Source organism: Pseudanabaena sp. Chao 1811, from assembly GCF_027942295.1.
In the GTDB taxonomy this organism is placed as follows: Bacteria; Cyanobacteriota; Cyanobacteriia; order Pseudanabaenales; family Pseudanabaenaceae; genus Pseudanabaena.
In genome coordinates, this window is the sequence record NZ_CP101416.1 from 1,382,711 (window position 1) to 1,613,396 (window position 230,686).

General features: G+C 43.0%; 208 protein-coding genes, 12 pseudogenes and 1 riboswitch (2 of these 221 cut by a window edge). Of the genes and pseudogenes, 134 read left to right on the forward strand and 86 right to left on the reverse strand.

The features are described from left to right. On the reverse strand, positions 1-628 hold the 5' portion of the coding sequence (locus NMG48_RS06515; protein WP_271254489.1) for a DUF561 domain-containing protein. The gene continues 125 nt to the left of window position 1, outside the view; only the first 628 of its 753 coding nucleotides appear in the window; the start codon lies at positions 626-628; its stop codon lies beyond the left edge, outside the window. A gap of 416 nt (positions 629-1,044) precedes the next feature. On the opposite strand from NMG48_RS06515, the gene gap reads away from it, so the two are divergent. Continuing rightward, entirely contained in the window at positions 1,045-2,070 is a 1,026-nt protein-coding gene (gap, locus tag NMG48_RS06520) for a type I glyceraldehyde-3-phosphate dehydrogenase (protein WP_271254490.1), read from the forward strand. 71 nt (positions 2,071-2,141) lie between these two features. Here the strand turns inward: gap and lnt are convergent, their stop codons facing one another. From lnt to metH, 3 genes are all read right to left on the reverse strand, one after another. Continuing rightward, entirely contained in the window at positions 2,142-3,740 is a 1,599-nt protein-coding gene (lnt, locus tag NMG48_RS06525) for an apolipoprotein N-acyltransferase (RefSeq protein ID WP_271254491.1), read from the reverse strand. 243 nt (positions 3,741-3,983) lie between these two features. Beyond that, the gene (locus NMG48_RS06530) at positions 3,984-5,777 is read right to left on the reverse strand and encodes a DUF389 domain-containing protein (protein WP_271254492.1); all 1,794 of its coding nucleotides are present in this window, start codon (positions 5,775-5,777) and stop codon (positions 3,984-3,986) included. A 72-nt stretch (positions 5,778-5,849) separates the two neighbouring features. Then, positions 5,850-9,410 carry a methionine synthase gene (gene metH, locus NMG48_RS06535; RefSeq protein WP_271254493.1) on the reverse strand — a complete coding sequence of 1,187 codons (3,561 nt, stop codon included), beginning with the start codon at positions 9,408-9,410 and terminating at the stop codon, positions 5,850-5,852. A 222-nt stretch (positions 9,411-9,632) separates the two neighbouring features. On the opposite strand from metH, the gene NMG48_RS06540 reads away from it, so the two are divergent. Next, a complete protein-coding gene (locus NMG48_RS06540) occupies positions 9,633-10,586 on the forward strand; it encodes an NAD(P)H-binding protein (protein ID WP_271254494.1) in 954 nt (317 codons plus the stop codon). A 205-nt stretch (positions 10,587-10,791) separates the two neighbouring features. Beyond that, positions 10,792-11,091: a DUF6825 family protein gene (locus tag NMG48_RS06545; protein ID WP_126389196.1), complete on the forward strand. Its 300-nt coding sequence runs from the start codon at positions 10,792-10,794 to the stop codon at positions 11,089-11,091. Between the two features lie 179 nt (positions 11,092-11,270). Here the strand turns inward: NMG48_RS06545 and NMG48_RS06550 are convergent, their stop codons facing one another. Then, on the reverse strand, positions 11,271-12,881 hold the full coding sequence (locus tag NMG48_RS06550; RefSeq protein WP_271254495.1) for a NupC/NupG family nucleoside CNT transporter: 1,611 nt from the start codon (positions 12,879-12,881) through the stop codon (positions 11,271-11,273). A gap of 124 nt (positions 12,882-13,005) precedes the next feature. Here NMG48_RS06550 and rpsT point away from each other — a divergent pair, with 124 nt between their 5' ends. From rpsT to NMG48_RS06570, 4 genes are all read left to right on the forward strand, one after another. After that, a complete protein-coding gene (gene rpsT / locus NMG48_RS06555; RefSeq protein ID WP_271254496.1) occupies positions 13,006-13,299 on the forward strand; it encodes a 30S ribosomal protein S20 in 294 nt (97 codons plus the stop codon). Positions 13,300-13,613: 314 nt separating this feature from the next. Then, the gene (locus tag NMG48_RS06560; RefSeq protein ID WP_271254497.1) at positions 13,614-13,847 is read left to right on the forward strand and encodes a DUF7219 family protein; all 234 of its coding nucleotides are present in this window, start codon (positions 13,614-13,616) and stop codon (positions 13,845-13,847) included. Between the two features lie 331 nt (positions 13,848-14,178). Further along, positions 14,179-15,711, forward strand: coding sequence for a DEAD/DEAH box helicase (locus NMG48_RS06565; RefSeq protein WP_271254498.1), 1,533 nt, complete (start codon positions 14,179-14,181; stop codon positions 15,709-15,711). 357 nt (positions 15,712-16,068) lie between these two features. Continuing rightward, the gene (locus NMG48_RS06570; RefSeq protein WP_271254499.1) at positions 16,069-17,322 is read left to right on the forward strand and encodes an MFS transporter; all 1,254 of its coding nucleotides are present in this window, start codon (positions 16,069-16,071) and stop codon (positions 17,320-17,322) included. An 87-nt stretch (positions 17,323-17,409) separates the two neighbouring features. Here NMG48_RS06570 and acsF read toward each other — a convergent pair whose 3' ends face one another. The 10 genes and pseudogenes from acsF to NMG48_RS06620 form a co-directional block, all read right to left on the reverse strand. After that, a complete protein-coding gene (gene acsF, locus NMG48_RS06575; protein WP_271254500.1) occupies positions 17,410-18,489 on the reverse strand; it encodes a magnesium-protoporphyrin IX monomethyl ester (oxidative) cyclase in 1,080 nt (359 codons plus the stop codon). A 231-nt stretch (positions 18,490-18,720) separates the two neighbouring features. Then, positions 18,721-19,389, reverse strand: coding sequence for a cysteine hydrolase family protein (locus NMG48_RS06580; RefSeq protein ID WP_271254501.1), 669 nt, complete (start codon positions 19,387-19,389; stop codon positions 18,721-18,723). Between the two features lie 53 nt (positions 19,390-19,442). Further along, positions 19,443-19,796: a cupin domain-containing protein gene (locus tag NMG48_RS06585; protein WP_271254502.1), complete on the reverse strand. Its 354-nt coding sequence runs from the start codon at positions 19,794-19,796 to the stop codon at positions 19,443-19,445. 50 nt (positions 19,797-19,846) lie between these two features. Beyond that, entirely contained in the window at positions 19,847-21,421 is a 1,575-nt protein-coding gene (locus NMG48_RS06590; protein ID WP_441339186.1) for an ABC transporter ATP-binding protein, read from the reverse strand. Between the two features lie 100 nt (positions 21,422-21,521). Further along, positions 21,522-22,205, reverse strand: coding sequence for a biuret amidohydrolase (gene biuH / locus NMG48_RS06595; RefSeq protein WP_126389215.1), 684 nt, complete (start codon positions 22,203-22,205; stop codon positions 21,522-21,524). Between the two features lie 188 nt (positions 22,206-22,393). Further along, positions 22,394-23,260 (reverse strand): annotated as a pseudogene (locus tag NMG48_RS06600) (AAA family ATPase); the annotation flags it as partial. Between the two features lie 100 nt (positions 23,261-23,360). Next, positions 23,361-24,023: an alpha/beta fold hydrolase gene (locus NMG48_RS06605; RefSeq protein ID WP_271254505.1), complete on the reverse strand. Its 663-nt coding sequence runs from the start codon at positions 24,021-24,023 to the stop codon at positions 23,361-23,363. Between the two features lie 121 nt (positions 24,024-24,144). Continuing rightward, positions 24,145-24,258 carry a photosystem II reaction center protein T gene (locus NMG48_RS06610; RefSeq protein ID WP_094531873.1) on the reverse strand — a complete coding sequence of 38 codons (114 nt, stop codon included), beginning with the start codon at positions 24,256-24,258 and terminating at the stop codon, positions 24,145-24,147. A gap of 6 nt (positions 24,259-24,264) precedes the next feature. Then, entirely contained in the window at positions 24,265-25,794 is a 1,530-nt protein-coding gene (gene psbB, locus NMG48_RS06615; protein WP_271254506.1) for a photosystem II chlorophyll-binding protein CP47, read from the reverse strand. Positions 25,795-26,047: 253 nt separating this feature from the next. Next, positions 26,048-27,208 carry a glycerate kinase gene (locus NMG48_RS06620; protein WP_271254507.1) on the reverse strand — a complete coding sequence of 387 codons (1,161 nt, stop codon included), beginning with the start codon at positions 27,206-27,208 and terminating at the stop codon, positions 26,048-26,050. 209 nt (positions 27,209-27,417) lie between these two features. Here NMG48_RS06620 and NMG48_RS06625 point away from each other — a divergent pair, with 209 nt between their 5' ends. The 4 genes from NMG48_RS06625 to NMG48_RS06640 all read left to right on the forward strand — a co-directional run bounded on the left by NMG48_RS06625 (position 27,418) and on the right by NMG48_RS06640 (position 29,560). Continuing rightward, a complete protein-coding gene (locus NMG48_RS06625; RefSeq protein WP_169363597.1) occupies positions 27,418-27,819 on the forward strand; it encodes a hypothetical protein in 402 nt (133 codons plus the stop codon). Between the two features lie 91 nt (positions 27,820-27,910). After that, positions 27,911-28,501, forward strand: coding sequence for a cytochrome b/b6 domain-containing protein (locus NMG48_RS06630; RefSeq protein WP_271254508.1), 591 nt, complete (start codon positions 27,911-27,913; stop codon positions 28,499-28,501). Beyond that, positions 28,501-29,247, forward strand: a complete 747-nt coding sequence (locus NMG48_RS06635) for a molybdopterin-dependent oxidoreductase (protein ID WP_271254509.1) — start codon at positions 28,501-28,503, stop codon at positions 29,245-29,247. The genes NMG48_RS06630 and NMG48_RS06635 overlap by 1 nt, the downstream gene beginning before the upstream one ends. A gap of 118 nt (positions 29,248-29,365) precedes the next feature. Beyond that, positions 29,366-29,560: a hypothetical protein gene (locus tag NMG48_RS06640; protein ID WP_271254510.1), complete on the forward strand. Its 195-nt coding sequence runs from the start codon at positions 29,366-29,368 to the stop codon at positions 29,558-29,560. 103 nt (positions 29,561-29,663) lie between these two features. Here NMG48_RS06640 and NMG48_RS06645 read toward each other — a convergent pair whose 3' ends face one another. Together NMG48_RS06645 and NMG48_RS06650 are read right to left on the reverse strand one after the other, a co-directional pair. Further along, on the reverse strand, positions 29,664-30,002 hold the full coding sequence (locus tag NMG48_RS06645; RefSeq protein WP_009627341.1) for a P-II family nitrogen regulator: 339 nt from the start codon (positions 30,000-30,002) through the stop codon (positions 29,664-29,666). Between the two features lie 85 nt (positions 30,003-30,087). Beyond that, positions 30,088-32,871, reverse strand: a complete 2,784-nt coding sequence (locus NMG48_RS06650; protein ID WP_271254511.1) for a cation-translocating P-type ATPase — start codon at positions 32,869-32,871, stop codon at positions 30,088-30,090. Between the two features lie 152 nt (positions 32,872-33,023). Here NMG48_RS06650 and NMG48_RS06655 point away from each other — a divergent pair, with 152 nt between their 5' ends. The 4 genes from NMG48_RS06655 to NMG48_RS06670 all read left to right on the forward strand — a co-directional run bounded on the left by NMG48_RS06655 (position 33,024) and on the right by NMG48_RS06670 (position 38,789). Beyond that, on the forward strand, positions 33,024-34,124 hold the full coding sequence (locus tag NMG48_RS06655) for a helix-turn-helix domain-containing protein (RefSeq protein ID WP_271254512.1): 1,101 nt from the start codon (positions 33,024-33,026) through the stop codon (positions 34,122-34,124). A gap of 3 nt (positions 34,125-34,127) precedes the next feature. Beyond that, complete coding sequence (gene mutL, locus NMG48_RS06660; RefSeq protein ID WP_271254513.1) at positions 34,128-35,786, forward strand: DNA mismatch repair endonuclease MutL; 1,659 nt, start codon at positions 34,128-34,130, stop codon at positions 35,784-35,786. Positions 35,787-35,944: 158 nt separating this feature from the next. After that, positions 35,945-37,435 carry a LuxR C-terminal-related transcriptional regulator gene (locus NMG48_RS06665; protein WP_271254514.1) on the forward strand — a complete coding sequence of 497 codons (1,491 nt, stop codon included), beginning with the start codon at positions 35,945-35,947 and terminating at the stop codon, positions 37,433-37,435. Positions 37,436-37,688: 253 nt separating this feature from the next. Next, the gene (locus tag NMG48_RS06670) at positions 37,689-38,789 is read left to right on the forward strand and encodes an adenylate/guanylate cyclase domain-containing protein (protein ID WP_271254515.1); all 1,101 of its coding nucleotides are present in this window, start codon (positions 37,689-37,691) and stop codon (positions 38,787-38,789) included. Here NMG48_RS06670 and NMG48_RS06675 read toward each other — a convergent pair. The 5 genes from NMG48_RS06675 to NMG48_RS06695 form a co-directional block, all read right to left on the reverse strand. Further along, a complete protein-coding gene (locus NMG48_RS06675) occupies positions 38,721-39,161 on the reverse strand; it encodes a hypothetical protein (RefSeq protein WP_271254516.1) in 441 nt (146 codons plus the stop codon). The genes NMG48_RS06670 and NMG48_RS06675 overlap by 69 nt on opposite strands. Positions 39,162-39,389: 228 nt before the next feature. Next, positions 39,390-41,981 (reverse strand): bifunctional acetaldehyde-CoA/alcohol dehydrogenase, encoded by a 2,592-nt coding sequence (gene adhE, locus NMG48_RS06680; protein ID WP_271254517.1) that lies wholly within the window; start codon positions 41,979-41,981, stop codon positions 39,390-39,392. Between the two features lie 81 nt (positions 41,982-42,062). Further along, positions 42,063-42,803 (reverse strand): pyruvate formate-lyase-activating protein, encoded by a 741-nt coding sequence (gene pflA / locus NMG48_RS06685; protein ID WP_271254518.1) that lies wholly within the window; start codon positions 42,801-42,803, stop codon positions 42,063-42,065. Between the two features lie 50 nt (positions 42,804-42,853). Then, the gene (gene pflB / locus NMG48_RS06690) at positions 42,854-45,082 is read right to left on the reverse strand and encodes a formate C-acetyltransferase (protein ID WP_271254519.1); all 2,229 of its coding nucleotides are present in this window, start codon (positions 45,080-45,082) and stop codon (positions 42,854-42,856) included. A 346-nt stretch (positions 45,083-45,428) separates the two neighbouring features. Then, positions 45,429-45,968, reverse strand: a complete 540-nt coding sequence (locus NMG48_RS06695) for a hypothetical protein (protein ID WP_271254520.1) — start codon at positions 45,966-45,968, stop codon at positions 45,429-45,431. Between the two features lie 280 nt (positions 45,969-46,248). Here NMG48_RS06695 and NMG48_RS06700 point away from each other — a divergent pair, with 280 nt between their 5' ends. The 3 genes from NMG48_RS06700 (at position 46,249) to NMG48_RS06710 (ending at position 51,157) form a co-directional block, all read left to right on the forward strand. Continuing rightward, positions 46,249-47,637, forward strand: coding sequence for a TldD/PmbA family protein (locus tag NMG48_RS06700; RefSeq protein ID WP_271254521.1), 1,389 nt, complete (start codon positions 46,249-46,251; stop codon positions 47,635-47,637). Next, on the forward strand, positions 47,630-49,237 hold the full coding sequence (locus NMG48_RS06705; protein WP_271254522.1) for a sensor histidine kinase: 1,608 nt from the start codon (positions 47,630-47,632) through the stop codon (positions 49,235-49,237). The genes NMG48_RS06700 and NMG48_RS06705 overlap by 8 nt, the downstream gene beginning before the upstream one ends. Before the next feature lie 219 nt (positions 49,238-49,456). After that, positions 49,457-51,157, forward strand: a complete 1,701-nt coding sequence (locus tag NMG48_RS06710; protein ID WP_271254523.1) for an alpha/beta hydrolase — start codon at positions 49,457-49,459, stop codon at positions 51,155-51,157. Positions 51,158-51,179: 22 nt separating this feature from the next. On the opposite strand, the gene ppk2 is transcribed toward NMG48_RS06710, so the two are convergent. The 4 genes from ppk2 to NMG48_RS06730 all read right to left on the reverse strand — a co-directional run bounded on the left by ppk2 (position 51,180) and on the right by NMG48_RS06730 (position 56,238). Then, positions 51,180-52,118 carry a polyphosphate kinase 2 gene (ppk2, locus tag NMG48_RS06715; RefSeq protein ID WP_271254524.1) on the reverse strand — a complete coding sequence of 313 codons (939 nt, stop codon included), beginning with the start codon at positions 52,116-52,118 and terminating at the stop codon, positions 51,180-51,182. A gap of 153 nt (positions 52,119-52,271) precedes the next feature. Beyond that, complete coding sequence (locus tag NMG48_RS06720) at positions 52,272-53,618, reverse strand: UDP-glucose dehydrogenase family protein (RefSeq protein ID WP_271254525.1); 1,347 nt, start codon at positions 53,616-53,618, stop codon at positions 52,272-52,274. Positions 53,619-53,751: 133 nt separating this feature from the next. Then, entirely contained in the window at positions 53,752-54,687 is a 936-nt protein-coding gene (locus tag NMG48_RS06725) for a UDP-glucuronic acid decarboxylase family protein (protein WP_271254526.1), read from the reverse strand. 9 nt (positions 54,688-54,696) lie between these two features. After that, positions 54,697-56,238, reverse strand: a complete 1,542-nt coding sequence (locus NMG48_RS06730; protein ID WP_271254527.1) for a polysaccharide biosynthesis/export family protein — start codon at positions 56,236-56,238, stop codon at positions 54,697-54,699. A 138-nt stretch (positions 56,239-56,376) separates the two neighbouring features. On the opposite strand from NMG48_RS06730, the gene NMG48_RS06735 reads away from it, so the two are divergent. The 4 genes from NMG48_RS06735 to psbA all read left to right on the forward strand — a co-directional run bounded on the left by NMG48_RS06735 (position 56,377) and on the right by psbA (position 59,743). After that, on the forward strand, positions 56,377-57,129 hold the full coding sequence (locus NMG48_RS06735) for an HAD-IA family hydrolase (RefSeq protein WP_271254528.1): 753 nt from the start codon (positions 56,377-56,379) through the stop codon (positions 57,127-57,129). 122 nt (positions 57,130-57,251) lie between these two features. Next, positions 57,252-57,899 (forward strand): riboflavin synthase, encoded by a 648-nt coding sequence (locus NMG48_RS06740; protein WP_271254529.1) that lies wholly within the window; start codon positions 57,252-57,254, stop codon positions 57,897-57,899. A gap of 146 nt (positions 57,900-58,045) precedes the next feature. After that, complete coding sequence (ndk, locus tag NMG48_RS06745; protein ID WP_094535935.1) at positions 58,046-58,495, forward strand: nucleoside-diphosphate kinase; 450 nt, start codon at positions 58,046-58,048, stop codon at positions 58,493-58,495. A 165-nt stretch (positions 58,496-58,660) separates the two neighbouring features. Next, positions 58,661-59,743: a photosystem II q(b) protein gene (gene psbA / locus NMG48_RS06750; RefSeq protein ID WP_271254530.1), complete on the forward strand. Its 1,083-nt coding sequence runs from the start codon at positions 58,661-58,663 to the stop codon at positions 59,741-59,743. Positions 59,744-59,876: 133 nt separating this feature from the next. Here the strand turns inward: psbA and NMG48_RS06755 are convergent, their stop codons facing one another. Next, positions 59,877-60,287, reverse strand: coding sequence for a putative toxin-antitoxin system toxin component, PIN family (locus NMG48_RS06755; protein WP_271254531.1), 411 nt, complete (start codon positions 60,285-60,287; stop codon positions 59,877-59,879). Next, positions 60,280-60,501 (reverse strand): hypothetical protein, encoded by a 222-nt coding sequence (locus NMG48_RS06760; RefSeq protein WP_271254532.1) that lies wholly within the window; start codon positions 60,499-60,501, stop codon positions 60,280-60,282. The genes NMG48_RS06755 and NMG48_RS06760 overlap by 8 nt, the downstream gene beginning before the upstream one ends. 325 nt (positions 60,502-60,826) lie before the next feature. Between NMG48_RS06760 and NMG48_RS06765 the strand changes: the two are divergent. Beyond that, positions 60,827-61,144: pseudogene (locus NMG48_RS06765) on the forward strand (type IIL restriction-modification enzyme MmeI); the annotation flags it as partial. Positions 61,145-61,161: 17 nt separating this feature from the next. On the opposite strand, the gene NMG48_RS06770 reads toward NMG48_RS06765, so the two are convergent. Continuing rightward, on the reverse strand, positions 61,162-62,304 hold the full coding sequence (locus NMG48_RS06770; RefSeq protein ID WP_271252192.1) for a transposase: 1,143 nt from the start codon (positions 62,302-62,304) through the stop codon (positions 61,162-61,164). 86 nt (positions 62,305-62,390) lie between these two features. Between NMG48_RS06770 and NMG48_RS21785 the strand changes: the two are divergent. The 5 genes and pseudogenes from NMG48_RS21785 to NMG48_RS06795 all read left to right on the forward strand — a co-directional run. Continuing rightward, positions 62,391-65,591, forward strand: a pseudogene (locus NMG48_RS21785) (DNA methyltransferase); the annotation flags it as partial. Positions 65,592-65,638: 47 nt separating this feature from the next. Further along, the gene (locus NMG48_RS06780) at positions 65,639-65,878 is read left to right on the forward strand and encodes a DUF2281 domain-containing protein (protein ID WP_271254535.1); all 240 of its coding nucleotides are present in this window, start codon (positions 65,639-65,641) and stop codon (positions 65,876-65,878) included. Then, entirely contained in the window at positions 65,875-66,132 is a 258-nt protein-coding gene (locus NMG48_RS06785; RefSeq protein WP_271254536.1) for a type II toxin-antitoxin system VapC family toxin, read from the forward strand. The genes NMG48_RS06780 and NMG48_RS06785 overlap by 4 nt, the downstream gene beginning before the upstream one ends. A 129-nt stretch (positions 66,133-66,261) precedes the next feature. After that, positions 66,262-67,308 carry a hydrogenase expression/formation protein HypE gene (hypE, locus tag NMG48_RS06790; RefSeq protein WP_271254537.1) on the forward strand — a complete coding sequence of 349 codons (1,047 nt, stop codon included), beginning with the start codon at positions 66,262-66,264 and terminating at the stop codon, positions 67,306-67,308. A 116-nt stretch (positions 67,309-67,424) separates the two neighbouring features. Further along, entirely contained in the window at positions 67,425-67,661 is a 237-nt protein-coding gene (locus NMG48_RS06795) for a DUF4327 family protein (RefSeq protein ID WP_169363502.1), read from the forward strand. On the opposite strand, the gene NMG48_RS06800 is transcribed toward NMG48_RS06795, so the two are convergent. The 7 genes from NMG48_RS06800 to hoxE all read right to left on the reverse strand — a co-directional run bounded on the left by NMG48_RS06800 (position 67,658) and on the right by hoxE (position 73,831). Next, complete coding sequence (locus NMG48_RS06800; RefSeq protein ID WP_271254538.1) at positions 67,658-68,341, reverse strand: phosphoribosyltransferase; 684 nt, start codon at positions 68,339-68,341, stop codon at positions 67,658-67,660. The two genes, NMG48_RS06795 and NMG48_RS06800, sit on opposite strands and share 4 nt — an antisense overlap. Positions 68,342-68,416: 75 nt before the next feature. Continuing rightward, positions 68,417-69,841: a Ni/Fe hydrogenase subunit alpha gene (locus NMG48_RS06805; RefSeq protein ID WP_271254539.1), complete on the reverse strand. Its 1,425-nt coding sequence runs from the start codon at positions 69,839-69,841 to the stop codon at positions 68,417-68,419. A 53-nt stretch (positions 69,842-69,894) separates the two neighbouring features. After that, positions 69,895-70,446, reverse strand: coding sequence for an oxidoreductase (locus tag NMG48_RS06810; RefSeq protein WP_345961249.1), 552 nt, complete (start codon positions 70,444-70,446; stop codon positions 69,895-69,897). Beyond that, positions 70,443-71,159 (reverse strand): bidirectional hydrogenase complex protein HoxU, encoded by a 717-nt coding sequence (gene hoxU / locus NMG48_RS06815; protein WP_271254541.1) that lies wholly within the window; start codon positions 71,157-71,159, stop codon positions 70,443-70,445. Before hoxU ends, NMG48_RS06810 begins: the two co-directional genes overlap by 4 nt. Before the next feature lie 14 nt (positions 71,160-71,173). After that, a complete protein-coding gene (psb28, locus tag NMG48_RS06820) occupies positions 71,174-71,554 on the reverse strand; it encodes a photosystem II reaction center protein Psb28 (RefSeq protein WP_271254542.1) in 381 nt (126 codons plus the stop codon). Between the two features lie 128 nt (positions 71,555-71,682). After that, positions 71,683-73,308 (reverse strand): NuoF family protein, encoded by a 1,626-nt coding sequence (locus NMG48_RS06825; protein ID WP_271254543.1) that lies wholly within the window; start codon positions 73,306-73,308, stop codon positions 71,683-71,685. A gap of 7 nt (positions 73,309-73,315) precedes the next feature. Further along, positions 73,316-73,831: a bidirectional hydrogenase complex protein HoxE gene (hoxE, locus tag NMG48_RS06830; protein ID WP_271254544.1), complete on the reverse strand. Its 516-nt coding sequence runs from the start codon at positions 73,829-73,831 to the stop codon at positions 73,316-73,318. Positions 73,832-74,217: 386 nt separating this feature from the next. On the opposite strand from hoxE, the gene NMG48_RS06835 reads away from it, so the two are divergent. The 6 genes and pseudogenes from NMG48_RS06835 to NMG48_RS06860 all read left to right on the forward strand — a co-directional run. Continuing rightward, positions 74,218-75,411: an ATP-dependent 6-phosphofructokinase gene (locus tag NMG48_RS06835; protein ID WP_271254545.1), complete on the forward strand. Its 1,194-nt coding sequence runs from the start codon at positions 74,218-74,220 to the stop codon at positions 75,409-75,411. A gap of 122 nt (positions 75,412-75,533) precedes the next feature. Then, positions 75,534-75,869, forward strand: coding sequence for a nucleotidyltransferase domain-containing protein (locus NMG48_RS06840; RefSeq protein ID WP_271254546.1), 336 nt, complete (start codon positions 75,534-75,536; stop codon positions 75,867-75,869). A 284-nt stretch (positions 75,870-76,153) separates the two neighbouring features. Then, positions 76,154-76,354 (forward strand): hypothetical protein, encoded by a 201-nt coding sequence (locus NMG48_RS06845; RefSeq protein ID WP_271254547.1) that lies wholly within the window; start codon positions 76,154-76,156, stop codon positions 76,352-76,354. Then, positions 76,338-76,667 (forward strand): type II toxin-antitoxin system PemK/MazF family toxin, encoded by a 330-nt coding sequence (locus tag NMG48_RS06850; protein ID WP_271254548.1) that lies wholly within the window; start codon positions 76,338-76,340, stop codon positions 76,665-76,667. Before NMG48_RS06845 ends, NMG48_RS06850 begins: the two co-directional genes overlap by 17 nt. 307 nt (positions 76,668-76,974) lie before the next feature. Continuing rightward, positions 76,975-77,343 carry a helix-turn-helix domain-containing protein gene (locus NMG48_RS06855; protein WP_271251623.1) on the forward strand — a complete coding sequence of 123 codons (369 nt, stop codon included), beginning with the start codon at positions 76,975-76,977 and terminating at the stop codon, positions 77,341-77,343. A gap of 29 nt (positions 77,344-77,372) precedes the next feature. Further along, positions 77,373-77,921, forward strand: a pseudogene (locus NMG48_RS06860) (transposase); the annotation flags it as partial. Between the two features lie 195 nt (positions 77,922-78,116). Here the strand turns inward: NMG48_RS06860 and tnpC are convergent. Beyond that, positions 78,117-79,472 (reverse strand): IS66 family transposase, encoded by a 1,356-nt coding sequence (gene tnpC / locus NMG48_RS06865; RefSeq protein ID WP_271252120.1) that lies wholly within the window; start codon positions 79,470-79,472, stop codon positions 78,117-78,119. Between the two features lie 77 nt (positions 79,473-79,549). Between tnpC and NMG48_RS06870 the strand changes: the two are divergent. The 8 genes and pseudogenes from NMG48_RS06870 to NMG48_RS06905 all read left to right on the forward strand — a co-directional run. Further along, positions 79,550-79,743 (forward strand): annotated as a pseudogene (locus tag NMG48_RS06870) (transposase); the annotation flags it as partial. 160 nt (positions 79,744-79,903) lie between these two features. Further along, the gene (locus NMG48_RS06875) at positions 79,904-80,071 is read left to right on the forward strand and encodes a hypothetical protein (protein ID WP_271254549.1); all 168 of its coding nucleotides are present in this window, start codon (positions 79,904-79,906) and stop codon (positions 80,069-80,071) included. A 216-nt stretch (positions 80,072-80,287) separates the two neighbouring features. Further along, positions 80,288-80,479 carry a type II toxin-antitoxin system VapC family toxin gene (locus NMG48_RS06880; RefSeq protein WP_271254550.1) on the forward strand — a complete coding sequence of 64 codons (192 nt, stop codon included), beginning with the start codon at positions 80,288-80,290 and terminating at the stop codon, positions 80,477-80,479. Between the two features lie 11 nt (positions 80,480-80,490). Next, positions 80,491-80,679 (forward strand): DUF433 domain-containing protein, encoded by a 189-nt coding sequence (locus tag NMG48_RS06885; RefSeq protein WP_271254551.1) that lies wholly within the window; start codon positions 80,491-80,493, stop codon positions 80,677-80,679. A gap of 134 nt (positions 80,680-80,813) precedes the next feature. Further along, complete coding sequence (locus NMG48_RS06890) at positions 80,814-81,401, forward strand: nicotinate-nucleotide adenylyltransferase (RefSeq protein ID WP_271254552.1); 588 nt, start codon at positions 80,814-80,816, stop codon at positions 81,399-81,401. Further along, entirely contained in the window at positions 81,377-82,108 is a 732-nt protein-coding gene (locus NMG48_RS06895; RefSeq protein WP_271254553.1) for an NUDIX hydrolase, read from the forward strand. The genes NMG48_RS06890 and NMG48_RS06895 overlap by 25 nt, the downstream gene beginning before the upstream one ends. A 45-nt stretch (positions 82,109-82,153) precedes the next feature. Beyond that, complete coding sequence (locus NMG48_RS06900; protein ID WP_271254554.1) at positions 82,154-82,444, forward strand: BolA family protein; 291 nt, start codon at positions 82,154-82,156, stop codon at positions 82,442-82,444. 166 nt (positions 82,445-82,610) lie between these two features. Continuing rightward, positions 82,611-83,210 (forward strand): lysophospholipid acyltransferase family protein, encoded by a 600-nt coding sequence (locus NMG48_RS06905; protein WP_441339187.1) that lies wholly within the window; start codon positions 82,611-82,613, stop codon positions 83,208-83,210. Between the two features lie 103 nt (positions 83,211-83,313). On the opposite strand, the gene NMG48_RS06910 is transcribed toward NMG48_RS06905, so the two are convergent. Together NMG48_RS06910 and NMG48_RS06915 are read right to left on the reverse strand one after the other, a co-directional pair. Beyond that, the gene (locus NMG48_RS06910; protein WP_271254556.1) at positions 83,314-84,315 is read right to left on the reverse strand and encodes a photosynthesis system II assembly factor Ycf48; all 1,002 of its coding nucleotides are present in this window, start codon (positions 84,313-84,315) and stop codon (positions 83,314-83,316) included. Positions 84,316-84,394: 79 nt separating this feature from the next. Then, positions 84,395-84,796 carry a rubredoxin gene (locus tag NMG48_RS06915; RefSeq protein ID WP_271254557.1) on the reverse strand — a complete coding sequence of 134 codons (402 nt, stop codon included), beginning with the start codon at positions 84,794-84,796 and terminating at the stop codon, positions 84,395-84,397. 158 nt (positions 84,797-84,954) lie between these two features. On the opposite strand from NMG48_RS06915, the gene NMG48_RS06920 reads away from it, so the two are divergent. The 8 genes from NMG48_RS06920 to NMG48_RS06955 all read left to right on the forward strand — a co-directional run bounded on the left by NMG48_RS06920 (position 84,955) and on the right by NMG48_RS06955 (position 90,279). Further along, positions 84,955-85,977, forward strand: coding sequence for a hypothetical protein (locus NMG48_RS06920; RefSeq protein ID WP_271254558.1), 1,023 nt, complete (start codon positions 84,955-84,957; stop codon positions 85,975-85,977). A 46-nt stretch (positions 85,978-86,023) separates the two neighbouring features. After that, complete coding sequence (locus NMG48_RS06925; protein WP_271254559.1) at positions 86,024-86,614, forward strand: RNase H family protein; 591 nt, start codon at positions 86,024-86,026, stop codon at positions 86,612-86,614. A 38-nt stretch (positions 86,615-86,652) separates the two neighbouring features. Beyond that, the gene (locus NMG48_RS06930; protein ID WP_271254560.1) at positions 86,653-86,979 is read left to right on the forward strand and encodes a hypothetical protein; all 327 of its coding nucleotides are present in this window, start codon (positions 86,653-86,655) and stop codon (positions 86,977-86,979) included. A gap of 18 nt (positions 86,980-86,997) precedes the next feature. Beyond that, the gene (locus NMG48_RS06935; RefSeq protein ID WP_271254561.1) at positions 86,998-87,363 is read left to right on the forward strand and encodes a nucleotidyltransferase family protein; all 366 of its coding nucleotides are present in this window, start codon (positions 86,998-87,000) and stop codon (positions 87,361-87,363) included. Then, on the forward strand, positions 87,353-87,715 hold the full coding sequence (locus NMG48_RS06940; protein WP_271254562.1) for a HepT-like ribonuclease domain-containing protein: 363 nt from the start codon (positions 87,353-87,355) through the stop codon (positions 87,713-87,715). Before NMG48_RS06935 ends, NMG48_RS06940 begins: the two co-directional genes overlap by 11 nt. An 86-nt stretch (positions 87,716-87,801) precedes the next feature. Then, positions 87,802-88,311 (forward strand): hypothetical protein, encoded by a 510-nt coding sequence (locus NMG48_RS06945; protein ID WP_271254563.1) that lies wholly within the window; start codon positions 87,802-87,804, stop codon positions 88,309-88,311. A gap of 7 nt (positions 88,312-88,318) precedes the next feature. After that, positions 88,319-89,359, forward strand: coding sequence for a PDDEXK nuclease domain-containing protein (locus tag NMG48_RS06950; RefSeq protein WP_271254564.1), 1,041 nt, complete (start codon positions 88,319-88,321; stop codon positions 89,357-89,359). A 128-nt stretch (positions 89,360-89,487) separates the two neighbouring features. Continuing rightward, complete coding sequence (locus tag NMG48_RS06955) at positions 89,488-90,279, forward strand: metal ABC transporter permease (protein ID WP_271255252.1); 792 nt, start codon at positions 89,488-89,490, stop codon at positions 90,277-90,279. 42 nt (positions 90,280-90,321) lie between these two features. Here the strand turns inward: NMG48_RS06955 and NMG48_RS06960 are convergent, their stop codons facing one another. Then, positions 90,322-90,612 carry a hypothetical protein gene (locus tag NMG48_RS06960; RefSeq protein ID WP_271254565.1) on the reverse strand — a complete coding sequence of 97 codons (291 nt, stop codon included), beginning with the start codon at positions 90,610-90,612 and terminating at the stop codon, positions 90,322-90,324. Between the two features lie 244 nt (positions 90,613-90,856). On the opposite strand from NMG48_RS06960, the gene ileS reads away from it, so the two are divergent. From ileS to NMG48_RS06975, 3 genes are all read left to right on the forward strand, one after another. Next, entirely contained in the window at positions 90,857-93,733 is a 2,877-nt protein-coding gene (gene ileS / locus NMG48_RS06965) for an isoleucine--tRNA ligase (RefSeq protein ID WP_271254566.1), read from the forward strand. Between the two features lie 168 nt (positions 93,734-93,901). Then, a complete protein-coding gene (locus NMG48_RS06970; protein ID WP_271254567.1) occupies positions 93,902-94,111 on the forward strand; it encodes a chlorophyll a/b-binding protein in 210 nt (69 codons plus the stop codon). A 67-nt stretch (positions 94,112-94,178) separates the two neighbouring features. Continuing rightward, a complete protein-coding gene (locus NMG48_RS06975) occupies positions 94,179-94,388 on the forward strand; it encodes a chlorophyll a/b-binding protein (protein WP_094534572.1) in 210 nt (69 codons plus the stop codon). A 191-nt stretch (positions 94,389-94,579) separates the two neighbouring features. On the opposite strand, the gene NMG48_RS06980 is transcribed toward NMG48_RS06975, so the two are convergent. Beyond that, positions 94,580-95,038: a MarR family winged helix-turn-helix transcriptional regulator gene (locus NMG48_RS06980; protein ID WP_271254568.1), complete on the reverse strand. Its 459-nt coding sequence runs from the start codon at positions 95,036-95,038 to the stop codon at positions 94,580-94,582. A 186-nt stretch (positions 95,039-95,224) separates the two neighbouring features. Between NMG48_RS06980 and NMG48_RS06985 the strand changes: the two genes are divergently transcribed. Further along, a complete protein-coding gene (locus NMG48_RS06985) occupies positions 95,225-95,887 on the forward strand; it encodes a glutathione S-transferase family protein (RefSeq protein WP_271254569.1) in 663 nt (220 codons plus the stop codon). Positions 95,888-95,919: 32 nt separating this feature from the next. Here NMG48_RS06985 and NMG48_RS06990 read toward each other — a convergent pair whose 3' ends face one another. The 5 genes from NMG48_RS06990 to NMG48_RS07010 form a co-directional block, all read right to left on the reverse strand. Continuing rightward, positions 95,920-96,768 (reverse strand): class I SAM-dependent methyltransferase, encoded by an 849-nt coding sequence (locus NMG48_RS06990; protein WP_271254570.1) that lies wholly within the window; start codon positions 96,766-96,768, stop codon positions 95,920-95,922. Positions 96,769-96,836: 68 nt separating this feature from the next. Beyond that, a complete protein-coding gene (locus NMG48_RS06995; RefSeq protein ID WP_271254571.1) occupies positions 96,837-97,286 on the reverse strand; it encodes a hypothetical protein in 450 nt (149 codons plus the stop codon). A 106-nt stretch (positions 97,287-97,392) separates the two neighbouring features. Then, positions 97,393-97,558: riboswitch (cobalamin riboswitch) on the reverse strand. A 40-nt stretch (positions 97,559-97,598) separates the two neighbouring features. Next, positions 97,599-98,546 carry a DNA polymerase III subunit delta' gene (locus NMG48_RS07000; RefSeq protein WP_271254572.1) on the reverse strand — a complete coding sequence of 316 codons (948 nt, stop codon included), beginning with the start codon at positions 98,544-98,546 and terminating at the stop codon, positions 97,599-97,601. Positions 98,547-98,549: 3 nt separating this feature from the next. After that, a complete protein-coding gene (locus tag NMG48_RS07005; protein ID WP_271254573.1) occupies positions 98,550-99,104 on the reverse strand; it encodes a hypothetical protein in 555 nt (184 codons plus the stop codon). A 59-nt stretch (positions 99,105-99,163) separates the two neighbouring features. Next, positions 99,164-99,418 (reverse strand): hypothetical protein, encoded by a 255-nt coding sequence (locus tag NMG48_RS07010; RefSeq protein WP_271254574.1) that lies wholly within the window; start codon positions 99,416-99,418, stop codon positions 99,164-99,166. 465 nt (positions 99,419-99,883) lie between these two features. Between NMG48_RS07010 and hisS the strand changes: the two genes are divergently transcribed. The 3 genes and pseudogenes from hisS to NMG48_RS21795 all read left to right on the forward strand — a co-directional run. After that, entirely contained in the window at positions 99,884-101,149 is a 1,266-nt protein-coding gene (gene hisS, locus NMG48_RS07015) for a histidine--tRNA ligase (RefSeq protein WP_271254575.1), read from the forward strand. 173 nt (positions 101,150-101,322) lie between these two features. Then, positions 101,323-101,700: pseudogene (locus NMG48_RS21790) on the forward strand (transposase); the annotation flags it as partial. Further along, positions 101,700-102,071, forward strand: a pseudogene (locus tag NMG48_RS21795) (transposase); the annotation flags it as partial. The pseudogenes NMG48_RS21790 and NMG48_RS21795, both read left to right, overlap by 1 nt. Before the next feature lie 33 nt (positions 102,072-102,104). Here the strand turns inward: NMG48_RS21795 and NMG48_RS07025 are convergent. Continuing rightward, positions 102,105-102,239: pseudogene (locus tag NMG48_RS07025) on the reverse strand (DUF433 domain-containing protein); the annotation flags it as partial. A gap of 299 nt (positions 102,240-102,538) precedes the next feature. Here NMG48_RS07025 and NMG48_RS07030 point away from each other — a divergent pair. Beyond that, positions 102,539-103,327: a hypothetical protein gene (locus NMG48_RS07030; RefSeq protein WP_345961229.1), complete on the forward strand. Its 789-nt coding sequence runs from the start codon at positions 102,539-102,541 to the stop codon at positions 103,325-103,327. Next, a pseudogene (locus NMG48_RS07035) lies at positions 103,284-103,913 on the forward strand (IS256 family transposase); the annotation flags it as partial. The gene NMG48_RS07030 and the pseudogene NMG48_RS07035, both read left to right, overlap by 44 nt. Before the next feature lie 32 nt (positions 103,914-103,945). On the opposite strand, the gene NMG48_RS07040 reads toward NMG48_RS07035, so the two are convergent. Then, on the reverse strand, positions 103,946-106,579 hold the full coding sequence (locus NMG48_RS07040) for a HEAT repeat domain-containing protein (RefSeq protein WP_271254577.1): 2,634 nt from the start codon (positions 106,577-106,579) through the stop codon (positions 103,946-103,948). Between the two features lie 123 nt (positions 106,580-106,702). Then, positions 106,703-107,830, reverse strand: a complete 1,128-nt coding sequence (locus NMG48_RS07045; RefSeq protein WP_271254578.1) for a FecR domain-containing protein — start codon at positions 107,828-107,830, stop codon at positions 106,703-106,705. A gap of 13 nt (positions 107,831-107,843) precedes the next feature. On the opposite strand from NMG48_RS07045, the gene NMG48_RS07050 reads away from it, so the two are divergent. Next, on the forward strand, positions 107,844-108,620 hold the full coding sequence (locus tag NMG48_RS07050) for an ABC transporter ATP-binding protein (RefSeq protein ID WP_271254579.1): 777 nt from the start codon (positions 107,844-107,846) through the stop codon (positions 108,618-108,620). Between the two features lie 14 nt (positions 108,621-108,634). On the opposite strand, the gene NMG48_RS07055 is transcribed toward NMG48_RS07050, so the two are convergent. Further along, complete coding sequence (locus tag NMG48_RS07055; protein ID WP_126384546.1) at positions 108,635-109,642, reverse strand: diguanylate cyclase domain-containing protein; 1,008 nt, start codon at positions 109,640-109,642, stop codon at positions 108,635-108,637. A gap of 389 nt (positions 109,643-110,031) precedes the next feature. On the opposite strand from NMG48_RS07055, the gene NMG48_RS07060 reads away from it, so the two are divergent. The 23 genes from NMG48_RS07060 (at position 110,032) to dprA (ending at position 133,198) form a co-directional block, all read left to right on the forward strand. Then, on the forward strand, positions 110,032-110,778 hold the full coding sequence (locus NMG48_RS07060; RefSeq protein WP_271254580.1) for a carbon dioxide-concentrating mechanism protein: 747 nt from the start codon (positions 110,032-110,034) through the stop codon (positions 110,776-110,778). Positions 110,779-111,367: 589 nt separating this feature from the next. Then, positions 111,368-111,676 (forward strand): carbon dioxide-concentrating mechanism protein CcmK, encoded by a 309-nt coding sequence (locus NMG48_RS07065; RefSeq protein ID WP_009625737.1) that lies wholly within the window; start codon positions 111,368-111,370, stop codon positions 111,674-111,676. A 114-nt stretch (positions 111,677-111,790) separates the two neighbouring features. Further along, entirely contained in the window at positions 111,791-112,132 is a 342-nt protein-coding gene (locus NMG48_RS07070; RefSeq protein ID WP_126384540.1) for a carbon dioxide-concentrating mechanism protein CcmK, read from the forward strand. A gap of 106 nt (positions 112,133-112,238) precedes the next feature. Next, on the forward strand, positions 112,239-112,547 hold the full coding sequence (locus NMG48_RS07075) for a EutN/CcmL family microcompartment protein (protein ID WP_271254581.1): 309 nt from the start codon (positions 112,239-112,241) through the stop codon (positions 112,545-112,547). 145 nt (positions 112,548-112,692) lie between these two features. Continuing rightward, positions 112,693-114,750, forward strand: coding sequence for a ribulose bisphosphate carboxylase small subunit (locus NMG48_RS07080; RefSeq protein WP_271254582.1), 2,058 nt, complete (start codon positions 112,693-112,695; stop codon positions 114,748-114,750). A 112-nt stretch (positions 114,751-114,862) separates the two neighbouring features. Further along, a complete protein-coding gene (locus tag NMG48_RS07085) occupies positions 114,863-115,747 on the forward strand; it encodes a hypothetical protein (RefSeq protein WP_271254583.1) in 885 nt (294 codons plus the stop codon). Positions 115,748-116,340: 593 nt separating this feature from the next. Then, a complete protein-coding gene (locus NMG48_RS07090; protein ID WP_271254584.1) occupies positions 116,341-116,520 on the forward strand; it encodes a hypothetical protein in 180 nt (59 codons plus the stop codon). A gap of 116 nt (positions 116,521-116,636) precedes the next feature. Beyond that, a complete protein-coding gene (locus NMG48_RS07095) occupies positions 116,637-118,718 on the forward strand; it encodes a ribonuclease catalytic domain-containing protein (protein ID WP_271254585.1) in 2,082 nt (693 codons plus the stop codon). After that, entirely contained in the window at positions 118,705-119,019 is a 315-nt protein-coding gene (locus NMG48_RS07100) for a hypothetical protein (RefSeq protein WP_271254586.1), read from the forward strand. The genes NMG48_RS07095 and NMG48_RS07100 overlap by 14 nt, the downstream gene beginning before the upstream one ends. 77 nt (positions 119,020-119,096) lie before the next feature. Further along, positions 119,097-120,584: an adenylate/guanylate cyclase domain-containing protein gene (locus tag NMG48_RS07105; protein ID WP_271254587.1), complete on the forward strand. Its 1,488-nt coding sequence runs from the start codon at positions 119,097-119,099 to the stop codon at positions 120,582-120,584. A 262-nt stretch (positions 120,585-120,846) separates the two neighbouring features. Then, complete coding sequence (rpsD, locus tag NMG48_RS07110; protein WP_271254588.1) at positions 120,847-121,455, forward strand: 30S ribosomal protein S4; 609 nt, start codon at positions 120,847-120,849, stop codon at positions 121,453-121,455. A 106-nt stretch (positions 121,456-121,561) separates the two neighbouring features. Beyond that, positions 121,562-122,149, forward strand: a complete 588-nt coding sequence (locus NMG48_RS07115) for a DUF3038 domain-containing protein (RefSeq protein WP_126384517.1) — start codon at positions 121,562-121,564, stop codon at positions 122,147-122,149. Next, the gene (locus NMG48_RS07120; RefSeq protein ID WP_271254589.1) at positions 122,149-122,940 is read left to right on the forward strand and encodes a DUF4335 domain-containing protein; all 792 of its coding nucleotides are present in this window, start codon (positions 122,149-122,151) and stop codon (positions 122,938-122,940) included. Before NMG48_RS07115 ends, NMG48_RS07120 begins: the two co-directional genes overlap by 1 nt. Before the next feature lie 147 nt (positions 122,941-123,087). Continuing rightward, entirely contained in the window at positions 123,088-124,476 is a 1,389-nt protein-coding gene (locus tag NMG48_RS07125) for an aspartate ammonia-lyase (protein WP_271254590.1), read from the forward strand. 81 nt (positions 124,477-124,557) lie between these two features. Beyond that, positions 124,558-124,938 (forward strand): MAPEG family protein, encoded by a 381-nt coding sequence (locus tag NMG48_RS07130; protein WP_271254591.1) that lies wholly within the window; start codon positions 124,558-124,560, stop codon positions 124,936-124,938. Positions 124,939-124,999: 61 nt separating this feature from the next. Then, positions 125,000-126,361 carry a bifunctional UDP-N-acetylglucosamine diphosphorylase/glucosamine-1-phosphate N-acetyltransferase GlmU gene (gene glmU, locus NMG48_RS07135; RefSeq protein WP_271254592.1) on the forward strand — a complete coding sequence of 454 codons (1,362 nt, stop codon included), beginning with the start codon at positions 125,000-125,002 and terminating at the stop codon, positions 126,359-126,361. Between the two features lie 828 nt (positions 126,362-127,189). Then, complete coding sequence (locus NMG48_RS07140) at positions 127,190-127,735, forward strand: hypothetical protein (protein ID WP_271254593.1); 546 nt, start codon at positions 127,190-127,192, stop codon at positions 127,733-127,735. Positions 127,736-127,887: 152 nt separating this feature from the next. After that, a complete protein-coding gene (locus NMG48_RS07145; RefSeq protein WP_271254594.1) occupies positions 127,888-128,640 on the forward strand; it encodes a DUF1350 family protein in 753 nt (250 codons plus the stop codon). A gap of 42 nt (positions 128,641-128,682) precedes the next feature. Further along, positions 128,683-129,825 (forward strand): transposase, encoded by a 1,143-nt coding sequence (locus NMG48_RS07150; RefSeq protein WP_271252192.1) that lies wholly within the window; start codon positions 128,683-128,685, stop codon positions 129,823-129,825. Next, complete coding sequence (locus tag NMG48_RS07155; RefSeq protein WP_271254595.1) at positions 129,788-130,099, forward strand: hypothetical protein; 312 nt, start codon at positions 129,788-129,790, stop codon at positions 130,097-130,099. Before NMG48_RS07150 ends, NMG48_RS07155 begins: the two co-directional genes overlap by 38 nt. A 157-nt stretch (positions 130,100-130,256) precedes the next feature. Beyond that, on the forward strand, positions 130,257-131,507 hold the full coding sequence (locus tag NMG48_RS07160) for a SufS family cysteine desulfurase (RefSeq protein WP_271254596.1): 1,251 nt from the start codon (positions 130,257-130,259) through the stop codon (positions 131,505-131,507). 4 nt (positions 131,508-131,511) lie between these two features. Beyond that, complete coding sequence (locus tag NMG48_RS07165) at positions 131,512-132,075, forward strand: adenylate kinase family protein (RefSeq protein WP_271254597.1); 564 nt, start codon at positions 131,512-131,514, stop codon at positions 132,073-132,075. A 13-nt stretch (positions 132,076-132,088) separates the two neighbouring features. Continuing rightward, positions 132,089-133,198 (forward strand): DNA-processing protein DprA, encoded by a 1,110-nt coding sequence (gene dprA, locus NMG48_RS07170; RefSeq protein ID WP_271254598.1) that lies wholly within the window; start codon positions 132,089-132,091, stop codon positions 133,196-133,198. A gap of 53 nt (positions 133,199-133,251) precedes the next feature. On the opposite strand, the gene NMG48_RS07175 is transcribed toward dprA, so the two are convergent. The 3 genes from NMG48_RS07175 to NMG48_RS07185 all read right to left on the reverse strand — a co-directional run bounded on the left by NMG48_RS07175 (position 133,252) and on the right by NMG48_RS07185 (position 135,402). Next, complete coding sequence (locus NMG48_RS07175) at positions 133,252-133,671, reverse strand: PD-(D/E)XK nuclease superfamily protein (RefSeq protein ID WP_126384613.1); 420 nt, start codon at positions 133,669-133,671, stop codon at positions 133,252-133,254. Next, on the reverse strand, positions 133,668-134,549 hold the full coding sequence (locus NMG48_RS07180; protein ID WP_271254599.1) for a DNA adenine methylase: 882 nt from the start codon (positions 134,547-134,549) through the stop codon (positions 133,668-133,670). Before NMG48_RS07180 ends, NMG48_RS07175 begins: the two co-directional genes overlap by 4 nt. Before the next feature lie 136 nt (positions 134,550-134,685). Further along, positions 134,686-135,402, reverse strand: coding sequence for a 2-phosphosulfolactate phosphatase family protein (locus NMG48_RS07185; RefSeq protein WP_271254600.1), 717 nt, complete (start codon positions 135,400-135,402; stop codon positions 134,686-134,688). Between the two features lie 161 nt (positions 135,403-135,563). Between NMG48_RS07185 and NMG48_RS07190 the strand changes: the two genes are divergently transcribed. From NMG48_RS07190 to NMG48_RS07210, 5 genes are read left to right on the forward strand one after another with little or no spacing between them, the layout of a single operon-like run. Beyond that, positions 135,564-136,130: a Uma2 family endonuclease gene (locus NMG48_RS07190; RefSeq protein WP_271254601.1), complete on the forward strand. Its 567-nt coding sequence runs from the start codon at positions 135,564-135,566 to the stop codon at positions 136,128-136,130. A 50-nt stretch (positions 136,131-136,180) separates the two neighbouring features. Next, the gene (locus NMG48_RS07195) at positions 136,181-136,747 is read left to right on the forward strand and encodes a Uma2 family endonuclease (protein ID WP_271254602.1); all 567 of its coding nucleotides are present in this window, start codon (positions 136,181-136,183) and stop codon (positions 136,745-136,747) included. A 45-nt stretch (positions 136,748-136,792) separates the two neighbouring features. Next, positions 136,793-137,722 (forward strand): FTR1 family iron permease, encoded by a 930-nt coding sequence (locus tag NMG48_RS07200; protein WP_271254603.1) that lies wholly within the window; start codon positions 136,793-136,795, stop codon positions 137,720-137,722. Between the two features lie 52 nt (positions 137,723-137,774). Continuing rightward, a complete protein-coding gene (locus NMG48_RS07205) occupies positions 137,775-138,551 on the forward strand; it encodes a uracil-DNA glycosylase (RefSeq protein ID WP_271254604.1) in 777 nt (258 codons plus the stop codon). Further along, on the forward strand, positions 138,551-138,850 hold the full coding sequence (locus NMG48_RS07210; protein WP_271254605.1) for a DUF2288 domain-containing protein: 300 nt from the start codon (positions 138,551-138,553) through the stop codon (positions 138,848-138,850). Before NMG48_RS07205 ends, NMG48_RS07210 begins: the two co-directional genes overlap by 1 nt. Positions 138,851-139,309: 459 nt before the next feature. Here NMG48_RS07210 and NMG48_RS07215 read toward each other — a convergent pair whose 3' ends face one another. The 10 genes from NMG48_RS07215 to rnc form a co-directional block, all read right to left on the reverse strand. Then, positions 139,310-143,518, reverse strand: a complete 4,209-nt coding sequence (locus tag NMG48_RS07215) for a P-loop NTPase fold protein (protein ID WP_271254606.1) — start codon at positions 143,516-143,518, stop codon at positions 139,310-139,312. 337 nt (positions 143,519-143,855) lie between these two features. Continuing rightward, positions 143,856-144,044, reverse strand: a complete 189-nt coding sequence (locus NMG48_RS07220; protein ID WP_271254607.1) for a hypothetical protein — start codon at positions 144,042-144,044, stop codon at positions 143,856-143,858. Further along, a complete protein-coding gene (locus tag NMG48_RS07225; protein WP_271254608.1) occupies positions 144,019-144,261 on the reverse strand; it encodes a PIN domain-containing protein in 243 nt (80 codons plus the stop codon). The genes NMG48_RS07220 and NMG48_RS07225 overlap by 26 nt, the downstream gene beginning before the upstream one ends. Further along, positions 144,261-144,515 (reverse strand): hypothetical protein, encoded by a 255-nt coding sequence (locus NMG48_RS07230; protein ID WP_271254609.1) that lies wholly within the window; start codon positions 144,513-144,515, stop codon positions 144,261-144,263. Before NMG48_RS07230 ends, NMG48_RS07225 begins: the two co-directional genes overlap by 1 nt. Before the next feature lie 138 nt (positions 144,516-144,653). Continuing rightward, entirely contained in the window at positions 144,654-145,328 is a 675-nt protein-coding gene (locus tag NMG48_RS07235; RefSeq protein ID WP_271254610.1) for an esterase/lipase family protein, read from the reverse strand. Between the two features lie 57 nt (positions 145,329-145,385). Beyond that, positions 145,386-145,589, reverse strand: coding sequence for a hypothetical protein (locus NMG48_RS07240; protein ID WP_169363393.1), 204 nt, complete (start codon positions 145,587-145,589; stop codon positions 145,386-145,388). After that, a complete protein-coding gene (locus NMG48_RS07245; protein WP_271254611.1) occupies positions 145,586-146,179 on the reverse strand; it encodes a Uma2 family endonuclease in 594 nt (197 codons plus the stop codon). Before NMG48_RS07245 ends, NMG48_RS07240 begins: the two co-directional genes overlap by 4 nt. Positions 146,180-146,223: 44 nt before the next feature. Further along, positions 146,224-147,132, reverse strand: a complete 909-nt coding sequence (locus tag NMG48_RS07250; protein WP_271254612.1) for a glycosyltransferase family 2 protein — start codon at positions 147,130-147,132, stop codon at positions 146,224-146,226. Positions 147,133-147,166: 34 nt separating this feature from the next. Continuing rightward, positions 147,167-148,798 (reverse strand): glycosyltransferase, encoded by a 1,632-nt coding sequence (locus NMG48_RS07255; RefSeq protein WP_271254613.1) that lies wholly within the window; start codon positions 148,796-148,798, stop codon positions 147,167-147,169. A 417-nt stretch (positions 148,799-149,215) separates the two neighbouring features. Continuing rightward, on the reverse strand, positions 149,216-150,001 hold the full coding sequence (gene rnc, locus NMG48_RS07260; RefSeq protein ID WP_271254614.1) for a ribonuclease III: 786 nt from the start codon (positions 149,999-150,001) through the stop codon (positions 149,216-149,218). On the opposite strand from rnc, the gene NMG48_RS07265 reads away from it, so the two are divergent. The 12 genes from NMG48_RS07265 to NMG48_RS07320 all read left to right on the forward strand — a co-directional run bounded on the left by NMG48_RS07265 (position 150,000) and on the right by NMG48_RS07320 (position 163,760). Then, entirely contained in the window at positions 150,000-151,337 is a 1,338-nt protein-coding gene (locus NMG48_RS07265; RefSeq protein ID WP_271254615.1) for an ABC transporter substrate-binding protein, read from the forward strand. The two genes, rnc and NMG48_RS07265, sit on opposite strands and share 2 nt — an antisense overlap. Positions 151,338-151,440: 103 nt before the next feature. After that, on the forward strand, positions 151,441-151,833 hold the full coding sequence (gene ebsA / locus NMG48_RS07270) for a type IV pilus biogenesis protein EbsA (protein WP_271254616.1): 393 nt from the start codon (positions 151,441-151,443) through the stop codon (positions 151,831-151,833). Between the two features lie 168 nt (positions 151,834-152,001). Then, positions 152,002-152,265 carry a hypothetical protein gene (locus NMG48_RS07275; RefSeq protein WP_271254617.1) on the forward strand — a complete coding sequence of 88 codons (264 nt, stop codon included), beginning with the start codon at positions 152,002-152,004 and terminating at the stop codon, positions 152,263-152,265. Positions 152,266-152,479: 214 nt separating this feature from the next. Next, the gene (locus NMG48_RS07280) at positions 152,480-152,926 is read left to right on the forward strand and encodes a hypothetical protein (RefSeq protein WP_126384637.1); all 447 of its coding nucleotides are present in this window, start codon (positions 152,480-152,482) and stop codon (positions 152,924-152,926) included. 30 nt (positions 152,927-152,956) lie between these two features. Then, positions 152,957-153,877, forward strand: coding sequence for a hypothetical protein (locus NMG48_RS07285; protein WP_271254618.1), 921 nt, complete (start codon positions 152,957-152,959; stop codon positions 153,875-153,877). Between the two features lie 103 nt (positions 153,878-153,980). Next, the gene (locus tag NMG48_RS07290) at positions 153,981-154,925 is read left to right on the forward strand and encodes a hypothetical protein (protein ID WP_271254619.1); all 945 of its coding nucleotides are present in this window, start codon (positions 153,981-153,983) and stop codon (positions 154,923-154,925) included. A gap of 71 nt (positions 154,926-154,996) precedes the next feature. Next, positions 154,997-156,334: a glycoside hydrolase family 19 protein gene (locus NMG48_RS07295; protein ID WP_271254620.1), complete on the forward strand. Its 1,338-nt coding sequence runs from the start codon at positions 154,997-154,999 to the stop codon at positions 156,332-156,334. A gap of 160 nt (positions 156,335-156,494) precedes the next feature. Beyond that, positions 156,495-157,073 (forward strand): AAA family ATPase, encoded by a 579-nt coding sequence (locus NMG48_RS07300; RefSeq protein WP_271254621.1) that lies wholly within the window; start codon positions 156,495-156,497, stop codon positions 157,071-157,073. A 57-nt stretch (positions 157,074-157,130) separates the two neighbouring features. Further along, on the forward strand, positions 157,131-157,703 hold the full coding sequence (locus NMG48_RS07305) for a type IV pilin-like G/H family protein (RefSeq protein ID WP_271254622.1): 573 nt from the start codon (positions 157,131-157,133) through the stop codon (positions 157,701-157,703). A gap of 284 nt (positions 157,704-157,987) precedes the next feature. Next, positions 157,988-158,569: a type IV pilin-like G/H family protein gene (locus NMG48_RS07310; RefSeq protein ID WP_271254623.1), complete on the forward strand. Its 582-nt coding sequence runs from the start codon at positions 157,988-157,990 to the stop codon at positions 158,567-158,569. Between the two features lie 170 nt (positions 158,570-158,739). Continuing rightward, a complete protein-coding gene (locus NMG48_RS07315) occupies positions 158,740-163,242 on the forward strand; it encodes an O-linked N-acetylglucosamine transferase, SPINDLY family protein (RefSeq protein WP_271254624.1) in 4,503 nt (1,500 codons plus the stop codon). After that, positions 163,242-163,760, forward strand: a complete 519-nt coding sequence (locus NMG48_RS07320; RefSeq protein ID WP_271254625.1) for a class I SAM-dependent methyltransferase — start codon at positions 163,242-163,244, stop codon at positions 163,758-163,760. The genes NMG48_RS07315 and NMG48_RS07320 overlap by 1 nt, the downstream gene beginning before the upstream one ends. 51 nt (positions 163,761-163,811) lie before the next feature. Here the strand turns inward: NMG48_RS07320 and NMG48_RS07325 are convergent, their stop codons facing one another. The 5 genes from NMG48_RS07325 to NMG48_RS07345 form a co-directional block, all read right to left on the reverse strand. After that, the gene (locus NMG48_RS07325) at positions 163,812-164,390 is read right to left on the reverse strand and encodes a class I SAM-dependent methyltransferase (RefSeq protein ID WP_271254626.1); all 579 of its coding nucleotides are present in this window, start codon (positions 164,388-164,390) and stop codon (positions 163,812-163,814) included. 6 nt (positions 164,391-164,396) lie between these two features. Then, the gene (locus NMG48_RS07330) at positions 164,397-165,479 is read right to left on the reverse strand and encodes a glycosyltransferase family 1 protein (protein WP_271254627.1); all 1,083 of its coding nucleotides are present in this window, start codon (positions 165,477-165,479) and stop codon (positions 164,397-164,399) included. Between the two features lie 59 nt (positions 165,480-165,538). Then, positions 165,539-165,724 carry a hypothetical protein gene (locus NMG48_RS07335; RefSeq protein ID WP_271254628.1) on the reverse strand — a complete coding sequence of 62 codons (186 nt, stop codon included), beginning with the start codon at positions 165,722-165,724 and terminating at the stop codon, positions 165,539-165,541. 36 nt (positions 165,725-165,760) lie between these two features. Further along, a complete protein-coding gene (locus tag NMG48_RS07340; protein WP_271254629.1) occupies positions 165,761-165,961 on the reverse strand; it encodes a hypothetical protein in 201 nt (66 codons plus the stop codon). A gap of 173 nt (positions 165,962-166,134) precedes the next feature. Then, on the reverse strand, positions 166,135-166,431 hold the full coding sequence (locus NMG48_RS07345; RefSeq protein WP_271254630.1) for a hypothetical protein: 297 nt from the start codon (positions 166,429-166,431) through the stop codon (positions 166,135-166,137). A 405-nt stretch (positions 166,432-166,836) separates the two neighbouring features. Here NMG48_RS07345 and NMG48_RS07350 point away from each other — a divergent pair. From NMG48_RS07350 to NMG48_RS07360, 3 genes and pseudogenes are all read left to right on the forward strand, one after another. Further along, a pseudogene (locus tag NMG48_RS07350) lies at positions 166,837-167,213 on the forward strand (ISAzo13-like element transposase-related protein). Between the two features lie 71 nt (positions 167,214-167,284). Beyond that, the gene (locus tag NMG48_RS07355) at positions 167,285-168,496 is read left to right on the forward strand and encodes an IS256 family transposase (RefSeq protein ID WP_271253029.1); all 1,212 of its coding nucleotides are present in this window, start codon (positions 167,285-167,287) and stop codon (positions 168,494-168,496) included. Between the two features lie 79 nt (positions 168,497-168,575). Then, positions 168,576-169,088 carry an ISAzo13-like element transposase-related protein gene (locus NMG48_RS07360; RefSeq protein ID WP_271255254.1) on the forward strand — a complete coding sequence of 171 codons (513 nt, stop codon included), beginning with the start codon at positions 168,576-168,578 and terminating at the stop codon, positions 169,086-169,088. A gap of 26 nt (positions 169,089-169,114) precedes the next feature. Here NMG48_RS07360 and NMG48_RS07365 read toward each other — a convergent pair. The 8 genes and pseudogenes from NMG48_RS07365 to NMG48_RS07405 all read right to left on the reverse strand — a co-directional run. Then, a pseudogene (locus NMG48_RS07365) lies at positions 169,115-170,114 on the reverse strand (IS1634 family transposase); the annotation flags it as partial. 169 nt (positions 170,115-170,283) lie between these two features. Then, positions 170,284-176,466, reverse strand: a complete 6,183-nt coding sequence (locus NMG48_RS07375) for a beta strand repeat-containing protein (protein WP_271254632.1) — start codon at positions 176,464-176,466, stop codon at positions 170,284-170,286. Between the two features lie 13 nt (positions 176,467-176,479). Continuing rightward, entirely contained in the window at positions 176,480-178,594 is a 2,115-nt protein-coding gene (locus NMG48_RS07380) for an OmpA family protein (RefSeq protein WP_271254633.1), read from the reverse strand. Between the two features lie 5 nt (positions 178,595-178,599). Beyond that, entirely contained in the window at positions 178,600-183,618 is a 5,019-nt protein-coding gene (locus NMG48_RS07385) for a hypothetical protein (RefSeq protein WP_271254634.1), read from the reverse strand. Continuing rightward, on the reverse strand, positions 183,618-185,162 hold the full coding sequence (locus NMG48_RS07390; protein WP_271254635.1) for a DUF11 domain-containing protein: 1,545 nt from the start codon (positions 185,160-185,162) through the stop codon (positions 183,618-183,620). Before NMG48_RS07390 ends, NMG48_RS07385 begins: the two co-directional genes overlap by 1 nt. Positions 185,163-185,264: 102 nt before the next feature. Beyond that, positions 185,265-185,831, reverse strand: a complete 567-nt coding sequence (locus tag NMG48_RS07395; RefSeq protein WP_271254636.1) for a hypothetical protein — start codon at positions 185,829-185,831, stop codon at positions 185,265-185,267. A 214-nt stretch (positions 185,832-186,045) separates the two neighbouring features. Continuing rightward, positions 186,046-188,844 (reverse strand): beta strand repeat-containing protein, encoded by a 2,799-nt coding sequence (locus tag NMG48_RS07400; protein ID WP_271254637.1) that lies wholly within the window; start codon positions 188,842-188,844, stop codon positions 186,046-186,048. Positions 188,845-189,610: 766 nt separating this feature from the next. Further along, a complete protein-coding gene (locus tag NMG48_RS07405) occupies positions 189,611-190,306 on the reverse strand; it encodes an aldehyde oxygenase (deformylating) (RefSeq protein ID WP_271254638.1) in 696 nt (231 codons plus the stop codon). 874 nt (positions 190,307-191,180) lie between these two features. Between NMG48_RS07405 and NMG48_RS07410 the strand changes: the two genes are divergently transcribed. The 3 genes from NMG48_RS07410 to NMG48_RS07420 are packed head-to-tail and all read left to right on the forward strand — an operon-like array spanning position 191,181 to position 198,563. After that, complete coding sequence (locus NMG48_RS07410; protein ID WP_271254639.1) at positions 191,181-195,563, forward strand: PAS domain S-box protein; 4,383 nt, start codon at positions 191,181-191,183, stop codon at positions 195,561-195,563. A gap of 14 nt (positions 195,564-195,577) precedes the next feature. Next, positions 195,578-196,957, forward strand: coding sequence for an SWIM zinc finger family protein (locus NMG48_RS07415; protein ID WP_271254640.1), 1,380 nt, complete (start codon positions 195,578-195,580; stop codon positions 196,955-196,957). Further along, complete coding sequence (locus NMG48_RS07420; RefSeq protein ID WP_271254641.1) at positions 196,947-198,563, forward strand: DUF5691 domain-containing protein; 1,617 nt, start codon at positions 196,947-196,949, stop codon at positions 198,561-198,563. The genes NMG48_RS07415 and NMG48_RS07420 overlap by 11 nt, the downstream gene beginning before the upstream one ends. A gap of 136 nt (positions 198,564-198,699) precedes the next feature. Here NMG48_RS07420 and NMG48_RS07425 read toward each other — a convergent pair whose 3' ends face one another. Next, entirely contained in the window at positions 198,700-201,711 is a 3,012-nt protein-coding gene (locus NMG48_RS07425) for a S1 family peptidase (RefSeq protein ID WP_271254642.1), read from the reverse strand. Between the two features lie 270 nt (positions 201,712-201,981). Further along, positions 201,982-202,314, reverse strand: a complete 333-nt coding sequence (locus NMG48_RS07430) for a CU044_2847 family protein (RefSeq protein WP_271254643.1) — start codon at positions 202,312-202,314, stop codon at positions 201,982-201,984. Positions 202,315-202,489: 175 nt separating this feature from the next. Here NMG48_RS07430 and NMG48_RS07435 point away from each other — a divergent pair, with 175 nt between their 5' ends. Together NMG48_RS07435 and lptC are read left to right on the forward strand one after the other, a co-directional pair. After that, positions 202,490-203,113, forward strand: a complete 624-nt coding sequence (locus NMG48_RS07435) for a Uma2 family endonuclease (protein ID WP_271254644.1) — start codon at positions 202,490-202,492, stop codon at positions 203,111-203,113. A gap of 36 nt (positions 203,114-203,149) precedes the next feature. After that, entirely contained in the window at positions 203,150-204,277 is a 1,128-nt protein-coding gene (gene lptC / locus NMG48_RS07440) for an LPS export ABC transporter periplasmic protein LptC (protein ID WP_271254645.1), read from the forward strand. A 364-nt stretch (positions 204,278-204,641) separates the two neighbouring features. Here the strand turns inward: lptC and petE are convergent, their stop codons facing one another. The 4 genes from petE to hisA all read right to left on the reverse strand — a co-directional run bounded on the left by petE (position 204,642) and on the right by hisA (position 206,945). Further along, positions 204,642-205,016, reverse strand: a complete 375-nt coding sequence (petE, locus tag NMG48_RS07445; protein WP_271254646.1) for a plastocyanin — start codon at positions 205,014-205,016, stop codon at positions 204,642-204,644. A 147-nt stretch (positions 205,017-205,163) separates the two neighbouring features. Further along, on the reverse strand, positions 205,164-205,661 hold the full coding sequence (gene psbV, locus NMG48_RS07450; protein WP_126389696.1) for a photosystem II cytochrome c-550: 498 nt from the start codon (positions 205,659-205,661) through the stop codon (positions 205,164-205,166). A gap of 86 nt (positions 205,662-205,747) precedes the next feature. Then, on the reverse strand, positions 205,748-205,936 hold the full coding sequence (locus NMG48_RS07455) for a translation initiation factor IF-2 (RefSeq protein ID WP_271254647.1): 189 nt from the start codon (positions 205,934-205,936) through the stop codon (positions 205,748-205,750). A 244-nt stretch (positions 205,937-206,180) separates the two neighbouring features. Further along, complete coding sequence (gene hisA, locus NMG48_RS07460; protein ID WP_169363372.1) at positions 206,181-206,945, reverse strand: 1-(5-phosphoribosyl)-5-[(5-phosphoribosylamino)methylideneamino]imidazole-4-carboxamide isomerase; 765 nt, start codon at positions 206,943-206,945, stop codon at positions 206,181-206,183. Between the two features lie 155 nt (positions 206,946-207,100). On the opposite strand from hisA, the gene NMG48_RS07465 reads away from it, so the two are divergent. Both NMG48_RS07465 and NMG48_RS07470 read left to right on the forward strand, forming a co-directional pair. Continuing rightward, positions 207,101-207,949 (forward strand): ABC transporter permease, encoded by an 849-nt coding sequence (locus tag NMG48_RS07465; protein ID WP_271254648.1) that lies wholly within the window; start codon positions 207,101-207,103, stop codon positions 207,947-207,949. 377 nt (positions 207,950-208,326) lie between these two features. After that, positions 208,327-209,250 (forward strand): hypothetical protein, encoded by a 924-nt coding sequence (locus NMG48_RS07470; RefSeq protein WP_271254649.1) that lies wholly within the window; start codon positions 208,327-208,329, stop codon positions 209,248-209,250. Positions 209,251-209,296: 46 nt separating this feature from the next. Here the strand turns inward: NMG48_RS07470 and NMG48_RS07475 are convergent, their stop codons facing one another. Both NMG48_RS07475 and NMG48_RS07480 read right to left on the reverse strand, forming a co-directional pair. Beyond that, entirely contained in the window at positions 209,297-209,689 is a 393-nt protein-coding gene (locus tag NMG48_RS07475; protein WP_271254650.1) for a helix-turn-helix domain-containing protein, read from the reverse strand. 393 nt (positions 209,690-210,082) lie between these two features. After that, entirely contained in the window at positions 210,083-212,143 is a 2,061-nt protein-coding gene (locus NMG48_RS07480; protein WP_271254651.1) for an elongation factor G, read from the reverse strand. An 86-nt stretch (positions 212,144-212,229) separates the two neighbouring features. Between NMG48_RS07480 and NMG48_RS07485 the strand changes: the two genes are divergently transcribed. From NMG48_RS07485 to hypF, 7 genes are all read left to right on the forward strand, one after another. Continuing rightward, positions 212,230-212,592 carry a hypothetical protein gene (locus tag NMG48_RS07485; protein ID WP_271254652.1) on the forward strand — a complete coding sequence of 121 codons (363 nt, stop codon included), beginning with the start codon at positions 212,230-212,232 and terminating at the stop codon, positions 212,590-212,592. A gap of 219 nt (positions 212,593-212,811) precedes the next feature. Further along, entirely contained in the window at positions 212,812-213,327 is a 516-nt protein-coding gene (locus NMG48_RS07490) for a hypothetical protein (RefSeq protein WP_271254653.1), read from the forward strand. Further along, on the forward strand, positions 213,294-213,635 hold the full coding sequence (gene hypA, locus NMG48_RS07495) for a hydrogenase maturation nickel metallochaperone HypA (protein WP_271254654.1): 342 nt from the start codon (positions 213,294-213,296) through the stop codon (positions 213,633-213,635). The genes NMG48_RS07490 and hypA overlap by 34 nt, the downstream gene beginning before the upstream one ends. A 1-nt stretch (position 213,636) precedes the next feature. After that, a complete protein-coding gene (gene hypB / locus NMG48_RS07500) occupies positions 213,637-214,449 on the forward strand; it encodes a hydrogenase nickel incorporation protein HypB (RefSeq protein WP_271254655.1) in 813 nt (270 codons plus the stop codon). A gap of 41 nt (positions 214,450-214,490) precedes the next feature. After that, the gene (locus NMG48_RS07505; RefSeq protein WP_271254656.1) at positions 214,491-214,904 is read left to right on the forward strand and encodes an element excision factor XisH family protein; all 414 of its coding nucleotides are present in this window, start codon (positions 214,491-214,493) and stop codon (positions 214,902-214,904) included. Further along, the gene (locus tag NMG48_RS07510) at positions 214,892-215,221 is read left to right on the forward strand and encodes a XisI protein (protein ID WP_271254657.1); all 330 of its coding nucleotides are present in this window, start codon (positions 214,892-214,894) and stop codon (positions 215,219-215,221) included. Before NMG48_RS07505 ends, NMG48_RS07510 begins: the two co-directional genes overlap by 13 nt. 45 nt (positions 215,222-215,266) lie before the next feature. Further along, positions 215,267-217,609 (forward strand): carbamoyltransferase HypF, encoded by a 2,343-nt coding sequence (gene hypF, locus NMG48_RS07515; RefSeq protein ID WP_271254658.1) that lies wholly within the window; start codon positions 215,267-215,269, stop codon positions 217,607-217,609. 182 nt (positions 217,610-217,791) lie between these two features. Here hypF and NMG48_RS07520 read toward each other — a convergent pair whose 3' ends face one another. Further along, positions 217,792-218,775 (reverse strand): IS30 family transposase, encoded by a 984-nt coding sequence (locus tag NMG48_RS07520; RefSeq protein WP_271254659.1) that lies wholly within the window; start codon positions 218,773-218,775, stop codon positions 217,792-217,794. A 230-nt stretch (positions 218,776-219,005) separates the two neighbouring features. Between NMG48_RS07520 and NMG48_RS07525 the strand changes: the two genes are divergently transcribed. The 8 genes from NMG48_RS07525 (at position 219,006) to NMG48_RS07560 (ending at position 225,629) form a co-directional block, all read left to right on the forward strand. After that, positions 219,006-219,224, forward strand: coding sequence for a HypC/HybG/HupF family hydrogenase formation chaperone (locus NMG48_RS07525; protein ID WP_271254660.1), 219 nt, complete (start codon positions 219,006-219,008; stop codon positions 219,222-219,224). Between the two features lie 10 nt (positions 219,225-219,234). Further along, on the forward strand, positions 219,235-220,338 hold the full coding sequence (hypD, locus tag NMG48_RS07530; protein WP_271254661.1) for a hydrogenase formation protein HypD: 1,104 nt from the start codon (positions 219,235-219,237) through the stop codon (positions 220,336-220,338). A 72-nt stretch (positions 220,339-220,410) separates the two neighbouring features. After that, positions 220,411-221,277, forward strand: a complete 867-nt coding sequence (locus tag NMG48_RS07535; RefSeq protein WP_271254662.1) for an alpha/beta fold hydrolase — start codon at positions 220,411-220,413, stop codon at positions 221,275-221,277. Between the two features lie 76 nt (positions 221,278-221,353). Continuing rightward, complete coding sequence (locus NMG48_RS07540; protein ID WP_271254663.1) at positions 221,354-221,662, forward strand: hypothetical protein; 309 nt, start codon at positions 221,354-221,356, stop codon at positions 221,660-221,662. Positions 221,663-222,078: 416 nt separating this feature from the next. Then, positions 222,079-223,434, forward strand: coding sequence for a nicotinate phosphoribosyltransferase (locus NMG48_RS07545; protein WP_271254664.1), 1,356 nt, complete (start codon positions 222,079-222,081; stop codon positions 223,432-223,434). Between the two features lie 128 nt (positions 223,435-223,562). Next, a complete protein-coding gene (locus NMG48_RS07550; protein WP_201320758.1) occupies positions 223,563-223,793 on the forward strand; it encodes a DUF433 domain-containing protein in 231 nt (76 codons plus the stop codon). Next, a complete protein-coding gene (locus tag NMG48_RS07555) occupies positions 223,790-224,122 on the forward strand; it encodes a DUF5615 family PIN-like protein (protein ID WP_345961231.1) in 333 nt (110 codons plus the stop codon). Before NMG48_RS07550 ends, NMG48_RS07555 begins: the two co-directional genes overlap by 4 nt. A 76-nt stretch (positions 224,123-224,198) precedes the next feature. Beyond that, positions 224,199-225,629: a KAP family P-loop NTPase fold protein gene (locus NMG48_RS07560; RefSeq protein ID WP_271254666.1), complete on the forward strand. Its 1,431-nt coding sequence runs from the start codon at positions 224,199-224,201 to the stop codon at positions 225,627-225,629. 69 nt (positions 225,630-225,698) lie between these two features. Here NMG48_RS07560 and NMG48_RS07565 read toward each other — a convergent pair whose 3' ends face one another. Then, the gene (locus tag NMG48_RS07565) at positions 225,699-225,944 is read right to left on the reverse strand and encodes a DUF4926 domain-containing protein (RefSeq protein WP_271254667.1); all 246 of its coding nucleotides are present in this window, start codon (positions 225,942-225,944) and stop codon (positions 225,699-225,701) included. 233 nt (positions 225,945-226,177) lie between these two features. Here NMG48_RS07565 and NMG48_RS07570 point away from each other — a divergent pair, with 233 nt between their 5' ends. The 9 genes and pseudogenes from NMG48_RS07570 to NMG48_RS07610 form a co-directional block, all read left to right on the forward strand. Next, a complete protein-coding gene (locus NMG48_RS07570) occupies positions 226,178-226,618 on the forward strand; it encodes a DUF29 domain-containing protein (RefSeq protein ID WP_271254668.1) in 441 nt (146 codons plus the stop codon). A gap of 7 nt (positions 226,619-226,625) precedes the next feature. After that, positions 226,626-226,756 (forward strand): annotated as a pseudogene (locus tag NMG48_RS07575) (nicotinate-nucleotide adenylyltransferase); the annotation flags it as partial. Between the two features lie 186 nt (positions 226,757-226,942). After that, positions 226,943-227,419: a DUF1643 domain-containing protein gene (locus tag NMG48_RS07580; protein ID WP_271254670.1), complete on the forward strand. Its 477-nt coding sequence runs from the start codon at positions 226,943-226,945 to the stop codon at positions 227,417-227,419. Positions 227,420-227,487: 68 nt separating this feature from the next. Then, positions 227,488-228,252, forward strand: coding sequence for a hypothetical protein (locus NMG48_RS07585; protein ID WP_271254671.1), 765 nt, complete (start codon positions 227,488-227,490; stop codon positions 228,250-228,252). 51 nt (positions 228,253-228,303) lie between these two features. Further along, entirely contained in the window at positions 228,304-229,287 is a 984-nt protein-coding gene (locus NMG48_RS07590; RefSeq protein WP_271254659.1) for an IS30 family transposase, read from the forward strand. 427 nt (positions 229,288-229,714) lie between these two features. Beyond that, positions 229,715-229,945 (forward strand): DUF2281 domain-containing protein, encoded by a 231-nt coding sequence (locus NMG48_RS07595; RefSeq protein ID WP_271254672.1) that lies wholly within the window; start codon positions 229,715-229,717, stop codon positions 229,943-229,945. Then, positions 229,939-230,286, forward strand: coding sequence for a type II toxin-antitoxin system PemK/MazF family toxin (locus tag NMG48_RS07600; protein WP_271254673.1), 348 nt, complete (start codon positions 229,939-229,941; stop codon positions 230,284-230,286). Before NMG48_RS07595 ends, NMG48_RS07600 begins: the two co-directional genes overlap by 7 nt. Positions 230,287-230,292: 6 nt before the next feature. Beyond that, complete coding sequence (locus NMG48_RS07605; RefSeq protein WP_271254674.1) at positions 230,293-230,625, forward strand: XisI protein; 333 nt, start codon at positions 230,293-230,295, stop codon at positions 230,623-230,625. Between the two features lie 4 nt (positions 230,626-230,629). Next, positions 230,630-230,686, forward strand: the 5' end (the start) of a protein-coding gene (locus tag NMG48_RS07610; protein ID WP_271254675.1) for a hypothetical protein. Its footprint extends 162 nt past the window's final position; 57 of the gene's 219 nt are visible here — the first part of the coding sequence; its start codon is at positions 230,630-230,632; its stop codon lies off the right edge, out of view.

The window sequence follows — 230,686 nt, forward strand, 5'->3', positions numbered from 1 at the left end:
CAGCAGCGATCGCCATTGGTGCAGTGATATTGCTCAAACCAGAAGCACACATTACAGGGATAGAAACTGCACGGCTAATCGCATGGGCAGCAGCAAGGGTAGGCGATGCCTTTTCGATCGCACCAAGGACACCTGCATGGGTTGGAGCAGAGCTTGTACCACCTTCAGTTTGGATGATGTCTGCACCGATTGCTTCGAGTTTCTCAGCGAGGGTGACTTGCTCATCGAGGGGCAATGTATGAGGAACGGTGACGGAAATAGCAGTGTGGGGCAATAATGCTCTGGTTTCTGCGGTCAAAGCAATGATTTCGGCGGCGGTAAATACACGACCTTGAGCGTAGAAACTATCGTAGTTACCGATTTCAACAAGATCAGCACCATTAGCTACAGCCTCAGTCAACTTGTGAGCTTCGACAGCCGATACACAAATGGGTAAAGAGCAATTAGACTTAGCGATCGCAATTAGTTCGGCATCAGCCGCGATATCGACAAATGTTGCACCGCCGCGATCAGCTGCTTGCACAACCATTTTCACAGAGTCGCGATCAAAGTTATGGAGACCGCTAATAATCTTGAGAGCGCTGCGGCGGCTAAAAGCGGTTGCTAAGGTAAGGGGTAAACGGGACATAGTTGTTGTAATCCTAGTTAATTAATTTACTTTATTGCAAATTTTTAGAGCTTGCACTCTGTTTCAGCCTATTTTGGATATTTTGACATGGTTGAGAGCTTTAATAAGTAGCTGAGGGAAATTTAAAACCAAAGCAATAAGCTGTGACGCACGCACAGCGTGCGCCACAGCTTATTGCTTTGGTTTTAAAAAAACTTAACTCAACATAGAGCGTAATAAATAGGTATTTTTAGCCTCCTCAGAGGGACTTAGATCAACACCAGCATATTTTTGGGAAAGAGAATCAAATTTAAAGTTTAAAATTAATCAGTTTTTTATATTCAATTCCTAACATATCAAGGGTTTCCAGACATTGACCCTTAAAACTTAGGCTAGCATGATCGCGACGCAATATAGAACTGCTGGATAAGCAACATATGGCTAAGCTCAGAATTGGTATTAATGGATTTGGCAGAATTGGACGATTAGTGGTTCGTGTTGCTGCCAAGCATCCCGAAATCGAGATTGTCGGAATCAACGATCTAGTTCCTTCTGATAACCTCGCTTATCTGCTCAAACATGACTCTACGCATGGTCTCTACGATGGCGAGATCGCTGCAAAGCCAGAAGGTATTGAGATCGATGGCAAGCTTGTTCCCTGTACAGCCATTCGTAATCCGTCCGAATTACCTTGGGGTGAGCTAAAGACGGACTATGTGGTGGAATCTACAGGGCTATTTACCGACTATGCAGGGGCGATCGCGCATATTCATGCAGGTGCAAAGCGCGTGATTATTTCAGCCCCCACCAAAGATCCTGAGAAAGTAACCACATTACTGGTTGGCGTTAACCACCATAAGTTCAATCCTGACAATGATTTGATTGTTTCTAATGCAAGCTGTACCACTAATTGCTTAGCACCAATCGCCAAGGTTCTCAATGATAACTTTGGGATTGCGGAAGGATTGATGACCACGGTTCATGCAATGACTGCAACCCAGCCAACAGTTGATGGACCTAGCAAAAAGGACTGGCGTGGTGGACGTGGAGCAGGTCAAAATATTATTCCTTCTTCCACAGGTGCAGCGAAGGCAGTAGCTTTAGTTTTACCAGAACTGAAAGGGAAACTGACGGGAATGGCTTTGCGTGTTCCGACACCTGATGTATCAGTGGTTGATTTAACCTTTAAGACGGAAAAACCTACCAGCTACAAAGAAATCTGCGCAGCGATGAAGGATGCCTCAGAGGGTTCTTTAAAGGACATTCTCGGTTATACCGATGAGGAGGTAGTCTCAACTGATTTTAGAGGAGATGCGCGATCGAGTATTTTTGATGCTGGTGCTGGCATTGAGTTAAATCCTAACTTCTTCAAGGTCGTTTCTTGGTATGACAATGAGTGGGGTTATTCCTGTCGTGTGATTGATTTGATGATATCGATGGCACAAAAGGAGGGAATTCTCTAATTTTCTGATTTTGTAGGAAGTGCCACAAACTACCACAAAGTGATACTTTCTACAAAAATCTCTCTCTGGTTTCAACCATGTGTAATCCGATGTTTGGCATAGATTGCAACACTGGTAATGCAGAGTAAAGGTGTTAACCAATCCCCCCACATGACATATAAAGTTTTGGTATCGCGCAAATAAACCGTTTCTAAATGGGTTTCATAGGTATTCACATCCGATAGCCAAACTGTGCGCCCATTGGGATCGACAAAGCCTGAATAGCCTGTATTGGTTGCCCTCACTGCCCAGCGATCGCTTTCGATCGCTCTTGCTACATCTTGAGCATGGTGTTGTGCCGACATATAGGAAGCGAAATGAGCATTATTAGATGCTGAGAGAATTAAGCGACCACCTGCGGCAGTTTGAAAACGGAAAGTGGCAGGATAAGCAGATTCGTAACAAATGCCAACGATAAAATGTCCCCAAGGTGTATCGACCAGTTGTTCGCTAGAACCTGCTTCTACTTCGCCTCGTAATGGAGATAGACGCTTGATTAAACTTCCTAAAATTGGTTTAAAGGGAATATATTCCCCAACAGGAACGAGCCTTACCTTGTCATATTGACTGAGGATTTTATTGGAACCATCGATTAGAAAGAGGCTATTCGTGTAGTTATTCGGATCTTCAGTATTGGGATTGCGTGTTTTGCCAAAGCCTCCTAACCAAACAGGAACACGATATTTCTCAACTACTTGATCGAAAGGTTCTCGTCTGGCATCGTAATTGGGATAAAGAAAAGAAATTGCGGTTTCAGGAGTGACGATCATTTCTGCGCCTGACTGGGCTAGCTTCTCATAGCCTTTAGTGTAGTTATTAACGGCGATTTCCCATCCTTTCAGCTTTACCGTCAGTGCATTAGGGAAGTTACCTTGAATGAGGCCTGCTTTAATTGCTTGAGCGTTAGTACTGATCATGCGATCGCTTTGCATTTCCCATGCGCCATAGCCCGACATTGCTAATAAAATCACAATTGTGGCGATCGCATAGCGCCATTGCTTAGCCCAATTTAGTAAAACTATGGACTGCTTTTGTTGGTTCCATAGGGGTTGGCGATCGCGCCAAGGTTTATGTAATAGGGTTTCTGCTAATAATCCATTGATTACCACAATTGCGGAAGTCATCGTCTGTTGTCCAGAGAGTCGGCTAATTTGGAGCAACAGCAAGTCGTGGGGACTCTGGGTATAGCCCAAGGCTGTCCAATAGAGTGGTCCCCAACTCCAGACAATTTCTAATCCACTAAAGATCGCGCAAGCAATAATAATCCGACTGGGAACATTCAGTTTGTGCGTGAATAAAGACATCCCGCCTGCCCATAGTCCTGATAATACAGATCCCCATCCTGTAATCAATATCCAAACTAATGTCGCAATCCAAAAGCTAGTCCACCAAGGTACGCCCATCCATTCCATCGGATGCACTGATGTAATCCAAAATAACGCCATGCCGTGATAGCAAAATCCCCATACTGCTCCCATTGCGATCGCGCTTTTGACTTTTAGCTTCTGAGACAGCAGCCAGAGAGGAATGAGTGCAATCCATGCTAGCCACCATTGACTAAAGGGATCGGGCGTAAGCCCCATGAGTACACCACCAAGGGCAGCAAATAGCAAGTTTTGCAAATTTCTCATAGGAACTAAGTTTCGTTGCTGAAGTGTTTGTTAGGAGGATGTTATCGGGGATTAGTTTTTTAGGATTTAGGCGATCGCTTACAAGCCATACAAATCCTTAACTCATTTCACAAATTTCTGGGCGCGTAGATAATTCTGGATATCGAGGATTTTTTCTCTATTACTGCTTGGTGTAACTGCTGTCTTGGAGGATTTTGACAATCAATTTAAGTATCAATATTCACTCCATATTCAGGTAATTAGTTATTCTGCTTTGGGGCTTATAGTGATTTTTAATAGAGCTTTACTTTCTTGTGATGAATTAAGAGAATTCAAATCACCTAAATTTACAGACTGGACAATACTTAATCGTTGTTGAGAAATTTGCCACTTCGACGCTAAATAGTCAACAATCGACTGAAATCGAGATTTCCTTAAATCGTTATTTTCAAGATTCCTTAAGCTGATCGCAACAGATAAATTCAGTTTTGGATAAAGCTGTAGCAATTTCCCAATCTGGTCAAGATTGATATTAGCATTTGTAGGAATTGTGGCAGCATTCTCATCAAATACAATTTCACTAACTCCTGTATTGATGTAGTCTAAACTAACCTTGGCATTTCCCACCCCTAGACGTTTTTGAACATCTTGTACTACCAAGACTTGAGCATCATCGCTGAGAACGCGATCACTCAAGTAGACAATATTAACTAGAAAAGACTGCGAGTTGCCAATACTGACCGCATAATCCACTAACTGCATATTTGGTGGTAAAGATACATCAGCGATCGCCTTATTTAGAGATTGCAAAAGATTCACCTGTAATTCATTGAGGCTAGGATGTGTGGGAACAGTTGTCTGAGTTACTTCTTCCTTTTTAGATAAAAGTTCATTTGATGCCGTGGGAATTTCCGTCAAGGTGAATTGAATTTGCTGCGGATCTTTTTCTAATTTGCTTGCAAGCTCCTGTACATATTGTTCTTTTTCGGCATCAGAATAAATTTTACTTGTGAAAACATTTAATTTGACCGTGACTAATTTATCTTTTTCACTAATGGATAACCTTTCAATGGATGAACGGATCTGATTATTGGGAAAATTACTAAATCGATACTGCCAAATACTTATGGCATTGCGGCGTAGAGCATTTTGCTGTTGTTTAAAAGATATTTCTTCGCCCAATTTAGCAAAGGCACTACTCAGAGGAACTAGAAGCGCCAGTATTGCTAAAAATCCTACTAGCAGACGACTAGGTAAACTACCAATTGGGCGCAACTTTTGCAGAAATTTATAGCTACCTAAAAAGTTCTGCACTGCTAAACTTTCGCGATCGCTGGATTCCCATAACTTAACTCTTTTTCGCACAGTTTCTGTGTCAATATTTAGTCCTAGAAATACTAATGCTGAAGCAAAGGCAATCGCCACAAGGTTAGTCAAAAATAATAAGCCACCACCTCTAGAAATCTGCAATCCTTCAACTAAATTGAGGCTAAATCCCATACCAATGCCAAAACCAACTACACATAGTGGCGGCATCAGGGCAACGGCGATCGATACTCCTGGAATTGAAGTAATTACCCCTTTGATTGGTCGGCAAGTTGAGATCGTGCCAATGGCTCCTGAAAACAAAGCAACTGCTAAGTCCAAAGTATTAGGAGTTGTTCTCGCCAAAATTTCACTCGTGGCTTCCTTAAATGGTAGGGTAAAAATTAATAAGATCGCAAAAATAATGGCAACTGAACAGCTAATCGTTAGATTGGCGATTGCCCTAACTAGCAGCACAAAGTCACCAGTAGCTAGAGCTAAACCCAACGACAGAATCGGTCCCATCAGAGGCGAAATCAACATTGCACCTATAATTACCGCAGGGCTACTTAATACTAAACCCATTGTGGCAATCCCAGCCGCAAAAATTAACTGAAACCAATAGGCAGCATCGGTTAAAGTCGCCGCTTGGGAAATTTCTAAATAGACCTCAGTTTTGCGCTCTTCATCTATACCCATTTGCTTGGCAAGCCAATCTCGATAGACCTGCCAAGTAGAAGTATTCTTTGCCATGAATTTGATTAATTTGATGGGGATATAGAATGCCAAGAATGAAATTCAATACCTTATGTTAAGCATTGAAATTTAAGCGCTGAAATACTTAGCTATAGGATGATGCACAATCAGTGCCGTAGTTGACTGTTCAGGATAGAGTTGTTCACTCTCATCCATTTCTAAACCAACACGCTTTGCATCAAGCAGATCGAGAAGCTTGTACTGATCCTGCATATTCGGACAGGCGGGATAGCCAAAACTATAGCGAGAGCCATGATAGCGCTGGGCGAGAATATCGCGGATATTGTCGGGATCTTCGCTACCAAAGCCGAGTTCATGGCGAATGCGCGTATGTGTCCACTCCGCCACTGCTTCCGCCATCTGCACGGCTAAGCCGTGAAAATAGAGGTAATCAGTGTATTGATTCGCCTTGAATAATCCTTGAGCAAACTCGGTGGCAATATGTCCAACGGTGACTGCTTGCAAGGGTAAAACATCAACGATTCCCGAATTCTTGGGCGAGAAGAAATCGGCAATACAGAGACGACGTTGGGACTTTTGGCGAGGGAACACAAAGGAATTGATTGGCTCAGCGTTCTTGATGTTGTCGATATCTTGAGGATTGTAAACATAGACCGTATTTCCTTCCGCTAAGACAGGAAAATAGCCATAGACTGAGGTTGGCGCTAGTAACTTCTCATTGATAATCCGTTCTTTCCATGTGTGTAGAATTGGATAAACGGTTTCTTGCAGGAATAGATCGTACTCCTCTCGAGCCTGACCTTGAGGCTTGCGGAACTGCCATTGACCAGCAAAGAGTGCTTGCAAATCCAGATTCCAAAATAGTTCTTCAATGGGAATATCTGCACCTTGGAGAATCTTGGTTCCCCAGTAGGGAGGATTGGGACGGGGGATATTGGTATCGACTGAATCCGATCGCTCAATATCTAAATAGCGCTCTGCAAGCGCTGCTTCTTTCTTAGCCTTATCCTCAGCCGCGGTAGTTACGTCTTTTTCAGAAGTATCAATAACAACGGTTAAGTCTTCATCCAAGAAGCCTTTAGCATCTTCCCATTTACCCTCAGCCTTGGCAGGCATATATTTATCCATAAAGTTGAGGTCAGAGAAGGCATCTTTACCATAGATCACCTTGCCGTTATAGACATTCTGACAATCGTTGTAGACAAATTTAGGGGTGAGTGCTGCGCCGCCGAGAATGACGGGGACTGTAATGCCGCGATTATTAAATTCCTGTAAATTATCCTTCATGAAGGCTGTAGATTTGACCAACAAGCCACTCATGGCAATGCAATCCGCCTTGCATTCTTCATAGGCTTGAATGATATTCTCTACCGATTGCTTGATGCCGATATTGACGACTTTGTAGCCATTGTTGGAGAGAATGATATCGACAAGATTCTTACCAATATCATGGACATCACCTTTGACAGTGGCAATCAGGAATACGCCTTTATTGGAACCTTCGGCTTTTTCCATGAATTTCTCTAAGAAGGCAACAGCAGATTTCATGGTTTCGGCGGATTGCAGTACAAAGGGAAGTTGCATCTGTCCTGAGCCAAAGAGTTCGCCAACTACTTTCATGCCATCAAGGAGGAATTGGTTAATGATTGTGAGCGGTTCGTAGGTTTTAAGAGCCTCAGTGAGCGCGTCATCTAAACCAATGCGATCGCCGTCAATAATATGATTTTTAAGCTTCTCCTCAATGGAGAGATTATCATCAACGACCTTAACACGCTTGGCGGAAACCCCTTCAAAGAGTTTCGTAAATTCGCCGAGGGGATCGTAGGTGCAGATATCACCATCAAATTGGCGCTGATCGAAGATGAGTTGACGAGCTACTTCTAATTCTCTTTCGGGGATTCTATTTAATGGCACAATCTTACTAGCATGAACGATCGATGAATCCATACCGACTTTCATCGCTTCATGCAAGAATACCGAGTTAAGAACAATCCGAGAAGCAGGATTTAAGCCAAAGGAAACATTGGAAACACCCAGCAAGATATGGGTTTCGGGCATCGCTTCCTTGATGCGGCGGATTGATTCGATGGTAGCAGCAGCATTCTGACGATCCTCTTCGATCCCTGTCGAAATCGGTAAAGCGAGCGTATCAAAGAAAATCTCACTGGCGGGCATTCCTAATTCTTCCGTCGCCTGTTTGTAGGCACGGGAAGCGATCGCAAATTTTTTGTCAGCAGTTCGTGCCATGCCTTCTTCATCGATCGTGCCGATGACGATCCCCGCGCCATATTGCTTGGCGAGGCTCACGACTTTGCAGAAGCGTTCCTCCCCATCTTCGTAGTTAGTGGAGTTGAGAATACATTTACCACCCGCCACCTTTAGCCCTGCTTCCATCTTTTCCCATTCGGTGGAATCCAGCATTAGAGGCAAAGTCACGTTAGTGACGAGGCGCGATACCAGTTCATGCATATCCCGCACGCCATCGCGTCCCACATAATCCACGTTCACATCGAGGATATGTGCGCCTTCTTTTACTTGCGATCGCGCGATCGCCACTAGTCCATCCCAATCCTCAGCATTGAGCAAATCGCGAGTTTTCTTAGAACCGCTTGCATTTAATCTTTCACCGACAATTAGGAATGAATTATCTTGAATATAGGGCTGGGAGCTATAAATGGAAGCTGCTGACGGAACGACTAGAGGTTCACGTTTTTTGGGTTTGAGAGTCTTGGCAGCATCGGCTAAAGCCTTGATGTGGGCTGGTCTTGTGCCGCAACAACCACCGATAATCTGCACGCCTAAGTCTTCGACAAAGTGGGCTAAATGTCCTTTAAGATCGTCGGGAGTGAGGCGATAAAAGGCTTGTCCGCCCACATTTTCGGGCAAGCCAGCATTCGGTACACAGGACACCACAAAGGGAGAATGGGCGCTCAAATACTGCATATGCTCTTTCATCAGGTCGGGACCCGTCGCGCAGTTTAGCCCTAAGATGTCGATGGGATAGGGTTCGAGAATGGTCACTACTGCGGAAATATCGGAACCAACCAGCATTGTGCCTGTGGTTTCCATCGTCACCGAAACCATGACGGGGATGCGCGGCTTACCTTCGGCGGTTTTCTTGTCAAAGAACTCAGCGATCGCATTGAGCGCGACCTTAATTTGCAAAACATCCTGACAAGTTTCAATTAAAAGTAAGTCTGCACCGCCATCGTATAGCCCTTCGATCTGCTCGATAAAGGACTGCTTCATCGTATCGAAATCGATGTGGAGCAAAGTCGGTAACTTGGTGGTTGGACCGATCGATCCCGCCACAAAACGGGGTTTCTCAGGTGTGGAAAATTCGGCAGCTACGGACTTAGCTAGTTCTGTCGCTTTTTTGCTAAGTTCATAGGCGAGATGCCCCAAATTATATTCATTCAGGACGATTGATGTACCGCCAAAGGTATCCGTCTCGATCACATCGGCTCCTGCTTCTAAAAAGTCACGATGTACTTTGGCGACTGCTTCAGGTTTCGTCATCACCAGATACTCGTTGCAACCCTCATACTCTGCGCCGCCAAAATCTTCGGCGGTCAGGTTTTGGACTTGCAAATTTGTACCCATCGCACCATCAAAGACAATGACGGGGCGATCGCTGCTGTGAAGACGTTCCAGAAACAGACTGGTCATGTGATGTATACCCTAGGCTAATGAAGCTACTCTACCAAAAAAACATGTAGTGATTTTAGGGTAGGTGACTCGAAGTACCAACTACCCCAGAATTAGATCGTTTTGCCCCTAACTCTACCTACGGTCAGATATAGCAATTGCTAATATCGCCTACCAAAAGATGTCACCAAATATCTGTTAGATTTATATATGTTTACAAAGTCATTTTTATAAAAAAATTTTATGAGCTTACTGATCGTAGGTGCGACAGGTACACTAGGTCGTCAAATAACCCGTCATGCACTAGATCGGGGGCTAAAAGTTAAATGTTTTGTGCGGTATCCTAAGAAAGCAGGCTTCCTCAGAGAATGGGGCGCAGAGCTAGTCGCAGGCAATCTCATGAAGCCTGAAAGTATCGATGACGCATTAGAGGGGGTCACTGAGATCATTGATGCAGCCACAACTAGGGCAACTGGATCTCTAAGAATTAGAGATGTCGATTGGCAAGGCAAAGTGTCATTGATCCAAGCCGCTGAACGGGCAAACATTCAACGTTTTGTATTTTTCTCTATACTTAATGCAGAGAAATATCCCAATGTGCCATTAATGGATATCAAGAACTGTACAGAAAAGTTTCTTGCTTCTACTGATCTTAACTACACCATCCTCAGACCCTGTGGATTTTTCCAAAACTTGATTGGTGAATATGCAATTCCCATCCTCGAAAATCAAACTATCTGGATTGGTGGTGAATCTTCACCGATCGCCTACATGAATACTCAAGATATCGCCAAATTTGCAATTCGAGCGCTAGAAGTTAAAGAAACTGAGCGTCAATCCTTTGCGATCGCAGGACCTAAAGCATGGCAGCCCAGCGAAATCATCAAACTCTGCGAAAGAATGTCGGGACGCACCCGCAGAACTGCCAATATGCCCCTTGGTTTATTACGCTTTGCCCGTAAAGTTGCCCTTGGATTTGAATGGGGTTGGAGCTTTGCCGAGCGCATGACCTATGCCGAAGTTCTTGCTAGTGGTATTCCCCTTGATGCCGATATGACCGAGACCTACAAAATTTTTGGTTTGCAAGAGGAAGACATGACTACCCTTGAATCCTATATGCAGGAATACTTTAGCCGCATTCTCAAAAAGCTGAAGGAGTTAGACTATAAAGAGCCAAAAATTAAAGCTCCTTTTTAGTTATAGAAACTTTAATTCTGTCATGGGCAAAATTAAAGCTTTCTACAAAGTATTGTGTGTTTACCACACCTTCTAATTCTTGACTTTGTTGCTATATTCTTTAGATGGCAATTAGAGAAACAGCTTACCAGCAACTTTTGATTGACCAGTGGGAACTATTAACTAAATCTAATCCCTAATAATTTAGATCCAATCATTAACATTTATGAGCAAATCACCATTAGACGCTTTCTTTATTGGTAGAGCCACTGCTGAAGCTGTGATCGATCGCATTGAAGAAACAGTAACCGATGCCCTAAGTGCCTTAGGTAAATTCGATGCTGAACAAAAGGAGCAGATCCGTCTCTTTGTGGAAACAGTTCTCGAAAGAGCTGAGCAGCAAAAGGGAAACGTAACTACTGAAGATAGCGATATTGCTCCCGATGAATTGCAAGAAACTATTGATAATCTCCGTGCTGAAATTGCTCACTTAAAATCAGAACTCCAACAATATCGCGATCGCTAAAAAAACTAACAAAAAAGCCTCGCAAAGCGAGGCTTTTTTGTCTTAACGTGAGTTTGGGATTTTAGAGAGGGTTTGCTACGTAAACCCTCTCTAAAATCCCAAAAGTAAAATCCTTGCTTAGCAAGGCTTTTACTTTTGGGATTTTAAAATTTGCCAACTTAACCCGAATTGACGTTGTTTTAGCGTAATGAAGGTGACGCTTTGGGAGAAAAAGTCGGTGAAGCGGAGGGAGTAGCACTATTTGGAGAATTAGGAGATGGACTTGGAGAGGTGCTAGGTGAAGTTGAAGGGGTAGCACTAGGAGAAACTGTCGCCGCAGGTTTAACCTGTGCTGGATCAGCTTTTTTCTTCTCTCCCAAAATACTAGGACTGCCATCATCAAACACCCCTGCAATACAAGCAATCATCATCGTTGCTAATGTGCCAACAAATAGAGCCTTCCAACCCAAATCCGAAATATCACGCCGACGCGATGGGATCAAGGCGATCGTGCCACCCACGAAAATACCAACTGACGCAAGGTGAGCAAATCCTGATAAGGCATAGCTGACAATAATCACAGTGCGATCGCTAATCAGTCCATCCTTTGATGCTTGAGCTAGAGCCTGATAGGGGGGGATCGCTGTCTCTAACAAGCGGCGACCAATAATTACCGAAGCTGTCCAAGAATCATCCAAAGATACGCCTGTGAGCAAAGTCAAAGGATAAAACAAAGCCCCTTGAATATTGGGGAGATTAATCACTTTGAAAATATCGCTGACAGTAGCCAGTGAAGCAAAAATTTGATTGATCAGATCCACTAAGCCAACGATCAAAATCAAAATTGCAGCGATCGATGCTGCCATCTTCAAACCGTCCAAAGCACCAATAATCGTGGCATCCATCGGACTCATGCGCTTCATCGTCTCGCCGCCAGCATTTTCTAGCTCTCCCTCATCCTTGGGCTTAGCTGACTTATCTTCCTTAGGAATTCCCCCCATCGTTAAGGGGACTTCCGTTTCTGGCACAAGGATTTTCGACAATACAAAGCAAGCGGGGATCGCAATAATTGAGGCTGAAACTAAGTGACCGAGGATATTGGGGAAAACTGGCTTTAAAAAACTCGTATAAATTGCCAAGGTCGAAGAAGCCGCCGTCCCAAAACAACAAGCTAAAATTGCACATAACTCACTGCGAGTCATTTTGGGTAAGTAAGGCTTAACTACGATCGCTGCTTCAATACCCACAAAAATATTCGCTGAACCGCTGAGAGCCTCTGCACCACTCAAACGCATCGTCCAGAAAAACAGCTTGGCAAAAATATTCACAATAATCTGGATGACTCCAATATTTTCCAGCAAAGCCATAAACCCTGAGAAAAATATCACCGCAGGCAAGGCACGAAAAGCAAACACATAAGACAAACGATTTGTCGTGCAGTACTTCACCGCATTATTTGCCGCAGTCGTGAGATCATCCAGCAAAACCTGTCCGGGGGCGCAAGTGCCATCAGGCTTGACAGGGAGTAATGCATAAGGCTCCTGTCCTGTCGGTGGCACAAACAAGCGTCCAAAGACAAATCTTGCGCCAGTGTCTGCCGAGTCAAATAAAGCATTCAGCAAATCGCTAAATCTCTGCAACAAGTCTCTAGTTGCAGGTAGCTGAAATACAAAAAATCCTAGAACTAATTGCAAGCCGATGCCCCAGATAATGACGCGCCAAGGAATGACCCGCCGATCCTCAGAAAAGATCCAAGCCACAAAGCACAAGCCAAAAATGCCGAAAAAAGAAACAAAATTCAGATAGGTCATTGGCGTTTGAGGAAGAGATTAGTCAAAGATTAAAAAGTAAATTGGTTTTATACTTGCAAAATCTAATCAAAATGTTACGATGATAAATGCTTTAAACCATGTCATTTCGTTAAAGGAATAAACTGTGGCAAATATCAAGTCCGCAAAAAAGCGCATTCAGATCGCTGAGCGCAACCGTCTGCATAATAGATCATATAAGTCAGCCGTCAAGACCCTAATTAAAAGCTATTTAGAAGCGGTCGATACCTATAAGGCAAATCCTACGCCTGAGGCTTTAGAAGCAGTGAATGCAAAACAGTCTCTTGCCTATAGCAAAATAGATCGCGCTGTCAAGCGTGGCGTGTTACATGGCAACACAGGCGCACGTCGCAAAGCAAAACTCGCAGTTGCCTATAATAAAGCTACTGCTACCAAGTAAGCCCTATTGTCTTAATCAGCATTAAGCACTAAATGTTGCATGATCATTAGCAATTGCAATTAATCGCTGCTGGAAACACAGTATTAAATTGTATTTGAGTAGTCTAGATTACTAGCCTCTTAATATGAATTTGCTATGATTAATTTGGTAATGATTTGAGATTGATCAACTTAGATGATGGTCTGATAACATTTTGTTGATGACCTGCGTATTCGGGCAGGTTGCAGAATAATCGCTTTTCCCCACATCTGCATCCGTCTGCGATCTTGAGATCTTCTCAGCCTGTCCCGCTTACACCTATTGGCTAAATGCCCATGTCTAATATTGACAAAGATCGGTTTCTAAACCCTATGCCTAGTTATAGAGGCGAATTTTCCCCAGAGAATTTAGCTTTTAATGCTAATCTACAAGAATTTACGAATCGCGTCTCAATCATATGTGCCTTAGAAACTGGTGGTAAGATATCACCAAACGAAGCGTACAAACAGATTAAGGATCTGTGGACAGAATTAGATCAATCCAAAAAAAATCTCTTAGCTGATGACTGATTCTCGATTGAAAGTCATCCTCATTGGAGACAATAGTCTCCAATCAACCCTTACCATAGGTATAAATCCTCGAAAAGATTGTTTACAATCTTTAACATAGGTTTATACTAGAAATAAGTAACTTCATTTTGCTGATTTCTCCCATTGCATGACTATCCAAAGCAATCTAATCTTTGGAAGCTGAAGTTTTCATAAAAAAGCTCTTTTTAAACCGCTTAAAATTTAGGGCAGAGATGTCCTTCGGCTTTGTTATTGATTGTTTATCGTGTGCGATTGGCAGAATAGGCGAACTGTTCTTAGAACAAATTTGCTGCAAATCTTAGGATCATCAATGCCCTCATCTTTTATTTCTCTCGGTATTTCAGAAGCGCGAGTTGCTAAGCTCGAATCCATTGGCTTTACAGAGCCTACAGCTATTCAAGAACAAGCAATTCCCCAATTACTCGCAGGCGCAGATGTACTCGGTCAAGCCCAGACTGGTACTGGTAAAACTGCTGCTTTTGCTTTGCCAATTTTGGAACGTTTGGATCTCAATGACGACTCTTTACAAGCCCTGATTTTGACACCCACTCGCGAATTGGCGATTCAAGTCGGACAGGCTTTGCGTAGCTTTAATACAAAGCCCGGCGCAAAAATTCTCACTGTATATGGTGGCTCCGCAATCGATCGCCAAATGATTCAGTTGGATCGTGGCGTTCATGTTGTTGTCGGTACTCCCGGTCGAGTCATCGACTTGATGGAACGTGGCAAGCTCAAACTAGACAAACTAGCTTGGTTTGTTTTAGATGAAGCTGATGAAATGCTCAATATGGGCTTCATTCAAGATGTCGAAAGAATCTTGGTAACAACTCCTTCAACCAAACAAAGCACTTTCTTCTCTGCAACAATGCCACCTGCGGTCAAGCGTTTGGTAAAGAACTTCTTGAAATCACCTGTAACTGTCAAAGTCGAGACTCAAGATTCTACGCCTACTCGCATTGATCAACAGATTTATTTGGTTCCTTATCACTTGACTAAGGAAGAGGCTCTATTACCTGTATTGGAATATGAAGCTCCAACTTCGGCAATTATCTTTGTGCGTACTAAGGATTCCGCAAGTCGCTTAACTGAGATTCTGCAATCCTCTGGACATAGTGTTGATGAATATCACGGTAATCTTTCGCAGTCTCAGCGCGAAAATCTATTGCGCCGTTTTCGTAACCAACAGGTACGTTGGGTTGTCGCAACTGACATTGCTGCCCGTGGGCTAGATATCGATGGTTTGACTCATGTATTTAACCTTGATATTCCCGATGATCCTGAACGCTATGTTCACCGCATTGGTCGGACTGGTCGTGCTGGCAAGAAAGGCATTGCCATTACCTTGATTTCTGGAAAAGAGCGCTACAAGTTGCGTCAATTGGAACAGCAAGTTGGTATGCCACTTCCTCCACAGCCATTGCCTAACGTTGCTCAGATTCAGGAACGCCGCATTGGTCGCTTTACTGAGCAAATCCTCGAAGCTTTGACTGGTGAGCGTTTAGCTTCCTTCTTACCTTTGGTATCGCAATTGGTTGAGGATTATGATCCTCAAGCGATCGCTGCTGCTGCGTTGCAACTCGCCTATACCCAATTGCAATCCGATAAAGCTGAGCAAGCTGCATTGCAAGTCTTGGCGAAACAGCCTCACAGTCCTTCTGGACGCGATCGCGATCGTGATGGTGGTTCTTACAACAGTGGTAGACCGATCAAGCGTGGTCAAAGCGGTTATCGCGGTGATGGCGGTGGTCGTTCTGGTGGCAATCGTGATGGCGGTGGTCGTGATGGTGGCTATGATTCCCGTCGCCCTTCTCGCGATCGTTCTTCAGCTCCAGTTAAATACTAGAAATCAATCACAATTTGATAGTGAAGTTCTTTATTGTTATAGGCAGTGCTAGGCATTGCCTATAACCGAATCAAAGCTTTTGATATGGAACTAATTCACCCGATCGCTTGATATTGCCCATCTAGAATTTAAGAGATAATCATAAATATAGCGGTTTTCCAATGAGTACATATTCATTGGAAAACAAAAGATAAATCCTAGTAAGAGTTTCGAGTTTTTATTTTGCTGTAGTCAAATTAAAAACCGCTATATCTAATCACAGCCCAAGTCATTTGTGTCAACTTCTTTGAAATGGAGTTCTTGCAAATTGCTTGGGTTCCATATTTTTTATGATCATTTAGTGGTCATCTTGAGAACATGCAGTCCTTAAATACCTTTTCTAAACTTGACACTGACCTTCGCAAAAATCTGACTGCGGTTTTTTTGGCAGGACTATTTTTCTGGTCAAGTATGGCATCCCAATTGCCAACTATTCCTTTATATATCAGTACCTTAACGCATTCCTATGACCAAATTGGGATTGTTATGGGTTCCTTTGCGATCGGTTTACTCATTTTCCGTCCCTATTTAGGTAGACTTTCGGATCGTAGAGGCAGAGTCTACACGATGCGCGTGGGTTTAATTGTGGCAGCCATAGTTCCCCTATGCTATGCCTTGTTACCTTCTATCCCTTTGTTGATTTTCTTTCGAGCAGTTCATGGCATTAGCATTGCTGCCTTTGCCGCTAGTTATAGTGCCTTAGTTGCCGATCTCGCACCCATTGAAAATCGTGGTGAAATCATTGGTTACATGAGCTTAGTTAATCCACTCGGACTAGCTATTGGTCCAGCCATGGGTGGGTTAATGCAGGAAGCTTGGGGATATCAACCACTCTTTGTAACAGCTTCACTGTTAGCATTAGCAGGATTATTACTGACAGTGCAGATTAGCAAAGAGGGCGATCGCCAAGGCAACTCCAAATCAATGAATAAAGCAGGATTTTGGCAGACTTTTCTTAATCCTAGAGTGAGAGTTCCTTCTACGGTTCTGTTACTAGTGGGATTAGCCTTTGGAACGCTCAGTTCTTTTATGCCTCTACTAATGCAACAAAAGCAAATTCCGCTTAATGCGGGTCTGTTTTACATGGCTGCGGCCTTGTCGGGATTTATCATTCGTTTTCCTGTGGGGCGGCTTAGCGATGAATGGGGACGAGGAATCTTCATCTCTATTGGCATCTTATTTTATGCTCTGTCAATGGGGTTAATCTATTTTGCTACGCAAAGTTATGAGTTCCTGTTATCAGGAATTGCTGAAGGTATCGGTTCAGGAATTGTGATTCCTGCCATTGTGGCTTTGCTTGCCGATCGCACAGTTCCCCAAGAGCGTGGCTATGTCTTTGGCATGACATGGGTTGGCTTTGATGTTGGTATCGCAGTTGCGGGACCTATTATGGGCAAACTGATTGCATTTGTCGGTATCACCAATATCTTTGGAATCGCTACAGGCTTGTGTATACTAGGATTCTTTATTTTTGCAACACAGTCTAATCAAACCGTTGCTGAATCTTTTAAATTCGCGATCGGACAGACTCGCGATCGCTATGCCATCAAAGGCGTAGTATCTCATGCCTAACAAATAAGCTAAAAAATAATGCACCATACTTTGCATGGTGCATTAGCAAAAAAGAGAGATGATGCAAAGCATTATCTCTCTTTTTGATTAGAGAACTACTCCCTTTGGCGCAGGAATAGATGGTTGTAGGTACATGGTCAAGAACTGAAGACCATTGTTAGCAAGATAGGGGAGTTTTTGAATCTTCTTCATCCATTCTGGTGCATTGGATTCATCAATCTTCGTGAGCTTGGCGTTGTTCTCTTCGCACTTCTTGAGACAAGACCAGAATTTAGGATTATCCAAATCCATAATTACAGGAAATGCCTTAGCGGCATCACGGTTGGTTTCACGGAGAACTTCATCGACATACTTTCTAGTATCCATACCGATGGACTCGTAGAATTCATTACGCACGCAAATATCATTCAGATACATGGTGGCAAATACTGATAGTAAGAAGAACTTACTCCAAAGATTTGCTCTAATACCTTTGATATTGTTCTGTTCGCTGCGAAGTAATAAGCTACAGAAATCTCCATGACGGCTTTCATCTTGACACCAGTTTTCAAAGAAATTGAAGATGGGGTAGATGCGATATTCAGGATGAGCGAGGAAATGCTGGTGAATTTTGATGTAGCGCCAGTAGCCAATCTTCTCAGATAAATAGGTAGCGTAGAAAATAAACTTTGGTGCAAAGTAGACGTATTTCTTAGTTTTCGATAGGGTCGAAAGGTCAAGTTGCAGGTCAAAGTCAGGCATCGCCTTATTTAAGAAACCAGCGTGACGTGCCTCATCACGACTCATCAGGCTAAAAATTTCTGCCATCAGAGGATTTTTATCTTTAATTTTGACGGCAATTTCTTTGTATAGCAAAAATCCTGAAAATTCAGATGTGCAAGAACCTTCGAGGAAGACACGGAAATGCTCTCTTACCTTAGGATCAATGTGATCCCAGTTTTGGTTAAAATCAGCAGTACGGACAAAGTGGCGACGGTTATAGTCAAATTTGAACTCTTCGAGGATCGCTTCATAGTCTGGCTTGAGGTCAAAGATGTCCATATTTGCCATCGCTTCAAAGTCAGTGGTATAGAAGCGTGGGGTGAGGATTGTTTCGCGTCTGCCAGTCCCGTTAACCTTTTGTTGGGTTGACTGGCTTACATCGGGTTTAGAAGGAGTAGCTACCATAGTTCGTGCGTTTTCTTAAATTCTGCTAGAAGATTTTGCTGATAAATTGCAGTTTATATACCTATATAACTGCCTATTTTACGACTAGTGTTTAGTTTATGGGTAGTTATATCTAGAAATAAGGTTTGCTTGTTAAGAAGCGTTAAGCAAGATGCCTTATCAGGTTATTTGAACATAAGTTTATCTGGTAGTTACTTCATCGCCGATCGCTTCTAAGCAAGTACGAAATTGCTAAGCTGATAATGCGGCAATTACAGCATCAGCATGAGCAGTCCAACCGATAATCCCCCCTTGGGCGCGGAGCATTTCGATAGTTGAAGATTTGAATTCGGGGAAATAGCTGGCGGTTCCATCCTCGATCAATAGACATTCATAGCCACGATCATTGGCTTCGCGCATAGTGGTTTGCACGCAGACTTCAGTAGTAACGCCTGTAAAGAGAAGATGGGTAATATTTTCTTTTTGCAAAATCTCTTCCAAATTAGTGCGACAAAAAGCGCCTTTCCCCGGCTTCACAATCACAATTTCATTCTCTAAGGGTGTAAGTTCAGGAATAATATTGTTCCCATCTTCACCGACGATTAAGATTCTGCCCATAGAGCCTTTGTCACCAATTTTGAGGCCTCCTTTGCCGCGATTGAGTTTGGAAGGAGGGCAATCGGAGAGATCAGCCGCATGAGCCTCGATGGTGTGAATGACTGGAAAATTTAGCGATCGGAAGATCTCTAATAGTTTCTTGACAGTTGGGACGATGCTTTGTAATTGGGTGACATCATTTCCTAGTGCATCACCAAAGCCACCATGTTCTAGAAAATCCCTTTGCATATCAATGATGACAAGGGCTACTTTACTCTCAGTTGGTAATTCATAATCGTAGGGTTGAGCAGCGATCGCAGACATACTTTTCTCCTAGTAGATTTTTTAGGTGTGGCACTCAATCCGAAAATTCAAAGTTATTCGTTAATAATTACAGGCTTTTCCCAAACAATTAAGACCACACAGCCTTCTTCGCTAGAGACTTGGTGACTCGTATTGGGAGCATTAATGATGACAGCACCCTTGGTGTACTTACCATTAGCATCGGATTGCGAACCTGACAGCACAAATATATGTTCATATCCTGAATGGGAATGGTGGGGAACTTTCGCACCTGCCTCATAGCGTAGCAAAGCGGCACTAGCGCCCATATCATTTTTATATAAAGGATAAATTTCGACTCCTTTGCGAAAGGATTCCCAAGGTAAATCGTCGTAATGGTCACGAGTAAGTAGTTCAGGAAATACCCGAACTTGTTGATTAATAATCATCGTTTTTTATAGTTATTTTTGCGGGTGCGAAGTTCCCGCAAAAAAGTGGATTAATGTCCCGCCATTTTCTGACCGATCTCAGCAAGATCAGCTTTAGCACTGGTACTTTCATAGACAAACTTACCATCGCTCATCACTAAAATGCGATCGCTCAGGGTTAAAATCTCATCGAGATCTTCACTAACTAGTAACACGGCAACACCACGATTACGAGCTTCCACAATTTGATTGTGAATATACTCGACGGCAGCAAAATCTAGACCGAAGACAGGGTTGGCAACGATGAGCAGCTTGATTTGTTCTGCGGAAAGTTCTCTAGCAAGGACAGTACGTTGCACATTTCCACCAGAGAGATTGCCCACAGGTGTTTCAGGTGAAGGAGTTTTAATTGAGAAGACTTTAATCAAATTTTTGGCAGTTTCACGAATTGCCTTGAATAGGAGCAGAACCCCACCTTTAGCTTGAGGTGGACGATCAAAGGTGCGTAACGCCAAATTTTCGGCAACGCTCATATGGGGAACACAGGCATTGCGTAGAGGCTCTTCAGGCAGTGAAAATACTTGATGGCTATACATTTCCTTGCGGGTTGCATAGTAGCGATCGCCATTGACAAAAATCTCGCCAGATGTGGGAGTTCTTTGTCCAGAGAGAACTTCCACAAATTCGCGTTGTCCATTGCCTGAGACTCCTGCAATCCCGACAATTTCACCACTCTTGATTTGTAAATCTACACCTGCAACGGCTTCTAGACCATTGTCCTTATCCGCATGGATATTCCGCACATCAAGAACGATATTTTCAGCAGTAACTTCAGTCTTGGCAACTTGACGAGCTTCTTTAGCTTCACCGAGCATCATCGCCGCCATATCGGCAACTGATAGCTCTTTGGTGGAACCAGTACCTGCAAATTTACCCTTACGCAGAACGGTAACATTATCCGCAAAGGCAGTAATCTCGCGGAACTTATGGCTGATCATCAGTACGCTCAAGCGTCCTGCGGTTACTTCTTCACGCAAAAGTCCAAGTACTTCATCAGCTTCCTGAGGCGTTAATACAGAAGTTGGTTCATCCAAAATGAGAATCCGACTCTTGAGATACAGTTGTTTGAGAATTTCTAGTTTCTGCTTTTGACCAGCCGCTAGTTGGGAAATAGGAGTATTTAAATCAATTTTGAATGGGGCGGATGCCATGAAGGCATCTAATTTTTCGTATTCCTCTTTCCAATTAATGATCGTTGGGGTGTCTGGTCTGACTAGCAAAAGGTTTTCGGCAACAGTCATAGCTGGTACAACCGTAAAGTGCTGATACACCATGCCAATCCCATAGCCATAGGCATCACGAGGACTGTTAATATCTCGCGATCGCTTATTAATCAAAATATCGCCGTGGGTCGCCGCATGAAATCCCATGATGCATTTGACCAGAGTACTTTTACCTGCACCATTTTCACCAAGTAGCGCGTGAAAAGTTCCAGGGGCAAGTTTCAGCGATACATTATCTACTGCGGTAAAAGAGCCAAATTTCTTGGAAATATTTACTAGCTCTAGTTCTGGAGGTAGATGCGATCGCAAAGCGTCAGCCGAAACACTAGATGGAATAGTCACGGGTGGAATCGACTCTTTCATAGATTCTTCTACAACCAGATTATCAGCAAGATCACTTTCAAGATCATCAGGCATCGGTTTTTCCATAGCGGCGCATACTTAGCACATTTTTTTAATTCAACTAGAAATTTTGTTTAATTGCTGTAGTCAATGCTTCAGAATCACTAACTGCACCAAAAACACCACCCTGCATTTCGATCATTTTTAGAGCTGCTAGATGATTTCCATAATCAGTTGCCCCAGTACAATCCGATAGCAGCAGGCATTCATAGCCGCGATCATTGGCATCCCGCATCGTCGTATGTACGCAGACATCGGTGGTAATGCCAGACAAAATAATATTTTGAATACCTTTACGTTTTAACAGCAAATCAAGATCGGTGGCATAAAACGAGCCTTTCCCCGGTTTATCAATAATTGGCTCATCGGGCAATGGGTAAAGCTCAGGAATAATGTCCCACCCTGCTTCGCCCCGCACTAAAATCTTGCCACATGGACCCTCATCCCCAATTCCTGCGCCAATCCTTTGCGATCGCCAGCGCTTGTTTTCTGGCAAATCTGATAAATCGGGACGATGACCTTCACGGGTATGAATAATATGAAAGCCTTTTTCCCGAAATAGGGTCAAAACTTTTTTGATTGGCTCAATGGGTGCTCTGGTCAGCGATAGGTCATAACCCATCTTGTCTACATAACCACCAATACCGCAAAAGTCAGTCTGCATATCAATGATGATCAGTACAGTATTGTCTGGTCGGAGATCGCCATTATAAGGATAGGGATAGGGAGTTGCGTTAACGTACATAAATAATTTATGAACTTTCTAAATAATTAGCACCAAGAATTACTTATAGTAGTGAATATGTTTTTCCGCCTTTGGCGGGGAAACACATCTGAAAAGCACTTTTAGTAATTCTTGGTGCTAATTATTACGGATATGGCTAGACGGGACTGTTACTCAGAAACTTATCGCAGTACCTTGCCCACTGGCATATATTCCTCAACGAGATTACGCTGACTAACCCGATCGCCTTCTGCTAACAGGCGATCGCCCGCCTCTTGTAAAGTCCTAAGATCGAAACTAGGTGGGCGAAATTCTGGTAAAGCTTCAGTGCTATTGACTAAACGCAGTGATAGACGCTCTAAGCCAATTTGATAAACAAACTTGCGTACCTGCTCATCATAGAGACTTGAGCGCAATGAACCAAAGAAATCAATCGAGCGATCGGGATACATATCGACAAGGCGCTCAATTTCCCACTGCGGAATATTATCTGGAGCAAAAATGCCACTAACAATCCCAATGCGATCTTCGCGATCGGGATTCCAATAAAACTTTTCCATACGACCATCGCGCACCAAAGGCGCATACAAAGTCGAAAAATCATTCCCCGTCACAATAATCGGCACACGTCTGATCGGATTGCTGTCATAGCTCCCTGGAAGCTGCACATTGGTTGGATTGTCCGCAATATTCATTAATGTGGCATTAACTAACTGAGTGTTCACCGTATATTGCGTAGTGCTATCAACTCTTCCTGCCCCCGCATCGAGATCGTTAATCAAGAGAGCGCACATCTTGCCCCGCACCTTTACCAACTCAGCAGCCTCTCGATAGCGCATCCTAATCAATCGCGCAGGATCACCAGCATCAGGGCTTTCCAACTCACCACCCGACATTCTGATCGGATCAATCCCTAGTTTCTGAAAAGCTAACTCACATTGAAATGACTTACCTTCACCTTTGCCCCCATGAATACCTAAAATTAGCGGCACATTCACATTTGGCAACTTCATAAAATTCTTGGCAAGATGTACAGCCAATTTATCCAGAAAGCGCGGTGAAATGTAATAAGACATACAGATTAATTTTAAGAACTATAAGCAATTTAGCCTATCTCAAGGCTCTCTTGGGATCTCATTTCTTGCTAATCCGTTGGCAAAGCTCTGAAGTTTAGAGTTAAAAAGGGTTTTGAGGCTTTGCCCAAAATTCTTGAATTGCTTGAATCACTCTAGGATGAGTCCGTAGATCGGAGTGATTGACTCCATTCAAACAAATAAAATGAGCATGTTTGATTTTCGTGGACTCAACCGTAACCATTAGATCCCAGCCGCCGATAATATGCCCCGCTACAACTAATGTCGGAATTACCGCCGCAATCTTTTCGGCTAAGTATCGTCTATCTTCACTCAGATGTTTAGCCATGCCAATCCTAAATCCCCAAGCACTCAGAATTTTGGCAACATCTGCACCACCAATGGGAGAGCCTAAAAGGATTAAAGATTCAATACGAGACCACCATTCAGGATGGCGAGATAGGACTTCTACCCAAATGACTCCGCCGAGTGATGTGGCAATGATCCGCGCAGGTATATCAGGATAATCTTGAAACGTTTGTTCAGCAGATTTAGCTACTTTTTGAATAAGCGGGGCGATCGCAAAATGCGTTTCAATCGAAAACCTAAATCTATCTGGTACGAAGGATGGCAAAGAGCCTAAATAGGGGGCAATAATTTTAGATGCTGGGAGAGCAACTTTCTTGGCTAAAGTCTCCATAGAATAATTGCCGTCACTCATTCCATGCTGGGAAAATACGATAAGTTTTGGGCGTTGACCTTCCATAGGTAAAATTTTCGTTTTATAGATAGGACTTGAGCTTTTAGTCAAGAAATTGAGTTCTTGGCTAAAAGCTACTGCTGCGTAACTTCTAAATAAAAAAGCCCGCTTAGGCGGGCTTTTTTATTTACTTCTTATCTTTAGAGTTAGAGATGACCTTAGGAGGTTCACGGAAGAAGATTGCAAAGAAGAACAAACCAATCAAACAAGCGAAAATAAAAGTGTAAGTGAGAGCTTCCATTAGATACTATGCCTCAACAGCGCGAGTAGTTTTGTCGCCAACTTTTTGGAAAGCACCCCATTCAACTTGCTCTTCGCTGAGTTCTGGGTCAACCCCAGCAAACACATCGCGGAACAAGGTGCGAGCACCATGCCAAATGTGACCAAAGAAGAAGAACAATGCAAATACTGCATGTCCAAAGGTAAACCAACCACGAGGGCTAGTACGGAATACACCGTCAGAATTATTCTTTTCTTGATCGAATTCAAAAATTTCGCCTAGCTGAGCTTGACGAGCATATTTCTTCACAGAAGGTGCATCAGTGAAGGTTTTGCCATTTAACTGACCACCAACGAAGGAGACAGTTACACCAGTTTGCTCAACACTGTACTTAGATTCAGCACGACGGAAAGGAATGTCAGCTCTGACAACGCCATCTTGGTCTTGGAGAACTACAGGGAAGGTTTCAAAGAAGTTAGGCAAACGACGAACACTGAGTTCACGACCTTCTTTATCCTTGAAAATTGGATGTCCTTGCCAGCTTTGGGCAATACCATCACCATTGTTCATTGGACCAACGCGGAACAAACCACCTTTAGCAGGGCTGTTACCAACGTAGTCATAGAAAGCAAGTTTGTCGGGAATAGTTGACCAAGCTTCTTGCTCACTCAAGCCAGAGTTAATACCAGCTTGGACACGGCGAGAGATTTCTTGTTGGAAAGCGTTAGTATCCCACTGATAGCGGGTTGGTCCATATAACTCGATAGGGGTAGCTGCGGAGCCGTACCACATGGTTCCAGCAACAACAAATGCTGCAAAAAACACAGCTGCAATACTGCTAGATAGTACGGTTTCGATGTTACCCATACGGAGCGCTTTGTAAAGACGCTCTGGTGGACGCACGGTCAAGTGGAATAGACCCGCAATGATGCCCACGATACCTGCGGCAATGTGGTGCGCAGCAATACCACCAGCATTGAAGGGGTTAAATCCATTGGGTCCCCATTCAGGAGCGACGGGAGCAACATGACCATTCAAGCCATAGGCATCGGATACCCAGATACCAGGACCAAATAGCCCTGTTACGTGAAATGCACCAAAGCCAAAGCAGAGTAAACCAGACAAGAAGAGGTGAATACCGAACATTTTAGGCAAGTCTAAAGCAGGCTCACCTGTGCGAGGATCTCTGAACAGTTCGAGATCCCAGTTTACCCAATGCCAAATAGCAGCTAGGAAGAGTAAACCAGAGAGGACGATGTGTGCAAGTGCAACACCTTCAAAAGACCAGAAGCCAGGGTCAGCCGTTGAGCCACCTGTAATTGTCCAGCCGCCCCAAGAATTGGTAATACCAATACGGGTCATGAAAGGCATGACAAACAAACCTTGCCGCCACATGGGGTTGAGGACGGGGTCACTGGGGTCAAAAATTGCTAGCTCGTAAAGTGCCATCGAGCCTGCCCACCCTGCTACAAGAGCAGTGTGCATCAGGTGCGTGGCAATCAGTCTTCCTGGATCGTTCAGGAGAACTGTATGCACTCGATACCAGGGTAATCCCATTGCAAATGTTCCTTAATCTATGTAGTGAATAAGATCTTAACGATTCTTAATTTTAATTTATGATAATTGATCCTGACTTAGGCGATTACTCAAATACTTAAAAGTAATTTAAGCAAACACTTTGATCAGGAATGTGAAGTCAGTTTGGTTATTTTATTCGTAACACAATAATAAACTATTCCTTCCGATTGATTGCTCGATCGCTATATTAAAAATCAGTAAAATTCCAATTTGCGATGCATCAATATTGGATTTAGGGACGATAAATGCGTTTTGGTAGGTGCGATCGCGATATTTCGATCGCTAAATCAACGGGCGGATAGGCTCTATTTATATGATCACTATTGATCGGATTTATCAGATCGCCTAAAAAGCGATCGCTTGTTGCATGGTTTCCTAGCAGGCGGGGCAAAAATAGTTCAGGATGGAGTGCCTTCCAGAAATACTCAACAAATTGGGTAATTTCGCGATCGCTCATACCTGTTTTTCCAGATGCAATTAATTTATGTTCGGCTTCTAGTCGCCATTGCAAGCTGTATTGGTAGTCTTTAGGGACAAGCACAATTAAGCTGTCGAGATAATTCCAAAGGGGCAGGTAGTTATATAGGTTGGCGTTGCATTCAAGGGCAAATTCGCGATCGCTTTCCGACAAGATGGGGGGGATAAAATTACGAAATGCTGAAATTGGCAGGGGGTGCATCCCCACAAACCAGCCTTCAAACAAGACAATATCTGCACCATAGGAAATTTCAGGATCAATGCGATCGCCTGCACCATTGTGCAAAGACTTGTCAAAACGAGGAATAGCAATTGGTTGAGGTTGATCTAGATTGCGATCGCGTAATTGCTGCAAAATCTGAAGCCCTAGATCTACATCGTGGGTATTAGGGGGCCCGCGCCAAATTAGATCGGGACGACGCTCTCGTAATTTTTGGCGATCGGCATAGGTTTTGTATAAATCATCAAGGGAAATGCTTAAAAAAGTTTTGCCGAGATGCTTTAACAGAATATTTAAGATGATCCCTAATGTTGTTTTGCCTGTTCCCTGCCCTCCTAGTAAACCTTGAATTAATGGTCTACCTAATTTTTGTTGTTGATCGGCAAGTTTTTGAGCAAGAGGAATCCAGAAATACCACAAAAGAGTAAATACATCTGAAGGATGATCTAATTGAATATTTTGCTTTGTGACGACTTGTGAAATTCCTGAGAAAGCTAGGTGTAATAGATGCGATCGCTGGTGAATAATCGCGTCAATCTCTCCCACCTCCAAATCATGCAAATCCTTGATATCTGTGAATTGCAAGTGATTATTGGTTGCCAGTAAATCTTGTTTGAGTAAATTTTCATCCTGCTCAGATAAGCGATCGCCATGCCCGATCAGTTCAATAATTCTTATAAGTTGATTTTCAATCATTCCCTTACCCAATCAGGCATCTGCATGATTTAAGACTTAATACGGCTATACAGATTACAAATTTACAAAAATTAAGCTGTTAATTAACAATTATTTAACATAGAATATTATCGTGAGTAATTATACGCAGGCTCCTCCACAAAAACTACATATAATTACTGACATCAAACACTAGTTAGATACATTACTAAACAGAAAAAATTACGACTATGAATTTGAAAGCTCTTTTGATCGTTGCAAGCCTTGGCTTATCTGCTGGTCTAGTTTCTTGTGCTTCTGAAACTCCTGCTCCTACCTCTACCCCAGCAGCTACATCTGCTCCTACTGCAAAGCCCGCAGCAACAACTCCTGCTGCTGATGCTACCAAGGACAAAGCTAAGGATGCTAAGCCTGCTGATGCTACCAAGACCGATGCTAAGGATGCTAAACCTGCTGACGCTACCAAGACCGATGCTAAGCCTGCTGCTGATAAGGATAAGGCTGATGCAACTAAGACTGACGCTACCAAGACCGATGCTAAGCCTGCTGATGCTACCAAGTCTGACGCTAAGCCTGCTGATGCTACCAAGACCGATGCTAAGCCTGCTGACGCTACCAAAAAGCCTCAATAGTTTTTAGTTCATTTAGTGAAATTAAATGAAAAAGGGCGCTTCGCGCCCTTTTTCATGTTTTATGGATTTATTAAAGTAGCAAGGAATATCTATGCGATCGCCTGTTATGCCAAAGCAAGCCTTACCTACTAAAGTCTTTCACTGGGTAAGTTTAGTGAGTTTGTTTCTGATGATGACTAGCGGTTTACAGATTTACAATGCCAATCCTGTCTTTGGTGGGCGGAGTGGGCTTCACATGCCACCTATTTTTGGATTAGGGGGATGGCTTGCAGGGGGGAGACATTGGCATTTTGCCATGATGTGGATCTTTGTGCTGAATTTATTGTGGTATGGCATTTATGTTTTGCTGACGCGCCGTTGGCAACATCGCTATGTCAGTGGCAAAGATGTCAAGGCGCTACTGGTTAGTCAAAATGTCAAACGTAAAAACTATGCTTGGCATCGGGTGGTCTATACCTTACTCATCCCCATTTTATTGCTGTCGATCTTTACGGGTGTGGGCATGTATAAGCCTGCTCAGTTTTATTGGATTGTTGATAGTTTTGGTGGGTGGGACGCTCTGCGAATTACACACTTTATGGCAGTACCTAGCACATTGATTTTAGGATTCCTGCATTCACAGTTGGGGCGCAAGGTCGGTGGCGATCGCTTATTGGATTCGATGTTTTGGAGGAATAACTAATGACCCAAGAACCTGAACAAAAATCCCCTAACACCGAATTAGAGATTGATGATGGTACTGACACTATCCCTCGTCGTCGCTTTTTGAATTTAGCGGGTGCGGGTTTGCTCACCATTGGATTTGGCAGCCTTGCGGAAGGTGTTGTGGGCGAAATATCAGAACCACTCAATCAACAGGTTGAGTCATTAATCTTTCAGCCACAGCAACCAATACCCGAATTTCCTATTACAGCGATCGAGCCAGATAAGTTAATTGTTAATAGTTTTCGGGGTACGCCAACAATTAATTTTGATGCTTATCGGCTCATTATTGATGGGGAAGTCAATAATCCTCTTAGTCTGAGTATGAGCGATTTACAGAAATTGCCATTGACCTCAATGGTGATTCGCCATGTATGTGTCGAAGGATGGGCGGCAATCGTGCAGTGGGGTGGCGTAAGGTTGCAAGATCTCTTAGCGATCGCGAAGCCATTGCCCCAATCTAAATATGTCTATTTTTATTCGGCAGATGGCTACTACGAAAGTTGGGATCTTGACTCAGTACAACATCCTCAAACCTTGATGGCATATCAGAAAAATGGACAGCACCTAGCACCAGAAAATGGTGCGCCGTTGCGTCTGGCTTCTCCCGTAAAGCTTGGCTATAAACTCAGTAAATGGGTAACGCGAATCCAGCTTACGAGTGAGCTAGGTGAAAAACGTGGCTATTGGGAAGATTTGGGCTATGAATGGTATGCAGGCTTATAAACGCAAATATATCAAATAAAATGATGTGCGACGCACATCATTTTATTTATATTAACTTTTATTACGAGTTTCATGATATGTTCAGCCTATAGCGCTCTGCGTAGGTTAGGTAACATCCATGCGTTTAATTTTCACAACTAGTTTTAATAAATTTCAATCTATCAATGCGACTCAAGCGTGGTCGCTGTTCTTAACTGGCTGTAAAAAAGATGATTCCCTTGGCAAAAATCCGATGATTGGTAAATATTTAACAGTTGCGATCTTAGGTGCAGTCATTGCCCAAATATTAGAAACAATTTTAATGTCTTCCTAAAAATATCTTCCCAAAAAGAGAATTAATATCTGGCGAATCTTGATATTGATGCACACAAAGAGAGGCGGCGCTAAGCGCCGCCTCTCTTTGTGTGAGTCTAGACTTAGACAGCTTCTAAATCCTTTTCACCAGTACGAATTCGGATAATTCGCTCTACAGGAGATACGAAAATCTTACCATCGCCAATTTCGCCAGTACGAGCGGCAGTAATAACTTTATCTACTACCATATCCACTTGGTCATCTTCTACAACAATCTCAATTTTGAGCTTTTGTAGAAACTCAACTGTATACTCAGAGCCGCGATAGCGCTCTGTTTGTCCTTTTTGACGACCAAAACCACGCACTTCTGATACAGTCATACCGACTACGCCAGCATTTACCAGAGCAATTTTGACTTCGTCAAGCTTGAATGGACGAATGATTGCTTCAACCTTTTTCAAATTAACTCCTCCACTGATTCTTGAACTTTAATACACTTGAATCGATACCCAAATTTGTAGCCTAGCATACTATTCGGGATTGTCGTCAGGATTGGCGTTGCCATAGCCACCAACGAATTACCAATTTCTCCAATTCTATCCAAACAAACATTAAGGCGCTAAAACCAAAACAAACTGCTAATTCGGTAGGGGTGATTAAGTATGTACCAAAGAAAATACGGAACGGTTCCACATAAATTAGCACTAATTGCAAAACTGTGGTCATAATCACCGATCCCCATACAAAAGGATTGGTCATGGGGTTTAGCTCAATGGTGAGCTGGGTGTTGGAGCGAATGGCGATCGCATGTCCCATTTGGGCAATACAAAGGGTTGTAAATACCATTGTTTCCCAGCGATTTGGTAAATAAACATCATTGAAATTGGCATTGGTATAGCCATGCGCCCAGACCATGAGGGAAATTGTGATAATCGAAAGGACAATCCCAATTCTCACCATATATGCTCCCATGCCTCTCGCAAAAATATTTTCACGGGGATCAACAGGTGGGCGTTTCATGACATTTGGTTCGGCTGGTTCAACGGCAAGGGCAAGGGCAGGTAAACCATCGGTAACGAGATTCATCCACAAAATTTGCAAAGGAATTAAGGGAACTGAGAAATTCAACATTGGCGCGATCGCGATCGTGATTACTTCGCCAATGTTGCTACCAAGAATATATTTGATGAAGCGGCGAATATTTGTATAAACAACACGACCTTCTTCAGCAGCAGCAACTATCGTGGCGAAGTTATCATCCAAGAGGATCATGTCGCTAGCTTCTTTAGATACGTCCGTGCCTGTAATGCCCATGGCAATGCCAATGTCAGCCTGTTTGAGGGCAGGGGCATCGTTTACCCCATCCCCTGTCATTGCGACAAAGTGATGTTGCTTTTGCAAAGCTTGGACAATCCGTAATTTATGCTCAGGAGAGACTCGGGCATAGACGCTGACCTGATTAACCTGCTGCTCTAGGTCAGATTGGCTCATGAGTTCTAGTTCTTTGCCTGTGATCACTTGCTCGCCTTTATAAGCAATACCCAAATCTTCAGCGATCGCCTTAGCAGTGAGTTGATGATCACCCGTAATCATGACAGGACGAATGCCAGCTTCACGGCAGCGCTTCACAGCTTCACGAACTTCTGGACGTGGGGCATCAAGCATTCCTACTAATCCCACCCAGACTAAATTACTTTCATCTTTTTCGGTAAGGCCACCTTCGGGAAGTTCAGAAAAAGTGCGATAGGCAAAACCAAGGACGCGCAACCCACGACTAGCAAGCTCATTATTTTGCGCGAGTACATGCTGCCTTTGAAAATCAGCGATCGCGTGAATCTGATCACCAATTTGAATATGGGTGCAACATTCTAGGGTTAATTCAGGGGAACCTTTGCAAAAAAGCACATTACCGCCCTGTTCACCCTGCACCAGTACACTCATACGCTTGCGCTCAGAGGAGAAGGGAACTTCAAACACACGGGGCATCCGATGCTGCCATTCTGAGAAATCACAACCACCTTTACTAGCCAGTACTAGCAATGCACCTTCTGTAGGATCACCAATGATTATCCATTCGCCATCTTTTTGTTGCAGAATTGAATCATTACAGAAGACGCAAGCCATTAATAACTGCTGAACTTCAGGAATATTGTTAACGGTTAGATGCGAATCCTCTGGAGAGCTTCCTAAGATCGTAAACTCACCCGTTGGCGCATATCCATCCCCTGAGACTTGGAGGGAATGCTGCCCTGTGCGAATACCCTGCACTACCATTTTATTTTGAGTGAGTGTTCCTGTTTTGTCAGAACAAATTGTTGTGACAGAACCCAGAGTTTCTACAGCGGGTAACCGGCGAATCAGTGCATTTCTCCTCACCATGCGCTGTGTACCTAAAGCAAGCGTGACTGTCACCACCGCAGGTAAACCTTCAGGAACTACAGCTACTGCCATACTAAGGGAAGTTTTCAGTAATTCACCGAAATTACCTTTGTTGAGTAACCCGATACCCACAACTAGACCTACTAAAATTAAGGAACCAGTTACCAACACATTGCCTAGCTGGGACATGCGCTGTTGCAGAGGCGTGTCTTCTGTTTCCACATCTTGAATGAGGGCGGCTATTTTGCCTAACTCAGTCCGCATTCCCGTTTTTGTGACTAACACTTTGGCGCGTCCTTGGACAACCTCAGTGCCTTGATAAACACAATTGAGGCGATCGCCTAAACTCGCATCGGCTTCTAAGATCAGATTGGCTTCTTTGTTAACCGCTTCGGCTTCGCCTGTGAGCGCAGATTCACGTACTTGCAGATTTTGTTCTTCAATTAATCTTCCATCAGCGGCGATTTGGACACCTGCTTCCAGGAGCATGATGTCACCAGGTACTAATTCTTTGCCATTAGTTTCTATAATTTCGCCATTGCGAATCACTCTTACCCTTGGGGAAGAAAGACGCTTGAGAGCGGCAAGTGCTTTTTCGGCATTGGTTTCCTGCATATAGCCGAGAATTCCATTGAGCAGCACAATGGAAGAAATGGCGATCGCATCTTTGGGAAATTCTTTAGCCTGAATATCGAGAAATGCGGAAACTACGGCTACTGCCATCAGCATCAGCAGCATGATATTTGTAAACTGATCGATGAAAATTTGGAGAGGCAATCGCCCAACTTTTTCAGTTAACTCATTTGCGCCATAGCGATCAAATCTGATCGCGACTTCTTGACTGGTAATCCCTTGCTCTGGATCACTTTGCAGTTCCTGAAGTGCTTCATCAACCCCAAGAGTATGCCAATAGGCAGGAGCAGGCGCAGGATCGGTTGTCTCTATTGCCATAAATATTTACAGGTAAACGGTTATGAACATAGTACTAAAAAATAGTACTAGCTGGTTTAAAAATTGACTAATCGTGATACAAAAACAATAGAATGAGTGGCGGCGCTTTGCGCCGCCACTCATTCTCTCTCTGGTTGCTATACAATTACCCCATGAGTAACAATCCTTTTTTGCCCCAGAGATTGGTAGGCAGACAAACAGAACTAGAGCAGATCAGTCAAATTTTGCTAGCAGATGGTGATTTGCTGATCGCAGGTGTCGCAGGCAGTGGTCGCAGAACTCTGGTTAAATGGGCGGCGCAAAATGTAGGTGCAAGGGTAATTACTTTAGACTGTTTGCGGGCAACCGATGGCGATCGCTTTTTGAAATTACTAGCTGCAAGTTTGCTAAATGCCTTTGATCGTCCTGAAGAGTTACTAATGTTGCAAAAGTTACTTAAGGAGCAGCCTGTTACCTTTGAAGTGACAGAACAATCTAAGACTAGGATGGTTTGGAAACTGACTACAGCAGGTATTTGGAATTTATTTCAAAATTTATTGAGCATTCCTCAGCAAATGGCAGAGTGGCTGGATTGTCGGGTAGCGATCGTGTTGCATAATTTCACCCATATTCGCTCATGGGATCGCAAAGGGGAATGGGAAGAATATTTGCGGCGGGAAATTCAACTCCAAAGTCGAGTCAGTTATGTACTGATTGCCACTGTCCCTGAACCTTGGATGCACAAGCTGAGTATTCATGTGGTGGAATTGCCTCCACTTAGCAATACCGAGCTATGTGAATGGCTAGAAGCAACGATGCAGTCCAAGGGCTTAAAATTTGCTGATTCCCAAACCCTCCAATTATTCACAGACTATATTCAAGGCAATCTGAGCGATGCGATCGCTTTGACTAGAAGAATTTGGCAAGACTGTCTTACCCAAACTAAATTCCCAACCCATAGCGAATTTTTGATTCAGTCGCACCATGTCCATCAGAATATGTTGGAGCTAATTGAAGATCTTGCCCCTACTTTTGAATCTTTAATCATGCTCTTACCACCAACACAGGTCAGGGTATTAGAGAGCTTAGCGATCGATCCGACAGTCAGTCCCCATAGTCGCGAATATATTCAAAGGCATCAACTTTCTAAGGGGGGTAGCTTGCAAGGAGCGCTAGATAGTTTGGAGCAGAAGGGTCTAGTTTATGGGGCAAAATATGGCTATCGGATTGCGCTACCCACTTTACAATTTTGGCTGAAGCAGCGCTTAGGATAAGCAATGCAAAATATCCACACTCTACCTATTGAAGTTGTGCATCTAATCGCCGCAGGTGAGGTGATTGATTCCTTAGCGGCAGTAGTTAGGGAACTTGCGGAAAATGCGATCGATGCCCAAGCAACGCGGGTTGTGATTTCGATTTGGATGGATTCATTATCGGTACAAGTAAGTGATAATGGCGTGGGTATGGCGATCGCCGATTTGTCCCAAGCTGCCACTCCACACACAACTAGCAAAATTAATAATGCCGAAGATTTACGCCAAATCCATAGTTTAGGCTTTCGGGGTGAAGCGCTGTATAGTCTGGCGCAACTTGCTGATTTGAGTATTTGTAGTCGTCCGATCCTAGAGCCAGTGGGCTATCAGACTAATTACGATGAGCATGGCAATTTGCAATCTCCGCCCAAAGTAGTGGCGATCGCAACGGGGACAGTCGTAACCGTTCGCAATCTCTTTGCACGCTATCCCAATCGCTTACAGTCTTTACCGAATAGCTCCCAACAGATTCGCAGGGTGCAGTTGCAAATTCAGCAGATGGCGATCGCCAATCCCCAGATAAATTGGCAAGTAAATCTGGACAATCGCGAATGGTTCACAATTTGGGCAGGCGAGAATGCGAGTGAGATTTTGCCACAAATCATTAATTCGATTCAGTCCTATGACTTAGCTTATAAAGAATTTGCCATCACCCCCAATCCCTCTCCCGAAGGAGAGGGAGGTAAAATCTCGATCACCCTTGGACTGCCCGATCGCCTATCACGTCGTCGTCCCGATTGGGTAAAAATTATTCTGAATGGTCGGGGGGTAAATTTTCCTGAACTAGAGCAAACTATTCTTTCGAGTTTAGAGAGAACTTTACCGCGCAATCGTTTTCCCGTTTGCATTGTGGATCTTAATTTAGCCTGCGATCGCATTGATTGGAATCGTCATCCTGCTAAAGCTGAAGCCTACATTCAGAACTTAGGCGATATTCAAGCTCAAATTAAAGATGGGATTACGGAAGTTCTAAAAGCACCTGAAAGTAATACTCAGACTAGTTATGGTAGTGCTGCAAATGATCTATTAAGAACGGCGGAACGGAAAACCTCTTATTTGATCCCAACAAAGCGCGAAAACTTTAATCAGCCCAATTCTTCTCTCAAGGCGATCGCTCAAGTGCTTGATACTTACATTCTTGCCGAGCATTCAGGTGGACTATGGCTAGTGGAGCAGCATGTTGCCCATGAACGAGTAATCTTTGAAAGAATTGAAATGCAGTGGCAAATAGTCCCCATTGAACAGCCAATTCTCTTACAAAAAATTAATGCCGATGGCATTGAGAGACTGCAAGCCTTGGGCTTAGAAATCGAAGCCTTTGGTAATGAACTATGGGCAGTGCGATCGCTGCCAGAAATTCTCATTGGTCATCAAGACTGTGCGGTAATTTTGCAAGAAATGGCTCAACAGGATGATCCAACGATGGCGAGAGCAACGGCAGCTTGTCGGAGTGCCATTCGTAACGGGACAAAGCTAGATTTAACCACGATTCGCGACTTGCTCTGGCAATGGCAACAAACCCGCAATCCCCATACCTGTCCCCATGGTCGCCCGATCTGTTTAGCGATCGATGAGTCCGATCTAGCAAGGTTTTTCCGTCGCAATTGGCTCATCTCAAAATAGGTAAGACTATTTTCCGTCATTTACGCGGTGCTTTGCACGGCACATGCTCTGCTTGTGCATAAGTCGTATAGCTTTTGATACTGCGGTAACTTGAAACACATAATTAAATCCAAACCTGAGTCTCAATTAGAGAAGCTCTAAACTATGCTGATCTCCTAATGCCTGAGTCACTTAATTCAAATAGACTTCTATTTGATTTGCATCAAATTGCTCAGATTGCCCAAACATTTTCTGGATGTCTAGAGCCAGAAGTGATCGCCCATCAGTTAACAGAGGGGTTAATCCAGAAGTTTGGCATAGCCTTAGCACGGGTTTGGTTACTAGAAACAAATGAACAATTCCTAAAACTAGTGGCTTCATCGGGTATGTATAGCCACACTAATGGTGGGTTTAGTAGAGTGCCTTTAGGAGCCTATAAAGTTGGCAAAATTGCTCAAAATCGCATTTCCTTTTTAAGTAATAATCTTGCTGAAGAGTCGTGGGTTGGTAATCGAGAATGGGCGATCGCCAATCATATTCGTGGATTTGTCGGTTATCCTTTGATGATTAGAGGTAGAGTTTTAGGAGTTCTTGCTAACTTTAGTCGCGAACCTTTAGCACCTGAGTTTCTAGAGATTCTGCAAACACTCTGTACGATGACCAGTCTTGCTCTAGATACTGCCCTGCAATATCAGCAGGAAAAGCAAGTATGGTCATCTTCGTCAATATTTCCAGTCTTTAGCCGATTGCCTCTATCGGAGCAATTAGCAACTATTTTGAGTTCAACTCGTATTACCCTAGTCGGAGCTGAGCGATCGCTTTCACTGCCAATTACTTATGTGTTTCTCCAAACTGCGGAGATTTTAAACCAATTTGGATGTGCTTATTGTTGTCTCAGCTATCAGAGAGATAATGTTAGTTTAGAGGCAATTGTGCCAGCAAATGATCTTGCTGTTCCGTTTCAAGATCAACCTCAAACTCAACATATTGATTCTATATTTAGTGAGTTATTCCCCATTATTTCTTGTTTGGGAGGAGTACTCAGTAAGCAATTTCTAGATACCCAACGCAGTATTCAGCTATCCCTATCAATCCCCTATCCTAGCGTTAAGACTTCGCAGAATATCCACATCAAATGTAAATCCCCTGTTTTACAAACAGCTTTTACCCATCTGGCATTTTTAGCAGGATTAACGGTAATCAATAATTTAGAATTTCTCTCAGGAACTTTCTCAGAAACAGCTTTGGAAGACATAGAGAATCCTGACTCTCAAATTCCTCTCCTTACAGACGATATTAGTGCTGTTCATAGGGCTAAGTATGTAATTTGGATCCAGCAAGCCAACCATCCTATGCCATCAGGAGTACAGGCAAAGATCGATCTGGAGATCGCGCCCGAACAGTTATGTGAAGTTGTAAATGCCGTGATGCGAGGAGAATCTTGGGGACTTGAAGCTAATAAAGATTTGCTGCCGTTGCTCTCAGAACGCGAGTTAGAAATTATGCAGTTATTGGCAAAGGGTTTACGCGATCGCGCGATCGCCAAACAACTGGTGATCAGCGAAAGTACGGTTAAATTTCACATCAACAATACTCTTGCGAAACTCAAGGCGAAAACTCGATTACAAGCACTGCATATAGCAATAGTAAATGACTGGATTCTATTTTGAAACGGGCTTTGATAGAGGGTTTGCTACGCAAACCCTCTATCAAAGCCCAAAAGTAAAAGCCTTGCTAAGCAGGACTTTTACTTTTGGACTTTTAAAATTTGCCAGCTCAACCCAAACTGACGTTACTTATGCAAAGTCGGCATTGCTATAGAATAGAAAAATCAAGGTTGTTCAGAATTTTGCAAAGTACAATTGAGACGCATCAGTTTGTTACTTATCAAAGTTATCGCCCAGCGATATTTAAAATGCAACTATGCTAAAACTTTTTAATTCATCTCAGACAAAGCTCGCACAAGCAGTTACGTCTCTCAGTCACTATGAAATTGGCGATCGCGAAAAAGAGCATTTTCTTAATTTCCTCCAAAATCCTGATAGCCGATTTCTTTATCACGTCAATCCACGCCTAATTGCTGAGCAATTACAGATATCAGAGCGTGACACCTTGAAATTGTTAGTAGTTGCCCTAAAAGAAGGGATTATGACCCTAAATTGGGATATTCAATGTCCTATGTGTCAAGGCGTAGATTTTGCGGCAACGCAATTAGGCAAGTTGAGAACATTCCATATCTGTCCCGTCTGTCACCACAAGCATGAATCCGATGCCGATCATCAGGTAAGAGTCACATTTAGCATTGATGAAAGATTGCGATCGCTACCCAAGGAAGCCAACGATCCCGAATTTCGGAAACAGATTGATGACAAATATGGTGTAGTTTCAGGACATCGCCTCTTAACATTACAGATATTTCGCGAACTATTTCCCCGTGAAACTATTCCACCGAATGAGAGCTTACTAATTCGCCAAGTCACGATTTTATTTACGGATTTAGCTGGCTCGACTGCTCTCTATAGTCAAAGAGGTGATTCCCAAGCCTATAGTTTAGTCCGTCAACATTTCAACCTTCTCTTTCAAATCGTTGATCAGCATAATGGAGCTGTGATCAAAACTATTGGGGATGCGATTATGGCAAGTTTTACCTCACCTGATGATGGGTTGAAAGCAGCGATCACAATGCAAGAGGCTATGCAGTATTTTAATCAACAATTTGAATCAACAGAGCCGCAACTCATTCTCAAAATTGGTATTCATGCGGGGGCTTGCATTAGCGTTAACCTCAATGAACGCTCTGATTATTTCGGTACAACGGTAAATACCGCCGCTAGAGTCGAAGGACTCAGCCAAGGCAATGACATTGTATTCACTGAATCATTGCTGAGCCACGCACAGGCGCTCGCTAATGCAGGCAATTACTATTTTCAAAAGAGTTCGGCAAATTTAAAAGGATTAAGCGAACCTCTCACTGTCTTTCATATGAATATTTCTGCCATCATGCATCCATTGCCAAGCAACTAGATTAATCAACAGTCCAATGATCAATAGAATCAACATCAACACGATTTGATACCAGATAATTGGCTGCACCATCAGATCCGCAATCAGATGCGATAAATTTAGCAATGTGTATAGCGCTGTAAACCAGAAATGGATGGTGCGAAATCGTCTGGCATGGGTCATCACCGTGCCAACAATTGCTGCCATTGGTAACGCAAAAAAGGCGAGCATTAACCACATCACTGGGGCGATCGCTTCCATATTTTGAGCCTGAGATACGACCACATTTAGACCATGAAATAGGGGCATTAAACCTAGCTGGGTATGGAAGAGTAACCCGAGAAGAAAAACGCTCCACAGAGAGACAATTTTTTCTTGATAATTATGTGCCATAAGGTTCTTACCTCCTAAGCTCAAAATCAAGTCTAGTAAGAATTTTGGATTTTCATTTTGTCCTAGGTAAAATGAAAACAGCTATATCTACGAAAACCTAAATGATGCAAAACCCTACTGAAGTTAATTCTTGATTTTTTGAAGAAGCATTGTTGAAATGTATCTATCTCAATTGTAAGCTATTTGACTTGCTGGCTGATCGGCGGCGCATTGCGCCGCCTGTTATCTTTAGCCGTAATATGCCTGTACCATCAATTGCTTGAGATCAGCAATCAAGGGATAACGAGGATTTGCACCCGTGCATTGATCATCAAAAGCTCGATCTGCCATGTCTTCGACATGAGACATAAAGAACTCTTCACCGATACCTTGCTCAATCAATGTATCTTTAATCGTGGCAGGAATATCCACTTGTCGCTTGAGATCCTCCACTGCTGCGATCAGATTTACCACTTTTTCCTCTTCCGTCTCACCGCCTAGATTGAGATAGTCGGCAATCCTTGCATAGCGCCACTTGCTATTGGGATATTTATTTTGCGAGAAGATCGCTTGCTTGAAGGGCACATCGGTAGCATTGTAGCGAATCACATGGGAAATCATCAGAGCGTTGGCTAAACCGTGGGGAATGTGACAAGTACCGCCTAACTGGTGCGCGATCGAGTGGCAGACTCCTAAGAAAGCATTAGCAAAGGCAAGCCCTGCGATCGTTGCCGCGTAATGCACTTTTTCCCTTGCCTTGGGATCGTTAGCGCCATTTTTGTAAGCACTAGGCAAATATTTGAACAATAAGCGAATTGCTTCAAGAGCTAAGCCATTGGTATATTCCGAAGCGAGGACAGACACATAGGCTTCAAGGGCATGGGTGAGGGCATCGATACCACCATAAGCGGTAAGGCGTTTAGGAATATTCAGAGTCAGCGAGGGATCGACGATCGCCATATTGGGTGTCAGCGCATAGTCAGCGAGAGGATACTTGATCCCTGTTTTCTCATCGGTGACAACCGCAAAGGGAGTTACTTCCGAGCCAGTTCCCGATGTGGTAGGAATCGAGACCATAATTGCTTTTACGCCCAAGGGTGGCAATTCGTAAACGCGCTTGCGAATGTCCATGAAGCGCATGGCTAAGCCTTCAAACTCAATCTCTGGATGTTCGTACATCAACCACATCACTTTGGCGGCATCCATCGGAGAACCTCCACCAAAGGCAATAATCACATCAGGATTGAAGCTCTTGCAAATAGCTAAGCCCTTATTGACTGTGGAGAGGGAAGGATCGGGTTCGACATCGTAGAAGGTATAGTGGGCGATGCCAATTTCTTCTAAACTGTCGGTCACTTCTTTGGTTAAGCCCAATTCAAACAAAGGGCGATCGGTGACAATGAGAGCACGTTTGCGATCCTTGAGATCGCGCAGAGCAACAGGCAAGCAACCAGATTTGAAATAAATTTTTGGGGGAATGCGAAACCAGAGCATATTCTCGCGACGCTCGGCAGCGGTTTTGACATTGAGCAGATGATGGGGTGTGACGTTTGCCGAGACAGAGTTACCACCCCAACTACCGCAACCAAGGGTCAGCGAAGGATCGAGGCGGAAGTTATAGAGATCCCCGATCGCACCTTGAGAGGATGGCGTATTGATCAGTACCCGCGAAGTTTCTAGTTTATGCTCGAAATAGCGAATATGTTCTTGATTATTGGGAGCCGTATACAGCACCGAAGTATGTCCATGTCCACCAAACAGAACTAATGCTTCTGCCTTATCAACCGCATCATGGAAGTCCTTAGCGTGATACATGGCAAGGATTGGCGATAGCTTCTCATAGGCAAAGGGTTCATTTTTATTGATTGCCTCGACTTCTCCAATTAAAACCCTTGTGTTGTCAGGGATTTCAAATCCTGCGATTTGGGCGATCGCCGCAACCGACTGACCAACGATCGCAGCATTCAAACGCCCCTCGGTGAGAATGACCTGACGAACTTGATCGCGTTCTTGCTCATTGAGAAAATAAGCACCACGCTTAATAAATTCTTCTCTAACTGCGTCATAAATAGCATCGACGACAACAACCGACTGTTCAGAAGCGCAAATCGTGCCGTTATCAAAGGTTTTGCTCAGAATAATTGAACTGACTGCCATTTGAATATGGGCGGTTTCATCAATGATGGCAGGTGTATTACCCGCACCCACACCGATAGAAGGATGTCCCGAAGAATAGGCAGCCTTGACCATACCCGGACCTCCCGTTGCCAAAATCAACTTGATATCATGGTGCTGCATTAACGCCTGCGACAATGGCACGGTTGGTTCATCAATCCAGCCGATAATATCGGGAGGTGCGCCCGCCGCGATCGCTGCCTCAAGGACAATTTTTGCCGCCGCGATCGTACATTCCTTCGCATGGGGATGGGGCGAGAAGATGATCCCATTACGGGTTTTCAGCGCAATCAAGGACTTGAAAATCGTGGTCGAAGTGGGATTAGTCACAGGGACGATCCCCGCTAAAATTCCCACAGGTTCAGCGATACGTTCATAACCAAAATGCTTGTCCGACTCGATGACACCGCAGGTTTTATCATTCTTATACTTGTTGTAAATCATTTCCGAAGCAAAGTGATTCTTAATCGCTTTGTCTTCAATGACACCCATACCCGATTCCTTCACTGCTGCCTTAGCAAGGGGAATCCGCGCTGCGTTGGCGGCTAATGCTGCCTGTTTGAAAATGCGATCGACCTGTTCCTGCGTAAAATCAGCAAATTCCGCTTGGGCAATCTTTACCCTCTGAATCAACAATTCCAATTCTTCTACATTCGTAACTTTCATCTGTGAATACTCCTCAATTCAAATTATGAATTACGAATTACAAATTACGAATTAACATTCGTAATTTGTAATTCGTAATTGTTAAATCCCTACCGCCCCAAGGGCATTGATCCCGCGATCGCGGAAGATATCAACCGTTTGCTGTACTAGTTCGGGTGGTGCTGGTGGCGTATCTTTGAGGGAATAGGGCAGGCCTAATTGCTCCCATTTGTATTCCCCCATTTTGTGAAATGGTAAAACTTCCAATCTTTCGACATTAGTTAAGGTGACGATAAAATCGGCAAGTTGATTAACATTAGCAATGTTATCGGTGAGATGTGGTACTAAAACGAACCGAATCCAAACAGGTTTCTTGATCTCGCTGAGATATCTTGCCATGGCTAGGGTTGGCTCGATGGAAACACTGGTAACTTGGTAATAGAGTTCGGGAATATAGGATTTAATATCCAGTAACACCAAATCGGTTTCGGCGAGAACGGGTTGCGCCACTTCTAATGCACAATAACCCGATGTATCAAGGGCTGTGTGTAAGCCGAGTTCATGACAACGCTTAAAGATTTCTCTGGTAAATTCTGGCTGCATCAGAGGTTCACCACCACTGACGGTTACGCCACCTTTGCGAATGAAGGATTTACATTTTTTGATCTCATCGATCAGATAGTCAACGGTAACTTCTTTCCCATCATGGGCATTGCGACAGTCTGGGTTATGACAATAGAGACAACGGAGGGGACAGCCCTGAGTAAATACAATAAATCTGATCCCCGGTCCGTCTACCGTACCAAAAGTTTCAATCGAATGAATGCGTCCAATTCCAGACATAGAATCTCCTATTTGTTTAAAAAAGTGCCGCAAGCGGCACTTTTTTAAAACTATACTCGTTCATGGAATGTGCGTTTAATCACATCCATTTGCTGTTCACGGGTGAGCTTAATGAAGTTCACGGCATAGCCCGAAACCCGAATTGTCAACTGGGGATAGTTTTCGGGATGTTCCATCGCATCCATTAAGGTACTGCGATCGAGGGCATTCACGTTAATGTGATGACCGCCATCGTGGAAATAGCCATCGAGCAAACCAACGAGGTTATTCGTGCGATCGCTTTCCTGTCTACCCAAGGCACTTGGCATAATCGAGAAGGTATTCGAGATACCGTCCTGACAATCGCTGTAGGGCAATTTGGCAACCGATGAGAGCGAGGCGATCGCGCCGCAACAATCGCGCCCATGCATCGGATTTGCACCGGGGGCAAAGGGTTCGCCAGCCCTGCGTCCATCGGGAGTGTTACCCGTTTTCTTACCATAGACCACGTTAGAAGTAATCGTGAGTACCGATTGCGTAGGTACGGCATGGCGATAGGCAGGATGTTTGCGGATCTCATTCATGAACCTTGCCACGAGGTCAACAGCGATATTATCGACGCGATCATCGTTATTGCCATACTTGGGATATTCGCCGACCGTTTCGTAATCTACCGCCAAGCCTTGCTCGTTGCGAATTACCTTCACCTTGGCATATTTAATCGCCGAGAGCGAGTCGGTGACGACCGATAGACCAGCAATACCACAAGCCATCGTTCGATAGACATCGCGATCGTGCAGTGCCATTTCGATGCGCTCGTAGCAATACTTGTCATGCATATAGTGAATGACATTCAGCGTATTGATGTATGCCTTCGCCAACCATGCCATCATTTGTTGCAAGCGATCATTGACTTCTTGATAGTCAAGATATGCACTGGTAATTGGTGCGAAGTTGGGCGCAACTTGCTCCCCAGACTTCTCATCCTTACCACCATTGATCGCATAGAGTAGCGTCTTGGCAAGATTGACCCTCGCACCGAAGAACTGCATCTGCTTACCAATTCGCATGACTGACACACAACAGGCGATCGCATAGTCATCGCCATAGGTTGGACGCATCAGGTCATCATTTTCGTACTGAATGGAACTGGTATCGCTGGATACCTTCGCGCAGAACTGTTTGAAGTTTTCGGGTAAATGTTCTGACCATAAAACCGTCAAGTTAGGCTCTGGAGCTGCGCCCAGATTGACCAACGTATGCAGGAATCGGAAACTATTCTTGGTAACTAAAGTCCGACCATCGGCACTCATACCGCCGATCGCTTCTGTCACCCATGTGGGATCACCTGAGAATAGATCATTGTAGTCAGGGGTACGCAAGAAGCGTACCATGCGTAACTTCATTACGAAATGATCGATTAATTCTTGCAATTCTGTTTCCGCGATCGCGCCATTCTGCAAATCACGCTCGAAATATATGTCTAAAAACGTCGAAACCCGACCGAGGGACATCGCAGCCCCATTTTGTTCCTTGACTGCCCCTAGGTAGCCAAAATAGAGCCATTGCACCGCTTCTTTGGCGGTCATAGCAGGACGACCAATATCAAAGCCGTACTTCGCTGCCATTTCCTTGAGTTCAAACAATGCGCGAATTTGTTCCGATAGTTCTTCCCTTAGACGAATGGTTTCTTCGTCCATGACATCGACATCAAGGGATTCCTTTTGGGTCTTCTTGTCATCGATGAGGCGATCGACACCATAGAGCGCTACCCGACGATAATCGCCAATAATCCTTCCCCGTCCATAGGCATCGGGCAAGCCTGTAATGATCCCCGATTTCCTTGCCTTCCGCATTTCCGTGGTATAGGCATCAAATACGCCATCATTATGGGTTTTGCGATATTTAGTAAAGACTTCTTCTGTGGCAGGATCAAGTTGATAACCATAGGCTTCCAGTCCCGCTTTCACCACACGGATACCGCCATAGGGCATGATGGCGCGTTTGAGGGGCTTATCTGTCTGTAAGCCGACAATTTGTTCTAGTTCACGATTAATATATCCTGCATCATGGGCAGTGATCCCAGCAGGAACCTTCGTATCAACATCCAAAATCCCCTTTTGGCGTTCTAGTTTCATCAGTTCTAGCACTTCACTCCAAAGCTGCTGGGTTCTAGTAGTTGGTGCAACCAGAAACTCAGCAGTTCCTTCGTAAGGTGTGTAATTCTTTTGGATAAAATCTCTAACGTTAATCTCTTTTGTCCAACTGCCTTCCGTAAAGCCCTGCCATTCTACATACATTGCTTTAACCTCCAATGTTGTGTCTGAAAGATAAGAGTGTCTTTATCTTTCAGTTCTATTATAGGTTTATCCATTAATCCCTCAAGAAAATAGCAGTAATCTTATTACAAAAGTTAACTCGCAAAATCTAATCCAATCAGGGGATGCAGACTCGAAAAAGCCGATTTTACGTGAGCCGTCGGCTATGCGGGCGGCTCACGCTTCTAGTTTTAGCTAATTGTCTCTTCTACGGAAGGAAGTGATTATTGACAATAGAAAGATAGTATTGCGAAGTGAATCTCTTATTGAGAATAATCAACAGACCACCAATGTACCGTCTGCGTAGTGTGCGACACATTAGCTTTTGTTACCATTGACAAAGTTGGGATGGGGAAGTCATTAAAGGTTGTGAATATCGATAGAATCCTGCAATGTCTAATGTAGCTTGTTGGAATAAAATCCATTCATTGCGATCGCCTCTATCATTGCCCTTAGAACTACGAATAATTTTGTAATGATTGAGGTCTAAATGACCTTCTTCATCCCATTTAAATTCAGTTTTAGGAATATTAGTCCATTCTCTACCAGCCCAAGAAACTGCTAGGGCTTCCCCCGCAACTGTATTGCCAAGCACTTTCCCCCTTAGACAGATCAAGTCATCACTATGCGGATAGCCATAATATCCATCCACGCGATCGCCTATTTTCGTGAAGTTAAAACAGACACCCGCACCATCGAGCTTTTGAGGTTTGGGCTTACTACAAAATTGATAACTGCCATTACCTAAAGCAGCGATCGCCTGTTGTGGTTGGTTTTGCGAATTAATTGAGGAACTTACGAACAAGCTTGAGGACATCACTAACAAAGCGATCGCCATATCTTTGAGGAGATTATTGGTACGCAGCATAATTGCATCACCTCCTTAACTTCTATTTTAGTCGTTTTCCCCACCCAAATGTTCCCTAAATATAGACAGAATCTAGTTTTCCAGTTTTGAAATAGCGATCAGCAGAAAGTTTGGCTGCAACTTTCTTGTGTTTACTGTGAGGACACAATCAATAGAAATATATATTTGATTTTTATAGAAATATAGCTATGAATTTATGCTCCCAGTACACAAAAACGATATTTTTGTGTCATAATCGCAGATGAGATACATTCCCCACCTGTTCTTGTGAGCTTTGGATATGGATATATGGCAAGTTAAGGATCAACTTTCAGACTTAGTACACAAGTACAAATCTCAAGTAGATTTTTTTGCGATTCGCTTAGAGCGATCGCAGGGTGCGGATATCTTTTTACGCAGTGGTAAAGTCGAAACCCTGAGTACAGGTATTTCCATCGGCGGACAGGTAAGGGCTTGTCACAAAGGCGGCTGGGGATTTGCAAGTTTTAATGACCTTGGCAATTTAGAGCATAAACTTCAAGAAGCACTCACTGCGGCAAAGTGGGTAGGCAACGAGGAAACAGTACTGGCTGAAGTTGTCCCCGTACAGGCGCAAGTATCACTAATTAAAGACAATCCTAATCGCATCGATCTGATGGCGAAGAAGAATTTATGTAGTTACTACACCGATATTTTGCGATCGGTTTCTGACCGAGTAGTAAGTACAGCCGTTCGCTACGGAGACTGTACGCAGCAAGTCATATTTGCCAATTCCGAAGGCACAATGATCGAGCAAGAATGGGCGGACTGGGAAATGCGCTGCTCAGCAACTGCAAGAAATGGAGAGATCGTTCAAACAGGTCGAGAAACTTTTGGCTCAAGGCGAGCCTATACAGACTTGTTAAACCTCGATCATCAGGTAATTGGGGCGGCACAACGCGCAGTTACAGCTCTAGATTTACCTAATGTGCAAGGCAATAGTTATACCGTTGTAATTGATCCAATTCTGGCAGGATTATTTGTCCATGAAGCCTTTGGACATCTATCAGAAGCAGATATGCTCTATGAAAATCCCGACATGCTAGAAACGATGAGCATTGGACGCAGGTTTGGCTCTGAGGATCTCCAAATTTTTGATGGTGCTGCACCCGTAGAGCATCGTGGCAGTTATCTCTATGACGATGAAGGTGTACCTGCAACTACAACCCAATTAATTAAAGATGGGGTATTAGTAGGTAGACTACATTCTCGCGAAACCGCAGGCAAACTCGGTGAACAAGTGACAGGCAATGCCCGATGCTTAGATTATCATTATCCTCCAATCGTTCGCATGACGAATACTTGGATTGGTCGCGGTCAAACCCCTATAGCTGATTTATTCCATGATATTCCCGTTGGCGTATATGCCAAGAACTGGCAAGGGGGCATGACCAATGGCGAGATGTTTACTTTTACGGCTGGCGAAGCTTGGATGATTCGTGATGGCAAAATTGCCGAACCAGTCAGAGATGTTACCCTTTCAGGGAATGTATTTGAGACCTTAGCGGATATTGAAGCGATCGGCGATGACTTTTTGTGGGATGAGTCGGGCGGTTGTGGCAAAGGCGGACAGAGTGGGCTTGCCGTTGGTTGCGGGTCTCCTAGCTTGAGAATTAGAAATGCGATCGTCGGAGGTGAATCCAATGTCTAGAATCCGCACAGAACTCAAGGATGTTAATTTACAACTGGTGCAAACGATCGCCGATCAACAACTGAATGAAGATCGGTTAAATTTGCAGCTTACTCGTCTGAGGCTGATGTACGACTTTGTGTCCGCTTTGAACGCAGCCCAGACAGTCCAAGAAATTTATCAAATTGCTTTAAATGGCATCTGTCCAGCCCTAAGAACTTCGCGCGCAGCACTGATCACTGCTGATGTTAACTACAGTTTGAAATATCAAGAATCTGTTGGTATTAGTGAAGACTACAAACAAGCGATCGAAGATTTTTTTGAAAGTGCCTACGATCGCTCAGAGTTAAAATCAAGAACTTTTCCGCACTGCGCCATATTTCCTAGTGATCGCATTTTACAAGCGATCTGCCATGCCGAAAATATTGGTGCATGGGCTGTATTTCCTCTAGAGTACGAAAACCGCCATTTGGGAGATATCTTCGCCTATTTTGATAGCCCTCGACAATTCAACGAAGAAGAAGTCCAATTAACGCAAACAATCGTCACTTACATTGCGATCGCCATAACGCGCAAGCAAGCAGAACAAGCCCTCAAGGAAAGCCAACAGTTTATTCAACGGATTACGGATACAACGCCTAATATTATCTATATTTACGATATTGAGGAAAGCCGCAATATTTACTGTAATCAGACCATTCACCATATTCTTGGATATACCCCTTTAGAAATTCAAGCAATGGGGGATTCCTTACTAGATATCGTTATCCATCCCGATGATTTAGAGAAGATCAAAGCGCATTACATTAGCGTTCGTTCCAAAAAATTTGAGGACTTATTTCTATTTGAATATCGGATGAAGGATGTTCATGGCAATTGGAAATGGTTCTACAGTCAAGAAACCGTGTTTCTCTGCAATCCTGATGGTACGGTTAAACAAACGATCGGAGCTGCCTCAGATATTACCAAATTAAAAGAAGTCGAAACTCGATTACAGTCATCCCTTGCGGAGAAGGAAGTTCTATTAAGAGAAGTCCATCATCGGGTGAAGAATAACTTAAGTGTAGTTGATAGTTTACTCTCAATGCAAGCAAGGTATGTCCATGATGTTGAAGCCTTGCAATGCCTTTCCGATAGTCAAAGGCGCATTCATACCATGTCGCTTATTCATGAGCAGTTATATCAGTCTCAGGATGTAGGCAAGGTTGATTTTTGTGAATATCTCCAACGTCTAGTGAGCAATCTTTATAGCTCCACTAGTTTTAATACTTCGCAAATCGAACTCAAATTAGATCTTAGTCCCACCTTATTAAATATTGACACCGCAATCTCGGTGGGTTTAATTGTGAATGAGCTACTAACCAATGCTTTTAAACATGCATTTTCGGACAATATGAAGGGATTAATTGAGGTGGCTCTCTATGAAGTTGTCGATGAAGATAAATTACATTTGATTATTCGCGATAATGGAATTGGGATGACTGACAATATTGATATTAAGTCAACTGCTTCCCTTGGACTAAGATTAGTACGCATTTTAACCCAACAACTAAGAGCAAGCCTAGATCTATCCTGTGAGACAGGGACAAGTTTTCATCTGATCTTTCATTCAAAGGCATAGAGCCTGTGAGCTAGTTTAGAAAGCACTTTGCGATATATGCGATATAAAGGATGGGTGGCGCGAAGCGCCGCCTATCCTTAACTCAATAAATCCTTTCCTTTTTAGGAATACTACATTTAGAACTAGAAAATACTGAATTCTATAGATTGACACTGCTTAAATTAATTCAAGATTATTTTCATGTTAGCCTCTAGAAAAGCCCCATAGATTGATCTAAACATGAAATATTTATCTAATGCGATCGCCAATTTTTCCTCAAGATTGGTTTCTAAATCCGCTGCTCTGATGATTTTGCTAAGTGCAATTGGTTTAGGAATCAATGCTAAGCCTAGCGAAGCTGCCGATACCGTCAATTTCCGTTTTAATATTTTTGAGGTTTCCGTCTCAGTAGACGATCTAGAGACTTTTTCCAAAACAGGAGAATTGCGTGGAGCATTAGATATGGCATCGCGCTATATTTCCGCATCTGACATGGCGACTTTTCGGCGCATTCTGACAGAGAGGGCAGATATTTCCGTAGTTTTACTGTCTCGATTTCTCTATACCTCTCAAGGCGAAAGAGCATTAGATATCTTGGGTGATTTTATCAAAACTGCGCCTAATCTATCGGGAAATCGAGCAATTCGTGCTGCTGCGGTTTTAGCAACAGTTGATAAACAGAATGGACTGTCATTGCTCAATTTCCTACGCAAATTCCCCACTTCAGACATCTACTTTGATATTCAAGCAGGACTACAAACCGTTGGGGAATTAAGTGATCTGCTACAAAATACTCAAAAGGTGGTGCAGATGGTCAATACCGAGGCAACCAAACAGGCAGCATTAACTCCAACTCCATCTCCATCAGCCCCATTACCACTCCAGTTACCTGATTTACGTAATGCGGCTGGCTCAAAATGGCAGCGATACAGCCTAACTGCACCTGCGCTCAATGGTAAATATGAAATTCCATTTTACCTATTTGTTCCCCAAATTAACAATGCCAACCTCAAGACATCCATTCCTGCAATCGTCATCTACCCCGGTTTAAGTTCTAGTCGCGAACCACTTCTCTATTTAGCAGAGCATTTAGCATCCTATGGATTTGCGGTAGTGTTAACGGTGTCACCAACAAGTAGCGCTGAGCAACTAGATAAATTAATCATTGGTGCTGCCAGCGAAATTGCACCACCAGAAAGCTTTATTGATCGCCCCCACGATATTACTGCGGTTCTAAACTTTCTAGAAAAATCGCCTAAAGTGGATAATCCCTATGTTGCCAATATCAATTGGAAAAATGTGGGCATGATTGGTCACTCCTTCGGTGGGTATGCTGCCCTCGCTTTGGTTAGTGATGCCCAAATCCAATCTGCGGATCTAGCAGAAGTCTGTCAAGGTAAATATAAATGGAATGCATCGCTGTTATTGCAATGCGTGGCACTAGGACTACCAAATCAAACCTATAAGTTGGGAGATCCAAGAATCGCCGCAGTGATTGCTGTTAATCCTGTGACTAGCCATGTTTTAGGTAAAGCTGCTCTCAGCAAAATTACCAGCCCGATCGCAATTGTCGGTAGTTCTGGAGACACCTTTGCCCCAGTTGTCTCTGAGCAAATTATCCCCTTTACATGGTTGACGACCCAAAATCGCTATTTAGTACTATTTAATAAAGCAGGACATACGGCAGTTACCGCCATCACCTCAGGCGATCGCCTGAGTCCTGAAGTCAGCAATGCTTTGGCAGGGGCAAATCCCGTTGCATCACAAGATTACCTAAAACTATTGAGTGTTGCTTTCTTTAAAACCCATCTAGTTCAAGAATCAAGCTATGCCAGTTACCTAACCCCTGAATACTTTGTAAATATTTCTGCCCCATCCGCACAGGCAAGTTTGTTGCGATCGCTCAGTATGGAGCAAATTGACGCAGCAATCACAAAATAAGTCTCTCACATAACATCAGTAATTATTCTAAATGTGCTGTCACATCAGGAATGAAGTTCTGGAGATAAATTGGTGGACGAACATATACCATTTTATTTTGCAATGGAGGTAATTCAAAAGGCTTTGGTAGTACATCCTCATAGGCAATCTTTGCCAATAAGTGATTAATACAATTGAGTCTTGCCCGACGCTTATCATCACCATCAATCACATACCAAGGCGATAGTTTGGTATCCGTTGCGTTAAACATATCATCCTTCGCTTTGGAATATTCCACCCAACGCGCTCTGGCTTCTAAATCCATTGGGCTAAACTTCCAGCGTTTACGAGGGTCTTTAATGCGATCGCTAAATCTCTTTTCCTGCTCATTATCACTCACAGAAAACCAATACTTAATCAAAATAATTCCCGATCGCTGAAGCATATTCTCAAACTCAGGACAGGAGCGCAAAAATTCGACATATTCCTCATGAGAACAATAACCCATAACATGTTCAACACCTGCACGGTTATACCAACTGCGATCGAACAGTACCATTTCTCCCGCCGCAGGCAACTCCGCAGTATAGCGCTGAAAATACCACTGAGTGCGCTCTTGATCGGAAGGCTTACCCAACGCCACAACTCGACAAATCCGTGGATTAAGTGATTGGGTAATGCTTTTAATAGCGCCCCCTTTACCCGCAGCATCTCTACCTTCAAACAGAATGACAACCTTCAAACCTTCCTGCTTAATCCATTCTTGCAGTTTGACCAGCTCTATCTGTAAACGCTGAAGTTCTTTTTCGTAGGTCTTTTTTGATAACTTCGGAAGCTGGATTAGATCATCTTCTTGTCCACCTACTTGGTCATTCTGCTCTTTAAAATTATTAGGAATACCACTTAAAGAGATAGTTGTATTTGCCTGATTCTCTTTTTTATTCGATTTATTGCGCTTACCATCTTTATCTTGCTTGGACATGGTTTTGCACTTTTGATTGGTCAACAGTTAGTATAGCAGCTAGGCAATAATGGCGGCGCTAAGCGCCGCCATTTATAAAACCAAAAAAGCTATAGCGCACGCTGCGCGTGCGCTATAGCTTTTTTGGTTTTATTTTTAATTGCGCCCAGCTACTTAACGACCAATACCAATGTATTTATAGCCCAAAGCTTCGAGAGCCTTGCCGTCAAGGAAATTACGAGCATCAATAATGACGGGATGTGCCATGAGCGTTAACATCTTGGCATAGTCAATCGTCAAGAACTCTTGCCAATCTGTCACTAATACCACTGCATCACAACCATCAGCGAGACGCTCTAGATCTGTTTCCACAATCACGTTAGAAAAACCTTGGCGTAATCCTGATTGCGAAACTAGAGGATCATAGGCTTTGACCCTCGCACCCAAGCGGCTTAATTGATCGATCAAGGTGAGTGAAGGGGCATCCCGCATATCATCGGTGTCAGGCTTAAAGGTCATTCCCAATAGACCAATGGTTTTACCTTTGAGGATTTTCAGAGCCTGTTGTAGCTTCTCTACGACGAGGGTACGCTGAAGTTCGTTGACGCGCACACATGCCTTCAGGATTTCGGTGGAATAGCCATAGTCTTCAGCTGTATAGATTAAGGCGGAGACATCCTTGCCAAAGCAAGAACCACCCCAGCCAATTCCCGCTTGTAGGAATTTGGAGCCAATCCGCGAGTCTAGTCCAATACCTTTAGCAACTTCCTTTACGTCTGCGCCAACGCGATCGCAAATATTTGCAATCTCATTGACAAAGCTAATCTTGGTAGCCAGAAAAGCATTCGCAGCATATTTAATCATTTCCGCAGAGTTTAGATCTGTGACCACCACAGGTACTGGGGGTAAGCTCTTATCCTCAGCATAGGAACGATCAATAATTGGTTTATACAGATCCTGCATCAGTTGAAGAGCGCGATCGCTACCACTACCAACCACAATGCGATCGGGATTAAAGGTATCGTAAACCGCTACACCTTCTCGCAAAAATTCAGGATTGCTCACTACATCAAACTGGATTTTGTCGCTACTACTCTTTCCACCCATCCCATCAAGGACAATCATCCGAACCCAGTCACCAGAGCCAATGGGTACAGTTGACTTGTTGACAATGACCCGATATCCCTCAGTGAGACTTTCGCCAATACTGCGAGCCACAGCTTCAACATAGCGCATATCACTGCGACCATCAGGAAGTGAAGGTGTCCCCACGGCAATGAACAAAATTTCGCCATGATTAACCCCTGCGGCAATATCCGTTGTGAATTCAATTTTGCCCTGACGAATTGACTCAGATATCACTTCAGGTAGCCCTGGCTCATGAATCGGTGATTGCCCCGATTTCATCAGTTTGACTTTCTCTTCGTTATTATCCACGCAAACTACGTCATGACCAATGTAGGCAAGACAAGCACCTGTTACCAATCCTACATAACCAGTTCCAATTACACAAACACGCATGAATTTTTCTTACCTAATTTAACTTGATGATCTCAATCTGGAAAGTGATGTTTTGTAAGTGTTTTGCACTGCCAAAAACTTGTCAAAAACTATTGATTTAGGAATAGTTGATTTAGTTGACATTTCACAACGTCTATTTAACCGATAAGTGATCGCGGAAATAGGCGATTGTTTTTGCTAAGCCTTCTTCTAATGGAACGGTTGGCTCCCATCCTAAATGGAACTTAGCGCGTGAAATGTCAGGCTGACGACGTTGGGGATCATCTTGAGGTAAGGGTTTGAATACCAGTTCAGCCGTGGGATCAATTAGCCGTTGAATTGTCTGCGCCAATTGTAGAATGGTGTACTCCCCAGGATTACCGAGATTTACAGGGCCAATGTAGTTGCCATTATTGAGACGGATTAATCCTTCAACGAGATCGGATACATAGCAGAAACTACGGGTCTGAGAGCCATCTCCGTAGATCGTAAGCGGAATTCCCTTAAGGGCTTGCACAATAAAATTACTGACTACCCGTCCATCATTCTCTAACATTCTGACTCCGTGGGTATTGAAAATACGAGCAACTCTGACTTCAACACCAAATTGACGATGGTAATCAAAGGTCAGAGTTTCGGAGATTCGCTTTCCTTCGTCATAACAACTGCGAATCCCCGTGCAATTAACATTGCCCCAATAGTCTTCGGTTTGCGGATGAATTAAAGGATCGCCGTACACTTCCGATGTTGAGGCAAGGAGAACTCTTGCTTTACATCGCTTAGCTAATTCCAAAACATTAAAAGTTCCCAAAAAATTGGTTTGGGCAGTTTTAATGGGATCGGCTTGATAATGTACAGGTGAAGCTGGACAGGCAAGATGATAGATCTGATCGACCTGCTCAATATCAATGGGATTGATAACATCATGCTCAATGAATTGAAAGTTAGGGTGTTCTAGCCAGTGGGCATTATTGACTTTACGCCCCGTATAGAGATTATCAAGGGATATAACTGAGTTCCCCGCCTCAATCAGACGATCAACTAAATGTGACCCAATAAAGCCCGCACCGCCAGTAACCAATATCTTCATGTTTCTATTCTAAAAATTTCTAAAAAGATTGTTTATAAGTGAGAAAGGAGTCACGATATTACCAAGAAACCTAGTAGCTGAGCTAAGAATGCTGGAACCGAAAGATGGACGGATCACGATCACATCGCGATCGCGTAGTCCAGGATTAAATTCTTCACTCAAAGGTTGATTTAAATCAGCTACAAGGTTGCGACGCATAATCGAACCATCAGGATTAACCCGATAAAGCTCAACTGCACGCCAATCTGCATCATTGGTTAATCCGCCAGCAAAGGAGATCGCTTCGGTAAAAGAACTATTAGGACGTAGTTGCAGCGGTCCTGGACGAACTGCTTCTCCAACAACTTGTACCGTAATGACGGTAGGCGAGAAAGTCGCTTTAGCTACTTGTAGGTATTCGGTAGGATTAGTTTTTTCGAGTCGAGGTACAGTAATGAGATCTCCATCGGTAAGGGTAATATCTTGACTGAGATCGGCTTTAGTAATGAGATCTAATAGATTTGCCTTGACGATTGTGCGCTGTCCTTTATCATTCAAACGAGAAATTTGGACATTACGAATATCGGCAATTTCCGTCACGCCATTGGCTGCTTGTAATGCACGGCTGAGGTTAACTGGGCCTCCATTGGACGCATTTCCTGCGGCAGTAGTTGCGCCCGTTAGCCCTGTAGATAAAGTGCCATTACGCGAATATACTAAGGTTTGCGTACCGACACGATTAACTTCTCCCACGATCGCAACTTGAATAGTAAAGGTATCTGGAGAGAAGGTGGAGTTACTGACGAGTCTTGTCTGAGATGCACTTGCTAGAGGTAATGGGGGGACAAGGATTGAATCACCATCAAGAATACGAATATCTTGGCTGATATCACCCTTCTCAAGGAGGTTTTGGAGATTAACTTTGATAATACGACGACCTAACGTCCCATCACGGCGGGAAATTTGAATATTACTGATGTCGGCTCTTGAAGTAATTCCTGATGCAGATTCTATCGCTCTAGTCAATGTTGCTGCATTGACATTGTTACCGACGGCTCCAGCACCAACGTAGTTTAAAAATCTTGGGCCTGGACGGTTGACTTCTCCCACTACAGCAATGTTGAGCGCACGGGGAGACAGCAAGGAGATGTTAACAATGTTACGGACTAGGAAAGGATTGAGCTTTGCTTTTAGTAAGGCATTCGCTTCCTCTAAACTCAATCCTTCTAATTTAACTGCTCCAATTAGAGAAATATTAATCGTTCCATCGGGGGCGATTGTTTGGCTGCCTGATAACTCTGGCACATTAAAAACTTCAATCTTAATATTATCGCCTGCGCCCAGAGTGTAGCGAAATGTATCTTGGGATTCGCTGACATTTAAGGAAGGCGCACCACTATTATTAACTGGATTAACTGTTGATAACGGTCTTAGGTTAGATTTTGTAGGATCTGGAGATGTTGTAGATGCAGGGGCAGTTTTTTCAATTGTGGTGGTCTGTGCCCAGCTAGGAAGAGGAGAATAGGCAATCAATACCAATAGAATTAATTTACCAAACTTGTTTATACGCATAAAAGTACTCCTTAACCTAACCATCTAATCATTAGAAACTGAATACCTGTCATAATAATGGAGGCGGTTTTTAAAATCTTTGGCTGCCATTGTATCAGTACGTTCAATAGTTTATCCCAGTAATTTCTCCGAAATCTAATGCGATCGCCACAGGTTATTTATCTAGATGCAGTCGGTACTCTATTTGGTGTTAAAGGTAGTGTTGGCGAACAATATGCAAAAGTTGCGGCAGATTTTGACGTTAGGTTAGACGCAGACCTGATTAACCGTTCTTTTTATCAAAGTTTCCAATCAGCACCAAGGATTGCCTTTCCTGGTTTGCCCCAATCAGATATCCCGATCGCAGAATATCAATGGTGGCGATCGCTAGCCGAGCAAACCTTTAGTCAAACAGAGGACTTGATCAAGTTTGCTAACTTTGAAGCTTTTTTCAAACAGCTCTATGCTTACTTTGCCACTGCTGCGCCTTGGTTTATATATGAAGATGTGCGACTTGCCTTAGATGCATGGCGACAACAGGGGATTACCATCGGTGTGCTATCAAATTTTGATAGTCGAGTCTATAAAGTAATTGCAGCCCTAGGACTTGAGCATTATTTCGAGTCGATCACCATATCAACGGAGAGTGGTGCAGCAAAGCCTGAGTCAATTATTTTTGAAGCAGCTTTAGCAAAGCACCAACTTGAGCGATCGCCTGATCTGGCTTGGCATATTGGCGATAGCTTTAGTGAAGATTATGAGGGGGCAACTGCGATAGGCATCACGGCATTTTGGCTGAATCGGGATCAAAGCCCTGCCAAAAATCTTGCTCAACAAGCAGCAAGATCAATTCATCGGTTAACTGACCTAAGTAGCTGGGTGCAATTAGATAAACAAAACCAAAACCTGTAGCGCAGGCGCAGCGCGTGCTACAGGTTTTGTTGTTCACAAAAAAACAAAAAAGGTAAGAGGAAAACGGTAAAAATAGCCGCCAATTACCAGTCGCCAATCACCAATTACCAATTACCCCACAAATGTTCACAGGCTTAGTTCAAACCATTGGCATCATTGAGCAACGCGATCACGATCACCTTGTGATTCATTGTCCTGATCTGGTCAGCAAGATTGCGATCGGCGATAGCATTGCCGTAAATGGGGTATGTCTGACCGCAACCCATATTTCGGATACTAATTTCGTGGCGGATGTATCTCCTGAAACCTTGGGGCGGACAAATTTAGGCGATCGCAAATTAAAGTATGTCAATTTAGAAATGGCTCTAGCTGTAGGCGATCGCATTGGTGGGCATTTTGTCTCAGGTCATATCGATGGGATGGGAAAATTATGCGATCGCTATCTAGTCGGCAATTCTTGGGAACTGAGCTTTGAGGCAATTCCTGAAGTGGCGCGTTACATTGTCTTTAAAGGCAGTATTGCGATTAATGGGATCAGCCTCACAGTATCCAATTGCAATGAATCAGGTACAAATTTTCGAGTTGCGGTTATCCCTCATACCTATGACAACACCACATTGAAATATCTCGATCTGGGTAGCTCTGTACATTTAGAAGGTGATGTTTTAGGTAAATATGTTGAGAAATTTCTCAGATCGGGGCATCTAGCGCCCAGTAGTCTAGCGCATCCCGAAATAACTCCAGAATTTCTTGCTGAGCATGGCTGGTAAGAAATCTAAAAGAGAGTGGCGGTGCAATTCTCTTTTAGATGACGTTTTAAAAAACTGTATTATTTGCGTTCCTTAAAATGAAATAATGCTGTTTGTAAACTTCTTTACAATTGCTTAATACTCTTAGGAATATTTTTACAGAGATCATGGAACGTACTTTTTTGGCAGTCAAGCCCGATGGCGTACAACGTCACCTAATCGGAGAAATTATTCGTCGTTATGAAACCAAAGGTTTCAAGCTAGTTGGGCTAAAATTGCTACAACCCACCCGCGAACTAGCCGAAAGCCACTACGCAGTCCATAAAGAAAGACCATTTTTTGCAGGTCTAGTGGACTTTATTACCTCAGGACCTGTGGTCGCGATGGTATGGGAAGGTGATGGTGTAGTTGCTTCAGCTCGCAAAATTATTGGCGCAACCAATCCCCTTACTGCTGAACCAGGGACAATTCGTGGGGACTTCGGTGTAAATATTGGACGCAATATTATTCACGGTTCTGATGCGATCGAAACTGCTCAAACCGAGATTGCACTTTGGTTTAAGCCTGAAGAATTAGTCGAATGGCAGCCTAACTTAACCGCTTGGGTTTACGAATAATAAAAAAAGGGAGGTGCTAAGCACCTCCCTTTTTTTGGATCGGTATTTGGATCGGTAATCTCGACCTCTATCTAAAGTAATGTTGACAAAACTTTACAATTTGATATATTTGTAAATGTGAGCGCAAGCTTACATAAAAAATAAGTTTTAAACCAAAGCACAAAAATGACAACAGCAGTACAAAGACGTGAAAGCGCGTCACTGTGGGATCAGTTTTGCAATTGGGTCACCAGCACCGAAAACCGCCTCTATGTAGGTTGGTTCGGCGTAATCATGATCCCTTGCTTACTCGCAGCGACCATTTGCTTCGTAATCGCCTTCATCGCAGCACCACCCGTTGACATCGACGGTATCCGTGAACCAGTAGCAGGCAGCTTGCTATTCGGTAACAACATGATTTCTGGCGCAGTTGTACCTTCCTCCAACGCAATTGGCCTGCACTTTTACCCCATTTGGGAAGCAGATAGCCTTGACGAATGGCTATACAACGGTGGTCCTTACCAATTGGTAATTTTCCACTTCTTGCTCGGAATTTTCTGCTACATGGGACGTGAATGGGAATTGTCTTACCGTCTCGGTATGCGTCCTTGGATCGCAGTAGCATACTCCGCACCCGTAGCAGCAGCAACCGCAGTATTCTTGATCTACCCAATCGGACAAGGATCATTCTCTGACGGTATGCCTTTGGGTATCTCTGGTACTTTCAACTTCATGATCGTATTCCAAGCAGAGCACAACATCTTGATGCATCCTTTCCACATGTTGGGAGTAGCAGGTGTATTCGGCGGTTCCTTGTTCAGTGCAATGCACGGTTCCTTGGTAACCTCCAGCTTGATTCGTGAAACCACCGAAAACGAAAGCCAAAACGCTGGTTACAAGTTCGGACAAGAAGAAGAAACCTACAACATCGTTGCAGCCCACGGCTACTTCGGTCGCTTGATTTTCCAATACGCTTCCTTCAACAACAGCCGTCAATTGCACTTCTTCTTGGCACTATGGCCAGTAGTCGGCATTTGGTTCACCGCATTGGGTGTAAGCACAATGGCATTCAACTTGAATGGCTTCAACTTCAACCAATCAATCGCAGACAGCCAAGGTCGTGTAGTACCTAGCTGGGCAGATGTAATCAACCGCGCTAACTTGGGTATGGAAGTAATGCACGAGCGCAATGCTCACAACTTCCCTCTCGATTTGGCTGCTGTTGATGTTGCTCCTGTTGCTATGAGCGCTCCTGCTATCAACGGTTAATCTTTAACCTAGTCATCTCTAAACAAAAAAGCCTCTCCGCAAGGAGGGGCTTTTTTGTTTGGATTTGTGTAGGAGCCGATCGCCTTGTTTGTTTATTTTGCAGGCATTTCATTATGAATATGTGCAATGCCATTTAAACCAATGTTAAAAAATTAGCGGCTTTGATGATGGAAATATTTTGAAATGGATGTAAATCTAAAAGATCGGCATCGCCTGTGATGATGTAGTCGGATTCACCGCAGACAGATAACTCTAGAAACTTATTATCTTTAGGGTCTCGACAGGCTCGAATTTTCTGGTTGATTGTGACTCTTTCGACCTGCTGGCTTAACTCCGTTAGAAATTTATTACGCTGTTCTAAGGTGATGTATTTTTGGAGTTTGGGGCGGCTGATGACATTTTCTATTTCTGATTGAACTTCATCTGACATCAGGAGTATTGCTTGAGATGTGGCATAGTCGAAAAGCTTCTGGGGTAACGAATTTACAGACATTAAGCCGCTGATCAAGATGTTGGTATCGATTACTAATCTTAGTTTAGTCATCCTTGAGGATTTCCTCTAAGATTTCGGGAGTAAGTCCCTTTTGCTGTGCCTCTAAACGAATTTCTTGGACTACTTTTTGGAGTGGGGTTGATTGGGAAACACATTGTAAAAAGATGCTGACAAGTGTTTGTAATGCTTGGCGATTTTCAGGGGTTGTATTTTGATATGCCTCGGCGATGGGGGCTTCGACTTGAAGGGTGATCGGTTTAAGCATGGGGTGTCTATTTCTCCTGTAATGGTGGCAAGCTATTGACAATAATAATTTAGATAAGTTAACGGCAAAATTAGAGAGTTTTTATAAATATCGGATTTAATTTCTAGTTGCAACCTAATGGTTTACCTCAAATAAATGTTGAGACGATTTTACTCTGATTAAATCGAACGGGAGTTTTCAAATTCTTGTTTTTTGCTAGAGATTAGAGAACGCAGGCGATCTCTTTTTTCTTGCTGAGTTCTCCCCTTAAGTTAATTATAGGTAATTTTAGAAAACAAATGCTAGTATAAAGATTATCTAAAATCATGCCATAGCCTTTCCAGATATGCCTCTAAGTTGGAATGAGATTAAGCAAAGGGCGATCGCCTTTTCTAAGGAATGGGAAAATGAGACTTCAGAGAAGTCAGAATCTCAATCTTTCTGGAATGACTTTTTTAATGTGTTTGGTATTTCACGACGGCGGGTGGGAAGTTTTGAGCTACCAATTAAAAAGGCAGATAACAAGCAAGGCTTTATCGATCTACTATGGAAGGGGACAATTTTGGTAGAGCATAAGTCTAGGGGCAAGGACTTAGATAAGGCAACACAACAGGCTAAGGATTATTTCCCAAATTTAAAGGAGCATGAGTTACCTGAGATCTTGCAGCATTCGTGAAAGAGTCAAGTGGGAATGGGTTTGAGAATAATTTCAAAGCCATGACGAGCAGCAATATCGGCACTAATTTGAAGATACCTGAGAAGTTTCAACCAAAGGACAGAAGGGAATAAAACAGAAAGGGTTAAATCACAGGTAGCTTTCCAGTCCAAGATGGGAGGAAACGACCATTGATCAATCCAATGAGCCAAAAGATAAGAAAGCAGAGAGAGGATAAGCCAACGATAAACGCCAAGTTTTGTAGATTGCCCAAAACAATGCAAACCAAAGCGATGTTTGATGGTTTTGAAGAATCCCTCAATCGCCCAACGCTTACGACCTAACATCACCAGATAAGCGCCAGAATAAGGATGAGAAGAGACCACAAAGCGTAACTCCCGTTTACTATCGGCTCTTTTGAGCCAGAACCAAGAGATCGTCAAAGGCGTACTTAGCCCTTCCAGTAAAATTAGTTGTCCACGTTTGCCATGGGGATAAAGTTGTTTGACGGTACGTCCATCTTGAAGTTTACGATTGTTGCGGACACCGACAACGATGCGCCAAGACTTGGCGCGGACAGCATTGAAAAACTTCACCGTACTAAACTCAGTATCAGCAAGGACAATCACAGTCTTGCCTTGGGTTAGTTGCTTGGGTACTGTCCCCAATAACTTACAAGCTAAGTCAGAGGGACTGGAGTATCCTTTGCCGCGCCATACTCTAAAACTCCATGGTACGCGCCACTCTCCATAGACCAGATACAGTACAACCAGATGTAGTCCTCGCTTTCCGTTGAGGATTCTCACCCATGGGTCTGGTTCGTTTGGGGTGGGATTGCTCAAATGTAAAAACTTGCCGCTTTTTTCTAAGGTGGTCAGGTCTATCAGTATCTTTAATGGCACTCTCTTCGATGGGCGATGCTTGGCGATTTGCCCCAAAATTGACAGCCTTGTTGCTCGAATTAGTCCTCTTGTTGACCAGTTATAGTGATTGAGAAATCGGCTTAATGCACTCGCTGATTTTACCTGTGTATGTTCTGGATAGGGATGCCCTTGCGCTTCCAGAAATAGCCCTAATATTGCATTCAGACTTGCTTTTTGATACACACTTGGCATCAGACAAATTAGGCTATACACTAAACCTTGGGCGTGCTTAACGATGCTTTCCATAATCGTTATTTAATTTACTACTACGCCCTTTTTTTCACATCTTTACTCTCTTTGCAACCCCTTTCCAGAATGGTGCAAGTTCTCAGTTACCCAAATATATTTTGGTGTCGGATTTCCAGAAATTCAGGCTCTATGATTTGGATACGGATGCTAGTCACGAGTTTGAGTTAAAGGATTTTGTGAACCATGTGCATCTATTCGGCTTTATGGCGGGATATGAGAAACGGGTTTATAAGGATGAAGATCCTGTCAATATTGCGGCGGCAGAATTGATGGGCAAGTTGCATGATCGCCTTAAGGAGATTGGCTATACAGGGCATGACTTAGAGGTATATCTGGTGCGACTTTTGTTCTGTATGTTTGCGGATGATACGGGGATTTTTAATAAGGGGATTTTCTGGGAATATATCGATCTGCACACAAAGGAAGATGGTAGCGATTTAGCAATGCACATTGCTTCGATTTTTCATGTTTTGAATACGCCGAATGAACGCCGTTTAAAGAATTTAGATGAGAATTTGGCGCAGTTTCCCTATGTGAATGGGAAGTTGTTTGAGGAGACAGTGCAACCTGCTGCTTTTGATAAGCAGATGCGCGAGATGTTGTTAGAGGCTTGTGCGTTTGATTGGGGTAAGATTTCCCCTGCAATTTTTGGATCGATGTTTCAGGCGGTGATGAATCAGACGGAGAGGCGAAATTTAGGGGCGCATTATACCTCTGAGAAAAATATCCAAAAGTTGATTAAGCCGCTTTTTTTGGATGATCTTTATACTGAGTTTGAGAAAGCTAAGGGCAATCGCAACAGGTTAGAGGAGTTACATAAAAAGATTGCGAATTTGCATTTTCTTGATCCTGCCTGTGGTTGCGGTAATTTTTTGATTATTACTTATCGAGAGTTGCGTGATTTAGAGATTTTGATTTTGTTGGAGTTAAATAAGAGTGGGCAATTGGTGACGGATGTTAGCTCAATTATTCAAGTGGATGTGGATCAGTTTGCGGGGATTGAATATGATGAGTTTGCGGTGCGGGTGGCTGAGGTAGCGATGTGGTTAATCGATCATCAGATGAATGTGAAGGTGAGCAATGAGTTTGGGCAGTATTTTGTGCGGTTGCCATTGAAGAAGGCGGCGAAGATTGTGCATGGCAATTCTTTGCGGATTGATTGGAGATCTTGTTCCCCTCCTTCAAAGGAGGGGCTAGGGATGGTTCCGAGAGTATCTACAAATTCTTTCAGTTTGTCTATGCAAGGCGAACGGGTAAGAACCTCCCCTAGCCCCTCCTTGAAAGGAGGGGGACAAGAGTTAGGAGGTGGACAAGAATTAATAGAGCAAGTTCCTTATAAGGCGATTAGTAATCTTGCTAGTAAGAAAGATTTTCGGCGAGAGTTGCGGAATAATGCGACTTCTGCGGAGGTGACTTTATGGAAAGCTTTGCAGGGCAAGCAGTTGAATGGGTTTAAGTTTAGAAGACAACATTCAATTGGTAATTATATTTTGGATTTCTTTTGTCCGAGTGCTAATTTAGCGATCGAGTTGGATGGTGGTCAGCATTTTACGCAGGAGGGTAGGGAATATGATGCGGTTAGGGATGAATTTTTGTGGAGTGTGGGAATTACGGTGTTGCGTTATGCCAATAATTTGATTTTTGAGAACTTAGAGGAAGTGTTAGAGGATGTTAGAGAGCATTTAAGAACCTCCCCTAACCCCTCCTTGAAAGGAGGGGGACAAGAGCTAGAGTCTTACTCCTCTGCTTTGAAGGAGGGGCAGGGGGTGGTCTTTGACTATATTTTAGGGAATCCGCCTTTTGTGGGTAAGCATTTGCAAAGTGCTGAGCAGAAGTCGGATATGGAGAAGATTTTTGCGGGGGTGAATGGTGCTGGTGTATTGGATTATGTTTGCGCTTGGTATTTGAAAGCCGCTGATTATCTAAACTCTTGTCCCCCTCCTTTGAAGGAGGGGCTAGGGGTGGTCAAATGTGCTTTCGTTAGCACTAGTTCCATATCTCAAGGTGAGCAAGTTGGGATTCTCTGGCAAGAGCTTTACAATAGGTACAAGATTAAGATTCATTTTGCCCATCGGACTTTTAGTTGGAGTAATGAGGCAAAAGGTAATGCGGCTGTGCATTGTGTGATTATTGGCTTTGGGTTGCAGGATGTTGAAAATAAAAGGATTTTTGATTACGTAGATATTAAGGGTGAACCGACGGAAAAAAAAGTTAGAAACATTAATCCGTATTTGGCTGAGGGGAATGATTTAGTAATTCTTAAAAGAACTAAGCCAATTTGTAATGTACCCTCAATGTTAGCTGGAAATAAGGCTATAGATGGGGGGAACTTGATTTTTAACGATCAAGAGAAAGATCAATTTACTAAAGCAGAGCCTTTATCAGCTAAATATTTTAAGCAATTTATTGGTTCAGATGAGTTTATAAATGGGAAAAGTAGATGGTGTCTTTGGCTAGTTGATGCCCAGCCGCAGGAATTAAAGAAAATGCCTTTGGTAATGAAAAGGATAGAAAATGTGAGACAAATACGATTGGCAAGTCCTGATAAGCAAGCTCGTTTTTTAGCTGAATATCCTACAACTTTCAGAGATAAGCATAATCCAGATTCCGCAATTATCGTTCCATTAGTTTCATCTGAGAATAGAAAATATGTGCCTTTTGGATTTATTGATAAAAATATAGTTCCAAGCAATCTTTGTTCTTTTATTGCTGATTCTAGCTTATATCTCTTTGGCATTCTCACTTCAGAAATGCACATGACTTGGGTTAGGTATGTTTGTGGAAGATTAAAAAGTGATTTTCGCTATTCCAATACAATCGTTTACAACAACTATCCATTCCCTAAAAACGTCAGCGACAAACAAAAGCAAAAAGTTGAAGATGCGGCGCGAGTGGTTTTGGCGGTGCGCGAGAAATATACCTCCCCTAGCCCCTCCTTGAAAGGAGAGAAAGTAAGAACCTCCCCTAGCCCCTCCTTGAAAGGAGGGGAACAAGAGAAGATTGAAGAAGAGGGACAAGAAGAAAAGGAGTCTTACTCCCCTCCTTTCAAGGAGGGGCAGGGGGAGGTCAAATCCAGCCTCGCCGATCTTTACGATCCCCTCACCATGCCGCCCGACTTGGTAAAAGCCCATCAAGCCCTAGACAAAGCCGTAGACCTTTGCTATCGTCCTCAACCCTTCGTAAGCGAACTCAACCGCATCGAGTATTTATTTAGCCTCTATGAAGCCCTAAGTGCGCCACTACTCAAAGTCGAAAAGAAAAAACGGGTTAAGAAAAAAGAATGAAGAAGATTAGTTTTCTCATCATCTAATAATTAAACGGAGTCAAACTCATGCAAACACTACCTAAAATCGAAGAAACCTTAATTGCAGTCATCAAAACCTTACCAATCGACAAACAGCAAGCACTATTAGAATTTGCCGAGTTTTTGCAAGCTAAAACAACGCCTAAAACCCCAATCAAAAGCATCAAAGGCTTATGGGCAAATGCAGATATTAACCTCACCGAAGAAGAACTCGCCGCAACCCGAAAAGAAATGTGGGCAACCTTCCCCAAGGACATTGAATTATGAGCGTTGTAGCTGATACCCACACAATTATTTGGTATCTGCGAAGTCCAGAGAAATTATCAACAAATGCAGTAACTTCCCTTGATAATGCCTTGAACAATGGCGAATCAATTTTTATATCTGCAATTTCTCTTGTGGAAATGAATTATTTAGTTGAGAAAAATCGGATTCCCACAAGTTCGTTAGAGCAACTTTTACAACTAATAGACGATCCGCTTGTGAACTTAGATGACGATTTTTCCAGCCATAGGTATTAAAGTCTCGAAAATCGACAGATAGAATTCATCCATGCCCCAAATGTTCGGTAAGAATAATTAGCGATTGTTGCAATGATTATTTTGAGAATTCTTGGGATAACATAATTCTTTCAGAGGTTATTGCTAGTTATGTCTCTAGAACAAATATCTTGCCCGATCGCCTTCCAGCAATATCCACAAATTCTATTGGCGCATGGTGGGGGTGGTCGGTTAACGCATCAACTCATTTCTGAGATATTTGCCCCTGCGTTTGGGATGGGCGATCGCGCTCAACAGGATGCGGCTACTTTTTCATTGACAGGGCAGAAATTAGCTTTTACGACGGATTCCTATGTGGTAAAGCCACTCTTTTTTGCAGGGGGAGACATTGGTACTTTAGCGGTCAATGGAACCGTTAATGATTTGGCGATGGTGGGAGCGAAACCTCTGTATTTGAGTGCAGGCTTTATCTTGGAAGAGGGCTTGCCAATGGAGACATTATGGCGCGTGGTGCAATCGATGCGTCAGGCTGCCGAGATGGCAGGAGTGCAGATTGTCACGGGTGACACGAAAGTGGTCGATCGCGGTAAGGGTGATGGCATTTTCATTAATACATCGGGGATTGGGGCGATCGCAACGGATTTAGAAATTGCACCACATTCGATTCGGGAGGGGGATGTAATTCTCCTGAATGGCGATATTGGTCGTCATGGCATCGCCATTATGGCGGCACGAGAAGGGTTGGAATTTGAGACAGAAATTCAGAGCGACTGTATGGCTTTGGCAGATTTGGTGATGTCTTTGCTAGAAGGAGGTGTGGCAATTCATGCGATGCGCGATTTAACCCGTGGCGGTTTGGCAACTGCCCTGAATGAATTAGCAAGTACAGCTAACCTGAAGATCACCATAGAAGAATCAGCGATCGCTGTGCAAGAGGATGTGCGGGCAGTCTGTGAAATTTTGGGACTCGATCCGCTCTATGTAGCCAATGAGGGGAGATTTGTGGCGTTTGTTCCTGAGGCAGAAGCTGAGAAAGCGATCGCTATTTCTCGAAGTTTCCCTGAGGTAGGGGGACAGATGCGTGTGATTGGCAGAATTGGCGATCGCGGACAGGAGATCGTATCTATGCGTGGTCAGATCGGAGTGAGTCGGATTTTGAGTATGCTCAGTGGTGAGCAGTTACCCCGCATTTGCTAATTCAGTGAATTAGCTACAGATGGTTAAAAGCGTTCCCAATCATTGATAATAGAATAAGAGAAGTTAATTCTAGCTTGGTAGAAATTGAGGAGACTTAATTTTCTAAGGAGGTAAAAATGATTACCACAGCCGCCAAACAACCAATGCCCTATTCCATTGATGCCATCAAGCATGATGCTTGTAATCTTGTGGAAGAAGGTTGCATCAGTCGTTTACAACCCATTTATAAACTCTGTCAATTTTATGGCGATCGCGATTGGGTATGTATCGAATGTGAGTTAGAGCGCAATGAATTTTTTCTACGCGATCGCATTATTGATCTACTAGATGGTGAAGAAATACGCGAAGATTAGCTGTTAGCCATTTGAAAACAGGCTAAAGCTTCTTCTGTCGTCACTTCGGGAAACTGTTTATAAAAATAGCTGACACTTACAAATACTTCAGGACGTTCTAATAAAATGATGTTGTCGATCCGTGAGGCGATCGCCTTGGGCATTCGGAGGGGTGCAACAGGAGCCGCTAGCCAAATTTCTTTGTAGGGTAAGGTTTTCATTGCCGCCGCAATCACAGCGATCGTTGCGCCTGTGGCAATACCATCGTCAACAAGGATTGCTGTTGTGCCAGCAATGTCTAACTGCGGTCGGAATGGTTGAAATGCGTGAAGTAGCCCATCAGCTTTAGTCCTTGCATAGTGAACAGCATGAGCCCATTCGCTAGGAGAGCAATATTGCCTGCCCATATCTAGCATATAGCCGTCAGATGTGATTGCACCTAGGGCGGTTTCAGGATTAATCGGCAGCACTATCTTTTTGGCGATCGCTACATCCAAGGGGCAACCAAGTTGCTGTGCGATCGGGGCAGCGACTAATATACCGCCACGGGGAATCCCATAAACAATCGGATTTGTAGGCTTGGCGCTGACAATTAATTCCGCTAATTGACAGCCAGCATCATGCCGATCTTCAAACGAACCAAGTACTTGCATGGAGAGCAAAACCTCCTCAAGAATAGTCTTGGGTAAACCAAGCGCCAAATTCCTAATTATCTATTCACCTCCATTATATAACGCCCAAATAAAGGGTCGGCGGCGCATCGCGCCGCCGACCCTTTATTTGCTTATTTCTTTGAAAACCTTGCCATCAGACCCAATTAATTGCACCTGCATCGGCATTTGTCCATAGGCATGGGTGGAACAGCTCAGACAGGGATCGAAATTGCGAATCCCTGCTTCCACACGATTGAGAAAACCTTCGGACACATCGCCATCGTGAATATAATGTTTGGCAATCTGAGCAACGGTTTTATTCATCGCTAGATTGTTATGCCCTGTGGCAATAATCAAGTTGACTTTCTTAATCACTCCATTTTCATCAACGTTGTAGTGATGAAACAATGTACCGCGAGGAGCTTCGCTTACGCCAATACCTTCGAGGGCATTAATTCCTGCTTGGGCGCGAGTATGCGATGACATCACATCGGGATCTTCCACAAGTTCCGCAATCTTTTCGATGGCAGCAAGAATCTCAATCAACCGCGCATAGTGATAGAAAAATGAAGATGTCGCCACCCTGCCCCCTGCGCGATCGCGAAATTCCTGTAGCTCCTGATTGGCTTTAGGGGTATCAATATATTCACAAACATTCAGCCGCGCAAGGGGACCAACGCGATAGATACCATCAGGATAGCCAAGGGGTTTGTAATAGGGGAATTTGAGGTATGACCAAGGCTCAACGGCTTCACCGATATATTCCTGATAGTCATCTTCACTGAGATGATCAGCGACGATCTGCCCTTGACTATCAACAAAGCAAATATGTCCACCATAATGTTCCCATTCTCCTTTTTTGCCGACTAAGCTCATAAAAAGCGATGGAAATTTACCAAACACATCTACTTCCGTTTGCAGTTCAGTTAAGAGATTCTTAAATAACCCTAAAGCATTCTCAATAGTGGCTAAGGATTCGGGTAGGCGATCGCGAATCCATGCGCGACCTTCTTCGCTAAGTGGCGATCGCACACCACCCGCCACTGCCCAAGCTGTATGGATTTTTTTTGCGCCGAGGATTTCGATAATTTGCTGACCGAACTGACGCAAGCGAATACCACCTCTAGCGAGATCGGGATTTGCTGCCATTAAGCCAAATACATTTCTCGTCGCAGGATTACTATCCCAACCGAGCAGAAAATCAGGGGAACTGAGGTGGAAAAAAGACAGAGCATGGGATTGGGTGATTTGGGCAAGATTCATCATCCGCCGCAGTTTCTCCCCCGCCGCAGGGATCTTCACTGCTAATAATTTATCTCCCGTTTTTGCGGATGCTAATAAATGACTCACGGGACAGATGCCACAAATGCGTGAGGTAATTCCTGCCATTTCCCACATGGGGCGACCTTCGCAAAATTTCTCAAAGCCTCGATATTCCACTACATGAAAATGAGCATCGGAAACTTCGCCAAGATCATCCAGAAAGATCGAGATTTTGGCATGACCTTCAATGCGGGTGACGGGATCGATTACTACTGTTTTTGCCATGACTAGATTCTCTAAATATTTATGTCTTATTCCCCTCTCCCTATGGGAGAGGGCTATCCAAACTTAATCATTTCCCGTCCTTCCATCAGGGGCATCTTGCCCTCTAGTAAAGGTGCGATCGCCGCTTTGATACGATCCGCTGATGGAGGACAGCCGGGAATATACATATCCACTTTCACCACTTCGTGAACGGGCATCACTTTTTCTAATAGTTCAGGAACAATCCCGGGAGCTTTGGGAAGTTGCGGTGTAATATCACCTAGCTCTAGGTAACTACGGCGCAAGACCGTATCGGCGTTATTGCTGCCCATCATGTTTCGCATGGCAGGGACATTGGCTGTAACTGCACAGTCACCAAAGGAAATTAGAAACTTTGTCTGGTTGCGGATTTTGTGAATTAATTCCAGATTTTCCTCATTAGCGATCGCCCCTTCGACTAGGCAAACATCAACATTTTCGGGATATTCCTTAATATCAGCGATCGGGCTATGCACGACATCAGCATATTTCACCAGTTCAAATAGCCATTCGTCCAAATCTAAAAAGGACATATGACAGCCCGAACATCCTGCTAGCCATACTGTTGCCAATCTAATTTTCTCTATCTTGTCCATTGTTTCTGATCCCTTGCGGTAACGATAAATTCCAGCTTGGTGCGATCGCGTTCCATTTCGCCCACTGCCGAGCCTTTATCAAAAATGGCTCCCGTGGGGCAAGCATCCACGCATTTACCGCAGGAGGTGCAAGCATCGACTTCACCCCAAGGCTGATCGAGTCCCGTGATTAAGCGTGATTGTGCGCCACGATTTGCCACATCCCAGACGTGTGCCCCCTCGATTTCATCGCAGACCCGCACACAGCGTGTACAGAAAATGCAACGGTTGCGATCAATGCCAAATAAATCATGGGATAAATCCACATCGCGTTGCGGGAACTGATAGGGAAATCGGGAATGCTCCATACCTGTGGCGATCGCCATATTTTGCAGTTCACAATTGCCATTAGCCACACAGACCGCGCAAATGTGATTCCCCTCAGCAAAGAGCATTTCCACAGCCATTTTGCGATAGTTTTTTAATTGGTCAGTATGGGTATGCACCTCCATGCCTTCGGCAACTTGAGTGACGCAGGCAGCCAGTAATTTATTACTACCCTTAACTTCCACCATGCATAGGCGACAGGCTCCGACATCACTCACGCCTTCTAAATGGCACAGGGTAGGAATTGTGATGCCTGCTTCCTTAGCAGTTGCCAGAATGCTTTTACCCTGCTCGGCGGCAACTTCGATATCATTAATTTTTAGGGTGACAACTGACATTTCTGTATACCTAATTAAGAAGTAGGAGTACTGGTAAATTCCCAACCATTGGCTTCTGAATAGCGTTCCATAAATCGCATGAAGCGATCCCAATGGTCGGTTGATCCAACATCAAACACAATTTCGATTTTTGCCAATTCGGAATCATCGCCTTTATCTTGCCAAAAGAGCTTAGAAGTTTTTGGCTCAATGGAAATAGTCCCTTCACTATCAACCAGCCTAATATCGTTAAACGATGCCTTAGCAAAACTATTCACACCTTGCACTGCTTTGATATTCACAAAAGTCATCTTGACCGAGTTTTCACCCGTCGTGCGATCGCGCCTTAGCCGCACATCACTCAATTCTTCGGGAATACCTGCAAAAAATTCAATGGATGGAGTTATGGAATTCATAGTTTTATCTCCTTGTATTTTTAGCTTTTAGCTTTTGGCTTTTAGCTTTTAGCGATTGGTAATTGGTAATTGGTAATTGGTAATTATTCCAAGCTATTCAAAGATTGCTAACAGCTAACAGCTAATCGCTAACAGCTAATCGCTAACAGCTTCAAGTAATCATCGCGGAAGTGGCGTAAGGTACTTACAATCGGATTAGGGGCAGATTGTCCTAAACCGCAGAGACTCATGGATTTGACCATGCCACAGAGTTCTTCGAGACTGGCGAGATCAGTTTCTGTGGCTCTATGCTCTACGAACTTGGTTAATAGCTGATGGAGTTGCACCGTACCCGCACGGCAGGGAATACATTTACCGCAGGATTCATCCATACAGAACTGAATGAAAAACCTTGCCATATCGACCATGTTCGTATTTTCATCCATGACCACCATGCCCCCTGAACCAATAATGGAACCAAGGGCTTGCATCGCCTCATAATCAACGGGTGTATCAAAGGCGGAGGCAGGAATACAACCACCAGAGGGACCTCCTGTCTGCACTGCCTTGACCTTACCGCCACCAGATGCGCCACCACCCATATCTTCGACAATTTGGCGTAAGGGAATGCCCATAGGCACTTCCACTAGTCCTGTATTAGCGATATTCCCTGCTAGGGAAAATACCTTTGTGCCTTTACTTTTTTCTGTGCCGATGCTGGCGTACCATGCGCCACGATTACGAATAATCGGGACGATATTAGCGAAGGTTTCCACATTGTTGATCAGGGTGGGACAGCCCCAGAGTCCTGATTCCGCAGGATAGGGAGGACGGGGATGGGGAATACCGCGACCACCTTCAATGGAGGCGATCAAAGCCGTTTCTTCACCGCAAACATAGGCTCCTGCACCGACGCGCACATCAATCTTAAAGTCAAAGGTGGACTCGAAGATTTGACTGCCGAGGATGCCATGCTGCTTGGCTTGCTGGATGGCGAGACGGATATGCTCGATCGCAGGAGGATACTCGGCACGCACATAGACATAGCCGTGAGTTGCGCCGACCGCATAGGCAGCGATCGCCATGCCCTCTAGCACCCGATGCGGATCGCTTTCGAGAATACTGCGATCCATAAATGCCCCTGGGTCACCCTCATCGGCATTGCAAATCACATATTTTTGTTGAGGTTGATTTTGGGTTTGATTGCGTCGCCGATCCTGCATTTTGGCAACCGTCGCCCATTTCAACCCTGTGGGATAGCCTGCGCCACCACGACCACGTAAACCACTGCGGGTGACTTCATCAATCACCTGCTGGGGTGACATTTCATGGAGAGTGCGATAAAGCTGGCGATAACCGCCAACGGCAATATAGGACTCAATGCGCGTAGGATCAATTTTGCCAATATGTTCTAATACAATTCGCAATTGTTGTGTAAAAAACGGATGTTCAAGATCGCCAAGGTTTGCCGTGACATGACCACCTTTAAGTCCACTCACAATAGATGCCGCTTGTTCAGGTTCCACCCTCTCATAGAGAACACTAGAAGGATCGACTGCGACTAAAGGTCCTCGACCACAAAAGCCCATACAGCCAACACTGACTACTTCCGCAGTCTCTTCCAGTCCATCGGCATGAATAGCCGCCGCAAGGCGATCGCGTACCTCTAAAGATCCAGAGGCTTGGCATCCACCCGAAGTACAGCAACGAATGCGAATACTCTTTTGGCGATCGCGTTCTTCCTTAGCAATTTGTAATAGTCCTTCAATATCCATAATGAGTTTATGGCTCCTCCATCCAGCCTTTGACCATTGCTAAAACATCTTCGGGGCTTTGTTGACGCGATACATGACCGTCATAGATTGCCGCAGGTGCAACACCGCAGTTACCAATGCAGCGCTCTACTCGTAGGAATACTTTGCCATTAGGTGATCGCTCTCCCACTTTGAGGTGCATTTCTTTAGTTAAGATATCTAACAAAGCTTGCCCCCCTTTGGTATAACAAGCTGTTCCCAAACAAATAGAACAGGTATGTTTGCATTTAGGCTGGATCGAGAAAAGATGATAGAAAGTTGCCACACCATATACTCGACTAAGGGGGAGTTTTAATTCCCTTGCGATATAGGTAAGGACATCTTTTTCAAGGTAGCCAAACTGCTCTTGCGCCCTGTGTAATACTTCAATCAGAGCATCTTGGCGGTTACGGTTTTGGCGAATTGTCAAATCTAAAGAATGGAATCGGGGATTGGGCGAACCATCTTCAATATTTGGCTGTGGAAGGGATATTCTCGACAGCATAAACAATACCTTTGTTGCTAAAGTAGAGGTATTTCGCACTATTCATCTTTCATTCTCTAATTTCTGGATAGAATTAGTACAAAAAACACAAATCTTTAACACTTAGAGTGAAATCGTGGAATTGTTACAGTAATTTCCGCGCAAATGATCCGCAAGAAATGCTCTAAAGGTCTTGCTAAGCAAGACCTTTAGAGCATTTCTTGGTTCGGGTTTAAGCGCAAAGCACTGTATTAACTTGTGTTGCAAAATTTAAGAAATTTCCTTAAGTTTTATCGAAGGATAGATTTTGATACTCAAAAAGCGAGAAAATTAGATATAACCGATTCTTCATAGTTTTGTGCTACAAAGCCGAAATTACGAAGACTATCCATAGGTGGGAAAATCAAATGGTAAATAACCACAAGCCTAAGCGTATCGGTATTCTAACCAGTGGGGGAGACTGTCCTGGACTGAATGCCGTAATTCGTGCCGTTGTGAAGGTGGCAACCTATAAATATGGATGGGAAGTCTATGGCATTCCCTATGGAACCGATGGTTTTATCGAACTATTAGTCGGCAAACGTCAGCCAGAAGAGTTACGCATCAAGGAGCATGGCTACGATATTCCGGGGTTAGTACAGGGGCTAGATATCCTTTATTTTCTGAGTGGTAGTGTATTGGGTTCGATTAGTAAAGGTGATCCTGAGCAACATGCTGAAGACATTATTAAGGGCTATGAAAAGTTAGGATTAACAGCTCTGATCGTGATGGGTGGTGATGGCAGTATTGAGATTTTGGATGGATTAGCTCAAAAAGCTGCGGAGCAAGGAGCCGCATGGAATTGGGTTGCTGTTCCCAAAACCATTGATAATGATATTCCTTTTACAGAAGCGTCAGTGGGGTTTGATACAGCCGTTAATCGCGTTACTCAGGCGCTCTATGACCTCACATTTACTGCCGCTAGCCATGATCGCGTGATGATAGTCCAAGTGATGGGACGAGATTCAGGCTATCTGGCGATGGAAGCGGGAATTGCGGGTGGTGCTGATGCAATTCTCATTCCTGAATTGACTCCCGTTTTAAATGAAGATGTGATTACGGGAGTCTGTTGCCATATTCAAGAGTTACAGAAGAGTGGCAGAAGGTTTGCTCTAGTAGTAGTTGCTGAGGGTGTCAAAAATCATCTCGGGCAAAAAGAACATTACATCGGCGATTATGTGGCGCGGCATATTAAAGAATGTGGTAGTAAGATGTGTCAGATTAATACATCCGATCCTAATTACATTCATCCCTTTGATACTCGCGTTACGGTATTAGGTCATGTGCAGCGAGGGGGTACACCAACTTCTAGCGATCGCCTTTTAGCAACTGCCTTTGGAAGAGAGGCAGTGGATTTAATTGCGAATGGTAACTATAACCAGATGGTGATTTGGGAAAATGGTAGGGTGAGCAGTGTTCCCATCAGTCGGGTAATTGAGCAAATCAAAAAGGGACGTAGAGAAAAGAAAGCTCCCTCAAGTGTCGATCCTCAAGGTTTTTTAGTGAGGACAGCGCGAGATATTGGTATTTATGTGGGAGAAGCAAGTAGTGATGATCAATAAAGAAAGTGCGATCGCCCATAACCCCGATCGCCTAAATCTCAACATCAAACAGCGATCGCCTCTTCATGTTAGTGATCGTAGATTAAAATAGTGGTGATAATGCTTGCTTTAGCCTTAAATCTATGATTACAACTATTAAGAACAAGCAATTATTTGTTTTGTTGAATGAGCTAAAGTCTGCTCTGGTGGAACTCTATGGAGATAGATTGTTTTCGGTGATTCTTTTTGGTTCTCATGCAAGAGGAGATGCTACTTCTGAATCAGATATTGATGTGATGGTAGTTTTGGCAGATCCTGTTAATGCAGTTGCGGAGCGCTCAAGAATGTCTAGTCTTTTTTGGTATTTCTTGAGGGAATATGATGAATTAATTTCAATTATCCCAATCTCAAAATCTCGCTTTTTAGCAGGTGAAATTTCTTTTCTGAGAGTGGTTAAGCGGGAAGGTATTGAGATATGAATGAATTAGCAAAGTTTTTGCTATTGTCCAATGATGATCTGGAAACTGCTCAATTGCTATGCGATTCTGGACGTTATCGTTCTGAAGTTAAAATGCTACTTTCTTAGAATTAGCGATCGCCTCTTCCCTCAACATAAAACAGTGATCGCACTCTCAACCCCACAAAACCCGATTACCTAAATCTCAATATCAAACAGCGATCGCTTAACCAGACACTCAATCTAGATCGCACAACTTATATAATCAAGGAATACAACTAGATTAGTAACATTCAAATAACGAATATGTTAAAAACTCTTTGGGCTACTGTTCAAAAAGGAAAAATTGAGTTATTAGAGTCTTCAGAACTGGCAGAAGGGACAAAGGTATTGGTGACTGTGCTTTCTGATGACTATGAGTCTGAGTTTTGGCTTCGGGCGAGTCAGTCATCACTTGATGCAGTTTGGGATAATAATGAGGATGATATCTATGCCGAATTACTCTAAAAATATCGTCATTTTAGTTAGATATCCATTTTCAGATCTGTCTAATGCGAAGGTTCGTCCTGCGGTTATTGTCAATGCACCACATAGCTCTCAAGACATTCTAATTGTGCCATTAACCAGCAAAACTGTCTCTTTGCTTGATGGAGAGTTTGTTCTTTCTGACTGGGCGGCGGCAGGACTTAATGTTATTACAGCAGTTAAGCGTGGCATCTATACTGTAAATAGAAGTTTAGTTATTAAGACTGTTGGGAAGTTAGCTGATGTTGATATTGATAGACTTGATCAATCTTTAAGAGGTTGGCTAGGTTTATGATTACAACCTGATCTCCTATTCCCCACATCAAACAGCAATCGCCCCTCACCACCCACAAAACCCGATCGCTTATCTCCCTAATCAAACAGCGATCGCCCCTCACCACCCAAAAACCGATTGCCTGTTAGCAACTTCCTTTGGACGAGAGGCAGTGGATTTAATTGCGAATGATAACTATAGGGTATCTCTAAAAATAGGTGTAGGCAGGGCAAGGGATTTGAGGAATTGGAATAGCTATATACAGCCTATTGAGGGAAAGAGTAGTACAAGATAAGCTAGGATAGCAAAACCCAAAAGAGAGTAAAAAATGGCACCTTACTCACTAGATCTCAGAGAAAAGATCGTAGCAAACTACGAAGCAGGAAATACATCGATTCGGGAAGTAGCGAAGCAATTTCAAGTCGCGACGAAAACAGTGCAAAAACTACTGAATCAATACCGAGAGACAGGAGAACTAAACCACAAACCATTAGGTAGTCCAATCAAAAGTCCCCTCGAAGCGCATCAGGAGAAAATCCTCGAAATTGTCTCAGAGCATCCAGATTGGACACTATGGCAGTACTGTGAAGAAGTAGCAGAACAAACAGGAGTATCAGTGACCACAGGCAGCATGTGCCGATTTTTCCAGAGGCATAACATCACTCTAAAAAAAAGACCTATCGCCATGAAAAGGTAAAAAGTGAGGCAGTACAACAGCAAAGATGTGAATTTTGGGAAGCATTGAATGAAGTGAAAGCTGAAGATCTGATTTGTATTGATGAAACGGGAGTATGGCAGGGGATGGAACGCTCTGTGGCAAGAAGTGAATGTGGCAAAAGAGTATTCAGTCTTCGTCCCTTTTACAAAGGTCAGAAATACACAATAATTGGCGCTATTTCAGTTGATGGGATTGTTTGCCTGAAAACGATTCAGGGTTCTATGAAAGGAGCAGATTTTCTCACCTTTGTCCAAGATGACCTAGTACCTAAATTACGTCCTGAGCATAGGATCATCATGGATAACCTCAACTGCCATAAAGTTGAGGGGGTCGCAAAAGCAATTACAGCGACAGGTGCTAAGATTTTGTACTTACCCACCTATTCTCCTGATTTTAATCCAATTGAGATGATGTGGTCGGTTCTCAAATATTTTATTAGATTGCTTAGACCTCATTCTCAAAAACTACTTCAGCATTTAATCAACGTTTTCCCTTACTTGTTAGAAAAAGATTTCTTCAAAAATTGGTTTACTAAGTGTTGTTACTGTACTACTTAATCCCTCAATGGACTGTATTATAATAACGAAGAGATAGAAGAGGTTAAAAAGGAATGCAGGAAAGGTAGACAAATCTTTTTGATTTTGAAAAGTACGAAATAAAACACAGTAGCTTTAAAAACTCACTTTTAGAATTAAACAAAATCATAGACTGGGCATCATTTCTACCAATTCTGAAAGAAGCATTGTAATTGCTCAACCTAAAGCAAGCAATGATTTGAGAGGATTCAAAGCGATAAGAATCGACTCAAAAGCAGAGAAGCCTTGTCTTTTTCCAGTATTGACAATCGAGCGAACAGCCGCAAATAAGTCACGTCCCCAATCAGAGCGAAACCCATTCGTAACTTTTCTAAAAATGAGACTCCAACGCAAAGCCTGTTCGCTAGAGTTATTAGTCGGTGGGATCGTGGGGTCATCCAAAAACAGAAATAAGTTTTCTCGTAACTCCAGATAACGTTTCTGTAATCTCAGTCCATCTTCTTGAGTGGGTAACAGAGAGAGAATACTGTCGAGATCTCGAAACAATCGACATCGGTATTGGTAACGGGTAGAGTCAGCTAAATCCGACCATCGCCTTCGCAGCACCAAAGCTCGTAGCAGCAGTTTTTTCATCCTGCCAGAGAAAATATGGTCTCCTGCATCAATTCCATACTGACAATCTCTGAGTTGATGGGCAAGACAAACTTGCCATGCTGTCGCTGGATTGGTCTTTTGGGCGCTAAACAAATCTGATACCCATACCTCTGGTTGATGCTCTGCCATTACTTCGGTGATGACATCTCCACCTCTAGAAGGTCGGATGATATGAAAACATACTTGCTCATTCTGGAATACCCATTCCCATTGATTTTTGCCATTAACCCTTGCACTGGTTTCATCACTGCATACTAATCGAGATGTCCTCAGAGCTTGGATTATTCCTGATACTTCAGATTCTAGTTGTCCTTTTACTCTTGTTAAGAGGTTGGAGATTGCTCCTTCCGATATTTTTAACCCAAATACTTCGCTCAGCATTTGCTGCATTCTTCCATAGCTTATCCCGTGACTGTATCTCATCGTTGTCACTAGCGCGGCGATTCGATCTCCAAAGGGACTTCCTACTTCAAGACCTACGGGTACTGCTGCGATTTGTTCCTGTCCGCAATGCTCACACTTGCATCCATACCTTTCGATTCTAGTCACGATTGGCTTGATTGGTGGTATGTCGATCTTGTCGTATCTTTCCAGTAATACTTGTATTGACTCGCTAATCTCTTTCCCGCATTCTGTACAACTTTTCACGGTTGCTTTGATTGTTTGGTCTGGATTTTCACTCAGTTGACGACCTCCTCCGTCTCTACCTATGCTTCCTGCTCGTTTGCCTTCTATTTCTTCTGGATTATTGATTTCGGCTTTAAATCCTTTGGCTGGTGGCAAACTTGAGTTCTTTGCGGTCTTCTTTGGTTTCTTTTCTAGCTGTTTCTGTAGTTTTTGTAGTTCTTCCCATAACTTCACTATCAAAGCTTCTTTTGCCTCGTCTGTTAGTTCTTTTAGGTTGGGTAGTTCCTTCATTTCTTTAATTTATCAGCTTTTGCCTTTTTGTCAATTTTCCTATGTTGAGCTATTACGAAGCATTTACCAAAGAGAAGAAAAGCACAGGAGGCAGAAAACCCTATGACCGTATCCTGATGTTGAAGATCATCATTCTGCAAAGCCAATACAACTTGTCAGATGACAGACTGAGTATCAAATCTATGACCGCAGAAGCTTCAGGGAATTTCTAGGACTGAGTATCGGAGACGATATTCCTGATGCAAAAACAATCTGGGGATTCAAAGACGAAGCGGGTTTCCAATGAGTCCGAAGATGGGGAAATGGTTGCGGCGATCGCCTCAAGTATTAAGTAGTGATGCCAAAGAAAAGTTAATACTTTTACCTAGTGCAGCTATAGCGATAAGTGGCTAATATCTGAAAAATTTTGGATTCTTATCTTCAGTTTACTTATGCTTGCCTACTTAGAAAAACAAGCAGGCTATGCCCAAGCTCAAGCATTCCTACAAAGCATCGCAAAAATCCGCGAAAGCATCCCCAAAGAAGAAAGACAAAAACTACCGCGTGATTTCGCCAAAAACATCGATCGCTACTTATACGGAGCGCCAGAAGCAGAATGAAGACCGTATTTGCCGATACATCTTATTGGATAGCCTTTCTAAACGAGGATGACGATCTGTATGAGATAGCGATCCAAACAACAGAAAAACTTTTCCCATGCAAATCGTTACCAGCGAAATGATACTGAGCGAACTGCTTAACCATGTCTCAAAAAAGGTGAGAATTTTAGAAATGCTGCCGTTAACTTCATCAATCAACTCAATGAAGATCCAACTGTGGTGATTACGCCGCAAACAAGTCAACTTTTCACAAGCGCCTTCCAACTCTACGCCCAACGTCAAGACAAAGCATGGAGTCATACCGACTGCTCATCATTTTGCATCATGGAAGAACTAGGAATTACAGAAGCTTCAACCTATGACAAACATTTTGAGCAAGCAGGTTTTGTTGCTTTGTTAAGAAATTAGGAGATAAACCCATGAGCATAGTTTTAGAACGCGAAGTCCCACCCTTTCGAGAAGACGAATCAGAAGCAATCCGCATCGGCAAAACTAGAGTACTTCTAGAACTAGTAATCAGAGTATTTCTAGACGGCGTATCACCCGAAACCATTGTGCAGCAATACTCTACCCTATCCTTATCCGATACTTACAGCGCGATCGCCTAATACCTTAGCTAACCTTGTTGCATTCCCCCGCATATGTTGCTGCAACATTTCTCGGAATAGGTTAATCTCTTTCATAGGGGTTTTATTTTGGATGAAGATAATGGCGATCGCAAAAATGGTGAATTGTAGGAAAAATGAACATCGCTCTCTTTGGCACTAGTGCCGATCCGCCTAGTATTGGACATCAACAGATCTTGCAATGGTTAGATAACCATTACGATCGCGTATTAGTTTGGGTATCGGACAACCCCTTTAAAACTCATCAGGCAAGCTTAAGCGATCGCCTCAAAATGATGGATCTAACCATCGCCGCTATCCAGCCACCTGCCCAAACAATTACGCTACATCCCGAACTTAGCGATCCGCGCACAATTAACACCATCGAAAAAGCCAAACAAATCTTGCCTCAGGCAAACTTTACCCTCGTTATCGGTGGAGATCTAGTGCCGCAATTGCCAACTTGGTATCGCGCCCAAGATCTACTAAATCAAGTCAAGCTACTAGTCGTTCCCCGTCAAGGTGTGACCATTGCCCAAGTGGATGTCGATCGCCTCGTGCATATGGGGACTGAAGTGGCGCTCGCCCCTGACTCGACCTCGATTCCTAACGTTTCTTCGTCCGACTATCGCAACAATGGCAACAGTTCAGTCATAATACCCACAGTCGCAGCATATATCCAACGAGAGTCGCTTTACGCATGGCAGACAAGTCCCGCCCCATAGCCCCTAAACCCCTCGCAGACTTTAAGGTCGGTGTTGATAACGTGATCTTTTCCGTAGATACCGAGCAGAATCGTCTATTAGTGCTACTGGTGATGCGCCAACATGAACCCTATCGCGATCGCTGGTGTCTGCCCGGAACCCTCGTGCGTCAAGGTGAATCCCTCGAAGAATCAGCCTATCGAATTCTCTCGGAAAAAATCCGTGCTAAAAATCTTTACTTAGAACAACTCTTCACCTTTGGCGACATTGGACGCGATCCTCGTGAAGCTCCAGATAGCTATGCAGTGCGTTATCTATCTGTCAGTTACTTTGCCCTAGTTCCCTTCTCTCAAGCAGAACTGATCGCCGATGGAGTTAGTGGAATTGCGTGGTATCCAGTTAAACAAGTTCCAGAACTTGCCTTTGATCACAACCGCATTCTCGAATATGGACATCGCCGCCTTCGCAATAAGTTGGAATATAGTCCTGTTGCCTTTGATGTTTTACCTGAAGCTTTTACCCTGAGCGACCTTTATCAACTCTACACAACAGTCCTTGGCGAGAATTTCTCTGATTATTCCAATTTCCGTACTCGATTACTCAAATTAGGATTTCTTAGTGATACGGGTATCAAAACTTCAAAAGGAGCAGGTCGTCCAGCTAGTTTATATCGGTTTGATGCCGAAGCCTTCGCTCCATTCAAGAATAAGCCTATGGTTTTTATTTAGTTCTTAATTTGGTATAAGTAGGTTGGCTCAATTCAGCAGAACCCTATGGACGCGATCGCGACAATCAAAACTACTTTACAAGAAAAAATCGGGGCAACCATTGTTGACATCGAAGATCGTAGTGATTTGCATAAACACCATCAAGGGCGGATGAATGCCCCTGTCGGTAGTGGTCATTATGATGCGATCATTGTTGCGGAAAGCTTTACAGGTAAAACGATGATGCAGCAACATCGCATGGTTTATGAGGCTTTAGCCGATCAAATGCAAACAACAATTCATGCCCTTGCCTTAAAAACCTATACCCCAGAACAATGGCAGCAGCTTAAGAACTAGCTTCTTTTGGGCGTGGCGAAGCTGCGCCTAAAAAAAGCTGTTATGTACCTAATTCGTATTAAGTTTAAGTAGCAATGTTCTGGACAATTGGTAAATGGAAAACGCAACTACCCCTACAACTACCAAAGATAACGAGAAGGCTCAAGGCGGTAATCATATTTTATATATGATGTTCAAGTGGCTAGTGGTGCGTCCACTGCTGTATTTGTTTTATCAAGAACGCATTTATGGTGCTGAAAATGTACCCCTGACTGGCAATCTCATCGTGGTGAGTAACCATGCCAGTGACTTTGACCCTTTGATCGTTGGTAGTTGTATGGCGCGTCCCGTTGCTTTCATGGCAAAGGAAGAATTGTTTGAAGTACCAGTATTAAAGCAGGCGATTAAAGCTTTTGGCGCTTATCCTGTTAAGCGTGGGGCAGGCGATCGCGCGGCAATTAGATCGGCGATCGAGTCAATTAATAAGGGCTGGGCGACGGGTATTTTCTTGGAAGGGACACGCACCCTTGACGGCAAGATTACAAATCCTAAACTAGGTGCAGCAATGATCGCCTCAAAGACCAATGCACCTTTTTTACCTGTATGTGTGTGGGGTACGGAGACAATTTTGCCCAAAGGAGCTAAATTTCCTAAATTATTTCAGCCTGTGACGGTGCGGATTGGGGAGTTGATTCCTGCGCCAGATTCAAGCGATCGCGCTACCCTTGAGGCATATACACAAAAATGCGCGGATGCAATTAACACACTCCACGCATTAGGCAGATAAAAAAATCCCCGCAAAGCGGGGATTTTTTTTAGGGTAATCCTAAGAAGGAAAGGAGGGGCGGCGCGAAGCGCCGCCCCTCCTTTCCTTTTTTAGCAAGGTTTTTTTAGTCTGGAGAATAGGCTAGTAATGTGCCATTTTGTCCAACTACGAAACCACGATCGCGCGAGAAAAAGTAAAGTTTGTAAAGGTTTGCGCCTGCATTTGCTGCGGACTCATCACGCTTCCAAGTTTTGCCACCATCTTCGCTATGGAGCAATCTCGAACTACCGCCAGAGATCCAGACGTTATTTTCATCTTGATAGGCAAGATCGAGCAGACCAAAACCGCCACCATCTTTAGGAGTTTGCTTTTTGTCCCATTTGTCAAATTCGCCAGCTTCGCTAAATTGCACTTGACCACCACGATTGAGCATCCAGAGGCGATTGTCGGGAGTGTAGCCCATGTTCTGCACACGGCGAGAGCTATTGCGATTATGCTGAATCCAAGTTATATCCCCCGGTTGCCATGTGGAATAAAAGTTGCCATTGGCTGAAATAGCTACATAACGACCATCATCACTACGGTTGAGGTTACGCGCATTACCAACGGCTTGGGTAACTAAGGCTCTCCAGTTTTGACCACCATCTTGAGTAGTATAAATTGCGCCTAAGTCGGTGACCATTTCCGCAGAGTTGCGACCTTGAGCCACGATCTTAAAGGGATCTCCAGGGAGTTTGGAGCTAAGCCCGATCCGTGACCAAGATTGACCATTATCAGTGGTATGGAGCAGGAGTGCAGGTTGTCCTGTGATCCAACCTTCGTTACCAGAGAAGCTGATCGATGAAAAACGATAGATGCCATCGCCGAGATCGAGTTTGCGCTCTTCCCAAGTTTGACCGCCATCGATGGATTCCAGCAGAGTCGCATCAGTACCTACTAACCAGCCATGATTGGGTTCATATTTGTCAAACCAAAGATCAAGGGGAGTGATGGCTACAGGTAGCTCCACTTTGTGCCAGTTGCCATGATTTGCGGAGGCACTGGGTATTCCTACGCCCAACAATGTCACGCAAAGCAATAGACAAATAAGTAAAGAGCTAAGAAAGCGTTTTATGCTTTTTTTCATAAAAAATCTATAAAAGTCCGTAAGATAATAATTCTGAAATAATACCGAATGAATACTGAACTAGTTAATTAATCGCCAATTAATCGAGTGCGTATAGACTGATAAAGAAAATGACGGCAAGCGCCAATGATCCAAATATGAGTAGGTTTTTCTGGCTAGGGGTCATGACATTTACGCCAAAGCCATAGCCAAGGTTTTCGGTAAATCCTGAAGGCTTGGAGGCAACGCCAATATCTGCAAAGGATTTTTTCTTGGTGTTACAGACGGGGCAACGCCAGTCTTCGGCAATTTCTTCAAAGGGCGTACCCGCAGGAATATTCCGTTTGGTATCACCTATTGATGGTTCATATATATAGCCGCATACGCCACATTCATGACGATGGGGTTCTTCTTTGCCTTCAGAGGCTTCAACTATGGTGATATTGAGTACGGGTTTAGTTTCTGCGCCAGAGGTTTCCGTATTTATTGATTCGGGTTCCATGGGTTTGATCGTTTTGAACGTATGGTTAAGCGATCGCTTGTCAATTCTGTTACAAATTATTACATCTTTTTGACAGGCTTGCCTAGCTGCCTAAAGTCTCACAAGTTTCCTAAAAATGAAACTTAAGTCTGAAATTTTAAAGTCTAGTAAAGTAAGGCTTGTCAAATTTATCAGTCAATCATGCTAACGGTAGATCAAGCGATCGCCTGTGTTCGAGTTTGTCAAATGGAGGTTTAGTGATGATGAACTATCCGATCATCTTAATTCCCCATTCCATACAACGCGCCCAAAGTGTCAATCCACCTGTACCTGTATTTACAGAGACAGAACCGCTAAAACCATCTTCACCACCAGAAATCTATGATAGAAAGGTATTAATAAGATGGATGATTGTTGGTTTTGTCGCGTCATTGGTGCTTGCATTTTTTAATATTTGGCTAGGTATTACAGCGATCACTCTAAGCGCTTTTATAGTTGCTTATCTCGCATGGTCAATGAATCAGAGTTTTCCACGACGAAAACGTGACCACGATAACCAAGTAAGGAAGTATCCAAAGTTATTACAGTCCTATCAGCAAGCGAAACGAGAATATGAGCAACAGATCAATCGTATCCATAGTCACGAAAATATAGCTTCGTATCGCAAATTAGAACTTTTGCGAATACTCAGGCAAACTAAAACCCATGATGGAGGAAATAGTAAAGCTCAAGTAGGCTTCTCAGAAGCTAAGTTTTATGCATATCTCACTCACTATTTTAAGGACAAAGTAAAACGTGGACTTACGCTAAATATTCCAAATTTTAAGTATCATTACAGCCCTGATTTTGTCTATATCGACAAAGCAGTAAATTTATATATTGACATAGAGATTGATGAGCCTTATGCCTATAACAGCAAAGTTCCTACTCACTTTATTGGGGCTAGTAAAGACACTAATCGCAACAACTTTTTCCTTGATAAAAATTGGTTGGTGATTCGTTTTAGTGAGGAACAAGTAGTCCGTTATCCGCAAAGTTGCTGTAAGGCGATCGCCAAAGTTATCGCTAATGTTTTAGGAGATAATTTATATTTAAGTCAGTTTGCAATGGTTGCAGATTTGGAACCGATGAAACAATGGACTGAATCAGAAGCTTTATATATGGCAGATACAAATTATCGACAAACTTATTTGATAAATTGATACAAATTCTTAGTAGCAATTTAAGAAGTTTCTTTTAAAAATCATTATGAATAGTAAAGCAAATTTAGTGACAATTTATGTTGATGGTTACTACAAAGATCCCTGTGGCGGTTGGGGATGTGTTCTCAAATATGGAGAGACAATCAAAGAATTTTCTGGAAATATAATTGAGTCGAGTAAACCTCGAATAGATATGATTGCAGTTATTGAAGCATTAAAACACCTAAAGCGTCCTTGCCAAGTAGAACTTTATACTAATTGTCAATTTCTAATAAATTGTATCCAGTTACATTGGAAACGTAAATCTAATTTAGACTTATGGGATAATCTCGATAACGCAGCATTTTCTCATGATATTACGTGGATATGGATTAAAGGTTATAAAGAAGAACTTCATAAACAATCTCACCAGTTAGCAATGGCTGCGGCAAGGAATATATCACCAAGGCTAGAGGTATTAGAACGTGAGACTAACTCTACTCAAGCCAGAAATGATTTGCAAAGCTTACTAAAACAACTGTCCAAAGCCGAAATTACTAGAGATAATGAAAATATGTCTGTTACTTTACAGATAGATGATCGCATTCTTGAATTTCACTCTCGTAAAATTATACCTATCCCTACAATTGAATCCTAGTTTTTATGTCATCTTTAAACATTTGAAATAATCCCAATATGTCTACTCCCCCTCTCCCCCAACCCCAACTCGATCGCACTCCAATCACCTCCGATCAATACTGCGAATATACACCCGAAAAACTAGAACTATGGAGTGGATTCTATGGTTATGGTGGACAAGACCTAACAGGCTTTTATCTTGGTATTTTGGCAAATATGGGACTTCGTGAAGCCGTGCGTCATGTGCCGATGTCCAAATGGCTAGAAGCAATTCAAGCAGTCGCTTTGCAAAATCCTAAACTCGATGAAGCAATGCGCGATCGCCTGAATCGAGGCTTAGCAGATTTGCAAGCAGTCGCCGCATATTTAGAATCACAAAGTTAAAGAAGCCCTAACTTCGACATGTCAGAATTAATTTGGCGATCGCTTAATTTCTCCAAGAAATCTATGACAGATGTAAAAGCAACGAATTTACCCTTTGCTATTTCTAAGGAAGAACTTACGCAATTTTGTCAAAAAAACGGGATTGCTAAACTTTCCTTGTTTGGATCGGTCTTACGACAAGACTTTCGACATGATAGTGACGTTGATGTTTTAGTAAATTTTCTCAGCGATCGCAAAGTTAGTTTTTTAGATCTTGCAAAAATGGAACGAGAGTTATCAGTATTATTCGCAGGTAGAAAAGTCGATTTGAGAACCCCTAAAGAGTTAAGTCCTTATATCCGCGATCGCGTGATTAATGAAGCTTTGGTGCAATATGGCAATTGATAACATAACTCGTCTGCATCACATGATCGATGCAGCAAAAGAGGCGATCTCATTTGCTAATGGTAAAAGCAGAGAGGATCTTGAACGCGATCGCCTACTCTTGTTAGCGTTAGTCAAAGATTTAGAAATTATTGGTGAGGCAGCTAGCAAACTCACACCAGAAATTAGAGCGTGTTATCCCCAATTGCCTTGGATTGATATTATTACCATGCGAAATCGTTTAGTACACGAATATTTTGGGATTGACGAAGGTATTGTTTGGGATACAGTAACGAAAGATTTACATCTTTTGGTTGAAGAACTAGCAATAATCCTTCATAACGAAACAGAAAAAGATACAGGAAGTAATTGATCTCTAGTTAAGTGTTGATGTTTAGTGATTTTATAGCTTCTGAACTCATGTAGGATTGCTGTAGCCCCAAATTATAGTTAACGAGCGTGCAATCTTCTCATCCTATTTCGACTGAATCAGAGCATCTATCTGTAGCCGATCGCATTGAATCTTTTAAAGCGGGATTTCTTGGCGCGATCGCTAGTGTTTTCGCATTTTTTGCGATCGCCCTATTGCATCACTTTGTACAGGATTTTCTTACAGGTGAGCAACTAATCAGCAGTTTTGAGCTTGGCAACTCCTTCATTTTGCTAATTAAGCTAGGCATGATTGGCTTTTCAGGTTTTTTGTTTGCCGTTACCTATCGCTACATTGTGCGGCGCGATCGCAATTCCCATCTCAAATCAGGGGCAATTTTAGCCTTTGCCTGTATCCGTAGTTTCGCCACAGTTGATCGTGATTTACCTGCACTTACGCTCTTGCCTTTAGTCCAACTAGCTTTAGTAAGCGCCATCCTATTACTCGAAAATATTGCATGGTTAGCGATCGTCCAAAGTCTCCTCGAAACCGCAATCCAGCACAAATGGATCGCTGCTTTTGGCTCAGCAAAGGATTGAGAAATTTATGGCTAATCAAATTGTCCTTATAGGTTATGAGCAGTTGTTGCGAGATCTCAAAGATCGCATTCGCTTGGCGCAAGTCAAAGCCGCCTTGGCAGTAAATCGAGAATTGGTATTACTCTATTGGCATATTGGGAGAGAAATCTTGCAGCGACAAGGGCAAGAGGGTTGGGGAACTAAGGTAATTGAACGTCTCGCTAAAGATCTAAAACAAGAATTTCCTGAAATGAAGGGATTTTCTCGTACAAATTTGCTTTACATGAGAGCCTTTGCAGAAGCTTGGGATGATGAGCAAATAGTCCAACAGATTGTTGGACAAATTCCTTGGGGGCATAATGTGCGCTTATTGGACAAGGCAAGTAATCGCAAAGAAAGGCTTTGGTATGCACAACAGGCGATCGCGAATGGTTGGAGTCGCGCCGTATTAGAACACCAGATTGAAACTAAACTTTATCAACGTCAGGGAAAAGCAATTACCAATTTTGTTACTACCTTGTTGCCTCAGCCGCAGTCCGATTTAGCTCAACAGCTTATTAAAGATCCTTACTCGTTTGATTTTCTAAGCTTGGCGCAAAATGCTCAAGAGCGAGACTTAGAGAAAGCTTTACTTGATCACATTCGTATTTTTTTGTTAGAGCTTGGCGTAGGTTTTGCCTTTGTTGGTAGTCAATATCATTTGGAAGTAGGTGGTGATGATTTTTATATTGACCTGTTGTTTTATCATCTGAAACTGCGCTGCTATATTGTCATCGACCTAAAGATGACCGAGTTTAAACCCGAATATTCAGGCAAAATGAGCTTTTATGTCTCAGTAGTAGATGATTTACTGAGACATCCTGACGATAAACCGACGATTGGCATAATTTTGTGTAAGTCTAGAAATCAGACTGTAGCGGAATATGCTTTGCGAGATGTGAATAAACCTATTGCGGTTTCTCAGTTTAAGCACGAGTTACCAGAATCGTTACAGAGCGTTTTGCCAAGTATCGAACAGTTAGAAGCGGAGTTAGCTACGGTTGAAGTAATAGAAAGCGATCGCCTATGACAAAATTGACATAGCGACACGTATAACTCACTCAATAATTAGCTTTGATATCCACATCAATAATCACGCCAATATTTGCCCAATTTCCCCTCTGGCAATGGCTTACTGAACCACTTGCCCTAGAATTTATGCGAAATGCCATCATTGCAGGTGGTTTAGCAGGAATTGTTTGCCCTGCGATCGGATGCTTCTTGATTGTGCAGCGTATGGCATTGCTAGGAGATGTGATGACCCATACGGTGATGCCGGGGATGGCGATCGCCTTTTTCTATAAAATTGATGTGGCAATCGGGGCATTTATTTCAGGAATTAGTAGCGCATTTTTAATTGCATGGTTGCGATCGCAAACTCGTGTCAAGGTTGATGCAGCAATGGCACTGACATCTTCTAGTTTCTTTGCGATCGGCATTTTGCTAATTTCCCTGCTCAAAATCAAAATCGACCTACATGGCTTTTTGTTTGGCGATATTCTCAGCGTTTCTCAGACCGATACGATGCGGGCAGGAGTCATTACCGTGATCGTACTAGTTGCGATCGCTATATTTTATAAACAATTGCTGTTTTACACCTTTGATCGCACTGGGGCGCAAGCGCTAGGACTCCCCGTGAACTTGATCTATTTGGGCTTAATGGCAGGAGTCACGTTAACGATTATTGCCAGTATGCAAACGATGGGCGTAGTGTTAGTCGTCTCGCTGTTAGTGGGACCTGCGATTACGGCTTATTTATTAGTCAAGGAATTGCATCAAATGATTTTTGTTGGCGCAGCTATAGGTGTGACAGCAAGTGCGATCGGTTTATATGCCAGTTACTATTTGAATTTGCCTTCTGGTCCTGCGATCGTTTTATCCGTTCTCATGTTGTTTTTGCTAACCTTGGTTTTTAGTCCCAGCCAAGGATTACTAACACGCACCAAATAAAAAAGCTGCCCCTAGGGGCAGCTTTTTTATTTGCTCACAAAATTAAGCTTCGGTAGTTTCTTCAGTTGTGCTTTCTTCAGAGACTACGGATTCTTCAGCAACTACTTCCTCGACAACTGGTTGTGGCTTGGTTGGCTTTGGTCCCCTTACTAAAGCGAGATTTACGGGTGCTTTAACTTCTTCATCCCTACCGCCTTTTTTATCTCTCTTGCCTTTACCCCCATCACGGCTAGAACGCTTTTTGTCGGAGTCATCAGACCGTCTTGCACTAGTATTTTCGCTACCTTCTGGTTTAGGTTGACGATCTGCTTTTTTGATAGGACGTTCTACCATTGTTAATTCCTAATTACTTGATGTATTTGTATCCTAGCCTGTTTAGGGATACACGACAAAAAGTAGCTATCTCGTCCTTAGATTTAGCCGATATTTCATATCAATTCTCTTCTAAAATTTTGCTTCAAATACAATAAAGCAATTGCAAACATGACCCACAAAATAATATCTGTAATATCTGTTTGCTTAATATTGCGTCATAATGGGGGGTAAACCTTAGCAAATTTTAACGTAGTTTAGAACAATGACATCTGCTCCTAAAGCCAACTCTGAGAATCTGGCAGGTAATCCTGAATATAAGGACACCGTGAACTTGCCCCAAACCGACTTTTCGATGCGGGCAAATGCAATTATTCGTGAGCCAGAGATTCAAAAATTTTGGGCAGAGCAGGGCATTTATGAAGAATTAAGTAGCAATAATAAGGGTGATATTTTTACGCTCCATGATGGGCCTCCCTACGCTAACGGCACATTACACATGGGTCATGCCTTGGGCAAATCGTTGAAAGATATTATTAATCGCTATCAACTGTTGCGGGGACGTAAAGCTCGCTATGTCTTAGGTTGGGACTGTCATGGGTTGCCAATTGAACTTAAGGTTTTACAAAATATCAAAGCTGAAGAACGGGTTAAGCTAACGCCTCTCCAGTTGCGACAAAGGGCTAAGGAATTTGCATTGCAAACTATTGACGAACAGGCGGCAGTTTTTAAGCGTTTAGGTGTTTGGGGTGACTATGAAAACGCCTATTACACGATGAAGCCTGAATATGAAGCCGCCCAGATTGCTGTATTTAGTAAAATGGCGCTCAAAGGCTATATCTATCGCGGGCTTAAGCCAGTCTATTGGTCGCCTAGTTCCCATACTGCCCTCGCGGAAGCGGAATTGGAATATCCCGAAAATCATGTTTCTCGCAGTATCTATGTTGCTTTTCCTGTCACGCAATCTAGCGATAGGTTAAAGGCGATCGCCGATCTCACCAATCTCCATGCCGTGATCTGGACAACGACACCTTGGACAATTCCCGCTAACTTGGGTATTAGTGCCAATCCCCATCTGAGTTACAGCATCGTGGCGGCTGGTGATAAATATTACATCGTGGCAACAGAATTGGTGGAGAAGCTAGCCGCCACCTTTGAGCAAGCTTTGGAAGTGAAATATACTTTCAAGGGGGATATTCTCGAAGGAACCATTGCTAAGCATCCGATCGCCGATCGCTCTAGTCCCATCGTTCTAGGTGATCACGTCACCGCCGAATCAGGTACAGGCTTAGTCCATACTGCGCCTAATCATGGTCAGGATGACTTTGTTGTGGGTCGAAAATATCATTTAGGTATGATTTCTCTGGTGGACGATCGCGGTATTTTCAATGAAGATGCAGGCGCAGAATTAGCAGGTTTGAGTGTGCTGAAGGAAGGCAATGCTAAGGTTGTGGAAATCTTGACCGCTAATGGAACTCTGATTAAAGAAGAAGCCTATAACCACAAATATCCCTACGATTGGCGCACCAAGAAGCCTGTGATTGTTCGCGCCACTGAGCAGTGGTTTGCCTCCGTTGATGGTTTCCGCGAAGAAGCATTGAAATCGATCAAGGAAGTTAACTGGATTCCTGCGATCGGTGAGAATCGGATTACCTCAATGGTGCAAGAGCGATCAGACTGGTGTATTTCCCGTCAGCGCACTTGGGGCGTACCAATTCCCGTATTCTATGACGAAGAAACTAACGAACCTTTACTTACGGAAGAAACCATTAATCACATTCAAGAACTGATTCGTGAGCATGGCTCTGATGTGTGGTGGCAAAAGGAAGTAGAAGAGTTACTCCCTGCATCCTATCAAAATAACGGTCGCAAGTATCGCAAAGGTACGGACACAATGGATGTCTGGTTTGACTCTGGTTCTTCATGGGCAGGAGTTTTAGGTGGTGAGAGTCATAATTCCCATCTAGTTCCCTACGAGCTAAACTATCCTGCGGACATCTATCTCGAAGGCTCCGATCAACATCGTGGTTGGTTCCAATCTTCTCTCCTAACTAGTGTGGCAACCAATGGCTATGCACCTTATAAGACGGTGTTAACCCATGGTTTTTTGCTGGATGAGAAGGGACAGAAAATGAGTAAATCCCTTGGTAATATCGTTGATCCGATGGTGGTAATCAATGGTGGTAAAGATCAAAAGAAAGAACCTCCCTATGGTGCGGATGTGGTTCGTCTTTGGGCAGCAAGTGTGGACTACAGCAGTGATGTTCCTGTTGGCAAAACCATTTTGGCTCAGATGTCCGATGTGTCGCGTAAGATTCGTAATACTGCCAGATTCTTGCTCAGCAATCTCTTTGACTTTCAACCTGCGGAACAGCTAGTGCCTTATGCCGATCTCACCGAAAGCGATCGCTACATTCTGCATCGTCTCGCCGAAGTTACTAGGGATATCACTGAGGCATACGATAAGTTCCAATTCTCGCGCTTCTTCCAAGCTATCCAAAACTTCTGCACCGTTGATTTATCGAACTTCTATTTAGATATCGCCAAAGATCGTCTCTATATCAGTGCGCCCAATGCTGCCCGTCGCCGCAGTTGCCAAACGGTGTTGATGTATTGCTTAGAGGCAATTGCCAAGGCGATCGCCCCAGTCCTTGCTCACACTGCCGAGGATATCTGGCAACACTTACCCTACCCTGCGCCAACTAAGTCCGTATTCCAATCGGGTTGGTTTATTGTGCATCCTGAATGGCATAAGCCCGAACTGGCAACTAAATGGGAGTATCTCCGCGAAGTCCGTTCTGAGGTCAACAAAGTCTTGGAATCCGCCAGAACTGGCAAACTCATCGGCGCACCCCTAGAAGCGAAGGTCTTATTAGTTGCCACTGATGCAACTCAGAAGGCTTATCTAGAATCCTTAGGAGAAGATTTGCGCTATCTCTTCATCGTGTCACAGGTCGAGCTGGTCGATAGCTTACCCGATGCTGACTTTAAGGGCGAGGCTACCAATTTACAAATTGCGATCGCGAAAGCCGATGGCGAAAAGTGTCCCCGTTGCTGGAACTACTCCACCCACATCGGTGAGTCTGTCGAGCATCCGCATATTTGCGATCGCTGCGTCAGTGCATTAGCAGGTAATTTCTAAATCTAGTCACATAACACAAAGAAGGGCTTGGCAATGCCAAGCCCTTCTTTGTGCATACCTCTTTATATAGGTGCAGCTAGCCTATCATCCATGCCTTTAGCTAGATTAACATCTCGAAATATTTTGTTATATTTCTTTACATAAGGAACTAACACAGAGGTTAAAGCAATGGCTAACAGTTACAGAGTTGATGAACGCGGTGTACTCAACAACTTCGCAATTGAACCAAAGATGTATGTTGATGATACCGAGAAAGCTGGTTTTACACCTTATGCGGAATTACTAAACGGTAGACTTGCCATGATTGGTTTCGTCTCTCTCTTAATTACAGAAGCTGCAACGGGGCATGGGCTGATTTGGTTGCTGGGGAATCTATAAGTTTTGATTGGTAACAATCAAGGTATTTGAAACAAAGTAAAAAAGAATTTAAACAGAGGAAAAAACAATGACTAATAGCTACAGAGTCGATGAACGCGGTGTACTCAACAACTTCGCAATTGAACCAAAGATGTATGTTGACGATACTGAGAAAGCTGGTTTTACACCTTATGCGGAATTACTAAACGGTAGACTTGCCATGATTGGTTTCGTCTCTCTCCTAATTACAGAAGCTGCAACGGGGCATGGACTGATTTGGTTGTTGGGAAATCTATAAATATTGCCTGTTCCCAATCAAAGTGTTTAAGACAAAGTAAAAACGATTATTTAACCCTACCTTTCAGGTAGGGTTTTTTATTGGTTTGGAGATACTCCCTTCCCACTCAAGAAATAGCGGTGTGGTGCTTTGCTCCGTAATGCTATTTAATCAAAACCGAAGAATTGATTGGCGGCGCGGAGCGCCGTCAATCAATTCTTCGGTTTTATATTTAATAAGCGATCGCATATTGTCTGTAAAACTTTCGCCTCATCGTCGGAGATATGACTAGCAAAATACTCAGAAATACCCTCCGCATAAACTACCCACATCTTTTTCTGCATCTCTAAACCTGCTTCAGTTAAGACTGCATAAGTCCCACGCCGATCGCTGGGACAGGATTTTCGATAAAGCAATTCGGTTTTTTCGAGGCGATCGACTAGCCGCGTTAAATTACTACGACTTAATAGCACTTTTTCCGCTAGCTCACTCAATCGTAGGCAGTAATCAGGTGCTTCTTTAAGTGTGAGCAGTACGTCATACCACTCCAAAGGTGGCAGCTCGGCTTGAGTAAGTTTTTCGGCAATGCGATCCAACAGCTTGGTATGAACGGTCAAAAGCGATCGCCAAGCTGAATTTCGTAAAGGATCTAGGGCTGAATTTGTTGACATACTTCCAGTATCCGAAAAAATCGTTGCAATCGCAATTATCAAAATAGGCTTTATAGAGCAATCACGAAGCGATTCCTCTGTTATTTAGTTGCAATTGCAATTAAATATGCTAAATTAATTTTAGTTGCAATTGCAATTAATGTAAATACAACTATATCCAAATGTTAGCCACCCTTACAAATTGCCATGCTGCCTAAACTCAAGCTAATCAGCCATACCCTTTGTCCCTACGTGCAGCGATCGCTGATTACCGTCCTTGAAAAGCAAATTCCTTGCGATCGCGAATATATCGACCTTGCCAACAAACCCGATTGGTTTCTCAAAATTTCACCACTGGGCAGGGTTCCTTTGCTTTTAGTCGATGGCGAAGTGTTATTTGAATCAGCAGTAATCTGTGAATATCTCGATGAAATTACCCCAGACTCGTTACATCCACCAGATGCCTTAACCAAAGCCAAACATCGCTCTTGGATCGAGTTTGGTTCAAATCTACTAGCTAAAATTGCAGGATTCTATGCCGCCAAGGATCAAGAAACCTTTGAAGCAAAACGTTTAGATTTAATTGCAAATTTAGAACTACTAGAATCACAACTTAATGCAGTCCCATTTTTTGCTGGTGAAAAGTTTTCGCTGATTGATGCGGTCTATGCACCGATCTTTCGCTATTTCGTCGCCTTCGATCGCTATCAAAATTTTGTTTTTAGCGATCGCACTCCCAAGGTTAATGCATGGCGCGAAGTTCTATTACAAAGACCATCAGTTCAGCAAGCTGTTGCCGAAAATTACTACGAATTACTGGACGAGTTTCTCAAAAAGCGGAATAGCTTTTTAACAGAACTGATTAAATAGAGATTGGGCGCAAACCGCCCAATCTCTATTAGCTAGATTTTTTGCCAAAGCTGGATTTCATAGCAGAGATGCTTATGGAACAAATTAGAAGCTTGAAGCCCTTCTGTAATCAATTTCTTGATTGACTTTCCGAAGAAGTAGCGCAGAACTTTATAAATTGGTGGCACTGCGATCGCGATCAGATTGCCGATGTATGTCATTGTCGAAATCCCAAAGGTTTGGAAGCTCTGTACACAAATATCTAGAGTTGGTGCGATATGTGCGGAAATATCATCAGTCTTGACTAACTTAAATCCAGCATTCTCCATTGATTTATGCAGATCAGCATTAATCAGACAGTTAGAAAACATCCCTTCCTTATATTCAGGATCTTTCCGTAACATATCTGCTAACAGTACATAACTGCCAGATTTTGCCACCACAGCCGAACCATCGGCAATCATTTCTGGTGACATATATTGAGTGCTTTCACTAAATAGAATTAAGTCATAAGTAAGCTGGGAAGAATACTTCGCAGGAGCTTGTACAAATTCTTGGAAGGTATCGACATGGAATAACGCTTTACCATTGGTGCGTTCTAGGAAATTTGCTTGTTGCAGTGGATCGGGGGCTAATCCCTCAACTTGCAAACCCTTCTCAATCATTGCTACAGCATTATCACCATTGCCACAACCAACATCTAAGACGGTATGGATATCGGTTGGGAGAAAAGATAGAAGATGTGTTGCATAGGCTTCTTGAGCGACACGGAGCTTGGTAACAGTCAACTCATCAGTGGGGGAAGGAATAGGTTCCCAATAGCCATAGTGAAGATAGGAAGAACCTGTTAGATCTCGGTAATATTGGAGGGCAGCGTTTTGGTAGCGAATTACATTATTCATAGATTATTTAGTATAGCGGTTTTCTACATCTGCCTGTGCAAATGAATTGCAATCGTGCGATTCTCGTTCTATTTAGTTTGGGTTTCTAGGCAAGGTTGAAATTCTTCCCAACGACGACTGACTTGAACATAACAGTCAGGAGGAAAAATCTTGAGATTTTGAAACAGATTAATTTCGAGATGTTCTTCCATTTTCATCAGCAGAACAATCTCGCGATCGGGGACATAGTTTCCTACTGCTTGCACAAGTACAGAGATTAAATCTTGATCGAGGGAAAAGGCTTGAATCGAGGTAATTAATTCCTGCTCAGCAATGAATTGAGATTTGAATTGTGTTACTTCTAAACTTGCATTACTAGGGGCGATCGCTTGACGATCAATATCACAGACCACAACGCCGCGACCATATTCTAAAAAGCCTTGCCATGCCGTATAGCCAATCATCATGAGATGGTTGTGAATAAAGCTTTTTTGCCAATAGCCAAAATTTCCTTGCCAGTCGCTATCCTTAAGCTTCATTGCCAATCCTCCATGACTGCAAATTCAATTGACAAGGAAGAATGGAAGTTTTTTTCCATTCGCAAAAATATGAACTCATCATCTATGACCTCGTAGATGTAGATTTATGTGTAGTTGCGATTCGGCGGGCATTCTGACTTATTTAGCTACCGCAAAATTTACATTGCTATAGCTAAAAATTACAGTTGCGGGACAGCGTTGGACTTGCACCAAACTTTCCCCATTACTTTTAGTGACTGATCTTCACTAAAACCGAAATCTGAGTTTTGATCATAGCACTAATGGCAGAGGCGGCATTTTGCGCTGACGATGCTATATCTTGCCTGCGATTTGGAGCAATGTAACTTCCCAGACTAGTCGAGGCTGGACATATCGAGCAATTAACTCTCTGGCTTTGTCGAGGTGTTGTAATACTGATTTTGATTTTTGTTGTTCCCAAAAATAGTTTTGTAAATAATCAATTAGCCATAGCTGCAAATCCAACTCTAAATCTTTGGTGATTTGTTTGGCGATCGCCATTGCACTTTTGGCATCTTTAGGAATTTGGCGAACTGAGTTTAATAATTCGATGGGAATACTTTTAAATCTCTCAAAAGAATCGATTGCTTGTCCTGCCGAACCTTGGGCTAGAGCAACCACATCGGGCGGAATATCCGTATGTCCTTCACGGATGAGTACTTCCTGCATTTGTGCTTGATTTAGTCTAGTAAAGGGAATGCGTTGGCAACGGGAAACGAGGGTCGGCAAAATCGAGCCAGCATCTGGCACGATCAAGATAATCGTGGCATAGAGGGGTTCTTCAAGGGTTTTGAGCAGACTATTTGCCGCAGATTCTGCCATGGACTGCGCTTCTTCGATAATTACGACTGAGCGCTGACACTCAAGGGGGGCGCGACTGACAAATTCACTAATTTCTCTGATCTGCTCAATCCGAATCTGGGGCAAGGCACGCCGCTTTAATCCTGCTGCCTCTGCCTCCTTCGCCGTGAGCATTTTGCCCTTATCTAAATAGGTCGGCTCGACCCACAGTAAATCAGGATGGTTCCGATCGCTCAGTCGATTTGCCGATTTGCGATCGCCTAATAAAATTTCGGCAAAAGCTGATGCAGTTTTACTACGCCCCACCCCACTCGCCCCTGCAAATAAATAAGCGGGGGCAATGCGATCGCGTTTGATGGCAGCTTTTAATAAAGTGATTGCTTGCGATTGCCCAACGACGGTATCAAAGGGTGAGATTAATCCTGAGTTGAGAGCATTCACCGCTTAGTCATTCCACAATTCTTGTTGCGATCTCTTAGAGCTATACGACCGAGAACTCAGGCGATCGCGGCGATCCATGGATGTTTCGAGCGCGTTTAAATTACGACGGTGTAACCACCAGCGAATTGCCTCATCGACCGTTTCCGCAGGATTATTTGAGATTTCCAGCAATTCCGTGAATAATTCTGGGGAAATGGCAATTTTATAAATGTCAGATCCAGACCTAGCTTCTAGGAGATCGCTTGTATCTATCGGCATATCTTGGTTAGATTCTTGTGGATCGCTAAAAATTGGCGTATTTAGTTCATTATTACTGCTAATACTGGTTTGCTCAGCTTCTGGGTTATCTTTTGGCGAAAGAACTGCATTAAGCCGATTAGCAGCGATCGCTGCCGATGATAGATTAGGGTTTGAGTTAGGGCTATTGTCGTTGCTCATAGGTGACTTGCCTAGCTTACGCTGACTGATAGTAATGATGATGAACATCATGAGGACAAATCCAAACTGAGATAGTCCAATCATCAAGAGCAGCTTGTTTGGTGTCCAAAATTCATACATAAATTTTTGGGATCAGCTTAATTTAAGCCTTGCTAATAAGTCTTGGTTTTAAGTGGGAGTTAGTCATTCCATTCGCCGCGTGGAGGCACAACAGGATTCATGGTGAGGGGGCGAGAGCGATCAGCCTCCTTGATGGCGCGGCGTTGCAACCATTGACGGATCGCCGTATCGATCGCCTGTTCAGGATCATTAGTCACTTCACCGAGTTCAGCAAGCAAAGCAGGATCGATGTCTACACTTTTTAGTACCTCATTAAATACTGCTTCATTAGCCGCTTGGCTTGATTGCTGGTCGTTCGCGTTATCTTGTGGCATAAGGAGTCTTTAGATTAACTAGCTGAGATTAACTGGCACTATGCAGATTTTACCTAGATTTGTTACCGACTGAATGTGCAGTGCGATCGTATTCTTGCGAAACCCAAAAAAATAAGAATCGTCGTTTCTAAGTAGCTAGACATAATTAAAAAATAGAACTAAAAGCTGTGGCGCACGCTGCGCGTGCGCCACAGCTTTTAGTTCTATTTTTAACGTCAGTTTGGCGAAGGCGGAAAATGGTAAAAATCGCTAGGCGATTTTTACCATTTTCCGCCATTTGCGCGGTGCGAAGCACCGCGCAAATGGCGTTATCGAACTCACGTTATATTTAATTGCGCCCAGCTACTTATATTTCTGAGAAAGGATTGCTTTGTAAGCCTTTCTCGAAAATTGGGATTTTGATGACCAAAAACTCTGTATTCTGGAATAACATCACAGTTTGCTGTAAATCACACGTTAGTATCCATGTCTTCACTTCAGGTCACACGCGGCACTCGCGATATCCTCGCCCCCGAAATTTATTACTGGCAGCAGTTAGAGACAACTGCACGTCAAATTCTGAATCAAGCCGCCTATAACGAGATTCGCACGCCCATTTTTGAAGCTACGGAGCTATTTGCGCGGGGTATCGGTGAAGCTACAGATATTGTCGGCAAAGAGATGTATACCTTTATCGATCGCGGCGATCGCTCTTTGACTTTGCGTCCAGAGGGAACGGCGGGAGTAGCAAGATCCTATATCGAAAATAAATTATTTGCTCAAGGCGGTGTGCAGCGTCTTTGGTATATGGGCGCGATGTTTCGTTATGAACGCCCCCAAGCAGGTCGCCAGCGCCAATTTCACCAGTTAGGGGTAGAAGTATTAGGTAGCGCCGATCCCCGTGCTGATGCCGAAGTAATTGCGATCGCTAGTGATTTTTTGCAAGCTGTGGGTTTAACCGATCTCGTGGTTGATCTCAACTCGGTGGGCAGTGCGGAAGATCGGGTTGCCTATCGTCAGGCATTGGTGGACTATTTCACGCCTTTTGTAGAAGAAATTGATTCCGATTCTCGCGATCGCCTCACGCGCAATCCTTTACGAATTCTCGATAGCAAAGATAAGCGCACTCAAGAAATTTCCCAAGATGCACCGAGCATTCTCGATTATTTAAGCCCTGAATCGCAACAGCATTTTGAGAAAGTCCAAAATCTCTTAACAGATTTGAATATCGCCTATCGCATTAATCCTCGCTTAGTGCGGGGCTTAGACTACTACACCCGTACAGCCTTTGAAATCCAGTCCAATCAACTGGGCGCACAGTCGGCAGTTTGTGGTGGCGGACGCTACGATCGCTTAATTGCGGAACTCGGTGGTGCGGATGTGCCTGCGGTGGGTTGGGCGATCGGCTTAGAGCGTTTGGTCATCCTCATGCAACAGGTTGCGGAACGCAAACAAGCGGCGATCGATTTCTATGTCATTTCGCGAGGCGAACAGGCGGAAGCGAAGTCTCTATCCATTGCTCAAACTCTCCGTAAGGCAGGATTTACAGTGGAACTTGATGTCAGTGGTGCGAAATTTGATAAACAATTCAAACGGGCTAGTAATGCCAATGCTAAAGCTGCCGTTGTCATCGGTGATAGCGAAATCGAAGCAGGACAAGTCCAAATCAAATGGCTAGATTCTGGTGAACAGGAAGCGATCGCGATCGCTGATCTCAGTGACAGTTTTGAGGTGCTGAGACAGAAATTGTAAGTAGTCAAACATAAGTAAACTTAAGGGCATCTCTAAAAAAGGCTAAGAGAGGCAAACATGAAAATCAAGAGCAATTAATTACCTAAATCACAGAGAGTGTAAAGTGAAGTGTGTAAAGTCTGGGATATATACAGAGAGATGATCTAGACACACAATTACCAACACTAAAACTGATGAATATACGCAAAGAATTGCTCGACGAATTGCTGCAAGAATGTAAAACACCACCTGACCTATTCGGAGAAGGAGGAATCCTGAAGCAACTGACGACCGCATTAGTGGAACGAGCATTGGAAGCAGAACTATCCATGCATCTGGGCTACGGAAAACATGAACCAAGACCAGAAGGACAAACTAACAGTCGCAACGGTTATAGTCAGAAAAAAGTCCAAGGGGACTTTGGCGTAGCAGAAATTGCAGTACCGCGAGATCGCAGTGGTGAGTTTGAACCACATCTGGTGAAGAAAGGACAAAGCCGCTTGTCAGGACTAGACGAGAAGATTATTGCCCTATATGCCAGAGGGATGAGTGTCAGGGATATCCAGTCCCAAAGGCTATTTATAGCTCTGCAACAGAGTCGGAGGCGGAGTTTAACCTTGCGTTGTTTGCTGAAAAGTGGGACAAGCAATATCCATCAATCTCCAAGTCTTGGCTTAGTCATTGGGCGAACATTATCCCCTTCTTTACTTTCCCCCCTGAGATTCGTAGGGCGATTTATACCACCAAGGCACTTGAATCGATGAATAGTAGCTTGCGGAAGGTGATTAAATCTCAACAGCTTTTTCCGACCGATGAAGCGGCTTTCAATCTGGTTTATCTTGCCATGCGGAATATCTCGAAGAAGTGGACGATGCCGATTCGCGATTGGAAGCCTGCACTTAATCGCTTTGCCATCCTCTTTGAGGATCGTCTCCATATCTAGCTTCTAGACTTTACACATTTTACTTGACAGTCTCTCTTCTGGTCTAACTCCTAAGCGCCAGTTTTCGACGATCGCTCTAACTGGTGTTCTGGTTCCATCGATAATTGGTTCGCCTGAGAGGATTTCAGGGTTGCGGGTGACATGGCGTGAGATAGTCGCTATTTTCATGTGGTTTTGCTCTCTAAACTGTCATCAGTTTTGCTCTGTGATGTTGCTGATATGTGGAACAGTAATTTCACTTTTTAGGTTTGGCTTCGAGTCCTGCTTTGAAGGCGGTAAGGAAGACTTCAACAAAGTCATTTTTGGCAATTTTTTTGATGGCTTCAAATGCACCTGCTTTAAATGCAGCAACTAGACGATCTTTAAGGGTTGGTTTGTTTTCTGAGAACTTGCACCATTCTGGAAAGGGGTTGCAAAGAGAGTAAAGATGTGAAAAAAAGGGCGTAGTAGTAAATTAAATAACGATTATGGAAAGCATCGTTAAGCACGCCCAAGGTTTAGTGTATAGCCTAATTTGTCTGATGCCAAGTGTGTATCAAAAAGCAAGTCTGAATGCAATATTAGGGCTATTTCTGGAAGCGCAAGGGCATCCCTATCCAGAACATACACAGGTAAAATCAGCGAGTGCATTAAGCCGATTTCTCAATCACTATAACTGGTCAACAAGAGGACTAATTCGAGCAACAAGGCTGTCAATTTTGGGGCAAATCGCCAAGCATCGCCCATCGAAGAGAGTGCCATTAAAGATACTGATAGACCTGACCACCTTAGAAAAAAGCGGCAAGTTTTTACATTTGAGCAATCCCACCCCAAACGAACCAGACCCATGGGTGAGAATCCTCAACGGAAAGCGAGGACTACATCTGGTTGTACTGTATCTGGTCTATGGAGAGTGGCGCGTACCATGGAGTTTTAGAGTATGGCGCGGCAAAGGATACTCCAGTCCCTCTGACTTAGCTTGTAAGTTATTGGGGACAGTACCCAAGCAACTAACCCAAGGCAAGACTGTGATTGTCCTTGCTGATACTGAGTTTAGTACGGTGAAGTTTTTCAATGCTGTCCGCGCCAAGTCTTGGCGCATCGTTGTCGGTGTCCGCAACAATCGTAAACTTCAAGATGGACGTACCGTCAAACAACTTTATCCCCATGGCAAACGTGGACAACTAATTTTACTGGAAGGGCTAAGTACGCCTTTGACGATCTCTTGGTTCTGGCTCAAAAGAGCCATTACTGGGTATGTGGATTTCTCCGAATGAAGGTGCGAAATTCTGGTTGTCAGTACTCACCGAAATTCACAACCGTGGGGTCAAAGATATTTTGATTGCCTGTGTCGATGGCTTGACTGGTTTCCCTAATGCGATTGAGACGGTATTTCCTAAAACTCAGGTGCAGTTATGCATTGTCCACATGGTCAGAAACTCGGTCGCTTTTGTACCTTGGCAACAACGCAAGCAAGTTTGTGCTGACCTCAAGGCTATTTATAGCGCGGCGACGGAATCGGAGGCTGAGTTTAATCTCGAACTCTTTGCTGAAAAGTGGGACAAGCAATATCCATCAATCTCCAAGTCTTGGCGCAGTCATTGGGCAAACATTATCCCCTTCTTTGCTTTCCCGACCGAGATTCGCAGGGCGATTTATACCACCAATGCGATTGAGTCGATGAACAGTAGTTTGCGGAAGGTGATTAAATCCCAACAGATTTTTCCCTCTGATGATGCTGCTTTCAAGCTCGTTTATTTAGCAATGCGGAATATCTCGAAGAAGTGGACGATGCCGATTCGTGATTGGAAACCTGCTCTTAATCGCTTTGCCATCCTCTTCGAGGATCGTCTCCACGTCTAGCTTCTAGACTTTACACATTTTACTTGACAGTCTCAATCATTGAGCAATTGAATGAGTGCATCAACAGCTTTGTCGCTCCCAATCTTACCTAATGCTTCTACTACGTTCCTCCGCAAATAATCATCAGAATTCTTGAGCAATCGAATGAGCGGTTCAACTGCCTTTTTATTACCAATCTCACCTAATGCTTTTGCTAATTTCCCGTATAAAAATTTATTAGAACTGTCGAGAGAGTCTATAGCAGATTCAAACGCACTACCCCTCTCTACCATGTCTAGTATCTCTTCCATCTCTATTATATTGTTTTGCACAAATACTGTGTTGTTATTTTGTGCAAAATCATCAAAAGCATCAAGACGCTGAACTAGTGGATCAACTACATTATTGTTCCTGATTATTTCTAAGGCATCCACTATGTTCCTACGTACATAATCATGGGACTCATTAAGGATATGAACTAATGATTGAATTGCTTTATCACTTCCTATTTCGCCTAATGCATCTACTACATACCAACGTACATAATTATTTGAGTCTTTGAGAATCTCAATTAGAGGTTCAACTGCTCTGTCATTACCAATTCTACCTAATGACTCTGTTACTTTTCTAAGGACAAAATCATTTGAATCTTTGAGGGATTGAATCAGAGCATCAACTGCTTGACTACCGCCAATGTTGCCCAATATCTCTGCTACTTTCCAACGAACAAAATCATCTGAATCTTTAAGAGCTTGAATTAGCGTCTCAATGGCTTTACTATCGCTAATGTTGCCCAATATCTCTGCTACTTTCCAACGAACAAAATCATCTGAATCTTTGAGAGCTTGAATTAGCGTCTCAATGGCTTTGTCACTGCCAATCTTAGCTAATGCCCATGCTGCATTCCAACGATTCAAATTATTAAAATCATTGAATACTTTACTAAGAGATTCAACAGCTTTATCACTACCAATTTTGCTTAATATTAATATTACATGGCTACTTACTTCACTACTTACTGACGCTTCTTGTTGTAGATATGGTGCAAGTATCTCAACCACCTTATTACTATTAATTCTAACTAATGCATCTGTTGCTTGCATCCTGTAATATCTCGAAGCTATTAAATATTCCATAAGATGTTCAACTACTTTATCATTACCAATCATGCCTAACATCTTTGCTGCTTTCTGACTCACAGAATTATTTGAATCTTGCAGTATTTGAGCGAGTGGCTCAAATACAATCTCAGACATAGTTGTTCCTAAAATGTCGATCGCCGACACTTGAGGAATTTTACGTTCATCTATTTCCTTCATCAACAACCCAACCGTCTTCTCCTGAAACCCATACTTCACCGCCCCAGCCAACCTCGCCCCCAACCGCAAATCCACCTCTAGCGCCAGCCTTACCACCCGCACCGCCTGCTCCTCACTCTCCACCAACTCCAACATCAAAGCTAGAGATTCTGTCCAGTCTAAATAGTTAAGATAGCTATGTTGAAGCTTGAGATCACTAAGATTAGGGAGTAATGGCAATAGATACTCAGCCGCATAATATTCCTGAATTAATTGATGTCGAAACTCGATTTCTTCATTAGTACCTACAAGTTTTACTTGAATAAGATGATGCTTTAATAAATCTTTAAGCCATTGCTGAGCATAGTCCCTTGGTTTATCAAACTTCTCTCGCTCTAAAAACTGAGTTAAAATATCCACAGATTCAGATCGAGGCATACTCAAGCGTAAACCGTCAGGACGATCTTGAGGCATCATCGCAAAAGCTAATTGCGGTAATAACTTAGACCACCATGATCGCGATTGTTCTGAAACTGGGATATGTTCCTTGAGCTTGCCATCATAGAGATTTGCAAAATCCCTAAAAGCCGATCCTAAGTTGGCGGGAACTCTGCCATTTATTTTAAAAACATCGCATAGCATCGATAGGAGTAAAGGCGTATCTCCAAACTGGCGGAGGCGATTGCCTAATTGCTGCAACATTTGATTGCCTTGCTCTGGCAAACGCATATGGACAAACTGACGCATTTGCGAATCATTCAATGGCAGCATTTCCAGTTTCTTCTCAATTCCCAGATCTCCGCCCACCCCCAACATCCTTGTTGTAAAAATCATGGGAGTATCAGGATTTGTTTCTCGCAAAGTTAAGATGTCCTGCCTTGCATGATCATCAGCAGGTAACTCATTCACCCCATCAACCAATAACAGTAATTTGCCCTCAAACAAAAGAGCATCAATTGTTTCCTCATCTAACCTGAGTTTATGCGCTCTAAAAAAATCCTTAATCAAAGCTAAGTAAGAAGTGCGCCAAGATCGCAACTCAATCAAGACAGGAATTAACGATGCTTCACCATCTATTACTTTTTGCGCCTCATCCACAAGCATTTTTTGGAGAGCCGTTGACTTACCAGATCCCGGTTTACCGACCAACAATACTTTTTCAGAAGCGTACTTACGGATGCCGTCAAGTACAGGAAACGTCTCAATCTTGGGCTTTTCTGGTTCAAAATTTTGCGATTCTTGACGCTCGTTTTTCTCCTCTAAGGTCTGCACCATCAAGCCAAAATCAAACAGATCGGTTGCATCGGTTTGAGTATAACAATCCTGCGATCGCTCGTATTTGCTAACAAGCGACTTTAAATACCCGTCAAAACAAATTTCTGTACTCATGCCCTAGCTACCGAAAATAGCGGCAAAATCTTGGCTTTATAATAGCTTTTCCACACCAAAAATAAAATATATACCAAAAAGAGAGGTGTGGCACTATTTGCCACACCTCTCTTTTTGAATAAATTAGAATGGGAAGCTAGGTAAACTAGGAATAGGAATACTAGGTGTAGGAATTCCGGGAATTGAGATTGGGAAATTCACATTGGGGAAGAGACCATTAAAGACATCTCTAACTTTATTGATTCCGGGGATTTGATTTGTGAAACCTTGGAATAAATTCCCTTGCAATAGATTGACAAACTCATTTTCAGTGAGCTTTTGGATGATGCCCAAATCACCAGTTTGAGCCACCTCAATCTTCTCACCCGACTTCAAAACTACTTCATCGCTTGCTTGAGCAGGTTGAGACTTGGAGTCAACAGGTTTATTCCCTGAACTGTTGGGAACTGGAGAAGGAGTAGCTTGGGGCTTAGGTGTCGGAGAGTTCTTAACTGTATTTGGAACACTAACATTAGGTTTCTGCACCTGATTGGATGTGGGCGATGTTGTCGTCGTAGGCTTATCCGTTGGTTTGGTATTAGGCTTATCACTATCATCAAATAAAGGCTTTGGATTACGCTTTACGACTACTTCGCCTTCTAAAACCTTGACCTGTTGATTGCCTGACTCATCTACTTCCAATAAGTAAGTCGTTCCCCTCACCCCTGTCGTAATTCCTGAAGAGCAAGCATTGATTGCTCCATTAACTAAAATCGTGCCACGGCTCAGTTGGGCGCATTGCCCAATTCTCAATACTGAATTTGCCGATAGTCTTGCCACGGCTCCTGTATTAAATAAAAGCGCAGTTCTAGAATTGCCAGTGCGAACTTGTTGGCTGGCACTGGCGACATCATTAACGTAGGCTTGCTGGTTTTGAATAAAAACCTGATTGCCATCCAGAATTTCCTGCACCGTAGCTTGCGTAGACTGGGCGGATACAGGCGCTAATTGGGGCATGGCTAATGCAAAAATACATAGCCCTGCACAGAAAAAGGCAATTCGCTTTGGCTGAAAAGTCAGTCTCCAGAAACCCTGTGGAAAACCCTGTGGAAAAGTCCGATAAAAAGCCTGTGGAATATCTTTGCCAAAAGTTTTGGAAAAAGATTTTAAAAGATTCCATAAAAACATATGTGGTTGTTCTCCATAATTAAGCTTGAGAAAGGGTTTAATTAATTGAAGGCTGCGTCCCAATTTCTCGATCGCTAATCGCAAAGACAGTTACATTATGCAAAAGGTTTCAGCAACATCCGAGGTACTCACCAACAGTGGGTTGATTTCCACCGATCAGGTGAGTTATCAAACTAAATTTCGCACACTTTTGACAAATATTTCGGTAGCGATCGCCCAAGGTAGCAAAACTGCGCTAATTGGCGCAACAGGATCGGGCAAAACCACATTCTTGAGGATGCTCAATCGTTTAGTCGATCCCTCCGTCGGCACAATCACTCTCAATGGCAAAAATATTCAAGATATCCCCATTCAAACTCTGCGGCGACGAGTAATGCTCATACCACAGGAACCAAGCCTATTAGGAATGTCAGTTACAGAAGCCCTTAGCTATCCTTTGCGCTTACAAAACTTTCCAACTAGCGAAATTGAATCGCGTGTCCAGAAATGGGGTGAGAAATTGCAGATTGATCGCAAGTTACTCAATCGCTCAGAGCTAGAGCTATCCCTCGGTCAAAGACAATGGATTGCGATCGCCAGAGCTTTCATTATGGAACCAGAGGTACTTTTGCTAGATGAACCAACTTCAGCTTTAGATCGGGGTTTATCCCACTTGTTATTAGATATCTTGACAGAGTCAACTCGTTTGCCCCAGCCCATGACCGTAGTAATGATCAATCATCAACTCGATCTAGTCCAACCGTGGTGCGATCGGCTAATTTGCTTACATCAAGGTGAACTAGTCCAAGATGCAGAAGCAGCAGAGATTAATTGGCAAGAAATTGATAATTTATTAAGGCGAAATCTAACCCCAGAACCAGACGATTGGGAGTAAGCAATCAAAAAATCTTATCCGATCTGATAGGTTTGATTTCTACCTAGCTCTTTAGCGCGATACAACGCATAGTCTGCCGAGGTTAGCAAAATTGATGGTTGCGAATCAATCTTTGGAATTAAAGCCGTTACCCCCATACTCAAAGTCACAAACTCACTAACAGCAGAATCCTCATGGGGCAGCTTTAACTCTAATAACTTGTTCCGAATTGCCTCTGCAACTAGCATTGATCCTTCGATGTCTGTATTCGGCAATACTAATACAAATTCTTCCCCTCCATAACGTGCTGCCAAATCCGCAGGACGACGTACCGATTGTTTGATCAAGTGCGAAACTTTGCGTAAGCAATCATCCCCCGCAATATGCCCATAGGTATCGTTGTAGTTTTTAAAGAAATCAATATCACACATGATCAAAGACAAAGGTTGCCTTTCCCGCGCCAATCTTTGCCATTCCTGTTCGAGATATTCATCAAAACATCTACGATTGGCGAGCTGTGTTAGACCATCTAAGTTAACTAGTCTTTCTAATTTCGCATTGGCTTCTTGCAGAAGTGTTTCCGCAATAATTCGACTATTGATTTCTTGCTTTAGGCGTTCATTTTGCTCTTGTAGCTGTCTTTGCAGCCTTCGCAATGTGAGTTGATTCTCAACCCTTGCTAGCACTTCGGCAATTTGAAAAGGCTTAGTAATATAGTCCACACCACCAACGGCAAAAGCTTGTACCTTATCTAAAACCTCATCACGAGCGCTAATGAAAATCACAGGAACATCACGGGTGCGATCGCTAGACTTTAGCTCTTGACAGACCTGAAACCCATTGATATTTGGCATATTAATATCTAAAAGAACCAAATCAGGCAATTGTTCCTTGGCATTGGATAATGCTGCTGCTCCATCGGGTACACCATGCGCGTCATAACCTTTACGGGCTAGCATGGTTAACAGCAGTTGTAGATTAGGAGGTGTATCATCTACAACTAAGATGTACTCTTTCTTTGGGATGGCTTCAAGCAGTTGCATTTTGCTATCATCAGGACATCTTGGACATTTGGAGCGCAATACTAAATATCAATGTAATTTATCAATGTATAGTTTTGTTCGAGGCTTTTGGGAAGTCAGTCAATCTACCCCCTATATTATTGAAACATGTGAAACATGCAGATAATTCAATTACTTATTAATTAATCGCTTTAATTGCCCACAAAGTTACATATCTACTTTTAGTTGTCCTGTTTAGTAAACTGTAAACTATTTTTACCTGAAAAATTGTATAGGTAATATATATACTCATTACAATCTTACTTCACTGGCGTTTGCCATATCAGTTAAGATACACACTATACAGCGATTTTCAATTTGCCTACGCCAAATTGAAAAATCAAAAACTTTTTTATTCACCGTGTTTTCTAATGTCTAGTAGTGCATCTCAAAGAATTGATCTCTCAGGAAGTGCTTTGGGAATGGTCTCAACTATTAGTTTTCCTGCAATTGTTGGTACGGCTGACATGATGCTCAAATCTGCGACTGTACGGCTAGTCGGTTATGAAAAAGTCGGGAATGGATTTTGTACAGCGATTATCCGAGGTCAAATTACTGATGTCAGGATGGCAGTAGAAGCTGGAGCCGAAACTGCTAAGGAGTTTGGACAATTAGTTTCTACGATTGTGATTCCGCGCCCCTACCCAAATTTGGAGGCAATTTTACCAATTAGTAGTCGTCTGAGTCAGTTAACCGATGGACGCTATAGTCGTCTTAGTAACCAAGCGATCGGGCTACTTGAAACCCGTGGATTTCCTGCAATGGTGGGGGCTGCCGATATGATGCTGAAATCAGCAGATGTACATCTCGCTGGCTATGAAACCATTGGGGCAGGTTTATGTACTGCAATTATTCGGGGCAATGTCGCAGATGTGGCGATCGCGATCGAAGCAGGTATGTATGAAGCTGAGCGCATCGGAGAATTCCATACCCTGATGATTATTCCTCGTCCCCTTGATGATCTCGAAGAAACATTACCAACTTCCGAATATTGGATTGAAACCCCAGTGCCTGTAAATATTCCGATGATTGCTCTCCAAGAACAAGAGAGGGAATTAGTCCAATTACCAAACTTAGAGATTGCTGAAGTAGAAACTATTTCCATAGGCGAGCGCTAGATTTGCGAAAAAAACAAGTTCATAGCTTAGCCTTGAATATTTGCCTAATATTTGCCTTTAACCGATCAGCGATCCCCAATTACCAAACTAAACTTATTTGCAAACAAGCAATTCCTTCAAATCATCTAAATAAGCCACCTTTATATGCACTATTTAGATTTATCATGACGGCTTATATTGTCAAATGTACCGCCACTAGTTATCGTAGATATAAAGATAGAGTTGAATATATTTATCATATTCATTTTCTTTGATTATTCAGATTTAGAATGGCTATGTCTGTAGTAATAAATACTTATACATAATATTTATAGATTCTTTTATAAATTTTATAGATAGGTAATTACTACTAACAAGTCAGAAAATATCTGTAATTTAGCTGCGAGAAGCTAGCTGCATTAAGTCAGCTACAAAAGTGCGCCGAACGTCATCTCATTTTTATTTTGTATTAAAAATTTGAAATTTGATGTTTTAAGCGAACCGATCGTAGCTAAGATCAATAGTTGCGCTCGTGCATCTACATATGATTGATAGATAAACCGCGAGAACTTCAGTTTTTTAGAGAGTCGTAAGGACACTGGCTTAAATTATGCCGATCGCTATTGGAATGATCGAGACTAGAGGCTTCCCCGCAATTGTAGAAGCGGCGGATGCCATGGTCAAAGCTGCTCGCGTTACCCTTGTGGGTTACGAAAAAATCGGTAGTGGGCGGGTTACAGTCATTATCAGAGGTGATATCTCTGAGGTGAAAGCATCCATCGCTGCTGGAGTTGAAGGTGCAAACCGAGTGAATGGGGGCGAAGTAGTTTCGACTCATACCATTGCTCGACCACACGAAAACTTAGAGTATGTCCTACCAATTCGTTATACGCGAGAAGTAGAGCAATTTGCTTTTTAGACTTGTTTTATTTTGTTGCTTTTTCTGATTGTCTCAAAAAGACCCTCAAAAAACAGTATCGAAAGACTAAATTTTCATTAATTTCATTATTTATTTCTTAGGAGAACATGAATTATGGCGATCGCAGTAGGAATGATTGAAACCCTTGGTTTCCCTGCCGTTGTAGAAGCAGCTGATGCTATGGTTAAAGCTGCTCGCGTTACCTTAGTTGGTTACGAAAAGATCGGTAGTGGTCGTGTGACCGTTATCGTTCGTGGCGATGTCTCCGAAGTCCAAGCTTCAGTAGCCGCAGGTACTGATTCCGTAAAGCGCGTCAACGGCGGACAAGTTCTTTCCACACACATCATTGCGCGTCCTCACGAAAACCTCGAATACGTTCTACCAATTCGCTACACCGAAGAAGTCGAGCAGTTCCGTGACAATGTAAACTCCATTCGTCCTATCAACCGCCCATAGTATGGGGCTTAACTAGCGCGATCGCTAGAAATCGCTGGTTTGTCTGCTCAAATTTTGGCATCTCGCATTTTCATTTCATTCATTCTGTAAACGTACTTATAACAATATGCAAATTGCTAGAGTTTGCGGTACGGTCGTCAGTACCTACAAAGAGCCTAATCTATCTGGAAGCAAGTTTCTGCTCTTGCAGCTTGTCGATCTCCAAGGACAGTTACTTTCAGATTACGAAGTGGCAACAGATACTGTCGGTGCTGGCGTAGATGAATGGGTGCTATTTACTCGTGGGAGTGGCGCAAGGCAGGTACAAGGCAGTGAAAATCGTCCGATTGATGCGGCTGTTGTCGCCATCATTGATACCGTTAGCCTCAGCGATCGCACTCTCTACAGCAAAAAGTACAATGAAAGAATGCAATAGAGATATTCAACGATTAGCGCTAGATAAGTAAAAAGTTCTCCGACGTTGTAGCTTAAGTTGTTATTTGGAGGTGTGCTTTTGAGCCACTAATCATCTTGACTTTGATATTCAAGATATTAGTAAGCCTTAAAAGTACAGATTCACTATGGTAGTTCGTAGCTTTGCTGCCCCCCCTACACCTTGGTCTAGGAATTTGGCAGAACCCAAAATTGATCCATCCGCCTACGTTCATTCTTTTTCCAATCTAATTGGCGACGTTCACATCGGCGCAAATGTTTTGATTGCCCCAGGTACGTCAATCCGTGCAGATGAGGGCAATCCTTTTCATATTGGTAATAGTACAAACGTTCAGGATGGTGTTGTCATTCATGGTTTGGAAAAAGGTCGCGTGGTTGGCGATGACGGGAAAGAATATTCCGTCTGGATCGGCGATAGTACCTCCATCACGCACATGGCTCTGATTCATGGACCAGCCTATGTTGGCAACAATTGCTTTATTGGGTTCCGTTCCACAGTGTTTAATGCCAGAGTCGGTGACGGCTGCATTATTTCCTTACATGCTCTTGTCCAAGATGTAGAAATTCCTGCTGGTAAATATGTTCCTTCTGGTGCAGTGATTACAACGCAGCAACAAGCCGATCTGCTACCAAATGTGCGGGAATCAGACCAAAACTTTGCGAGTCATGTTGTCGGTATCAACGATTCCTTGAGACAGGGGTATCGCTGTGCTGCTGATATTGCCTGCATTACACCGATTCGCCAGCAGCAAGAGAAATCACCACAACCAAGCAGAAATTCTGCGTCAGGTTTTAATAAACAGCTTAATACGCAAATTAATAAGCCAAACTCTAATCAAATTTCTAATCAAATTAATCACAATCTTACCGATATAAACGCAGAGAGGAATGGATCTATGGCTGGGGATTTAGCGCAGCAAATACGACAACTTTTAGGTCAGGGCTATCATGTGGCAGTGGAGTACGCAGATGTACGTCGCTTCCGCAGTGGCTCTTGGCAATCTCATGCTATTCCACATACATCTGAAGCTTCAACAGTAATTGCTGCTGTACAAGCTGCTTTAGTAGAAAATGAAGGTGAATATGTTCGCTTGGTTGCGGTTGACCCCAAGGCAAAGCGTCGTGTTTCCGAAACTATTATTCAACGTCCCAGTGATAAAGCAGCAGTAATCAGCAATGCTGCACCTAGTACCAGCAATGGTAGTGCGCCTAAAGCGACCAACGGTTTTGCGGCTAGTGCTAACAGTGCTGATATTGCGGGTCAAGTTCGTCAACTTTTGGCTCAGGGCTATCGCATTAGTACAGAATATGCCGATGCTCGTCGCTTCCGTTCCGCTGCATGGCAAACTGGTCCTGCGATCGATGCCTCCAATGAATCCAGTGTAATTGCTGCCTTAAATAGCATTCTTGCTGAACATGAAGGCGAATATGTACGTTTAGTTGGTGTTGATCCTAAAGCTAAGCGTCGCGTAGTCGAAACTATCATTCAACGTGCTGATAGCCAAGCTGTAAGTATTGGTCAATCGAATAGCAATGGTGCAACGGCAAGTTTCACTACTTCTCGCGCTAATGGTAATGGCGTTACAACTGGAGATGTTGCATCTACTGTCGGTCAACTTTTGGCTCAAGGTCATCGCATTAGTGTAGAACATGCGGATGAGCGCCATTTCCGTACTACTTCTTGGCAGACTCTTCCTGCGATTACCGCTAATAGTCCAGCCGCTGCGATCGCTGCTTTAGAAAATTACATCGCCGAATATAGTGACGAATATGTGCGTCTTGTTGGTGTAGACACCAAGGCAAAGCGCCGTGTTGTCGAACTGCTAGTACATCGTCCCGGTGGTCAGCCCGTCGCTCCAACCCGCACTGCGGTAAAGGTCAGCAACTCTAGTAACAGCTCCTATGGTGGTGGTGCTGGCAGAATTAGTGGAGATATGTTGTCACGCATTCGTCAACTTTTGTCTCAGGGATACCGTATTGGCACTGAACATGCCGATGAGCGCCATTTCCGCACTAGTTCTTGGTTTAGCTGTTCACCGATCACTGCTTCTAATGAGTCAGAAGTAATTCGTGCTTTAGAGGCTTGCCTTGATGAGCATGGTGATGAGTATGTGCGCTTGCTAGGCATTGATCCTAAAGCTAAGCGTCGTGTATTTGAAGGCATCATTCAACGTCCTGCAAAGTAACGTTTTTAGAGAACCTCGCAAAGCGAGGTTCTCTATTTAGAAAAGTAATTAGCGAGTAATTGTTGTCAAGAACTTAGCGAAGTCCTTGATGAATTTAGAGAATTTAAAAATCATGCAATCGAACTACCTACCACCTTTAGAACCCATCGGAGATTTTCGCTCCTATGTTTGTGGGGATGTAGTGATCGATGAGACAGCAGCGATCGCATCTGGAGTATTAATCCAAGCAGATCAGGATGGCAAGATTACGATTGGTGCAGGTGTATGTATCGGTATGGGAGCCGTGCTGCACGCTCAAGGAGGACTATTAGAAATTGCTGCTGGTGCAAATCTGGGAGCAGGGGTTTTAGTATATGGCACTAGCAGAATTGGTGAAGGTGCTTGTATTGGTGCTTCTAGTTCCATTGTGCGGGCGGTAATTGCTAAGGGGGCAATCGTACCTCCCTGTTCGTTAATTAGTGGGTTAGATCAAACTGCCGTGGAGAAAGAGGTAAGTCCTGCGATCGCCCAAGATTTAGAAACAAGTTTAGAAACAAATAAAATTCCTTCGCCCACAAATTATTCGTTTACCCATACCTACTCTGCTGCTCAGCCTTTAAAAAACAAATTTGTGTCAGCGAATTTTGCCCAGTCGCCTGTGTCTCTGGATCAATCTGACAGTCTTAATAGTGACAATATTATTGAGCGATCGACTACAGAAACCTATGTGCATACCAGTGTCACCGCTACACCTGAGAGTGTAATTGCCAACTCGGTCGAGCGTACAGTCACCGAAACTCAGGTGGAAATTCCCAATGAGCCTATTACTGAGCAGTCTGTGGAATCCACAGTAATTTCTGAAGATACTTCTGGGCAAGTGTCAAGTGATGAGTCAATTAGTCCAGAGCAGACGGGTTCTGATTTGACCACCATCAATGCCGCAAATTCGGCACAGGCTAAGGCATATGCTCAAGCCCAAATTAATCGATACATTAAACGCCTTTTTCCACAAAACTAAACTTTAATGTTATTTCGATATAGCCATGTCGTGCAAAGCACGACGTGGCTATATTTTTTCGGGACAATTTGAAACGTACTTTGAGATAGGGTTTGCTACGCAAACCCTATCTCAAAGTACAAAAGTAAAAGCATTGTGTAGCAATGCTTTTACTTTTGTACTTTGAAAATTTGTCAGCTTAACCCGAACTGACGTTAGGTATCAAATGTCATCCAGTAAGGTCTGGGCAGACTGTCCTAGAATCGATAAATTAAGATATATCTAATTTTGAGATTATCTTTGTTTTTGTCAGTTCGATTATCTATTTGTAATCATGCTTACAAGATCAGTGATAAAGATCACTCAAATTTGATACTTAAATTACATCCTTATTTAAATTTAGCGATTATTATCAGTATTACAAAAGCAATTTTTTTGTGATTGCGAGAATATTTACAGCTAAATTGTGGTGAGTAATTGTCAGTAGAGTATTGATGCTTTGACAAAATTACCCAGTAATTTTTAGACACAGCTCGTATTAAGGCACAGGAAACAAAAAGACGTAAATTTAGTCATTATTGGCGTTGGGACAACGTTGTTGGAGGGATATGAAGATGAATAGCACTTTTAGCCTTAAATCTAGTATTGCCTTGCTAGTTCTGGGTGCTGCGATGATGGCATCTCCCAAGCAACCAGCACAATCAACATCAGATGCACTCATTTCTTACCAACCAGAGATCGCCGCTTCTGCGGTGGGGGCGATTGCTAATGCTATGCAGTATGAATTTGCTTAGTATTTATAAATTCAAAAATAAAGGCGGCGCGATGCGCCGCCTTTATTTTTGAAAACTAAGTTTAAAAAGGTAGAATACTAAAGAAAATTTTTGGCTTTGGTGGACAAGGGGCTATTTTGGAAAAAGGTACGCTAGTCGAAGTGAAATTGCATGGCGATCGCCGCCTTGTCGTGATTGATCGTCCTGAAGGCAAAAAGCACTTTCAAGCGATCGATGAAAATGGCAATACCCACACGATCCACCCCCGCGAGATTAATTACATTATTAAGGCTAGTGGTGAAAGCTCTAGCTTTACTTATACACAAATCCCCTCGTTTTTAAAAAAAGTCGAAAATTTTCTCGATCCCTCTAGCCTCGAAGTTGCTTGGGAAATTTTGATCGAAGACAATCAACCCACTAACCCTAGCGATCTTGCCAATCTCCTATTTTCAGAAGTTTCTGCGGTTACGTCCTACGCTTCCTATTGCCTATTAAGTAGTGACAAAATTTATTTCAAACAAAAGGGCGATCTCTACGAACCCCGCTCAACTTCTCAAGTCTCAGAACTAAAACATCAAGCGGAAGCCGCTGCCCAACGCGCTAAATTAATTGAGGAATTTCAGAATAAGCTAACGACGAAGCTATCGGGTGGTGAAGTCGAATGGACTACGAGCGATCGCAGTCGGTTAGATTGTTTAGAACGTTACGCCCTTAATGGTGATGAAGCCTCAGATAAAGCCGCCGCCCAAGAGTTACTGAGCTTTGCTAAACGTCCTAAAAATGAACAGGCCGCATTTCAAATGTTGGTTGACCTTGGCATTTGGAGCGAACATGAAAATCTGAATTTGCTGCGTAGCCAGATTCCAATTCGCTTTGCTAATGAATTGATTGTCGCCGCACAGGAATGTTTTACTGCGCCCATTCCTGACCATATGGGAGACCTGCGCCGCGATCTCACCCATCTGCATGTCTATACGATTGATGATATTAGCACCACCGAAATCGATGATGGTTTGAGTATCGAGACCCTAGCAGATGGTCGCAAGCGGATTTGGATTCACATTGCTGATCCCACACGCTGGCTTGATCCTGACAGTCCCTTAGATCGGGATGCGCGTAAGCGTGGCACAAGTGTCTACTTGCCCACAGGTGTGATCCCGATGTTCCCCATTGAACTAGCGGCAGGTCCCATGAGTTTGATCGAGAATAAGGTCTGTCATGCGGTTTCTTTTGCGGTCGATCTGGATGAGGTGGGTGCAGTTGCTCATTACGAAATTGTGACAAGTTTGGTGAAGCCGAACTATCGCCTCACCTATGAAGATGTCGAAGAAATGCTACAACTCGGCGTAGAGGATGATCTCGATCGCCTTGCCGACTTTGCCCGCCTTCGCAAAAAATGGCGCGTTGATCAGGGTGCGATCGAAATTCATTTACCTGATACCAGCGTCAAGGTTGACTCGAAAAATGGCGATCGCCTGACCTTAGAACTGATGGAGGACACCTTCTCTCGGCAACTGGTCGCCGAAATGATGATCCTTGCTGGTGAAGTCGCTGCTAAGTTTGCACAAACAAATAACATTCCTATTCCCTATCGCTATCAAGAACAACCAGAATTACCACCCCTCGATACCTTGATGCAGTTGCCATCAGGCCCCGTGCGCGAATTTGCGATCTGTCGCTGTATGACTAAAGGCTCATTAGGGCTATATGCTTCGCGCCATGCAGGTTTGGGACTTGATGCCTATGCACAGGTGACATCCCCAATTCGTCGCTATAGCGATTTATTAGCCCATTGGCAAATCAAGGCTTTCTTGCGTGGTGAGCCTCTGCCCTTTACTGCGGAAATGCTGACGGCAATTTTACAGGCGATCGATCCTGCGATTTGGGATGCCAATCAGGTTGAGCGGCAATCGGTTAAATATTGGAGCTTAGAATATCTGCGTCGCAATAAGGATGTGGTGTGGGAAGCGTTGATGCTGGATTGGTTGCGCGAAAATGAAAAGCTGGCTCTAGTCTTGATCGAAGATTTGGGCTTGAAGTTACCAATGCGAATTAATCGCCAGATCCAAGTGGGCGATAATTTGCGAATTAAAACAGGTGAGGTTGATCCCCGTAAGGACATTATTTATTTCCAAGAAGTGCAGCAGTCTACCTCTCCCCTAGAAATGGAGATGGAAAGAAATAGCGATCGGATCGAATCAGAGTATGCCACTCTTTGAATTTACCTTAAAGTTTAGTCTCCCAAATTTTCAAATTGATCCTAATGCCTATATTGAGAAACTATATGAAAATGGCTGTGACGATGCCTTAATTGGTATTGGAACTAAGGGATATATTGCTCTTGATTTTATCCGTGAGGCATCATCAGCTTATGAGGCAATTTACAGTGCTATTACTAATGTAAAAGCTGTGTTGCCCAAATCAAGGTTAATTGAAGCAAGTCCAGAATTACAGATAAACTCTTTCTTAATTTATACTGCTGACATAAAAATGAACGCTCTTTTCATTTGGGTAGAATAATTGCAGTTAAAATTTTAGGGCTTAGTAACATGCACCCTCCTAACCCACTACCAATATTGAATCTCCAGCAGTTAGACTTGGAGACTACCTTAGAGTTTGTCCAAAGAATTCTTCAATCCTCACCTGGCATTTTTGCAACTACAGGTCAATCTGGCACAGGTAAACTAACAACTTTATTGGCAATTGTAAATGAGTTTACTAGGTCAGGATCACCAGTCAAACTTTTTACAGAAGATCTAAATTTCCCTTTTGTACTTCCAGAGAACTGGTCGATTCAGGTTGTTATACCAAAAGAAACTGCTTGGACTGAGGCAATAGAAAATTCAATTCTAGATTCGTCTATACCTTTTGTGATTGATATATTGAACTTGAACAATTACAAATCAGTCTTTCTTGCCGCTCAACAAAAACGATGGATTTTTACTTGTATTGATACGCCTTATATAGGGATTGATGTTGTCTACAATTTTCGAGATTGGATAGGAATTAATTATTCGGAAATTCTTCAGCAATTTTCTTGCGTTTGGTCGCAGACACTCTTGCCTCTCTTATGTATAAATTGCGCTCAACCAGTTCAAGTTGGGGTTGAAGCAATGAAGTTGTTAGATCCTAATACCCATCAAGCAGAAGAACTATGGAAAGAAGTTGGTTGTGAAATTTGTGAACAGCGTGGCACCAAAAAACGTGGTGCTGTTTACGAAATCTTGCAAATCGATGATGAGACAAGACCGATTTTGCAGGATTATTTAGAAAACAACATTATTACGCCGTTACCAAGTACTAAACATCAGACAATTCAAGACTTTGCTCGTAGCCTTTTGAGATCTGGAAAGGTTGGGATTGAGACATATAAGAAATTTATCACCCAAAATCCTATGTTGCGTGTTCAACATCTACTCGAACATGAAAAGTATCGCTCAGCCCAGATGCAAGATATGTTCAGTCGCTTTGTTACTCGACAGGTGGTGGATCGGATTTTACACAGCTCAGATTTTGCCGAGATCGTTGCAGGTGAAAGACGTAAAGTAACTTGTGTGTTCTGTGACGTTCGTAACTTTACATCCTATGCCGAAACTGCCTCTCCAGATGATATTTTTGCTCTCCTTAACAGTTATTTTCAAGACATTATTGAGATTGTCTTCCACTATGAAGGCACAATTGATAAGTTTATCGGTGACTCAATTATGTTGGTGTTCGGTGCCCCCACTGAGCAACTTGATCAGGAAATAAGAGCAGTGCGCTGTGCGATCGCCATCCAACACAAGGTAGCGGAAATCAACAAAAAAAGAACTAATAAAGATGTTATTAATCTTGGAATTGGTATTAATACAGGAGAAGTGATAGCTGGCTGTTTAGGCAGCGAACGCCGTATGGATTATACAGTTCTTGGTGATGTAGTAAATGTTGCTGCACGTCTTGAGAGTAGAGCTAGTGCTAGACAGATTTTAATCAGTGCTGAGACTTTCATGGCTATTCAAGACAAAATACCTTGTCACTCCGTTGGTGATCTAGTATTAAAGGGAAAATCTGAGAGACTATCAGCTTTTGAAGTAGTTTATGAATGAGGAGAATTGTATATGAATAATGTGAATTGTATTACTGCAATAGCAAGGTAGCCCAACATATTGCAAATTTTAAATTGCACGTTTTAAAACTGTAAATCTGAGTATGCCACTTTTTAAATTTCAAGGCTAGCTGCTCTAAGAAGCCTTAGAAATGGCTGTACAACAGCATTGATCCAAAACTCATTTTTTTGTAAAGCTTTTTCGCAAAATTGCAATATACTAGATAGGCTGTCAAGTTTTCAACAGTAACAAGGAAGGAGCTATGTCCCGTTATAGAGGTCCGCGCCTCAGAATCGTCAGAAGACTCGGAGAGCTTCCCGGTCTAAGTCGCAAACAACCTAAGCACGCATATCCACCTGGACAACATGGTCAAGATCGCAAAAAGCGTTCTGAGTATGCAGTGCGTCTCGAAGAAAAACAAAAATTACGTTTTAACTACGGTCTAACCGAAACTCAACTACTCCGCTATGTGCGTCGTGCTAGAAGAGTTAAGGGTTCTACAGGACTTGTATTGTTGCAATTGCTAGAAATGCGTTTAGACAATACCGTTTTTCGTTTGGGTTTAGCACCAACGATTCCTGCGGCACGTCAGCTAGTAAATCATGGACATATCACCATCAATGGCAAGAGTGTCACCATTCCTAGCTATGGTGTTCGCCCTGGTGAAGTAATTAGCGTCAAAGACAACGAAAAATCGAAAAAGATCGTCGAGCGTAACCTCGAATTCCCCGGTCTATCTAACATTCCTAGCCATTTAGAATTTGACAAAACAAAAATGACTGGTAAGGTCAATGGCGTTGTTGAACGTGAATGGGTGGCATTGCAAGTGAACGAACTGCTGGTTATTGAGTACTACTCACGCCAAGCTTAAGGTTAAAGCAATCAGCTACGGGCTTTGTTGTATCTTAGATAAATTGCTTGTAGCTGAAAGCCTTGCCATTGGGTAAACTCTATTAGGTTCAACTTCACTGCGAATTATGCAGTTAAATATTTCTGCTCCTGCAAACCTCGATTTACACGTTCCTAAAGACTTTGTTAGGGGTTGTCCCCGCAGTGTCCGTATGGATATTGATCATCTGCTTCTAGCGATCGAGGCGCTGGATTTAGAAGCAGTAGAAGTCATGCTCGTCTTAATTGAGCAGTTAGGTTTACAAAAGACGATTCCTAGTCGTGTTGCTTTTTGGCGGCTGCGTAATACCAATCCATTGCGACGCAACTATCAGCGTGCAAGTCTTAGCTGGGATGAGCTAAAGGCTCTAGTAAAGATTGTCTGTACTTTGACTAAGCAGCTAGATACAGGTTTGCGCTTTTTGATTAGTACGCAGCAACAAATTAGTGAAGGCAAAATTGAGGCATTAGGGTTGCAGCAAAACCAAGCTTATTTAGAGACCTATATCGATCGCTTCAAGTCGTTATATATCGGTCGGATGCGATCGCCTTCGCCCCTAAATAATGAAGAAATCCGCGAATTAGCCCTACAACTACTAACGCGACTGTTGCTATGTAGTGGTGTCGCGGGTGAATATCGCCTATGGCATAGTCTGTTTGATGGAGCGATCGCCTAATGATTCAACGCAGCTATAGTTTGCCAAGTTGTACTTTACTGATTGATGGCATTAGCACCTCTGGGGATACTCTATCCATCCTGAGCGGGTTTAGTTGTCGCTTTAGTCATCAGTCTGAAGCCATCGAAGGTGGTCTCGATCTTCTCAAAGCCTTAGTTAAAGTTGTGGGAGCCTATGCCCAAGCTTTAAAAAGCAATACTCCCTTGACAATTCCTGAAGGGCAGGTACGTCTGGAACCAGAAGGAAAGCATCTGCATTTGCTATCGATTACTGCCAATGAAGCTAATGCTAATACCACCCAGAAAATTGAAATTAAACTAAATACGATTCAGCTTTTTGACTTGATGGAGAGTTTGGATCGTCTGTGTTGCGATCCGACAACTTTGCCAGATTTGCGCTTAGTGACTCAGATCTCCGACTATCGAGGGCAGGCTCAGTTAAATAGTCAAGCCGTACCCGCGATCGCTGGGGTGATCAGTTTAGCGATCGCGGCAACGGTTCTGTACTTTGTCCCCACACCAAAGCCAGAAACCAAGCCCGCGCAACCTGTACCCACCCAAACTAACCCCTTGCCGAAGGTGTCAACACCACCAAAACCTTCCGCCAGTCCTGAAAGTACATCAACTCCTAGCAGTTCGACAAGTCCTGAGAGTTCTCCAACTCCCACAAGCTCAGCAAGCCCTGAGAGTTCTCCAACTCCTAGCAGCTCAGCGAGTCCTGAAAGCTCCCCAACGCCTACTAGTTCGGCAAGTCCTACTAGTTCATCAAGTCCTAGCTTTAGAAACAATTAAAAAAAGAGATGTGCTTAGCGCATCTCTTTTTTATCTTGACGGGACGAGCGCAAAAAAATGACAATGTTCTTAATCGATTTAATCCAAATCACCCAAACTACCATAAGCTAAAAGCTAAAAGCTAAGAGCTAAAAGCCTCATAAAACTATGACCAGAACCGAACGCGACTCCATGGGGGAAATGTCCCTGCCCGATGATGTTTACTATGGTATCCAAACCGTTAGGGCGATCAATAACTTTAAGATTAGTGGACTAAAGCCCCTCTCCACCTTTGTGGATGCTTGCCTGTTAATCAAAAAAGCAACTGCATTAGTTAACGCCGAACTGGGTTGTATTCCTGTCGGGATGGGTATGGCGATCGCGGCGGCGGCGGATGAAATTTTAGATGGAGCTTTGCGCGATCAATTTGTGGTGGATGTGTACCAAGCGGGGGCTGGGACATCCCATCATATGAATATTAATGAGGTCTTAGCCAATCGTGCCCTTGAAATTTTGGGCGATGTCAAAGGCAATTACCAAAATGTGAACCCCAATGATCATGTAAATTATGGTCAGTCCACCAATGATGTGATTCCCACTGCGATTCGGATTGGGGCATTATTAGCGTTGCATCACGTACTCTTTCCCGCTCTCGCTAATCTCAACGAGCAGTTACGCATTAAAGCGATCGCCTTTTCAGGCATTGTTAAATCAGGACGCACCCATTTACAGGATGCCGTCCCCGTGAGACTGGGTGATGAATTTCAAGCCTACGCCCAAATTATCAGCGATCATGTGAGACGGATTCACCAAGCGGCTAGTGATCTCAAAACCCTCGGCCTAGGCGGTAGTGCTTCAGGTACAGGGTTAAATACCCATCCTCAATATTGCGATCGCGTTGCTGAAAAGCTGAGTGAAATTACAGGCTTTGAGCTAACCTCTGCTAGTAACTTAATGGCAGCAATGCAAAGCATGGCTCCCTTTGTAAATGTATCAGGGGCAATTCGTAACCTCGCTCAAGATACCTGCAAAATTGCTAACGATTTGCGCTTGATGGATTCGGGACCCAAAACAGGTTTGCGGGAAATCATGTTACCCCCCGTCCAACCCGGTTCATCGATTATGCCCGGAAAATATAATCCTGTAATTGCCGAGATGACGAATATGGTTTGTTATCAGGTGATCGGCTATGACACAGCGATCGCCTTTGCTGCACAGGCTGGTCAATTGGAATTGAACGTGATGATGCCTTTGATTGCCTACGATTTGATTCATAGTATTGAGATTTTAGGACAGGCGATCGACACTTTGGCGACTAAGTGCATCAGAGGGATTACCGCAGTGGAAGATCGTTGTCTTGCCTATGCTGAAGGTAGTCTTTCCTTAGTAACAGCCTTGAATACTCATATCGGTTATCTCAATGCGGCGGATGTGGCGAAGGAATCCTTAGCAACAGGTAAATCTTTGCGTCAGGTAGTTCTCGATAAAGGTTTAATGACCGAAGAGAAGTTAGCCGAAGTTCTCAACCTCGAGCAGATGAGTCGTCCCAATGGTTAATTCCAAATTACAAAAAGCTATGCCTTTTTGTAATTTGGAATTAATTGTCGAATCTCAAACTGAAATTATGACTATAAATCAATGATTACTTCCATTTATGCAGCACTGTCATCGCTCTTGATTGTATGGCTGTCATTCAATGTCGTTAAATTGCGTCAATCTGGGCGAGTCATACTGGGAGATGGTGGTAATTCTAAGTTACAGGTAGCGATCCGCGCTCAAGGTAATGCCACAGAATATATTCCCATTTCGTTGATTTTACTCTTGTTATTAGAACTGAGTAAAGCGAATGCATTGATGTTACATATTGGTGGAGTCGCTTTGCTGATCGGGAGATCGCTCCATGCCTATGGACTAACGACAAGCAATTTAAAGTTACGAGTATCAGGAATGGTTTTCACATTTGGCAACATCATCTATTTGGCGATCGTCAATCTTGTGTACTTCTACTTGAGGACATAGAATAGGCGGCGCAAAGTACCGCTCATTCTATGTCTAACTTATAAATCAGAAAGGAGAAAAAATGTTAGCAGTAGCAGTTTTAGCGGCAGGTAAAGGGACGCGGATGAAATCGGCTTTACCGAAAGTATTACAACCTCTTGGTGGTAAATCCTTAGTGGAGCGAGTTCTCAATACCACTGATGCCCTTCAAGCCGATCGCCGCATTGCGATTGTCGGATATTGCAGTGATCAAGTTCGCGCTGCCCTCGCCGACTATCCCCATTTAGAATTTGCCGAACAATCCGAACAATTGGGAACGGGTCATGCAATTCAACAATTATTGGAACCCTTAGCAGGATTTGAAGGTGAGCTGGTTGTTCTCACTGGAGACTCGCCTTTAATGCGAACGGAAACAATTCAATCTTTAATCGATAGCCATCGTCAACATAAAGCTTCGGCAACCGTACTCACCGCACTCTTGCCAAATCCTACGGGCTATGGTCGTGTATTTTGCGATCGCGACATGAAGCTCGAACGCATCGTCGAGCATCGTGACTGCGATCCTGAACAACTGCTAAATCAACGAGTAAGTACAGGTATGTATTGTTTTGACTGGCAACAGCTAGCTCAGGCTTTACCAAAACTAACCAATGAGAATTCTCAGAATGAATACTATCTCACCGAAGTTTTTGACTATCTCACTGAAGTTTATGCCAGTGATTTAGAAGATATTGATGAAAGCCTTGGTATTAACGATCGCCTTCAGTTAGCCCATGCCTACGATGTTTTACAAAAGAGAGCGCGAGAAAAATGGATGCGTGCGGGTGTGACGATGTTACTACCTGAAACGATTACTATTGATGATGAAGTGGAACTTGCGCCTAATGTAATTATTGAGCCAAACTCCTATTTACGCGGCAATACTAAAGTTGGTTCAGGTACGACTATTGGACCTTCGAGTATGCTCTCTAATAGTATTGTTGGAGAGCATTGTACTGTGCAATTTTCAGTGATTGAAGATAGTCAAATTGCTGATAACTGTCAAATTGGGCCCTTTACCAGAATTCGTGGGGAATCAGTGATCGGCGAAAAATGTCGCATTGGTAATTTTGTGGAACTTAAAAATACTCAAATTGGCGATCGCACTAATGCCGCTCACCTCAGTTATTTGGGTAATGCGACCATTGGTAATAAAGTCAACATTGGTGCAGGCACAATTACCGCTAATTATGATGGCTTTAAAAAGTACCCAACCGTGATTGGCGATCGCACCAAGACTGGTTCTAATTCTGTACTGGTTGCACCGATTCAAATTGGTGAAAATGTGAATATTGCCGCAGGTTCTACGGTTGTAGAGAATGTGGAATCTAATGCTTTGGTGATCGCAAGGGCTAAACAGGTTGTGAAACCCGATTATTACGATCAAGAAGGTCGTAAGAAGTGATGCTAAAGAGTTAGTAAAAATTAACGGTATTCCTAAAAAGGAGAGGATTTATTGAGGTAAGGATGGGCGGAGATTTGCGCCGCCCATCCTTACCTATTTAGCCCAATACCTATAGTAAGAAGGAAAAAATGCTGCTACAAAGGACAAAAGCCAAGTAGCAGCATTTTTTCTTATAGCTATTAGATAGCAACTTGGGTTAAATATTAAAAAAGTTTGAGAAGCGAGCTTTTTTCTATTTATCTGAAATCCACAAATCGGCTGCAACAATGTTTATATAAACATATAAGAAATATAAATATATAAAGCCTGGCTGCATAAATATTTGTCATTGATTTTTCGTTTATATTCCTTTATTTGTATAACGCTTATCTTGGCACGACCCCAAACATTAACCTATACTCTCCTAATCTAAAACTAGTTATTCCATAGCTTGAGCTAGTGATTGATTAGAATGAGCAAGGATTCCCGCTAATTATCCTGATCAAGTGCTGCTATACGGATGGAACTTTAGATTCTAGATTGCAGTCACTTTCGCCAAGTAGTTAGTTAGAACTTTAGTTGTTAGCTTCTAAATTACTACTTTTAAATGTAGATAGAACTTTATTTTTAGTTCGTTAGTCAATACGCTCATGTAGAGATGGAACTTTAAAAACTGCTTCCAGTCAATACTTTCAAGCAATTAGATGGAACTTTGAATTGTAGTTCCCTATCACTATCTCAATCAATTACATGTACTAGGATAAATTCAAAGTTTATGCTAATGGATGTGATGGGTTCTACTTTGCTTGAATTTCTTTGTCAACGTAAACCTTACTAAGGAAAACACAAATGGCTTTTATATCAACATTTGAACTACTTCTCAAGCCTCAACTTCCTAAGTCAATTACAGATTCAAGACCTGAGCTACAACCGATTGCCAGAAACATCCTCCAAGGCTACTTCCTCACCATTGCTAACATCACCAACGAGCTTGTGTTTCTTTCCGTCGTTGTTACTACAAGAACCCCTGGGCTAGACCCCAAAAAAATCCTCACGGTTCTTGATACTACAGGTGTAAATGGACCTGTAAGTAGTTTCTTTGATGGTATTGGCGAAACCAAAAAATCACGCTTTACCTTTCCCATCAATGCAAATGATACTGGATTGTTCATTCTGCAACCCAATGCTCTAGATGAGGAACTTAGAAAATCCGCCAACTTTGAACTAAGAGGTTATGCTGAGATCTTTGTCAGTTCTGTGTCAGCAGCCAAAAAGACAAAGTTACTGATTACTCCTGAACACCGTGGCACATTTTTTGGAACAGAACAGGCTCAGCTTGGAGAAGTTGCCTATACATTACCAATTGCTGGTGGAAACTCTCTGTTCGAGATATAGAAACATGATTGTCTTTGCCCTTGCAATGGATGTCTAAATAATTAGGATGAGTGGTGTACAACGCTCGTCCTAATTCCCTTCTTAAGTTGTCATTGTGCTGTAAGCACAATGACAACCGCTATAACATCACTTATCCAATCAGCAAAACATTTATGTCAGAAACTAGTCAGCTCAATTATAGAAGCTTGTCGCATAGTCAAGTACTTCTGCATCCCAATCCCAAGGGGATTATCCAATTTATTGGTGGATTTGTTTTTGGTTCCTTTCCTGTGCCAGCGTATAGGTATTTGCATCAATTTTTGTTCAATCAAGGATATTCGCTGATTTTGTATCGCTTCCCATTAAATCCGTTTCAATTAAATCATTGGCAAGTTGCTCTAGATCTACTAAAGGAGCAATATGCTCTCAAAGTAGAAATTGTCAAACTACTCAAACAAGAAAAGCAACCTAGCGAAATTCTCAATGTCTATGCCAATCCTGCTAATTACCGATGGCTAGGACATAGCCTTGGTAGTAAATATGTGATCTTGCTGGAAATTTTAAGCCATAAGCCAGAAAGACGCATCCAAGTGTTGCAAGATGCTTTACGACAGGAAGAAGTCAATAGTCTAGTCCAAAGCATTAATGTTGCTGAAGCAAAGAAGCGAGAGTCAGAGGCATCTCTGCGTCAACTACTGCCTGATGCTCTATCAATTAGTCAGTTTTTCATTCGCGATCAACCTGCGGTTTTAATTGCTCCTGAAGTCAGTAATACCGTGAGATTTTTAAGATCTGGTTGGAGAATATCTAGTTCTGGAACTAGACCGAATCAGCAGCAAACTGAAAACTTAATTCGAGATAGTAAAGAACTATTTAACTTAACTGAGAACTTGCACCATTCTGGAAAGGGGTTGCAAAGAGAGTAAAGATGTGAAAAAAAGGGCGTAGTAGTAAATTAAATAACGATTATGGAAAGCATCGTTAAGCACGCCCAAGGTTTAGTGTATAGCCTAATTTGTCTGATGCCAAGTGTGTATCAAAAAGCAAGTCTGAATGCAATATTAGGGCTATTTCTGGAAGCGCAAGGGCATCCCTATCCAGAACATACACAGGTAAAATCAGCGAGTGCATTAAGCCGATTTCTCAATCACTATAACTGGTCAACAAGAGGACTAATTCGAGCAACAAGGCTGTCAATTTTGGGGCAAATCGCCAAGCATCGCCCATCGAAGAGAGTGCCATTAAAGATACTGATAGACCTGACCACCTTAGAAAAAAGCGGCAAGTTTTTACATTTGAGCAATCCCACCCCAAACGAACCAGACCCATGGGTGAGAATCCTCAACGGAAAGCGAGGACTACATCTGGTTGTACTGTATCTGGTCTATGGAGAGTGGCGCGTACCATGGAGTTTTAGAGTATGGCGCGGCAAAGGATACTCCAGTCCCTCTGACTTAGCTTGTAAGTTATTGGGGACAGTACCCAAGCAACTAACCCAAGGCAAGACTGTGATTGTCCTTGCTGATACTGAGTTTAGTACGGTGAAGTTTTTCAATGCTGTCCGCGCCAAGTCTTGGCGCATCGTTGTCGGTGTCCGCAACAATCGTAAACTTCAAGATGGACGTACCGTCAAACAACTTTATCCCCATGGCAAACGTGGACAACTAATTTTACTGGAAGGGCTAAGTACGCCTTTGACGATCTCTTGGTTCTGGCTCAAAAGAGCCGATAGTAAACGGGAGTTACGCTTTGTGGTCTCTTCTCATCCTTATTCTGGCGCTTATCTGGTGATGTTAGGTCGTAAGCGTTGGGCGATTGAGGGATTCTTCAAAACCATCAAACATCGCTTTGGTTTGCATTGTTTTGGGCAATCTACAAAACTTGGCGTTTATCGTTGGCTTATCCTCTCTCTGCTTTCTTATCTTTTGGCTCATTGGATTGATCAATGGTCGTTTCCTCCCATCTTGGACTGGAAAGCTACCTGTGATTTAACCCTTTCTGTTTTATTCCCTTCTGTCCTTTGGTTGAAACTTCTCAGGTATCTTCAAATTAGTGCCGATATTGCTGCTCGTCATGGCTTTGAAATTATTCTCAAACCCATTCCCACTTGACTCTTTCACGAATGCTGCAAGATCTCAGTTAACGGGCATTATTTCTTTTAATTTGGATGCGATCGCCGAAGATGATGTGGCTTTTTTGGTCGAGGAGATTAAACATAGAGCTTTTCAGCCACCTTTATCCAAAGAGCTATATGGCTATCATCTGCAACCGCTTGGAATTCATATTGAAGATTTAGGGCGTGATATCGTGAATTTCTACGAAGAGCTAGAGCAACGTAAAGCTAAGAGCAAGCCTGCGCTAACTAGTGAACTCATTGCTGTTTAAGTAGCTACCCTCCCAACCTGTAGCGATCGCGTAGCGTGCGCCACAGGTTTGGGGGGATATTCACGAAGTTACATTTTTTATCTAAACGAAAGAAAGTGCTAACCGTAACAATCGCTAACTGTTAAGATGCAAGTAGCAGTTACGACAGCAGCAATCCATGACATTAACGTACGAAAAGACCTTAGCAGATCAGGTCAGAGCAGATTTTGATATTTTGAATCAAGAGGTTAACGGCAAACCCCTCATTTATTTTGATAATGCCGCCAGTTCGCAAAAGCCCAAAGCGGTAATCAATGCTTGGAAATATTACTATGAGCATGACAATGCCAACGTGCATCGGGGCGCACATACTCTCAGTGCTAGAGCTACAGATGCCTATGAAGGAGCTAGGGATAAGATCGCCAAATTTGTCAATGCGAAATCATCTCAGGAGATTATTTATACCCGTAATGCCAGCGAAGCTATTAACCTAGTTGCCTACACATGGGGCTGGGCGAATCTCAAGGCAGGGGATGAGGTAATTCTCTCGGTAATGGAACACCATAGCAATATTGTACCTTGGCAATTAATTGCTCAGCGTACAGGTGCAGTGTTGAAGTTCTTAGAGCCAACTAGTGAAGGAATATTAAGCGTAGAGCAGTTTAAATCCTTGCTCAATGCCAAAACTAAGCTCGTATCAATTGTCCATGTTTCTAACACTCTGGGTTGTGTAAATCCAGTGGAAGAGATTATTCCCTTAGCCCATGCTCAGGGGGCAAAAGTATTGCTGGATGCTTGTCAGAGTGTTCCCCATATGCCAATTGATGTTCAGGCTTTAGATTGCGATTGGTTAGTGGCTTCAGGGCATAAAATGTGTGCGCCTACGGGAATTGGATTCCTTTATGGAAAGCGGGACATATTGCTAGCAATGCCTCCCTTTATGGGTGGTGGTGAGATGATTGCAGAGGTATTTCTCGATCATTCCACCTATGCGGATCTACCCCACAAGTTTGAGGCAGGTACACCTGCGATTGGGGAAGCGATCGCCCTTGGTGCTGCCGTGGATTATTTAATGGCGATCGGCATGGATAAAATCCACGCTTACGAACAGGAATTAATTAATTACTTGATGGATTATCTCGTCGAGATTCCTGATATCAAAATTTATGGGCCACGTCATCATCGCGCAGGTTTAGCAGCCTTTACGATCGCCCACGGTATTCATGCTAATGACTTATCGGCAATGCTCGATCAAGAAGGGATTGCGATCCGTTCGGGACATCACTGCACCCAGCCATTGCATCGCTTTTTAGGGATTAGTGGTTCCGCGAGAGCGAGTGTTTATTTCTATAACACCAAAGCCGAAGTCGATACCTTCGTCACTGCCCTCAAAGAAGCGATCGCCTTTTTTAAAAATGTGATGGCATAAATATATGGTCAGATTAGTCCTATTAGGCGCATCAGGTTCAGGACGAACTACCCAAGCGGAACATCTACATGCTTTATTAAATATTCCTGTGATCTCTACCAGCGAAATTTTGCGATCAGAGATGGCAGCAGGAACAGATTTAGGCTTAGAGGTGAAAAGCTTTGTTGATGCAGGTGAGTTTGTCCCTGATCCACTCATAATTGCGCTGATGCGATCGCGCCTAAATAAGGAAGATACTCGGCATGGATGGATTTTGGAGGGATATCCTCGCACGTCTTTCCAAGCTGAGGAGTTAGATTTTTTGCTGGATGAGTTAGGCTGTCCAATTAACCATGCAATTTATCTAGAGGCTTCGGAAGAGACATTAATGCAGCGATCGCGATCGCGGGGTAATGCCGATGACACAATTGATGTAATTCAGAAACGAATTGAACAATTTCTGGATTTAACCATGCCTTTATTGGAATATTACGGCTATAAACAGAAATTATTGACTGTCAATAGTGAGCATGATGTAGCCACAGTTAGTTTTCAAATAGAGCATGGCATTAACCATTTACTAAAATAGCAACTTAGAATCCATGAGTCTTAGCTCGACTACAGATAGAGCCTACTGGTTAGCATGGTCACAGGTGCGTGGCATTGGTTCCGTATTAATGAAACGCATCTATCAAGCTTTTGGCTCTATGTCTGAAGCATGGACAGCGATGCCAAGCGATCTCCAAGAAATTGAAGGTATTGGCGGGCAAACCCTTGAAGCAATTCGCCAAGCCCAACGCGAAGTGGAACCTTTTTCTCTAATGGCAATCCATGAGCATAATAATTTGAACTTTTGGACACCTAGCGATCGCGAATATCCACAGTTACTTTGGGAAATTCCCGATCCACCAGCGATTCTCTATTATCGTGGTCATCTTACTAATTGGAATGAACGCAATACCGTCGCCATTGTTGGTACGCGCAGAGCAACACCCTATGGCAAGCGTTGGACAAAGAAGTTAGTGACTGCCTTAGCTAAGAGTGGTTTTACGATTATTTCTGGCATGGCAGAAGGAATTGATGGAGAAGCGCATAAGGCTTGTTTGGAAGTTTCTGGTCAAACTGTGGCTGTAGTTGGTACAGGGGTTGATCAAATCTATCCCCACAAGCACAAGTCTCTGTATGAGCAAATCGTGGACTCAGGGCTGGTATTGAGTGAATATCCCCAAGGTACTCCACCCGACAAAAAACATTTCCCTGCCCGTAATCGAATTATTGCAGGATTGAGCCGTGTCACTCTAGTAATCGAAGCACCAGAGCGATCGGGAGCTTTAATTACCGCCTATCAAGCCAACGAATATGGACGCGATGTCTATGCGTTGCCAAATTCCATTGAAGTAAATGAAGCAAAGGGTTGCTTGAAGCTTTTGGGTAAAGGCGCTCAGGCAATTTTAGGCGTAGATGAGTTATTGGAAGCCTTGGGAATGTTGCCAAATTTGGATACGCCTGCACCTGCGATCGCAATTTCTGCTCTGCCACCTCTACAGCAAAATATTCTCCAAGCGATCGGCTTTGGCGAGCCTGTTGGTTTAGATTGGATTGTGGAACAGGTGAAAACGCCTTCGGGTGAGGTGTTAGGTGCTTTAACCCATTTAGAACTTGTTGGTGCGATCGCGCCATACCCCGGAATGCGTTATCAACGCTTAGTATGAGCTAGTCCCAGAACAGAAAATGGCGTTGCCATTTTCTGTTCTGGGATTAACCCCTAAAGCTTACCTGTATTTGCTTTCATAATAAATCTTTCAAGGGTGAGGATTTCCACCTGATCGCCATAGGGTAAGTATTGTTGTAAATCACCTGAGATATAGAACTCTCGTAATGTCCAGCCTTCACCACCAAGAACTAAATAAGCCTTTTGATAATTGGGATTTTGTTCCATTGCTTCCATTAGGCAAATTACTTCAAAAGGAACTTTTTGTTCCGCCGTACCGCCTACCTGTTGCCATTTGAGAGAAATCAAAACATTGCGATCGCCACGATTAGCAATGACATCAATGATATGTTTACCTCCCCCCGGACGACTACCAATGTATTGCTGAGATTGGTAGAGATAACCACCATAAATGAGGGAATGCAAAACCATCTGTTCCAAAACTGTCCCAGTTTCTGTATTCCGAAGACTCATGATAGTTCTAGCTCCTTCACAAATCCTTTGTAAGCAAGCATTTCCTTTGCAGGGACGCGATCGCCATTGCAGCTAATGCGGCGTGGAGCATTGAGAATATGAATATTAAATCCTAAATCTTGATAGAGTTCGAGAATTCGAGGAGTCGCTTGGTTCGATGCGATCATAGGACAATTGTGTTGAGCTAGCCAATGCGCCAAACGTTCCTGCTCTGACCATTCAAAACCATTCTTAGCATATTGGCGAAACTCGACATCATAGGGCGGATCAGCGTAAATAAAATCACTAGCGCTAATAGAGATTGTGGCAAAATCAACATTTGTAAATTCCCATTCAGCAAAGGCGAGTTTGTAAGCTGAAAAATCTTCAGTGTAATTAATAGTTCTATGCCTTCCAAAGGGAACATTAAAACCACCATTACGATTAAAGCGGCATAGCCCATTATAACCAGTACGATTGAGATAATAGAAAAGTTGAGCAGCTTTGGGAGTATTGGACTTTCCTAATTGGATTAAGCGATTAAATTCCACCCGTTGAGTATAGTAAAATTCACGCTCATTTTGAACTTCAATATCTAGCTTCAATCCCCTTTGCAAACATTTGTAGAAGTTCACGACATGGGGGTTGATGTCATTGAGTAAGGCTTGGTGGGGCTGTAAACCCAAAGCGATCGCTAAACCACCACAAAATGGTTCCACTAGCCGATAATTGCGATATTTTTGCCAAGTTTTCTGTAAATGTGGCACAAGCCAACGTTTACCACCTGCCCATTTTAAAGGCGGCGTAAGACGTTCGAGCTTGGACACAGGTTCAGCAATATTTGCCACTTGTTTTGCCAAGGGTTTTACGAGCAGAGGAGAGCATAGCATCGATGGCATGGTAGCAAGGAAAAAATTTTCAGCTTATCCAATCTACTGCTATTTCCTCTGCTTTAAAATGAAATAAAACCTAACATTTTGATTAAAGGTATTACAAAGCAATACCTTTAAAGCTTTCCATCGTCTCAATCAAGATTTAAGCAGCAACGAGCAAACCTGCACTTGACTGTTTAGGTAGTACCTGAACCACATCAATTTTGGCACAGTAGGCAATATCTTCTGCACCATTGAGGTTTAACAACCGCTTGCCATGACTTGCTTGATAAAATAGCTCCTCAACCTCTCCCTTCCAAGCCTTATAGAGAGTTGCCGCAGCAACAGCCTCATCATTGCCAAAGTCAGCTTCATTTTCAAGATTAGCAACGATCGCACCCGCACAGGTCGTATCTTCGAGGGAATAACTACCTTCCCAGCCAGAACCAACGATCCACACAGTTTCAGGCTTAGTTTCACGGAGATAGCTCAATACAGAACCGAGATTAATCATCGCGCAAGCTAATACACTCTTGGCATTTTGGACTTTTTGGAGCGATCGCGTGCCATTAGTTGTGCTCATAAAGATCCGCTTACCCTTGACAACTTCTGGCGTAAAGTCAAAGGGAGAATTGCCCAAATCAAAACCTTCCACCGTTTTACCACCACGCTCCCCAACCCTGATTCTTAACTCAGGCGGATGAGCCTCACTTACACGCAGTAACTCATCAAGATCAGAAAACACTTGTACCCCTTCAGCTCCCGCCGCAAGCGCAGTAGCAATAGTCGTAGTGGCTCGCAAAATATCGACAGCGATCGCGCAGTCTGGAATTCCTTCAGCAGGAACTAACTCAGGAGTGTGATAAACAAATATTTTCATGTGCAGATCTGATGATTGAGCTATCTTCTATAAATTAAACTCTATGATTGCTTGTTTTGCAAGGTTTACCAACAAGACAAGTCGCCTAAGCCCCTGTTATTCCTCGCATTACAATAGAAATGTTGTCTTGAATGCCATCTTGAAATTGAGAGTACAACCCCATGATTGCCACTACTGAGCGCCGCTACAGTCTCGAAGAATATCGTGCGATCGCCGAAACCTCAACCGAAAAATGTGAATACCATGATGGAGAAATTATCACAATGACTGGCGGGACTGCTACACATAGTCGTATTAGTAGAAATATTGTCAATTTTTTGGATAGCAACCTAGAAGGGACTAACTTTGAAGCATTCAACAATGATTTACGAATATGGATTCCTAAGTATCGTTGTGGAGTATATCCCGATGCAATGGTTGTTGACGGTCAGTTACAGTTCCATGATGGACGTGAAGATGAAATTTTAAACCCCTTATTAATTGTTGAGGTGCTTTCGCCATCAACACAGAAATATGATCGTACTGACAAATTTGAGATGTATCGTTCTATTCCTAGTCTTAGCGAATACATTTTAGTTAAACAAGATCGACCATTTGTAGAACGTTATCGCAAACAATCAAATGGATGGTTATTTAGTGATTTTGTAGGCTTGGAGGATTCGATTTTGCTAGATTCGATCAATGTTGAATTAGCAATGACTAAAATTTATCGCAACGTTATTTTTTAATCAAATTTCTTTTGTCTTGATGTCAGCTTGAAAATTGAGAGTACAACCCCATGATTGCCACCAGTGAGCGCCGCTACAGCATCGAAGAATATCGTGCAATCGCCGAAACCTCAACTGAAAAATGTGAATACCATGACGGAAAAATTATCACGATGACAGGCGGAACAATTAAACACAGCCGTATTTGTAGAAATATTGTCACTCTTTTAGATGTCAAGCTTGTCAATACTCAATTTGAACCAATAAATAGCGACCTACGGCTTTGGATTCCTGAATATCGTCGTGGTGTATATCCTGATGCAATGGTTTTTGATGGAGTGATTCAACTCAATGGTGATCGCCAAGATGAAGTTCTCAATCCGATCTTAATTGTGGAAGTACTTTCCCCATCCACTGAAGACCATGATCGTACGGACAAATTTCGGATGTATCGCTCTATTCCTAGCTTTTGCGAATATCTATTGGTTAGACAAAATGAACCTTTAGTAGAACTTTATAGTAAGCAATCGCAAGGTTGGTTATTTAGTGATTTTGATAGTTTAGAGAGTTCGATTTCCCTAAATTCAGTAAATATTGATTTAGCAATGTCTGAAATTTATCGCGGTATCACATTTTAATTATGCCCAGCTACTTAGCTCAATATTTATAGGAAAACATTAGATATGGATTTTAGTGCAGCCTTACCAATTTTTGCGATTACCCTACGGGAGGGAGTCGAAGCTGCCCTTGTGGTGGGAATTGTGATGGCATATCTTAAAAAGGTTGATCGCAGTTCGCTCAATCCTTGGGTATTTGGTGGTATTGGTACAGGAATATTAGCGAGTTTTATCGTAGGCATATTCCTCAATTGGTTTGTGAAACAGGTGGAAAATACTGAGCCGATGCAGGCAGCTTTTTATGGGCAATTGTGGCAGGGAGTTTTAGGTATCACCGCGATCGCCATGTTGAGTTGGATGTTGGTCTGGATGACCAAAAATGCCAAAGCCCTCAAGGGAGAAATCGAGGGGCAAATTGGCAAGGCGATCGCTAATGAAAAAAGTGCAGGTTGGGCAGTGTTTACGCTGATTTTAATTGCCGTATTGCGTGAAGGCTTTGAAGTCGTAATTTTTATTTCGGCAAAGCTGCAAGGGGGGATTGTGCCAGTTATCGGTGCGATCGCAGGTTTAGTTGGTGCAGTAGCGATCGGGATAGCGCTCTTTCAATTTGGAATTCGCATTAATCTCCAAATATTTTTTCAAGCGATGGGAGTTTTTCTCTTACTCATCGTTGCAGGACTAGTGATTAGTGCCATTGGACATCTCGATAAAGCCGTAGCCGCCTATGCTGAACTCTCACAAATTTCTATCTGTTTGCCTGCGGCTTCTGCTACGGAAATGAGTTCTTGTTTGCTCGGTGGTTTAGTTTGGAATGTCCATGATATTTTTCCTGACACTCAATTCCCTGCCATTCTCCTCAAAGCAATGTTTGGCTTCCGCGATCGCCTATTTCTAGGACAAGCGATCGCTTACTTCACATTCTTAGCCTCTGCGGGTTTCCTCTATTTCCGAAGCCTGACAGGAAAGACGATGAAAAACAAACTAAACATCGGATGATCGCGATAAGATATTTAGCAATAAGTAGTGATTTTGGGCGCATATCCTGTCTATGACTGATAAAGAGCAAATGAGCCTGTTCGATTTGGCTCCATCGGAAGTACCCATCACCGAACTGCCCAAAGCCAATGGTGTGACTGAGACTCAGACCACAAAAAGGACTATGCGTTCTAATAAAAATCCTGCCCCTGCTGCCATTGCGACAGTACCAGTACATGAGCAATTTGCCAGTCTCGATGAACTAAAAGCCGCCGCTTGCAACTGTCAGAAATGTCCCCTTGCCCCAACTCGTACTAATGTTGTTGTTGAAAGGGGCGATCGCAATGCAAAAATCCTGATCATTGGTGAAGCCCCCGGTGAACAGGAGGACTTATCAGGGCTACCCTTTGTTGGCAAGTCGGGACAACTATTAGACAAAATTTTAGAATCCGTTGGGTTTGACACCGCTAAAGATGTCTATATTTGCAATACCGTCAAGTGTCGCCCTCCTAATAATCGCGTCCCCACGGAAGTCGAGACTACCACCTGCAAACCCTACCTATTAGAACAAATTCGCCTTGTCGATCCCAAAATTATTTTGCTCACAGGCGCAACCTCCCTCAAGTCCATTCTCGGCGAAAAATTAGGCATTACTAAAGTTCGCGGTAAATGGTATGAATGGGAAGGTCGCCTAGTGATGCCCATATTTCACCCCTCCTATTTGTTACGCAACCAAAGCCGTGAGCAGGGCAGTCCGAAGTGGTTAACATGGCAAGATATAAAAGCAATTAAAGCTAAGTATTTAGAAATCATAGGTACCAATCCAGTTGAGGAAGATGAGGAATTTTAGTGAGTAATGTAAGAGCTGATTTAGCGGAGATGGTGGATGTGGCGCTGTGGGAATGGTTATCTCCCCATGCGGCTAGAGCAAGAGTAATTTTAGTTGGGGCAAATCTAGATCTCGTCGATGTGGGTGTTGCTTTAACTGAGGACAATACGCAGTTAGTCCAGTCATGGATCGAGGATGGCTGGTTGCGCCACCCCACGGCTGAGGAGCTAAGTGCTTGGAATGCCAACAAAGAAAAAGAGTTTACGAGTCTTGTTGTTCCGCCATTTGTGCTGGTAAAGATTGACCCTATTTCTGTATAGCCAGCCCCAATATTGACTACCATAAGTTGATTGCCATAAAAAAAGAGACCAGCTATTAACTGATCTCTTTTTTTATTAGATGTAACCAAAAGAAAAAGCCTAGGTTACTTTCCCTGTTTCGTTCCTAGGCTTTTTCTTTTGTTCGCTCCTCACACCTCTATACTATACATCCCTTATCTCGAAATGTCTACTAGTTTGTCGAGTAATATAGGACTTTTTCGTAAGCCTTTTGGCTGATGTTTGCCCTTTTATTTGCTGTTTATGGCGATCGCTACCCATTTAGGGGAGGTTAAAAGCCTTAATTTGAGTGGTGATCGCCTCTCAAATAATTACATCTCAGGGCGATCGCTATAGCAATGTAAGGTTTGCAAACCCAAATAAGTGAAGGCGGCACTTCGTGCCGCCTTCACTTATTTGGGTTTTATATTCTAGCTATCTCTTACATTGCTGTAGTTAAGGCTAGACCTTTGACTCGAAATCATCGGGATCGTAGCCGATATCACCGACAAAGCAAAAAGACAGCATCAATCCAAAAATTTCGCGATCAATTTTGAGTTTGGTGGGTTGAGCTTGATCAGGTTCGAGCATTCGTTTGATATCGCTGGTAAATTTGCGCCATTCTCGGTGGGCATAGCGATCGCTATGTGTAGCTGTGGGCTTGATGGGTTCAAGTAGTTCTTCTAGATAAATTTCAAGGGGAGCGCGTTCTTTCACATTCTCTTCAAAGTGTACGTCAATTTCTTCAAATAGGTTTCGCATATAGGTGGGGTATCGACCTGAGAGCGCTAGAAATGACATAGTGACGATACGCTTGTTGCGCTTGTCTTCATCTGTGAGGACTGTTGATGTTTTTTTACTGCGTGTTGACCAGATAATTTGGATAATTTTGTAGATGTTGATCAGCCGTTTGGCAGTGCGAGGGGTGATATCTACGTGTTTGCAACAGTTTACTAATAGTTGAAACTCTGATTCTTCAAATTCGATGGTTTGGGCGATGGTTTCAAGGAATGTAGTTTCATCCGTGAAAGCTTTGGCTTGTATGTTTTGTGGATTTTCTAATGGTTCTGGGGTGTCGATCGCGGATGGCTCAGGTTTGATAACATCAGGTGGTTCAACATTTAGATCGGATAAAGGTGCGATCGCTTCTTGTATTTCTTCCTGTAGTTCCGTTTTTGGGGTGATGTCGTCAGTTTCAACAGATGTTGATGGGGCTTGGGGCTTAGCTACTTTTGTTTGGGCGCGAAGGTAACCGTCAATCATTGAGGATGAAATGGGTCGCATTCGATAGGGAATCTGGATGATTTTTTCGAGATAGTCAAGTCCAGAGGGTTTGCCGCCACGCTTGAGAACGCCTTCGTAGACTTGTTCTAAGGCACGGGCGATATAGCGATCATCAATGCCTAATACGACAATGAATAGTTTGGTGTTGAGCAGGAGTTGGACTGATTCTAGGACTTCGACAACGCGATCGGGTGGGCAACGATCTAAGTCATCGATGTAGAGAACGACTCTTGCAGGACCTCTTGGGAAGAACTTTTTTAATTCTTCGCGGTTATGTTGCCAATCGGTGAGGCGATCGGAGAGGGCGGCGAGATCTTGCTTGACCTGTTGCATTAGTCCTAGCCGTTTGCCATAGTCGTCAACTTGGAGCCGATCGCTTACAAAGTCCATGAGTGATGCATAGTTGGCGGTGAGTCCTACACGCTGTTTTTGTTCTGCGACTTGGAGCTTGAGTTGGGCAACTTCTTTGACAAGGTTTTCGGATTTGTCCTGTTTTTGTTTGAGTAAGAACTCGCGATCGCTTTGAATTTTTGCCTGTTCTTTTTGAACGGAGTTGAGATAATCGTTGATGATTTTGAGGATCGGGATGAGGGTAGTGACGGCTGCGGCGATCGCGGTGATTATTTGTAAACCTGATGGAATTTGAGTGCGGATTGATTCCATCCATTGAGGGAAATTGGCGAACCAGTCACGAATTATGTTGCTGAGTTCAGTGAAGTTGTTTTTTGCTTCAGTGGGAATTAGGCGATCGAATAGGCTTGCTAAGCCAGTTTGTTCTAGCAGGTTTTGAGTGGCGGTGAAGATCGCGGTGCGGGTTGCGGGATCTAGGGTGAGGACGATCAATAAAGACATCATGAACAGGGCAATTAAGCCTTGCCAACTGGTCACGACTTTCCGTATTAAAGCGATCGTTTCATTGGTGGTTTTACCAGCTTCGGCTAATTTTTCAATTTCATTTTTGTATTTTTCAATTTCTTCTTTAGAAAATAGAAGCCGAGTAATGGCTTTGACAATCGGTGTCCAGAGTGCTGTCGCTTTGCGATTGTCGAGTTGTTGTTTTACTTCTGCTTCGGCGCTTTTGAGTTGGCGTTGCAGTTCTTGTTCTTTTTTCTGGAGTTCCTGCTCCTGCTGTTTTAAACGCTGTTGTTCTTTCTGTTTGCTTTGATCGAGGGTATTCCACAAGTAGTTAGAATTTGAGGTGGGGTCTTTCCAGTCTTTAAATTCTTTGAGGCGATCGTTGGATTCAATAAAAGCTCTGCGTTCTTCGTCATTGGTCAGGTAAAGTACTCGCCAAAAGTCGCCTCCATTTAGCAAGGCTTGCTCAAACTTTTTCTGCTGGTATGGATCAGTTTCAGGGGTAGGATTGGTTGCAGGTTTAGGATTTTTGCTTTTCTTGACTTCTTCTAAATTCTCCTTGAATTTCTCTAAATTCTTTTTGCTATCTTTTAAACGCTTAGGGAATCCATCAAGGATTAGAAATAATAAATGTTCTATAACGGACTCAATCCCTTTACGCCAAGATTTGTAGGATGTTTTTAAGTCGTCGGGGAAGTAGTAAGCTCTAAACTCTTCGAGGAGCCAAGCGATAAAATCGAAATTGTCAATAGTTGATGCTATAGCGAACTTATCTTTTATGGGGAGATTGAACATAAATAAATGCAGTGTCAGAATAACAAAAAAATAGAAAATAGGACGAAGAATGATTAGCAGAAATATAACGATAAGGTGCAGAACAAATTGAAAGATCCAGAGGTTCAGGATTTGTCGGCTGAATATCGCAATCTTTGTTTGGGATAGCTTGATCCTTGTTTGAATGGTTTTCTTTAGATTCGTGAAGGGATTATAGATAAGGCGATCTATATTTCGAGTCGATGGCAATTTTTCTGAAGAGTTAGATTCTGGTTTTTTTTTATTCTCTTGAGGCGTTGTAGGGGAACTTAGAAAATTACCAATCTGCCGTTCTAACGTAATTTGACGGTTTAACTCGTAGAAAATTTCTTGCATCAGGCTTGCCCAGAGGTCGGACTTGGCATAAGTCCAAGCATTGAAGCTAATTTGATAGATGTGACCCACATAGGGAGACATAATGTGGGTGTCCTTGAAATCGTTTGGATCGCCCCAAGCTTGTAGCCTAGTGAGTTCTTGCCTGCGAATTGCCTCGATCCTTTGCTGAATTAGATACATTCCAAAGGACTTCCCGCTCCCCCAACTGCCCAAGATTGCCACAGCCATTGGTGGTTGAAGACTACGGAGCATCAGCACTGTTGCCATAGCCTCAATTTCATCCTGAACGTTGAGGCAATCCTCACCCTGCGCCGAATCGTTGGCAACACCTTGAGGAATCTCGATCTGTCTCCTGCGATCTGCCAAGTTAGCGATCGGATTGCCATCTAAAGTCCACAGGCGAATCGTGTAGTCATCACTGCCCGAAACGATCGCCTTGCCATCAGGGCTAAAAGCTACTGAATTGACAATATTCTCATGCCCTAGGAAAAGATTGCCGATTTGGTTGCCCTGTAAATCCCACAACCGTAACGTATTGTCACGACTCCCCGAGATGATCGCCTTGCCATCAGGACTGAAAGCTACTGAATTGACACTAGACCCATGCCCTAGGAAAGGATTATCGATTTGGTTCTGCAAATCCCACAACCGCAGAGTCTTGTCACTGCTGCCCGAAACGATCATCTTACCATCAGGGCTAAAGGCTACTGAATTGACCAAATCCTCATGTCCTAGGAAAGGATTGCCGATTTGGTTACCCTGCAAATCCCACAACCGCAGAGTCTTGTCACGACTCCCCGAGACTATCATCTTACCATCAGGGCTAAAGGCTGCTGAATAGACGGCAATGCTATGCCCTTTGAAAGGATTGCCAATTTGGTTGCCCTGTAAATCCCACAACCGCAGAGTCCTGTCACCGCTGCCTGAAACGATCGCCTTGCCATCAGGGCTAAAGGCTACTGACTGAACAAGAGACCCACCCCTATGCCCTTTGAAAGAATTGCCGATTTGGTTGCCCTGCAAATCCCACAACCGCAGTACATCGTCATTACCGCCCGAAACGATCGCCTTGCCATCGGGGCTAAAGGCTACTGAATTAACAGCCCCCTGTCCTAGGAAAGGTTTGCCGATGGGTTTGCCAAAAATGGCATCAAATAGTTGCAAAGTGCCATCGTCCAGCCCCGCAATTATCTTTCGCCCATCGGGTGAGAATGCGACTGATAACACCCTGCTCTCAAGGCGAGCAAAAATCACGGGGTCAGCGATATCCTCGGCTGCTGAGTCAGATTCTTCAGGAGCTTCTTCTTCAAAAGATATTTGCTGCATTTGCTGTTGCATCTGCTGCTGCATTGGTTGCGCTTCTGACGAAAATTCAGCATCCATGAAATTCTATTGCGGCGAAGCCAGATTAATGATTTACAACAACAAACCCGTCGTCTCTCTGTCTAGGTTTAGATGATCTAAGCCCCCTAAATCCCCCAATTCTGGGGGACTTTGAAAGCCCTGTATTCTCTTGTTCCCCCAGAATTGGAGGCTAGGGGGCAATTAGTTAGGAGTTTAGGGCAAAGCATTCCCAAATTCAAACAATCTCAAAATTTATGTATTTTCGTGGGAATGCAATGCCCCTACAGTTTTAATCTATAGGCGCGAATAAATAATAATGATTATGGGCGATCGCCTTGCTAATTAGTGATGATGATAGGCGATCATTCAGTGTAAATTAAGTGACGCAATTCACCCCCAAACCACGCATTTGCCGAATATGCTCATCTAGCGCCACCACAGTAGGTATATTTAAACGCTGAGACATCACCAATAGCGAACAATCCGTATAACTCCAAGCCTTGTCATCATATCGACAAAATACTTCCCAAGTGGCGATATCATTCCGCTTCTGATAAAGCGACATAACGATGCTCTTGACGTAATAACCTCCCAACAGCAATGGAATCGCGAATTGAAATCTTCACTCGGAGCCATGTCACCGTCTCATCAAAAACTGTTGAGAGAATTACCCATTTTGAATCAGGATTGGATAAGAAATAGTTTTTTACAGCTAGGTGATGCTTCTCGGAGCCAACAAAAAAAGCAATCAGCGCTGACGTATCAACTAAAACTTCTGTCATTACAGATTGCCATAAAGAACATCGTCAATACTCTCAGCGTAGTTAGTAACCACATCTAGATCGCTATGAATCGGTATATCTAGATTATTCTTAACTTGCAATCCACCGCACAGTTGCCAAGTTTGGGTATGTACTAAAGAAACTTCCTGATGTATATATTTTTGAATTGCTTGCATGACAAATTCCTGCACAGAAAACCCTGTTCGATTTGCCTGTAAAGCAACTTCATCGGATACTTCAATAGTAACTTGCATCGCTTTTGAACGTTAACTATAGATTGAAAAGCTTATATGCTCTGATTTTACCCCAAAAAAAATGCGATCGCCTTGCTAGCTTGTGACGATAGATTTAGGCGATCGCCTTAGCTAATGATGTTTTAGCGTGAGAAAACCTTATAGATACTCTGCCCAGATATCAACCACCTCTTGAGAGCCATACCACTTACCCGATCGCGGAGAATGATACACCCCATCGATCGCCATATTTTTCGCTCCATCCAAATAAGCCGCCTCAATCGGAATTATCCCATCGCCCCATACATTGCCTTGCCCAATCGTGAGTTCGTAACTACTATAGGCAAGCCATTTTTTTGGTGTAGATTTTTTGCCCTGTACCGCATTTCCTGCCACACAGATATATTCAATATCATCATAAAAAGCATCAGGATAATTGTTATTGACAAAACCTAAATTTGGCAGTGACCAAGGTTCGAGACTACGTTGAGGAGTTCCCAGACAAACCAGTTTGGCAACCTTAGAACGCGCATCCCAAACTTTGTCGTAATAGGGGCGATCGCCTAGATAAATTCGTGAGAGCCAGCCCCCTGCGGAATGGGCAATGATATTAACTTTTGATGCCCCAGTTTTGGCTAATTCTTGATTTACGGTTTGGTCGAGCTTTTCTAAGATCGGTGCGATTGATCGCCCGCCCACCGTCGGAACCCAGTCCCACCATTTCAAGGGTACGACGGTAGCAGCTAAATTTTTCTTTTCTAATTTCTTAGCGATCGGTATGTAATCAGATGCACCCGCAAGATATCCCGCCAGAATAATATTGGTAGTAGTCATATAAATCTCAGAATGTATACCCGAAATATATAAAAAGTGCAAAGCACTTTTTATATATTACTTTTCGTCAGGGCGTTGGCTCAGACAACTACCGCCGCGTGCCGCATTGCGAAAAGTTTGCACAACCTCGACTATATTCACATGACCACAATAGGGACAGTAAACCTGTTCTCCAATTTGTGGCTCAATATCGGCACGGCTCCACCATTTACGACAGCGATCGCAATGAAAGTGATAGAGAAATTCGAGGGAAACTTTCATAGGTTTGAGCGAAATGATTGCCGAAATGTCTTCAAGGCTTCAAGGGGTGATGCACTTAGAATACAGCGCTGTAATGTTGCCATGTCGAGATTGGGCAGAAATTTGCTAGTTGAGGATTTGCAGTATTGGCGATCGCTTTGAGTATCTAGATGATAAATATCAAGAACGCCGTCTTCCCATAGCCAAACTTCAGGGACTCCGAGTAAATAATATTTCTTTAATTTCTCAGTATTGCCACTGGTCAAAATTACTTCGATGGCGAGATCGGGAATCTTTTTGGGGCTACCAAAGCTATAGGATTCATCGGGTTGCAAAGAGACTTGTTCTACTTTTTCCTGAGTGGCTTGCCCCATCGGGAAAAACTCAATTTCCATTTCTAAAAAATATAATTCCAACAATGCGCCAATAATCGTTTTAATTAGCTCATGATCGACTGAGGTGGACACAATTTCTAAAATTCCATCGTAATAGGCTAGTCGAATTCTCCTAGCATCTGCAAAACCCCGTTGAATTAGCTTGAATTGTTCCCATGTGATTAAGGGCTGCTCAATTCTAATTTCAGGTTGGGGTTTCGGTTTGGTTTGCAGCATTTTGATATCCCAGCTAATTGATTAAAAAGACATGAGGCATCTTTTTAATTAATGGATTCTCGATAAGCGGCGTATACACCCTTGACGTTGTACCAATTTAAGAAAATTCTAGCGATTTCGAGGGCGAGTTGGGGCTTGCCTTGATTGATCAGCCATTGCAGTAATGGACGTAGCGATCGCTCATTTAGTAAACCACCGAGCGACAATACGCCCCACAACACCACATGAATCCATGTCATCTGGATCATCATCTTCACTTCCCATGTGGGATGCTTTTGATAAAACACCACACCCATGCGTCCACGCTGAGCTTCCACATCGACAAGTCTTGGTAATTGCTCAATCGTAAATGCAGGATGCCAATGATAGCCAACCGCATCGGGACATTTAATCAGTTTTAAACCTAAATTTTTCAGCCGCACACCCAGTTCTAAATCTTCCCAGCCATACTGACGGAAGCTAGTATCAAACTTTCCTGCCTCAATTAACCAATGCTTGGCGATCGCCACATTCCCCGTCGCAAAAAAAGCATTGGATAGATCGGTAATCTTGATTGGTTCCGAGGTGGGATTTTCAAAATTGCTGGTATTGATCACCCGCCCATAGGTAAAAGCGCGATCGCTACCTGCTAGAGCTTTCGCATGGGACGATAAAAATACAGGTGTAACGACCAGATCGCTATCAATAAATACAATTATGTCGCCTTGGGCTACATCGATACCCGTATTTCTAGCGATCGCCGCACCCTCATGATTTTGCTGAAACAAACGCACATGAGGGAATTGGTCAGGATGACTTTGCAAAAACTCTACAGTGCCATCAGTAGAGCCATCATCAACGACCACAATTTCGTAGGGCTGCGTAAAATCTTGGGCTTCCATCGCTTGCAAACATTTTTGCAAGATAGGTAAGCGGTTGTAAGTTGGGATAATAATTGACCACATATTAACCATTATAAAAAAATAGGACGCAAAGCGTCCTATTTTTTTAATTCCGTGACTGTTGCCAAGACTGCCAGAGAGTTAGCCCACCGACATATCCATAACTGACCGCATACAAAACCATAAATGGCAGGGTGATATACAGACCTTTGTTAAAGGCGATTGTCGAAGCCAAAATACTGTAAACACATAAGCCAAGCTCGATCCATGCAGTCGCATCAAGGGGAATTTTATATGCCTTGTTTTCCCAGCGATCGCTCTTGTTTTTAATGTCAAACTTAGGCGTGCGGCGGAAATTTGCGCCAGTATTTGATAAACCAGCAAATACGGCTCGGCTATTGCTCCAAGAAATGCCAGTACCCAAAACGGCTAAGAGGAAAATACGTCCAATGCGGCGATGCCAAGATTTCGGATACAAGTCTTTTTGAGCATGGAAGTACAAAAATGGAGGGCCAAAGGTGGCAGGCAACATAAAGATTGACCAAGCGCCCTCAATGGAAATGCGTAGGCTGAGCGCCTCATTATTTGCTAATAGCATCAGTGGGATCGAGAGCAAAATCAGGAGCAGCATCAAAGGATGTGCCGAATAGCCTGTTAAGTGCATGGTGGCTTGGAATTTCACCACAAATGGCAGATCCGCTTTCCAGAGCTGCCCAATTAATTTCTTAGCACACTGAATACTGCCCTTTGCCCAACGAAATTGTTGCAATTTGAAAGCGAGCATTGCCACAGGCAATTCCGCAGGCGCAACAATATTGTTGTCATAAACAATTTTCCAGCCTTTGAGTTGAGCGCGATAGCTCAAATCCATATCTTCGGCAAGGGTATCGGCGTGCCAACCACCTGCATCAATAATCGCTTGGCGATTCCAAATACCCGCAGTTCCGTTGAAATTCAAGAAATAATCGTTATTACAACGTGCCTGTTGCTCGATCGCAAAATGTCCATCAATGCCTGTTGATTGCAACTTCGTCAGCAATGAATACTCAGAGTTAATATGTCCCCACCGAGTTTGGACAACCGCAACCTTAGCATCAGGGTTATTGACATAATGGCGGATGGTGTCTTTGAGCCAGTTTATGGATGGAATGAAGTCCGCGTCAAAAATCGCAATGTAATTTCCCTGCACAAGGGGCATCGCATCATGTAATGCCCCCGCCTTGAAGCCAGAACGATTCACACGATGAATATATTCAATCCAAAAACCTTTGTTTTGGTATTCTTGGACAGTTTCGCTAAGCAGGGCTTGAGTGTCGTCGGTGGAGTCATCCAGTACTTGAATCTGCATTCGATCGCGTGGATAGTCTAACAAGCACACTGCATCTACTAATCGGCGCGAAACATAGCGCTCATTAAAGATCGGTAGCTGGATTGTGACCAAGGGCAAGTCTTCATCGGCAACTGTATAATGCTCAGGCATCTCAACTGCCAAAGCATAATTAGAAAAATTATTGTTAAAGCTTTTTTCGAGACGAAACTGATCGAAATTATCAAAATTATTGACAGCGAGCGCCCCTGAACTCGATGATGGCGACGCTGCAACCTGCGCTGTTTGGTATTCTCTGGCAGGGTTGAGCTTCGGCAAAACAAGCTGTTTCCGCAGAGAACGTCTAGGCTTATGGACAGCAGTGAGCCAATAAGCATTTAGCCCATAAAGTAGTAGCCACACTGCTGCCACAGTGTTCAGGACGGCTAGGATCGCTATTAGTATCAGAATGACTCTTGACTCCTTCTTACCACACGAAGCATCAATCTTAAGGATTGATTAAACAAATTAAATTAGCACACTAAGAAATATTACGATGCTTACTCTATATTTGTAGAAAAATTTACGATTTAGCACTAAGTATTTATACACCTACCTAATGAATCTTAATAAATAGTTTGGGAATTTACCAAATATCCGAAGAGAGAAAAATAAAAATGTTGCTTTTCACCGTTTTCTAAGAAAACGCGATTTCAGGATAATTTGAAACAGGCTTTGATAGAGGGTTTGCGGAGCAAACCCTCTATCAAAGCCCAAAAGTAAAAGCCTTGCTTAGCAAGGCTTTTACTTTTGGGCTTTTAAATTTGGTCAGCTTAAACCCAACTGACGTTAAGAAAGCTGAGACATCTCTTGGAGAGCGATCGCCGCGGCTTCCTGTTGGGCAGCTTTAATACTTTTCCCCTGTCCCTTGCCCCAACAGCGATCATCAAACCATACTTCCACAGAAAACAAACTACTACCCTCCGATGGCACATTGCGATATTCAGGCAAGCGTTTCCAGCGTCCCTGTGTTAACTCTTGTAACGCAACTTTGTAATTACCCAATGCAGGAATTGCGAGCAAAGCCTCAGCAAAACGCTGCATATGCGGGTCAAGCCATTTACGAATAAAAACTAAATTTTGGGTATTAATATATAGCGCTGCCATTAAAGCTTCAAGGGCATCCGCCAGCAGCGATCGCAAAGCCTGTGAATCATTCCTTGCGGCATTAGACACTACGACATACTTTTGTAACTCATACATACTGGCAATTTCAGCAAGGGTTTTGTCACTAACTAGATGCGATCGCAAAGCTGCTAAATCCCCTACAGAGCGATCGCCATAACGTTCTTGCAAAAATAAACTCACCGATAGGCGCAAGACACTATCGCCCACAAACTCCAATTGATCATTGTTATAGGCAGTCGAAAAGCTGGGATGCACCAAAGCGCGATCGATTAACAGCCAATCAAAACCTTGGGAATTGACTTTCTCTAATTTTGCTTGCTCTAGTCCCATTAGTTCTAATAAACGGACTAATTCCCTTTGGCGGCGTGGATCAATGGTGGATGACATGAGCTTTGCAGATACAATTACAGCAACTTTATCAACATGATCGTAGTTCATCGTAACCATGACTAAAAGGTTTTTCTCAACACTTTGTCTGGCTTTACTCGCTACCGTAACCACGATTTGGATCGTAGCTTGTCAGCCTAGCACTCCACCAACTACAAATAGCACCAGTCCAACTAGTGCGACCAACTCCACAGCCCCAACTACCACAGGTTCAGGTGGTGGCGGCGTAAAAGACACCCTTCGTCTAGGAGCCGTACTACCCGCTACAGGGGATCTCTCGTCGATTGGCGCACCGATGATCAAATCTATCGATTTCCTTGTCGATACGGTGAATAAATGCGGTGGTGTCCTTGGTAAGCCGATCGCTTATTTTAAGGAAGACGATCGCACCGATCCCCCCGCAGGTGCAGAAGCAACTACCAAATTAGTGAAGGTCGATAACGTTGGCGGTATCGTTGGCGCATTTGCCAGCAGTGTATCGACCGCAGCCTTAGCGATCGCTGTCCCTAATAAAGTCGTCATGATTTCCCCAGGTAGCACCAGTCCTGTATTTACCGAACGCGCCAAGAAAGGCGAATTTAATGGCTATTGGTATCGCACTGCCCCACCTGATACCTATCAAGCTCTAGCCCTAGCCAACCTCGCTTACAAAAAAGGCGCACGTAAAGTTGCTACTCTCGTCATTAACAATGACTATGGCGTAGGGTTTGAGAAATCTTTTATGGCAGCCTTTGAAAAGCTTGGTGGCACAATTGTGAACAAAAATAAGCCCACTCGCTACGATCCTAAAGCAACCACCTTTGAGGCAGAAGCGAAGGGTGCATTTGGTAGCAAGCCCGATGCAGTTGCCGCAATTCTCTATCCCGATTCTGGCGGTGCAGTAATTAAGGCAGCCTTTGAGCAAGGTTTAACTAAAGATGTCAAAATCCTGTTGACCGATGGCGTAAAAACCGAAGACTTTCCTAAACTCATTGGCAATACCCCTGAAGGCAAGCTCATCCTCGCAGGCGCACTAGGTACTGTTCCCGGAGCCGATGGCAAGTCCCTTGACACCTTTACTAAAGCCTTTAAAGAAAAGACTGGTCAGGATCTCGGCGCATTTGTTCCCCATTCCTATGATGCGGCGGCACTGATTGCGATCGCGGCTGAGGCTGCTAAAGATGGTACTGGCGAAGGCATCAAGAGCAAAATCCGTGAAGTGGCTAATGCCCCAGGTCAGGAAGTCAGTGATGTTTGTGAAGCTATCAAACTAGTCAAAGAAGGCAAAGAAATTGACTATCAAGGCGCAAGTGGCAATGTTGATCTCGATGAATATGGCGATGTCAAAGGTAGTTATGACGTATGGGAAGTACAACCCGACGGCAAAATCAAAGTAATTGATCGCGTTTCTCCATAACTAATTTAGAGGAAGCGCAAAGCGCTTCCTCTAAATTAAGACAAAAACCTGCTAATCTTTGTTGTAAAAATTTAGGCATACCTCATATAGAGACTTGATATCTATGGCGATCGAACTTAAAGCTGCTCCTCCGCAAGAAGTTTCCATCTACATGCCCTATTACCGAGAGCCAAGCAAACGTCAAGCTCTCCCCTACGCAATTTCTTTATACAAGCAAGGGGAAATCACAGGTGAACGTCATATCGAAGGCAGTCCTGCGGTTTCCTTTATGGCAGTGTGGCGCGTTGCCAATTTGCCCTCTGACCTCGCATTATGTCGCGTAACCTTTGAAGGTAATGCGGACATGAGCTACGAAATGACATTAGAAAACTCAGAATTTGTAGGCTACTTAATTGATGTTGTCTCCAGTATTCGAGATAAAGGCTATGTGGATTTCCCCCAAATCTTTTACAGCAAGCTCTTTAGAATCAAACTGGCTAGTACTGAAGGCAATTAATAGACATTTTAAAAAATTTGGCAAATTTTTTAGCAGCGAGCAAACCAAAAAATATCAATTAATGTATAATCCTAAGCTCAAATCTTGCCAAAAAAAACAAAGTCAGCTACAGTCCTGATGCAGCTTTTCCAAAGGCAAAAGAACAGTCAAATTTAAGGGGACTACATTGTGACATATGCCACCCAAAGCCTTGATAAACCTGAGCGCCAGTCAGAAGCTGTCGCAAAAAAGGTCGATCCGATGATTGTCAGAGCCGCTAAACAAATTTATCGCTACTATGCCGATTCTTACGCTGCCCAACTGCCACGTCCTATGGGAATCGCCATTAACCGCATAGATATGAGTGGCAAGCTGATTTACTCTCAATTAATTTTGCTTCCACAGGAAAGTTTTGTGCCAATGGAATTGATTGAGCTATCTGACTATCATTAAAGTTAGTTCTAGGTTGGTTCTAGAAGTTGCTAAACCAATTTGGTTACAGTCGGCATTGAATTTTATAGAAAACATAGAAAATAAATTTATAAAAATTTTTATTGTGAAAAATTGCATCACTAAGCGATTAAGTAAACGATTAAGATTTTAGTTAATGTTTTTAGCTTGTTGATTTTCATCCTCTTAACTACAGGCTCTATATCGGTTATCAATTATGACATACGCAAATTCTTCGGTAACAGTTACAGCGACAGCATCAGCATCAGTACGTTTCCAAAGCAAACTCAAGGAATCTAAAAATTTTGGCGATGCTTTGGTTGAGGTATTTTCTGACCTTGTGGAATTAGAAATTGTGACTTGGGTTGCCCATGAAGGCGACACAGCGCATAAACCAGGTAATCGTTTAAAGACAACTATTAATCTCATTGATGGTGATATCGAAAATGAGATTGGCGCAGATTTTTTACAGGGTTCTCCCTATGCTGAGCTACGCGGATTTCATGAAACCCAAGTCGAGAAGGGTGCTGAGACGATCGCCAATAACCTCAAAACCTTAGTAGATATTGGTCAGAAAGTAACAGGCTTGTTAAATGGTGAAAAGGATACGGATGCCGAATATTCTGCAAGCTTAAGTAGCGATCGCTTACCTAGTTATGTCTAGTTTTGCGCTTAGAGCGCTTAGGAGATCTGTATGCAAGTTGATAGGGCTACAAGTAACAAAGGAATTGCCGAAGACACGACAAATCAGATCAAGTCTAGGCGCGAACAGCCTGCAAAGCAGTCAGCATCAGATTTAGTAGTTGTCACTAAAGCGGCAGCAAAAGACAGTGAGGGGCAAAGTACATCTCTTAATAACTTTCGGGAAACTCTCAAAGATGTTTTAGAAGAGATTACTTCCCTAGAAGTCAATACCATGATCGTCGGTAATATCCCGATGAAAAAGTTTGACGCAAAGGAGTTTTATCAGGATCTGAGCAACAATATCAAATACAAAACTGAGGAGGGACTGCAAAATGTGAAGGAGTCTCTCCTTGAACGAAGTACCCAACTTAAGCAAAAAGGATTTTCCCTTCCTCAACAAACATCAACACCTTTATTACCCAAGGAAGCAGCAGTTATAGAGCAGTATCGAGCAGAGCTGACTCGCTATAACCAAGATTTAGAGGTTTATAAAGAGTCTGAGTTTATTTTCAATGAGCGGAAAAACTCATTAGATCCACAAGAAAAAGCAAAGTTTATTGCAGAGGAATCTTGTTACATCGAAATGTCTAGACAATTAATGAAACTAGACATTAAAACAGATGCCGATGGAGAAGTAATCGTTGATGCACAAATGATTCGCTATTTTAGAAAATTATGGGAATTTGAACAGTCAGTTTTAAATGGCGATCGCATTTATGCTCAGACTAAGTTTCATCTTGATGGAGATTTGACTAATCGGTTTATTGAAGATTTGTTTACACTGAATAAAAGCAAGATTGATCCTAAAATGACACAGCTCATTTTTGATCTGCATCGCCAAGGTGTGGAAAATGCTCAAAAACAATGGTCAGGATTGATTGAAACCTGTGTAAACCTAGTAAAAAGTTTGATGCCATTTCGATCCAAATAGAAATGAGCGTGCTTTGCACTCTCATTTCTAAAAAATCCTAATAAACTTGAGCGTGCAAATCACGCTCAAGTTTAAAAACCCTATATAGCAAGATGGAGTTACGGTGGCTGCGCCTGAGTGGTTAGCTATTGTCGAAGAAGAGATTATTGTGCGTCTTAACCCCAAAGTTTTGGCTCAAATTGAGGAGGATACTTTCGGGTTGAATCGCCATAATCGTGATGGAGATATTGTCTATAAACTCAATAGCCAAGAATTATTGCAAGTTTTAGCCTCAAGTGTGGGAATTGCACCCTCAAGTCAAGGGGCAATTACTATTTGGACTTATTACAAGGATTTACCTGACAAAAATGGAGATCCCGTTAACAGGGAAGCTAAATCAGAGTCAAACCCATCGCCAATATTACGCACATTAATGAATATTGATGGCGATCTGAGCCAAAAAGTTTGTCTGGATATTTTGCAGCACCCCCTCAGCGATCGCATTTTTAAAGCCCATAGTTTTGTCGTTGGGCAAATTTCTCGACAATTTATCACCGCCATTGAAGATTATGTTGAGGCAAAATTACGTCCCTTTGCGATCGCGACTATTTCAATGGTGACCGTATTTACATGGTGTGAGCCATTACGACAACATTTCCACTTATCGGACTCTCTCATCAGTAATTGTTGGAGCATCGTTATTGCTGCCCCCATCACAGTATTAATAATTTGGTGGCTGATCTCCAAATTGCCGTTTCAATTACCTGATTTGCCCAAGTCTTTCCTAGATATTGGTAAGTGGTTGCTCGTTCTATTAGAAAGTCGCTTTCTCCAAATCGTAGCGATCGCCATTATTGTCCTTTTGATTTTGGGCTGGCTAACTATTACCTTTGCCTTGCCTATCAATGCCCAACTTAGTCACATCATTTCCAATCTACAAACCTATACCGAGCCATATTTACCGATCGCGATTATTAGTTTACGCAAAATGATTGTGAACCTCCTTGGCAAAATCTTCCTACGTTATTCATTTTTTGTGAAATTGATTTTTGGACGTTTCATTAAATGATGTAATAGAGACACATGTATAGCTGTCGCCAGTCATGTTAGGACAAAATCAAAACCCAAAAGAGAGTTGCGGTGCAAAGCACCGCAACTCTCTTTTGGGTTTTATGTCCTGCTCCACTTGGCGGCAGATATAAGTCGCTATTACATCCCCCAAAGACGATGAAACAAATTGAGATTTGGCGATCGCAAGCTGCGGCAACCCTAGCTTTTCTAGTGCCTAAAATTGCTGGAACTTCCCCTACAGCCAACGATGGTTTGGTCGATGATCTAGTGAGAGTACTCAATAATTTGCCTGTGCGACCTGAAGCGCGACAGCCCTATGCAGGGATTTTTCCTGCGGCGGATCTCCAAACTTGGCGTAATCGAGCCGCAGCTACACTCCAAACTTTAGTACCCAAAATTCAGAATGTTGAAGGTAGTGTCTATGATGGTGCGATCGATGACTTGATTCGCTTTATTCGTCAATTACCCCCACGCCCCACAGGTCGCGCGCCCTATTCAGGACTCTTTGCACCCGCCGATCTTGCCACATGGCGCAAGCAAGCATCCCAGACTTTAGTTGCCGCGATCGCCAAGATCACCGCTCCCAAGTACACCGATGCCGATAGCAAAATTGATGACTTAGTTCGAGCTATGAGCGGCTTGCCTCTACGCCCCATCCTTCGCAAACCCTATGAAGGTCTTTACCCAGCCCCCAATCTTGTTGCCTCTCGTCAATTAGTCGCAAAGCGCTTACAACAATTAATTGATGCCCTTAAAGATGATTTCAATCCCAAAGACGTACTTGTAGATAGTACGATTCGGGCTTTAAATAATTTGCCACCACGCGCTGCTACCCAAGAACCCTATGCAGGTTTGTATCCACCAACCCCAACTACTCCTAATTTACTCACAGCAGATCAATTAGGGGCGATCGCCATCTACACTAGCCAAAATCGGCTCAATCAGTTACTCCCAAACCTCAATACCACTATGCAGCGTTATGGCATTACGACCCCATTACGCAAAGCCCATTTCCTTGCTCAAACTGCCCATGAAAGCGATGGGTTTAACACCAACGAAGAATATGCCTCTGGGGCAGACTATGAAGGACGCAGAGATCTTGGCAATACCAAAGCAGGCGACGGCGTACGTTTTAAAGGTCGTGGCTTAATCCAAGTCACAGGACGCTCTAACTACGCAGAATGTGGCAAGGCTCTAGGCGTGGACTTAATCAATAATCCGCAGCGCCTCGCCGACTACGATCTTGCCTGCCTCAGTGCAGGTTGGTTTTGGGATTCGCGATCGCTCAATGACTATGCCGACAACGATGATGTCATCCAAATCACCCGAATTATCAACGGTGGGCTTAATGGTCTAGATGATCGACAAGACTATCTTGCTAGAGCCAAGCAAGTATTCGGAGTCTAGGACTTTTGTAGAATAAACTAACTATGTACAGATTTCTGAGAGGGCAAATCTATGAATCTGCAACCTTTAGCCCCTGAACCAGCGATGCGTGCCGATCAAGAGAGCCTACACACAAATCACCTTGCAGAACGGCTAAGAGCTTTAGGCATAGATCCAGACGATGTTTAATCTTCATGGCAATCTGGGACTCTGTGGCGCACATCGCACGGGCAAGACCACATTAGCGATCGCCCTAGCCGCTCGCCTCAATATTCCCTTTGTTCGCACTACCACTAGCCAAGTTTTTGCCCATCTAGGCTTAGATCCTGCGGAACCAATGGATTTTAAAACGCGCCTGTTTGTGCAAAATCATGTCCTCGATGCTGCCGAACAAATTTGGCAAAATTCTGCAACACCCTTTATTAGCGATCGCACCCCCATCGATATGATCGCCTATACCCTCGGTGATATCCAAGGTAAAACCGAAGTGGACTTTGACTTACTCAATCAATATATAGATCGTTGCTTTGCCAGTACTAATCAATTTTTTCAAAATCTAGCAATCATTCAACCCGGAATACCCCTTGTCTACGAAGAAGGCAAAGCAGCGCTAAACGCCGCCTATATCGAGCATATTAATATCTTAGTGATCGGACTCTGTAGCGATCGCCGCCTCACCGCCAATGTATTCTGTAACGCCAGAGAAGCGATCAACCTTGAAATAAGAATACTTAATATTTTGGAGCTGTTGAATAGCTAAAAACTGGGTAACTTGATCACAGGGTAAGGGGTACAAGTTAGCCGCAGGTAAGGGACAGTGGATTTCAAAAATGTAGAATATATCGTTAGTTTATGGCTTCGCGATCGCCACTTTGTTAAAGCTCAAAATGCTGACAGTAATGGCTTTACACTGATCGAGATGCTCGTCACGATGATTATTATTGGTATTTTAGCGGCGATCGCGCTCCCCTCATTTATCAGTCAAGCCAACAAAGCTAGATTTGCTGAAGCTAAGTCTTTCGTTGGTACGATGAGCCGCTTACAGCAAGCCTATTATCTAGAAAAACAGAGCTTTACTAATGACATTGGCAAGTTAGGATTAGGCACAAATTTGTCATCAAGTTCCTTCACTTACAGTGTTGTGCAGGGTGACATTAATGGAAATCCCAGTACAAATGCCTCAGATTTAAAGCAAATCATTACTAATGCTGCCGTACCATCCTCCGCAAATCTCAAAGCTTTTGTCGCTGTTGTAGGCATTCCTGGGGTAGTAAGGATCGATACAGTTTTTTGTATTGGTAATTTTGCTAATATTGCCGCACCCTTGCCTGGAGCCTTAAGCATATCAGGACAAACTATGATCTGTCCTACCAACTTTTCCCCTGAATAACAGTCATATAGCAAACCTAAATGGTTTGTGGGAGCGTCCCCCTTTTTTGGGCGCTCCCACAAATCCCAAAATCTACAAATGATTTAGGACTGCTATAAGCCAAAGCTCAAATAGATGAAGACAACGCAATGTAATGTCTTCATCTATTTGGAAGGGGATATTGCTGAGAGTTTAGGATTGCTTTAAATATTTTTTTGGAAGTTGATATCATTTTGCTTTTTAGTGGGTAAGTTACTTTCACAACCAAACAGTTAATGTTCTTGACATACACGGGATAAAGAATTATGAAATCTGAATTCAAGACTAAGCTCATTCAACACATTCTCAATAAAAAAGGCTCTGAAAAGGGCTTCACTCTGATCGAACTTCTCGTCGTTATCATCATCATCGGTATTCTTGCAGCGATCGCGCTTCCTTCCTTCCTCAACCAAGCTTCCAAAGCTCGTCAGTCTGAAGGCAAGACCTACGTTGGTTCAACGAACCGTTCTCAACAAGCCTACTACTTAGAGAAACAGTCGTTTGCAACCGATCTTACCACCTTGTCTCTGGGTATTGCTTCATCAACATCTAACTACAACTATGCCACCATTGGTGCTGGCAAAGGTAATACGGGTACTAATGCCAATGCTATTAGCAGTGCTATTGCAAGAGATGTCAGCTTAAAATCCTACGGTGGTGCTGTTAACCTTGCTACTCCTGCAGGTACTAACGAAGCTACAACTTTAGCTACTTTGTGTGAAGCAGAAAAGGCATCGGTTAACGGTGGAGCTACAACCTTTGTAGTTACTACGCATGTTTCTCTCTCCACCACTGCTGCTCCAGCCTGCGTTACCCAAGGTACTACAGGTTATATTTCAGTTCAATAAATCGATTTGTTTGAGATTTTGACTTAATGCTAAATTTGTAACCTGTAGACATTTAAATTAATTTAAATATCTACTTATCGAAAGGGTAGGCATCAATCCTATCCTTTTTTATTGCTTAACTATTCTCACAAATTTAATAGTTTATATTTTGATACTAATGTGACTTTAATATGAACAAAGCGTCTATCTACCTAGAATCTGATAACTTTACTAAATTGCAGCAAAGAGCTTTTGAATTTTTCAAACAATCTGAATATGATAAAGCAGTTGAACTCTATGAGCAGTTAATATCTTTAAATTCTAACAACAAAGATAGTTATTGGTATCTAGGACTTTCACAGTTATTACAAGGTAAAGAAGAATCTGCTCAGACAACTTGGATGTTAGCTATAGATAATGTAGAAGTAGATCAAATTGAACAATGTACTGATGATTTAGGACAAATCCTAGAAGAGGAAGCTCAAAGAAAAGAATGTTTAAACGCAGATCAAGATGCTCTTACCATTCGTTATCATCTCATTGATATAGATCCCTACAGCCTCAGAAACCTGATAGCTATCGTCCTAATTTCTATCAAGGTCAAGACATTTACTTCCGAAGAATTAATTAATCTCGGTGTTTTTGACTTGATCAATTCAGAAGAATTTATTCCACTTAATGAAGATATTCTATTAGAGATAATAGAGAAATTATTATTATTTAATATACATGACAAGACAACAACTCAATTTCTAGAAAGTATTTGTCTATCTCACAGTCAATACAAGAAATCTATTATCAATAAATTTCTATCACTTAGCAACAAAATTGCAAATGGTAATAATAGAGACATAGATCTTGCAATTAAAATATTAGAAATAGGTTTGCTTATATTTTCAGAGAGTGTAGAAATGTTAATCTATCTCTCTGAGCTATATGTCTATATACAAAAGTACGAAAAGTCTATAGAAACAGGACAAAAACTATATGATCAATCTTCTGGAGGTAAACCAATTGACAAAGTAATGGCTTGTCATTGGTTAATTAGCTCACTAATAGTTAATTGTAACTATTGGGAAAAAGTTACTGGAATTTATAAAGAGTTTAAGATTCATTGTGAGAACCTAATTAAGGAGCCGCCTGAAAACTTATCTTTCAGAGAAGCTGCGTTTTATTTGCTAGTTACAGGTTGGTACTCTCCATATTTTGATGATATTCCTCAAGAAAAGCATATATTGAGAGGTAAGATCCATCAGTTATCTTATAGTAGAATTCTTGCTACCGAGAAAGAACGAATTGACAATTATAAAAAGTGCCACTTCCTTAGAAAGAAAATCAACTTTCCGAATAGACCATTAAAAATCGGATACCTATCTAGCAGTTTAAAAACTCATTCAGTTGGATATTTGTCGAGATGGCTATTGAAATATCATGATCGCAATCAATTTGAATTGTACTCATATCTCGTTGGTTATCGCTCATCTGATCCTCTGCAACTATGGATTGAAAAGCAATTTCATAAATCATGTACAGAAATCTCTGAAGATCCGTTATCTCTTGCAGATCAAATCAATGAAGATGGGATTGATATCTTAGTAGATTTAGATAGCATGACCTCAGCATTTTGTTCTAGTGTTTTAGCCTTCAAACCTGCACCTATACAGATTACTTGGTTAGGTTGGGATGCCGCAGGACAATCGACCATAGATTACTTTATTGCCGATCCCTATGTTTTACCTGAGTCAGCTCAAACATATTACACTGAAAAAATTTGGCGATTACCCAATACCTACGTTGCTGTAGATGGGTTTGAGGTAGCAACTCCCACTCTTCGGAGAAACCTATTAAATATACCTAATGATGCAGTAATTTATCTTAGCGCTCAGTCTGCGATGAAAAGACATCCAGACTGTACAAGGATACAAATGAAAATTGTTAAGTTAGTACCTAATAGCTATCTACTTATCAAAAGTGTTTTAGGAAATCAAGAGTCTTTGAAAGAATTCTTTTATCAAATTGCAGATGAGGAGGGTGTAAGTACAGAACAGTTAAGATTTTTGCCGTTTACTAGTAGTGCAGAAGAACATCGAGCAAATTTAGGAATTGCTGATGTCGTCTTAGATACCTATCCTTACAATGGCGCTACCCATACAATGGAAACCCTATGGATGGGTATTCCTATAGTTACGCGAGTTGGTGAACAGTTTGCTGCCCGAAATAGCTACACCATGATGGTCAATGCTGGAATTTCTCAAGGAATTGCTTGGACAGATGATGAATATGTTGAATGGGGGGTAAAACTAGGTACTGATATTGATTTACGAAAACAGGTTGCATGGAAACTGAAGCAAGGTCGTGAAACAGAGCCACTTTGGGATTCACGGCAATTCACCCGTGATATGGAAACTGCCTACAAGCAGATGTGGGAAAAGTATCTCGAATCAGATGATCACGATATAGAAGTAGATCCTGAACGCGATCGCGCTTTATTTATTGCTGAGGCTGAATTTCAAAACAGTCAGGGGATTAAACTTGCTCAACAAGGTAAATTAGATGCTGCCATTGAGTTGTTCCAAATAGCTATATCACTAGACTCCGATCTTGCAGATGCCTACTATAATCTAGGCATTGCTCAAAGTGAAAGAGGAGATATCGATCAAGCACTCCTAAACTTCCAAACAACTGTTACTTTAAATCCTAACCATGCCAATGGTTTATATAATTTAGGCTTAACTTTAGTAAAACTAGGAAAACCAGAGCAAGCGATCGCCTACTATTCTCAATCCTTAGCAATTTTACCCGATGACACCCAAACTCATCATGCATTAGGGAATGCTTTCTTTGTACAAGGTATGTGGCATAAAGCAATTGAATGTTATCAATCCGCTTTAAATATCGATCCTAATTTTGTTGACGTTATTTGCAGTATGGGCGCGGCACTATCGGAGCAAGGAAAGTTTGAAGAAGCAATATCATCTTTACAATTTGCCCTTGAGCTAGATCCTAACAATGCTGAAGCCTATTGCAATTTAGGATATATCTTTAGTAAAACTAAGCAGTTAACAGAGGCTGTTAATTTTTATGCAAAAGCTCTCCAATTGAAGCCCGATTTGGGTCATGCTTATTGGAACTTCAACAACGATATATTATCTAATCGTGAGCATCCTTTACATCATAACTATCAGTTGCGGCGACAACTATCCGATCAATTTGTTGAATCCTGTGGCAAAACAGAAAAAGTAAGAGCGTCAGTTAACTTCATTACCAACTATGCCCATTCAGGATTAAGTGATATTGCTAAACCGATGCTCTTAGAACTAGAAAACTATGTCTTTAAATATTGCGATCGCTTAACTAATATAGAAATTGAAGTTCTCTACAATAACTTCTTATTCATGGTATCTAGTATTCGAGATGATTTGGAACACAATACTAAGTTATATAAGTTAGTTAGTGAACTTTATGTAGAAAGGATCATTAAATCTGAAGTTGACTTAGATTGCAAAATGGAACAACCTCACACAAATAAGCAAATTAGAGAATTGACAGCATCCTCTAAATTAAGAATTGGATTTTTATCCTCACATTTTGCGAGACATCCTGTAGGTTGGTGTAGTTTTGATGTAATTCGTGAGCTTTCTAAAATTACGCCGCATATTTATCTTTATGATACTGCTGAGGTCAAATCTGACGATCTCACTAAAATGTTTGAGCAAGTTGCTGAGAAATATTACTGGCAAGAGGATAAAAGACTCAATGGCATTGAAAATAGCTTTGACTATAGATTAGAAAGAGTTATTGCAGATGTAGCGAATGATCAATTAGATGTGTTGATAGATTTGGACAGTTTAACAATATCATTCAATACCCACATACTACATCGTCACCTAGCACCTGTTTGTGTTTCTTGGTTAGGTTTCGATGCCCCCTTTATTTCTGCTGATAACTATTGCCTGTGTGACTGGTATACCCATCCATCCACATCCGATCAAAACTATCTAGAAAAGCTGATCAGATTGCCTAATGCTCATATGGCGATCGCAGGTTTTGAATGTATACCTATAGATCGCAACCAACAAAGAACGAATTTAGGCATATCACCAGAACAAATTGCCTACCTATTTGCAGCACCTGGACGCAAATTTAATAGGGACACAGCTAGAGCCTGTATTCAGATCCTCCAGCAAGTTCCTAATAGTGTGTTGTTACACAAAGGTATGGGAGATTTGGAGGTAATTCAGTCAATTTATCGAGAAATATGTGATGAAAATAATGTAGATTTTCAAAGAATAAGATTTTTACCTAGTTATAAAACTGAAGAAGAACATCGATCTTCTTATTTAATAGCAGATATTTATCTTGACTCTTATCCCTATAATGGTGGCAGTCATAATCTTGAGGCTTTGTGGTTTAACCTGCCAGTAGTAACAAGATGTGGAGAACAGTCATTTGCAAGAATGGGTTACTCATTTTTACAGTCTGTCAGTATAAATGAAGGAGTGACTTATAGCTGGGAAGAGTATGTATCCGAGGGTGTCAAACTTGGCTTAGATTCAAGTTTAAGAAACTCTATCAAGGAAAAATTAATTCTTTCTAAGCATCATGAGACCTTAGCACCTCTTTGGAATCCAAAAAAATTGGCAAGTGATATGTATAATCTATTGCAATCAATAGTGGTAAAGAGAAATAACTAATGAAGTTACACATTGGCGGACAAGAAGCACACCCAGACTGGAAAATATTTGATGTTGAGAATCGCCCTGAAGTAGATTATGTTGGCGATGCTGCAGATCTGAGTCAATTTGAAGATGAATCTGTAGAGATCATCTATGCTAGTCATGTTTTAGAACATTTTTATCACTCGCTTTACAATGAAATGATATTCACCCTAGCAGAGTGGCATAGAGTACTTAAGCAAGGAGGACAACTTATGATTAGTGTTCCAGACTTACAGACTTTATGCTGGCTCTATTGCCGCCCTGATGTCGATGTAATGACGAGAATGCATCTAATGCGAATTATGTTTGGTGGGCAAATCAATCAGTATGATGTTCATAAAGTCGGATTTGACTATGAAATATTATGTTTATATTTAGCAGAAGTTGGATTTGAGCAATGCAAAAGAGTCCCGACTTTCAATTTGTTTAATGATTGTAGTGGTTTGCAATTAATGGGAAATCTCATTAGTCTTAATGTAATTGCAACTAAGTAATTTTCAATCAAGAGTTGAGTTACTCAAATTTTTACATCAAATAGTTCCTGATTAGCATTTTCTAGTTAGGAAGACTACATCAAATTCATATTCCCAATTAAAGTGACGATAGCAAATAAATTGATCAAAGATATTTAGAATATCTTGCAGATTGAAATCATATAAATGATAGGGATTGTAATGAGTTGTTTTTTTAGATGGATAGGTAAGGATGACATGATTAATAGAATTACGATCGCAGAATTTAGGTAATGTTTTCGTATCTCCTATATGTTCAATAGTTTCCACTGAAAACAACATATCAATTTTTTGAGCAGACACCCATTCATTGAGATCAGCATTTATAAAATTAGTCTTAGAGCTTTCATATTCTTGTTTAGCAAAAGAAATAATCTGTTCATCAGCATCTATACCAATTACTGATTTCACATCAGGATTAGTAGAAAGCAAGAAACTACCATAGCCGCAACCACAAGCTGCATCACAAACTACGCCTTTAGCAAACTGTCTGAGCAATGCATATCTCTCAACATGACGTTGTATCCGAATTCTTTGCTCAATTTCTAATAGTTGTTCACGTTTTAGAAAAATGTGCTGATCAGCTTTTTTATTATTAGCAGGGAAATTCATTTTGTATTAAATATTATTCAGTGATTTGCGAGAATCAATATCTTGCTTTATTTCATTCCATATTGTACCAAATATTTTATCCCAGCTATGCTCTCTAAATATTTGCTCTCTCAACAGATGACTACGATTTAATAGCTCTTCTTCCGATAAATTCAAAGCCCATTCAATAATTTTTCTATTCTCAAGGTAATCATGCGTCAGATAAATGGCATGAGGACTAGAGAAACCACTTTCGGGTGTAATCAAAGGAATTAAACCTCTAGCACAATTCTCTAATATGGTGGTAGCTTGGGCATCCATTGTCGCTGTATGGATGTAGAAATCGCAAGTATCCACAATCAAGGAATTAATCTTGGGATCATTATTGTTGATATTACCGAGAAATCTAAAGAAAAACTCTTCGTTATCTATCACTAATCGATTCATTCCTATGTTTAATTGAACTGGACTAGCAACATACAGAATAGTATCTAAGTTGATAAGACTTTTGCAGGTAAGGTCAAACCCTTTGTAGGAACCTAAATTACTCACGTGTAGTATTTCACGAGCGCCAACTTTGTTAAACTTTTTCTTGTAAATATGAAAATTTTGAGCTGCAATACCCATATTACAATGAACTAACTTTTCCTTAACTTGTGACTGTATAGAATTATCACATTTAGCTAAAGTACGTTCAATCCAAACTTCTCCACATAAGGCAAATATTTTCTTTGACTGTAAAAGCTGAAACTCCAACCAAGGCATATTTGTTGTCCATTCTATGGGAAAGTCAGGAACCCAAGGAGTAAGAACATATGTATTAGGATGGCATAACTGATCTGGGTAAATTGCGTTGTCTTTTACCCAGTTGCGTATAAATTTACCTTGGGATGATTCTGCTATCGCATTAGTTGGATGCCATGTTAAATGACCTAATAAAATATCGTCAGGATGATCAGTTACTTTGCCCGCACTCCAGCTAGATTGATGAAAGCTAGTTTTTTGACTAAGGTAATATTCTGCCCATTTTGCTATCTCTAGATTAGAAAACTCATAGATAGAATAGCTATTCTCACATAATGGATAGCCGCTCCATAGAAAATGTAACATTAGGTATGAATTAAGCTTTAACTTTAGATTATATTAACATTATCTAGATTAGTAAGTAGCTAGGCATAATTAAATATAAAACGTTCGATGGGATAACCACCTACAGAACTGCGAGCTTCGATACCAGAGATGATAGCAAGAGCTAAATCATACTCGTTGTCAAATATCTGACCCGCAATTTCATGGGTTTTCAGTTGGAGCCACTCGGACTCAATCAGATTTATTTCCGAACAATAGGGAGGCAAAAAGAAAAAGTATAGTCTCTGAGCCTACCAACGCGCTCATTGTTGCTGCGACAATAGACTGGTATGTAGAGAGGCATTGTCTTTGATTGCTACAGTAATTCGACCAGTCTGAGCTAAGGCATGAGCCGCTTTCTGAGCAACCCAATCCATCACTTTAATGTAACTCTGACTATTGAATCCACCTTGGGCTAGAGCATACTCATAGAAAATGCTTTGCTTGCACACATTGTTTAGCATTGCAATTTCTATCTTTCCCCGCAGAGCGTCGGGGAATTCACCCTAAGAAATCACTAATGCACTTTAGTTTGGACTAATAGGCATGTATGAGAGAGAAACCAAAAGACACGAGAAAATTGAGCAGGAGATAGCAATAGCAAAATCCAGCTCAAAATTGAGAAGAGAAGCAGAACCTAAATGGCAATTGGAGCGGTTGGCACAGGATTCTTTTCAGTTTTCTTTCTTTTTGAGGGGTGTTTTTTAACGGTCGGATAGCGAATACGAGGAGGAAGGCGATCACCCTTGGAGCGCCCAGGGGATTTACCGCGTAGTTTAGGAGGGATTGCAGGAGTACCAATCGAGGCAATAATTACCGCAAAGGATTGAGCGACCCGACCAGGAGAAAGATTATCCTGAGGAGACTGCCAAGGTAAAGGAGAATCAACACAATCGAGGTGAGCGAACCAAAGTTGCCAAGTCATTAAAGGCATCAAAGCACTCCAACGCTCAGCCGCATGAGTGGAGGTAAGGGGCTTGCGAAGAAATAAGATACCAAAGATTATAGAAATTAGGGATATAAAATTCTTGTTTTCAATTTATATAGGAATAAGAGAGTAATTTTTAGCGATGAAATCAAAGCCACAGTTAAAGATGCAGCCCAAAAACTAACAGGCTATCGTAAACGAGACTTCATGGCTAAGGTTGTCGAGGATTACTTTGCAGACTCAGCGCGTAAAGCTGAAACAGTATTTGGATGGAGTCGAAAAAGCGTGCAACTAGGACTGCATGAACAGTGGACAGGGCTAAGATGTCTTGATAATTATGGAGCAAGAGGAAGACACAAAAGCGAAGTAATGTTGCCGAATTTAACAGAAGATATAAGGGCAATGGTAGATATGCAATCGCAAGCAGATCCAAAATTTCAATCAACATTTTTGTATGCACGTGTCAGTGCAAGAGCCGTAAGAGAGGAGTTGGTGAAAACAAAGGGTTACGATGAAGCGAATTTACCATCACGGGAAACGATTGGTGCAGTGCTAAATCGGATGGGATATCGCCTAAAAAAACACAAAAGACAAAACCCTTAAAAAGGATTCCTGAAACCGATGCAATTTTTGCGAATGTGTTTGAGCAAAACCAAGCATCAGTGGATAATCCAAGGTCTTTACGAATTTCGATTGATAGCAAAGCAAAAGTGAAGATTGGTAATCTTTCACGGGGTGGCAAAGCCCGCACTTTAGAACCCCAAAAAGCTGACGACCAGAGAGTGTAAAGTGAAGTGTGTAAAGTCTGGGATATATACAGAGAGATGATCTAGACACACAATTACCAACACTAAAACTGATGAATATACGCAAAGAATTGCTCGACGAATTGCTGCAAGAATGTAAAACACCACCTGACCTATTCGGAGAAGGAGGAATCCTGAAGCAACTGACGACCGCATTAGTGGAGCGAGCATTGGAAGCAGAACTATCCATGCATCTGGGCTACGGAAAACATGAACCAAGACCAGAAGGACAAACTAACAGTCGCAACGGTTATAGCCAGAAAAAAGTGCAAGGTGACTTTGGCGTAGCCGAAATCGCAGTCCCCCGAGATCGGCAAGGGGAGTTTGAACCGCAGATGGTGAAGAAAGGACAAAGTCGCTTGTCAGGACTAGATGAAAAGATCATTGCTCTCTACGCACGAGGTATGAGTGTCAGGGATATTCAAGCCCAGTTGCAAGAAATGGATGGTGTTGAAGTATCACCAACACTTATTTCCAATGTTACAGATGCAGTAATTGACGAGGTGAAGCAATGGCAAAACCGTCCCCTTGAAGCAGTCTATCCAATCGTCTTTCTGGACTGTCTAGTCATCAAAGTCCGAGACAATGGCAGAGTGATTAACAAATCCTTGTACTTTGCCTTGGGCGTGAATATGGACGGGTACAAGGAATTACTGGGTATGTGGATTTCTCCGAATGAAGGTGCGAAATTCTGGTTGTCAGTACTCACCGAAATTCACAACCGTGGGGTCAAAGATATTTTGATTGCCTGTGTCGATGGCTTGACTGGTTTCCCTAATGCGATTGAGACGGTATTTCCTAAAACTCAGGTGCAGTTATGCATTGTCCACATGGTCAGAAACTCGGTCGCTTTTGTACCTTGGCAACAACGCAAGCAAGTTTGTGCTGACCTCAAGGCTATTTATAGCGCGGCGACGGAATCGGAGGCTGAGTTTAATCTCGAACTCTTTGCTGAAAAGTGGGACAAGCAATATCCATCAATCTCCAAGTCTTGGCGCAGTCATTGGGCAAACATTATCCCCTTCTTTGCTTTCCCGACCGAGATTCGCAGGGCGATTTATACCACCAATGCGATTGAGTCGATGAACAGTAGTTTGCGGAAGGTGATTAAATCCCAACAGATTTTTCCCTCTGATGATGCTGCTTTCAAGCTCGTTTATTTAGCAATGCGGAATATCTCGAAGAAGTGGACGATGCCGATTCGTGATTGGAAACCTGCTCTTAATCGCTTTGCCATCCTCTTCGAGGATCGTCTCCACGTCTAGCTTCTAGACTTTACACATTTTACTTGACAATCTCGACGACCATGACACCGAATGGTCATCCGTTTTAGTCCCCTTTGGTATCCTCAATACTAACAATGACCAATTGGCAATCTATATGGGACAATCTGCGGAAACCAGCGATTTTATCGTTGATTGCTTGAGCGATTGGTGGCAAAAGAATCAGTGGCAACGTTCAGACTTTGACGAATGGATGATTAACCTTGATAGTGGTTCGGCAACCCGCAGTGATCGCACTCAATTTATCAAACGCTTAGTCGAGTTATCGCAAAAGATTGATTTGAAAATTCGTCTGGTTTACTATCCCCCTTATCACAGCAAATATAATCCTATTGAACGCTGTTGGGCTGCTCTAGAAAATTATTGGCATGGCACGATTCTAGATTCTGTGGATGCTGCTATAGAGTGGGCTAGTAACATGACTTGGAAGAATATTTCACCCATTGTTCACTTAGTTGAAACAACCTATGAAAAGGGCGTAAAAGTTCTACCAGAAGACTTGAAACAGTATTTCCCATCTTGGCAACGTTCTGATACTCTACCCAAATGGGCTATAACCATTGTTCCTAATTGATTGGTATCTTATTTTCTCCCAAGCCCCATATGGTCGAGTTGGTGCCATTTCATCTGGGTTGATAATTTTTCAGCAGCAGCGATCGCGTCAGCAGCACAGGCAAAATCTTGTCTCGCCAAAACCTGTAACTCTTGATGACAGGTTTGCTGAATTTGCTCAAGCTTTTTGTCTAATTTTTTGATGTCTGACTTACGTCTTGCTTGGCTGTCAACTAAAATCCATCTCTGGCTTATCCCACCATACTCACTCACGGTTTCAGCTGTACTGTATCCCTTAAATTTACTTTCTTGGAGGTTAGTTGTGCTTGACACCATTTCACTGGCGGTTTTGATGCTTAATGGCACTCTGGTTAGCCATTTTAGCCCTGTCATTGCTACCAGATTTTCTTCACTGTATAGCGCTGCATCGCTTACGCATATTCCCTCAAATGTCCACTGGGATTTAAATTCTTGTAATAGTCCTACAAATCTTGCCTTGTCGGCTTGATTTCCACTTACCACTTCCATCATCACGGGGATATCCCCATCTCCTACACAGATTAGGTTCATCATAAATTGCTTTAGGTCGGGGCGATGGTCTCGTGAATACCCATGCGTGATTTCGATACTCCCTTCTTCCTCTCTGCCATATTCCCCATCTACGTGAAATGAGGTTGAGTCTATATGTCCTGTTTCTACCTTGATTTCATATTTCGCTACTGCTTTCAGGCTGATTCCTAAAAATGTCTCACTCAGTCCTGCTTCATGTAGGTCATCCAGTACATTACCGATGCGGTCATCGTTGATTTTCTCCGCTGTTATCCCTTCCCCCAATAAGTGTTCGGTTGCTTTTAAAAATTTTACTAAACATATACAGGGGTGCTGATACAAATCCTAAGCCATTCAGGAGCATCGCTTTGACCATTACTCCTGCGCTTACTCTTTCTCTTGAGCTTCTCCCGATTATCGTGTTTATTTCTTCTACGATTCCCATCTCGTCGATGATTCCTGACACGATTCCTAGATGGTCTAGGTTCGTTACTTTCATTTCTGATATCTCTGTATTTATGCTATTAATAATTCTTTCCTCCTCTTTTGGCTTATTCCTTGCCTTTCGCTTATTATTTTACCCTTCCATTACGAGCGGAATGTGGGCTTTAAAAACCAGATTGTTGTACCGCCAGCGTAGCTGGCGGTACAACAATTTACTTAAGCAACTATTTGACCTTTACTTGAAAGCGGATAAAGCCATAGGACGCTGTGGGGAACCCTACGGCGGTGGCGTGGGGTAATGTGGTAGGACTAGTAACCACATTCACTACTACTAAACCATCTGTGTTATCACTAGCACTCAAAGTACCAGCAGGGGGCGTAGTATTCGCTTTTCTACAGGTGGTTGGCGGTACACTTCCTGCGGGATAGAACTGACCGCGATCGCTATCAAAAAGACTAGTCAAATAACTCGTGGGACTGGTAGGTGCGGTGGTGGCATTATTGGCAAAGGCAATATCTAAATTACTACCGCCACCTACAGCATTGTAGGCACCAGTCACAAAGGTGGTGTTGGGTGGAATTAAATCGCAAATTGTAATATTAGTCAGATCTTTATTGCCACTGACTAGGAAGTAGATGGTGTATTCCAGTTGATCGCTTGGTTTGACACTAATATTGTTGGAGGTAACAGCACCCCGCAAATAGTCGGATAAAGGTGTCGGCCAATTAGGATCATCATCGGGGGATAAAGCTATACCGTCGTTGGTAAAACCTGCGATCGGCACACCATTAACGGCGGTAATTCTCTTAGCCAGCAATAGTTTCGGATTTGCAGTATTTGAGGAAACAATAGTAACTTTAGTAGGATCAACTGTTGGTGTTTGCGTTTGGGTAAGACTATTAGCTAATGGAATAACACCTGTCGGTAAACCAGTAGTTGTGTTATCAATATTATCGGTTTTCACCCCTGCGGCAGGTAACTCGTTACTAGTCGCTGTTGATTGGTTTTGGAGAATCTGACCATTGGCTGCATTAGGTCCTATCTTGACAGGAATATTAACTGTTACGACTCCTCCTGTCTTCAAAGTAAAACTAGATGCAAAGAGATTATTATTGCCAGTACCTGTATAACTAGTATTTGGAGATGGGGTTGTTCCTGCCGCTTGTGCAGCATTGACAGTGATATCCCCAGCAACTAAAGCTCTTAAAAGAACTGTATCTGAGTCTAGTATGTCCGTAATTTGGAAGTTAGCTATATCAACCCCACCCGTATTGGCATAGGAGATACGCCAAGTCAGTGTATCACCAGCAGACGGTGTAATACTATTATCTGGATCAGCGGTGAGAGTAACAGATTTATAGCCAATTACAGTTGCAACAGCCTGATTTGTCGTTATCTGAGCTACGTTATTGTCAGTATTAGGATCAGGAGTTGCTCCATATACAGAAGCGAAGTTCGTGTATATCGATGGATTTGTCAAAGGTGCTAAATCAACTACATTGACCGTAAAAGTTAAATCACTGGTGCTTGACCCCGAATTCAAATTAGCATTGTAAGTACAGGTGATATCAGGAATAGAAGAAGAAGCTGGACAAGTCCAATTTGTGCCGCTAGCAGAAGCATAAGTAAGACCAGTAGGTAATTGATCTACCAAAGTAATTGGCGAAACAGATGTACTTGCACCATTATTCGTAACTTTAATCGTGTAAACGGCTTGCTTGCCAACTACAAATACACTAGTAGATGTTTTCGTAACACTCAGATCGGCGCTGCCACTAATAGTTGTCGGATCGCTAGCAGTATTATTGGCAGAAACATTGTCATACGCAGGAACATTCAGCGAAGCAGTATTAGTAATGCTATTAGTACCTGTAGGTGTTCCTGTGCCGATATTCACCGTAACGTTTACAGCCGTGATACTTCCAAATGCCAATCCATTAGTATTGGTATTCGTACAAGTTACGGTTTGAGGATTGGAGCCTGCTGCTGAACAAGTCCAAGGAGAACCAACCGCAGAGGCAAAAGTCAGATTGTTTGGTAGGACATCGGTAATTGTGAGAGTTCCCGTTGCGAGAGCAGGACCTAGATTCTCCACGGAGAGTGTATAAGTTCCTTGTCCACCGATCGCAAAAGTTCCAAAGTGAGTTTTCGTCAACTTGAGATCAGCTTGTAATGAACTAATCGTAGTTGGATCGCTACTTGAATTGTTGCTACTGACTGGATCGGATACGGTACTAGAAACAGTTGCTGTATTCGTAAGCGTTCCAGTGGGAGTAGTAGAACGAACCAACACATTAAGGGTAATTGTGGCACTAGTACCGACTACTAATCCAGCAGTATTAGTACAAGTAACAACTTGGGGTGTACCGTCAACTTTAGCTGCGGCACTACAAGTAAATCCACCTCCCGTTGAACTCACAAATTCCAAGTTATTGGGCAAAGGATCAGTAACTGTGATCGTGCTAGGTACTGAGGAGGGACCATTATTGGTGATAAGTAATTGATAACTAGCATTTTGTCCTTGGATAAAATTACCAGTATGACTCTTGACAATAGACAAATCTGCCGCCTGAGACACAGAGCTAACTAAGCTCGTGGAGTTATTCGCTAACTTGCCTGCTGGCTCACCCGAGACTTGGGCAACACTAGCATTGTTGGTGATACTTGCCGCAGTTTGAGTTCCCACTAGGACATTAATTGTAAGAGCAGGAGCCGAACCACCTGCCGCAATGTTACCGTAATTAGTACAAGTCACTGTCTGTCCTGATGCAGAGCAAATCCAGCCAGTACCAGTACCTGAGACATAGCTCAAACCTGTGGGTAAAGTATCTGTCACCACTATCGGTGCGATCGCTGCTGTCGTGCCAATATTATCGACTTGCAGTGTATAAGTACCTGATTGCCCTAATGCAAGAGTTCCAGAAGTTTTCGTGATTTTGACATCAGGATCAGGAACGATTACAGTTGTCGTGACACTAGCTGTATTATTAACTGCATTGATGTCTCCATCTGTAGTCACCCTTGCATTATTAGTGACACTGTAGGAAATGCCTGTCACTACAGGGGTCACAATGATATCAATCGCACTTGTTGCACCACTAGCTAAGATATTGGGATTACTACAAGTGATAGTTCTAGTTCCAGATGTGTAACTACAACTCCATCCTGTGCTGCCTGAAGCAGAACTAGCAGAAACATAGTTTAAGTTAGTTGGTAATACATCAGTCACGGTGATCAGATCGGTAGTCGAACGATTAGGCGTACCTGTATTAGTGACTGTTAAGCGATAGGTTCCATTTTGACCCTGTACGAAGTTTGCGAAACTCGTTTTGGTAATGCTCAAATCTGCACCTTGAATCACCGCATTGACGGTGTAAGTATTATCAGCAATGTTTGAGTCTGCACCTGAAGCCGCCGAGGGAGTGGCAGTAGCTCTATTAGAAAAGTTACCCGAAAATCCTGATGCAGCAATAGTTCCATTGATTGTGAAGCGAACTTTACCGCCGCTCTTTCTGAGACTAATAGTGCCAAGACTAATATTATTACCAGTGCCAGTCTTTCTATATTTAGGAGTTCCAGTCGTATTAGTAGGATCACAAGCATTGACACTATTACCATTACCCGTCCCTTTCTCAGGGCTAGGACTACCTGTATTTCCCCCAGCTACACCAGCAGCATCTACATAATCACAAGTCCAGCTAACACTAGTAACCTCGGCAGGTACGATGTCTGTAAGGGTAATATTGCTATCATCACCACTGCCCGAAGAGTTATTCGTAATATCAATAGTGTATTGAATTGTATTACTGGGATTGATCGAGGCTGTACAGGTATCAGTCTGTCCTGAAGTCGTACAGGCAGGCGTAAAACTAGCCCCATTAATTTGAGTCAACTTTTTAACGACATTCAAATTAATACCGCCTGCCGCCACGACAGGCGTAGTATCTGAACTCGTATTGTTACCTGTATTAGTTTCCTCTCCTGTCGGTAAGGATACGGTGGCAGTATTTGTAAACGGTGAGCCAGTAACTGTTGTAGGACTAACGGTTACTAAGATCGAGCTACTGTTATTAATAGGCAAGGGATTGGGATTAGTACAGGTTATAGTTGCACCTAAAACTGGTGTGGTATTCGTACAAGTCCATCCCGAACTTCCCGAAGCTGAAGCCGCAGAAACAAAATTAAAACTGGCTGGTAAAGTATCAGTTATCGTAATTAGCCCACTAGTTGCGACAACCCCTTGATTAGTGACAGTAATCGTGTAGGTTCCATTTTGACTGACAGCAAAAGATTGACCATTATCGGTCTTATTGATAATCAAATCAGGAACTGGCTTAGTAGTGGGGTTTGTTTGTTGAATATTGGTATTGTCGGCAGGATTAGTGTCTAAACTCCCGCTAGTAAGACTTGCCGTATTAGTGACAGAAGTAGGTACATTAGACAATACATTGACAGTAATACTGAGAGTAGAAATCCCAGTGGTTGTTCCATTGCCACTAGTTAAGCCACTAGGATTTGTACAAACTACATTTTGTCCATTTGCACTACAAGTCCAACCCGTGCCACTAGAAGAGCTATAAGTCAATCCTGTGGGTAAGGTGTCGATGATTGTGAGTGGACCCAATGCATCAAACCCGCTAGTATTTGTGACGGTTAGCTGGTAAGTAGCATTAGAACCCGCCACAAAGGTTTGCTCCGTCGGATCAGGAGCAGAGTCATCTTTTAATAAGACTAAGTTTGTCCCCTTAATTACTGTCGTAGGATCACTAGATGTATTATTCGCAAGGTTTGAATCAGGACTACCACTAGTGACGGTCGCAGTATTGAGACTATAGGCTGCTGCACTCGTAGAAACATTAACCGTTAAATTAATAGTGGAAGTTGCTCCAACTGCAAAATTACTGGTGTTGGGATTAGTACAAGTTACCACCTGTCCAACTACCGAACAAGTCCAAGGATCAGTGCTACTGGCAGAAACATAGCTAAACCCAGTTGGCAAGGTATCGACAACTCTTAAAGTTCCTCTGGCAGCATTGGGACCATTATTTTTAACTTGCAACTGATAAACATTATTACCAGTTGCAAAGTTGCCACTATGGGATTTGGTAATTTGTAAATCTGTAGTGCTATCAACCACTGTAATTAAAGATTGACCTAAACCTGAACCATAGTCAGAGTTATAGTGATAGCTACCTCCTGAGAAGTCATTGATGAGGTGATTGACTTGCAAAGTATTACTACCAATTCCATTGCCAGTTGAGAGAACTTTCACTCGATATCTGGTTGTGACCGTATTCCCAACTTTGCCATCTCCATTAGTGTCTTGGTCAGCAACTGGTCCCGCGCAGACATTTGCGCTTGTATGATATCCAGGATCAGAAGGATTGGCTAACCAGCCGCAAGCATCATAGTAAACACCACTACTGACTGCGCCCGCATCAGAGGTATAGGTGGTTTTAACATCAATTAGTTGCAGAATCCCATTTGGGAAATCGGAACTAACAGTTAGCTGGGGATATGCGGTTGCAGTTTGAGTTGTTAAGGTATATTCAACTATGTCACCGACAAACACAGTACTAGGACCTGCAAAGCTAATAACTGCATTACGTGACTGGGAGAGAATTTTCTCTACATAAATTTGTTGCTGAATAGTTTGTCCATAGTTATAGCCAGATATGCTTCCATTGCCTAGGGCAGTATTTGTGTCAACAGAACCTACACCCGCAGCAGTAGCGACAATTCGATATTGCTGAACTGTGTTATAGGCATTGCTAGTTCTTGTAACGACCACATTAAAATAACCATCAAAACAGTTAGCAGGGGTCATGTTAGCAGTGCCACTATCCGCAATTTTTTGATGATTGGGAGGAATAGCCCCTGAAGGTAGACTAGGAATATTGATGGTGTCAACATTTATGCCATTGATTGCAGTGACGGTGATATAGGGATTGAATGCACCTGTGCGTTGATATTGGATACTGATATTATTAAGCGTGCTACCACTAACATTACAGACTCTAGCAGCAAGGAGAAAGTTGTTGGGACCAACATTGACATTGTTACTATCTAAGCCCACAAAGTCCCAAGTAATTGGTTCGATATAAAGCCCTGCGGCGTATGCGGGTGGTGTAAACCAGATATTGATACCACTAAAGACAACTGTAAAGATGAGAGTGACGATCGCCGTTATTAGAGAGCGCCCAATTTTAGTGAATTTAGTTAGCCTAAAATTGCTTAAAGTTCTTTTGGTGTTGCTTTTAAAACTACTTTGATTATGTCTTTTAGGATGATGATACTTATCCTGGTAATTACTTTTGTTGGCAAATACAGCAATAATCCCTTGACATAATATGAGGGCTAATTTTTTGAGTATTTGCAAAGGGTTTTGATTTTTTTTGCGAGACATATGTGATAGCCCTCTACTTTTCTATTTGCAAGTCAGATTCTTGATTTTCAAATCGGATTTCTACGTCACGAATATCGGTGAATTCAATCTCGACGCGCCGATCGCGGGCATAGTCGGTGATTTGATTGCTCTGGGAGAGGCGTTGAGTTTCACCTAGCGATCGCACCGTCATCCTTTCCGAGGCAATACCCTGTCGCATCAGGTAGTTACGAACGGCTCGCGATCGCCTAAATCCCAGTTCACGGTTATATTGATCACTGGCTCTGGGATCAGTATGTCCTGTGAGGGTGATGATGATTGTGGGGTATTTCTGGAGTACGGCAGCGATGCGATCCAGAATTTTAGCGCTGTTGGGGCTGATTTCATCACGATCTAACCCAAAGTGAATTTGACGCGGCACGGATAGGACAATCGGCGTGGGCGGTGGGGGAGTTTGGACGATATTGGGTGGGGTGGTGCAGGAGGGAAGAGTTGGTTGCGGGTTGGAAGGTGCAGGAAATGAGAGATCGGCATTGACGATGCGGGCATTTAAGGCGGGTTCCGATGTGCCGTATTGAGGATCGGTGGCGATCGCACTAATGGTGTCGCCCACTTGGAGATTGGTTAGGGATGCGCCAAATTTGCCATTAGCATCGGTTTTGATGGTGGTGAGATATTCGTTGAGGGAGCCATAGGGCAGATTAGGATCGATTTTGTCCGTGACGCGGTAGAGGTCGATCTCGGTGTTGGGGTCAGCCGTACCATCGATATTGACTTTATTGGGGGTGAACATCGGGAAAGCGGTCGTGAGAAAAGTCGGCGGATTAATTGCGCCATTGGCAGTATCTACCCGTCGGAAATGGGAATCACGCTGAATATTGATGCCATCGCCTGTGATGAAGTCGTGATCGCTCGCATGGTTTTGGGAGATCAGATCAATGCTGAGACCCCTGAGGGCGGTAAAACTATTTTTGCGAATCAGGTTGCGATCGCTTTTGGGATAAGCGGCGATCGCTACACCTGCGCCCCGTTGATTGCGAATTTCGTTATTGGTAACTTGATGATCATTACCCATTAAATAAATGGCGGCATAGTTGGTGCTGCGATCGTTAAAGAGAATGCGATTGTCTTCAATTTGGATCGCGCCATTGGGTTTGAAGAGATAAACGCCGCTACCATCATTGGCACAGAGGGTATTGCCCTTAATGCGTAAATTGGCAATTTCGCCTTCGAGATAGATGCCGTGGGGCATTCCATCAAACCCGTTACTCGTAATCGCATTTTCGATAATCTGCGTTCCTGCGGCTCTGACCGAGGTGACGATGCCACTGCCTGCATGGTAGGCAATGCGATTACGCCGAATGATTGTATCTGCACTATTAAATAGGTAAATGCCAAAACTAGAGGTTTGTTTTGGCATTACGCCATTGGGAGGGATGCCCAGCCAGTTTGCTTCGAGGGTGACATTTTGCGGGGGGCGATTACTGTCGTAGAAGGGAGCTGCTGTGGCGGGGTACTGTTGTTGACTGGTGTCGGGTGGTGGGGCTTGGTGGGAGATGAAAACATCGGCGGATGGCGTTGAGGTGGGGACATTTTCACTGGCATTAAAGCCATAGAGACTCAATCCTCGGATTGTCACCCTATCAGCAGTGATCGTCAAACCTCGGAAAATCTCCACCCCATCCGCAGGGGCGATCGCCACAATGGGTTGAGGGATTGCTAATTCTTGGGCAAAGGATCTTTGTGCGTCGTAACCTGCTTGAGTCGTGCCATCAATGGTGAGATTTGGGCTACGGAGATCGGGTAGGGATTTATTTAAGCGAATTATGGTGCGATCGCTAGGGAGGGCAAATCCAATTTGAGAACCTTTACTATTGCTCGGTTTAACTTGAACCCTCTCGGCATCACTGAGCCGATCAAGGGTAATTGTGCCATTGGTGATCGCAATGGCTTCCCTTAAGGTCAATTCGCGATCGGGTTGAATTTCCCCATCGCGATCGCTATTGACGATGATTTGGTAACTGGGAGCATTTGTTGATGTAGTTAGGGATGTCGTTTGGGCGATCGCCTGATTAACCAAGGCGGTACTGACTAGACTAGCGCAGCCAATCAAGATCACCATTACTTTACTGCTGTTTACTTTTCGCATAGTCTCTAATTCTTTAGATTTAAGAGTTGATCAGGGGCGATCACAAAACCGCTTTTCTCAGAGGTACTGATGCCCATCGCTTGTAAGAGGGCAGTTACGGTATCGCCATTGGTCGTTAGCAAGAAGTTAAAGGCAGTGGCGAGACGGCGATTTGCGCCATCAGTAGGACTGCTCAGATCACTGTTATTGCTAGGTGGATTGTCGATCAACATACTCACAAGCTGATTGGATAATGCGCCAGAGGAGTAACTCAAGAGGCGATTTTGATCGGTTGTCGATGAATTGGGACTCGCGATCGCCAGCAACAGGGAGTCGGTGGTCTTAGGTAATTGGGTTAGCAATTGCGGCAATTCAAGTTTTGGAACTTGGAGGGAATCACTAAAGCGCACACTTAAGGAGGAATTGGCTTGGCTATCTGGTAATAGCGCACTTTCGAGCCAATTAGATAGGCGGCGATTGCCTTCTACTAAGAGAGCCAAAGGTGTGGTCGCGGTATTGGCGTTAGCTTGGGCGGTTGGGGTTGTGGGTTGGGTGGCAATATTTGTATTGCTATCATCCGCATTCAGCGAGATATAAACTTGGGAAGTTCCCGTTTGCGTGACCGCATTATTAGTATTGGCGCTCGGATTGGCACTGAGTAAAATACGATCTGAATTTACCCCTTTATCGAGGAGATAACTTCTCACCGCCAGTAGTTTAAATGTTTCCAGATCCTGCGATGCGGCATTGCTGAGGAGCGTAGACTGTAGCTCAAGTGTCGCTGTGGGATTGCTGTTCAGACGCTCAATGATGCGATCAAGGGTGGCATAGCTCAAGTCTGCAATTTTGCCGTCATTCCCCACATTGATACCAAGCGCGATATTAGTCTTGTTGGTTGGATTGGTGGGAGCTGTAACCGCATTAGCTTGGAGCGTATTGGCTGCGTTAGGTAAGATGCTTTGCAAAAATTCCGTAGCAGGAGTGGCAGGGGAGTTTGATGAAATTGTTTGCAATCTAGTCGCGATCGCATTAAAGACATCGGACTTACCATTGAGGGCAAAGCTGATCGGTGATTGCGCCAAATCACTAGCGTTAGCGGTTAAACCACCCAAAGAACGGAGGGTCATTTGGGTACTAGCAACACCGCGATCTAGTAAATATTTTCTCGCTGCCATCATTCTATTTGCCGCAAGGTTATCACCCGAATTCATGTCTGAAAGCGAGCCAATATAGCCTTGAATATCGAGGGAGAGATTACTATATTCCTTGAGAACGGCGACGAGATTTTCGAGAACTGCCACATCGGCTATGGCTAATTCCGCTCCTTTACCTTGTTTGCCATCTTTAAAAGTGAGCGATCTCGCTACGTTGAGGCTAATGAGTTGGGGTGTCTCAGGAATAATGGCAGCAACTTTGGGCGCTGGTTGGTTTGGTTGTGCCACAGGAGTTTGCGGATCAATCGGCTCCTGCTGTTGACGGGGTGGTGTTTTTTGTAAGCCAAAGCCATCAAATAGCTCATTCAGCTTCACAGTAATACCTGCATACAGACCACTGGCGGAGCGTGTCCCACTAAAATCGCGATCGGCATTTACCGAACCCGTGCTATAACCTGCGGCTAGCCTTAAGTTGGGGGTGAGATAGTAACCAATTTCACCCACTAATCCCAGCTCGCTATAGTTGGCAGTGGGTTGATTAAGTAGTCGGGTTTCGCCCACTAGCTCGACGTTATAGCCCATCCGATAGGTAACTCGTAATTGCGATAGGTTAGTGTTCGATGTCCCAATAAAATCTTGGGCGATCGTGGTGGTGCTATTCCGCAAAGCGAGCTTGCCATAAAATTCCCATTGCCAGTCGGGGGCATAGATGGCTTCTAGCGCCAAGGTGTGGTCGGTGTAGCCACTACCGCTACCAAGGAGCAGGGAGTCAGGAATAATGCTGGGATTTTGGCGATATTCATAGCGGAGGAGGACATTGAATTTGTCATCCTGTGGATCACGGTAGGCAAGTCCTACTTTGAGATTGGAGATGGTTCCCAGTCCCGTGATTAATTGGTTGGCGGCGCTCGATTGCTGATAGTTAAATAGCAAGGTTAATGCAGGAGACAGTTTGCCTAATGCAGAAGCGGTGAAGACGGTATTGCTACTGTTGTTATCGCTACGTTGCTCAAATCTCGCACTAGCCTTGAAATCAGGATTGTCGGTATATTCCAACCCAATGTTATAACTATCCCCATTTTGCAAAGTGAGGGAACTGGAGGATTGACCAACGGCAAAGGGCTGGAGATAGGTTGTGCCTGTGGTGGTGGTAGTTCCAAAACTACCAAAGATATGCTCGTAACCAAAGCCTAGTCGTAACCCCGGCATAATTTGCCAGCGTTGGTTGAGTCCTAATGCGCCTTGGGTGGAGGTGACATTATTGCCATTTAAAACTGAATAGCGTCCTGTAAAGGTGGTATCACTGCCGAGCTTGTACTCACCGAGTAACTCCGCACTGGCGATCGCATTGCCTGCTAGGGGACCCGAATGGAACCATTGCTGCCCCAATCGGGCGGTTAGTCCTTGCACAATTGTCCAATCTAGAGCCAAGACACTACGATCGGGGATGACGGCATCAGGGGTGGCGGAAAGGCTGACTTCGTTTTGGGCAGTGACGCGCAGATTATCGGTAATGGGGACATTCAGGCGCGATCGCAACTGTGTAGAATTGCTGGATAAAGCATTAGGAGCGAGACGATCTTGGCGATCGCGATACAACACATCAAGGTTCAGAACTGCCGCGCCAATTTTTTGCTGCAAACCTAAGCTGATGGTGCGTAAGGAATTATCAACGGCTGACCCCGGTAATGCTTCTTGACGGGGAGTGAGCAGATCGGTGAGGGAAGTGAGGGGACGCGGTGCAATTCCTTTATTGTCCTCTTGATCGTACTGGAACTGCAAACTTGTGGTGGGACTGACCTGGGCCGTTACCTGCGCTCCATATTTCGTCTGCCCCGGTACAAAACTAATCGTGGCATTATTGGCAAAACCTGTTTCGGCTTGGCTGTAGTAGAGCTTGCCCAGAATACCAGCAGCAATCTCGCTGTTTAGCTCAAAGCGCATTGCCGAACCCGTGACAAAGCCTAGTAGTTCCGAATCATTCTGCGATCGGGCATATTCCGCGATGAGTTGCGTCTTTTCAGCCAAGGAAATAAGCGCATTTGCTCCATAGAGGATGAAACTACGAATACCTAAACTCTCTTTAAAGTAATTTGCCCCAATCCAACTCGGTTGGTTCTGGCTGCGGTTGAGGTGGTAGCGTACCTGTCCACCATAGAGAGTACTATCGCCACCAACCTGCTCATTTTGATAGGTAACGACAATTTGCCGACGCAGAAGTTGACCTGTGCTACCCACTTCCGTTTGAAATAATGGTTGCCGTAAGAGAATGGAACCATTGTCATAATTAATGTCGTAGTCTTTGCCCCTGACTAGCTCTTGGCGCGAAACGACATTGCCGACACTAAAGAAATCAATCAACTCCACAACAACATTTTCGCTACCATTGACCACAAGGCGACGGGAGAGAAAATAAGTACCACTTGTGCCATTCGGTGCGATCGTATCGCGTTGAAATCCCTTGCCCACATTGCTATAAAAGCCTGTGATTTGGAGATCGCCAAGGTTAAAGTTGCCTTTAAATCCATTGAGTTGGCGGGAGATGGCGCTAAATTGTTGTGATTTCGAGGTAAATTCCTCGGTATTAAAATTCCCCCACATGAAATAGTCGGTACTTGCACCCTGTACAGGTGAATTCCGCTCTACCCGTAAATAGAGACTGTCATAGGAGGGGGTAGTTGGCGTGGAAGTGGAACTATCTCCGTAAACAGGATATTGAGGATCGCAATATTTGGTTGCCCCAAATAGACCACTATTGCCAGCACAGTCTTGACTGAGGGTACGGCTATTGTTAAACGCACCAGTAATCAGCCATTCACCAACTCGACCTGTGCCAAAAACCGCCCCATAGAGATCGACTTGAGTGCGATTATCGCGATCAGTTGGTAAAAAATCGCGCAGACTGCGATAAAAGTCAGTACCTCTCGCTCCCACGCGCAGATCGATCACACCAGTTACTAACGAAGGTCGCAAATTTGTCTCGAACTGAACTTGCGTAAAGGCTTCCATTTGCCCATTGCGCGATCGCACAGTGACTGTTCCTGTTTTTAGCCCTGCTCGTAACTGCGCCGTAAATTTGCCTTGCTTAGCCTGTACCTGAAAACCTGGTTGTTCAGGTGAAGCATCAGTACCGATAAATTCCCCATCACTCGCCTCTAAGGTGACTAAGGCCTCCCAATTGGAGCGATTGCCATTCTCATCTACCAGTTGTCCATCAACGGTGGCATAGGAGCGCCCATCCGCAGGAATACGGGCTTCAAGGGTTCTGATTGCTAGCTTGACAGGATTGCCTCTAACTTTGAGATTTACGGAACTGGCAGCAGTTGCAGCATCACTGCCGATTGCCCTTAACGATATGGTGTTATCACCTGCCTGTAAAGGTACGCCATACCAAGTTTGGGTGATAATTTGGTTGGTCTCATCTAGTTCCGATCGCCCAATTAAACTAGGATCAACCGCCTTGCCATTTACCAATAGCTCAACTTTGGTCTTATTGGGAATTTGAATGACGACAGTTGCCGCAGGAACATCGAGAACTGCGCCGACCGTAGGCGAGAGAATGATGATGCGTGGTTGGGCAGCAGGATTAGGCGTACTCGCAATATTGGGCGATGGATTCGCAATTTGCGTCGTATTGGGAGTCTGTGGTATGGGAACCTGAGCTTTACTTGAAGCTGTTACCTGAGGCATATTTGCCTGAGGGATAGAGGTTACTCCAACTTGAGAGGAGTCTTGGGGCTGTTTAATTTCTGCCTTAACCTTTGTATCAGTCGTATTGGTAACGATCTCTGTACTGGCATTGGCGCTGACAGAAGATGCCATAAGCATTAAGAAAACCTGAGGGATTGCTAATAGCCCTGATTTCACAAACAATGTAGAGGTGCTTTTCATTACTTTGTACCTCCCTGTTGGTTATTACTAAGGCCCCTTGCCGCAGGAGTTACTGCAAAGTTAACCCGACCTAATCCCCCTGGAGCTAACTTCACCAAACGCGATTGACTATTGCGCTCAATAAAATACAAGTTAGGTGCGAGCGTGTATCCTGCAACAGAAGTTAAATCAAGCGCCAAAGTACGACTGCCAGAAAGAACGTTACTCAGGGAATAAAGTCCATTGGCATCGGTCACAATCCGAGTACCATCATCCATAAAAATTACTGCATTGGGTACACCCGGTTCCCCAGGTTGTTGTTCACCATCAAAGTTCTTATCTACAAATACCCGTCCGATTAAAGTTCCACAATCTGAGAGGATTCCTGGACGAATTCTTAACTGATGGAAGACGGGACCATCACGGACAACCTGTTTATTGTCGCTCCGAACGCCTGATATGGTTGCTCGATTAATCCCTGTGCCACGAATTGCATCATTGGTGACTTGAGCCGCATAAGCGATGTTAAGCGCAAGATTGCTAGAGGATTTGGGAAGGGTAATATTGGGCTGGAAGATTAGACTTCTACCATTCTGAACTAAGGTAACCGCAACTGCTACGCCGCCTAGTTCCGCACGCACCGAGTTATTTACATATTGGAATCCAACGGGTAAGTCATCGCGAATTTCAGGTTGACTGATCTCTGCACTGGAGAGATTCCGAACTGCTAAGCGATAGACTGCAATGTCTCCGGGTTCTGCGGCAGCGCGATCGCCTGTTTTGATGATTTGGATTGCCTGCGTTTCACATACATTCAATTTAAGGTTAACTACCGCCAGAGACAGCCCTACGGTTTCCGCATTACTAATATCAAATTTCCCACTAATCGAAGTCTCGCCACCAGTTGACGATATGGGATTTCCATCTAGCGATGTAGCTGTATAACTTACGATATTGCCATTTCGTGAATTGATGGTGATTTTAATTCTTCTTCCACTTAGTTGCGATTTGGCAGGAGGTTTGACAACTAAAACATACTCGCGACCAGCGTCAACTTGCCCACGACTAGGATCAAGCAGAAAGTTATAGCGCCCTTGATCGCTGTTGGTGAGAAAGAAGGGATTTGCATTGTAGAAATTAGGTGCAAGCCCAACAAATTTGTTGGCTGATGGTTGATTTGGCGGTACTGTAGCAGTTAGGGAAATAGGTGCGCCAATATCACCTGTGGCATTGAGTAATTCATACAAACCAATACTAAAATCTGAGAAGTCTGGTAATAAGCCACCATCGCAGGCTGTCAGTAAACCAAAGGGATCAATTAGTATCTTCTGTGGTTGTACCTGAAGTTGTGACGAAAGTCCTGTAAATACACTTCCTGTAACTGGTTCGGTATAACTGTAGGTAGCTGTATTTTTAATTGGTGAAGGAGTTGGGGTTACTTGTTGCGCAAAGCTCAGCTCTGGGAATTGTGATACTCCAAATAGAAGTATCGCAGCCCATTTAAAACTGTCGCGCAAAAAATATTTCTTTGTTAGATGTCTGGTCGCCCAACTTCGGTTTTTCATCGGAAACTAATCAACTTTTACTGACTTAAAATGCTCAATTCCTCTGTGGCAATATTTTCCAATGGGAAGACTATGCCCATTGGAAAATAGATAATCAACTTCCTAGCGAATGCGAACTTGATAGGTGGCATTTACCACGGTTTTGGCAGGGAAACTATCTCCAAAATTCCAGCGTACATTGGTGTACATACTTGCAGGTGCAGGACGAGTAGCAATTTCTCCATTTTCCAGCTTGACTCGAATGGTTGGACTTTCGCTATAGTTTTTGCCACCATCAATGCTGTAATCTAATTTCGCTCCTTCAATATTTGGTAAGGTTGCGGAATTGAGAACATAAACTGAGTTTTTGGGTATTGGTTGCGTAACTACTAATTTTTTAATCGTGCGATCGCTAATATTGCTAGCAGTTACCACATAACGAATCGTTTCTCCCGGACGAAGGGATGCGTCGGAGCCTAGGGGTTTCCAGTCTACTTGTCCAGAGGCAACGGCAATGATCGATTGTCTTTCTGCTGCAAGTTTTAATTGGATGGGTGATTGTTGCTTAGCAGTTTGAGCGACCATTGGTTCGCTCTGTTGCAAGCTAGCTAGCATTGGCGTGGCATTAGCCAAGGAAACTGTAGAAATTAAGGCGATTGCGCCTATGGCAATTGTCTTGATATTTTTCATGAGAAGCACCTAGTTGATAGAAAATTTGTAACAACAAAAGATAGAAGCCTTATGTATGTGGAATATCTTGAATGAGAGAAGCTCCATCCTCATGAGCATCTTCTAGTCCAAACAATAATTTGGCGGTTTTCAAAGTGTCTAAAACATCTTGAAAACCGCGATAGCATTAAAGATAATCTGGAGTATCTCAAATACTAGGATGACGATGAATAATCTACTTGACCTGACGTTGGAACTTAAAGTATCCCGTTTGACCTGGAGTCAATGTTGGAATGCTGTCCAAATATTTGGTGACAGTAGGATCTGTGGTGGTAGTAGCCGTCGCACCAGTAAAGAAGGTAATCACAGCGTTATAGGTGGGAACTGTATTGGGAATAGGCTGAGTACCATCTTGATCGACACGAGCAGTACTAGGTACATTTAAAGTCGTGGTCGCCCAGTTATTTGGAGCCGCCGCACCATCTTCAGTAATCACGATATTATTCGCATTCAAAACCACATTGCCACTGCCACTTGCAGGAGTAGAGATATTGGTATAGCTCAGAAGGTACTCAATGATGTTACCGGGGGCAGGGGTTTTAGATGTGTTACTAAAGGTTGCGTCTGCTGGTACTGATAATGCTGGTCCTGTTCCTTGCAAAACCCGAGATAGTTTGACGAGATCTAAGTAACCTGTATAAACACGGTTAATCTCGATATTGAAGGGATTATCTTGTCCCAATTGTGTACCAGTCGTTTTGAAGGTAGAACCATCTGCCGTATTACTGTTGACGTAGGCAACGATCGGTACAGAATAACCTTTAGTTACTACGGCAGTTGCAGGTAGATCAACCTGAACGTAATAGTCTAAAGACTGACCGATGGCAACGGTAGGAATAATGATTGGCGCAGGAGTTGTCTCGTTAGCACCGGGTGTAATTGTGACCGTTGTACCGCTAACACTAACAGTTGCAGCTGAGCTAGAAGTCAGGACAAAGTTTCCGCCAGTCAGGGTGTACAAAGCGGCTCGATTGCCATAGGCGATCAAGACTGTTGTGCCATCTGGTAATGGTGCATTGGTAAGGGGGAGATTGCTTAAGTCATAGTTGGCGATCGCCGTACCAGTAGCTGCTGCTGCCAAGGTTGCAGATATTGGTTCCAAGGTCACATTGTCTAACTGATTGGTATTACTAGAAGGGTTCTGAACCGTGTTGGTGAAAGTGACGGGTGCAGGATTGACAGGATCTCCAGTTTTCAGACCAGCAGCAATAGGTGCCGACTTGTTCGCAAAATCAGTTTGGTTAGTTCCGTTGGGGCCGATCGCTCCAGGTTGTCCTTGAGGTCCATTTAAAATGGAACCAGGAGGATTAATGGTGAAAACGTTGTCTTCACCACCAGGTCCAGTACCTTGGTTGTTGTTACCACCATTATTGCTATCAGTACCATCAGCATTAGGATCTGCTACCCCACTTGGCGAGGTGTTAGAGGTCGTAATTGGTGGTAATGATGGGGAGCCATTCTCAAAGTTATTAGGGTTTTGGTCTCCAGATTCATCATAAACCAGTGGATTCGTAGGGCTGATAGGTCCTGCTGTGGTTTGACCAAATACTTGGGCAACGTTAGCGATCGTAACGGCACTGTTTACTACTGTTAAACCAGTTGTAACAACTTGGACACGGAAACCATTCGGATCAAGGACTGTGGAGTATCCAGAAGCCAGTGGACCATCGGCAATATAACCAATGCGCGTTGTCCCAGCCGTGGGTGCAGTAGTTAACCAATCCTGTGTAGCAGCTAAGGGACCAGTAGCTACGGGTTGAGCTGTATAAACCCTTGTCCAAACCACACCATTGATTGTGACTGTAGCTGGAGGAAGGGCGGTAAGATCTATAGTGGTATTGGTAGGAATTGCATCAGAAATCAACACCTTAGTTACGGGAGAAGCGCCATCAACTCTGATGCTAGTGCCTAGCAAGGGCGCAGGAACAATACCAGTGCTACCAGTAGGTGCTGCTGACTCCACCCGCAAATCTAAACGATAGGTGAGGGTGTCATCAGTGAAAGTTGCTGCACTATTCGCATTATAGGCTATGCGGGTTTTGAGAATTGTCGCTAGCGCAAGGCTGTTGATTTGGGTAGCTAAAGGTACGGTCTGGAAGGCACTAGATTCACGGACTCCATTCGCTGGGGGAGCGCCCGCAAAATTGATTGTATAAATTTCAGATGCGGCGGATATGGGATCAGTACCAACGGCTGGGGGTTCTAATCCACTGTCAGGTTGGTTTTGAGTGCCAGCATTGTTGTTGTTAGCTCCTGTATCGCCTAAGGTGACTGATATGGGATTGCCTGCTACGGTTGCTGTAACGGTCGCAGGTACGATTACTTTAATACCAGAATTGGCGTTGATGCTGCCATTAAAAGGTGTACCGCCATTTAGAGCTGTATAGTTACCGCCAGCAGCATTGTTAATCGCAGCTATAAAGGTAGCGTCATCTGTATTGCCACTAGCAGGAAGAATTACAGGTCTTGCTAAAATAACCCCGTTAATTTCCGTAACATAAACACCAGCAGCCAGTGTGACCCCATTAAGCACTTGAGCGCTTCCAAGAGTCGCACCTACAGGAGTTACAGTGGATGGAATATGTAGCGCTGAGACTTCATTACCTACATTAGTAACTAAAAAAGTGAAGAGCAGTTGATCATTGGTGGTAACACTACCCCCGTTAACATCAATGATTCCAGAGGGAACAGCCGCGACACCTGCCACCTCGGCAACAGTTGCCGTGACGGTATTGGAAGTGGTGTTAAAGGTTTCACCTGTATTTGGGTCTACATAAGTACCTGTGGCGGTATTGTTGATTGCTGTACCAGCAGGTGTTAACGGAACAGTCTGAGCTGATGCTATTAGGGGAAATAATTGCCATGCTCCACCGCCCCCGATGGAGAGTGCTGCTAAAAAGCGTAGAAGAAAGGGACTAGGCTTTAACGTTTTGATGCGATCGCTTTTCTGAAATCTTTTGCTTGGATAAATCATTTTCAAGGATGTTTGGCTAAGGTGGAAATTGGATAACTATGTGATTTTTAGGTAAACTTTCAGGAGTACTTATTCCCCAAGACAATTAAGAATATGTTTCCCAAACCAGGTCGAATTTATATCATCAGGAAAATTTAATTAGTTGAATATCTCAAATTTATAGTGGTTAACGTTTCATTGAGATATGGATTTGTTTTATCAGGTTTGAATGCAACATAAACCTCATGATTCATGAGATGCTAAGGTAATATAGCAAAATCTGTAAGCCCAATAAAATTATTAAGATATAATTGTGAGTTAGTCTCTTTGATTAACTTTAAATTGATTCTTAAAGCAATTAAATTAAGGATAATTAAAAATTTTGGAAATAGTAGCATTGCCATATGCTGACTTACTGAGCTTCTCTAGATTCATTAGATTAAATTCCCCTATAATCTATTGATCTAGAGTGGATAGGAATCAATATATCACCTTTATTCTAGTGATATACATAGATATATGCTAATTAATAAACGCGAATTAAGCGGGATAAATCCCTGAATTTTTTATATAAACGAATCAAAGATTAATATTTTCTCAAGAATTTATCTATTTGTCTATATAGCAGTCATTAACTATTTAATAGATTTTTGATTGTATGAAAGCACAGCTTTTAGGGATGAGCCTTCATACACCATTTAGAATTACTATGATCTATTTAAATAAGATATTTAAAATAGGCAAAATTACTAAAGATAGAAAGTATTCACTATCTATTTAACCTTTTCTAGCCAATCCCTAGACCCTGACTAGTTAATCGCATGATTTCACGGGTACTGAATCCAATTTGGCTGAGGGATTCACCATAGCGAATAATAAAATCTTCAATTAGCAATTGCTTATTCATCCCAATTGTCATCGCATCAACTTCCACTTGATTGAGCATTCTCCAGATAATTGGTAAAACTTGATGGTTAGCAGATTCTATTTCCGCTTTGAAAGTTGTAAAATTTTCCTTGAGCCATGCTGCACCAAAATCAAGATGAAGATATTCATCAGCAACTACAGATTCAGTGATTTTACGCGCAAAATTATCAGCAACAGGAATGTAGTTGTTATAGGCTGCGATCGCAAAACATTCAATCACTAAAGACTGAATCAATAGACAAGTGGCAATTTGTTGATTGTTAGCAGCAATTTGAAAGACTTGACGCAAATCTGCAAAGAATTCTTCGGCAAATTTGAGATCGGGATGTACTTTAAGATTTTTGCCACAGGCTTCAAAGCTTTTGCGATGACGAAATTCCATTCTTCCTAAATGGATTAATTCTTCTGTATGTTCTGGGAGAAGTTGTGCTAAGCAGAGAAAATTATCATAGGCTTCCTGTTCTCCTTCAATCACAATGCCATTGATACGACTGAAACTATCGCGATAGGAATCACTATAAAAATCAAGGGATAGGTTTATGGGAACTGATGACATCAGTAGCTTTCCTTAGGTATTAATGCTTGGTTTTATAAATTTTATAACTGTATATTTGGGTATAAGGGTTAGAGGGGAAATAATTAGCAAGGGATATGCAGGAAAATAAAGAACCGATTTTTTGTGGCGAGGTGAAGCCTCGCCACAAAAAATTTGGCTCTTTTGCAGAACCCTAATGAGAAATATGAATTGGTAATGCTAAATAGGATGGGCGGATTACAAACTTATATGCAGTACACTCCTTCTCAAAATAATCTGCTTGGGAATAGCTGCGCAAATGTTGAGGGATTCTTGAACTTTTGGAACGTAGTACTTTACTTCTAATAGATAACCCCATTTGTGCGGTGCTTCGCGCCGAACAAATGGCAGAAAATGGTAAAAATCGCTAAGCGATTTTTACCATTTTCTGCCTTAGTTGAACTGACGTTAAATATTGATTCTTCCCAATCACGGTTTAGCATTTAGAGAATGTTTGAGAAGTTGTTACCCCCTCTAACTCCCCATTACAAAGCAGGGGGAGGATTTGAGTTTCCTCCTTTGTAAGGTGGGATTAAGGGGAGTAAAAGTAGAAATTTATGCTAAATAGGATAAGGATACTTCTCAAACACGCTCTTAGTCCCTAGCCCCTATTGGGGCGATCGCTATTGAACAATTTGACACATTTGTTATTAATGATTAGCTGTTATTAATGATTGATTTTACTGCCTTATTTTTTAGACTGATGATTTAAATATAGGATTAAGTTTTGATGGTTATCATGTCTATAATGATTTGTGAGGTGGGAGTAGTAAGTATTAACTGTACATATTGCTTTATAGATTTTCTTATCTAAGGGTGGACATTATTGGACATAGCTAGGCTCAAAATTTCCGAATTGAAGTCAGCCATTATTCGTAATCCTTTAATGGTTGATCTCAAAGCAACGGTTGCTGAAGCGATCGCACAAATGGTGGCTGGGCGATCGCAATGTTCTGTTGATTATGTGACTGGGCGATCGCAATGTTCTGTTGATTATGATACTCATAACAATTTTCATCGGATGGGGATCAGTTGTGTACTGATTGTTGAAGAGCATCAGGTCATCGGTATATTGACAGAACGCGATGTCGTGCGTCTAATTACTCAGTCACTTCCCATTGGTCGGTTGACTGTCAGCGATGTCATGACGCACCCTGTCATTACCTTGCGCGAGTCTGATTTCTCTGAAGTATTATCGGCAATTAACATCTTTCAGCAACACCACATTCGGCATCTACCCATCGTCGATGAGCAAGATCATTTAGTAGGACTGCTCACCCATGAGAGCCTCCGACAAGTCTTTCGTCCCTTTGAGCTATTGCGATTTCGACTTGTGTCGGAGGTGATGACTAGTCATGTTGTTTGTGCTAGCCCTCAGGCTTCGATGTGGGAAATCGCACAGCAAATGACGGAACATCAGGTAAGTTGTGTGGTTATTGTCGAACCCTTGCCAACGCAGACATCCTTACTTAAACCTGTGGGAATTTTGACTGAGAGGGATCTGGTGCAGTTGCAGTCTGAGGGGATTAATCTCAAACAGCAACTAGCAAATACGAGAATGAGCCGACCTGTCTTTACGGTTCAGCCTGATGATTCTCTTTGGGCAGTGCAGCAGCGAATGGAACAAAAATTAATTCGGCGGTTGGTGGTGACGGGGACACAGGGGGAACTGTTAGGACTTGTGACTCAAAGTAATGTCTTAAAGGTTTTCAATCCACTAGAAGTCTATAGTTTGGCGGAGATGCTCGAGGCGAGAGTACTCCAATTGGAGGCAGAGAAGGCGGATATTTTGGCAAGTCGTACTGCTGAATTAGAGAGACTGGTAGAGGAAAGAACAGCTTCTTTAAGGATTGCAGCAGAACGGGAAAGGCTCGTGGCAGAAATCGCCGATCGCATTCGGGTGTCTCTAGATCTACAAGAGATTTTAGATATTTGTGTGAGTGAGGTACGTGATTTCTTGCAATGTGATCGCGTATTGGTGTATCAATTTCAACCCGATTGGAGTGGGATCATTATTGCGGAGTCGGTAGCACAGGGATTGTCATTATCCCTCGGCAACCATATCCAAGATTCTTGCTTTCAAGAGCAAACGACGAATCTGTACAGTGATGATCAACCGATATTTCTGAATAATATCTACACCGCAGGCTATGCCGATTGTCATGTGCGGTTACTAGAGCAATATCAAGTCAAGGCAAATCTGGTGGTTCCGATTCGGGTGTCGGGGCAGTTATGGGGACTGCTAATCGGACATCAATGCCAAGAGTTTCGTCAATGGCAAACCAGTGATATTAGCCTCTTGCGGAATATCTCAGTACAATTAGCGATCGCCATTCAGCAATCCAATGCCTATCAACAACTTCAGGAACTCAACCAAGAGCTAGAGGCAAAAGTACAAGCGCAAACCCAAGAACTATTGCAAGTCAACAGTTTGCAACAGGCAATTCTCAATAGTACAGATTACGCAATTGTTTCCACTGACTTAAATGGCATTGTGAAAACCTTTAATGCAGGTGCAGAAAGGATGTCTGGTTATCAGGCGAGCGAACTGATTGATATTGCCAACATTTTATCTCTGCATGATCGTCAGGAATTAAGCGATCGGGCATCGGACACCTCTCAGGAATTGGGCGTAGAGATTACTGATAGTGAAATGTTAGGGGCGATGACGGGAAAAGGTGCAGAGCGGGAAGAGGAATGGATCAGTATTCGCAAAGATGGTTCGCGGTTTCCCTCGATCATATCGATCAAACCTCTCAAAGATACTAATGATCAAGTGATTGGCTTTGTCGGAATTGCTAGAGATATTACCGAGCAGAAAGCGATCGCATTCGATCGCCAACTTGCCGAAGCTGCTCTCAAAGAAAGTGAACACCGCTTCCGTCGCGTGTTTGAATCTAGTGTAGTGGGGAAGATATTTACGGACTTTAGTGGTCAGATTAATCAGGCAAACGATCGCTTTTTGGAAATGCTTGGCTATACCAGAGAGGAACTGGAGTCTGGGCAAATTAATTGGAAACAGATGACTCCCCCCGAATATGTGTCGCAGGATCTTGCCGCGATCGCCCATCTATCGACCCATGAATCAATTGCTCCTTGGGAAAAAGCCTACTATCACAAAGATGGTCATTATGTTTATGTGCTAGTGGGAGCTACGATGATCTCTGCTCAAGATTGTGTCGCTGTGATCGTGGATATTAGCGATCTCAAGAAATCAGAAAATGCCCTCAGAGAATCTCAACAATTTATCCAAACTGTTTTAGATAGTTTTCCCCTTGCCGTATTCTGGAAAGACTTGAATTCTGTATATCTTGGTTGTAATGAAATATTTTTGAAAACTACGGGATTCTCATCTACTTCAGAAATTGTGGGAAAAAATGACTTTGATTTTCCCTATACCTTAGATCAAGTCAGAAGTTTTCGAGCCGATGATCACCAAGTCATGCAATCTCGCATCCCCAAATATTTTATCGAAGAAAAGCTCACGATGCCAACGGGGGAGGCGCGTTGGCTGGAAACCAATAAAGTGCCACTGCAAGATTTGGAAGGTAATATCATTGGCGTATTGGGGACTTTTCAAGATATTACGCGCCGCAAACAAATTGAGCAGCAATTGCAGCAAAGTCGTGATCAATTCCAACGACTAGTGACTGATATCGGTGATCAATTCATCTTTTTTAGCCATTCTGGTACTGAGGGCATCCTGAACTATATTAGTGCTGGGAGTGCTCCAATATTGGGGCTTAAAAGCGAAGATGCCCTCGGCAAGTGTTGGGTGGAAATCGCTAAATGGCATTTGGAGGATCTGCAAAAGTCATTTGACATTGTGCAGCAAATGGCGACAGGCACGATCGATTTCCATCAATTGGATCTCCGATTTACCCATCCCGATGGGACAGAACGCACACTTAGGGTCTCAGCGCATCCTATTAGAGATAGTGAAGGCAATCTACTTGCTATTGAGGGACTAGGGGAAGATATTACTGAAAGCCACAAAGCCCAGCAATTACTCCTTGAGATGAATCAAAAGCTGGCAATATCTAATGAACAGCTTGAACGGGTTACCCGCCTTAAAGATGAATTTCTCGCTAATATGAGTCATGAACTTCGCACACCACTCAATGCGATTCTAGGGATTACAGAAGGTTTGCAAGAAGGAACCTTTGGGAGGCTTAATGCCCAGCAAGAGAAAATGTTGAAGATCGTAGCTAGTAGTGGCAGCCATTTACTAGATCTAATTAATGACATTCTTGATCTTGCCAAAATTGAAGCGGGTAAATTGCAATTAGAATGCCATCCTACCCATCTTGAACGGCTGAGCCAAGCCAGTGTAATGTTTGTCAAACAACAGGCAATGCAAAAAAATGTGCAATTGCAAGTTAAGTGTGCCAAGGCTCTGCCCGAAATCGCAATCGATGAACGACGTATCCGCCAAGTATTGATCAATCTTTTGAACAATGCTGTGAAATTTACATCAGATGGAGGTTCTGTTACCCTAGAAGTGACTTTACAAGAGGCAATACCAGAACAATCACCAAGCGCGATCGCAAATTCTGTCACTCACTGGGTTAGACTTGCGGTAATTGATACGGGTATTGGCATTGAATCTGAGGCTCTCAAAATGCTGTTTCAGCCCTTTATCCAAGTTGATAGCGCTCTCAACCGCCAATATGAGGGTACGGGCTTAGGATTAGCTCTAGTCAAACGGATCGTTGAGCTACATGGTGGATATGTTTCTGCTACTAGTCAAGTTGGTGTTGGCAGTTGCTTTGAAATCAAACTTCCCTATAACGAAAGAGCTACGCCGCTTCCTAAAAAATCATCAAAGGTATCATCATCAGATAAGGTTATTGGCAAGAGTGATGATACATCGCCCTCTCCTGTAATTTTACTCGCAGAAGATAATGAAGCAAATATCGTTACTCTAGTTAACTATTTAGTTGCTAAGGGCTACCGCATCATTGTCGCGAAGGATGGACAGGCAGCAATTGATCTGGTACAAATTGAGCAACCTGATCTCGTGCTGATGGATATTCAAATGCCAGTAATTGATGGTTTTGAGGCAATTAAACGCATTCGCAGCAAGCAGTTTACTATGCCAATCATTGCCCTCACGGCTCTAGCGATGACAGGCGATCGCGAAAAATGTTTAGCCGCAGGAGCTAATGACTATCTCAGTAAACCAATTAGGTTAAAACAGCTAACTACCTTGATAGAACAGTTGCTTAGTAAAGCGTAAAGGGATATTAGTCCATGCAAAATCAAGATTCTCCAGCAGTAGAAAGTATCTCTTGGACATCTGAGAAGGTGTTGCTATTAGCACCTGATGCCGCCTCTGCCAAAAATGGTAAAAGTCTAGCAACATTAAGTAAATGGAATGGACTAGGACAAGAACAACAGATAATTTGGGGAGAATGTCAAGGTAGCGGCAAAGCCCCATACCGCACTCAAATCGATTTATCGGAACCAGCCTTTCGCTGTAGTTGCCCCAGTCGTAAGTTTCCCTGTAAGCATGGACTAGGCTTGTTTTTATTACTGGTGAGTCATCCTACCTCTCTAACTAATGGAACGCCACCAGATTGGGTTTCTGATTGGATTACCTCTCGCGCTAAGCGGGAAGAAAAACAAAAGCAAAAAACTAGCGAACCTGAAAAAGTGGTTGATCCAGAGGCTCAAGCAAAACGTGTCAAGGCTAGATTCAACAAAGTTAAGACAGGAGTGCAGGATTTACAAATTTGGCTCAATGATTTAATCCGTCAGGGATTAACCGCAGTTCGTACTGAGTCGTACCAGTTTTGGGAGCAACCTGCGGCGCGAATGGTTGATGCTCAAGCCCCCAGTTTAGCGAGACAGCTACGAGATATTCCCAGTATCATTGCTTCTGGCAGGGGTTGGGAGTCGAGACTGTTAGCCAAATTAGGCAAATTACATTTACTTTTAGAAGGATTTCACCGTTTAGAATCTCTTCCCTTACCCATTCAAGCGGATATTCGTAATCAGATTGGTTGGACACAGAGTCAGTCAGAACTACTGGCTAACTTAGAGCAGGAGCCATCTACATCGAAAAATCTCCAACAGGATCTCTGGTTAGTCATCGGGCAACAAATGGAGATAGAAGATCGTTTGCGGGTGAGTCGGACTTGGCTATGGGGGAAACAGAGCCATCGTTATGCCCTATTTCTCCAATTTGCCCACGGTACTCAAGCCTTTGAGACAAATTTTCTATTAGGCAATTATCTAGATGCGGAACTAGCCTTTTTTGAGAGTGGCTATCCACTTCGCGCCATCATTAAAACCAGACAGAATCCACAATTGCTAGTATCCACCGCAGATCTAGTTGGCTATGCAACCATTGATTTAGCGATCGCCTCTTATAGTAGCGCCCTAGTGAAAAATCCTTGGTTAGAGCGCTTTCCCCTCACCCTTCAACAGGTTATCCCCATCCATAACGAGGGCAAATGGTTTATCCGCGATCGCGCTGCTAATCTGTTACCCATATCAGCACGGTTTGAGCGTGGCTGGACGATCTTAGCCCTAAGTGGTGGACATCCTGTAACCATCTTTGGCGAATGGAATAGCAATGATTTTTATCCCTTGAGTATTTGGGTAGGAGAGAAGTTTTATGTCGCTTGAATCTTCACTATTGCAAACTATTACGGCAACTGCCCTCATAGGAACCCAGAGACAGCCCTTTACTCCCATTAGTACCGATGGCAATCTGGGGCAGCTACTAGCGAATGTTGATGCTACCAATCAAGAGGCAGCTTTGCTGAGCACTGTGGCGATCGCCACGATGTACCAACAAGCAGGACAATTACCCATCACCAATCACCAATTACCAATTCCTGAACCTTGCGAATTAGAGGATTTACCCTGTTGTAGCGATCGCACTGGTTACTATCTATCCTTGATGCTCAATGGTGAACATCAGCAATTACTGCCCGAACTGCTCGAGCGCCTAGCTGATCTTGGTCAAAGGGTTCATGAAACTAGCTTGCCGAGCTTACTGGACTTAGGTAAGAGGCAGTCGGATCTGCGAGAGGCGATCTCTCAGGTATTGGGTAAACGGGGACAATGGTTAGCGGCGCAAAATCCTGAATGGAACTATGTAGCGAGTGAGGATGAAACGGTATGGGAAACGGGTAGCAAGGCGGCGCGGTTAATGTGGCTGACGAAATTGCGTCGTCAAGAACCTGACCAAGCAAGGCAACTGCTAGAGTCAACATGGAAGCAGGAAAGTGCTAGCGATCGCACTGCCTTTTTGGAAGTTCTGGGAACTGGTTTAAGCATGGCGGATGAGCCTTTTCTAGAAGAATTGCTTGATGATCGCAGTAAGGAAGTGCGGCGCGTTACCGTTGATTTGCTGACTTGTTTGCCTGAGTCAAGATTTTGCCAAAGAGCGATCGCTAGAGTTCAGGATTTAATCAAATTGCAGCATGAAGGGAATCAGCAGTATTTTACGGTTGATTTGCCTGAAGTGCATACGCCTGAGATGCTGAGGGATGGGATTGAGGCGAAAAGTAATGATAGTCAAGTAGGCGATCGCGCTTCGTGGTTATTAAAGATGCTGACATCAACGCCGTTATCTTTCTGGAATCAGCATTTGACGATGTCTATTGAGGATTTAGTGAAGACGGCTAATCATTCCCAAAGCGATCGCTTAATCCTGCAAGGATGGATTGCGGCGGCTCAGAAAACAGGGAATTTAGTTTGGCTGCAAGCCTTGGTTGAGTTTAGCCAAGAGGAGGAGGTTAATCGCATTGCTGGTCAGCCTTTGGTCGATAGTCTTATTTTAGATTCTCAACAACAAGACGCAGCGATCCACTTGCTCAAAAACTCTGATTTAGCCTTTAGTAATCTTTTTAAGTCACTTCTCTTTAGGAATAAAGCAATCTGGAATGAAGAATTAAGTGCGATCGTTCTTGAAGTAATTATCACCACTCTGGATCGATTTATCACCACTTCTCAATTAATAAGTAACTATTGGAATATCAGTGAATTTATTCGTGATGCAGCGAAATATATAGCTCCATCGCTGATTCTTTCGGCTAAGGATCAAGCACTTGATGTTATTCAAGGGTTACAGAATCTTACTCTAGATTCTGAAAATAAAAGAGAACTGAGGGAATTGGAATATACGCAAACAACATTACACAAATCCATTAAACAATTTGTAGATTTATTGCAAATCAGACAGGAAATGTTTGAGTCAATTACTAATTTTACATGGAAGTCTTGAAGACAAAAAATCGCGGACTTTAAAGTGTTGATTACCTGTAACCCTATAGATTCGTGTATCTAGCCAAATCTTTCCACATAACATCAGCTACGAATCATGAAATTCTAACTCGTAATTCGTAATTCGTAATTCGTAATTAATCAATTCTCGTAATCAAAGCCGCACTATCAACCCTCCCCCAAAAATATCCCATCTCGTCGCTGGCGCGTTTGGCTCTGTCGGCTTCACGTCTGGCGGTAATGCGATCGCCTTCGCGCCAATGGAGCCATGCTAGGGCAATGCGAAGATTTGCTTCATAAATGCGATAACCGCTAGTAGTGGCATAGGTCAGGGCTTCGTCGAGATATTGTCGTGCTAGTACCAGATCGTTCTCATTTCTAGGATTCTCATTGGTGCGGAGGGAAAGCATATAGCATTGCTCTGTTTGGGAATGGAGAATTGCTTGCAACACATCTTGCGAAATTGGAATTAGCCCTAGACCCACCAACCAGCGACCATAACCTAGCAAGGCTTCAATGAGAACGGCACGCAAGGAAATACTGCGGGCAATTTTGAGGGCTTCGGCATAATGAACTTGAGGATCGATGCCAAGATCGCCGAGAACTCGATGCGATTGGCTGATCTTGTCTAACCAGTTATTTTGCTTGCAAATTTCGAGATTTGCCTCTGTGACTCGCCGCGCATAGTCCGCTTCACCATACCTTAACAAGTATTCCGCGTGTTGAATTCCCCACAAGCTGTACAGATATTGTTTGGACGGATAGATCTCATAATCTAATGCCTCGGCTTGCTGGAATGACTCACCTGCGGTAGTTCCATCTCCTTGCAAAAATGCTGCATAAGCGAGATAGGCGAGTGAATGGCTTTTGTAATCTTTATTCTCGGCGCGATCGCTTAGGACGATCGCCTCACGCGCTGACTCAGCAATTGCCGTCAAACCGCCGAGATAGGTATACAAACCTGCTAGGTTTTGATATCCCATACTGGCATTTTTCCAATCTGATTGAGCGAAATTAAGAGGTAACTTCCGCTCGTAAAAAGGAGTTGCTTCTCGCAAGCGTCCCAAGCTCATGAGGCAGAGGGCGATCGCATTCAGGATAAAGGCTTTAATACTCGGTTGACTTACCTGCGGATCTTGGAATGTGTCGCCCTGTGGAAAAAACTCTTGCATGAGAGCAAGATAAGTTTCATAAGCACTGAGTTTATGGGCAAGGACAGAGCTAGTCTTCTGATCGATCCGCTCCCAATAAATATCATAGTAAGCCTCATCATACTCACCCACCTGACAAGCATGATGTACCGCTTCAATCAACGGTGCAAGTTGATCGAGTGTTGGCACTTCAGGCATTTCTCCCGCAATGTCGAGATACCATTTCTTAATTCGATTATGGAATGCCTGCACTACCTCAATCGGCTTCTCTTTCAGCCGCTCTAAATAATGCGCCCTAATCAACGGATGCGTCGTATAGTGCTGCAATCGGTTATCGTAGCGCAACATCCGATAGTTCACTAACTGATTTAAAATTCCATTTGCCCCCCCTAAAACCGACAATGCTGCCTCCTTCACTGGCAAACGGAACGCACTAAAACATTCCATCACCTCCCGTTCCGCTTCAGACAAATGCTCATCATAGCGCCGCAACACTCGCCGCACGCGGTCATACCGCCCCTCCCGCGCCAACGGAACCGCAATCTCTCTAATGGCTCGCACATCCCCCGCAAACCTCTCCACCAGATAAGTTCCCAACAAACTCAACACCAACGCATAACCATCCCAATCGCGCACCACCCGCCTTAGCACCGCCGCCTCACCCCGCACACCCAACTTTTGCAACAACTCACACCCCTCCCCATCCGTCAACCGTTCCACATCCCGATGCACAAACGTCGTCAGATCGATCAGATCGAACAACGGCGCACGACTCGTCACCACACAAAACGCCTCATTCTCTCCCTTAGCCAAAGTTCGCAACCACTCCCGCAGATCGGGACTTTTGAGCAAACCATAATCATCGCCGCTCTCATGCTGCAACACCTCCAACCCATCCAATACAAACAGATAGCGCCCACCCTTCCGTAAAACCGAATTAATCAACCGAATCTTTTCACTCGCTGACTTGTATTCGCTAATGTCAATCAAATCGCCAACCAGAAACTCAGCCAACGCCTCAAAAAACTCATCAATACCACCATTCTCATAAAATCCCCACCAGAAAACTGCTTGCGGTTTGTTATTCGATGACAACACATTTTCAACCCACCGCCGTGCCACACTACTCTTACCCTCACCCCCAAACCCAATCAATTCCACAATCCGCCGCGCTGGATCGCCCCAATCCTCATCCAAAGCTTGCAACAATTCCACCCGTCCGACCCATTCATCCAAGATCGGCGGCGCATTTACCAGTTTTTCCTTGAGCTTAGGCATGGCAATATTATCCGTCATTGGTGCTGTAGTCATTGGCACTGTATCCGCCTCCGTTACCCCATCCTCATTACTCATCGACAAGGCGATCGGTGGCAAAGCCAACACCCGCACATTCACCGCCCAAGCCGTATCCCGATCCTTCCCCGTCGCATCAGGAAACCAAGTTTCTGAGATAATCCCCACCACGCGATCGCGCTCCAAATCCAGCACCGCCGCACCACTCATCCCACTATTGATCTGGCTCGACTCCAACTGAATCGGATCGCATCGTAAAACATAACCATTCGGCGGTTCCACATCCCCTAAAATTTTGCCCTCTGCCAAGCCGCCTGAATATTTCTCTAACGGACGATAGCCATAACTCCGAAAGCGATTTCCTATCGAATCATCCGCGCCATCAAGTCGTGCAGGTTGCATCTTGTCTGGCAAGAAAAATGGCTTATTCTCATCGCCCAATTGCAATAACACCACATCATCATCGCAATCCTCAAAGCAGCCAATCACCCTTGCCAGCCATTTTTGACGTGATAGCGCGAAGTACACACCTAGTTCTACACCTTGACAAACGCTCTCAGTCACCGCCTTCACCACATGAACGCAAGTCACCGCCAAGCCATTTTCAGAAATAACAAACCCAGTGCCAACAATCTCTCCATCACTCACAGAGCGATGAATTTGCAGCGTAAACTCGCGGGGATTTTGGATGCGAACGTTTGCCATTTGTATTGAATATCCTATTTATTCAACTTATGTAGAAGTTTCTAATCCCCAAGATCATTCTAAGATCTCATCAATAACCCCTCCCTAGCCCTCCCCTTGCAAAGGGGAGGGAACAAGATTTCTAGTCTTCCCCCTTTGCAAGGGGGAATTAAAGGGGGTTTTTAAGAATTGTGTGTACAAGGTAGCCCACAGGAGAGCAGAACAAGAAAATTAGTTTGGGTTTCTCCCCTTCTCCTGCGGGAGAAGGGGTTGGGGGATGAGGGCAAATCTTTATTCTTTATCTCTATTCCAGACCAGCTTCACCTTGAGGCTACCCTCAGCGCCAGCACTCGCTAACAAAGCACCCGCCTTAGCATCCAACTTAATCCCAAACTCCACCTCCACCTGTGACGGCTTATTTGCCATCGTGTCAAGCATCGCGATCGTGCGATTTGCCATTAACCGAATTGTCCCCATCGCTGCATTCACAGACCGTTGTGACTGCTCCACCAACTGCTTGCTAATCTCTTCAGGCGATATCGATCTAACCTGTCCCACCGATCCGCCAACACCTTTAAAATCCACCAAAATAATTTCGAGATTATCTTCAGGCAAATCAGTCATGAGTTTTCCTAATTCTTGAAAGTTATTGCGATCGATTATATCGCTTTATTCTCATAATCTTTATGGCATTAATTTTCTCAAAATATAAAGAAACTCGGCAAATTTTTTAACTAGGCGATCGCCTACAATAACGTTATTAGCAAGACATCTCTCCCCAACAAAAAGACAGTCTGTTATGTTTCAAACTGCATCTAAAATAATAACCTTTGAAGAGTTTCTGGATTGGTATCCAGATGGCTATGGTCGTTATGAACTATATGATGGAGCAATTGTTGAGATGCAGCCAACGGGAACCCATGAACAAGTAAGTGGCTTTACAGCATCCAAACTTGCTATAGAGATCGATCGCCTCTCAATGGATTGCTTTATCCCTCGCCAAGCATTTATCAAACTATCTGATTCCAATAAATCTGGATATATCCCCGATGTAATCGTCCTCAATCAAACAGGACTAGAGCTAGAACCGATGTGGAAAAAGCGTTCTACTATTACTAAGGGGGAAACAGTTCGCCTAATAATTGAAGTAGTCAGTACGAATTGGCAAGACGATTATTTGACAAAATTGCGTGACTATGAAGCATTACAAATTCCTGAATATTGGATTATTGATTATTTAGGTTTGGGTGGGAGGCGCTATATTGGTTTTCCAAAGCAACCCACTTTAACAATTTATCGACTAGTTGATGGCGAATATGAGGTACAACAATTTAGAGGTAGCGATCGCCTAATTTCCATCGCCTTCCCCCAACTAAACCTAACTACAGAACAAATTTTTAACTCTGCAAATCTAGGCATATAAAATACTGCCAATCTAATAAACCTATCAACAAGCATCATGCAACTACTTAGCCGCCGCAACATCCGCCTGTTTTTAATCCTCTTTGCAATTACAGTGGCAGGTTTTGCGCTTGGATGGTTTATATTTTTGCGTCCTGAAGTCACCAGTTTAAATAAACCTGCACAAGTAGCAGGATCGAGTCTGCAAAATATCACCCTCACCGAATTTGATGCAGATGGCAAATTGCTTTGGGAAATAACTTCTAAACAAGCAAATTATCGCCAAGATCGCAAAATTGCCGATGTCCAAGATGTAAAAGGGAAATTCTATCGCAATGGCGAGCCTCTGATGGAGGCAACGGGCAATAAAGGAACAATCGATCAGGTCTCTAAGGAGATTTCCCTAGAAGGCAATATTAAAGCGATCGCTATCCAAGAAAAGATCAATATGAAAGCTGATCGCATGGTCTGGAAGTCAGAGCTAGATGTGCTGAAGGCGACAGGCAATATTCAGATCGATAAGCCTAGTGACAAAGTAACCATGACAGGCAAGGAGTTAACGGCTAAACCTAGCACCAATGTCTATAGCCTAGAGAAAAAAGTGGTTGTTACTGCCGTTGAGCCACCTTTGGAAATGAAGAGTGAGAAAATTACTTGGGATGCCAAGGGCGATCGCGTTTTTACAGAGTCTCCCCTTTCAGTAATTCAGATCAAAGATAAATTGCAACTAACTTCTAATAAAGGTAGTTGGGATATTCAGAAAAAGGAAGTCACTTTTACAGGCGATATCAAGGCGAAAGATCCCAAATTGGATGTAGATATCGAGGCTGCCCAAGCAATCTGGAATCTTGACAAGAAGCTAGTGACGCTACCCGTAGCCTTTACAGGAACTAGCAAAAGTCGCGGCATCATTGTCAAAGCCGAAAAGGGAGAAGCACAACTGGAAAAAGAACAGATCAATCTCACAGGACAAGTCTCCGCAAGTTTTAGTTCGACACAGGGTACTGTCAATGCCGATAAGGTGGAATGGCTAATTCCTACGAAAACGATTACAGCCACTGGCAATATCAACTATCGCCAGCCCGATAAAAATCTCAATGTCAAAGGCGATCGCGCCGTGGCAAATCTGGAATCTCAAACAGTCACCGTCACAGGCACAAATGTTCTCTCAACATTAACTCCTTAACGTGAGTTCGATAAAGCCATTTGCGCGGCGCTTCGCGCCGCGCAAATGGCGAAAAATGGTAACTCCTTAACGCGAGTTCGGGATAATTTGAAACAGGCTTTGAGAGATAGTTTGCATAGAAAGCCATCTCTCAAAGCCCAAAGCCTTACTATTACTACGCAAGGCTTTTACCTTTAGACTTTTAAAAATCGTGCCATGATCAACATTAATTTGTGGGTGATTGCTTATTGGCACAAAGAAGCATTCTTTGCATAGGTCATAGGGCTTAGGACACATTGCCAATATCAGCGATCGCTAAAATTAAGCCAAACAAAAAGAGGTGCAAACAATGTTTGCACCTCTTTTTCGTGAAATAACTTAGTTGTTATTGAACAATCACTTTACCTTGCATACCAGCACCACGGTGAGGAGAGCAATAGTAAGAGAATTCACCAACCTCATTGAAGGTGGACTCTAGCTCAGCCTTAGGCTTTTGAGCCAACTTCTTGTGAGAAAGTTCTTCATGACCATCAAACACAATATTGTGAGGGAATGCCTTGTTATTTACCCACTTGACAGTATCACCAGCTTTAATTGTTACCACTTTAGGCTCGAATACGAGCTGACCACCATCAGACCCCATCTTCACGGTGACGGTATCAGCAGAAGCAGAGGAAACTGACATGAAGAAGCTACCAACAACAAGAACGAGGCTGGCGATCAAAAGACCAAGCTTTTTCGCAAATGCAGAAATATTCATGATTAATTACCGACTAAAATTCAACTGAAGTTGCAGAAATTCGACTCGACTCGAATTAAATGAGACTAAAACACGTAGAGAAAGCTATAGAAATTAGCTTTGGGGGAATCGAAATGTAACGTATGAGTAGTACGCTACATTATTCGTTTAATAGTATATCTTTCCGCCGCCCCAACCAATACCTCTGACTTTAGGTTGGTAGAGGATATAGCCTGCAATTAGCTTGAGGTCATTGTCGGTAAGACCACGCATGGTGGGGAAAATATCGGTGCTCTTGAGGCTGGGGTGAACATCATAGATTTCAGTTACACCATCATAGGTAGTAGGTTTCTTCATGAAATCTACCAAGCCTAGAATGTTGTTACGGGCTGGGTATGCACCTGCAAGAGATTCGGGAGAGAGGTTAACGTTAGGATTGGTAAAGGTTGCACCGCCGAGGTGGCAGTTAGCACAAGCATTTTGAAATAATTTTTTGCCCTTAGCAAGATCCTTGGGGGTTAGGACAATATTAGTGGTTTCGTTAAGGGGAAGAGTACGCAATTCGATAGGAATATCGGAAGCGCTGACACTGGGGGTAAAAAGCTGGAAGGCAACCATTACAAAAGCGATCGCCGCAGCTAGATATTTAAAAACATTTTTGTTCATAATTACGGAGATAATTTAGTTAATCTAAGTTTATCTAAAAGAAATTAATCTAATTTTAAAGATTTATTGCGATTGACTAATCACGGTTAATCTTTAGGTGTTTTAGAATTTTGGGCTTCAGATGCCATGATGACGGCTTTTGCATCTTCCAAAGCGAGTTTGGTTTCTGCATCTTGGTAAGCGATCCCTAGTTGATCGCAAAGTTTAAATACAGCCTCAATAGTGAGTTTGTAGTCTTCAGCGATCTCAGTGATCGAATAATCAGCAAAGCCCATAGCAATACTCGTATCTAGTTAATTCTAGAGATGTTTGTGCTATTTTCTCATGCAAACGTTAAGACAAAAAACAAAAAGTAGAGGCGGCACTTTATACCACCTCTACTTTTTGTTTGGGAATGTAATTTAACGTCAGTTCGACGAAGGCGGAAAATGGGAAAAATCGCTAAGCGATTTTTCCCATTTTCCGCCATTTGTGCGGCGCGAAGCGCCGCACAAATGGCGGTATCGAACTCACGTTAATTTAAGCGATCGCCGATCCATCGACTACATCCTGCCAACGCCCATTACCCACGGCTCTAATTGCTTCAGGTAATTGGATTGCGCCTGTGTAAATTGACTTACCCACGATCGCCCCTTTGACACCGACGGATTCTAAGGACAGCAGATTTAACAAATCGGTAATCGAACTGATACCACCAGAGGCAATGACAGGCACATCAACATTTTCCGCAAGTTGGCGTAAAGCCTCGATATTTGGTCCTTGCATTGTCCCATCACGATGAATGTCGGTATAGATAATTCCTGCGACACCAATCGAGGTCATGCGTCTAGCCAAATCCACCGCCATGACTTCTGAAGTCTCTAGCCAGCCTCGCGTAGCAACTTTGCCATCACGGGCATCGATACCAATCATGATTTGTTCAGGAAATTCTGCACAAATATCGGCGATCAGTTGTGAGTTCTCTACGGCTGCTGTGCCTAAAATGACGCGACTAACACCAGAGTGCAGCACGGACAGGATACTTTCGCGATCGCGCAAGCCACCACCCATCTGTACACGCATGGGGATGGAACGGGCGATCGCCTCAATTACCTTCAAATTTTGGGGCTTGCCTACCTTTGCACCATCTAAATCAACTACATGCAAATACTTAGCGCCTTGACTGTACCAGCGTTGGGCAACCTCTACAGGGTCTTCACCAAATACTTCTGACTGTTGATAATCCCCTTGATAGAGCCTTACACAGCGTCCATCTAAAATATCAATTGCGGGAATTACATCCATAATTTTTACCTACGATCCCAGAAGCTTATTCTATCTAGATTTAGCGATCGCGGTATAGTACAAATCAAGGAAAAACCAATTTAGTAGTTTTCGCGCCTACGGCGCGAAAACTACTAAATTGGTTTTTATGCAGCTTTTATTTTAAATTTGTCTCTATGAAATCGCCTAAGCAGTCAGTATCGCAACGGTTAATGTCTATTGGTATCGTGATTAGCGTTATCTTTTTGCTGATGGCGATCGTTTCACCTCTACTTCAAGCTTTCGGGCTGTTAAATCCGAGTGAATTTCTCAGCTATCCGATCCACGAAGCCCCCTCAGCACAGCATTGGTTCGGGACAGATTTACAGGGGCATGATGTATTTGCCAGAACGATCGCTGGCGCAGGTGTGGCATGGCAAGTCACGCTAGCCTCGACAATCATTAGCTTAGCGATCGGCGTACCCTTGGGGATGCTAAGCGGCTACAAGGGCGGCTGGCTCGATCGCGGTTTAGTCTTTCTCATGGATGCACTCTACACCTTGCCCAGTCTATTGCTCTCACTGACGATCGCTTTTGTGGTCGGTGCAGGTGTCTGGAATGCAGCGATCGCCCTCAGCGTTGCCTATATCCCCCAATATTTTCGGGTAATCCGCAACCAAACCGTAAGCACGAAAACCGAAGTTTATATCGAAGCGGCTCAAGCGATCGGTGCGGACACAAAAACTATCTTAATGAAATATCTCGCGCCCAATGTGATCCAAAGCTTACCCGCAATTTTCACCCTCAATGCCGCCGATGCCATTCTGACGATCGCTGGTTTAGGATTTTTAGGTTTAGGCATCCCCGAAGATGTACCTGAATGGGGTCACGATCTCAAACAAGCTCTCGATGCGCTCTCAACTGGTGAAAATATCTGGTGGACAACGGTTTTCCCTGGTTTGGCGATTACTTTTATGGCGATCGGTTTATCGCTAGTTGGTGAAGGTTTGACTCAGAGATTTAGTAGCAAGAAAACTGAAGGTTAGCTATAATTTTTATCGATATAAATTTAGTGCTACAGAATGTGTCAAATTGAAAATTCTTTGATTTTCTTTCTGGGAAAGAGTTGGAAGGGTATATTAAAGCTTAAAAATTTTCTGTAGCTCTTTTCAATCTCGCATAGGTACGCCATTTTGAATTTCAGCCTGTGTTTCCATATTTTCAGGATCTTCAGATTGTCAACAATTTCCTATCCAATTCAAAGTTAGGTAGATGAGCCAAAAAACACCAAAGAAGAGTAAATCAGCTAACAACATCTCATCTGCTGAAAGAGTAGTCTCATTTGCACTTGCACTGGTGGTTTTGGTAACACTGAGTTTCCTCGTCCTTAATCCTCGTCCAATGGATAATGGGACTCTAGCAATTGTTTAGAGTCTTAGCTGCTACTTTTGCTGGAATTTTAGGATATTTATTTTCAGGTAATCTTGGATTAGAAGCAAGACTGCCTTGGAATAAGATGAAAATTAGGGCAACAGGTGCATTTGCCTCTTTTGTTTTAGTTCTGAGTGTTTTCTATATTGGTTTACCCCCTTCTAATGATTCCCCAGTTCAAAATCAGAGTGTTAATCAGTTAAAAGTTCCTGCTATTGAAAATTCTTCAGACTCTAGAACCTTTCAACCTAAAGCTGATAGTTCTCCAATTATTTCTATTCCGAAAGAATCTCCATCCATCCCATCACCAATACCAACAAATACAATATCTCCCAGTCTGTCACCACCTAAGTTTGAGCCAAGTCCCTCTCCATCATCAGATCCAGATCCTTCTAAGCAACCAGCACCAGAGTTAACTATTCCTAAAGCTCCCAATCCTAAGACATCATCAAGTAGTCCTTCTCCGAAACTATCCCCTAGTTTTGAACCACAGGATCGTGATTCAGTTGTTCTCAATGGTGGATGGTGGGCAAACTATTACCGTGACAAATTTGGCTCACTTCTAGAGAGTAGTGAGGTAAGAGATCAGGTTAGACGTGGTGATCGATTATCTCTAGATTGGGGAGGAATTTATCGCAGACCATCGATGCTACCACAAGGAGCAATTCCTTTCTCAATGGAAGTTTTTGGCTCTCGCCATTTTGCTGGGCGCTACTGTTTTTCTATTGAGACTGTTAATTTTGCTAAAGTTTACTTAAATAATAAGTTGATTCTCAGTAAATGGCATCCAGTACCAGGAGGATCTACTGATGATTGTCTCAATATTCCAGAAAATACTTACGATATTAAAGTTGAGTATTGGTGTACCATTAAAACTGCGAAATTTCTTCTGTCATGGCAACGTCAAAGCATTTAGTATGATCGCTGATCGCGTAGTGGATAGACACACCTAAAATAGTGCTTTAGGAAAATCTTAAAGTGTTGATACAGTAAGCATTTAACCTAAAAACCGCCAATTCAAGGATGATTTTACCTAGCCCCTCCCGTTCCATCCTCCCTGCCAGTTGCTCTGGACTGTGGTGTTGCTCTAACCGTTGCTTGACTTCGGCAATCGTCTTGTCGCTGATGCTCTGGAATCTTACCTTTGCTTGTTTCCGTCTTGCCTGCATCAGGGCAACTGCCGTATCTGGCAGATATCCGATCTCGCGCTCATCTGTGTTCCGCGATAGCTCTCTGGATATCGTACTTTTGTTTCGCTTCATCCGACAACCAATCTCTGTCATCGATAGTTGCTCGATTACTCGCAGTTTATACAGTTCACTTCTTTCTGTGATGCTAAGATGAGTAAAGCTCATGAGGATATCCTGATTGTTGTGATTATCATCAGATTATCCTTATGAGTCCCTTTATGCAAAGATCTCTAGGTGTTGCATTTCATCCTTGAATTGGCGTTGTAACAACTTAGATGAGTTTCTAGAAAAAATTAAAAATGGTCAGCTAGTTGTTACTAAGTCTGTCTCATCGGAAGTTCTTAGCGACTAAAAATGGGCTTAGTTCTACTGATAATTGATTGAATTTCGAGCGTTATATCCTAACGAAATTCAACCGATAAAGCTTTTATTTGTCGTGCCACCTTTGATAATATTTGTACTTCATAGGACATCTAAACTAACTCTCCCACCACTGATTTCCAAGAAATTGTCTGTTCTCCTAAGCTTTCTGACTCAGCAGTTGAAATAGAGCTAAGTTTAAGTTTCTCGAACTGATGAAATAACTTGGTTGGTTAGCTTCTCAGGAACTTCTTGCAAGCGATCAAAGGTTTTACTGAAAAAGCCTACACCCATCGTTAGCGATCGCAGTTCTAAGATTAAACTTTGCATCTCTACTTCAGGAATATATGCCGAGACGTTATCCCAGCGCTGCCAGCCATCTTTTGCTTCGTAGCCGAGAATCTGTCCGCGTCTACCACTGACCAAGCGCAAAATGCTGGAGGTATATTCATTGGGAATCGAAATTTCCACTAGATTGATCGGTTCTAGTAAAACTGGTTCGCATTGGGGAATGCCTTCCTGCATCGCTAGTCTTGCTGCCTGTTTAAACGCCTGTTCAGAACTATCAACGGAATGATAGGAACCATTGGTGAGGGTGACGACTATATCGACTACAGGAAATCCTAAGGCTCCTTTAGTCAAATATTCGCGCACACCCGTCTCTACCCCCGGAATATATTGCTTTGGCACAACGCCGCCCACAATGGTTTCGGTAAACTTGAAGCCTTCGCCACGAGTCAGAGGTTGAATGTTCAAATAGACATCGCCAAACTGTCCATGTCCACCTGATTGGTGCTTATAGCGTCCGTGAGAATTGGTGGCTTTACGAATCGTTTCTTTGTAGAGAACCTGTGGAATATTTTTAGTCATCGGCAGATTGTACTTACGGCGCATCCGATCTAGTGCTACTTGCAAATGGATTTCACCCTGTCCCCATAACACGACTTCATGGGTTTCATTGTGCTGCTCCCAGCGTAGCGCAGGGTCTTCTTCACAGAGTTTATTGAGAACGCTACTGAGTTTAACTTCATCGTTACGTTTTTCAGGCGCGATCGCCCAAGCAAATACTGACTCTAAGGATGGCGCGATCGCTAAGGTTTCAATACTAGTTTGGGCATTGGTTAAGGTGTCACCTGTTTTAACGCCTTCCATTCTGGCGATCGCTACAATATCCCCTGCCTCTGCCTCAGAGATCGGTTGTTGCTGTCCACCCGTGAGCCGATATAAACTGCCAATCCGCATACCATTCAGCACAGTACCATCGGTGAGTTTGCCTAGCCATAACCGTATTAGCGAGAGTTTACCGCCTTGGAGGGTGTAATAGGTTTTGAGAACTTGAGCAACGGTTGCATCGGCTGACTGGTTCGCATTTGCCAATTGTGGACGATGGGCAATGGTGGCTTCAGGTTGAGGGGCTTCATTGAGTAGCGCCTTGAGCAAGGGACGCACACCATAGTCTTGGTCGGCAACTCCAAAGAAGACAGGTACAATTTGGTCAGCGCTCAATTCCTTTTGGATGTCTTCGATGACTTCCTCTTGAGGTGGATTAATTTCCTCTAGCAGTTCCTCTAGAAGATGATCATCAAAATTAGCGATCGCTTCCAGCATTTCCTCCCGTTCCACTTTTTCCTGTGAGGCTAGCTCATCGGATAAAGCGATCGCCTGTGGAGCAGAGTTAGGACGATATTGATAGCCTTGCTCGGTGACGAGATCGATAAAGCCTGTTAAGTCTGAGCCTGTGCTGATAGGATATTGCTGCGCGACTAGCGGACGATTTGAGACTGTTCTCAGAGATTGCATGAGGGTACGGAAAGCTTGGGCATGGGCAACTTCGCCAGAGCCAGCGCGATCCATCTTGTTCACAAAAATGACATGGGGAATTTCCCAATCGTCCAAAAACTTGAGTAAGGGCGCGAGGGTATTCACGCGATCGCTATTCGGTTCACAGACCACAATCGCCATATCTACACCCATTAGAGCATGATAGGTCTCTTGCAGAAATTCCACTGAACCCGGACAATCGAGAAAGTTAAAGCGAATTCCTTCATATTCGGTACTGGCACAATTAACTTCCACGCTCATAGAGCGATCGCGAGCTTCGACCGCACTATCACCCACCGTATTTTTATCAGTTACCTTTCCCTTACGTGAGACTGCGCCTGTAACAAATAAAAAACTTTCTAAAAGTGTGGTTTTCCCACTCAGATAAGCCCCAACTAGAGCGATGTTGCGAGTACTCAGAGTTTGCTTACCATTCATAATCTTTATGCCTCTTATCTTCTCTTTCACAAAGATGACTGATAGAGATTATATAGTGTTTGGTAATGCTAAAGAAGTTATCGAGTATGAAGATATTTCAATATTTAAGACAAGGCTTAGCGAATGGTTTAGATATATTACAAAGTCTTTTGAGCAACAATTCTCAGTATCGTCACTGGAGCCGTTCTCAACTTATTAGCTATCTGAAAGAAGTTACAAATGTTCATGAAACTGCTCAAGAAAATTTAGCTAGAGAGCTTATGCAATTACTTGATGATGTGGAAGGAGTAGCAAGAGGCGATCTATCGATAAGAGCAAATGCAGAAGCTGATGTAACAGGAGCGATCGCCGATAGTTTTAACTTTTTTCTAGACGATCTATGTAAACTAATCGCTGAATTGCCTAGTGATTCCCCACTGCACAAGAAATATCGTATCCCTAGAAATTAGGTTGGCATTTTGCACTCATAGTTTGTGGAAGCGTAACCCTTCGGGTTGCACTTCCACAAACTCAAATATAGATTAACTTATGTTTCTAGATATTTCTAAGTGTTACTAAATAATCTCGATACTGGATTTGTTTATTAATTTCTCTGAAAGAAACTAACTGATTGCCGATCTATAAAGAGAGAATAAATATATTCTTCTTTGAATAATGAAACTAAAAAATTGGCTACTTCTAATTTTGGCTCAATTCTGGTGATTGGTTATGGCAATTCCCTCAGAAGTGATGACGGGGCAGGGTGTCGAGTGTCTGATATTGTGGCTAGCTGGGACTTACCCTATGTGCGATCGCTAACCGTCCACCAACTTACCCCCGAACTCGCAGAACCGATCGCCCAGTCTGAGTTAGCGATCTTTATTGATGCTTGGGTTGGCGGCAATGGGCAATCAAGCAAGCGCAAAAAATCAAGCCCTGTTCTCCAAGTCCAAAAGATTGATGTATCCAAACAACTCCATCCTGTGACCTTAGGCGAACTTGGACATCTCTCCGATCCGCGATCGCTACTTCTATTAGCACAACAGGTTTATGGCGAAGTCCCCGTAGCCTACTCGCTATTACTACCTGCGGTGAATTGGGAATTTGGGGAACAAGTGTCTGCCGTAACCCGTAAAAGTATTGAACAAGCTGTCGATTTCCTTCAAAACCTATGCACGAAGTTAGTATCATCCAATCAATGCTAGATCTTGCTTTCGATCGAGCTGAATCCCAAGGCGCAAACCAAATCCATCAGCTAAATTTGCGGGTAGGTGCGATTTCAGGTGTTGTACCTGAAGCGCTGCAATTTGCCTTTGATTCCTGCACAGAAGGAACAATCGCCTCAGATGCTAAATTAGAGATAGAATGGGTAAAGGCGATCTGTTACTGTCCACAATGCCATGCAGAATTTACTCCCTATGATTGGGTTTATGTTTGTCCGCGCTGCGAAAGGCTGACCCATGAAATTCGTCAAGGTCGAGAATTGCAATTAATCTCCTTAGAGGTTTCCTGATATGTGTCAAGATTGCGGCTGTAGTGATATTCCCGAAGGCATGGTCAAGATTCATGCCCACGCTCATTCGCTCGATCGCGATCATCCCCACCCCCACGATCATGAGCATCCCCATGACCATCATCACGAACATATCACTTTAGATAGCGATCGCCGCACGATTGCCATTAGCCAATCAATTCTGTCGCAAAACGATCGCCTTGCGGAGCGAAATCGTGGCTACTTCATGGCAAAGGGCATCAGTGTTTTGAATGTCCTGTCTTCCCCAGGGGCAGGCAAAACGGCGCTATTAGAACGCACAATGTCGGAATTACGCGATCGCCTCAAATCAGCGATCATTGTGGGCGATTTGGCAACAGATAATGATGCTCAAAGATTAAGGCGATCAGGTGCAGAAGTCATTCAAATTACTACAGGTTCAGTCTGTCATCTAGAAGCAGAAATGATTGCTAAAGCTTTGCAGCAAATGCACCTTGATGGTGTGCAATTATTAGCGATCGAGAATGTTGGCAATCTTGTCTGTCCTGCAGCTTACGACCTCGGAGAGAATTTGCGTGTGGTGGTATTTTCTGTCACCGAAGGCGAAGATAAGCCTCTCAAATATCCCGTGATGTTCAAGACTGCGGATATTGTTCTAATCAGTAAAATCGATCTCGCGGAAGTTGTGGAGTTTAATCGTGATCTAGCTTTGCACAACATTCACCAAATTGCACCACAGGCTAAGATTTTAGAGGTTTCAGCGAAAACAGGACTAGGTATGCAAGATTGGTGTCAATTTATTGAGCAATCATTACAAAAATCTCTTGCTGTATAATCAAATCTAAATAATTACAAATTTCTGGCTTTTCCTTCATTATGGCTAAAGACTTGTTCCATCAAGCCGTTAAACAAGCTCTTATCAAAGATGGATGGATAATTACCAACGATCCATTAACTATTCGCATTGATCGTGTGAAATTAGAGATAGATCTTGGAGCAGAAAAGGTATTTGCAGCGGAAAAAGATGGACAAAAAATAGCCGTGGAAGTTAAGAGCTTTATCAATCCATCTAATATTAGTGATTTTCATAATGCTTTAGGTCAGTTTCTCAGTTATCGTCTTGCTTTACAAATGACAGAGCCAGATCGGATGATTTATTTGGCTGTTCCTATCGATGTTTTCGATACCTTTTTTCAAGAACGTTTTACTCAAGCTGCGATTTCACAATATGACCTAAAAATTATAGCCTACGAGCCAAATACAGAGGAGATAATTCAATGGAAAAACTAGCAAAATATCGCCAAATTGTGCGTGAATTACTAATCTCTCATGCCACCACTAACGAGCCAAACATCGAATGTCAACTCATTTTTGATACAGAACACGATCACTATCAAATTCTCGATCTTGGTTGGCAGGGTCTAAATCGTGTTTATGCCTGTTATATCCATTTAGACATTAAAGACGGAAAAATCTGGATTCAGCACAATATGACGGAAGCCGATCTGGGTCAAGAACTAGTCGAAAAAGGAGTGCCAGCATCAGACATTGTTTTAGGTTTGCATCCACCTTATAAACGTCCTTATACCAATTATGGCGTTGCCTAAAGGTAAGAATGTACAGATTCCTAATTTACACAATTCCTAGTTACCATGAGATCTAATAACGGTTATTTGCAATGTTTAAATTTGCATATATCTGGCTCAGTACAAGGTATTGGATTTCGTCCTTTTGTCTATCGCCTTGCGAAGGAATTAGAGCTTAAAGGCTGGGTGAATAATAATGCTCAGGGTGTAGCGATCGCAGTTGAAGGCGATCAACAACAACTAGATTTATTTGTTGAACGATTGCAATCAGAAAAACCTGCGCGATCGCAAATTCAGCAAATTACTCAGGAATGGTGCGAACCTGTTCATTATCAGGATTTTGAGATTCATGAATCTACAGATGATGCATCCATCAAAACCGCAGTAATTCTGCCAGATCTGGCAACCTGTGATGATTGTTTACGAGATATATTTAACCCGAAAAATCGGCGATATCGCTATCCATTTACCAACTGTACTAACTGCGGAACTCGCTACAGCATTATCAAAGCCGTGCCATATGATCGCCACAATACGACGATGCACAGGTTCCAAATGTGCAACCATTGCCAAGCTGAATACGATCAGCCTCTAGATCGGCGCTTCCATGCTCAGCCAAATGCTTGTCCGAAGTGTGGACCTCATTTAGAGATTTGGGATCGTGATGGTCAAGTCTTAGGCATCGGTGAGCAGGCTTTCTTAACAACTGTCCAAGCAATTAGAGAGGGCAAAATTTTAGCAATTAAAGGTTTGGGTGGATTTCAGTTGGTGGTGGATGCAGATAATGCAGAGGCGATCGCCAAACTGCGATCGCGCAAACATCGTCCCCATAAACCTTTCGCTCTGATGTATCCCAATTTGGAAAGTATTCACCAAGATTGCCAAGTATCAACACTAGAAGCACAGTTATTAAAGTCAACTGAAGCACCTATCGTGCTTTTACAGAAAGTGAACAAGAGGCTTAAGCCCCTTGTTTCTGACAATGACTATATCGGGGTGATGCTGCCCTATACACCGCTTCATCATTTGTTAATGACAGAATTGCAATCCCCCATTGTGGCAACAAGTGGCAACCTTTCCGATGAGCCAATTTGTATTGATAATCAAGAGGCGATCGCTAGTTTAGGAAATATTGCGGATTTATTTTTAGTTCATAATCGCGATATTGCTCAGCCTGTGGATGATTCAGTGGTGAGGGTGATTGGCGATCGCCCTGTGATTTTGCGGAGAGCGAGAGGTTATGCACCCTCACCCATCAATATGTCAGCCCCCCTAGCCCCCCAATACTGGGGGGAAACAGAATATAAAAAGTCCCCCAGTATTGGGAGATTTAGGGGGCTGAAAATCCTCGCTTTAGGCGGACACCTCAAAAACACGATCGCCTTATCTATCAACAACTCAATTATTCTTAGTCAACATATTGGCGATTTGGAGACGACGAAGGCTTTTGAGCATTTCCAGAGGATTATTAAACGGTTGAGTGAGATTTATGAATTTCAACCTGAGGCGATCGCCTGTGATGCCCATCCCGATTATCTCTCTAGCCAATATGCGCGGCAGTTATCCCAATCTTTGCAGATTCCCTTAGTTCCTGTGCAGCACCATTACGCCCATGCACTGGCTTGTATGGTGGACAATCAGATTGTTGCGCCAGTCTTGGGAATTGCTTGGGATGGGACAGGCTATGGAACCGATGGCACGATCTGGGGTGGCGAGTTTCTAAAAATTACCGATTCAGAATTTGCAAGAATTGCCCATTTACAACCGTTTCCCTTACTAGGTGGAGACAAAGCGGCAAAAGAACCTCGTCGGGTAGCGTTGGGGATGCTCTGGGAAATATTTGGCGATCGCCTTTGGGATTTGCAATTACCAACCCTACAATCATTCACAAATGCTGAATTGAGAATTTTAAAAACTTTATTAACAAAACCGCAGCATCTCCCCAAAACTTCAAGTATTGGCAGATTGTTTGATGCGGTTGCCTCTTTGCTGGATATTTATCAAATCACCAGTTTTGAAGGGCAAGCAGCCATCGCCTTAGAGCAAATTTGTGATACGACGATTGATGACTTTTATGGGATGGATGTTAAGAATGACGGTGAAATTGACTGGACAAACCTGATGCAATCTATCTTAGAAGATATCCAAAATCAAACTGCGATCGCTACAATTACGACGAAATTCCATAATTCCTTAGTTGCAGTAATAGTAGCGATCGCTAAGCAAATTGAGATAGAAAAAGTCATGTTAACAGGAGGCTGTTTTCAAAATCGATATTTAACTGAAAGAGCGATCAAAAAGTTAACGCAAGCAGGATTTCAAGTTTATTATCATCAAAATATTCCACCCAATGATGGAGGAATTGCCGCAGGACAAATTATGGCAGCATTACGAGAAATATATTATTAACTGATATTACGTGGAACTAGGATCGCCCCTCATCCCCCAACCCCTTCTCCCGCAGGAGAAGAGGAGCAAAACCATATTTTTTTCTTGTTCCCCTCTCCTGCGGGAGAGGGGCTAGGGGTGAGGGCTTTAGAAGACTTCCACGTAACACCAGTTATTGAAGAATCGTGCAAAACACCGCCAATTCAAGGATGAAATGCAACGGTATCTGATGAAGCAAAGAATACTTCGTAAGGAGTGCGATAGTCAAGAGATTTTCTCGGTCTGTGGTTGATCAAACTCACCATTTTCTGAAAGTTATCTTCTTTCACGATTTTGAAGTTTGTACTTTTGGGATAGAACTCTCTAATTAATCCATTCGTGTGTTCATTCAATCCGCGCTCCCATGAATGATAGGGATTTGCAAAGAAAGTGTCTATTTGCAGCCTTTCAGATAGCTTCTCATGTCCACAGAATTCTCTGCCATTATCAAAGGTCATTGTCTTTTGGAACGTTGACTTCACAGGCTCAAATAGCTTGAGCGTCACTCTATTTATCTCTTCCATTGTCTTATTCTTAGCTAGTCCAGCAAGTAAGTACTTTGATGCTTTATCAACATGGGTAACTACGATACCTGTGTGGTTGCAACCAATTACGGTATCACTTTCCCAATGCCCGATCTCTGTCTTTAAATCCGCAATCTTCGGACGTTTCTCAATTCCCACTCGATTAGGGATACCGCCTCGTTTCTGGTTGCGACTTTTGCGCCGTCGTTGCTTCTGCTTTTGCCTTAGATATTGTTGATATATTCCCATCTCTTGATGGTTTGCATAGATCATCAGATAAATCGTCTCATAGCTGATTTTACCTAGCCCCTCCCGTTCCATCCTCCCTGCCAGTTGCTCTGGACTGTGGTGTTGCTCTAACCGTTGCTTGACTTCGGCAATCGTCTTGTCGCTGATGCTCTGGAATCTTACCTTTGCTTGTTTCCGTCTTGCCTGCATCAGGGCAACTGCCGTATCTGGCAGATATCCGATCTCGCGCTCATCTGTGTTCCGCGATAGCTCTCTGGATATCGTACTTTTGTTTCGCTTCATCCGACGACCAATCTCTGTCATCGATAGTTGCTCGATTACTCGCAGTTTATACAGTTCACTTCTTTCTGTGATGCTAAGATGAGTAAAGCTCATGAGGATATCCTGATTGTTGTGATTATCATCAGATTATCCTTATGAGTCCCTTTATGCAAAGATCTCTAGGTGTTGCATTTCATCCTTGAATTGGCGCACAATTCTTCAATCGCAAAACAAAATGGCATAGCTATTTTGTTTTTTGAAACTTCTTAAGTGGATGTGTTTTTTGATTCAAAAAAGTGTTGACACACTTTTCTGAATGGTTATAAATCAAGGAGCTTAAAATTATGTGTTTAGCAGTACCTGGAAAAATTCTCTCTATTCAAGGGGAAGACTTAATGAGAGTCGGGAAAGTTAGTTTTAGTGGGGTTGTGAAAGAGGTCAATCTTGCCTATTTACCAGAAGCAGAAATCGGTGACTATGCGATTATCCATGCAGGTGTGGCAATTTCCATTGTTGATCCCGCCGAAGCCGCACAAACATTACTCGATTTGCAACAAATTTAGAGCAACTGCGATGAAATATATTGACGAATACCGCGATCGCCAGCTTGCCCATGAATATGCCTCAGCGATCGCCGCCATAACTACTCGTCCTTGGACATTGATGGAAATCTGCGGCGGACAAACCCACTCCATTGTTAAACATGGTCTTGATCGTCTGATTCCCTCAGAAATTACCCTCATTCACGGTCCCGGTTGCCCCGTCTGTGTTACTCCTATTTCTTTGATCGATCAAGCGATCGCGATCGCCTCACAATCCAATGTCACTTTATGCTCCTTTGGCGATATGTTGCGCGTTCCTGGAAGTAGCAGCGATTTATTAAGTGCAAAGGCTTCAGGGGCAGATGTACGGATGGTTTATTCACCCCTTGATGCGGTGAAAATAGCGCAACAACTGACACAACAAAATAGCGATCGCCAAATCGTATTTTTTGCGGTTGGCTTTGAAACTACTGCACCGATTACTGCCCTTGCGATCGCCCAAGCTCACCAATTAGGTTTAGATAATTTCTCGATTCTCTGCGCCCATGTCCTTGTGCCACCCGCAATGGAGGCAATTCTCAGCAATCCCGATCACACAATGCAGGGATTTTTGGCAGCAGGTCATGTTTGCACGGTGATGGGCTATGGCGAATATGAAGCGATCGCCCAGCAATATCAAGTTCCAATCATCGTTACAGGTTTTGAACCGATTGATATCTTGCAAGGGATTTATCTATGTATCAAGCAGTTAGAATCAGGTAAAGCGGAAGTCGAAAATCAGTATGCGCGATCGGTCAAAAAAGAAGGAAATCAACAGGCGATCGCCATGATGCAAGAAGTTTTTGAAGCGACGAATCGACAATGGCGAGGCTTAGCAGAGATTCCTAAAAGTGGACTTAAATTGAAGGATAAATATGCCGCTTTTGATGCCCAAAAACGCTTTAATTATGAGGATAATGCCCTAGAAATTTGTGAATCTCCGCTCTGCATTAGTGGTTTAATTTTGCAAGGTACAAGCAAGCCCCATCAATGCCCTAGTTTCGGCAAAGCTTGTACCCCTGAGCATCCCCTCGGCGCACCAATGGTTTCTTCGGAAGGTGCTTGTGCCGCCTATTATCAACATGCAGTAATATAAAGAACCAATTTTTATGGACGACTTTGCCATCTCATAAAAATTGGTTCTTCATTGAATAAGTTCTAAAATTCTATGCTCACTAGACGTACTCTCCATTTACCAAATCTTGACCTGTCCTACCTAGTGGGCGGTAATGGCTCAGAGACTGTATTGCTAATACATGGCATGGCAGATTCAGCGATGGTATGGACGAGTTTAGTCAAGCATCTAGAAAATGTGGGTGGCAATCGCTATCGGATCATTGCTCCTGATCTGCGGGGACATGGTGAGAGCAGCAAAGACATTACCGACTATTCCTTTGCGAGTATCATTGCAGATTTAGAAGCCTTAATGTCGCATCTAGGCATCACTAACGCCCATGTGCTTGCCCATTCATGGAGTGCCAAAACTGTTGCAATTTGGGCTACTCAAAAAAGCGATCGCTTTCGCAGTCTGATTTTGGTCGATCCCTTTTTTATGGGCAGATTTCCGAGTTGGATTAGAATGACCTTCCCATTGATGTACCGTGTCTTACCATTTCTCAAGGTAGTTGAAACCTTCCCAAATTATGAAACCGTAGAAAAGATTGCGCGGAGCCTCAAGCAATATCAAGGATGGTCAGATTTCCAACAAACAGTTTTCCAAGCCAGCATCGAAGCAAAACCCGATGGTACATGGCAGAGCAAATTTCCTCGTCAGGCTCGCGATTTCATCTTTGAGGAGATCATGGATGTTGAAGGCTTAACTCAGTCCATTGATATTCCCACTTTATTTGTGCAACCCAAGCAAGGACTGAATCGGCAAGCATGGCAGTTACGCCCCTATCAGAAGTATTTTCCCAATTTGCAAATTTGTGAAGTCTTAGGTAATCATTGGGCTTTTTTAGTAGAACCTGAAGCTTTTAATCAGGCGATCGCTGATTTTTTACAAAGCATTACAACGCACAATTACCAAGCTTAAGAATAGTTTTGGGAACTGAATAAACGTTGTATAATTGTAACATAGGTTACAAAACCTTCATGGAGGTATTACCAGTATGAATACCATTGATCTCAAAGAACCGATGGTCATTGATGAGCCAGAAGGACTTGATGAAGCTTTCATTGCTGAATTGACAGAATTGCCAGAAGCATTGCCAATTGAAGAACCTACTACTCCAAAAATAACCATTGCAAGTAGCTATACCGTAGATGAGCAAGGTTTACTCAACAACTTCGCAATTATGCCCCCGATGTATGTTGAGGAACCAGCTTCTACTATGATAGGAAAGCCTTTCCCCATGCAAATCATAGTTTCCTTGCTCATTGTATCTATAACTCTTGTAGTTGCGCTTTTAGTTAGCTAAACCATACAAAAGCAAGAGGTTTCTTAGTCGTCACCATGACATATCTAGCTTTTGTATATCTAGTTCTAGGGAAATATTGCTAAGTAGTCAAGCATAATTAAACTTAAAACCCATATTTCTGTACCGTCCACTAAGCGGGCAGTACAGAAATATGGGTTTCGTTTGTAATTAGTACAATCCACTAATTTTTTGCCATACCAGCTAGCATTTAAATTAAAAATTACTATAAATGCTATGGTTTTCAGATAAGCAATTCCGACCTTTGGCGAACTCATATATTCTTCAAATGCTTAAAAGCATAGACAAAATCAATTTAAATCATTCTTATTGAAATTATAATCAACAAAAAATATACTTGCAATTTTGGTAAAAAACACTATAATAAAAATATACCAGCCTCTACCCCACTAAAAGTCATGAGCGCTATCACTGTTAATCCTGTTGTTAATCAAGTTGTCAGCCTGAAGTCCGACATATTAAACATCGCTACGGATGAATATGGACTGCTCACCGATCTTTATCAACTGACGATGGGTGCTTGCTATGTACAAGAGGGATGCGATCGCCAGCGGGCTAGTTTTGAGCTATTCGTACGTCGTCTTCCTGAGGGATTTGGTTATCTCATCGCGATGGGAATTGCCCAAGCGGTAGAATACTTGCAAAACCTTAGATTCTCCACCGAGCAAATCGCAGCATTGCAAGCCACAGGAATCTTTGTTAATGCCGATCACCGTTTTTGGGAATTGCTAGCTAACTTCCGCTTTGAAGGCGATCTTTGGGCAGTACCAGAGGGGACAGCGATGTTTGCCAATGAGCCTTTCTTAAGAATTGAAGCTCCCCTTTGGCAAGCACAACTAGTTGAGACCTATCTCTTAAACACGATCAACTATCAAACTCTGATTGCCACAAAAGCCGCCAGAATGCGTGATGTTGCAGGTGATCGCATTACATTACTAGAATTTGGGACAAGACGAGCCTTTAGCCCCCAAGCTTCACTCTGGGCAGCAAGGGCAGCAATCGCCGCAGGTATGAATGCAACTTCCAATGTATTGGCTGCCCTCAAACTCGGAAGACAGCCCAGTGGCACGATGGCTCATGCGTTGGTTATGGCGCTGAGTGCTACCGAAGGCAGTGAAGCCCAAGCCTTTAGTGCCTTCCATCAAGTTTTCCCGAATAGTCCTCTCCTCATCGACACCTTTGACACGATCACTGCTGCTCGAAATCTTGCCGAGAAGGTCAAATCTGGTGAGATGCAAGTAAAAGGAGTTCGCATTGATTCAGGTGATATTGCCACCATTTCTAAAGAAGTAAAAGCGCTACTTCCTGATGCTGTAATCTTTGCCAGTGGCGATATTGACGAAGCTGAGATTCTCCGTTTAAAAGCATTAGGAGCGCCCATTGATGGCTATGGCATCGGCACAAAATTAGTCACAGGTGCGCCTGTAAATGGAGTTTATAAATTAGTAGAAATTGATAATATTCCTGTTTCCAAAAAGTCAAGCGGCAAGCAGTCGATCGCTAGTCGTAAACAAGTCTGGCGCAGTTTCGAGAATGGTGTCATCAAAGGCGATCGCCTCACCCATATTTCGGAGATTCCTAACTCCAGCGAACAACCTTTACTAGAATGCATTATGCACAATGGCGAATTGTTACAGCCTCTTGATGATTTAGATGCGATCGCCCAACGCACTCGTAACTCGGTAAAGTCTCTGCCTCAAGCAGTTCGCAATATTACTAATCCAGAGACGGTTTCTGTCAAAGTTGATATGTAACGCAAATCCTGACTAATAACTCAAGCAATTTGGGACATTGCTGACTTAGCTTAAACTGGTAATAGAGAAACATCATCCATTTCCCTGTGTTAGACTTTGACTAACTTGTTGCTTAAAAAGAGGCAAATATGAACTACCGAAACATTATTACAATTGAGGCAGATAAACGAGGTGGTAAGCCTTGTATTCGCCGAATGCGTATTACTGTATATGATGTTTTGGGTTGGCTGGCATCTGGAATGTCTCACGCGGAAATCTTAGATGATTTCCCAGAATTGACAGAGCAAGATATCAGGGCTTGTTTGGAGTTTGCTGCGGATCGAGAACATAGATTGATGGCTGTTGTGGGTGCTGCGTGACATTACTATTCGATCAAAATTTGAGTCGTAAGCTCGTGGGGAGATTGGTTGACCTTTTCCCAAACTGTAGTCATGTTCAGTTTCATGATTTGGCAGATAAAACTGATACGGAGATATGGGAGTTTGCAAAGAATAACGGTTTCTGCATTGTGACTCAAGATGCAGATTTTGCGGAGAGAAGTCGTTTGTATGGTTCTCCTCCCAAGGTGATTTGGTTGCGCTGTGGAAATGTTCCCACAAGCCAGATCGAGAAAATTTTACGTTCTGGAGTAGAAGTAATTCAGGAATTAGGCAATAGTTCAAATATAGATTGCCTTGAGCTTTATTAGGTATCAGACTAATCATGCAACGCAATCGAAAATCTACAAATTTAGTCTTAAAAAAGCCAGTAAACAGATTAAAACTATGCAGATTCGTCATACTAAGCTAGAGATTCCTCCAGACGATCCATTCAAAAATGATGCATTGGGACGTAAAGATCTAGAACCACCACTCACTCAGTTTATCACGCAATCTTCAGGTTCATTTGTCCTTGCATTGGATGCTTCTTGGGGGTCAGGTAAAACTACATTTCTGGAAATGTGGCAAGTAAAACTTCAACAAGAGGGTCATGCTTGCCTGTATCTCAATGCTTGGCAAAATGATTTTGCTCAAGAACCTTTAATTGCAATTATCGGAGAATTAACGAAAGCAATTGAAGATTTTGCTGATCAATCTGGAGAGACAGGAATTGATCTTAAAAAGCAGATGGATAAGACTCGACAATTTGCTCAGTCATTACTTAAGCGACTGTTACCTGTAGGAATAAAGATCGCCACACATGGACTTTTGGATATTAAGGAAGCTGCTATAGAAAAAGCAATTGCTGATGCCACATCATCTGGTGGGGAAGATCTCATAAAGAACTATGAAAAAGGAAAATCTGAAATTAAAGAGTTTAGAAAAGCTCTTGGCGATCTTGCTAATCAAGTGGCATCTCTAAACCCATCAGCCAAAGTTGTAATCATAATTGACGAATTAGATCGTTGTCGTCCGACATATGCGATCGAACTCTTGGAACGAGTAAAACATCTATTTGATGCGTCTGGTGTAGTTTTCATTCTTGGTATTGACCGCAGTCAACTTAACCACTCAATACGGTCACTTTATGGCTCAGAATTTGATGCAACTGGATATCTAAAACGCTTTATCGATTTAGACTATCGATTACCAGAACCTCAAGCAGGAGATTACTGTGATTACCTTTTTAAATATTTTGGTATTAATGAATTGATGAAAATGAAATTCAATAGGAATTCTGGATATGAACTAGACCAACTAAAATGTAGTTTAGGCGCCTTAATGTCAGCAGCTAAAATGAGCTTAAGAGTGCAGGAACAAACGATATCAAGACTAAGAATAGTGATCCAAACAATCCCTAAACATGAACGAGTCTATGGAAATGTACTAAGTCTGCTTTTGTTCTTAAGAGAGTGGAATACAAATATTTATGCAGATACCATAGAAGGAAAAATAGATCTTGATCAGATTATCCCTCAAATTGAAGCACTACCTAGAATCAAGGAAGTATCTAGAAATTTTATTAACATAGGTATGATTGAGGCATACTTTCTTCTTATTTTAGGTGAATTAGATATGCCTCACCTTGTTCAGCCTCGTTTAGAAGCGTATAGAAGACTTGATAAATCTGTGACGACAACTGAAGTTGAGAAAGCACAACAAGTTCTTAATACCTATGGCAGCTGGTCTAACGATAACTTTGTACACCACGTAGGATTTAGAGAGACTGTAAAGAGAATAGCTATTACAAACAATTTTGTGTCATATAAATACTAAATTTATACACAGTAATATGTACAGATTCTTGGCGATCACTATTAATTTTTAGCCTTGAGAAAAGCGATCTTACACAGCACTAGTCATAACCCTAACTGATGGTCTATCCGCACGAGTCGGCAAACGGAAATAACTCATCGGCAAAGTGACAACTGAAACCGTATTACCTAGCATATCGAAAAACTCAACACTATAACCAGTTTCCAACCCAATTACATCATGTCGTTCTACCACCGTTCCAATATCCCCAGCATAAACACCTTCTTCAGGCAAAGTAGTTAATAGAATTACATCAGAATAAAGTGGGAAATTCATTCTTGGTTATGCTCACTATTGAGTAGGTATTCAGTTAGCTTTGATGGCTCAATAACTGCGCGATCGCTATTTGGGATTTTCATATATTTCAGCGTCTATCGCTTTATTTGAGCTTATCATAATCAATGTGTGCGATCGCGTTGATTTTTAGCTTTGAGAATATGCGATCGCCTCAAAAAATGCTTTAACATGCATATATAGCTTTTTAGATAGCCAACCCAGCAAACTAGACTATGGAAAAAGTAGCAAACTATGAACAAGACTTCTTAACATGGACACAGCAACAGGCTGAGTACCTGCAAAAAGGTCGTTGGGCAGAATTGGATGTTAAAAATTTGATCGAGGAATTGGAAGCATTGGGACGTAGCGAACAAAAAGAACTCAGTAGCTATTTTCAGGTGCTTGTAATGCACTTGCTTAAATGCCAGTACCAACCTGAGAAAAGAACACCAAGTTGGAATAACACACTTTCTAATTGTCGAGATAAAATTCAAGACTGTTTGGAAGATACGCCTAGTTTACAAAGATTCCTTCAAGATTCAGAATGGATAGAGAAATACTATCGACGGGCGCGAAGAGATGCGGCAAAGGAAACACAAAAATCTCTACAAACATTTCCGACTGAATGTCCATATACGATCGCCCAAATCCTCGATCAAGAATTTCTCGCATAAAATGCTAATGAATGTCGCTCTCTTTGGAACTAGCGCCGATCCGCCTAGTATTGGACATCAACAGATATTGCAATGGCTCGAAATCGCACAATTGTTTGGTTATCAGACAACCCATTCAAAACTCATCAAGCAAGTCTAAGCGATCACTATTGATTTTTAGCTTTGAGAAAGGCGATCGCTACTGCATAAATCACTATAATTAACTTTCAGGCAAAAAATCCTCATCTAGTGTTTGCTCAGAAGTGAAGGGAGACTCAATTGAGAAAGTGGCGATCGCTAATCCTGTTTCGACGCTAGCTAATTGTATATAACATTCAGAAATTGATGAAAAAAGGTGCGGTCATAGATAAAACGGGACTCTACCGTTATTCGCTATGGCGAGAATGGGATATAGAGAAGCCGAAACTAGTTTTTATTATGCTTAATCCAAGCAAAGCAGATGCAGATATTGATGACCCTACACTGAGGCGATGTATCAATTTTGCAAATTCTTGGGGTTTTGGTTCGCTGACGGTGGTTAATCTATTTGCTTATCGATCAGCGAAACCATCAGATCTTAGACAAGTGAATGATCCTGTGGGATTACAGAACGATCGCTATTTAAAAAAGGCGATTAAGTCAGCCGATCGGGTTGTTGTTGCTTGGGGAAATAATGGGAAGTTAATGCAACGCGATCGCCTTGTTCTGGATTTGCTATCTAAACACAATATTCAACCTCACTGTTTAGGAACTACAAAAGCAGGGTATCCGCGTCATCCACTATACGTTATGGGTAAGAAGCAACCTTATTTTTACAGATAGTTTATACTGAATAAGAATCTTAAAAATGTAGATTCTTAGATAAACTTCTTTACAAAGAGCCTCTAAAAATGTTGAAATTAAACAAGGTATTGAGCTTTTCATCACAAACTAGTCATCCATATTTGACGTGGATTGAGCAGACTCAAGAAAAAATATTTTTAGCTATTACAGTAGGACTACTAAAAAGACTAGTTCAAGATACTGAAGAAATAGTTGCGGAGAAATTACAACAAAGCAATCGTGTTTGGAATAGAATAAAGGAATTAAATGGTTTCAAGAACAATGAAAATGAACTTACCCAATCACTAGTAGATTCTACTCGCAAGTTACTTTTAGTTAGGCAATTAATTTTACATTTCTCGGAAATTTCAATTTGTTTTGTTGACTCAGATCTTATCAAAGAAGTATTAAATATAGTTCCAGACAATACTGTTTTAGTATTTTTAGAAGAACTTTTGGATGACTTCATGAAAAATGAGCAAACAGAAAATCAAACACTTGAAGAGGTTGTCTCTAATAATTTAAATGTAACTAAAGACACAGATTTTTCTCCAGATAAAGTAGATGAAGAAATTCAATCTATTCAAGTTAAGAAGCAAAACGATAATTCAATAAACTTTACTCATAATCAGTACAATTCAAGTGAAGGCAAGAAAACTATTGATTCTGAACTTAAGGAATATCTCTATTCTACTTTACATGATTTACATGTCCAATCAAAACACTCTTCTATCAATTTTATTCAAGATTATATTAATCAATTGGAAAATCATGATGAAATTAAACTTCGCCAATTCAAGGATGAAATGCAACACCTAGAGATCTTTGCATAAAGGGACTCATAAGGATAATCTGATGATAATCACAACAATCAGGATATCCTCATGAGCTTTACTCATCTTAGCATCACAGAAAGAAGTGAACTGTATAAACTGCGAGTAATCGAGCAACTATCGATGACAGAGATTGGTCGTCGGATGAAGCGAAACAAAAGTACGATATCCAGAGAGCTATCGCGGAACACAGATGAGCGCGAGATCGGATATCTGCCAGATACGGCAGTTGCCCTGATGCAGGCAAGACGGAAACAAGCAAAGGTAAGATTCCAGAGCATCAGCGACAAGACGATTGCCGAAGTCAAGCAACGGTTAGAGCAACACCACAGTCCAGAGCAACTGGCAGGGAGGATGGAACGGGAGGGGCTAGGTAAAATCAGCTATGAGACGATTTATCTGATGATCTATGCAAACCATCAAGAGATGGGAATATATCAACAATATCTAAGGCAAAAGCAGAAGCAACGACGGCGCAAAAGTCGCAACCAGAAACGAGGCGGTATCCCTAATCGAGTGGGAATTGAGAAACGTCCGAAGATTGCGGATTTAAAGACAGAGATCGGGCATTGGGAAAGTGATACCGTAATTGGTTGCAACCACACAGGTATCGTAGTTACCCATGTTGATAAAGCATCAAAGTACTTACTTGCTGGACTAGCTAAGAATAAGACAATGGAAGAGATAAATAGAGTGACGCTCAAGCTATTTGAGCCTGTGAAGTCAACGTTCCAAAAGACAATGACCTTTGATAATGGCAGAGAATTCTGTGGACATGAGAAGCTATCTGAAAGGCTGCAAATAGACACTTTCTTTGCAAATCCCTATCATTCATGGGAGCGCGGATTGAATGAACACACGAATGGATTAATTAGAGAGTTCTATCCCAAAAGTACAAACTTCAAAATCGTGAAAGAAGATAACTTTCAGAAAATGGTGAGTTTGATCAACCACAGACCGAGAAAATCTCTTGACTATCGCACTCCTTACGAAGTATTCTTTGCTTCATCAGATACCGTTGCATTTCATCCTTGAATTGGCGATGTAACAGGTACTTATGATCACGATGCAAAGGATGTTTACGCACATTCCTTATGTTATCAATCTTCTGCAAGAAGATCACATCGTTCTGATGTTTATTACAAAAGACGTAAGGACAATTATAAAACATACCAAATGACTACCTTCATATGGCTTTTTTTCCAGTGTCAGTGTTAATATCTTGGCTTTGCTTTATTGCTAACAATACTGGCACTGGATGGATATTTGCTGCTCTTGCTTGTTTCTTATTAATTCAATTTATATATTATGGAGGATTTGACTAGTTGCTTACTCACTTTACGCAGAGAGAATATCTGTGTACTGTTTAATGTGAAATGGGTACTGAAGCGCCCATTTCATACTAACAAAAAAGACGCAAAGATAACTTTGATGAAACATTAGCCGACTTTCAGGAATATTTATGACAGTACAAGACCTAGCGATCGCCAAAATCCAAAATCTTCCCAACGAACTCGCTCAGGAAGTAAGTGACTTTATTGACTTTCTCATGCTCAAGCAAGACAACCAACGCTGGCAGCAATGGACACAATTTAGCGAATCCCTGACCATCAGCGAATCTGACTTTAGCGACTACCTCAAAAATCTAGAAGACTATGAAGAAAAACTAGTACGTGGAGAGATCCAATGGTAACAGTCGCCAGAGGCGATATCGTCCTATGTGACCTCAATCCCGTAATAGGCACAGAACAATCAGGCATCCGACCTGTCGTTATTGTCCAAAGCGATCGCGCCAACAGAGTTAGCCCCCATACAATCATCGCCCCATTCACAACCAAAATTCGCCGCGCACTTTTGCCCTCTCACGTCTTTGTCCCCAAAGGCATCGGTGGTCTTTCTCAAGACTCAGTAATCCTCTGCGAACAGATTCGAGTAATTGATAAAACTAGAATTCTCAAAGCAATCGGGCAACTAGAAGAACCATATATCCAACAACTAGCCCAAGCCTTAAAAACTATTCTTGATTTGCAATAACCGCAAATGGATAAACTAGAAAACTACCGTCTATACATTCAAAATCTTCTGGAAAAGCATAGTCATTTTAAAGATCAAGACGATGTACAGAGTGAGTTGATTTTTGACACCGTGCGTGATCGCTATCAACTAATGCGTATTGGCTGGAAAGGCTTGAAGCGTGTCTATCATACTGTTCTGCATTTTGACATCAAAGACGGAAAGATCTGGCTACAGCAAAATACAACTGATATTGACGTAGGACAAGAATTATTAGAATTTGGTATTCCCAAAGAAGACATAGTGCTAGGTTTACATCCTCCCTACAAAAGACCCTATACAGGCTATGGAGTGGCTTAAACATATGTCTAACTATCGCGCCTTGCATCAGGAAGTAGAACAAGATCTGAGCGATCGCATT

What these genes read in the sequence shown, in the direction of transcription:
- gap (WP_271254490.1), top strand. Translation starts at nt 1,045, where the DNA reads ATGGCTAAGCTCAGAATTGGTATTAATGGATTTGGCAGAATTGGACGA.
- lnt (WP_271254491.1), bottom strand. Translation starts at nt 3,740, where the DNA reads ATGAGAAATTTGCAAAACTTGCTATTTGCTGCCCTTGGTGGTGTACTC.
- NMG48_RS06530 (WP_271254492.1), bottom strand. Translation starts at nt 5,777, where the DNA reads ATGGCAAAGAATACTTCTACTTGGCAGGTCTATCGAGATTGGCTTGCC.
- metH (WP_271254493.1), bottom strand. Translation starts at nt 9,410, where the DNA reads ATGACCAGTCTGTTTCTGGAACGTCTTCACAGCAGCGATCGCCCCGTC.
- NMG48_RS06540 (WP_271254494.1), top strand. Translation starts at nt 9,633, where the DNA reads ATGAGCTTACTGATCGTAGGTGCGACAGGTACACTAGGTCGTCAAATA.
- NMG48_RS06545 (WP_126389196.1), top strand. Translation starts at nt 10,792, where the DNA reads ATGAGCAAATCACCATTAGACGCTTTCTTTATTGGTAGAGCCACTGCT.
- NMG48_RS06550 (WP_271254495.1), bottom strand. Translation starts at nt 12,881, where the DNA reads ATGACCTATCTGAATTTTGTTTCTTTTTTCGGCATTTTTGGCTTGTGC.
- NMG48_RS06560 (WP_271254497.1), top strand. Translation starts at nt 13,614, where the DNA reads ATGTCTAATATTGACAAAGATCGGTTTCTAAACCCTATGCCTAGTTAT.
- NMG48_RS06565 (WP_271254498.1), top strand. Translation starts at nt 14,179, where the DNA reads ATGCCCTCATCTTTTATTTCTCTCGGTATTTCAGAAGCGCGAGTTGCT.
- NMG48_RS06570 (WP_271254499.1), top strand. Translation starts at nt 16,069, where the DNA reads ATGCAGTCCTTAAATACCTTTTCTAAACTTGACACTGACCTTCGCAAA.
- acsF (WP_271254500.1), bottom strand. Translation starts at nt 18,489, where the DNA reads ATGGTAGCTACTCCTTCTAAACCCGATGTAAGCCAGTCAACCCAACAA.
- NMG48_RS06580 (WP_271254501.1), bottom strand. Translation starts at nt 19,389, where the DNA reads ATGTCTGCGATCGCTGCTCAACCCTACGATTATGAATTACCAACTGAG.
- NMG48_RS06585 (WP_271254502.1), bottom strand. Translation starts at nt 19,796, where the DNA reads ATGATTATTAATCAACAAGTTCGGGTATTTCCTGAACTACTTACTCGT.
- NMG48_RS06590 (WP_441339186.1), bottom strand. Translation starts at nt 21,421, where the DNA reads ATGAAAGAGTCGATTCCACCCGTGACTATTCCATCTAGTGTTTCGGCT.
- biuH (WP_126389215.1), bottom strand. Translation starts at nt 22,205, where the DNA reads ATGTACGTTAACGCAACTCCCTATCCCTATCCTTATAATGGCGATCTC.
- NMG48_RS06605 (WP_271254505.1), bottom strand. Translation starts at nt 24,023, where the DNA reads ATGGAAGGTCAACGCCCAAAACTTATCGTATTTTCCCAGCATGGAATG.
- NMG48_RS06610 (WP_094531873.1), bottom strand. Translation starts at nt 24,258, where the DNA reads ATGGAAGCTCTCACTTACACTTTTATTTTCGCTTGTTTGATTGGTTTG.
- psbB (WP_271254506.1), bottom strand. Translation starts at nt 25,794, where the DNA reads ATGGGATTACCCTGGTATCGAGTGCATACAGTTCTCCTGAACGATCCA.
- NMG48_RS06620 (WP_271254507.1), bottom strand. Translation starts at nt 27,208, where the DNA reads ATGATTGAAAATCAACTTATAAGAATTATTGAACTGATCGGGCATGGC.
- NMG48_RS06625 (WP_169363597.1), top strand. Translation starts at nt 27,418, where the DNA reads ATGAATTTGAAAGCTCTTTTGATCGTTGCAAGCCTTGGCTTATCTGCT.
- NMG48_RS06630 (WP_271254508.1), top strand. Translation starts at nt 27,911, where the DNA reads ATGCGATCGCCTGTTATGCCAAAGCAAGCCTTACCTACTAAAGTCTTT.
- NMG48_RS06635 (WP_271254509.1), top strand. Translation starts at nt 28,501, where the DNA reads ATGACCCAAGAACCTGAACAAAAATCCCCTAACACCGAATTAGAGATT.
- NMG48_RS06640 (WP_271254510.1), top strand. Translation starts at nt 29,366, where the DNA reads ATGCGTTTAATTTTCACAACTAGTTTTAATAAATTTCAATCTATCAAT.
- NMG48_RS06650 (WP_271254511.1), bottom strand. Translation starts at nt 32,871, where the DNA reads ATGGCAATAGAGACAACCGATCCTGCGCCTGCTCCTGCCTATTGGCAT.
- NMG48_RS06655 (WP_271254512.1), top strand. Translation starts at nt 33,024, where the DNA reads ATGAGTAACAATCCTTTTTTGCCCCAGAGATTGGTAGGCAGACAAACA.
- mutL (WP_271254513.1), top strand. Translation starts at nt 34,128, where the DNA reads ATGCAAAATATCCACACTCTACCTATTGAAGTTGTGCATCTAATCGCC.
- NMG48_RS06665 (WP_271254514.1), top strand. Translation starts at nt 35,945, where the DNA reads ATGCCTGAGTCACTTAATTCAAATAGACTTCTATTTGATTTGCATCAA.
- NMG48_RS06670 (WP_271254515.1), top strand. Translation starts at nt 37,689, where the DNA reads ATGCTAAAACTTTTTAATTCATCTCAGACAAAGCTCGCACAAGCAGTT.
- NMG48_RS06675 (WP_271254516.1), bottom strand. Translation starts at nt 39,161, where the DNA reads ATGGCACATAATTATCAAGAAAAAATTGTCTCTCTGTGGAGCGTTTTT.
- adhE (WP_271254517.1), bottom strand. Translation starts at nt 41,981, where the DNA reads ATGAAAGTTACGAATGTAGAAGAATTGGAATTGTTGATTCAGAGGGTA.
- pflA (WP_271254518.1), bottom strand. Translation starts at nt 42,803, where the DNA reads ATGTCTGGAATTGGACGCATTCATTCGATTGAAACTTTTGGTACGGTA.
- pflB (WP_271254519.1), bottom strand. Translation starts at nt 45,082, where the DNA reads ATGTATGTAGAATGGCAGGGCTTTACGGAAGGCAGTTGGACAAAAGAG.
- NMG48_RS06695 (WP_271254520.1), bottom strand. Translation starts at nt 45,968, where the DNA reads ATGCTGCGTACCAATAATCTCCTCAAAGATATGGCGATCGCTTTGTTA.
- NMG48_RS06700 (WP_271254521.1), top strand. Translation starts at nt 46,249, where the DNA reads ATGGATATATGGCAAGTTAAGGATCAACTTTCAGACTTAGTACACAAG.
- NMG48_RS06705 (WP_271254522.1), top strand. Translation starts at nt 47,630, where the DNA reads ATGTCTAGAATCCGCACAGAACTCAAGGATGTTAATTTACAACTGGTG.
- NMG48_RS06710 (WP_271254523.1), top strand. Translation starts at nt 49,457, where the DNA reads ATGAAATATTTATCTAATGCGATCGCCAATTTTTCCTCAAGATTGGTT.
- ppk2 (WP_271254524.1), bottom strand. Translation starts at nt 52,118, where the DNA reads ATGTCCAAGCAAGATAAAGATGGTAAGCGCAATAAATCGAATAAAAAA.
- NMG48_RS06720 (WP_271254525.1), bottom strand. Translation starts at nt 53,618, where the DNA reads ATGCGTGTTTGTGTAATTGGAACTGGTTATGTAGGATTGGTAACAGGT.
- NMG48_RS06725 (WP_271254526.1), bottom strand. Translation starts at nt 54,687, where the DNA reads ATGAAGATATTGGTTACTGGCGGTGCGGGCTTTATTGGGTCACATTTA.
- NMG48_RS06730 (WP_271254527.1), bottom strand. Translation starts at nt 56,238, where the DNA reads ATGCGTATAAACAAGTTTGGTAAATTAATTCTATTGGTATTGATTGCC.
- NMG48_RS06735 (WP_271254528.1), top strand. Translation starts at nt 56,377, where the DNA reads ATGCGATCGCCACAGGTTATTTATCTAGATGCAGTCGGTACTCTATTT.
- NMG48_RS06740 (WP_271254529.1), top strand. Translation starts at nt 57,252, where the DNA reads ATGTTCACAGGCTTAGTTCAAACCATTGGCATCATTGAGCAACGCGAT.
- ndk (WP_094535935.1), top strand. Translation starts at nt 58,046, where the DNA reads ATGGAACGTACTTTTTTGGCAGTCAAGCCCGATGGCGTACAACGTCAC.
- psbA (WP_271254530.1), top strand. Translation starts at nt 58,661, where the DNA reads ATGACAACAGCAGTACAAAGACGTGAAAGCGCGTCACTGTGGGATCAG.
- NMG48_RS06755 (WP_271254531.1), bottom strand. Translation starts at nt 60,287, where the DNA reads ATGACTAAACTAAGATTAGTAATCGATACCAACATCTTGATCAGCGGC.
- NMG48_RS06760 (WP_271254532.1), bottom strand. Translation starts at nt 60,501, where the DNA reads ATGCTTAAACCGATCACCCTTCAAGTCGAAGCCCCCATCGCCGAGGCA.
- NMG48_RS06770 (WP_271252192.1), bottom strand. Translation starts at nt 62,304, where the DNA reads ATGGAAAGCATCGTTAAGCACGCCCAAGGTTTAGTGTATAGCCTAATT.
- NMG48_RS06780 (WP_271254535.1), top strand. Translation starts at nt 65,639, where the DNA reads ATGCAAACACTACCTAAAATCGAAGAAACCTTAATTGCAGTCATCAAA.
- NMG48_RS06785 (WP_271254536.1), top strand. Translation starts at nt 65,875, where the DNA reads ATGAGCGTTGTAGCTGATACCCACACAATTATTTGGTATCTGCGAAGT.
- hypE (WP_271254537.1), top strand. Translation starts at nt 66,262, where the DNA reads ATGTCTCTAGAACAAATATCTTGCCCGATCGCCTTCCAGCAATATCCA.
- NMG48_RS06795 (WP_169363502.1), top strand. Translation starts at nt 67,425, where the DNA reads ATGATTACCACAGCCGCCAAACAACCAATGCCCTATTCCATTGATGCC.
- NMG48_RS06805 (WP_271254539.1), bottom strand. Translation starts at nt 69,841, where the DNA reads ATGGCAAAAACAGTAGTAATCGATCCCGTCACCCGCATTGAAGGTCAT.
- hoxU (WP_271254541.1), bottom strand. Translation starts at nt 71,159, where the DNA reads ATGTCAGTTGTCACCCTAAAAATTAATGATATCGAAGTTGCCGCCGAG.
- psb28 (WP_271254542.1), bottom strand. Translation starts at nt 71,554, where the DNA reads ATGAATTCCATAACTCCATCCATTGAATTTTTTGCAGGTATTCCCGAA.
- NMG48_RS06825 (WP_271254543.1), bottom strand. Translation starts at nt 73,308, where the DNA reads ATGGATATTGAAGGACTATTACAAATTGCTAAGGAAGAACGCGATCGC.
- hoxE (WP_271254544.1), bottom strand. Translation starts at nt 73,831, where the DNA reads ATGCTGTCGAGAATATCCCTTCCACAGCCAAATATTGAAGATGGTTCG.
- NMG48_RS06835 (WP_271254545.1), top strand. Translation starts at nt 74,218, where the DNA reads ATGGTAAATAACCACAAGCCTAAGCGTATCGGTATTCTAACCAGTGGG.
- NMG48_RS06840 (WP_271254546.1), top strand. Translation starts at nt 75,534, where the DNA reads ATGATTACAACTATTAAGAACAAGCAATTATTTGTTTTGTTGAATGAG.
- NMG48_RS06845 (WP_271254547.1), top strand. Translation starts at nt 76,154, where the DNA reads ATGTTAAAAACTCTTTGGGCTACTGTTCAAAAAGGAAAAATTGAGTTA.
- NMG48_RS06850 (WP_271254548.1), top strand. Translation starts at nt 76,338, where the DNA reads ATGCCGAATTACTCTAAAAATATCGTCATTTTAGTTAGATATCCATTT.
- NMG48_RS06855 (WP_271251623.1), top strand. Translation starts at nt 76,975, where the DNA reads ATGGCACCTTACTCACTAGATCTCAGAGAAAAGATCGTAGCAAACTAC.
- tnpC (WP_271252120.1), bottom strand. Translation starts at nt 79,472, where the DNA reads ATGAAGGAACTACCCAACCTAAAAGAACTAACAGACGAGGCAAAAGAA.
- NMG48_RS06875 (WP_271254549.1), top strand. Translation starts at nt 79,904, where the DNA reads ATGCTTGCCTACTTAGAAAAACAAGCAGGCTATGCCCAAGCTCAAGCA.
- NMG48_RS06885 (WP_271254551.1), top strand. Translation starts at nt 80,491, where the DNA reads ATGAGCATAGTTTTAGAACGCGAAGTCCCACCCTTTCGAGAAGACGAA.
- NMG48_RS06890 (WP_271254552.1), top strand. Translation starts at nt 80,814, where the DNA reads ATGAACATCGCTCTCTTTGGCACTAGTGCCGATCCGCCTAGTATTGGA.
- NMG48_RS06895 (WP_271254553.1), top strand. Translation starts at nt 81,377, where the DNA reads ATGGCAGACAAGTCCCGCCCCATAGCCCCTAAACCCCTCGCAGACTTT.
- NMG48_RS06900 (WP_271254554.1), top strand. Translation starts at nt 82,154, where the DNA reads ATGGACGCGATCGCGACAATCAAAACTACTTTACAAGAAAAAATCGGG.
- NMG48_RS06905 (WP_441339187.1), top strand. Translation starts at nt 82,611, where the DNA reads ATGATGTTCAAGTGGCTAGTGGTGCGTCCACTGCTGTATTTGTTTTAT.
- NMG48_RS06910 (WP_271254556.1), bottom strand. Translation starts at nt 84,315, where the DNA reads ATGAAAAAAAGCATAAAACGCTTTCTTAGCTCTTTACTTATTTGTCTA.
- NMG48_RS06915 (WP_271254557.1), bottom strand. Translation starts at nt 84,796, where the DNA reads ATGGAACCCGAATCAATAAATACGGAAACCTCTGGCGCAGAAACTAAA.
- NMG48_RS06925 (WP_271254559.1), top strand. Translation starts at nt 86,024, where the DNA reads ATGAATAGTAAAGCAAATTTAGTGACAATTTATGTTGATGGTTACTAC.
- NMG48_RS06930 (WP_271254560.1), top strand. Translation starts at nt 86,653, where the DNA reads ATGTCTACTCCCCCTCTCCCCCAACCCCAACTCGATCGCACTCCAATC.
- NMG48_RS06935 (WP_271254561.1), top strand. Translation starts at nt 86,998, where the DNA reads ATGTCAGAATTAATTTGGCGATCGCTTAATTTCTCCAAGAAATCTATG.
- NMG48_RS06940 (WP_271254562.1), top strand. Translation starts at nt 87,353, where the DNA reads ATGGCAATTGATAACATAACTCGTCTGCATCACATGATCGATGCAGCA.
- NMG48_RS06950 (WP_271254564.1), top strand. Translation starts at nt 88,319, where the DNA reads ATGGCTAATCAAATTGTCCTTATAGGTTATGAGCAGTTGTTGCGAGAT.
- NMG48_RS06955 (WP_271255252.1), top strand. Translation starts at nt 89,488, where the DNA reads ATGCGAAATGCCATCATTGCAGGTGGTTTAGCAGGAATTGTTTGCCCT.
- NMG48_RS06960 (WP_271254565.1), bottom strand. Translation starts at nt 90,612, where the DNA reads ATGGTAGAACGTCCTATCAAAAAAGCAGATCGTCAACCTAAACCAGAA.
- ileS (WP_271254566.1), top strand. Translation starts at nt 90,857, where the DNA reads ATGACATCTGCTCCTAAAGCCAACTCTGAGAATCTGGCAGGTAATCCT.
- NMG48_RS06970 (WP_271254567.1), top strand. Translation starts at nt 93,902, where the DNA reads ATGGCTAACAGTTACAGAGTTGATGAACGCGGTGTACTCAACAACTTC.
- NMG48_RS06975 (WP_094534572.1), top strand. Translation starts at nt 94,179, where the DNA reads ATGACTAATAGCTACAGAGTCGATGAACGCGGTGTACTCAACAACTTC.
- NMG48_RS06980 (WP_271254568.1), bottom strand. Translation starts at nt 95,038, where the DNA reads ATGTCAACAAATTCAGCCCTAGATCCTTTACGAAATTCAGCTTGGCGA.
- NMG48_RS06985 (WP_271254569.1), top strand. Translation starts at nt 95,225, where the DNA reads ATGCTGCCTAAACTCAAGCTAATCAGCCATACCCTTTGTCCCTACGTG.
- NMG48_RS06990 (WP_271254570.1), bottom strand. Translation starts at nt 96,768, where the DNA reads ATGAATAATGTAATTCGCTACCAAAACGCTGCCCTCCAATATTACCGA.
- NMG48_RS06995 (WP_271254571.1), bottom strand. Translation starts at nt 97,286, where the DNA reads ATGAAGCTTAAGGATAGCGACTGGCAAGGAAATTTTGGCTATTGGCAA.
- NMG48_RS07005 (WP_271254573.1), bottom strand. Translation starts at nt 99,104, where the DNA reads ATGTATGAATTTTGGACACCAAACAAGCTGCTCTTGATGATTGGACTA.
- NMG48_RS07010 (WP_271254574.1), bottom strand. Translation starts at nt 99,418, where the DNA reads ATGCCACAAGATAACGCGAACGACCAGCAATCAAGCCAAGCGGCTAAT.
- hisS (WP_271254575.1), top strand. Translation starts at nt 99,884, where the DNA reads ATGTCTTCACTTCAGGTCACACGCGGCACTCGCGATATCCTCGCCCCC.
- NMG48_RS07030 (WP_345961229.1), top strand. Translation starts at nt 102,539, where the DNA reads ATGGAAAGCATCGTTAAGCACGCCCAAGGTTTAGTGTATAGCCTAATT.
- NMG48_RS07040 (WP_271254577.1), bottom strand. Translation starts at nt 106,579, where the DNA reads ATGAGTACAGAAATTTGTTTTGACGGGTATTTAAAGTCGCTTGTTAGC.
- NMG48_RS07050 (WP_271254579.1), top strand. Translation starts at nt 107,844, where the DNA reads ATGCAAAAGGTTTCAGCAACATCCGAGGTACTCACCAACAGTGGGTTG.
- NMG48_RS07055 (WP_126384546.1), bottom strand. Translation starts at nt 109,642, where the DNA reads ATGCAACTGCTTGAAGCCATCCCAAAGAAAGAGTACATCTTAGTTGTA.
- NMG48_RS07060 (WP_271254580.1), top strand. Translation starts at nt 110,032, where the DNA reads ATGTCTAGTAGTGCATCTCAAAGAATTGATCTCTCAGGAAGTGCTTTG.
- NMG48_RS07065 (WP_009625737.1), top strand. Translation starts at nt 111,368, where the DNA reads ATGCCGATCGCTATTGGAATGATCGAGACTAGAGGCTTCCCCGCAATT.
- NMG48_RS07070 (WP_126384540.1), top strand. Translation starts at nt 111,791, where the DNA reads ATGGCGATCGCAGTAGGAATGATTGAAACCCTTGGTTTCCCTGCCGTT.
- NMG48_RS07075 (WP_271254581.1), top strand. Translation starts at nt 112,239, where the DNA reads ATGCAAATTGCTAGAGTTTGCGGTACGGTCGTCAGTACCTACAAAGAG.
- NMG48_RS07080 (WP_271254582.1), top strand. Translation starts at nt 112,693, where the DNA reads ATGGTAGTTCGTAGCTTTGCTGCCCCCCCTACACCTTGGTCTAGGAAT.
- NMG48_RS07085 (WP_271254583.1), top strand. Translation starts at nt 114,863, where the DNA reads ATGCAATCGAACTACCTACCACCTTTAGAACCCATCGGAGATTTTCGC.
- NMG48_RS07090 (WP_271254584.1), top strand. Translation starts at nt 116,341, where the DNA reads ATGAATAGCACTTTTAGCCTTAAATCTAGTATTGCCTTGCTAGTTCTG.
- NMG48_RS07100 (WP_271254586.1), top strand. Translation starts at nt 118,705, where the DNA reads ATGCCACTCTTTGAATTTACCTTAAAGTTTAGTCTCCCAAATTTTCAA.
- rpsD (WP_271254588.1), top strand. Translation starts at nt 120,847, where the DNA reads ATGTCCCGTTATAGAGGTCCGCGCCTCAGAATCGTCAGAAGACTCGGA.
- NMG48_RS07115 (WP_126384517.1), top strand. Translation starts at nt 121,562, where the DNA reads ATGCAGTTAAATATTTCTGCTCCTGCAAACCTCGATTTACACGTTCCT.
- NMG48_RS07120 (WP_271254589.1), top strand. Translation starts at nt 122,149, where the DNA reads ATGATTCAACGCAGCTATAGTTTGCCAAGTTGTACTTTACTGATTGAT.
- NMG48_RS07125 (WP_271254590.1), top strand. Translation starts at nt 123,088, where the DNA reads ATGACCAGAACCGAACGCGACTCCATGGGGGAAATGTCCCTGCCCGAT.
- NMG48_RS07130 (WP_271254591.1), top strand. Translation starts at nt 124,558, where the DNA reads ATGATTACTTCCATTTATGCAGCACTGTCATCGCTCTTGATTGTATGG.
- glmU (WP_271254592.1), top strand. Translation starts at nt 125,000, where the DNA reads ATGTTAGCAGTAGCAGTTTTAGCGGCAGGTAAAGGGACGCGGATGAAA.
- NMG48_RS07140 (WP_271254593.1), top strand. Translation starts at nt 127,190, where the DNA reads ATGGCTTTTATATCAACATTTGAACTACTTCTCAAGCCTCAACTTCCT.
- NMG48_RS07145 (WP_271254594.1), top strand. Translation starts at nt 127,888, where the DNA reads ATGTCAGAAACTAGTCAGCTCAATTATAGAAGCTTGTCGCATAGTCAA.
- NMG48_RS07150 (WP_271252192.1), top strand. Translation starts at nt 128,683, where the DNA reads ATGGAAAGCATCGTTAAGCACGCCCAAGGTTTAGTGTATAGCCTAATT.
- NMG48_RS07155 (WP_271254595.1), top strand. Translation starts at nt 129,788, where the DNA reads ATGGCTTTGAAATTATTCTCAAACCCATTCCCACTTGACTCTTTCACG.
- NMG48_RS07160 (WP_271254596.1), top strand. Translation starts at nt 130,257, where the DNA reads ATGACATTAACGTACGAAAAGACCTTAGCAGATCAGGTCAGAGCAGAT.
- NMG48_RS07165 (WP_271254597.1), top strand. Translation starts at nt 131,512, where the DNA reads ATGGTCAGATTAGTCCTATTAGGCGCATCAGGTTCAGGACGAACTACC.
- dprA (WP_271254598.1), top strand. Translation starts at nt 132,089, where the DNA reads ATGAGTCTTAGCTCGACTACAGATAGAGCCTACTGGTTAGCATGGTCA.
- NMG48_RS07175 (WP_126384613.1), bottom strand. Translation starts at nt 133,671, where the DNA reads ATGAGTCTTCGGAATACAGAAACTGGGACAGTTTTGGAACAGATGGTT.
- NMG48_RS07180 (WP_271254599.1), bottom strand. Translation starts at nt 134,549, where the DNA reads ATGCCATCGATGCTATGCTCTCCTCTGCTCGTAAAACCCTTGGCAAAA.
- NMG48_RS07185 (WP_271254600.1), bottom strand. Translation starts at nt 135,402, where the DNA reads ATGAAAATATTTGTTTATCACACTCCTGAGTTAGTTCCTGCTGAAGGA.
- NMG48_RS07190 (WP_271254601.1), top strand. Translation starts at nt 135,564, where the DNA reads ATGATTGCCACTACTGAGCGCCGCTACAGTCTCGAAGAATATCGTGCG.
- NMG48_RS07195 (WP_271254602.1), top strand. Translation starts at nt 136,181, where the DNA reads ATGATTGCCACCAGTGAGCGCCGCTACAGCATCGAAGAATATCGTGCA.
- NMG48_RS07200 (WP_271254603.1), top strand. Translation starts at nt 136,793, where the DNA reads ATGGATTTTAGTGCAGCCTTACCAATTTTTGCGATTACCCTACGGGAG.
- NMG48_RS07205 (WP_271254604.1), top strand. Translation starts at nt 137,775, where the DNA reads ATGACTGATAAAGAGCAAATGAGCCTGTTCGATTTGGCTCCATCGGAA.
- NMG48_RS07215 (WP_271254606.1), bottom strand. Translation starts at nt 143,518, where the DNA reads ATGGATGCTGAATTTTCGTCAGAAGCGCAACCAATGCAGCAGCAGATG.
- NMG48_RS07220 (WP_271254607.1), bottom strand. Translation starts at nt 144,044, where the DNA reads ATGTCGCTTTATCAGAAGCGGAATGATATCGCCACTTGGGAAGTATTT.
- NMG48_RS07225 (WP_271254608.1), bottom strand. Translation starts at nt 144,261, where the DNA reads ATGACAGAAGTTTTAGTTGATACGTCAGCGCTGATTGCTTTTTTTGTT.
- NMG48_RS07230 (WP_271254609.1), bottom strand. Translation starts at nt 144,515, where the DNA reads ATGCAAGTTACTATTGAAGTATCCGATGAAGTTGCTTTACAGGCAAAT.
- NMG48_RS07235 (WP_271254610.1), bottom strand. Translation starts at nt 145,328, where the DNA reads ATGACTACTACCAATATTATTCTGGCGGGATATCTTGCGGGTGCATCT.
- NMG48_RS07240 (WP_169363393.1), bottom strand. Translation starts at nt 145,589, where the DNA reads ATGAAAGTTTCCCTCGAATTTCTCTATCACTTTCATTGCGATCGCTGT.
- NMG48_RS07245 (WP_271254611.1), bottom strand. Translation starts at nt 146,179, where the DNA reads ATGCTGCAAACCAAACCGAAACCCCAACCTGAAATTAGAATTGAGCAG.
- NMG48_RS07250 (WP_271254612.1), bottom strand. Translation starts at nt 147,132, where the DNA reads ATGGTTAATATGTGGTCAATTATTATCCCAACTTACAACCGCTTACCT.
- NMG48_RS07265 (WP_271254615.1), top strand. Translation starts at nt 150,000, where the DNA reads ATGACTAAAAGGTTTTTCTCAACACTTTGTCTGGCTTTACTCGCTACC.
- rnc (WP_271254614.1), bottom strand. Translation starts at nt 150,001, where the DNA reads ATGGTTACGATGAACTACGATCATGTTGATAAAGTTGCTGTAATTGTA.
- ebsA (WP_271254616.1), top strand. Translation starts at nt 151,441, where the DNA reads ATGGCGATCGAACTTAAAGCTGCTCCTCCGCAAGAAGTTTCCATCTAC.
- NMG48_RS07280 (WP_126384637.1), top strand. Translation starts at nt 152,480, where the DNA reads ATGACATACGCAAATTCTTCGGTAACAGTTACAGCGACAGCATCAGCA.
- NMG48_RS07285 (WP_271254618.1), top strand. Translation starts at nt 152,957, where the DNA reads ATGCAAGTTGATAGGGCTACAAGTAACAAAGGAATTGCCGAAGACACG.
- NMG48_RS07300 (WP_271254621.1), top strand. Translation starts at nt 156,495, where the DNA reads ATGTTTAATCTTCATGGCAATCTGGGACTCTGTGGCGCACATCGCACG.
- NMG48_RS07310 (WP_271254623.1), top strand. Translation starts at nt 157,988, where the DNA reads ATGAAATCTGAATTCAAGACTAAGCTCATTCAACACATTCTCAATAAA.
- NMG48_RS07315 (WP_271254624.1), top strand. Translation starts at nt 158,740, where the DNA reads ATGAACAAAGCGTCTATCTACCTAGAATCTGATAACTTTACTAAATTG.
- NMG48_RS07320 (WP_271254625.1), top strand. Translation starts at nt 163,242, where the DNA reads ATGAAGTTACACATTGGCGGACAAGAAGCACACCCAGACTGGAAAATA.
- NMG48_RS07325 (WP_271254626.1), bottom strand. Translation starts at nt 164,390, where the DNA reads ATGAATTTCCCTGCTAATAATAAAAAAGCTGATCAGCACATTTTTCTA.
- NMG48_RS07330 (WP_271254627.1), bottom strand. Translation starts at nt 165,479, where the DNA reads ATGTTACATTTTCTATGGAGCGGCTATCCATTATGTGAGAATAGCTAT.
- NMG48_RS07340 (WP_271254629.1), bottom strand. Translation starts at nt 165,961, where the DNA reads ATGCTAAACAATGTGTGCAAGCAAAGCATTTTCTATGAGTATGCTCTA.
- NMG48_RS07345 (WP_271254630.1), bottom strand. Translation starts at nt 166,431, where the DNA reads ATGCCTTTAATGACTTGGCAACTTTGGTTCGCTCACCTCGATTGTGTT.
- NMG48_RS07355 (WP_271253029.1), top strand. Translation starts at nt 167,285, where the DNA reads ATGAATATACGCAAAGAATTGCTCGACGAATTGCTGCAAGAATGTAAA.
- NMG48_RS07375 (WP_271254632.1), bottom strand. Translation starts at nt 176,466, where the DNA reads ATGTCTCGCAAAAAAAATCAAAACCCTTTGCAAATACTCAAAAAATTA.
- NMG48_RS07380 (WP_271254633.1), bottom strand. Translation starts at nt 178,594, where the DNA reads ATGCGAAAAGTAAACAGCAGTAAAGTAATGGTGATCTTGATTGGCTGC.
- NMG48_RS07385 (WP_271254634.1), bottom strand. Translation starts at nt 183,618, where the DNA reads ATGAAAAGCACCTCTACATTGTTTGTGAAATCAGGGCTATTAGCAATC.
- NMG48_RS07390 (WP_271254635.1), bottom strand. Translation starts at nt 185,162, where the DNA reads ATGAAAAACCGAAGTTGGGCGACCAGACATCTAACAAAGAAATATTTT.
- NMG48_RS07395 (WP_271254636.1), bottom strand. Translation starts at nt 185,831, where the DNA reads ATGAAAAATATCAAGACAATTGCCATAGGCGCAATCGCCTTAATTTCT.
- NMG48_RS07400 (WP_271254637.1), bottom strand. Translation starts at nt 188,844, where the DNA reads ATGATTTATCCAAGCAAAAGATTTCAGAAAAGCGATCGCATCAAAACG.
- NMG48_RS07405 (WP_271254638.1), bottom strand. Translation starts at nt 190,306, where the DNA reads ATGTCATCAGTTCCCATAAACCTATCCCTTGATTTTTATAGTGATTCC.
- NMG48_RS07415 (WP_271254640.1), top strand. Translation starts at nt 195,578, where the DNA reads ATGCAAAATCAAGATTCTCCAGCAGTAGAAAGTATCTCTTGGACATCT.
- NMG48_RS07420 (WP_271254641.1), top strand. Translation starts at nt 196,947, where the DNA reads ATGTCGCTTGAATCTTCACTATTGCAAACTATTACGGCAACTGCCCTC.
- NMG48_RS07425 (WP_271254642.1), bottom strand. Translation starts at nt 201,711, where the DNA reads ATGGCAAACGTTCGCATCCAAAATCCCCGCGAGTTTACGCTGCAAATT.
- NMG48_RS07430 (WP_271254643.1), bottom strand. Translation starts at nt 202,314, where the DNA reads ATGACTGATTTGCCTGAAGATAATCTCGAAATTATTTTGGTGGATTTT.
- NMG48_RS07435 (WP_271254644.1), top strand. Translation starts at nt 202,490, where the DNA reads ATGTTTCAAACTGCATCTAAAATAATAACCTTTGAAGAGTTTCTGGAT.
- lptC (WP_271254645.1), top strand. Translation starts at nt 203,150, where the DNA reads ATGCAACTACTTAGCCGCCGCAACATCCGCCTGTTTTTAATCCTCTTT.
- petE (WP_271254646.1), bottom strand. Translation starts at nt 205,016, where the DNA reads ATGAATATTTCTGCATTTGCGAAAAAGCTTGGTCTTTTGATCGCCAGC.
- psbV (WP_126389696.1), bottom strand. Translation starts at nt 205,661, where the DNA reads ATGAACAAAAATGTTTTTAAATATCTAGCTGCGGCGATCGCTTTTGTA.
- NMG48_RS07455 (WP_271254647.1), bottom strand. Translation starts at nt 205,936, where the DNA reads ATGGGCTTTGCTGATTATTCGATCACTGAGATCGCTGAAGACTACAAA.
- hisA (WP_169363372.1), bottom strand. Translation starts at nt 206,945, where the DNA reads ATGGATGTAATTCCCGCAATTGATATTTTAGATGGACGCTGTGTAAGG.
- NMG48_RS07465 (WP_271254648.1), top strand. Translation starts at nt 207,101, where the DNA reads ATGAAATCGCCTAAGCAGTCAGTATCGCAACGGTTAATGTCTATTGGT.
- NMG48_RS07475 (WP_271254650.1), bottom strand. Translation starts at nt 209,689, where the DNA reads ATGAGCTTTACTCATCTTAGCATCACAGAAAGAAGTGAACTGTATAAA.
- NMG48_RS07480 (WP_271254651.1), bottom strand. Translation starts at nt 212,143, where the DNA reads ATGAATGGTAAGCAAACTCTGAGTACTCGCAACATCGCTCTAGTTGGG.
- NMG48_RS07485 (WP_271254652.1), top strand. Translation starts at nt 212,230, where the DNA reads ATGAAGATATTTCAATATTTAAGACAAGGCTTAGCGAATGGTTTAGAT.
- hypA (WP_271254654.1), top strand. Translation starts at nt 213,294, where the DNA reads ATGCACGAAGTTAGTATCATCCAATCAATGCTAGATCTTGCTTTCGAT.
- hypB (WP_271254655.1), top strand. Translation starts at nt 213,637, where the DNA reads ATGTGTCAAGATTGCGGCTGTAGTGATATTCCCGAAGGCATGGTCAAG.
- NMG48_RS07505 (WP_271254656.1), top strand. Translation starts at nt 214,491, where the DNA reads ATGGCTAAAGACTTGTTCCATCAAGCCGTTAAACAAGCTCTTATCAAA.
- NMG48_RS07510 (WP_271254657.1), top strand. Translation starts at nt 214,892, where the DNA reads ATGGAAAAACTAGCAAAATATCGCCAAATTGTGCGTGAATTACTAATC.
- hypF (WP_271254658.1), top strand. Translation starts at nt 215,267, where the DNA reads ATGAGATCTAATAACGGTTATTTGCAATGTTTAAATTTGCATATATCT.
- NMG48_RS07520 (WP_271254659.1), bottom strand. Translation starts at nt 218,775, where the DNA reads ATGAGCTTTACTCATCTTAGCATCACAGAAAGAAGTGAACTGTATAAA.
- NMG48_RS07525 (WP_271254660.1), top strand. Translation starts at nt 219,006, where the DNA reads ATGTGTTTAGCAGTACCTGGAAAAATTCTCTCTATTCAAGGGGAAGAC.
- hypD (WP_271254661.1), top strand. Translation starts at nt 219,235, where the DNA reads ATGAAATATATTGACGAATACCGCGATCGCCAGCTTGCCCATGAATAT.
- NMG48_RS07535 (WP_271254662.1), top strand. Translation starts at nt 220,411, where the DNA reads ATGCTCACTAGACGTACTCTCCATTTACCAAATCTTGACCTGTCCTAC.
- NMG48_RS07540 (WP_271254663.1), top strand. Translation starts at nt 221,354, where the DNA reads ATGAATACCATTGATCTCAAAGAACCGATGGTCATTGATGAGCCAGAA.
- NMG48_RS07545 (WP_271254664.1), top strand. Translation starts at nt 222,079, where the DNA reads ATGAGCGCTATCACTGTTAATCCTGTTGTTAATCAAGTTGTCAGCCTG.
- NMG48_RS07550 (WP_201320758.1), top strand. Translation starts at nt 223,563, where the DNA reads ATGAACTACCGAAACATTATTACAATTGAGGCAGATAAACGAGGTGGT.
- NMG48_RS07560 (WP_271254666.1), top strand. Translation starts at nt 224,199, where the DNA reads ATGCAGATTCGTCATACTAAGCTAGAGATTCCTCCAGACGATCCATTC.
- NMG48_RS07565 (WP_271254667.1), bottom strand. Translation starts at nt 225,944, where the DNA reads ATGAATTTCCCACTTTATTCTGATGTAATTCTATTAACTACTTTGCCT.
- NMG48_RS07570 (WP_271254668.1), top strand. Translation starts at nt 226,178, where the DNA reads ATGGAAAAAGTAGCAAACTATGAACAAGACTTCTTAACATGGACACAG.
- NMG48_RS07580 (WP_271254670.1), top strand. Translation starts at nt 226,943, where the DNA reads ATGAAAAAAGGTGCGGTCATAGATAAAACGGGACTCTACCGTTATTCG.
- NMG48_RS07585 (WP_271254671.1), top strand. Translation starts at nt 227,488, where the DNA reads ATGTTGAAATTAAACAAGGTATTGAGCTTTTCATCACAAACTAGTCAT.
- NMG48_RS07590 (WP_271254659.1), top strand. Translation starts at nt 228,304, where the DNA reads ATGAGCTTTACTCATCTTAGCATCACAGAAAGAAGTGAACTGTATAAA.
- NMG48_RS07595 (WP_271254672.1), top strand. Translation starts at nt 229,715, where the DNA reads ATGACAGTACAAGACCTAGCGATCGCCAAAATCCAAAATCTTCCCAAC.
- NMG48_RS07600 (WP_271254673.1), top strand. Translation starts at nt 229,939, where the DNA reads ATGGTAACAGTCGCCAGAGGCGATATCGTCCTATGTGACCTCAATCCC.
- NMG48_RS07605 (WP_271254674.1), top strand. Translation starts at nt 230,293, where the DNA reads ATGGATAAACTAGAAAACTACCGTCTATACATTCAAAATCTTCTGGAA.